At 72.7% G+C, this 223,324-nt stretch carries 228 protein-coding genes, 2 pseudogenes and 3 riboswitches (1 of these 233 running past the window's edge); of the genes and pseudogenes, 137 read left to right on the forward strand and 93 right to left on the reverse strand.

What is annotated here, in order from left to right; all coding sequences use genetic code 11:
* Together K1T35_RS14440 and K1T35_RS14445 are read right to left on the reverse strand one after the other, a co-directional pair.
* Positions 1–115: the beginning of an aminotransferase class V-fold PLP-dependent enzyme gene (locus K1T35_RS14440; RefSeq protein WP_220260671.1), read on the reverse strand. Its footprint begins 1,235 nt before the window's first position; 115 of the gene's 1,350 nt are visible here — the first part of the coding sequence; the start codon lies at positions 113–115; its stop codon lies off the left edge, out of view.
* Positions 116–157: 42 nt separating this feature from the next.
* Positions 158–271: riboswitch (SAM riboswitch) on the reverse strand.
* A gap of 11 nt (positions 272–282) precedes the next feature.
* Complete coding sequence (locus tag K1T35_RS14445; RefSeq protein WP_220260672.1) at positions 283–876, reverse strand: FAD-dependent oxidoreductase; 594 nt, start codon at positions 874–876, stop codon at positions 283–285.
* A 175-nt stretch (positions 877–1,051) separates the two neighbouring features.
* A riboswitch (SAM riboswitch) is annotated at positions 1,052–1,146 on the forward strand.
* Positions 1,147–1,333: 187 nt separating this feature from the next.
* On the opposite strand from K1T35_RS14445, the gene K1T35_RS14450 reads away from it, so the two are divergent.
* The 11 genes from K1T35_RS14450 (at position 1,334) to K1T35_RS14500 (ending at position 12,906) form a co-directional block, all read left to right on the forward strand.
* Positions 1,334–2,929 carry an ABC transporter substrate-binding protein gene (locus tag K1T35_RS14450; protein WP_220260673.1) on the forward strand — a complete coding sequence of 532 codons (1,596 nt, stop codon included), beginning with the start codon at positions 1,334–1,336 and terminating at the stop codon, positions 2,927–2,929.
* Complete coding sequence (locus tag K1T35_RS14455; protein ID WP_220260674.1) at positions 2,926–3,867, forward strand: ABC transporter permease; 942 nt, start codon at positions 2,926–2,928, stop codon at positions 3,865–3,867. Before K1T35_RS14450 ends, K1T35_RS14455 begins: the two co-directional genes overlap by 4 nt.
* A gap of 80 nt (positions 3,868–3,947) precedes the next feature.
* On the forward strand, positions 3,948–4,739 hold the full coding sequence (locus K1T35_RS14460; protein ID WP_370645507.1) for an ABC transporter permease: 792 nt from the start codon (positions 3,948–3,950) through the stop codon (positions 4,737–4,739).
* The gene (locus K1T35_RS14465) at positions 4,736–6,331 is read left to right on the forward strand and encodes an ABC transporter ATP-binding protein (RefSeq protein ID WP_255621888.1); all 1,596 of its coding nucleotides are present in this window, start codon (positions 4,736–4,738) and stop codon (positions 6,329–6,331) included. Before K1T35_RS14460 ends, K1T35_RS14465 begins: the two co-directional genes overlap by 4 nt.
* The gene (locus K1T35_RS14470) at positions 6,328–7,431 is read left to right on the forward strand and encodes an LLM class flavin-dependent oxidoreductase (protein ID WP_220260675.1); all 1,104 of its coding nucleotides are present in this window, start codon (positions 6,328–6,330) and stop codon (positions 7,429–7,431) included. Before K1T35_RS14465 ends, K1T35_RS14470 begins: the two co-directional genes overlap by 4 nt.
* On the forward strand, positions 7,428–8,624 hold the full coding sequence (locus K1T35_RS14475) for an LLM class flavin-dependent oxidoreductase (protein ID WP_220260676.1): 1,197 nt from the start codon (positions 7,428–7,430) through the stop codon (positions 8,622–8,624). The genes K1T35_RS14470 and K1T35_RS14475 overlap by 4 nt, the downstream gene beginning before the upstream one ends.
* Positions 8,621–9,757, forward strand: a complete 1,137-nt coding sequence (locus tag K1T35_RS14480) for an LLM class flavin-dependent oxidoreductase (protein ID WP_220260677.1) — start codon at positions 8,621–8,623, stop codon at positions 9,755–9,757. The genes K1T35_RS14475 and K1T35_RS14480 overlap by 4 nt, the downstream gene beginning before the upstream one ends.
* Entirely contained in the window at positions 9,754–11,061 is a 1,308-nt protein-coding gene (locus K1T35_RS14485; protein ID WP_220260678.1) for an LLM class flavin-dependent oxidoreductase, read from the forward strand. The genes K1T35_RS14480 and K1T35_RS14485 overlap by 4 nt, the downstream gene beginning before the upstream one ends.
* Positions 11,058–11,867: a DUF1684 domain-containing protein gene (locus K1T35_RS14490; protein WP_220260679.1), complete on the forward strand. Its 810-nt coding sequence runs from the start codon at positions 11,058–11,060 to the stop codon at positions 11,865–11,867. Before K1T35_RS14485 ends, K1T35_RS14490 begins: the two co-directional genes overlap by 4 nt.
* Positions 11,864–12,367, forward strand: a complete 504-nt coding sequence (locus K1T35_RS14495) for a flavin reductase family protein (RefSeq protein ID WP_255621889.1) — start codon at positions 11,864–11,866, stop codon at positions 12,365–12,367. Before K1T35_RS14490 ends, K1T35_RS14495 begins: the two co-directional genes overlap by 4 nt.
* A 5-nt stretch (positions 12,368–12,372) precedes the next feature.
* Positions 12,373–12,906 (forward strand): NAD(P)H-dependent oxidoreductase, encoded by a 534-nt coding sequence (locus K1T35_RS14500; RefSeq protein WP_255622589.1) that lies wholly within the window; start codon positions 12,373–12,375, stop codon positions 12,904–12,906.
* Between the two features lie 59 nt (positions 12,907–12,965).
* Here K1T35_RS14500 and K1T35_RS14505 read toward each other — a convergent pair whose 3' ends face one another.
* Positions 12,966–13,544, reverse strand: coding sequence for a zinc-binding dehydrogenase (locus tag K1T35_RS14505; protein ID WP_220260681.1), 579 nt, complete (start codon positions 13,542–13,544; stop codon positions 12,966–12,968).
* A gap of 138 nt (positions 13,545–13,682) precedes the next feature.
* Between K1T35_RS14505 and K1T35_RS14510 the strand changes: the two genes are divergently transcribed.
* Positions 13,683–14,387, forward strand: a complete 705-nt coding sequence (locus K1T35_RS14510; protein ID WP_220260682.1) for a helix-turn-helix domain-containing protein — start codon at positions 13,683–13,685, stop codon at positions 14,385–14,387.
* Here K1T35_RS14510 and K1T35_RS14515 read toward each other — a convergent pair.
* On the reverse strand, positions 14,351–15,304 hold the full coding sequence (locus K1T35_RS14515; RefSeq protein WP_220260683.1) for a GlxA family transcriptional regulator: 954 nt from the start codon (positions 15,302–15,304) through the stop codon (positions 14,351–14,353). The two genes, K1T35_RS14510 and K1T35_RS14515, sit on opposite strands and share 37 nt — an antisense overlap.
* A 118-nt stretch (positions 15,305–15,422) precedes the next feature.
* On the opposite strand from K1T35_RS14515, the gene K1T35_RS14520 reads away from it, so the two are divergent.
* Positions 15,423–16,352 carry an NADP-dependent oxidoreductase gene (locus K1T35_RS14520; protein WP_220262606.1) on the forward strand — a complete coding sequence of 310 codons (930 nt, stop codon included), beginning with the start codon at positions 15,423–15,425 and terminating at the stop codon, positions 16,350–16,352.
* Positions 16,353–16,403: 51 nt separating this feature from the next.
* Here K1T35_RS14520 and K1T35_RS14525 read toward each other — a convergent pair whose 3' ends face one another.
* Both K1T35_RS14525 and K1T35_RS14530 read right to left on the reverse strand, forming a co-directional pair.
* Positions 16,404–17,732 carry an MFS transporter gene (locus K1T35_RS14525; RefSeq protein ID WP_220260684.1) on the reverse strand — a complete coding sequence of 443 codons (1,329 nt, stop codon included), beginning with the start codon at positions 17,730–17,732 and terminating at the stop codon, positions 16,404–16,406.
* On the reverse strand, positions 17,729–18,886 hold the full coding sequence (locus tag K1T35_RS14530; RefSeq protein ID WP_220260685.1) for an LLM class flavin-dependent oxidoreductase: 1,158 nt from the start codon (positions 18,884–18,886) through the stop codon (positions 17,729–17,731). The genes K1T35_RS14525 and K1T35_RS14530 overlap by 4 nt, the downstream gene beginning before the upstream one ends.
* A gap of 354 nt (positions 18,887–19,240) precedes the next feature.
* Here K1T35_RS14530 and K1T35_RS14535 point away from each other — a divergent pair, with 354 nt between their 5' ends.
* From K1T35_RS14535 to K1T35_RS14575, 9 genes are read left to right on the forward strand one after another with little or no spacing between them, the layout of a single operon-like run.
* A complete protein-coding gene (locus K1T35_RS14535; RefSeq protein WP_220260686.1) occupies positions 19,241–20,563 on the forward strand; it encodes a sugar ABC transporter substrate-binding protein in 1,323 nt (440 codons plus the stop codon).
* The gene (locus K1T35_RS14540) at positions 20,560–21,483 is read left to right on the forward strand and encodes a carbohydrate ABC transporter permease (RefSeq protein WP_220260687.1); all 924 of its coding nucleotides are present in this window, start codon (positions 20,560–20,562) and stop codon (positions 21,481–21,483) included. The genes K1T35_RS14535 and K1T35_RS14540 overlap by 4 nt, the downstream gene beginning before the upstream one ends.
* Entirely contained in the window at positions 21,480–22,283 is an 804-nt protein-coding gene (locus K1T35_RS14545; protein ID WP_220260688.1) for a carbohydrate ABC transporter permease, read from the forward strand. Before K1T35_RS14540 ends, K1T35_RS14545 begins: the two co-directional genes overlap by 4 nt.
* Positions 22,280–23,659, forward strand: coding sequence for an LLM class flavin-dependent oxidoreductase (locus tag K1T35_RS14550; RefSeq protein ID WP_220260689.1), 1,380 nt, complete (start codon positions 22,280–22,282; stop codon positions 23,657–23,659). Before K1T35_RS14545 ends, K1T35_RS14550 begins: the two co-directional genes overlap by 4 nt.
* Positions 23,656–24,849 carry an SfnB family sulfur acquisition oxidoreductase gene (locus tag K1T35_RS14555; protein ID WP_220260690.1) on the forward strand — a complete coding sequence of 398 codons (1,194 nt, stop codon included), beginning with the start codon at positions 23,656–23,658 and terminating at the stop codon, positions 24,847–24,849. Before K1T35_RS14550 ends, K1T35_RS14555 begins: the two co-directional genes overlap by 4 nt.
* An 11-nt stretch (positions 24,850–24,860) precedes the next feature.
* Complete coding sequence (locus K1T35_RS14560; RefSeq protein ID WP_220260691.1) at positions 24,861–26,018, forward strand: acyl-CoA dehydrogenase family protein; 1,158 nt, start codon at positions 24,861–24,863, stop codon at positions 26,016–26,018.
* A 38-nt stretch (positions 26,019–26,056) separates the two neighbouring features.
* Complete coding sequence (locus K1T35_RS14565; protein WP_255621890.1) at positions 26,057–26,929, forward strand: carbohydrate ABC transporter permease; 873 nt, start codon at positions 26,057–26,059, stop codon at positions 26,927–26,929.
* Entirely contained in the window at positions 26,926–27,738 is an 813-nt protein-coding gene (locus K1T35_RS14570) for a carbohydrate ABC transporter permease (protein WP_220260692.1), read from the forward strand. Before K1T35_RS14565 ends, K1T35_RS14570 begins: the two co-directional genes overlap by 4 nt.
* A gap of 9 nt (positions 27,739–27,747) precedes the next feature.
* Positions 27,748–29,064 carry a sugar ABC transporter substrate-binding protein gene (locus tag K1T35_RS14575; RefSeq protein WP_220260693.1) on the forward strand — a complete coding sequence of 439 codons (1,317 nt, stop codon included), beginning with the start codon at positions 27,748–27,750 and terminating at the stop codon, positions 29,062–29,064.
* 6 nt (positions 29,065–29,070) lie between these two features.
* On the opposite strand, the gene K1T35_RS14580 is transcribed toward K1T35_RS14575, so the two are convergent.
* The 3 genes from K1T35_RS14580 to K1T35_RS14590 form a co-directional block, all read right to left on the reverse strand.
* Positions 29,071–30,618, reverse strand: a complete 1,548-nt coding sequence (locus tag K1T35_RS14580) for a tannase/feruloyl esterase family alpha/beta hydrolase (RefSeq protein ID WP_220260694.1) — start codon at positions 30,616–30,618, stop codon at positions 29,071–29,073.
* A 90-nt stretch (positions 30,619–30,708) separates the two neighbouring features.
* A complete protein-coding gene (locus tag K1T35_RS14585; RefSeq protein ID WP_220260695.1) occupies positions 30,709–30,912 on the reverse strand; it encodes a hypothetical protein in 204 nt (67 codons plus the stop codon).
* 62 nt (positions 30,913–30,974) lie between these two features.
* The gene (locus K1T35_RS14590; RefSeq protein ID WP_220260696.1) at positions 30,975–32,384 is read right to left on the reverse strand and encodes a PLP-dependent aminotransferase family protein; all 1,410 of its coding nucleotides are present in this window, start codon (positions 32,382–32,384) and stop codon (positions 30,975–30,977) included.
* Between K1T35_RS14590 and K1T35_RS14595 the strand changes: the two genes are divergently transcribed.
* A complete protein-coding gene (locus K1T35_RS14595; RefSeq protein ID WP_220260697.1) occupies positions 32,383–33,321 on the forward strand; it encodes a DMT family transporter in 939 nt (312 codons plus the stop codon). The genes K1T35_RS14590 and K1T35_RS14595 overlap by 2 nt on opposite strands.
* 33 nt (positions 33,322–33,354) lie before the next feature.
* Here the strand turns inward: K1T35_RS14595 and K1T35_RS14600 are convergent, their stop codons facing one another.
* Positions 33,355–34,506, reverse strand: coding sequence for a Gfo/Idh/MocA family protein (locus K1T35_RS14600; RefSeq protein ID WP_220260698.1), 1,152 nt, complete (start codon positions 34,504–34,506; stop codon positions 33,355–33,357).
* A 160-nt stretch (positions 34,507–34,666) separates the two neighbouring features.
* Here K1T35_RS14600 and K1T35_RS14605 point away from each other — a divergent pair, with 160 nt between their 5' ends.
* From K1T35_RS14605 to K1T35_RS14620, 4 genes are all read left to right on the forward strand, one after another.
* Positions 34,667–35,590 (forward strand): MBL fold metallo-hydrolase, encoded by a 924-nt coding sequence (locus K1T35_RS14605; protein WP_220260699.1) that lies wholly within the window; start codon positions 34,667–34,669, stop codon positions 35,588–35,590.
* On the forward strand, positions 35,590–36,513 hold the full coding sequence (locus K1T35_RS14610) for a fumarylacetoacetate hydrolase family protein (protein ID WP_220260700.1): 924 nt from the start codon (positions 35,590–35,592) through the stop codon (positions 36,511–36,513). Before K1T35_RS14605 ends, K1T35_RS14610 begins: the two co-directional genes overlap by 1 nt.
* A gap of 77 nt (positions 36,514–36,590) precedes the next feature.
* Positions 36,591–37,139, forward strand: a complete 549-nt coding sequence (locus tag K1T35_RS14615; protein WP_220260701.1) for a DUF5134 domain-containing protein — start codon at positions 36,591–36,593, stop codon at positions 37,137–37,139.
* Positions 37,140–37,208: 69 nt separating this feature from the next.
* The gene (locus K1T35_RS14620) at positions 37,209–37,586 is read left to right on the forward strand and encodes a VOC family protein (protein WP_220260702.1); all 378 of its coding nucleotides are present in this window, start codon (positions 37,209–37,211) and stop codon (positions 37,584–37,586) included.
* A gap of 16 nt (positions 37,587–37,602) precedes the next feature.
* Here the strand turns inward: K1T35_RS14620 and K1T35_RS14625 are convergent, their stop codons facing one another.
* Positions 37,603–38,304: a GntR family transcriptional regulator gene (locus K1T35_RS14625; RefSeq protein ID WP_220260703.1), complete on the reverse strand. Its 702-nt coding sequence runs from the start codon at positions 38,302–38,304 to the stop codon at positions 37,603–37,605.
* A 138-nt stretch (positions 38,305–38,442) separates the two neighbouring features.
* On the opposite strand from K1T35_RS14625, the gene K1T35_RS14630 reads away from it, so the two are divergent.
* The 7 genes from K1T35_RS14630 to K1T35_RS14660 are packed head-to-tail and all read left to right on the forward strand — an operon-like array spanning position 38,443 to position 45,984.
* Positions 38,443–39,204, forward strand: a complete 762-nt coding sequence (locus tag K1T35_RS14630; RefSeq protein ID WP_220260704.1) for an RraA family protein — start codon at positions 38,443–38,445, stop codon at positions 39,202–39,204.
* 16 nt (positions 39,205–39,220) lie between these two features.
* Positions 39,221–40,072: an NAD(P)-dependent oxidoreductase gene (locus K1T35_RS14635; protein ID WP_220260705.1), complete on the forward strand. Its 852-nt coding sequence runs from the start codon at positions 39,221–39,223 to the stop codon at positions 40,070–40,072.
* Positions 40,069–41,019 (forward strand): carbohydrate ABC transporter permease, encoded by a 951-nt coding sequence (locus K1T35_RS14640; RefSeq protein ID WP_220260706.1) that lies wholly within the window; start codon positions 40,069–40,071, stop codon positions 41,017–41,019. The genes K1T35_RS14635 and K1T35_RS14640 overlap by 4 nt, the downstream gene beginning before the upstream one ends.
* On the forward strand, positions 41,016–41,870 hold the full coding sequence (locus K1T35_RS14645; RefSeq protein WP_220260707.1) for a carbohydrate ABC transporter permease: 855 nt from the start codon (positions 41,016–41,018) through the stop codon (positions 41,868–41,870). Before K1T35_RS14640 ends, K1T35_RS14645 begins: the two co-directional genes overlap by 4 nt.
* A 13-nt stretch (positions 41,871–41,883) precedes the next feature.
* Positions 41,884–43,212, forward strand: a complete 1,329-nt coding sequence (locus K1T35_RS14650) for an ABC transporter substrate-binding protein (RefSeq protein WP_220260708.1) — start codon at positions 41,884–41,886, stop codon at positions 43,210–43,212.
* A 40-nt stretch (positions 43,213–43,252) separates the two neighbouring features.
* The gene (locus tag K1T35_RS14655; RefSeq protein WP_220260709.1) at positions 43,253–45,154 is read left to right on the forward strand and encodes an enoyl-CoA hydratase; all 1,902 of its coding nucleotides are present in this window, start codon (positions 43,253–43,255) and stop codon (positions 45,152–45,154) included.
* The gene (locus K1T35_RS14660; RefSeq protein WP_220260710.1) at positions 45,151–45,984 is read left to right on the forward strand and encodes an amidohydrolase; all 834 of its coding nucleotides are present in this window, start codon (positions 45,151–45,153) and stop codon (positions 45,982–45,984) included. The genes K1T35_RS14655 and K1T35_RS14660 overlap by 4 nt, the downstream gene beginning before the upstream one ends.
* Positions 45,985–46,003: 19 nt before the next feature.
* Here the strand turns inward: K1T35_RS14660 and K1T35_RS14665 are convergent, their stop codons facing one another.
* Positions 46,004–47,209 (reverse strand): MFS transporter, encoded by a 1,206-nt coding sequence (locus K1T35_RS14665; protein WP_220260711.1) that lies wholly within the window; start codon positions 47,207–47,209, stop codon positions 46,004–46,006.
* A complete protein-coding gene (locus tag K1T35_RS14670) occupies positions 47,206–47,775 on the reverse strand; it encodes a TetR/AcrR family transcriptional regulator (RefSeq protein WP_255621892.1) in 570 nt (189 codons plus the stop codon). The genes K1T35_RS14665 and K1T35_RS14670 overlap by 4 nt, the downstream gene beginning before the upstream one ends.
* A gap of 57 nt (positions 47,776–47,832) precedes the next feature.
* Between K1T35_RS14670 and idi the strand changes: the two genes are divergently transcribed.
* Entirely contained in the window at positions 47,833–48,366 is a 534-nt protein-coding gene (gene idi / locus K1T35_RS14675) for an isopentenyl-diphosphate Delta-isomerase (RefSeq protein WP_255621893.1), read from the forward strand.
* Positions 48,363–49,307 (forward strand): ribose-phosphate pyrophosphokinase, encoded by a 945-nt coding sequence (locus tag K1T35_RS14680; RefSeq protein WP_220260714.1) that lies wholly within the window; start codon positions 48,363–48,365, stop codon positions 49,305–49,307. The genes idi and K1T35_RS14680 overlap by 4 nt, the downstream gene beginning before the upstream one ends.
* 83 nt (positions 49,308–49,390) lie before the next feature.
* Here K1T35_RS14680 and K1T35_RS14685 read toward each other — a convergent pair whose 3' ends face one another.
* On the reverse strand, positions 49,391–50,509 hold the full coding sequence (locus K1T35_RS14685) for an alpha/beta hydrolase (protein WP_220260715.1): 1,119 nt from the start codon (positions 50,507–50,509) through the stop codon (positions 49,391–49,393).
* A 119-nt stretch (positions 50,510–50,628) separates the two neighbouring features.
* Between K1T35_RS14685 and K1T35_RS14690 the strand changes: the two genes are divergently transcribed.
* From K1T35_RS14690 to K1T35_RS14700, 3 genes are all read left to right on the forward strand, one after another.
* Positions 50,629–50,991: a VOC family protein gene (locus K1T35_RS14690; protein ID WP_220260716.1), complete on the forward strand. Its 363-nt coding sequence runs from the start codon at positions 50,629–50,631 to the stop codon at positions 50,989–50,991.
* A gap of 274 nt (positions 50,992–51,265) precedes the next feature.
* Positions 51,266–52,240: a methyltransferase gene (locus K1T35_RS14695; RefSeq protein WP_220260717.1), complete on the forward strand. Its 975-nt coding sequence runs from the start codon at positions 51,266–51,268 to the stop codon at positions 52,238–52,240.
* 65 nt (positions 52,241–52,305) lie between these two features.
* A complete protein-coding gene (locus K1T35_RS14700; RefSeq protein ID WP_220260718.1) occupies positions 52,306–53,439 on the forward strand; it encodes an NAD(P)/FAD-dependent oxidoreductase in 1,134 nt (377 codons plus the stop codon).
* A gap of 4 nt (positions 53,440–53,443) precedes the next feature.
* On the opposite strand, the gene K1T35_RS14705 is transcribed toward K1T35_RS14700, so the two are convergent.
* The 8 genes from K1T35_RS14705 to K1T35_RS14740 all read right to left on the reverse strand — a co-directional run bounded on the left by K1T35_RS14705 (position 53,444) and on the right by K1T35_RS14740 (position 61,365).
* Positions 53,444–53,908 (reverse strand): group II truncated hemoglobin, encoded by a 465-nt coding sequence (locus K1T35_RS14705; RefSeq protein WP_220260719.1) that lies wholly within the window; start codon positions 53,906–53,908, stop codon positions 53,444–53,446.
* A 173-nt stretch (positions 53,909–54,081) separates the two neighbouring features.
* Complete coding sequence (locus K1T35_RS14710; RefSeq protein WP_220260720.1) at positions 54,082–55,050, reverse strand: ABC transporter substrate-binding protein; 969 nt, start codon at positions 55,048–55,050, stop codon at positions 54,082–54,084.
* 110 nt (positions 55,051–55,160) lie between these two features.
* Positions 55,161–56,309, reverse strand: coding sequence for an FAD-binding oxidoreductase (locus tag K1T35_RS14715; RefSeq protein WP_220260721.1), 1,149 nt, complete (start codon positions 56,307–56,309; stop codon positions 55,161–55,163).
* 228 nt (positions 56,310–56,537) lie between these two features.
* The gene (locus K1T35_RS14720; RefSeq protein WP_220260722.1) at positions 56,538–57,863 is read right to left on the reverse strand and encodes an ABC transporter substrate-binding protein; all 1,326 of its coding nucleotides are present in this window, start codon (positions 57,861–57,863) and stop codon (positions 56,538–56,540) included.
* Positions 57,860–58,951, reverse strand: coding sequence for a branched-chain amino acid ABC transporter permease (locus K1T35_RS14725; RefSeq protein WP_220260723.1), 1,092 nt, complete (start codon positions 58,949–58,951; stop codon positions 57,860–57,862). Before K1T35_RS14725 ends, K1T35_RS14720 begins: the two co-directional genes overlap by 4 nt.
* Positions 58,951–59,829, reverse strand: a complete 879-nt coding sequence (locus tag K1T35_RS14730) for a branched-chain amino acid ABC transporter permease (RefSeq protein ID WP_220260724.1) — start codon at positions 59,827–59,829, stop codon at positions 58,951–58,953. Before K1T35_RS14730 ends, K1T35_RS14725 begins: the two co-directional genes overlap by 1 nt.
* A gap of 8 nt (positions 59,830–59,837) precedes the next feature.
* On the reverse strand, positions 59,838–60,611 hold the full coding sequence (locus K1T35_RS14735; protein WP_220260725.1) for an ABC transporter ATP-binding protein: 774 nt from the start codon (positions 60,609–60,611) through the stop codon (positions 59,838–59,840).
* Complete coding sequence (locus tag K1T35_RS14740) at positions 60,580–61,365, reverse strand: ABC transporter ATP-binding protein (protein ID WP_220260726.1); 786 nt, start codon at positions 61,363–61,365, stop codon at positions 60,580–60,582. The genes K1T35_RS14735 and K1T35_RS14740 overlap by 32 nt, the downstream gene beginning before the upstream one ends.
* Positions 61,366–61,526: 161 nt before the next feature.
* Between K1T35_RS14740 and K1T35_RS14745 the strand changes: the two genes are divergently transcribed.
* Positions 61,527–62,756: a CdaR family transcriptional regulator gene (locus K1T35_RS14745; RefSeq protein ID WP_220260727.1), complete on the forward strand. Its 1,230-nt coding sequence runs from the start codon at positions 61,527–61,529 to the stop codon at positions 62,754–62,756.
* A 229-nt stretch (positions 62,757–62,985) separates the two neighbouring features.
* Positions 62,986–63,963, forward strand: a complete 978-nt coding sequence (locus K1T35_RS14750) for an endonuclease/exonuclease/phosphatase family protein (RefSeq protein ID WP_220260728.1) — start codon at positions 62,986–62,988, stop codon at positions 63,961–63,963.
* Here K1T35_RS14750 and K1T35_RS14755 read toward each other — a convergent pair.
* Positions 63,952–65,130 carry an NAD(P)/FAD-dependent oxidoreductase gene (locus tag K1T35_RS14755; protein ID WP_220260729.1) on the reverse strand — a complete coding sequence of 393 codons (1,179 nt, stop codon included), beginning with the start codon at positions 65,128–65,130 and terminating at the stop codon, positions 63,952–63,954. The genes K1T35_RS14750 and K1T35_RS14755 overlap by 12 nt on opposite strands.
* Before the next feature lie 68 nt (positions 65,131–65,198).
* Between K1T35_RS14755 and K1T35_RS14760 the strand changes: the two genes are divergently transcribed.
* From K1T35_RS14760 to ptsP, 4 genes are all read left to right on the forward strand, one after another.
* The gene (locus tag K1T35_RS14760; RefSeq protein ID WP_220260730.1) at positions 65,199–65,801 is read left to right on the forward strand and encodes a TetR/AcrR family transcriptional regulator; all 603 of its coding nucleotides are present in this window, start codon (positions 65,199–65,201) and stop codon (positions 65,799–65,801) included.
* Positions 65,802–65,839: 38 nt separating this feature from the next.
* Positions 65,840–66,841, forward strand: a complete 1,002-nt coding sequence (dhaK, locus tag K1T35_RS14765; RefSeq protein ID WP_220260731.1) for a dihydroxyacetone kinase subunit DhaK — start codon at positions 65,840–65,842, stop codon at positions 66,839–66,841.
* Complete coding sequence (gene dhaL / locus K1T35_RS14770) at positions 66,841–67,488, forward strand: dihydroxyacetone kinase subunit DhaL (RefSeq protein WP_220260732.1); 648 nt, start codon at positions 66,841–66,843, stop codon at positions 67,486–67,488. Before dhaK ends, dhaL begins: the two co-directional genes overlap by 1 nt.
* 71 nt (positions 67,489–67,559) lie before the next feature.
* Complete coding sequence (ptsP, locus tag K1T35_RS14775; protein WP_220260733.1) at positions 67,560–70,004, forward strand: phosphoenolpyruvate--protein phosphotransferase; 2,445 nt, start codon at positions 67,560–67,562, stop codon at positions 70,002–70,004.
* A 70-nt stretch (positions 70,005–70,074) separates the two neighbouring features.
* Here ptsP and K1T35_RS14780 read toward each other — a convergent pair whose 3' ends face one another.
* From K1T35_RS14780 to K1T35_RS14795, 4 genes are all read right to left on the reverse strand, one after another.
* Positions 70,075–70,587, reverse strand: a complete 513-nt coding sequence (locus tag K1T35_RS14780) for a flavin reductase family protein (protein ID WP_220260734.1) — start codon at positions 70,585–70,587, stop codon at positions 70,075–70,077.
* Positions 70,588–70,768: 181 nt separating this feature from the next.
* Entirely contained in the window at positions 70,769–71,833 is a 1,065-nt protein-coding gene (locus K1T35_RS14785) for a sigma-70 family RNA polymerase sigma factor (RefSeq protein WP_255621894.1), read from the reverse strand.
* Between the two features lie 147 nt (positions 71,834–71,980).
* Positions 71,981–72,406: a D-aminoacyl-tRNA deacylase gene (gene dtd, locus K1T35_RS14790; protein WP_220260735.1), complete on the reverse strand. Its 426-nt coding sequence runs from the start codon at positions 72,404–72,406 to the stop codon at positions 71,981–71,983.
* Complete coding sequence (locus K1T35_RS14795) at positions 72,403–73,896, reverse strand: methyltransferase (protein ID WP_255621896.1); 1,494 nt, start codon at positions 73,894–73,896, stop codon at positions 72,403–72,405. The genes dtd and K1T35_RS14795 overlap by 4 nt, the downstream gene beginning before the upstream one ends.
* Positions 73,897–74,038: 142 nt before the next feature.
* Between K1T35_RS14795 and K1T35_RS14800 the strand changes: the two genes are divergently transcribed.
* A complete protein-coding gene (locus tag K1T35_RS14800; protein WP_220260737.1) occupies positions 74,039–75,043 on the forward strand; it encodes an MASE1 domain-containing protein in 1,005 nt (334 codons plus the stop codon).
* Between the two features lie 247 nt (positions 75,044–75,290).
* Here the strand turns inward: K1T35_RS14800 and K1T35_RS14805 are convergent, their stop codons facing one another.
* Positions 75,291–75,959, reverse strand: a complete 669-nt coding sequence (locus K1T35_RS14805; protein ID WP_220260738.1) for a TetR/AcrR family transcriptional regulator — start codon at positions 75,957–75,959, stop codon at positions 75,291–75,293.
* Between the two features lie 496 nt (positions 75,960–76,455).
* On the opposite strand from K1T35_RS14805, the gene K1T35_RS14810 reads away from it, so the two are divergent.
* The 5 genes from K1T35_RS14810 (at position 76,456) to K1T35_RS14830 (ending at position 81,316) form a co-directional block, all read left to right on the forward strand.
* Positions 76,456–77,388, forward strand: a complete 933-nt coding sequence (locus tag K1T35_RS14810; protein WP_220260739.1) for a LysR family transcriptional regulator — start codon at positions 76,456–76,458, stop codon at positions 77,386–77,388.
* Positions 77,389–77,545: 157 nt separating this feature from the next.
* Positions 77,546–78,241 carry a type 1 glutamine amidotransferase domain-containing protein gene (locus K1T35_RS14815; RefSeq protein WP_220260740.1) on the forward strand — a complete coding sequence of 232 codons (696 nt, stop codon included), beginning with the start codon at positions 77,546–77,548 and terminating at the stop codon, positions 78,239–78,241.
* A gap of 82 nt (positions 78,242–78,323) precedes the next feature.
* A complete protein-coding gene (locus K1T35_RS14820; protein WP_220260741.1) occupies positions 78,324–79,847 on the forward strand; it encodes an MFS transporter in 1,524 nt (507 codons plus the stop codon).
* 38 nt (positions 79,848–79,885) lie between these two features.
* Positions 79,886–80,434 (forward strand): DUF1772 domain-containing protein, encoded by a 549-nt coding sequence (locus K1T35_RS14825; protein WP_220260742.1) that lies wholly within the window; start codon positions 79,886–79,888, stop codon positions 80,432–80,434.
* Positions 80,435–80,470: 36 nt separating this feature from the next.
* Positions 80,471–81,316 carry a S9 family peptidase gene (locus K1T35_RS14830; RefSeq protein WP_220260743.1) on the forward strand — a complete coding sequence of 282 codons (846 nt, stop codon included), beginning with the start codon at positions 80,471–80,473 and terminating at the stop codon, positions 81,314–81,316.
* A gap of 102 nt (positions 81,317–81,418) precedes the next feature.
* Here K1T35_RS14830 and K1T35_RS14835 read toward each other — a convergent pair whose 3' ends face one another.
* Positions 81,419–82,594, reverse strand: a complete 1,176-nt coding sequence (locus K1T35_RS14835) for a GAF domain-containing sensor histidine kinase (protein WP_255622590.1) — start codon at positions 82,592–82,594, stop codon at positions 81,419–81,421.
* Between the two features lie 181 nt (positions 82,595–82,775).
* Between K1T35_RS14835 and K1T35_RS14840 the strand changes: the two genes are divergently transcribed.
* The 8 genes from K1T35_RS14840 (at position 82,776) to K1T35_RS14875 (ending at position 87,528) form a co-directional block, all read left to right on the forward strand.
* Positions 82,776–83,351: an HhH-GPD-type base excision DNA repair protein gene (locus K1T35_RS14840; RefSeq protein ID WP_220260745.1), complete on the forward strand. Its 576-nt coding sequence runs from the start codon at positions 82,776–82,778 to the stop codon at positions 83,349–83,351.
* A gap of 8 nt (positions 83,352–83,359) precedes the next feature.
* Positions 83,360–83,749, forward strand: a complete 390-nt coding sequence (locus K1T35_RS14845) for a helix-turn-helix transcriptional regulator (protein WP_255621898.1) — start codon at positions 83,360–83,362, stop codon at positions 83,747–83,749.
* Between the two features lie 90 nt (positions 83,750–83,839).
* Entirely contained in the window at positions 83,840–84,514 is a 675-nt protein-coding gene (locus K1T35_RS14850) for an energy-coupling factor ABC transporter permease (RefSeq protein ID WP_220260747.1), read from the forward strand.
* On the forward strand, positions 84,515–84,805 hold the full coding sequence (locus K1T35_RS14855; protein ID WP_220260748.1) for an energy-coupling factor ABC transporter substrate-binding protein: 291 nt from the start codon (positions 84,515–84,517) through the stop codon (positions 84,803–84,805). It abuts the gene before it with no gap.
* Positions 84,805–85,539, forward strand: coding sequence for a cobalt ECF transporter T component CbiQ (cbiQ, locus tag K1T35_RS14860; protein WP_220260749.1), 735 nt, complete (start codon positions 84,805–84,807; stop codon positions 85,537–85,539). Before K1T35_RS14855 ends, cbiQ begins: the two co-directional genes overlap by 1 nt.
* A complete protein-coding gene (locus K1T35_RS14865; protein ID WP_255621899.1) occupies positions 85,536–86,378 on the forward strand; it encodes an energy-coupling factor ABC transporter ATP-binding protein in 843 nt (280 codons plus the stop codon). The genes cbiQ and K1T35_RS14865 overlap by 4 nt, the downstream gene beginning before the upstream one ends.
* 61 nt (positions 86,379–86,439) lie before the next feature.
* Positions 86,440–86,754 (forward strand): DUF3099 domain-containing protein, encoded by a 315-nt coding sequence (locus tag K1T35_RS14870; protein ID WP_220260750.1) that lies wholly within the window; start codon positions 86,440–86,442, stop codon positions 86,752–86,754.
* A gap of 78 nt (positions 86,755–86,832) precedes the next feature.
* Positions 86,833–87,528 carry a helix-turn-helix transcriptional regulator gene (locus tag K1T35_RS14875; RefSeq protein WP_220260751.1) on the forward strand — a complete coding sequence of 232 codons (696 nt, stop codon included), beginning with the start codon at positions 86,833–86,835 and terminating at the stop codon, positions 87,526–87,528.
* Positions 87,529–87,532: 4 nt separating this feature from the next.
* Here K1T35_RS14875 and K1T35_RS14880 read toward each other — a convergent pair whose 3' ends face one another.
* Positions 87,533–88,378 (reverse strand): carbohydrate kinase family protein, encoded by an 846-nt coding sequence (locus tag K1T35_RS14880; protein ID WP_220260752.1) that lies wholly within the window; start codon positions 88,376–88,378, stop codon positions 87,533–87,535.
* Positions 88,375–89,307 (reverse strand): pseudouridine-5'-phosphate glycosidase, encoded by a 933-nt coding sequence (locus K1T35_RS14885; RefSeq protein WP_255622591.1) that lies wholly within the window; start codon positions 89,305–89,307, stop codon positions 88,375–88,377. The genes K1T35_RS14880 and K1T35_RS14885 overlap by 4 nt, the downstream gene beginning before the upstream one ends.
* Before the next feature lie 10 nt (positions 89,308–89,317).
* On the opposite strand from K1T35_RS14885, the gene K1T35_RS14890 reads away from it, so the two are divergent.
* Both K1T35_RS14890 and K1T35_RS14895 read left to right on the forward strand, forming a co-directional pair.
* Positions 89,318–89,581, forward strand: coding sequence for a DUF3039 domain-containing protein (locus tag K1T35_RS14890; RefSeq protein WP_220260753.1), 264 nt, complete (start codon positions 89,318–89,320; stop codon positions 89,579–89,581).
* Between the two features lie 45 nt (positions 89,582–89,626).
* Positions 89,627–90,274, forward strand: a complete 648-nt coding sequence (locus K1T35_RS14895; RefSeq protein WP_220260754.1) for a bifunctional 2-polyprenyl-6-hydroxyphenol methylase/3-demethylubiquinol 3-O-methyltransferase UbiG — start codon at positions 89,627–89,629, stop codon at positions 90,272–90,274.
* A gap of 2 nt (positions 90,275–90,276) precedes the next feature.
* Here the strand turns inward: K1T35_RS14895 and K1T35_RS14900 are convergent, their stop codons facing one another.
* Positions 90,277–90,948, reverse strand: coding sequence for a flavin reductase family protein (locus K1T35_RS14900; RefSeq protein ID WP_220260755.1), 672 nt, complete (start codon positions 90,946–90,948; stop codon positions 90,277–90,279).
* A 65-nt stretch (positions 90,949–91,013) separates the two neighbouring features.
* Positions 91,014–92,693, reverse strand: coding sequence for an alpha/beta hydrolase (locus K1T35_RS14905; protein ID WP_220260756.1), 1,680 nt, complete (start codon positions 92,691–92,693; stop codon positions 91,014–91,016).
* Positions 92,694–92,952: 259 nt separating this feature from the next.
* Here K1T35_RS14905 and K1T35_RS14910 point away from each other — a divergent pair, with 259 nt between their 5' ends.
* Entirely contained in the window at positions 92,953–94,668 is a 1,716-nt protein-coding gene (locus K1T35_RS14910) for a DEAD/DEAH box helicase (protein ID WP_220260757.1), read from the forward strand.
* A gap of 124 nt (positions 94,669–94,792) precedes the next feature.
* Here the strand turns inward: K1T35_RS14910 and K1T35_RS14915 are convergent, their stop codons facing one another.
* Positions 94,793–94,978 (reverse strand): hypothetical protein, encoded by a 186-nt coding sequence (locus K1T35_RS14915; RefSeq protein ID WP_142104226.1) that lies wholly within the window; start codon positions 94,976–94,978, stop codon positions 94,793–94,795.
* A 351-nt stretch (positions 94,979–95,329) separates the two neighbouring features.
* Here K1T35_RS14915 and K1T35_RS14920 point away from each other — a divergent pair, with 351 nt between their 5' ends.
* From K1T35_RS14920 to K1T35_RS14945, 6 genes are all read left to right on the forward strand, one after another.
* Positions 95,330–96,148 (forward strand): DMT family transporter, encoded by an 819-nt coding sequence (locus K1T35_RS14920; protein ID WP_220262611.1) that lies wholly within the window; start codon positions 95,330–95,332, stop codon positions 96,146–96,148.
* Positions 96,149–96,431: 283 nt separating this feature from the next.
* A complete protein-coding gene (locus K1T35_RS14925) occupies positions 96,432–97,559 on the forward strand; it encodes a sugar ABC transporter substrate-binding protein (RefSeq protein WP_220260758.1) in 1,128 nt (375 codons plus the stop codon).
* A 70-nt stretch (positions 97,560–97,629) separates the two neighbouring features.
* Positions 97,630–98,403, forward strand: a complete 774-nt coding sequence (locus K1T35_RS14930; RefSeq protein WP_220260759.1) for an ATP-binding cassette domain-containing protein — start codon at positions 97,630–97,632, stop codon at positions 98,401–98,403.
* Between the two features lie 29 nt (positions 98,404–98,432).
* On the forward strand, positions 98,433–99,896 hold the full coding sequence (locus K1T35_RS14935) for a sugar ABC transporter permease (protein ID WP_220262612.1): 1,464 nt from the start codon (positions 98,433–98,435) through the stop codon (positions 99,894–99,896).
* Positions 99,893–101,095: an ROK family protein gene (locus tag K1T35_RS14940; protein WP_220260760.1), complete on the forward strand. Its 1,203-nt coding sequence runs from the start codon at positions 99,893–99,895 to the stop codon at positions 101,093–101,095. Before K1T35_RS14935 ends, K1T35_RS14940 begins: the two co-directional genes overlap by 4 nt.
* A gap of 516 nt (positions 101,096–101,611) precedes the next feature.
* Positions 101,612–102,025 (forward strand): nuclear transport factor 2 family protein, encoded by a 414-nt coding sequence (locus K1T35_RS14945; protein WP_255621901.1) that lies wholly within the window; start codon positions 101,612–101,614, stop codon positions 102,023–102,025.
* Positions 102,026–102,046: 21 nt separating this feature from the next.
* Here the strand turns inward: K1T35_RS14945 and K1T35_RS14950 are convergent, their stop codons facing one another.
* From K1T35_RS14950 to K1T35_RS14970, 5 genes are all read right to left on the reverse strand, one after another.
* Positions 102,047–103,321 (reverse strand): NAD(P)/FAD-dependent oxidoreductase, encoded by a 1,275-nt coding sequence (locus tag K1T35_RS14950; protein ID WP_220260761.1) that lies wholly within the window; start codon positions 103,319–103,321, stop codon positions 102,047–102,049.
* 196 nt (positions 103,322–103,517) lie between these two features.
* Complete coding sequence (locus K1T35_RS14955) at positions 103,518–104,861, reverse strand: right-handed parallel beta-helix repeat-containing protein (protein ID WP_220260762.1); 1,344 nt, start codon at positions 104,859–104,861, stop codon at positions 103,518–103,520.
* Positions 104,861–106,780, reverse strand: coding sequence for a right-handed parallel beta-helix repeat-containing protein (locus K1T35_RS14960; RefSeq protein ID WP_220260763.1), 1,920 nt, complete (start codon positions 106,778–106,780; stop codon positions 104,861–104,863). The genes K1T35_RS14955 and K1T35_RS14960 overlap by 1 nt, the downstream gene beginning before the upstream one ends.
* Complete coding sequence (locus K1T35_RS14965) at positions 106,777–108,048, reverse strand: glycosyltransferase (protein ID WP_220260764.1); 1,272 nt, start codon at positions 108,046–108,048, stop codon at positions 106,777–106,779. The genes K1T35_RS14960 and K1T35_RS14965 overlap by 4 nt, the downstream gene beginning before the upstream one ends.
* Positions 108,045–108,992 carry a 2-dehydropantoate 2-reductase N-terminal domain-containing protein gene (locus tag K1T35_RS14970; protein WP_220260765.1) on the reverse strand — a complete coding sequence of 316 codons (948 nt, stop codon included), beginning with the start codon at positions 108,990–108,992 and terminating at the stop codon, positions 108,045–108,047. Before K1T35_RS14970 ends, K1T35_RS14965 begins: the two co-directional genes overlap by 4 nt.
* A 578-nt stretch (positions 108,993–109,570) precedes the next feature.
* A riboswitch (TPP riboswitch) is annotated at positions 109,571–109,684 on the forward strand.
* Here K1T35_RS14970 and K1T35_RS14975 point away from each other — a divergent pair.
* From K1T35_RS14975 to K1T35_RS14985, 3 genes are all read left to right on the forward strand, one after another.
* Positions 109,675–110,694: an ABC transporter substrate-binding protein gene (locus K1T35_RS14975; protein ID WP_220260766.1), complete on the forward strand. Its 1,020-nt coding sequence runs from the start codon at positions 109,675–109,677 to the stop codon at positions 110,692–110,694. (Overlaps the previous riboswitch by 10 nt.)
* 94 nt (positions 110,695–110,788) lie before the next feature.
* On the forward strand, positions 110,789–111,523 hold the full coding sequence (locus tag K1T35_RS14980; protein ID WP_255621902.1) for an ABC transporter permease: 735 nt from the start codon (positions 110,789–110,791) through the stop codon (positions 111,521–111,523).
* On the forward strand, positions 111,516–112,274 hold the full coding sequence (locus K1T35_RS14985) for an ABC transporter ATP-binding protein (RefSeq protein ID WP_255621904.1): 759 nt from the start codon (positions 111,516–111,518) through the stop codon (positions 112,272–112,274). The genes K1T35_RS14980 and K1T35_RS14985 overlap by 8 nt, the downstream gene beginning before the upstream one ends.
* On the opposite strand, the gene K1T35_RS14990 is transcribed toward K1T35_RS14985, so the two are convergent.
* Both K1T35_RS14990 and K1T35_RS14995 read right to left on the reverse strand, forming a co-directional pair.
* Positions 112,193–113,008 carry a tetratricopeptide repeat protein gene (locus K1T35_RS14990; RefSeq protein WP_220260768.1) on the reverse strand — a complete coding sequence of 272 codons (816 nt, stop codon included), beginning with the start codon at positions 113,006–113,008 and terminating at the stop codon, positions 112,193–112,195. The two genes, K1T35_RS14985 and K1T35_RS14990, sit on opposite strands and share 82 nt — an antisense overlap.
* Before the next feature lie 109 nt (positions 113,009–113,117).
* On the reverse strand, positions 113,118–114,116 hold the full coding sequence (locus K1T35_RS14995) for a LacI family DNA-binding transcriptional regulator (protein WP_220260769.1): 999 nt from the start codon (positions 114,114–114,116) through the stop codon (positions 113,118–113,120).
* Positions 114,117–114,232: 116 nt separating this feature from the next.
* Between K1T35_RS14995 and K1T35_RS48815 the strand changes: the two genes are divergently transcribed.
* Positions 114,233–114,487: an SDR family NAD(P)-dependent oxidoreductase gene (locus K1T35_RS48815; protein WP_255621905.1), complete on the forward strand. Its 255-nt coding sequence runs from the start codon at positions 114,233–114,235 to the stop codon at positions 114,485–114,487.
* 52 nt (positions 114,488–114,539) lie between these two features.
* The gene (locus tag K1T35_RS48820) at positions 114,540–114,638 is read left to right on the forward strand and encodes a hypothetical protein (protein ID WP_255621907.1); all 99 of its coding nucleotides are present in this window, start codon (positions 114,540–114,542) and stop codon (positions 114,636–114,638) included.
* 1 nt (position 114,639) lies between these two features.
* Here the strand turns inward: K1T35_RS48820 and K1T35_RS48825 are convergent, their stop codons facing one another.
* Positions 114,640–118,641, reverse strand: coding sequence for a hypothetical protein (locus K1T35_RS48825; RefSeq protein WP_255621908.1), 4,002 nt, complete (start codon positions 118,639–118,641; stop codon positions 114,640–114,642).
* On the reverse strand, positions 118,638–119,930 hold the full coding sequence (locus K1T35_RS15010) for an MFS transporter (RefSeq protein ID WP_255621909.1): 1,293 nt from the start codon (positions 119,928–119,930) through the stop codon (positions 118,638–118,640). The genes K1T35_RS48825 and K1T35_RS15010 overlap by 4 nt, the downstream gene beginning before the upstream one ends.
* 348 nt (positions 119,931–120,278) lie before the next feature.
* Between K1T35_RS15010 and K1T35_RS15015 the strand changes: the two genes are divergently transcribed.
* The 5 genes from K1T35_RS15015 to K1T35_RS15035 all read left to right on the forward strand — a co-directional run bounded on the left by K1T35_RS15015 (position 120,279) and on the right by K1T35_RS15035 (position 126,848).
* Complete coding sequence (locus tag K1T35_RS15015) at positions 120,279–120,644, forward strand: L-rhamnose mutarotase (RefSeq protein WP_220260771.1); 366 nt, start codon at positions 120,279–120,281, stop codon at positions 120,642–120,644.
* Positions 120,641–121,798: an L-rhamnose isomerase gene (rhaI, locus tag K1T35_RS15020; RefSeq protein ID WP_220260772.1), complete on the forward strand. Its 1,158-nt coding sequence runs from the start codon at positions 120,641–120,643 to the stop codon at positions 121,796–121,798. The genes K1T35_RS15015 and rhaI overlap by 4 nt, the downstream gene beginning before the upstream one ends.
* Before the next feature lie 75 nt (positions 121,799–121,873).
* Positions 121,874–123,910 carry a bifunctional aldolase/short-chain dehydrogenase gene (locus K1T35_RS15025; protein WP_220260773.1) on the forward strand — a complete coding sequence of 679 codons (2,037 nt, stop codon included), beginning with the start codon at positions 121,874–121,876 and terminating at the stop codon, positions 123,908–123,910.
* 26 nt (positions 123,911–123,936) lie between these two features.
* Positions 123,937–125,385, forward strand: coding sequence for an L-fucose/L-arabinose isomerase family protein (locus K1T35_RS15030; protein ID WP_220260774.1), 1,449 nt, complete (start codon positions 123,937–123,939; stop codon positions 125,383–125,385).
* Positions 125,382–126,848, forward strand: coding sequence for a rhamnulokinase family protein (locus tag K1T35_RS15035; RefSeq protein ID WP_220260775.1), 1,467 nt, complete (start codon positions 125,382–125,384; stop codon positions 126,846–126,848). Before K1T35_RS15030 ends, K1T35_RS15035 begins: the two co-directional genes overlap by 4 nt.
* A 216-nt stretch (positions 126,849–127,064) precedes the next feature.
* Here the strand turns inward: K1T35_RS15035 and K1T35_RS48830 are convergent.
* Positions 127,065–127,364, reverse strand: a pseudogene (locus K1T35_RS48830) (SAM-dependent methyltransferase); the annotation flags it as partial.
* Between the two features lie 212 nt (positions 127,365–127,576).
* On the opposite strand from K1T35_RS48830, the gene K1T35_RS48835 reads away from it, so the two are divergent.
* The 4 genes from K1T35_RS48835 to K1T35_RS15055 all read left to right on the forward strand — a co-directional run bounded on the left by K1T35_RS48835 (position 127,577) and on the right by K1T35_RS15055 (position 131,380).
* On the forward strand, positions 127,577–127,783 hold the full coding sequence (locus K1T35_RS48835) for a hypothetical protein (RefSeq protein ID WP_255621911.1): 207 nt from the start codon (positions 127,577–127,579) through the stop codon (positions 127,781–127,783).
* 14 nt (positions 127,784–127,797) lie between these two features.
* Positions 127,798–128,307 carry a short-chain dehydrogenase gene (locus tag K1T35_RS15045; protein ID WP_255621912.1) on the forward strand — a complete coding sequence of 170 codons (510 nt, stop codon included), beginning with the start codon at positions 127,798–127,800 and terminating at the stop codon, positions 128,305–128,307.
* Between the two features lie 69 nt (positions 128,308–128,376).
* Positions 128,377–128,871, forward strand: a complete 495-nt coding sequence (locus tag K1T35_RS15050; protein WP_220260776.1) for a GNAT family N-acetyltransferase — start codon at positions 128,377–128,379, stop codon at positions 128,869–128,871.
* A gap of 1,372 nt (positions 128,872–130,243) precedes the next feature.
* A complete protein-coding gene (locus K1T35_RS15055) occupies positions 130,244–131,380 on the forward strand; it encodes an ABC transporter ATP-binding protein (protein WP_220260777.1) in 1,137 nt (378 codons plus the stop codon).
* Between the two features lie 39 nt (positions 131,381–131,419).
* Here the strand turns inward: K1T35_RS15055 and K1T35_RS15060 are convergent, their stop codons facing one another.
* The 5 genes from K1T35_RS15060 to K1T35_RS15080 form a co-directional block, all read right to left on the reverse strand.
* On the reverse strand, positions 131,420–132,208 hold the full coding sequence (locus tag K1T35_RS15060; protein ID WP_220260778.1) for an LLM class F420-dependent oxidoreductase: 789 nt from the start codon (positions 132,206–132,208) through the stop codon (positions 131,420–131,422).
* A 62-nt stretch (positions 132,209–132,270) separates the two neighbouring features.
* On the reverse strand, positions 132,271–134,358 hold the full coding sequence (locus K1T35_RS15065) for a xanthine dehydrogenase family protein molybdopterin-binding subunit (protein ID WP_220260779.1): 2,088 nt from the start codon (positions 134,356–134,358) through the stop codon (positions 132,271–132,273).
* The gene (locus K1T35_RS15070) at positions 134,358–135,356 is read right to left on the reverse strand and encodes a xanthine dehydrogenase family protein subunit M (RefSeq protein WP_220260780.1); all 999 of its coding nucleotides are present in this window, start codon (positions 135,354–135,356) and stop codon (positions 134,358–134,360) included. The genes K1T35_RS15065 and K1T35_RS15070 overlap by 1 nt, the downstream gene beginning before the upstream one ends.
* Entirely contained in the window at positions 135,353–135,874 is a 522-nt protein-coding gene (locus K1T35_RS15075; protein WP_220260781.1) for a (2Fe-2S)-binding protein, read from the reverse strand. Before K1T35_RS15075 ends, K1T35_RS15070 begins: the two co-directional genes overlap by 4 nt.
* Before the next feature lie 28 nt (positions 135,875–135,902).
* On the reverse strand, positions 135,903–136,592 hold the full coding sequence (locus K1T35_RS15080) for a TetR/AcrR family transcriptional regulator (protein ID WP_220260782.1): 690 nt from the start codon (positions 136,590–136,592) through the stop codon (positions 135,903–135,905).
* A gap of 83 nt (positions 136,593–136,675) precedes the next feature.
* Between K1T35_RS15080 and K1T35_RS15085 the strand changes: the two genes are divergently transcribed.
* From K1T35_RS15085 to K1T35_RS15100, 4 genes are all read left to right on the forward strand, one after another.
* On the forward strand, positions 136,676–137,533 hold the full coding sequence (locus K1T35_RS15085; protein WP_220260783.1) for an SDR family oxidoreductase: 858 nt from the start codon (positions 136,676–136,678) through the stop codon (positions 137,531–137,533).
* 38 nt (positions 137,534–137,571) lie between these two features.
* Positions 137,572–138,447, forward strand: a complete 876-nt coding sequence (locus tag K1T35_RS15090; RefSeq protein WP_220260784.1) for a sugar nucleotide-binding protein — start codon at positions 137,572–137,574, stop codon at positions 138,445–138,447.
* Between the two features lie 9 nt (positions 138,448–138,456).
* Positions 138,457–139,335, forward strand: coding sequence for an ABC transporter substrate-binding protein (locus K1T35_RS15095; protein ID WP_220260785.1), 879 nt, complete (start codon positions 138,457–138,459; stop codon positions 139,333–139,335).
* Between the two features lie 122 nt (positions 139,336–139,457).
* The gene (locus tag K1T35_RS15100) at positions 139,458–140,063 is read left to right on the forward strand and encodes an ester cyclase (protein WP_220260786.1); all 606 of its coding nucleotides are present in this window, start codon (positions 139,458–139,460) and stop codon (positions 140,061–140,063) included.
* A 117-nt stretch (positions 140,064–140,180) separates the two neighbouring features.
* On the opposite strand, the gene K1T35_RS15105 is transcribed toward K1T35_RS15100, so the two are convergent.
* Genes K1T35_RS15105 through K1T35_RS15115 form a run of 3 tightly spaced genes read right to left on the reverse strand, consistent with a single transcriptional unit; the run spans position 140,181 to position 141,696 of the window.
* Positions 140,181–140,615 (reverse strand): hypothetical protein, encoded by a 435-nt coding sequence (locus K1T35_RS15105; RefSeq protein WP_220260787.1) that lies wholly within the window; start codon positions 140,613–140,615, stop codon positions 140,181–140,183.
* Positions 140,602–141,189: a TetR/AcrR family transcriptional regulator gene (locus K1T35_RS15110; protein WP_255621914.1), complete on the reverse strand. Its 588-nt coding sequence runs from the start codon at positions 141,187–141,189 to the stop codon at positions 140,602–140,604. The genes K1T35_RS15105 and K1T35_RS15110 overlap by 14 nt, the downstream gene beginning before the upstream one ends.
* A 33-nt stretch (positions 141,190–141,222) precedes the next feature.
* The gene (locus tag K1T35_RS15115) at positions 141,223–141,696 is read right to left on the reverse strand and encodes an Lrp/AsnC family transcriptional regulator (RefSeq protein WP_220260788.1); all 474 of its coding nucleotides are present in this window, start codon (positions 141,694–141,696) and stop codon (positions 141,223–141,225) included.
* 59 nt (positions 141,697–141,755) lie between these two features.
* On the opposite strand from K1T35_RS15115, the gene K1T35_RS15120 reads away from it, so the two are divergent.
* The 4 genes from K1T35_RS15120 to K1T35_RS15135 are packed head-to-tail and all read left to right on the forward strand — an operon-like array spanning position 141,756 to position 145,018.
* A complete protein-coding gene (locus K1T35_RS15120) occupies positions 141,756–142,178 on the forward strand; it encodes a DUF2000 domain-containing protein (protein ID WP_220260789.1) in 423 nt (140 codons plus the stop codon).
* The gene (locus K1T35_RS15125; protein ID WP_220260790.1) at positions 142,175–142,786 is read left to right on the forward strand and encodes a LysE family translocator; all 612 of its coding nucleotides are present in this window, start codon (positions 142,175–142,177) and stop codon (positions 142,784–142,786) included. Before K1T35_RS15120 ends, K1T35_RS15125 begins: the two co-directional genes overlap by 4 nt.
* A 23-nt stretch (positions 142,787–142,809) precedes the next feature.
* On the forward strand, positions 142,810–144,246 hold the full coding sequence (locus K1T35_RS15130) for a DUF2252 domain-containing protein (protein ID WP_255621915.1): 1,437 nt from the start codon (positions 142,810–142,812) through the stop codon (positions 144,244–144,246).
* Positions 144,247–144,250: 4 nt separating this feature from the next.
* Positions 144,251–145,018, forward strand: a complete 768-nt coding sequence (locus K1T35_RS15135) for an alpha/beta fold hydrolase (RefSeq protein WP_255621917.1) — start codon at positions 144,251–144,253, stop codon at positions 145,016–145,018.
* Positions 145,019–145,053: 35 nt separating this feature from the next.
* On the opposite strand, the gene K1T35_RS15140 is transcribed toward K1T35_RS15135, so the two are convergent.
* Positions 145,054–145,971: a substrate-binding domain-containing protein gene (locus K1T35_RS15140; RefSeq protein WP_220260791.1), complete on the reverse strand. Its 918-nt coding sequence runs from the start codon at positions 145,969–145,971 to the stop codon at positions 145,054–145,056.
* A 26-nt stretch (positions 145,972–145,997) separates the two neighbouring features.
* Between K1T35_RS15140 and K1T35_RS15145 the strand changes: the two genes are divergently transcribed.
* From K1T35_RS15145 to K1T35_RS15155, 3 genes are read left to right on the forward strand one after another with little or no spacing between them, the layout of a single operon-like run.
* Positions 145,998–146,840, forward strand: coding sequence for a substrate-binding domain-containing protein (locus K1T35_RS15145; RefSeq protein WP_220260792.1), 843 nt, complete (start codon positions 145,998–146,000; stop codon positions 146,838–146,840).
* 8 nt (positions 146,841–146,848) lie between these two features.
* Positions 146,849–147,535, forward strand: a complete 687-nt coding sequence (locus tag K1T35_RS15150; RefSeq protein WP_220260793.1) for an ABC transporter permease — start codon at positions 146,849–146,851, stop codon at positions 147,533–147,535.
* Positions 147,532–148,551 (forward strand): ABC transporter ATP-binding protein, encoded by a 1,020-nt coding sequence (locus K1T35_RS15155; RefSeq protein ID WP_220260794.1) that lies wholly within the window; start codon positions 147,532–147,534, stop codon positions 148,549–148,551. Before K1T35_RS15150 ends, K1T35_RS15155 begins: the two co-directional genes overlap by 4 nt.
* Before the next feature lie 31 nt (positions 148,552–148,582).
* Here K1T35_RS15155 and K1T35_RS15160 read toward each other — a convergent pair whose 3' ends face one another.
* Positions 148,583–149,884 (reverse strand): MFS transporter, encoded by a 1,302-nt coding sequence (locus K1T35_RS15160; protein ID WP_220260795.1) that lies wholly within the window; start codon positions 149,882–149,884, stop codon positions 148,583–148,585.
* A 100-nt stretch (positions 149,885–149,984) separates the two neighbouring features.
* On the opposite strand from K1T35_RS15160, the gene K1T35_RS15165 reads away from it, so the two are divergent.
* Positions 149,985–150,821 carry a PaaX family transcriptional regulator C-terminal domain-containing protein gene (locus K1T35_RS15165; protein WP_255621918.1) on the forward strand — a complete coding sequence of 279 codons (837 nt, stop codon included), beginning with the start codon at positions 149,985–149,987 and terminating at the stop codon, positions 150,819–150,821.
* 51 nt (positions 150,822–150,872) lie between these two features.
* On the opposite strand, the gene K1T35_RS15170 is transcribed toward K1T35_RS15165, so the two are convergent.
* Positions 150,873–151,319 carry a MarR family winged helix-turn-helix transcriptional regulator gene (locus tag K1T35_RS15170; RefSeq protein ID WP_255621919.1) on the reverse strand — a complete coding sequence of 149 codons (447 nt, stop codon included), beginning with the start codon at positions 151,317–151,319 and terminating at the stop codon, positions 150,873–150,875.
* A gap of 193 nt (positions 151,320–151,512) precedes the next feature.
* Here K1T35_RS15170 and K1T35_RS15175 point away from each other — a divergent pair, with 193 nt between their 5' ends.
* Positions 151,513–151,713: a hypothetical protein gene (locus K1T35_RS15175; RefSeq protein WP_220263338.1), complete on the forward strand. Its 201-nt coding sequence runs from the start codon at positions 151,513–151,515 to the stop codon at positions 151,711–151,713.
* A gap of 44 nt (positions 151,714–151,757) precedes the next feature.
* Entirely contained in the window at positions 151,758–152,774 is a 1,017-nt protein-coding gene (locus K1T35_RS15180) for a zinc-dependent alcohol dehydrogenase family protein (protein ID WP_220260798.1), read from the forward strand.
* A gap of 3 nt (positions 152,775–152,777) precedes the next feature.
* Here the strand turns inward: K1T35_RS15180 and K1T35_RS15185 are convergent, their stop codons facing one another.
* On the reverse strand, positions 152,778–153,473 hold the full coding sequence (locus K1T35_RS15185; RefSeq protein ID WP_220260799.1) for a FadR/GntR family transcriptional regulator: 696 nt from the start codon (positions 153,471–153,473) through the stop codon (positions 152,778–152,780).
* 3 nt (positions 153,474–153,476) lie between these two features.
* Positions 153,477–154,256 (reverse strand): HpcH/HpaI aldolase/citrate lyase family protein, encoded by a 780-nt coding sequence (locus K1T35_RS15190; RefSeq protein ID WP_220260800.1) that lies wholly within the window; start codon positions 154,254–154,256, stop codon positions 153,477–153,479.
* 112 nt (positions 154,257–154,368) lie between these two features.
* On the opposite strand from K1T35_RS15190, the gene K1T35_RS15195 reads away from it, so the two are divergent.
* Positions 154,369–155,388: a D-isomer specific 2-hydroxyacid dehydrogenase family protein gene (locus K1T35_RS15195; RefSeq protein ID WP_220260801.1), complete on the forward strand. Its 1,020-nt coding sequence runs from the start codon at positions 154,369–154,371 to the stop codon at positions 155,386–155,388.
* Between the two features lie 573 nt (positions 155,389–155,961).
* Here K1T35_RS15195 and K1T35_RS15200 read toward each other — a convergent pair.
* Together K1T35_RS15200 and K1T35_RS15205 are read right to left on the reverse strand one after the other, a co-directional pair.
* The gene (locus K1T35_RS15200; RefSeq protein ID WP_220260802.1) at positions 155,962–157,191 is read right to left on the reverse strand and encodes a hypothetical protein; all 1,230 of its coding nucleotides are present in this window, start codon (positions 157,189–157,191) and stop codon (positions 155,962–155,964) included.
* Between the two features lie 62 nt (positions 157,192–157,253).
* Positions 157,254–157,982 (reverse strand): SDR family NAD(P)-dependent oxidoreductase, encoded by a 729-nt coding sequence (locus tag K1T35_RS15205; RefSeq protein WP_220260803.1) that lies wholly within the window; start codon positions 157,980–157,982, stop codon positions 157,254–157,256.
* Between the two features lie 30 nt (positions 157,983–158,012).
* Between K1T35_RS15205 and eda the strand changes: the two genes are divergently transcribed.
* The gene (eda, locus tag K1T35_RS15210) at positions 158,013–158,672 is read left to right on the forward strand and encodes a bifunctional 4-hydroxy-2-oxoglutarate aldolase/2-dehydro-3-deoxy-phosphogluconate aldolase (protein ID WP_220260804.1); all 660 of its coding nucleotides are present in this window, start codon (positions 158,013–158,015) and stop codon (positions 158,670–158,672) included.
* On the opposite strand, the gene K1T35_RS15215 is transcribed toward eda, so the two are convergent.
* Both K1T35_RS15215 and K1T35_RS15220 read right to left on the reverse strand, forming a co-directional pair.
* Positions 158,662–159,870 carry an alkaline phosphatase gene (locus K1T35_RS15215; RefSeq protein ID WP_220260805.1) on the reverse strand — a complete coding sequence of 403 codons (1,209 nt, stop codon included), beginning with the start codon at positions 159,868–159,870 and terminating at the stop codon, positions 158,662–158,664. The genes eda and K1T35_RS15215 overlap by 11 nt on opposite strands.
* 59 nt (positions 159,871–159,929) lie before the next feature.
* Positions 159,930–160,640 carry a GAF and ANTAR domain-containing protein gene (locus K1T35_RS15220; protein ID WP_220260806.1) on the reverse strand — a complete coding sequence of 237 codons (711 nt, stop codon included), beginning with the start codon at positions 160,638–160,640 and terminating at the stop codon, positions 159,930–159,932.
* Positions 160,641–161,027: 387 nt separating this feature from the next.
* On the opposite strand from K1T35_RS15220, the gene K1T35_RS15225 reads away from it, so the two are divergent.
* Genes K1T35_RS15225 through K1T35_RS15235 form a run of 3 tightly spaced genes read left to right on the forward strand, consistent with a single transcriptional unit; the run spans position 161,028 to position 162,612 of the window.
* Positions 161,028–161,372: a hypothetical protein gene (locus tag K1T35_RS15225; protein ID WP_220260807.1), complete on the forward strand. Its 345-nt coding sequence runs from the start codon at positions 161,028–161,030 to the stop codon at positions 161,370–161,372.
* Positions 161,372–161,842, forward strand: a complete 471-nt coding sequence (locus K1T35_RS15230) for an STAS domain-containing protein (RefSeq protein WP_255622592.1) — start codon at positions 161,372–161,374, stop codon at positions 161,840–161,842. The genes K1T35_RS15225 and K1T35_RS15230 overlap by 1 nt, the downstream gene beginning before the upstream one ends.
* Positions 161,843–161,892: 50 nt before the next feature.
* Positions 161,893–162,612, forward strand: a complete 720-nt coding sequence (locus tag K1T35_RS15235) for a GAF and ANTAR domain-containing protein (protein WP_220260809.1) — start codon at positions 161,893–161,895, stop codon at positions 162,610–162,612.
* Positions 162,613–162,923: 311 nt separating this feature from the next.
* Here the strand turns inward: K1T35_RS15235 and K1T35_RS15240 are convergent, their stop codons facing one another.
* From K1T35_RS15240 to K1T35_RS15275, 8 genes are all read right to left on the reverse strand, one after another.
* The gene (locus K1T35_RS15240) at positions 162,924–163,397 is read right to left on the reverse strand and encodes a carboxymuconolactone decarboxylase family protein (RefSeq protein WP_220260810.1); all 474 of its coding nucleotides are present in this window, start codon (positions 163,395–163,397) and stop codon (positions 162,924–162,926) included.
* 107 nt (positions 163,398–163,504) lie between these two features.
* A complete protein-coding gene (locus K1T35_RS15245; RefSeq protein ID WP_220260811.1) occupies positions 163,505–163,846 on the reverse strand; it encodes a hypothetical protein in 342 nt (113 codons plus the stop codon).
* Positions 163,824–164,615 (reverse strand): ABC transporter ATP-binding protein, encoded by a 792-nt coding sequence (locus K1T35_RS15250; protein ID WP_220260812.1) that lies wholly within the window; start codon positions 164,613–164,615, stop codon positions 163,824–163,826. Before K1T35_RS15250 ends, K1T35_RS15245 begins: the two co-directional genes overlap by 23 nt.
* The gene (locus K1T35_RS15255) at positions 164,612–165,409 is read right to left on the reverse strand and encodes an ABC transporter permease (RefSeq protein WP_220260813.1); all 798 of its coding nucleotides are present in this window, start codon (positions 165,407–165,409) and stop codon (positions 164,612–164,614) included. The genes K1T35_RS15250 and K1T35_RS15255 overlap by 4 nt, the downstream gene beginning before the upstream one ends.
* Positions 165,406–166,194 (reverse strand): ABC transporter permease, encoded by a 789-nt coding sequence (locus tag K1T35_RS15260; RefSeq protein ID WP_220260814.1) that lies wholly within the window; start codon positions 166,192–166,194, stop codon positions 165,406–165,408. Before K1T35_RS15260 ends, K1T35_RS15255 begins: the two co-directional genes overlap by 4 nt.
* On the reverse strand, positions 166,191–167,333 hold the full coding sequence (locus K1T35_RS15265) for an ABC transporter substrate-binding protein (protein ID WP_220260815.1): 1,143 nt from the start codon (positions 167,331–167,333) through the stop codon (positions 166,191–166,193). The genes K1T35_RS15260 and K1T35_RS15265 overlap by 4 nt, the downstream gene beginning before the upstream one ends.
* A gap of 21 nt (positions 167,334–167,354) precedes the next feature.
* A complete protein-coding gene (locus tag K1T35_RS15270; protein WP_255621920.1) occupies positions 167,355–168,116 on the reverse strand; it encodes an SDR family oxidoreductase in 762 nt (253 codons plus the stop codon).
* A 56-nt stretch (positions 168,117–168,172) separates the two neighbouring features.
* Entirely contained in the window at positions 168,173–169,108 is a 936-nt protein-coding gene (locus K1T35_RS15275) for a LysR family transcriptional regulator (protein WP_220260816.1), read from the reverse strand.
* A 109-nt stretch (positions 169,109–169,217) separates the two neighbouring features.
* Between K1T35_RS15275 and K1T35_RS15280 the strand changes: the two genes are divergently transcribed.
* Positions 169,218–169,679 carry a 2,4'-dihydroxyacetophenone dioxygenase family protein gene (locus tag K1T35_RS15280; protein WP_220260817.1) on the forward strand — a complete coding sequence of 154 codons (462 nt, stop codon included), beginning with the start codon at positions 169,218–169,220 and terminating at the stop codon, positions 169,677–169,679.
* A gap of 344 nt (positions 169,680–170,023) precedes the next feature.
* Here K1T35_RS15280 and K1T35_RS15285 read toward each other — a convergent pair whose 3' ends face one another.
* Positions 170,024–170,440: a nuclear transport factor 2 family protein gene (locus K1T35_RS15285; RefSeq protein WP_255621921.1), complete on the reverse strand. Its 417-nt coding sequence runs from the start codon at positions 170,438–170,440 to the stop codon at positions 170,024–170,026.
* 61 nt (positions 170,441–170,501) lie between these two features.
* Here K1T35_RS15285 and K1T35_RS15290 point away from each other — a divergent pair, with 61 nt between their 5' ends.
* Positions 170,502–172,097: an NAD(P)/FAD-dependent oxidoreductase gene (locus K1T35_RS15290; RefSeq protein WP_220260819.1), complete on the forward strand. Its 1,596-nt coding sequence runs from the start codon at positions 170,502–170,504 to the stop codon at positions 172,095–172,097.
* Here the strand turns inward: K1T35_RS15290 and K1T35_RS15295 are convergent.
* The 3 genes from K1T35_RS15295 to K1T35_RS15305 all read right to left on the reverse strand — a co-directional run bounded on the left by K1T35_RS15295 (position 172,070) and on the right by K1T35_RS15305 (position 175,336).
* Positions 172,070–172,507, reverse strand: coding sequence for an SRPBCC family protein (locus K1T35_RS15295; protein ID WP_255621922.1), 438 nt, complete (start codon positions 172,505–172,507; stop codon positions 172,070–172,072). The two genes, K1T35_RS15290 and K1T35_RS15295, sit on opposite strands and share 28 nt — an antisense overlap.
* Before the next feature lie 116 nt (positions 172,508–172,623).
* Positions 172,624–174,075 carry a hypothetical protein gene (locus K1T35_RS49625; protein WP_220260821.1) on the reverse strand — a complete coding sequence of 484 codons (1,452 nt, stop codon included), beginning with the start codon at positions 174,073–174,075 and terminating at the stop codon, positions 172,624–172,626.
* 511 nt (positions 174,076–174,586) lie between these two features.
* Positions 174,587–175,336, reverse strand: a complete 750-nt coding sequence (locus K1T35_RS15305; protein WP_220260822.1) for a YqjF family protein — start codon at positions 175,334–175,336, stop codon at positions 174,587–174,589.
* Positions 175,337–175,402: 66 nt separating this feature from the next.
* Here K1T35_RS15305 and K1T35_RS15310 point away from each other — a divergent pair, with 66 nt between their 5' ends.
* Complete coding sequence (locus tag K1T35_RS15310; protein WP_220260823.1) at positions 175,403–176,029, forward strand: hypothetical protein; 627 nt, start codon at positions 175,403–175,405, stop codon at positions 176,027–176,029.
* Positions 176,030–176,036: 7 nt separating this feature from the next.
* On the opposite strand, the gene K1T35_RS15315 is transcribed toward K1T35_RS15310, so the two are convergent.
* Positions 176,037–176,897, reverse strand: coding sequence for an SDR family NAD(P)-dependent oxidoreductase (locus K1T35_RS15315; protein WP_220260824.1), 861 nt, complete (start codon positions 176,895–176,897; stop codon positions 176,037–176,039).
* A gap of 97 nt (positions 176,898–176,994) precedes the next feature.
* Between K1T35_RS15315 and K1T35_RS15320 the strand changes: the two genes are divergently transcribed.
* From K1T35_RS15320 to K1T35_RS15340, 5 genes are all read left to right on the forward strand, one after another.
* On the forward strand, positions 176,995–177,522 hold the full coding sequence (locus tag K1T35_RS15320) for a PadR family transcriptional regulator (protein WP_220260825.1): 528 nt from the start codon (positions 176,995–176,997) through the stop codon (positions 177,520–177,522).
* On the forward strand, positions 177,519–178,247 hold the full coding sequence (locus K1T35_RS15325; RefSeq protein ID WP_220260826.1) for an SDR family oxidoreductase: 729 nt from the start codon (positions 177,519–177,521) through the stop codon (positions 178,245–178,247). Before K1T35_RS15320 ends, K1T35_RS15325 begins: the two co-directional genes overlap by 4 nt.
* A 101-nt stretch (positions 178,248–178,348) precedes the next feature.
* Positions 178,349–178,828 (forward strand): MarR family winged helix-turn-helix transcriptional regulator, encoded by a 480-nt coding sequence (locus K1T35_RS15330; protein ID WP_220260827.1) that lies wholly within the window; start codon positions 178,349–178,351, stop codon positions 178,826–178,828.
* A gap of 56 nt (positions 178,829–178,884) precedes the next feature.
* Complete coding sequence (locus K1T35_RS15335; RefSeq protein WP_255621923.1) at positions 178,885–181,395, forward strand: MFS transporter; 2,511 nt, start codon at positions 178,885–178,887, stop codon at positions 181,393–181,395.
* Positions 181,392–182,234 carry a YceI family protein gene (locus K1T35_RS15340; protein ID WP_220260828.1) on the forward strand — a complete coding sequence of 281 codons (843 nt, stop codon included), beginning with the start codon at positions 181,392–181,394 and terminating at the stop codon, positions 182,232–182,234. The genes K1T35_RS15335 and K1T35_RS15340 overlap by 4 nt, the downstream gene beginning before the upstream one ends.
* 82 nt (positions 182,235–182,316) lie before the next feature.
* Here K1T35_RS15340 and K1T35_RS15345 read toward each other — a convergent pair whose 3' ends face one another.
* Positions 182,317–183,366, reverse strand: a complete 1,050-nt coding sequence (locus K1T35_RS15345) for an NAD-dependent epimerase/dehydratase family protein (protein WP_220260829.1) — start codon at positions 183,364–183,366, stop codon at positions 182,317–182,319.
* Positions 183,367–183,543: 177 nt separating this feature from the next.
* On the opposite strand from K1T35_RS15345, the gene K1T35_RS15350 reads away from it, so the two are divergent.
* The 3 genes from K1T35_RS15350 to K1T35_RS15360 are packed head-to-tail and all read left to right on the forward strand — an operon-like array spanning position 183,544 to position 186,063.
* Entirely contained in the window at positions 183,544–185,337 is a 1,794-nt protein-coding gene (locus K1T35_RS15350; RefSeq protein WP_220260830.1) for a thiamine pyrophosphate-requiring protein, read from the forward strand.
* 6 nt (positions 185,338–185,343) lie between these two features.
* Positions 185,344–185,811, forward strand: coding sequence for a universal stress protein (locus tag K1T35_RS15355; protein WP_220260831.1), 468 nt, complete (start codon positions 185,344–185,346; stop codon positions 185,809–185,811).
* 36 nt (positions 185,812–185,847) lie between these two features.
* Positions 185,848–186,063 (forward strand): DUF1707 domain-containing protein, encoded by a 216-nt coding sequence (locus K1T35_RS15360; RefSeq protein WP_220260832.1) that lies wholly within the window; start codon positions 185,848–185,850, stop codon positions 186,061–186,063.
* Here K1T35_RS15360 and K1T35_RS15365 read toward each other — a convergent pair.
* Positions 186,032–186,862 carry a slipin family protein gene (locus K1T35_RS15365; RefSeq protein ID WP_220260833.1) on the reverse strand — a complete coding sequence of 277 codons (831 nt, stop codon included), beginning with the start codon at positions 186,860–186,862 and terminating at the stop codon, positions 186,032–186,034. The two genes, K1T35_RS15360 and K1T35_RS15365, sit on opposite strands and share 32 nt — an antisense overlap.
* A gap of 457 nt (positions 186,863–187,319) precedes the next feature.
* Here K1T35_RS15365 and K1T35_RS15370 point away from each other — a divergent pair, with 457 nt between their 5' ends.
* Entirely contained in the window at positions 187,320–188,474 is a 1,155-nt protein-coding gene (locus K1T35_RS15370) for a trypsin-like peptidase domain-containing protein (RefSeq protein ID WP_220260834.1), read from the forward strand.
* 140 nt (positions 188,475–188,614) lie between these two features.
* Here the strand turns inward: K1T35_RS15370 and K1T35_RS15375 are convergent, their stop codons facing one another.
* The gene (locus tag K1T35_RS15375; protein ID WP_220260835.1) at positions 188,615–189,631 is read right to left on the reverse strand and encodes a LacI family DNA-binding transcriptional regulator; all 1,017 of its coding nucleotides are present in this window, start codon (positions 189,629–189,631) and stop codon (positions 188,615–188,617) included.
* A gap of 203 nt (positions 189,632–189,834) precedes the next feature.
* Here K1T35_RS15375 and K1T35_RS15380 point away from each other — a divergent pair, with 203 nt between their 5' ends.
* The 10 genes from K1T35_RS15380 to K1T35_RS15425 all read left to right on the forward strand — a co-directional run bounded on the left by K1T35_RS15380 (position 189,835) and on the right by K1T35_RS15425 (position 197,628).
* Positions 189,835–190,803, forward strand: coding sequence for an ABC transporter substrate-binding protein (locus K1T35_RS15380; protein ID WP_220260836.1), 969 nt, complete (start codon positions 189,835–189,837; stop codon positions 190,801–190,803).
* Positions 190,800–191,612, forward strand: coding sequence for an ABC transporter permease (locus K1T35_RS15385; protein WP_220260837.1), 813 nt, complete (start codon positions 190,800–190,802; stop codon positions 191,610–191,612). Before K1T35_RS15380 ends, K1T35_RS15385 begins: the two co-directional genes overlap by 4 nt.
* Positions 191,609–192,400 (forward strand): ABC transporter ATP-binding protein, encoded by a 792-nt coding sequence (locus K1T35_RS15390; protein WP_220260838.1) that lies wholly within the window; start codon positions 191,609–191,611, stop codon positions 192,398–192,400. Before K1T35_RS15385 ends, K1T35_RS15390 begins: the two co-directional genes overlap by 4 nt.
* A complete protein-coding gene (locus tag K1T35_RS15395) occupies positions 192,397–193,176 on the forward strand; it encodes an ABC transporter permease (RefSeq protein WP_220260839.1) in 780 nt (259 codons plus the stop codon). Before K1T35_RS15390 ends, K1T35_RS15395 begins: the two co-directional genes overlap by 4 nt.
* Positions 193,173–194,186 carry an amidohydrolase family protein gene (locus K1T35_RS15400; RefSeq protein ID WP_220260840.1) on the forward strand — a complete coding sequence of 338 codons (1,014 nt, stop codon included), beginning with the start codon at positions 193,173–193,175 and terminating at the stop codon, positions 194,184–194,186. Before K1T35_RS15395 ends, K1T35_RS15400 begins: the two co-directional genes overlap by 4 nt.
* Positions 194,187–194,469: 283 nt before the next feature.
* Complete coding sequence (locus K1T35_RS15405) at positions 194,470–194,691, forward strand: MbtH family NRPS accessory protein (RefSeq protein WP_220260841.1); 222 nt, start codon at positions 194,470–194,472, stop codon at positions 194,689–194,691.
* Between the two features lie 75 nt (positions 194,692–194,766).
* Complete coding sequence (locus K1T35_RS15410) at positions 194,767–195,606, forward strand: alpha/beta fold hydrolase (protein ID WP_255621924.1); 840 nt, start codon at positions 194,767–194,769, stop codon at positions 195,604–195,606.
* Entirely contained in the window at positions 195,596–196,855 is a 1,260-nt protein-coding gene (locus K1T35_RS15415; protein ID WP_220260842.1) for a lysine N(6)-hydroxylase/L-ornithine N(5)-oxygenase family protein, read from the forward strand. The genes K1T35_RS15410 and K1T35_RS15415 overlap by 11 nt, the downstream gene beginning before the upstream one ends.
* Positions 196,856–196,900: 45 nt before the next feature.
* Positions 196,901–197,140, forward strand: a complete 240-nt coding sequence (locus K1T35_RS15420; RefSeq protein ID WP_220260843.1) for a ribbon-helix-helix protein, CopG family — start codon at positions 196,901–196,903, stop codon at positions 197,138–197,140.
* Positions 197,137–197,628 (forward strand): type II toxin-antitoxin system VapC family toxin, encoded by a 492-nt coding sequence (locus K1T35_RS15425; protein WP_255621926.1) that lies wholly within the window; start codon positions 197,137–197,139, stop codon positions 197,626–197,628. The genes K1T35_RS15420 and K1T35_RS15425 overlap by 4 nt, the downstream gene beginning before the upstream one ends.
* Before the next feature lie 3 nt (positions 197,629–197,631).
* Here the strand turns inward: K1T35_RS15425 and K1T35_RS15430 are convergent, their stop codons facing one another.
* The gene (locus K1T35_RS15430; RefSeq protein ID WP_220260845.1) at positions 197,632–199,032 is read right to left on the reverse strand and encodes an MFS transporter; all 1,401 of its coding nucleotides are present in this window, start codon (positions 199,030–199,032) and stop codon (positions 197,632–197,634) included.
* An 89-nt stretch (positions 199,033–199,121) separates the two neighbouring features.
* On the opposite strand from K1T35_RS15430, the gene K1T35_RS15435 reads away from it, so the two are divergent.
* Positions 199,122–199,601, forward strand: coding sequence for a MarR family winged helix-turn-helix transcriptional regulator (locus K1T35_RS15435; protein ID WP_220260846.1), 480 nt, complete (start codon positions 199,122–199,124; stop codon positions 199,599–199,601).
* A 65-nt stretch (positions 199,602–199,666) separates the two neighbouring features.
* Here the strand turns inward: K1T35_RS15435 and K1T35_RS15440 are convergent, their stop codons facing one another.
* Positions 199,667–199,906 (reverse strand): hypothetical protein, encoded by a 240-nt coding sequence (locus tag K1T35_RS15440; protein WP_220260847.1) that lies wholly within the window; start codon positions 199,904–199,906, stop codon positions 199,667–199,669.
* Here K1T35_RS15440 and K1T35_RS49760 point away from each other — a divergent pair.
* The 3 genes and pseudogenes from K1T35_RS49760 to K1T35_RS48850 all read left to right on the forward strand — a co-directional run.
* Positions 199,846–200,280 (forward strand): annotated as a pseudogene (locus tag K1T35_RS49760) (LysR substrate-binding domain-containing protein); the annotation flags it as partial. The gene K1T35_RS15440 and the pseudogene K1T35_RS49760 sit on opposite strands and share 61 nt — an antisense overlap.
* A gap of 43 nt (positions 200,281–200,323) precedes the next feature.
* On the forward strand, positions 200,324–200,620 hold the full coding sequence (locus tag K1T35_RS48845) for a hypothetical protein (RefSeq protein ID WP_255621927.1): 297 nt from the start codon (positions 200,324–200,326) through the stop codon (positions 200,618–200,620).
* 65 nt (positions 200,621–200,685) lie between these two features.
* The gene (locus K1T35_RS48850; protein WP_255621928.1) at positions 200,686–201,645 is read left to right on the forward strand and encodes a sigma-70 family RNA polymerase sigma factor; all 960 of its coding nucleotides are present in this window, start codon (positions 200,686–200,688) and stop codon (positions 201,643–201,645) included.
* Between the two features lie 3 nt (positions 201,646–201,648).
* Here the strand turns inward: K1T35_RS48850 and K1T35_RS15450 are convergent, their stop codons facing one another.
* Both K1T35_RS15450 and K1T35_RS15455 read right to left on the reverse strand, forming a co-directional pair.
* Positions 201,649–202,167, reverse strand: coding sequence for a dihydrofolate reductase family protein (locus K1T35_RS15450; RefSeq protein WP_220260849.1), 519 nt, complete (start codon positions 202,165–202,167; stop codon positions 201,649–201,651).
* Entirely contained in the window at positions 202,160–202,576 is a 417-nt protein-coding gene (locus tag K1T35_RS15455; RefSeq protein ID WP_220260850.1) for a PPOX class F420-dependent oxidoreductase, read from the reverse strand. Before K1T35_RS15455 ends, K1T35_RS15450 begins: the two co-directional genes overlap by 8 nt.
* Before the next feature lie 293 nt (positions 202,577–202,869).
* Here K1T35_RS15455 and K1T35_RS15460 point away from each other — a divergent pair, with 293 nt between their 5' ends.
* A complete protein-coding gene (locus K1T35_RS15460; RefSeq protein ID WP_255621929.1) occupies positions 202,870–203,265 on the forward strand; it encodes an SgcJ/EcaC family oxidoreductase in 396 nt (131 codons plus the stop codon).
* On the opposite strand, the gene K1T35_RS15465 is transcribed toward K1T35_RS15460, so the two are convergent.
* The 5 genes from K1T35_RS15465 to K1T35_RS15485 all read right to left on the reverse strand — a co-directional run bounded on the left by K1T35_RS15465 (position 203,219) and on the right by K1T35_RS15485 (position 208,981).
* Complete coding sequence (locus K1T35_RS15465) at positions 203,219–204,580, reverse strand: HAMP domain-containing sensor histidine kinase (protein WP_220260852.1); 1,362 nt, start codon at positions 204,578–204,580, stop codon at positions 203,219–203,221. The two genes, K1T35_RS15460 and K1T35_RS15465, sit on opposite strands and share 47 nt — an antisense overlap.
* Positions 204,577–205,233 (reverse strand): response regulator transcription factor, encoded by a 657-nt coding sequence (locus tag K1T35_RS15470; protein WP_220260853.1) that lies wholly within the window; start codon positions 205,231–205,233, stop codon positions 204,577–204,579. The genes K1T35_RS15465 and K1T35_RS15470 overlap by 4 nt, the downstream gene beginning before the upstream one ends.
* A gap of 156 nt (positions 205,234–205,389) precedes the next feature.
* Positions 205,390–206,496: a PTS fructose transporter subunit IIC gene (locus tag K1T35_RS15475; protein ID WP_220260854.1), complete on the reverse strand. Its 1,107-nt coding sequence runs from the start codon at positions 206,494–206,496 to the stop codon at positions 205,390–205,392.
* 17 nt (positions 206,497–206,513) lie between these two features.
* Positions 206,514–207,815 carry an MFS transporter gene (locus tag K1T35_RS15480; protein WP_220260855.1) on the reverse strand — a complete coding sequence of 434 codons (1,302 nt, stop codon included), beginning with the start codon at positions 207,813–207,815 and terminating at the stop codon, positions 206,514–206,516.
* 143 nt (positions 207,816–207,958) lie between these two features.
* Positions 207,959–208,981 (reverse strand): Lrp/AsnC family transcriptional regulator, encoded by a 1,023-nt coding sequence (locus tag K1T35_RS15485; protein ID WP_220260856.1) that lies wholly within the window; start codon positions 208,979–208,981, stop codon positions 207,959–207,961.
* Positions 208,982–209,075: 94 nt separating this feature from the next.
* Here K1T35_RS15485 and K1T35_RS15490 point away from each other — a divergent pair, with 94 nt between their 5' ends.
* Genes K1T35_RS15490 through K1T35_RS48860 form a run of 6 tightly spaced genes read left to right on the forward strand, consistent with a single transcriptional unit; the run spans position 209,076 to position 212,869 of the window.
* Complete coding sequence (locus K1T35_RS15490; RefSeq protein WP_220260857.1) at positions 209,076–210,314, forward strand: amidohydrolase family protein; 1,239 nt, start codon at positions 209,076–209,078, stop codon at positions 210,312–210,314.
* Positions 210,307–211,839: an AbgT family transporter gene (locus K1T35_RS15495; protein ID WP_220260858.1), complete on the forward strand. Its 1,533-nt coding sequence runs from the start codon at positions 210,307–210,309 to the stop codon at positions 211,837–211,839. The genes K1T35_RS15490 and K1T35_RS15495 overlap by 8 nt, the downstream gene beginning before the upstream one ends.
* Before the next feature lie 15 nt (positions 211,840–211,854).
* A complete protein-coding gene (locus tag K1T35_RS15500) occupies positions 211,855–212,211 on the forward strand; it encodes an MmcQ/YjbR family DNA-binding protein (protein WP_220260859.1) in 357 nt (118 codons plus the stop codon).
* Positions 212,212–212,241: 30 nt separating this feature from the next.
* Entirely contained in the window at positions 212,242–212,463 is a 222-nt protein-coding gene (locus K1T35_RS15505) for a hypothetical protein (RefSeq protein ID WP_220260860.1), read from the forward strand.
* A complete protein-coding gene (locus K1T35_RS48855) occupies positions 212,460–212,762 on the forward strand; it encodes a PIN domain-containing protein (protein ID WP_255621934.1) in 303 nt (100 codons plus the stop codon). The genes K1T35_RS15505 and K1T35_RS48855 overlap by 4 nt, the downstream gene beginning before the upstream one ends.
* Complete coding sequence (locus K1T35_RS48860; RefSeq protein ID WP_255622594.1) at positions 212,711–212,869, forward strand: hypothetical protein; 159 nt, start codon at positions 212,711–212,713, stop codon at positions 212,867–212,869. The genes K1T35_RS48855 and K1T35_RS48860 overlap by 52 nt, the downstream gene beginning before the upstream one ends.
* On the opposite strand, the gene K1T35_RS15520 is transcribed toward K1T35_RS48860, so the two are convergent.
* Complete coding sequence (locus K1T35_RS15520) at positions 212,839–214,758, reverse strand: heavy metal translocating P-type ATPase (protein WP_220262622.1); 1,920 nt, start codon at positions 214,756–214,758, stop codon at positions 212,839–212,841. The two genes, K1T35_RS48860 and K1T35_RS15520, sit on opposite strands and share 31 nt — an antisense overlap.
* Positions 214,759–214,894: 136 nt before the next feature.
* On the opposite strand from K1T35_RS15520, the gene K1T35_RS15525 reads away from it, so the two are divergent.
* Entirely contained in the window at positions 214,895–215,212 is a 318-nt protein-coding gene (locus K1T35_RS15525) for a metalloregulator ArsR/SmtB family transcription factor (protein WP_304940855.1), read from the forward strand.
* A gap of 71 nt (positions 215,213–215,283) precedes the next feature.
* Here the strand turns inward: K1T35_RS15525 and K1T35_RS15530 are convergent, their stop codons facing one another.
* The 3 genes from K1T35_RS15530 to K1T35_RS15540 form a co-directional block, all read right to left on the reverse strand.
* A complete protein-coding gene (locus K1T35_RS15530) occupies positions 215,284–216,150 on the reverse strand; it encodes a DUF559 domain-containing protein (protein ID WP_220260861.1) in 867 nt (288 codons plus the stop codon).
* A gap of 132 nt (positions 216,151–216,282) precedes the next feature.
* Positions 216,283–217,983: a sigma-54-dependent Fis family transcriptional regulator gene (locus tag K1T35_RS15535; RefSeq protein ID WP_220260862.1), complete on the reverse strand. Its 1,701-nt coding sequence runs from the start codon at positions 217,981–217,983 to the stop codon at positions 216,283–216,285.
* Complete coding sequence (locus K1T35_RS15540; RefSeq protein WP_220260863.1) at positions 217,980–219,047, reverse strand: LLM class flavin-dependent oxidoreductase; 1,068 nt, start codon at positions 219,045–219,047, stop codon at positions 217,980–217,982. The genes K1T35_RS15535 and K1T35_RS15540 overlap by 4 nt, the downstream gene beginning before the upstream one ends.
* A 179-nt stretch (positions 219,048–219,226) precedes the next feature.
* On the opposite strand from K1T35_RS15540, the gene K1T35_RS15545 reads away from it, so the two are divergent.
* Together K1T35_RS15545 and K1T35_RS15550 are read left to right on the forward strand one after the other, a co-directional pair.
* On the forward strand, positions 219,227–219,862 hold the full coding sequence (locus tag K1T35_RS15545) for a hypothetical protein (RefSeq protein WP_220260864.1): 636 nt from the start codon (positions 219,227–219,229) through the stop codon (positions 219,860–219,862).
* Between the two features lie 118 nt (positions 219,863–219,980).
* Positions 219,981–220,253: a hypothetical protein gene (locus tag K1T35_RS15550; RefSeq protein ID WP_220260865.1), complete on the forward strand. Its 273-nt coding sequence runs from the start codon at positions 219,981–219,983 to the stop codon at positions 220,251–220,253.
* A gap of 10 nt (positions 220,254–220,263) precedes the next feature.
* Here K1T35_RS15550 and K1T35_RS15555 read toward each other — a convergent pair whose 3' ends face one another.
* The 3 genes from K1T35_RS15555 to K1T35_RS15565 all read right to left on the reverse strand — a co-directional run bounded on the left by K1T35_RS15555 (position 220,264) and on the right by K1T35_RS15565 (position 222,673).
* On the reverse strand, positions 220,264–220,482 hold the full coding sequence (locus tag K1T35_RS15555; protein WP_220260866.1) for a hypothetical protein: 219 nt from the start codon (positions 220,480–220,482) through the stop codon (positions 220,264–220,266).
* Between the two features lie 3 nt (positions 220,483–220,485).
* A complete protein-coding gene (locus K1T35_RS15560; protein WP_220260867.1) occupies positions 220,486–220,737 on the reverse strand; it encodes a hypothetical protein in 252 nt (83 codons plus the stop codon).
* A gap of 337 nt (positions 220,738–221,074) precedes the next feature.
* Complete coding sequence (locus K1T35_RS15565; RefSeq protein ID WP_220260868.1) at positions 221,075–222,673, reverse strand: TROVE domain-containing protein; 1,599 nt, start codon at positions 222,671–222,673, stop codon at positions 221,075–221,077.
* Positions 222,674–223,324: the final 651 nt, after the last annotated feature.

A 223,324-nucleotide genomic window follows, 5' to 3' on the forward strand; every position in this document is an offset into this window, starting at 1 on the left:
GGTCGAGGTTGGCGTAGCGAACGTGCTCGCCCGTGACGAGCGGGACCCGCAGGTCGACGCCGGTGACGGTCGCAGGCGTACAGACGCCGGGGCGAGCGGACAGCACAGTGGTCATGGAGGTCCTCCGGACCCACTCTGTGGACCCGGACGGATGTCGGGTCCGCGCTTGCCTGCCGTGGTTGCACGGCGGCCTGGTCGTCACCCGGAGCACCCCACCGCGGAGGAGGGTTGCCGGCCAGCGAGCCGGGGCTTGACGCTGGCGCTCTTGACCTGAGGGGGAGGTTACGGGCGGGTGGAGTGATCGGTCAAGCCGATCTCCGGGTGTGCCGTGAGCGCGGGTACGGCGAAGCAGCCGCGGGTCACGACGGTGACGACCGGCGCGGCCGGGTCGGTGGCGAGGGCGGCCGGCCCGGCTCCGGTCAGCACCACCCGGGCGGCCGACAGGGTGATCGTGTGGGTGCGGACCAGCGCGCTCCCGGCGGAGTGGTCGATCGCGACGACCTCATCGCAGTGGCGCAGGCGCGCGCCCCACGCGGTGGCCGCGGCCGTGAGCGCGGCCGTCGCCTGGTCGGCCCGCACCTGGCGGACGCCGTCGACGACGTGCAGCAACGCGGCCCCAGTGGCCTGCTCGACCTGCCTCCAGAGCCGGACGGCGAGCCCGCTGGACAGCCCGGTGTCCGCCCACGGGGCCGGCCCGGCCGCCCGCCAGACCACGCCGGCGGACCTCTGCTCGAGCAGCGTGACGCTCAGCCCGCGGCGGGCGAGGTGCCACGCGGTCGCGGCGCCTGCGGCACCCGCGCCGACAACGGCGACGTCGATCGTGAGCGGCGGGGCGTCGGTGGGCGTCGGGTCCAGCAGGCTCGGTGGACAGGGCACGGCGGCCTCCAGCTCTCCCGGTCAGCGGATCAATACGGTAGGCAGCCGCGCCCGTTCCGTGTCAACGAACGGACATTTGCCGGTCATTCTGTCCGGTCATTTCCTTCGACAATGGCGCGCACCACACCGCTTGAAAATGGATGTGGTAGCTACGTAAGTTCGAAGTGCAATCCAGACGCCATCCAGAGCGGCCGAGAGACCCGGATCGACGACGCCGCAGCAACCCCCTGTGTGAGCGGGAGCGGGTGCTACCGCCGGGAGCGATGGAGGTCGCCGTGCCGGGTCCGGAACGGATCGAGCTGCGCACCACGTGGCATGCGTGGCGCCATCACGTCGATCTGTGCCGCACCTGCGCGGCGCTCTGTCGGGTCTGACGAGCCGACCCGTTCCCTCCACACCGCCGCCGAATGCGGCGGTGCCCACGCCTGTGCGTTCTCCTGGATGAAGGACCACTCTCATGCCTCGACCCCTTGCATCGTGGCTCGTCGCCGCCGTCGTATTGCTGAGCGCATGCGGCTCGACGCCGACGGCGAGCACCGCCGACCCCGGCGTCCCGCAGCCGGGCGGCACGCTGCGCTTCGCGGTGAGCAGCGACCAGGGGTGCGTCGACCCCCAGCAGGTCGGCAGCAACGACACGATCTTCTCGCTGCGCCAGGTGGTCGACTCGCTGACCGACCAGGACCCGGCCGGCGGTGAGCTGCGGCCGTGGCTCGCCACGAGCTGGGAGAGCAACGCCGACGCCAGCTCCTACACGTTCACGCTGCGCGAGGGCGTGACGTTCAGCGACGGCACACCGCTCGACGCCGCGGCGGTCAAGGCGAACTTCGACGCCGTGCAGAACCTCGGAGCCCGCGGCACCCTGCCGAAGGGCTACCTGGCCGGCTACGTGGGCACCACGGTGGAGAGCCCGACCCGGCTCACGGTGGCGTTCGACCGCCCGAACGTGCAGTTCCTGCAGGGCACGTCGACGCACAGCCTGGGCATCCTGTCCCCGGCGACGGTGGCGAGGAGCGACGACGACCGCTGCGCGTCGGTCGTCGGGTCCGGGCCGTTCGTGATCGAGTCCTACACCCGGGACGAGTCGATCGTGCTCGCCAAGCGGGCCGGGTACGCGTGGGGCTCGTCGCTGTGGCGGTCGCAGGGTGAGGCCCAGCTGGACCGGATCGAGTTCCGCATCGTGCCCGAGTCAGGAGTGCGCGTCGGCAGCCTCGCGTCCGGCGAGGTGGATGCCATCGGCAACATCGCGCAGCAGGACGAGGCGCTGCTCACCGCGGCCGGTGCGCAGCTGCTGGGCCGGCCCAACCCGGGCATCCCGTTCGGGATCACGTTCAACCAGGCTTCCCCGCTCGGCGCGGATCCCGCGGTGCGGGAGGCGGTGTCGCTCGCGATCGACCGCGCGGAGGTCGTCGCGACGGTCTACACCTCGCAGACGAAGCCGGCCACCAGCCCGCTCGCCTCGACGACGCCCGGCTACGCCGACCAGTCCGCGTTGCTCCCGTTCGACCCGGCCAGGGCGGGGTCGGTGCTCGACGCCGCGGGCTGGCTGCCCGGTCCGGACGGCATCCGGGCGAGGAACGGCACGCCGCTGACGGTGGAGCTGACCTGGTACGCCAACTCGCCCGCCAACCGGGCGGCCGTCGAGCTGATCCAGCAGCAGGTGCGCAAGGTGGGCATCGATCTGCAGCTGCGGGAGAAGCCGATCTCGGAGAACACACCGACGCTTCAGTCCGGGCAGTACGTCGCGAACTGGGGCAACACCACCCGGGCCGACCCGGACATCCTGCGCAGCACCTACTCGACGGCAGGCAACAACTACTACCGGCTGCCGTCCGGCCCGCTCGACGAGGTGCTCGCCCAGCAGGCGGCGCAGCCGGACGAGGCGGCTCGCGCCGCCACCGTCGCGCAGGCGCAGCAGCTGCTCGTGCGGGAGCACCAGACGATCCCGGTCGTGGAGCTGACAACGGTGTTAGGCGTCGCGGCCGACGTCCACGGTGTGGCGTTCGACGCGAGCTCGCGCATCCAGCTGCACGACACCTGGAAGGTCCAGCCGTGACCGGTCGCTACCTGCTCCGGCGGCTATTGGCTGCGGTGGGGGTGTTGTGGGCGGCGTTCACGGTGTCGTTCGTGGTGCTCTACCTGCTGCCGGGCGACCCGGTGGCGACGATGGCGAGCGGCGGCCTCGACGGCGAGCCGCTCCCGCCCGAGCAGCTCGACGCGCTGCGCGCCCGCTACGGGCTGGACCAGCCGGTGCTCGTGCAGTACGGCCAGCGGCTGCTGGCCGCGCTCACCGGCGACTTCGGGACCTCGATCCAGAACGGGCAGGACGTGCGCTCGGCGATCCTCGAGGCGCTGCCGCCCACGCTGCAGATCTCGGCAGCGGGGCTCGCCGTCGCGGTGCTCTTCGGCGGCTCGGTGGCGCTCGTCGCCACGTACACGCGCGCGTTCTGGCTGCGGCAGCTGCTGATGGCGCTGCCCTCGCTCGCGGTGTCGCTGCCGGTGTTCTGGGTCGGGCTCATGCTCGTGCAGGTCTTCGCGTTCGGGCTCGGCCTGCTGCCGTCGGTGGGCGCGAACGGCCCTGCCGCCCTCGTGCTGCCGGCGGTGACGCTCGGGCTGCCGACCGGAGCGCTGCTCGCGCAGGTGCTCGCGAAGAGCCTGTCGCATGCGCTCGGCGAGCCGTACGTCACCACGGCGCGCGCCAAGGGCGTCGGCCGCGCCAGCGTCCACCTGCGGCACGCGCTGCGCAACGCCGCGCTGCCCGCGCTCACCGTGTTCGGCTACATCGTCGGCAACCTCATCGCCGGGTCGGTGGTGGTCGAGACGGTGTTCACCCGGCCGGGGCTCGGACGGCTCACGGTGGCTGCGGTCGGGGTGCAGGACATACCGGTCGTGCAGGGGGTCGTGGTGTTCGCCGCGGCGGTGTTCGTGCTGGTCAACCTGGCGGTGGACCTGATCTACCCGCTGCTCGACCCGCGGATAGGGGTCACGTCGTGACGGAGCTGCTGGTACGGGAACCGATCGGGGCTCCCTCGATCGACGAGGCGCCGCCGCGCCGGGAGGGCCGCGTCCGGTTCCTGCTGCGCAGGCCGGGGCTCGTCGTCTCGTTGGCCTATGTAGCGCTGGTTCTGCTCGCGGCGTTCGCGCCGCACGTACTGGCGCCGGGCGACCCGGCCGTCGGCGTGCCCGCGGAACGCCTGCAGCCGCCCGGCGCGGCGCACGTGTTCGGCACCGACTACCTCGGCCGCGACGTCTACACCCGCGTCGTCCACGGCGCGGCGCTCTCGCTGCAGGCCACGCTGATCGCGGTGTCGGTCGCGCTCGTCGTCGGCGGGCTGGTGGGCGTGCTCGCCGGGTTCGTCCGCGGCTGGCTCGACGAGGTGCTCATGCGCGGCGTCGACGTGCTGCTCGCGGTCCCAGCGGTGCTGCTGTCGCTCGCGCTGATCACGGCACTCGGGTACGGCACGGTGAAGGTGGCGATCGCCGTGGGCATCGCGAGCGTGGCGAGCTTCGCCCGGGTGATGCGCGCGGAGACGTTGCGCGTGCGGCAGTCCGTCTACGTCGAGGCGGCGCGCTCGGTCGGCACCCGCTGGCACGTCACGCTGCTGCGGCACGTGCTGCCGAACGCGGCCGGGCCGGTGCTGGTGCTCGCCGTGCTGGAGTTCGGGCTCGCGATCCTCGCGGTGTCGTCGCTGTCCTTCCTCGGCTACGGCGCGCCGCCACCGGCGCCCGAGTGGGGTTCGCTGGTGGCCGAGGGCCGCAACTACATGGCGGTGGCCTGGTGGCTGTGCGCGGTGCCGGGCGCCGCGATCGCGGCCGCCGTCCTGGCCGTGAACCGGATCTCCCGCGCGCTGGACGGCGCCCGGTGACCGCGCCACTGCTGGAGGTCGAAGACCTGCGCGTCTCCTACGCAACGGTCTCGGCCGTGCGGGGCGTCTCGCTGACCGTCGCGCCGGGCGAGGTCGTCGCCGTCGTCGGCGAGTCCGGCTCGGGGAAGTCGACGCTCGCGCACGCCGTCGCCGGGCTGCTCCCGGGGACGGGCCGGATCGACACCGGCCGGATCACGCTCGCGGAACAGGAGCTCACCGGGATGTCCGACCGGGCATGGCGCACGGTGCGCGGCCGGCGGATCGGCCTCGTGCGGCAGGACCCTGGCGTCGCGCTCAACCCCGTGCAGCGGGTCGGCGCGCAGGTCGCCGAGGCGCTGACCGTGCACGGCCTGGCCGATCGCCGAGGTGCCCCGGCCCGGGCCGTCGAGCTGCTCGCCGAGGCCGGGCTGCCCGATGCCGCGGCGCGCGCCCGGCAGTACCCGCACGAGCTGTCGGGCGGGATGCGCCAGCGCGTGCTCATCGCGATCGCGATTGCTGCACGCCCGCAGCTGCTCGTGGCCGACGAGCCCACCAGTGCCCTCGACGCCACCGTGCAGCGGCACATCCTCGACCGCCTCGACGAGCTGGTCCGCGCGTCCGGCACGGCCGTACTGCTGATCACCCACGACCTGGGCGTTGCGGCCGACCGCGCCGACCGGCTCGTCGTGATGCAGGCAGGGCGGGTGGTGGAGGAGGGGCCTGCGCGGGAGGTGCTGGCCGCGCCGCGGGATCCGTACACGCGGCGGTTGCTGGAGAGCGCGCCGGGGCTGCGGCGGATCGAACGGCCGACTCGCCGTGTCGCGCCGTCGGACTCGCCGGTGGTGGAGGTGCGGGACCTGGTCAAGGAGTTCCCGCTGGGGCGGGGGCGGATCCGGGCCGTCGACGGGGTGAGCTTCTCGATCGCTCGCGGGGAGACGCTGGCGCTGGTCGGCGAGTCGGGTTCGGGCAAGTCGACCACCGCCCGGCTGGTGCTGCGGCTCGCCGACCCCACGTCCGGCACCGTGGAGTTCGACGGCACCGACATCACCCGCGTGCGCGGGCGGGCGTGGCGGGAGCTGCGGCGGCGTGCGCAGTTGATCTACCAGAACCCGTACGCCTCCCTCGACCCCCGCTTCTCGATTGCCGAGGTGATCGCCGAGCCGCTGCGTGCGTTCCGGGTGGGGGACGGCCGGTCGCGCCGGGCGCGGGCCGCCGAGCTGCTGGATCGGGTCGCGCTGCCGGAGTCGGTGCTCGACCGGCGGCCCGCTGAGCTCTCGGGCGGGCAGCGCCAGCGGGTGGCGATCGCGCGTGCGCTGGCCCTCTCACCCGACCTCGTGGTGTGCGACGAGCCGGTGTCCGCCCTCGACGTCAGCGTGTCGGCGCAGGTGCTGGACCTGCTCGCGGAACTGCAGGTCGACGCGGGACTCACCTACCTGTTCATCTCCCACGACCTCGCCGTGGTGCGCCGGATCGCGCACCGCGTGGGCGTGCTGCGCGCCGGGAAGCTGCTCGAGCTCGCACCCACCGAGCGGCTCTTCGCCGACCCGCAGCACGAGTACACGCGCGAGCTGCTCGCCGCGATCGCGGGACGCCGGTTGGAGGAAACGGCATGAAGATCCTCGTCCTCACCCTGATCACCAACGGGCCGGACCCGGTCACCGGCCGCACTCCGACGCCGAACGCCCGCCTGCACCGGGTGGTCGACAATGCGGTGCTCGCCGAGGAGCTGGGGTTCGACGGCTACGCGGTGGGGGAGCGGCACGAGCGGCCGTTCCTGTCGTCGGCGCCGCCGGTGGTGCTGTCCCACATCGCAGCGCGCACGTCGCGAATCACGCTGTTCACCGGCGTCACCACGCTGTCGCTGCTCGATCCGGTGCGCGCCTACGAGGACTACGCCACCCTCGACCAGCTCGCCGACGGCCGCCTCGAACTGATCATCGGCAAGGGCAACGGCGCGGCGCAGGCCCAGCTGTTCAACGTGACCACCGACGACCAGTGGGACCGCAACGCCGAGGGCTACGAGCTGTTCCGCAGGCTGTGGCGCGAGGAGCGCACGACGTGGACCGGCCGGTTCCGCCCGCCGCTCGTCGACGCCGAGACGTGGCCGCCGCCCCGCCAGCACCCGATCCGGGTCTGGCACGGCAGCGCGACCAGCAAGGAGTCGGTGGAGGTTGCCGCGCGCTACGGCGACCCGCTGTTCTCGGCCAACGTCACCAACCCCATCGAGCCCTACGCCGAGCTGATCGCGTACTACCGCGAGCGCTGGGCGGCGCACGGCCACGACCCGGTCGACGCGCTCGTCGGCGCCGGCACGGCGGCGTTCCACCTCGCCCCGACGTCGCAGCAGGCGATCGAGGAGTTCCGGCCCGTCTACGCGGCGCGGCTCGCCGTGGCCGAGCGGTTCGGGCTGCCGACCGTGTTCGGCGACGTCGAGGACTTCGTGGAGCGTTCGTCCGCGCTCGTCGGCAGCGCGGCGCAGATCGTCGACAAGGTGCTGCGCTACCAGGCTGTGTTCGGCCACGAGGTGCTGCACCTGCACCTCGACGGTGACGGGCTCACCCCGCGGCGGCAGCGGGCGATGCTGGAGACGTTCCAGGCCGAGGTGGCCCCGGCGCTGCGGGCCGCCGTGCCGAGCCGGGCACTGGCCGGGGCCGTACCCCGCGACCCGGACGACGCGCGGCCCGCGGACTCGACAGTCGGGGTGGCGTCATGACGATCCCCCTGTCGATCCTCGATCTGTCCCCGGTCCCGGCCGGCGGCACCGCGGCCGACGCGCTGCGCAACTCGGTCGACCTCGCCCGGGTCGCCGAGCGGGCGGGCTACCGGCGGTACTGGGTGGCCGAGCACCACCTCGCGTCCGGGGTGGCGTCGTCGTCCACGCCGGTGCTGGTGGCGCTGATCGCCGCGGCCACGTCCCGGATCCGGGTCGGCTCCGGCGCGGTGCAGCTGCCGGTGACGTCGCCGCTGCAGGCGGCCGAGCAGTTCGGCACCGTCGCGGCGCTGCATCCCGGCCGGGTCGACATGGGCCTCGGCCGGTTCGACATCCACAAGATCCTCCGGCTGGCCGGCACGGCTCCACAGCCGGACGCCGAGCCGCCGCCCGTGCCGCCCTCCCGGGTGGTGGACGGGCTCCTGATCCCGCCGCCCGCCCGGTTCCGCGGCGACCTCTCGACCTACGTCCACCTCGCGTGGCTGCTCGGGATCCGCGAGGACGACCCGACCCCGGACTACGACACCCAGGTCGGCGCGATCCTCGACTTCCTCTCCGGCGCCGCCCACCGCCCGGACGGGCAGCCGATCACGGTCCCGGCGGCGGAGGGAGCCGACCTCGACGTCTGGATCCTCGGCTCGAGCCCGGGCGAGAGCGCGCAGGTCGCGGGCGCGCGCGGCCTGCCGTTCGCGGCGAGCTACCACACCTCCCCGAGCTCGGTGCTGGAGACCGTCGACGCCTACCGCCGCGCGTTCCGGCCGTCGGGCCGGCGCGCGGCGCCGCACGTCGTGGTGTCGGCGGACGTGGTCGTGGCGGAGACCCAGCAGCGGGCCGACGAGCTGGCCGCCCCGTACGCGCAGTGGGTGCTCGACATCCGCACCGGCGTCGGCGCCCGGCCCTACGTCACCCCGGAGCAGGCCAGTGCCCGGGAGTGGACGCCGGCCGAGCGCGCGATCGTCGCCGACCGGGTCGACACCCAGTTCGTCGGGTCGCCGGACGCCGTCGCCCGGAAGCTCGCCACGCTCGCGCGGGTGACCGGCGCCGACGAGCTGCTGGTCACCACGATCACCACCGACCACGCCGATCGCGTGCGCAGTACGGAGTTGCTCGCCGCCGCATGGGCGGAACACGCGGGTGAACGGGTGGGTTTCACCTCGAAGGAATCGAACAAGCCGAAAGCGAGCGTCATCCGATGAGTCCCTTTACCGAGGCGCGGATGCACCTCGCCGTCGAGCTGAGCGCGGCAGGCCACCACCCGGCCGCCGCGCGCTGGGCCAGGCTCGACCCGGCGGTGCTGCTGTCGGCGGTCCACCACGCCGGGCTGGCGCGCACTGCCGCCCGCCGTGGCCTCGACCTCGCGCTGATCCCGCACACGTTCCATCCCGACGGCGGGCCGCTGCTCGACGCCGTGTCGCTCGCCGCGCGGATCGCGCCGGTGGTGCCGGGGATCGGACTGGCACCCACCGCGACCGTCACGCACACCGAGCCGTTCCACGTCTCCAAGGCGATCGCGACGCTCGACATGGTGTCCTCCGGCCGCGCGGGATGGGAGCCCGCCGTCTCCCGCACGCAGGTCGAGGCCGACCTGTTCGGCCGCAAGCCCGCCGCGCCCGCCGACGTGCTGTGGCGCGAGGCCGCCGACGCCATCGAGGTGGTCGTCCGGCTGTGGGACTCGTGGGAGGACGACGCGGTGATCCGCGACGTCGCCACCGGCCGCTACATCGACCGCGACAAGCTCCATTACGTCGACTTCCAGGGCGAGTTCTTCTCCGTCAAGGGACCCTCGATCACACCCCGGCCGCCGCAGGGCCACCCGCTCGTCGTGTTGCGGGCCGACGAGGAGGAGGCGATCCCGGTGGCCGCGCGCTGGGCGGACGTCGTGCGGATCTCGGCGCCGGACCTGCCGGCCGCCGCCGACGCCCGCGACCGGATCCGGTCGGCCGTTGCGGATGCCGGCCGGGACCCCGATGACATCACCGTGCTGCTCGACGTCGAGGTGCACATGGGCGCCGACCGCGACCGGGCCCGTCGCGACCTCACCGAGCTGGACCGGCTCGCCGGGGCCGAGCTGCCGGCGTCGTCGGTGCGCGTGCTCGGCCCGCCCACCGACCTGGCCGATCTCATCGGCACCGCCGTGCGGACCCGAGCAGCCGACGGCGTGACGCTGGTGCCGCTCGTGCTGCCGGCCGACCTCGACGTCGTGGCCGACCAGGTGGTGCCGCTGCTCGCCGGGCGCGGGCTGCTGCGTACCGGGTCGGCGGGCGGCTCGCTGCGTTCCCGGTTCGGGCTGCGCAGGCCGGCCAACCACTTCGCTGGAGCGACCTCGTGAAGAAGCAGATCCACCTCGGCGCCCACTTCCCGGGCGTCAACAACACGACCGTCTGGAGCGACCCCCGCTCCGGCAGCCAGACCGACTTCGCCTCGTTCGTGCACTTCGCCCAGAACGCCGAGCGCGGGCTGATGGACTTCGTGTTCCTCGCCGAGGGGCTGCGGCTGCGCGAGCACCGCGGCCGCATCCACGACCTCGACGTCGTGGGCAGGCCGGACACCTTCACGGTGCTGAACGCGCTCGCCGCCGTCACCTCCCGGATCGGGCTGGCCGGCACGATCAACACCACCTACAACGAGCCGTACGAGCTGGCCGTGCAGTTCGCATCGCTCGACCACCTGTCCGCGGGGCGCGCGGGGTGGAACATGGTCACCACCTCCGACGCGTTCACCGGGGAGAACTTCCGGCGGGGCGGGTTCTTGCCGCGCGAACAGCGGTACGAGCGGGCGGCGGAGGTCGTCGCCGTGACCCGCGCCCTCTGGGACTCGAACGGCGCCGAGATCGAGCACAACGGCCCGCAGTTCGACGTGCGCGGCCGGCTCCCCCTCTCGCCGCCGCTGCCACAAGGCCACCCGGTGCTCATCCAGGCGGGCGACTCCGCGCAGGGACGAGACTTCGCGGCCGCCACCGCCGACGCGATCTTCACGTTGCACGGCACGCTCGAAGCAGGGCAGGCGTTCTACGCAGACGTCAAGGCCCGGCTCCCGCAGCACGGTCGCAGCGCGAACGACCTCAAGGTGCTGCCTGGCGTCACGTTCGTGCTCGGCGACACCGACGAGGAAGCGCAGGCCGAGGCGACCCGGATCCGGCACCAGCAGGTCTCCCCGCAGACCGCGATCGCGTTCCTTGAGCAGGTGTGGGGCCGCGAGCTGACGGAGTACGACCCGGACGGCCCGCTGCCCGACGTGGAGCCCGACGTCGACAACGTCGACATCACCCGCGGCCGGGTGCGGCACGCGCGCGACCCGCGGGCCGTCGCGCAGGAGTGGCGCGACTACGCCGACGCGCACGGCGGCCTCTCGATCCGCGAGGTCGTGATCGAGAAGACGGGGCGGCAGTCGTTCATCGGCTCGGCCCGGACGGTCGCCGCACAGATGGACGAGTTCGTGCAGCGGGATGCCTGCGACGGATTCATCCTGGTACCGCACCTGACGCCCGGCGGCCTGGACCGGTTCGTCGCCGATGTCGTTCCCGAACTGCAGGACCTCGGCAGCTACCGCACCGAGTACTCCGGCCCCACGCTCCGCGACCACCTCGGCCTCAGCCACCCGCACGCACCGCTGACCCGCAAGGAGTCCGCATGACCACCACCATCGAGTCCCCGCTCCAGCAGGACTGGGAGACCTGGCACCGCGACCGCGAGGAGCAGCTGCGTACCCCGCACGGCTGGCTCAGCCTCACCGCGCTGCACTGGCTCGACGGCACGGCCCGCGCCTTCGACGACCTCCCCGGCACCTGGCGCGTCACCGGCGACGGCGGCGTCGAGCTCACCGCCGACGGGGAGGCCGCTCTCGACGGCACGCCCGTCACCGGCGCCGTCCGGCTGGAGCCCGTCGACGGGCAGCCGGGCGTGCTCGTCGAGATCGGGGACCGACGCGTCGAGGTGATCCGCCGCACCGACGACTACGCCCTGCGCGTGCGTGACCCGCGGGCGATCACCCGCACCGCGTTCACGGGGGCGCCCGCGTTCGACGTGGACGAGCGCTGGGCGGTCGAGGGCCGGTTCGAGGCCTACCCCGAGCCGCGCCGCCTCACCGTCGGCGCCGTGGTGGACGGGCTGCAGCACTTCCCGACCGCCGTCGGCGTGGTCCGGTTCGCCCTCGGCGGGTCCGAGCACGAGCTCGTCGCCTTCCCGGGCAAGACCGGCGGCCTGTCCCTGCACTTCCGCGACGCGACGTCCGGCACCAGCACGTACGGCGGCGGGCGCTCGGTGGCGCTCCCGGACCCGGACGCCGACGGTCGCGTCACGATCGACTTCAACCGCACCGTCAACCTGCCCTGCGCGTTCACCGCCTACGCCACCTGCCCGCTACCACCGGCGGAGAACCGGTTGGCGGTGGCGGTGGAGGCGGGGGAGCGCACCCCGCCGCGGCCCGACCTCTCGGCGTGACCGTCGCGGTCGAGCCCGCAACGATGCGGGAGGTCATGGGGCACTTCGCGTCCGGCATCGTCGTGGTCACGGCGGCCGGCCCCGACGGCGACGGGCCGCTCGGCTTCACCTGCCAGTCCTTCGCGTCGCTGTCCCTCGATCCGGCGCTGATCAGTTTCTCGCCTGCCCGCACGTCGTCGACGTGGCCGCGGATCCGCGCGGCCGGCGCGTTCTGCGTCAACGTGCTCTCCGCCGACCAGCAGGACCTGTCCGCCGGGTTCGCCCGCTCGGGTGCGGACAAGTTCGCCGGGGTGGACTGGTCGCCCGGCCCGGAGGGCGCGCCGGTGCTGGACGGGGCATGCGCGTGGATCGGCTGCACGCTGTGGCGGGAGTACGACGGCGGCGACCACACGATCGCCGTCGGGCGGGTGCGCGGCCTCGGCGCCGACGCCGCCCGCACCCCGCTGCTCTACCACCGGGGCCGCTACGGTCTCGCCGCACACTTCGAGGAGGACCATTGACACGCGTGCTGGGTGTGGTCGCCGGGCCGGAGCCTGGCGGGCGCACGGCAACGGCCGTCGCCGGGGTGCTGGCCGGCGCGGAGAAGGCAGGCGCGGCGACGTCGCTCGTGGAGCTGTCTGAGGCGGGCGCCGCATCGGTGATCGCCGCGTTCACCGATGCCGACGCGGTGGTGTTCGGTAGCCCGGTCTACCGGGCCACCTACAGCGCCCTGCTCAAGGACCTCCTGGAGCGCACCGAGCGCGGCAAGTGGGGCGAGTCCACGGCCCCGCTGCAGGGCAAGGTCGCAGCCACCGTGCTCACCGGGGCGAGTGGCCACCACTACCTCGCCCTCGGTGACCTGCGCGACGTGCTCGCGGGCTTCTTCGCGGTGCAGCTGCTCTCCCCGGGCCTGTACCTCGATCACGGCGGCTACGTCGACCGCACCACCCTCACCGACCAGAGCGCCGAGCTCGCCGCGGCGCACGGCGCGGCGCTGGCCGACCTGGCGGCGGCGGTCAGGGCGTCCGCGGCGCTCCAGGCGATCACGCCGCAGATCTGACTCGCCACACCTGGTCGTGAGCGGGTATGCGCGCTGTAGCACGCGTATCCACTCACGACCTAGGACAGCACGACGACCTTGCCGGTGGCCTGGTTGTCCTCCATGTACCGGTGGGCCGCGGCGATGTCGTTCAGGCCGAAGACACGGTCGACGTTCGGTCGGTAGACGCCGGCCTCGACCTGGTTGACGACCCGCTGCAACACGGGCGCGCCCGCGTTGCCCTTGAGGGTGTCGCTGTGGAAGGCGGTGAGCATGGTCCCGGACGGGATCATCGCGATGGGCTCGAAGTCCGGGATCAGCCACCCACTGAGCGAACCTGCCACGCACACCCTCCCGCCGCGACGCACGAGGCGCAGCGAGTCCACCGCCGTGCTCGCGCCGACGAGATCCAGAACGCGGTCCGGGCCATCGGGCCAGATCGCGTGCACGCTCGCGCATTCGATCCCGAGCACACGCGGGAACGTGACGTTCGGGGAGTGGCCCTGACGGGTCCGCAGCTCCGACCGGTTCAGACCCGCGCCCTTCACCCGCACCAGGCTCCAGCCGTCCCGGGCGGCCGGTACCGGCCGCTCACGGATCTCCAAGACTTCCGGGCCACCCGCCCGGACACACACCGCGGCGCGCATCGTCGTGCTCATGCCTGCACTGTCGTCACGCTGAGGGGTGGCCGACCACCGGTAGGCTGCCACCTTGTGCCCGTTGGCCGCCAATCCGCCCGGTCGCGGCTCTGGCCGACCGGGGGAGCGCATCTCTGGTCGTCGGGGGAGACGAGCTCCGTGCACTCGCACGCACGGGAACACCTGGTGTACGCGGCCCGTGGCGTCCTCTCGATCCACACGGAGCGTGGCACGTCGATCGTCCCCGCCAACCGGCTCGCGTGGATCCCCGCCGGGTGCACGCACCACCACTGTGCCCACGGTGAGACCGACATGCGGATCGAGTTCCTGCCGGCGTCCCTGGCCCGGCTCGTGCCCGGTCACCCCGCGGTGTTCACCGCGTCCGGCCTCGTTCGCGAGGCCCTGCTCACCCTCACCGGCCCCCGCAACCACGAGCGCGGGTACGACCGGGCCGCGCGGGCCCGCCTCCGCCGGGTCCTCGTCGACGAGCTCCACGAAGCGCACGAGCAGCCCCTGCACCTGCCGGAGCCGCGCGACGACCGGTTGCAGGCGATCGCGGAGCACCTGTACGAGAACCCCGCGGACACCACCTCGCTGGCCGGGCTCGGCCGGGCGATCGGCGCCGGCGCCCGCACACTCAGCCGCCTGTTCCACGACGAGCTCGGCATGACCTTCTACGAGTGGCGCAGCCAGCTGCGCATCTTCCACGCGCTCGTCCTGCTCGCCGACGACCACGACATCACCCACGTCGCACACGCGTGCGGATGGGCGAACCCCAGCAGCTTCATCGCGGCCTTCACCGCGATCATGGGCACGACACCGGGTCGCTACCGGACCAGTTCGCCCCGGAACGTGCGGCGGTAGCTCGCCGGGGTGACGCCGACGACGAGGCGGAAGTGCATCCGCATCGAGGCGGCCGTCGCGAACCCGGCCCGGGCGGCGATGCGCTCCACCGACTCGTCGCCTGCCTCGAGCATCCGCCGGGCGCGGTCGACGCGCTGCTGGACCAGCCACTGCACCGGCGTCAGCCCGACCTCCGCGCGGAAGCGGCGGGAGAACGTCCGCACGCTCATCCCGGACTTCGCGGCGAGCTCGGCGAGCGTGATCGGGCGGTCCAGGTGCGCGAGCGCCCACTCCCGGCTGCCCGCGGTGGAGGTGTCCGCCGCCGCGGGCACCGGGCGCTCGACGTACTGGGCCTGCCCGCCGTCCCGCCACGGCGGCACGACGCAGCTGCGCGCCACCCGGTTCGCCACCGCGGAACCGTGGTCGCGGCGCACCATGTGCAGGCAGAGGTCGACCCCGGCCGCGACGCCCGCGGACGTCAGCACCGCGCCCTCGTCGACGAACAGAACGTCCGCGTCGACTCGGACCTGCGGGAACTCGCGCTGCAGCGCGCCGGACTCCCGCCAGTGGGTGGTGGCCCGCCGCCCGTCGAGCAGTCCGGCCGCGGCGAGTACGAATGCGCCGGTGCAGATCGACGCGACGCGGGTGGTCGCGGGCAGCTCCCGCAGCGCGCCCGGCACGCGCTCGTCCACCTCGCCGGCCGGGACGCGGGACGGCGGCACGATCACCGTGTCCGCGCTGCGCAACGCCTCCAGCCCGTGCCGGACCCCGAGGTGGAAGTCGTCCGCCGTCGTGACGAGCTCCCCGCCGGGCGCGCACGTCACGACGTCGTAGAGGGGCAGGCCCGCAGCGTCGGTGGCGGCGCCGAAGATCCGCGCGGGGATCCCCAGCTCGAAGGGGATGACGCCGTCCAGTGCGAGAACCGCCACCCGGTGCATGGCCAGATCCTGCCACTACGTGGCTTTCTGGCCACTGTGCCCGGGTGCTGCCGCCGCAGAGGCTTCCTGCACCGCGGGCGTCCGACCCGCGGTCGGAGGTGACGAGGTGGGAGACACGATGCGGGCCGTGGTGGTGCGCGCCTGGGGCGGGCCCGAGCAGTTGGAGCCGGCAGAGGTGCCTCGACCCGATCCGGCGCCGACAGAGGTGCTGGTGCGGGTGCATGCCGCAGGCGTCAACCCGACCGACTGGGTGTCGCGCGCGACCGGTGGCCTCGGCTTGTGGGGCGATCCGCCCGTGCTGGGCCACGACGTCGCCGGTGTCGTGGAGGAGGTCGGGCTGGGCGTCACGGTGCACCGCCCTGGCGACCTGGTGCTCGGCATGCCGCACTTCCCGCGCCAGGCGGGCGGCTACGCCGAGTACGTGGTGGCGCCGGCGCGGCAGTTCGTCGCGGCACCGCCCGGGCTGGACCACGTGCACGCGGCCGCCCTGCCGCTCGCCGGGCTGACGGCGTGGCAGGCGCTCGTCGACACCGCCGGGGTGCGTCCAGGGCAGCGGGTGCTCGTGCACGCCGCGGCGGGCGGGGTCGGCCACCTCGCGGTGCAGGTCGCGAAGGCCCTCGGTGCGGAGGTGGTTGCGACGGCGAGTGCGGGCAAGCACGAGTTCGTGCGCGGTCTCGGCGCCGACGAGGTGATCGACTACCGCGCGGTCGACTTCGTCCGGGCAGCCGGTCCGGTCGACGTGGTCGTCGATCCGGTTGGCGGGGCGTACGGGGAGCGCTCGCTCGACGTGCTGCGGCCCGGTGGGGTGCTCGTGTCGCTGTTGCCGGCCGACGACAGGTGGGCACCCGTGGCCGCCGCCCGCGGCCTGCGCGCCGGGTTCATGCTCGTCGAGCCGGACCGTGCGGCGCTCGCCGCGGTCACGGCACTGGTCGCCGAGGGCCGCCTGCGGCCACACGTCGCGCACGTCCTGCCGCTGGAACGGGCCGCTGAGGCGCACCAGCTGGGCGAGGCGGGCGGCCTGACCGGGAAGATCGTGCTGGTCGTCTGAGGGTCGTGAGTGGATACGCGCGCTCCGGCACGCGTATCCACTCACGACCTCTCACCAGCGGGTGCCCCTCGTCCAGGCGGGCCGCCAGCCGATCCAGCGCGGCATGGCCGCGACCGCGGCGAAGCTGATCACGGCCGTGACCGCCAGGTAGCCGGCCGCCCACCACGGGCTCCCGCCGCCCGCGGCCAGTAGGGCGGTCAGCACCATCGGGGTGAGGCCGGAGGCCCAGATACCGGATCCCTGGAACACCAGCGACATGCCGGTGTAGCGGACGTCGGTGTCGAACAGCTCGGCGAAGAGTGTGGACTCGGCGCCGGTCATCAGGCCGTACCAGAGCCCGAGCTGCAGGAGCAGGACCGCGACGACGAGCGGCTCCGAGCCTGTCTGCATCGCGAGGAACGACGGGATCACCGTGATCCCGAACCCGGCGGCGCCAGTGCCGAACACGAGCCTGCGCCCGTAGCGGTCGGCGAGCACGCCTGCGACGGGGGCGACGGCGGCCATCAGCAGCGCGCCCGCGGTGACGGCGAGCAGGACGACCACCCGGTCCATGCCGACGGTGGCGGTGGCGTAGGTGATGGCGAAGACGCCCCATGTGTTGAAGGCCGCGCCCTCCGCCCAGCGCGCGAGCATCCCGGCGGCGATGCCGCGACGGTGGGCCCGGGTGCGGAAGACCTGGACGACGGGCACCTTCGCGGTGGCGCCGCTCTCGCGCAGCCGCTGGAACTCCGGCGTCTCCATGATCCGCAGCCGCACCAGCAGCCCGACGGCGACCAGCACCACGCTCAGCACGAACGCGACCCGCCAGCCGATCGCCAGGAACGTCTCGTCGTCGAGCACCTCGCCGAGCAGCGCGAACGCGCCCGTGCCGAGCGCGAGGCCGAGCCCGAGCCCGATCTGCGGGACGCTGCCGTAGCGGGCGCGCTTGCCGGGCGGCGCGTTCTCGACGGCGAGCAGTACCGCGCCGCCCCATTCGCCCCCGACGGCGAGGCCCTGCAACACCCGCAGCACGACCAGCAGCACGGGGGCCGCGACGCCGATCGTCGCGTACGAGGGCAGGAGGCCGATCAGGGCGGTGGCCGCACCCATCAGCAGCATCGTGGCGACGAGGGTGCGCTTGCGGCCGATCCGGTCGCCGACGTGCCCGAACAGGATCCCGCCGATGGGCCGGGCCACGAACCCGACCGCGAACGTCCCGAACGCCAGCAGCGTGCCCACGACCTCGTTGCCGACCGGGAAGAACAGCTTCGGGAACACCAGGCTCGCGGCCGTGGCGTAGAGGAAGAAGTCGTACCACTCGACGGTGGTGCCGATGAGGCTCGCGGTGAGGACGGTCCGCGTTCCCGTGACGGGAGCGCGCTCCTCGACGAGAGCGCTCACTGTGCGGCGGCCGCGAAGGGAACGGTCCGCGACGGCGCGGGCACGAGGTCCGCTCCGCCGGGCGGCTGCCAGAGGCCTCGCCGCTGCAGGATCGGCAACACGCCCTCGCCCACCCACCACGCCTCCTCGAGGTGCGGGTGGCCGGAGAGCACGAACTCGTCGATGCCCAGGGCGTGGTACTCGGCGATGCGGTCGGCCACCTCGCTGTGGCTGCCGACGAGTGCGGTGCCCGCGCCGCCGCGCACGAGCCCGACCCCGGCCCACAGGTTCGGCGACACCTCGAGGCTCGCCGTCGAGCCGCCGTGCAGCGCGCGCATGCGCCGCTGCCCTTCTGACTCGCTCCGCGCGAGCCCGGCCTGCACCTTCTCGATCGTGGCCGGGTCGATCGCCGCCAACAGCGACTCGGCGTGGGCCCACGCCTGCTCGGAGGTGTCGCGGGTGATCACGTGCAGCCGGATACCGAACCGGACGCTGCGGCCCCGCGCGGCGGCGAGCGCGCGGACGGCCGCGATCTTCTCGGCCACCTGGGCGGGCGGCTCGCCCCAGGTGAGGTAGACGTCGATGTGCTCGGCCGCCACCTGCAGGGCGGCCGGCGAGGAGCCACCGAAGTAGAGCGGCGGCACCGGGTCGGGCAGCCGGTCCAGGTGGGCGCCCTCGACCTGCACGTGCTCGCCCTGCAGGTCGACCTTCTCCCCACGCCACAACGCCCGCACCACCTGCAGGAACTCCCCGGAACGCCGGTAGCGGGCGTCCTTGTCGAGGAAGTCGCCGTACGCGCGCTGCTCCGACGGCTCCCCGCCGGTGACGACGTTGAGCAGCAGCCGTCCCTCGGAGTGCCGCTGGTAGGTGGCGGCCATCTGCGCGGCGAGCGTGGGGGAGACGAACCCCGGCCGGAACGCGACGAGGAACTTCAGCCGCTCGGTCTCGCCGACCAGCATCGCCGTGGTGAGCCATGCGTCCTCGCACCACGCGCCGGTGGGCGTGAGGGCGCCCTCGAACCCCACCTGCTCGGCCGCCCTCGCGACCTGGGTGAGGTAGCCGATCGACGCCGGGCGGACACCGCCTGCGGAGCCGACGCCGACGCCGTGGCCGCCGCCGACGAGCTGGCGGCCGTCGCCGTAGGTGGGCAGGAACCAGTGGGCGGTCAGGGACACGGGAAGTTCTCCTCGGGGAACGGGCACAGAAAGCATTTCCAGCGCAGCACGCCGGCGCCCGAAATGCAAACGCGCGGTAATCGTCCGGACAATTCGTTCCCAGCGATTGGGCGGCGTGAGTGGTTGTCCCGACAATTCGGCGTGATGTCCATCGCAAAAACGTCGGAGCTTTGATTGTGCGGGCTGGTTTCTCTACCGTTCCCGGCGGCATCTGGGGACACGACGTGGAGGAGGACGGCATGCGCACCCCGCTCGTCCGCCGCCACCACGTCGACTTCTGCCGCACGAGTACGGCGGTCTGTCCGGCCTGACGCCCGGCCTCGCCCCATTCGCCGCTCGTCCCCGGAGTCCCGCATGCCCTCGCCCCTGCTGTCCCGCCGCCTGCTGCTGCGTTCCGCTCTCGGGGCGGGTGCTCTCGGTCTCGGCCTCGCCGCGTGCGGTGAGGGAACGGCCACCTCACTGCCGGCAAGCGCGCCCGCCGACCTGACCGGCGTCACGATCCGCGCGATGGTCAACCAGCCGCACGTGCTGGCGTTCACGCAGCTGCTCGCCCCCGCATTCGAGCGCGAGTTCGGTGGAAAGCTCGAGACCACCGCCGTGCCATACGACCAGCTCACCAGCCAGCAAATCCTGGACGTGCAGGGCGGCGCCGGGCAGTTCGACGTGTTCGACTACTTCTACTTCGGCCTCGGCGCGCTCGTCGACGCCGGTGCGCTCGTCGATCTGACGGACCAGCTCGCGGCCACCGACACCTCGGACTACCTGCCGTCGGTCTACGACGCCTACACATTGCTCGACGGCCGCCGCTACGGGGTGCCGTTCGACGGCGACGTGCACGTCCTCTACTACAACCGCGCGGTCTTCGAGACCTACGGCCTCGCGCCGCCCGCCACATGGGACGAGTACGACGGCGCGGCGCGCACGATCACCGAGCGCAGCGGCGGCTCCGTCTACGGCGCGGTGGTCGAGGGCCAGCAGGTGCCGATGATCCTGGGCTGCTCGTTCATCAACCGACTCGCCGGCTACGGCGGCGCGCTGGTCGGCCCGGACGGTGGCCCGACGCTGACCTCCGACGCGGCGCAGGCGGCGCTGCAGCACCTCATCGACGTCAACCCGTACGCGCTGCCGACGCCGCTGCAGATCGGCTTCGACCAGGCCAACTCGGCGTTCCTGTCCGGCCAGGCTGCGATGCTCGACACCTGGACCGACCTGGGCCTGAAGGCCCAAGATCCGGCGAGCTCGAAGATCGTCGACAGGTGGGGCGTGGTGCCGCTGCCGGTCGGCGGTTCCAACACCGAACACCGCACCGCGCTCAACGCGGGCTTCGGGCTCGGCGTCTCCACCGCCGCGGCCGACCCCGCGAAGGCGGCCGCGTTCATCACATGGGCGACCGACCCCGCTCGGAACCTGCTGCTCGCGAGCACCACGGGCTCGGGCATCGACCCGGCCCGGCGCAGCACGCTCGAATCCCCGGACTACGCCAAGGTGAGCGCACCGGCCACCGCCGTGATCACGGCGGGCCTGGAGGGCTCCCCGCTGGTCTGGCCGAAGGACAAGGACGCGCCGCGGCTGCTGCAGGACCTCGTCGACCAGCTGGCGCTCGCCATCGCGGGCACCCAGACGCCCCAGCAGTCCCTCGCGAACGCGCAGGCGAGCTGGGAGCGGGCGCTCGCATGACGGTGACGGCCGTCCGGCCCGCGGCCCGCCCGGCGGTGACTCCCACGCCGCAGGCTCGCGGGCGCAGGCGGGTCCCGCAGTGGCTCGCCCTGCCGGCGATCGGGTCGCTGATGGTCACGGGCGCCTACCCGGCGGTGACGGGCATCGCACTCGCCTTCACCGACTCGTCGCTGGCCCGCCCGCTGAGGGAGGTCGTCGGCTTCCAGAACTTCGTGGCAGCGGCCGAGTCGGTCGCGTTCGCGGGATCCCTGCTGCGGTCGGCGCTGTTCGCCCTGCTGGCCACCGTGCTCGCGGTGCTGGCCGGCGTGGTCGGCGCCCTCGCGCTGCACGCCCGCGGGGGCCGGTTCGGGCTGCTCGGCGCCGTGTTGCTGCTGCCGATGGTCACCCCGCCGGTGTCGGTCGGCGTGGCGTGGAAGCTGCTGCTCGCTCCGGTCGGCGGCGGGCTTACCGGCTTGTGGGACGCACTCGGCATCGCGGGCTTCAATCCGCTCGGCACCGGGGCCGGGGCATTCGTCACGCTCGTGCTGATCCATGCCTGGCAGTGGGCGCCGCTGGTGCTGCTCCTGGTCTACGCCGCGTTGCTCGGGGTGCCCGCCGAGCTGTGGGAGGCCGCCGCGCTCGACGGCGCGGGCTGGTGGCGCACCCTCCGCTCGGTGGTGGGGCCGGTCGTCGCGCCGACGGTCGTCGCTGCGGCCGTGCTGCAGCTGGTGATCGCGTTCAAGGTGTTCGACCTGGTCGCAGTGGTCACCGCGGGCGGGCCGGGCCTCTCCACGATCGTCGCGAGCTTCGAGGTGTTCCGCACCGCGTTCCGCGGCAGCTTCGAAGTGGGTACTGCCGCCGCCGAGACGATCGTGCTGGGCCTGCTCGTCGGCCTGGTGCTCGGCGCAGCGGGTTTCGCCACCCGCAGGGCAGACCGATGAGGCGCCTGTTCTCGAGGGGCGTGCTCGCGCTGGCCGCGGTGCTGGCCGTCGCGCCGGTGGTGTTCCTGGTGTCGCTCTCGCTCCGCGGCGTCGACGACGTGCAGAACGGCGGCTGGCTGCCCGAGCGGGTGCGCTGGGACAACTGGCCCGCCGCGTTCCAGACGGTGCCGCTCGCGCAGATGCTCGCCAACTCGTGGACGGTGGCGATCGGCGCCACCGTGCTGACGGCGCTGATCGCGGTGCCCACCGCGTACGTCACCGCTCGCGCGGGGCGATCCGGGAAGCGCCTGTACTCGGTGCTGCTCGCGGCGTACTGCGCCCCGCCGGTCGTCGCGGTGCTGCCGCTGTACTTCCTGCTCAAGGGCGTCGGGCTGACCAACTCGGTGGTCGGGCTCGCGCTCGTCAACGGCCTGGCGAACGTGCCGGTGGCGGTGTGGCTGCTCGACGGGTTCGTCCGCCGGGTGCCCGCCGAGGTGGAGGAGGCGGCATGGGTGGACGGGCTGTCCGTCGCGGCCGGGCTGCGCCGGATCGTGCTGCCGCTGATCGTGCCGGGGCTGGTGGCGGCGTCGCTCGTGTGCTTCTTCCTCGCCTACAACGAGTTCCTCTTCGCGGTGTCGTTCGCCCAGTCGCCGTCGGCGCAGACGCTGACGGTCGGCCTCTCGCTCTTCCAGGGCGACCGCACCGTCCAGTTCGGGCAGCAGGCCGCGGCGTCGCTCGTCGCGATCGTGCCCGTGTACGTCCTCGCCGTCCTCGCCCAGCGCGCGCTGGTGGGCGGCCTCTCCCAGGGAGCAGTCCGATGACTCGCCGGATCCACCTCAACGCGTTCGACATGACGTGCGCGGGGCACCAGTCGCCCGGGCTGTGGCGTCACCCCGAGGACCAGTCCCACCGCTACCGCGACCTGCGGTACTGGACCGACCTCGCCCAGCTGCTGGAGCGCGGCGGGTTCACGAGCCTGTTCATCGCCGACGTGCTCGGGATCTACGACGTCTACCGCGACGGCCCGGAGACCGCGATCCGCGACGGCGCGCAGGTGCCCGTTGGCGAGCCGACTCTGGCTGTGCCTGCGATGGCCGCGGTCACCGAGCACCTCGGCTTCGGCGTGACCGTGTCGCTGACCTACGAGAAGCCGTATGCGTTCGCCCGCCGGTTCGCCACGCTGGACCACTACACACAGGGCCGCATCGCCTGGAACGTCGTGACCTCCTACCTGGAGTCGGCCGCGCGCAACCTCGGCCTGGAGCACCAGGTGCCCCACGACGAGCGCTACGAGGTGGCCGAGGAGTTCATGGAGGTCGTCTACAAGCTGTGGGAGGGCTCCTGGGAGGACGACGCCGTGCGGCTGGACAAGGCCGCCGGGGTCTACGCCGACCCGGAGAAGGTGCACCCGATCGGCCACCACGGCCGCTACTTCGACGTGCCGGGCATCGGGCTCACCGAGCCGTCTCCGCAGCGTACGCCGGTGATCTTCCAGGCGGGAGCCTCGCCGCGGGGGCGCCGGTTCGCCGCGGCGCACGCCGAGGGCATCTTCACCACCGCCACCCGCCCGGAGATCCTCGGCCGCTCGATCGCCGCCACCCGGGCGCTGGCCGCCGAGCTGGGCCGCGACCCGCGCTCGATCAAGTTCTTCTCCCTGATGACGGTGATCACCGCGCCGTCGGACGAGGAGGCGCAGGCCAAGTACGAGGAGTACCGGCGGCACGTGAGCCTGGAGGGCGCGCTCACCCTCTACGGCGGCTGGAGCGGGCTGGACCTGTCCACGATGGACCCCGACCAGCCGCTGCGGTACGCCGAGACCGAGGCCGTGCGCAGCGCCGTCGAGGCGTTCACCACCGTCGACCCGGACCGGGACTGGACGCCCCGCGACATCGCCGAATGGGTCGGCATCGGCGGCGTGGGCGTCGTGGTGGTGGGGAGCCCGCAGACCGTCGCCGACGAGATGGAGCGCTGGGTCGAGGTCGCCGACGTCGACGGGTTCAACCTCGCCTACGCGATCACGCCGGGCACGTTCGTCGACCTCGTGGAGCTTGTCGTGCCCGAGCTACGCCGCCGCAGGCTGCTGCCCGAGCACTACGCGGGCCGCACCCTGCGCGAGGAGCTGTACGGGCCGGGGCAGGTGCGGCTGCGCGAGGACCATCCCGGCGCCCGCTTCGCCGCGAAGGCGGTGACCTCGTGACCACGACCGCAATCCCTGTGATCACCGACGACGCCAAGGCGCTCGCCGTCGCCCGCGACTTCGCGGCCGACCTCGCCACCGGCGACAGTGAGCGGGACGCCCAGCGCAGGCTGCCCCGCACCGAGGTCGCGGCGCTCGCCGCATCCGGCCTGCTCGGCGTGACCGTGCCCCGTGAGCACGGCGGCGCCGACGTCTCGGCGCGCACGATGGGCGAACTGATCGCGACCCTGTCCGAGGGCGACGCGAGCGTCGGGCAGATCCCGCAGAACCACTTCTTCTTCGTGCAGGTGCTGCGCGAGGCCGCGAACGCCGCCCAGCGGGACTTCTTCTTCGCGGAGGTGCTCGCCGGGCGGCACTTCGGCAACGCGCTCTCGGAGCGGGGCACCCGCACGCCAGGGGAGTACGCCATCCGGTTCGAGCCGTGCCCCGGCGGCGACGTGCTGATCGACGGCACCAAGTACTACGCGACCGGTTCGCCGTTCGCGCCGTGGATCCCGATCTTCGCCACCGATCCGGACGGCCGGAAGGTCGCGGCGTGGGTGCCGGCCGCCGCGCCCGGCGTGACGGTCGAGGACAACTGGCACGGGATGGGGCAGCGCACCACCGGCAGCGGGACGGTGCGGTTCGAGCAGGTCGTGATCCCGTCCGACTGGGTCGTACCGGTCTGGACGATCTTCGAGCGACCCGAGGTCTTCGGGGCGTTCGGCAACTACCTGCACGCCGGGATCGACCTCGGTATCGCCCGGGCGGCGCTGCGCGACGCGAAGGACCTCGTCCGGCGCATCGCCCGCCCCGGCGCGGAGTCCACGGCGGCCCGCCCCGCTGAGGACCCGCTGGTCATCCAGGAGTTCGGCGAACTGGCCCTGCGGGTGCGCACCGCCGGTGCCCTGCTGCACGAGGCGGGCGACGCGATCGACGCCGCACGTGCGGACCTGACGGCCGAGTCCGCGGCGGAGGCGTCCCTCGCCGTTGCTGCGGCGCGGGCCGAGACGGACCGGGCCGCCGTCAGCGTGGCCGGCGACGTGTTCGCGCTCATCGGGAGTCGGGCCACCGCGAACGACCTCAACTTGCACCGCCACTGGCGCAACGCCCGCACCCACACCTTGCACGACCCGCGCCGGATGAAGATCCACCACATCGGCAACCACGCGCTCAACGACGTCCCGCCGCCAAGCAGCGGCCTGGTCTGAGGAGATCGGACATGACCACCCACGACCAGGCGGTCGACGCGGCCCGCGGCGTCGCCGCCGTCCTCGCCAAGGACGCCCTCGAACGCGACCGGGCGAACGCAGAGCCGCTCGCAGAGGCGCAGCTGCTGCGCGACGCGGGTCTCCCCGCCCTGCTGCTGCCCACGACCGTCGGCGGCGCGGGCCTCGGCTGGACCACCGCGTTGCGCGTGGTCCGGGAGATCGCGGTCGCCGACGGCTCGATCGCGCAGCTGCTCGGCTACCACTACGTCAACCTCGCCAACCTGTGGTGGGTCGGCGGGATCGAGCGGTGGGGCCCGCCGACCGCGGCGGGGCAGTGGATGTGGGGCGACGCCGTCAACCCGACCGACCCGGACCTCGTGCTCGTGCCCGACGGCGCGGGCTACCGGCTCTCCGGGCGCAAGAACTTCGCCACCGGCGTGTCCGTGGGGGACGCCTCGGTCGTGTCCGGTGATGCTGACGGCGAGCACCTGCTCGTGGTCGTGCCGCGAGACGCGCCAGGCCTCGTTCCGGGCGGCGACTGGGACAACCTGGGCCAGCGGCTCTCGGCCAGCGGGAGCGTCACGTTCACCGACGTCGCCATCGGCCCCGACCAGGTGCTCGGCGGCCTCGGCCACGACGCGGCGACCCCGCGCTCCTCGCTGGTGACGCCCGCGATCCAGGCCGTGTTCGGCGCGTTCTACCTCGGCGTCGCGCAAGGGGCGCTCGCCACCGCCCGCGACTACACGCGCAGCACCTCGCGCCCGTGGATCCTGTCGGACAGCCCGAGCGCCACCGCCGACCCGTACGTGCTCGCCACCTACGGCCGCCTCGTCGCCGCGACGCGGGCCGTGGAAGCCCTCGCCGACGCCGTGGCCGACCACCTCGACCGCGCCGACGCCGCGGGCGACGCGCTCACCTGGGACGCCCGCGGCGAGCTCGCCGAGCACGTCGCCGCCCTGAAGGTGGTGGCCACCGACGTCGCGCTCGACGTCACGAACACGATCTTCGAGGTGACCGGCGCCCGCGCCACCAGCAATGCCGTGGGACTGGACCGGTTCTGGCGCAACGTCCGCACCCACACCCTGCACGACCCGGTGGCGTACAAGCGCCGCGAGGTCGGCGACCACTTCCTCAACGGCACGCACCCGCCGTTCAAGCTCTACACCTGATCTGATGGGATGACGCGCCTGGAGCACGGGGGGCGGATGTGAGGCGGCGGCAGGAGACGCGCACGGCGTACCTGCTGCTCGCCCCCAGCCTGTTCGGCATCGGCGCGTTCCTCGTGCTGCCGATCCTCGTCGTTGCGGTGCTCGCGACGCAGCGCTGGGACCTGATCGGGCCCCGCACGTTCGTCGGGTTCGACAACGTCGTCGCGGTCGCCGCCGACGGGCGGTTCGTCCGCTCGCTGCTGATCACCGCCGGGTTCGTGGCGATCGTGATCCCCGCGCAGACCGTGCTCGGGCTGGTCGCGGCGCTGCTGCTGAACCGCGGGCTGCGCGGGTCGGCCGCCTTCCGGGTGCTCTACGTGCTGCCGTGGATCTGCGCGCCGCTCGCGCTCGGCGTCATGTGGAGCTGGGTGCTCGCCCCCACCGACGGCGCCCTCAACGCGCTCATCGGCAGGCGTGTCGAGTGGCTCGCCGACCCCGTCCTCGCAATGCCGTCGGTGGCGGCGGTGACGGTGTGGACGCAGGTCGGCTACGTCGCCCTGTTCTTCTCCGCGGGCCTGCGCGCGATCCCGGACACCGTGCACGAGGCCGCGATGCTCGACGGCGCGAGCCCGTGGCAGCGGTTCTGGCGGATCACGCTCCCGCTGTTGCGGCCCACCACGTTCTTCGTGCTGGTCACGCAGATCATCGCGACCTTCCAGGTGTTCGACTCGGTGTACGCACTCACCCCCGACGGCGGGCCGCAGGGCGTCACCGACGTCGTCGCGGGCCGGATCTACTACGAGGCGTTCGAACAGCGCGCCGTCGGGCAGGCTGCAGTGATGGCGCTGGTGCTGTTCGTGCTGCTCGTCGCGGTCACCGTCGTCCAGCAGCGGTGGTTCGCCCGCCGCACGACCTACGACCTTTCGACATGAGAACCGCCGGCACGTACCTCCTACTGGCGCTGGGCGCGGTCGCGACGCTCGCGCCGTTCCTGCTCAGCGTGGCGACGGCGTTCAAGTCGCCGCGGCAGTTCGCGTCCGAGCCCGTGCTCACCCCGCCCGACCCGCCCACGCTGTCGAACTTCGCCGAGCTGTTCGGCGAGCGGTACGACTTCGTGGCACCGACCGCGGTCACCGCGCAGGTCGTGGTCGTGATCCTGGTGGGGCAGCTGGTCTTCTCGGTGTTCGCCGCGTACGCCTTCGCCCGCCTGAGCTTCCCGGGGCGCGACGCGCTCTTCTGGCTGTACCTGGCGACGCTCATGGTCCCGCAGGTCGTCACGATCATCCCGCTCTACGCGGTGTTCGCCGACCTCGGCATCCGCAACACGTTCTGGGCGCTCGTGCTCCCGTACGTATTCGGTTCGCCGTACGGGATCTTCCTGCTGCGCGAGTACTTCAAGGGCATCCCCGGCGACCTGCTCGACGCCGCGAAGCTCGACGGTGCCGGCACTCTGCGGACCATCTGGCACGTCGTCGTGCCGGTGAGCCGGCCGATCCTCGCGACGCTCGCGATCATCACTGTGGTCACGCACTGGAACAACTTCCTGTGGCCGTTGGTGATCACCAGCGGGCGGCAGTGGCAGGTGCTGACGGTGGCGACATCGGCGTTGCAGTCGCAGTACAACTCCAACTGGACGATCGTCATGGCCGCCACCACGATCGCCATCCTGCCGCTCATGATCGTGTTCCTGGCGTTCCAGCGGCACGTCGTCCGCTCGATCACGATCACCGGTTTCCGGTAGGAGTTCTCCATGAGAATGCGCCCACTCGTCGCGGCGGCCGTCGCCGCGCTCGCACTGGCTGCCTGCTCGCCCGCCGGCCCGGACGAGGCACCCGCAGGCGACGGTGCCACCACCGTCACCGTGCGCGTGTGGGACGAGCAGGTGGCCACCGCGTACGAGCAGTCGTTCGACGAGTTCACGCGGGAGAACCCGGACATCCGGGTGCAGGTGAACGTGGTGCCGTGGAAGGACTACTTCGTCCGTCTGCCCCTCGACGTCGCCGGTGGCACCGTCGACGACGTCTACTGGATCAACAGCTCCAACTTCGGCGCGCTCGCCGACGGCGGCAAGCTGATCGACGTCGGCCGCGAGCTCGCCGACCAGCAGGGGAGCTGGGCGCCGGCCGCGGTGGAGCAGTACTCGCGCGGAGGCACCCTGTGGGGCGTCCCGGCGCTCACCGACGGGCGCATCGCCGTCTACTACAACAAGGCCATGGTCGAGGCCGCGGGCGTCGACCCGGAGAACCTGACCTGGCACCCGGCCGACCCGGCCGCCGACACGTTCCTGCCCGCCGCCCGGAAGCTCACCCGCGACAGCGCAGGCCGCACCGCCGACCAGCCCGGCTTCGACCCGGGCGCGATCACCCAGTACGGCTTCAACGCCGCCCGCGACCTCCAGGCGATCTACTACAACTTCGTCGGGTCCAACGGCGGGAGCATCCAGGCGCCGGACGGGACACTGACCCTCACCGACCCGAAGACCGCCGAGGCATTCGCCTACCTCGTGAAGCTGGTCAACACCGATCACGTGGCGCCGTCGGCAGCCGACACCAACGACAACCCCGACTTCAGCCGCGACCAGTTCCTGCAGGGCAAGATGGCGCTCTTCCAGTCGGGCACCTACAACCTCAAGAACGTCGGTGACGGGGCGACGTTCGAGTGGGGCGTCGCGCCGCTGCTCGCCGGGCCGCAGGGCCGGGTCAGCGTCGTCAACAGCGTGATCGCCGCCGGCAACGCCGACAGCCCGCGCCGCGACGCCATCCTGAAGGTGCTGCGCTGGCTGGGCTCGGAGGACGGCGCGTCCTACGTCGGCGAGGAGGGCGCCGCGCTGCCCGCCGTCACCGCGGCGCAGCAGGCCTACTACGACTACTGGGAGGGCCAGGGCGTCGACACCACGGCCTTCGGCGACGCGGGCGGCACGGCGACGATCCCGGCCCCGTTCGGCCCGAAGTTCGAGGCGGCCTCCACGGCGTTCAACCCGATCCTGAACGAGGTGTTCGCCGGCCGCACCCCGGTGGCGGAGGGCATGCAACAGGCGCAGGACGCGGGCAACGCGGCGCTGCGCTGACGAACTTCAGGAGGGGCCCGCGAGTGCCATCCGGGTCGACTCGGCGCATGCGTAGGTGGCGCCGTCGTCGGGGTTGCCCTGGCCATGCCAGCGGGCCACCGTCGGGTAGGGGCAGATCGGGCGCGTTGCGGGAGCGACTCCGTTCTCGTCGAGCCGCTCGCCGTCCAGGATCGCGGGCGCGTTGCCGTTCTCGACCCAGTCGACGAGGGCTTCCAGGGGGTCCGCGGGCTGCGCACCGGCGCCGCCGCGGCAGTGCCCGACGCCGGGCGCGAGGAAGAGGCGCACGAACTCCTGGGTGCGCTCGGCCCCGAGCGTTGCCTGCACGCGCTCGTAGTAGTCGACCGTGCCCTGGAACGGGACGCCGAAGTCGGCGGCGCCGTGCCAGAGCAGCAGCTTCCCGCCGGACCGCTCGTATGCGGACAGGTCGGGGTCGGCGGCCCCGAGCACGTCGTCGTACTGCCGGACCGCCTGGTCGAAGAAGGCTTCGAACGAGGCGGGTGTGAGGGTCTTCCAGTCCCAGTTGCGGTCCTGGGCGAGGAACAGGCCGATCCACCACACGTCGTACTGGAACGGCTTGCCCTCGAGCCGTCCGTCGACCTCGACCGTGTCGTGCAGGCCGGCGAACGGCGCACCCGGCGCGAGTCCGTACCAGAGGAAGCTGCCGTCGACCCGGCGCGGGCCCTCGCCGATCCGACGGATCACGTCGACGTCCGCCGCGGTGATCGGGCCGCACGGCGTCGCGCGGCCCACCAGCGTGCCCGGATCGAACCGGCAGGCGAGCGGGTCGCCGATCACGCCGTCCCGCACGTTGTCGCCGAGGGTGTCGCAGGCCTCGATCGTGGCCGCGAGGGCGGCCTCGAACTTGCACGGCGCGACCGGGTTGCCCGAGTTCAGCATCGCGACCTGGCCCCAGATCTGGCCGGTCTGCAGCTCCGGGAAGTTGATCACCGGCGCGCCGGCGACGATCCCGTCGTACTCGTCCGGGAAGCGCTGCGCCTCCATCACACCCTGCCGGCCACCGGTGGAGCACCCGTTGAAATAGGAGCGGGCCGGGTCGGTGCCGTAGTACGCGCGGACGACGTCCTTCGCGGCGAGGGTCATGTCCTGGACGCCCTCGTGGCCGAAGTCCTCGATCGCGGGCCAGCTGAGGTCGCCCGTGGCATCGAGCGCGAAGTCGGCGGTCGGCCCGGTGTGCCCGGCGTCGGTCGCCGCGGCGGCGTAGCCGGACCTCACCGGGTCGAGCAGCCGCTCCGCGTCGCCACCGAGGAAGCCGCCGCCGCCGACGCCCTGGAACCGGCCGTTCCAGCCGTCCACCGGCAGGTACACCCAGACGGTGACGGCGCCGTCGTCCACCGGGTCGGTGACCGTCAGCGTCACCCGGCACGACCGGGGCGTCGTGCCGTCGCCGGGATCCTCGCGGGCCTCCGTCACGATCGTCTCGGGCCGGGACATCTCGCGCAGGCCGTCACAGGTGCGTGGGGGAGTGGGGGCGGGCTCGGCGGCGCACGACGCCGCCACCCAGATCGAGACGACGACCGCCGCCACGGTGATCATCCGGCGCCTTAGCACGGGCCGAACGTAGGTCGCGGTGGATCACGCCCGCCATGCGCACTTGGCCTGCAGGAGGCGCGACACTTGACCCGGTCAGGCGGCCCGCACGCAGGTGTCGGGGCAGCGCGGCTCGATCCGGTCGGCGAGGCGGCGCAGGGCCGTGCCGGTCAGCCGACGGATCGCATCGCCGCGCTGCCGTGGCGGGCGCTCGGGCACGCGGGGCGCCGTCGGGCGGGCGGAGAGCACGTGCTGCTTGGTCGCGTGGTCGGCAATGATCATTGCGAGTGGGTCGAACATCGGGTGCTCCTTTGTAGCAACTGTTCAGTTGCTACTCAAGCTATGGCAATCCATCGGTTGCGTCAAGCCTGCCGGGCGAGCGCACGCCCGATCACGTGCGCGCCGTCGGGGAAGCGTTCGGGAGAGGGGCCGGTGTAGTTGAGGCGGATGTAGGGGCCCGCGGGTTCGGCGGGGAACCATTCGGCCCCGGGCGCGATCAGCACGCCGTCGGTCTCGCAATCGCGGGCGAGCCGGTCGAGGTCGGTGCCGTCGGGCAGGCGGGCCCACAGGTGCAGTCCGCCGCGGGGTACGTGGTCGAGCTGTGCTTCCGGGACGTGCTCGGTGATGCTGTCGATCAGCAGGTCGCGCCGGGCCCGCAGCTGCTGGGCGAGGGTGCGCAGGTGGGTGAGCCAGCCGCGCTGGGTGACGACGTCGAGCGCGGCGGCCTGCAGCAGGTCGCTGACGTACATGGCCTCGGCGCCGTGGTCGGCGAGGATCCGGTCGCGGGACGGGCCGCGGGCGATGACCGCGGCCACTCGCACTGCCGGCGAGACGCTCTTGGTCAGCGAGCGCAGGTAGACGACGTGGCCGGTGTCGTCGAGGGCGGCGAGGGGCCGCGCGGTGGTGTCGATGCCGAAGTCGTGGGCCCAGTCGTCCTCGACGAGAAACGCCCCGTTGGCCCGGACGACGTCGAGCACCTGGTCGCCGCGTTCGTGGGACCACTGCGCGCCCGTGGGGTTGGCGTAGTTGGGCTGGGCGTAGAGCAGGCGGGCTCCGGTCTCGGTGAACGCGCGGGCGAGTTCGGCGGGGTCGGGGCCGTCCGGACCGCTGGGCACGGGGACGGCGCGGACGCCGGCCTTGGCCGCGGCGAGGATGGCGCCCCAGTAGGTCGGGGACTCCAGCAGCACCGGCCGGCCGGGGCCCGCCAGCGCTCGGAAGATCGAGCTCAGCCCGCTCTGGCTGCCGGGCACGATCACGACGTCGCGGGCCGCGGGCGGCGTGACGCCGACGGGGGTGGCCTCGGCGAGCTCGGCGGCGAACCAGGCCCGCAGCTCGGGCAGCCCGGCCGCGTCGGAGCGCACCAGTGCGGTGGCGCCGCGGGCGGCGCGGGTGAGTGCGGCGCGCACGAGGCGCTCCGGGAGGAGCGTGCGGTCGGGGTAGCCGGCGTGCAGGCCGATGGCGTCGGGGGAGCTGCTGCGCAGGGGGGTGGACAGGGTGGGGATGCGCGCCCGCGGGGCCCCGAGCGCGGCGGTCTGCCAGCCGTAGTCGAGCGGGCGGGCGGTGCGCACGGCGCGGACGAACGTGCCCACCCCGGGCCGGCTCTCGACCAGCCCCAGCGCGCCGAGCGTGCGCATCGCCTTCTGGACCGTCACCGGGCTCGCCCCGTACCGCGCCATCAGGGCCCGGTTGGAGGGCACCTGCGCGCCCGGCGCCGCCTGCGCGATCCAAGCGCGCAGTCCCGTCACGATCCGAGCACTGCTATCGTCGGACATGTCAGTAGACAGTAGCGTTACTCGTCAAGACGCCGTTGCGTTATCGCCCGGGCTCTGGTGGGGTCTCCTGGGCGTGGCGTCGTTCTCGTTGACCGTGCCGTTCACCCGGGTCGCCGTCGGCGGGCTGTCGCCGCTCCTCATCGGGGCCGGGCGGGGCGTTGTCGCCGCTCTGCTGGCCGCGGTCGCACTCGTCGTCACCGGGCAGCGTCTGCCGGTGGGGCGCCAGTGGGTGCGGCTCGCTGTGGTGGCAGGCGGCGTCGTCGCCGGTTTCCCGCTCTTCACCTCGTATGCCTTGATGACGGTCCCGGCCGGTCACGGCGCGGTGGTGATCGCGCTCCTGCCGGCGGCGACCGCGGTCGTGGCCGTGCTGCGAAGCCGCGAGCGGCTGCCCCGGCCCTTCTGGATCATGGCCGCGGTCGGCGCCATCGCCGCGCTGGTGTTCGCGTCGCTGCAGGGCGGCGGGTTCGGGCAGCTCCACGCGGCGGACCTGCTGCTGTTCGGTGCCGTCGTCGCGGCCGCTATCGGTTACGCGGAGGGCGGGCTGCTCGCCCGGGAGCTGGGCTCATGGCAGACCGTCTCCTGGGCGCTGGTGCTGTCCGCGCCGCTGATGGTCGCCATGGCGGCGGGCTCGATGCTCCAGCAGCCACCGTCCGCCACGCCGGTGCAATGGGCGGCATTCGCCTACCTCGCGGTGGTGAGCCAGTACCTCGGCTTCTTCGCCTGGTACCGGGGACTGGCCATCGGGCCGATGGCTCAGGTCAGCCAGGTGCAGCTGGTGCAGCCCGTGCTCACGATCGTCTGGGCGGCCCTGCTGCTGGGCGAGGAACTGACCTGGCCGACCGTGCTGGGCGGCCTCGCCGTGATCCTCTGCGCCGCCGTCGCGGTGCGCATTCGCCTCGGCCGCACGATGGCGGGCGGCGCGATCGCTCGGACGTAGCGCGCGGAAGTGCCGCTCGCTCCGCAGCGCGGGTCACCGCACAAGGGCGAGCCACGGAGCCGGGAGTTCCGAGAACAGTGCGAGTTCCTCCGCACACCGGCGCATCGTCTCGGCCGCGTCCGTCACGACCGGGCGGCCGTCGACCTCCCGCACCGCGCCGGGTGGGAGCGGGCGGGCCGGGCCGTCGCCCCGGACGGCGTCCACCAGGTGCATGAACGGCGCGCACGATGCCAACGGAGCCAGCAGCGGCACGGCCGGGTCGGCCAGGTGGGCCACCATGTTGTCCAGTAGGACGGCGCGGCCCGGCGGTCCCGTGACGGGTGCGCCGTCGGCGGTGCGGCCGGCCAGGGTGTCAGTGGTGTACTCCAGCTCCAACCGGCCCCGCTCCCCGTGCACGACGATCAGCGGGGGCCGGTGCTCCGCGGCGCACAGGGTGACGGCCACGACGATCGGCACCCCGTCCACGGTGAGCCGGGCCGCCGCGGTGTCGTCGCTCTCGGGGGAGACGACCCGGTAGCGCTCCAGCTCCACGGTGACGTCGGCGTCGTCGGGCACCCCGGCCACGCGCAGTGCCGACGCGGTGGCGTGGGCGAACGGGTTGGTGAGGGCGCCGTCGGTGACCGGCACGCCGTCGAGCTCCATGCGCCCCGCCCATGCGGCGCGGGTGAAGTAGGCGCGCTCGCGCACCCATGCGCCGTACACCCCGATCCCGCGCACCCGCCCGACGGCGCCGTCGGCGACGAGCCGGGCCGCGTGCGCAAGCGCGTGCGACCCGAAGGACTGGAAGCCGACCTGGCATACCCGTCCGGCCGCGGTGACGTCGGCGGACAGCTCGCGGAACTGCTCCATCGACGCCGTGGGCGGCTTCTCGAGGTACAGGTGCGACCCCACCCCGAGCGCGAGCCGGGCCAGTGGGAGGTGCGTGTGGATCGGGGTCGAGACGATCGTGATGTCCGGGCGCACCTGTTCCAGCAGCGTGGCCGCGTCGGCGAGCACCGGCACGTCCGCGCCGCCGGGCAGCGCCCGCACCCGTTCGAGGGCATCGGGCTCGGCCGGCCGCGGGTCGGCGAGGCCGGCCAGCCGCACGGCGCCGGTGGCGGCGAGGCGCAGCAGGCCGTCGAGATGCACGCGCCCGAAGCCGTGCACGCCGAGAAGGGCGACGCGCGGGGTCCCGTCCACGCTCATGGTCCTCCCAGGGAAAGCGATTGCCACCCTACTTCACACACCCAGGAGGGACTTCACACAAGGCCGGCCCTGTGTGAAGCATGGGCTCGGTGTGTGAAGTGCCCTCGTGCGGCACCGTCGAGGGACGCGATGTGCCCACCGCCATCCCTGAGAGGACCGCATGAGCACCATGCCCCCGCCCGAGCTGGCCGAGCTCGTGCCCGGCGTCTTCGCCTACGTACAGCCCGACGGCAGCTGGATGATCAACAACACCGGCGCGGTGGCCGGTGGCAACGGGCACCTGCTCGTGGACACGACGTCCACGGAAGCGCGCAACCGGGCGCTGCTCGCGGCCGTCGCGACGGTCTTCCCTGGGGAGGCGCGGGCGCTGGTCAACACCCACCACCACGGCGACCACACCTACGGAAACTGGCTCATGCCGCGGGAGACGCCGATCATCGGGCACGTCACCTGCCGGGAGGACGTGCTGGCCGCGGGGCTGGTGGCCGCGCACGTGCTCACCGGGCCCGACTACGGCCACCTCGAGGTCCGCCCGCCGGACGTCACGTTCACCGAGACCATGACCCTGCACCTCGGCGACCGCCCGGTCGAGCTGATCCACGTCGGGCCCGCCCACACACGCAGCGACGTGCTGGTCTGGCTGCCCCATGAGCGCGTGCTGTTCGCGGGTGACCTCGCGTTCGCGGGCGGCCAGCCGTTCCTCGTCGAGGGGAGCGTCGCCGGTTACCCGCCCGCGCTGGCGCGGATCCGCGCGCTGGAGCCGGAGATCCTGGTGCCCGGGCACGGGCCGGTGCGCCGCGGCGACGAGATCCCGGCGCTGCTCGACGACCTCGCGGACTACGCCGCCTTCGTCGACGCCGTGGCCCGCGAACACCACGGTGCGGGGCACACGCCGATGGAGGCGGCCACCGCGGAGAAGGACAACCGGTTCGCCACGTGGCAGGAGAGCGAGCGGCTCGTCGGCAATCTGCACCGCGCGTACAACGAGCTCGACGGCCACCCGCTCGGTACGCGGATCCCCCTCGACAAGGTCTGGCCGGACATGGTCGCCTTCCACGGCGGCCCGATCGGGTGCTTCGCCTGATGCGCTGGGTCACTTACCGCTCGACCGACGGCACCGAGCGCGCTGGGTTGCTCGAGGACGGTCGCGTGCACGGGCTGGACGCGACCCTGCTGACGCTGATCTCCTCGGCGGGCGGCCTCGCGGCCGCGGCCGAACGGGCGCTCGCCGAGCCGGTCGAGGTGGTCGACCTCGCCGCCGTGCGACTCGCCGCGCCCATCCCGCGCCCGCCGTCGGTGCGCGACTTCCTGTCCTTCGAGGAGCACCTGCGCAACGCCGTGCGCGCCCTCGGGCGCAGCGAACCGCCGTCGGTGTGGTTCGAGCAGCCCGTCTTCTACTTCTCCAACCCCGCGGCGATCTACGGGCCCGACGAGGAGATCCCGATCTCTCCCGGCTGCGAGGCCTTCGACTACGAGGTGGAGGTGGCCGCCGTCGTCGGCCGCGCCGGCAGCGACCTCACGCCCACCGAGGCCGAGGCGCACATCGCGGGCTACACGATCTTCTGTGATTGGTCGGCCCGTGACGTGCAGGCCCGTGAGTCGACGATCGGGCTCGGCCCGGCCAAGGGCAAGGACGGCGCCACCAGCATCGGCCCGGTCCTCGTCACGCCCGACGAGCTCGAGCCGTATCGCGACGGCAAGGGCTACCGGCTCGCGATGCGCGCGTCCGTCAAGGGCCGCGACCTCGGCGGCGGCAGCTGGGCCGACATCCACTGGTCGTTCGGGCAGATGCTCGCCTACGCCTCGCGCGGCACGCGGCTGCTGCCCGGCGACGTGATCGGCAGCGGCACGGTCGGCACGGGGTGTCTGCTGGAGCTGTCCGGCCTGCACGGCTCGGAGCGGTATCCATGGCTGCGGCCGGGTGACGTCGTGACGATCGAGGTGGAGCGACTCGGAGCGATCACGGGCCGGATCGTCGCGGGTCCCGCGGTGGTGCCACTGGCCTGACCGCGCCTTGACGCAACCAATCGGCTGCTATAGCTTCAATGGCAACCCACTGGTTGCGATTTGCGGCGGAGGCCCGGATGTTCCCGACCCTGGCGTTCACGGCGATCTTCACCGTCACGGGGCTGCGCTCGCTGGCCCGGCTGGTCGCGCGGCCCGCGGGCGGTGACCGGACGGCCGAGCTGTCGCACCTGCTGATGAGCGTCGCGATGGTGGGGATGGCGTGGGGGTGGCCCGCCGGGACGGACACGGCTGGTGGCCTCGCGCAACTCGTGGTGTTCGGCGTGCTCGCCGTCGTGTTCGTCGCGCGCCTGCTGGACCCGGCGGAGCAGCGGCCGGCCGGCAGCGCCTACCAGCTGCTCATGCTGGCAGCGATGGTCTGGATGCTCCTGGCGATGCCCTCCTCCCACGGGCACCACGGTCACGGCGCTGCTCCCGCGTTGACGCGGCTGGTCACCGTCGCCTTCGCGGTGCCGCTGTGCGCGGCGGCGGTTGCCCTCGCGTCGCGGGCTCCAGTCCTGGTTCCGGCCGCCGCGCCGCCCGGGGAACGCCGTGCCCGGCGGCCCGATCTCGCCGGGCACGTGCTGATGAGCGGCGGGATGGCCGCGATGCTCCTCGCGATGCTCTGAATCCGGCCCGTGGGCGGCGTGGCCTCACATTTCGAGGGGCCACGCCGTCGTACCGTCGAGGAGGTCGTGATGCTGAAGAACCTGATGTTCGTGACGATCTACGTGAGCGACCAGGACCGGGCGCTGGCGTTCTACACGGAGCAACTCGGACTGGAGATGGGCTTCGACAACCCCACTGCCGAGGGCCGATTCCTGACGGTCGCGCCGAGCGACAAGTCGGTGCAGATCGTCCTGTGGCCGGGCAATCCGGGGCTGGGTCCGGTCGGCCTGGCGCCGGGCCCGGTCTTCATCGCGTCGGACGACTTGCGCAAGGAGTTCGAGGTGCTCCGGTCGCGCGGCGTGGAGTTCGTGGACCCGGAGCCCGTGGACTACGCGTTCGGAATCCGCGCCACGGCGCTGGACCCCGACGGCAACCGGATCGAGCTCCGGCAGCCGAAGCGCAGCTGACCAAGCAGGGCAGGCGCTACCGGCCGTGCTCGGCGTCGTGGGGCTCTGCGAAGCTCCGCTCGCCGTGCACGGCCAGCTCGGCCAGCACTGCCTGGGGGTCACCCGCCTCGATCAGCTCCAGCAGGTACCGGTGGCGCCGGACGTGCTCGACGAGGTTCTCGTAGTGCTTCTCCCGGGCGTCGAGGTTGCGGGACATGCAGAGCAGCATCTGCTGCTGCACCGACCGGTAGATCTCCGACAGCCTCCGGTGGCCCGCGAGCCCGACGATCGAGGCGTGGAACGTGTAGCCGTTCTCGACGAGTGAGCCGCGGTCCTCGTCGCGGGCGTTGCGTTCCATCCGTTCGAGCGCCGCGTGGCAGGCGGCCAGCCGGCTGCGGTCCTGCACCGGCACGCCCAGCTCCACCGCCATCCGCTCCAGGCCGGTGCGCAGCGTGAGGATCTCGAAGACGTCCTGGTCGGTGAGCGTGGCGACGGTGGAGCCGTAGCGCGGGCGCGTGACGACGAGGCCGTCGTTCTGCAGCAGGCGCAGGGCCTCCCGCAGCGGAGGGCGGCTGATCCCGAGCTGCTCGGTGAGCCGCTCCTCGATCAGTCGCTCCCCGGGTGCGTACGCGCCGGACAGGATCATCTTCCGGATCGACTCGGCAGCCAGTGCCACCAGGCTCGGCGGGTCGATCCGCTCGCCCGACCCGATCTGGCCGGCCGCATCGACGCTGGTCATGTCGCCCTCCTGTGCTCCTGTCGTCCCAAGCATCCCGCACCCGGCGACCGCGACGGCTGGGCTCCGGCATCTTGCGCGTGTCTTTTGACTGTTGTAGACAATAGCCGACTCCCTTGAGGACCAGTCGAAAGGCGTTCGATGACGATCGCGCAGGACCGTTCTGCCCCGCCGCAGGCGGACCCGGAGAACCTCGGCTCGCTCTACCGGCACCTGCGGGTCGCCGACGTCGCCGACGCCCTCGACGGCATCGGCTACTTCGACCTCACGCTGATGTCGCCGGAGATCCGGCCGCTGTGGGAGGGCATGCGGTTCTGGGGGCCCGCGGCGACGATCCGGTGCGTCCCGGCCAACAAGCCGATGTGGAAGCTCGACACGACCGAGGAGATCGTCGGCGCCCACGGCATCTGGTTCGGTCGGTACGGCCACAAGCGGCTGCCGGACGACCTCGAGCCCGGCCACGTGGTGGTCACCGACTCCGGTAGCGGCCGCGAGGTGGGGTTCTGGGGCTCGGAGAACTCGATGGGCGCGGTCGTCAAGGGCGCCAACGGGATCATCACCGACGGGTACTGCCGCGACACCGACGAGGTCATCCGCCAGCGCACGCCGATCTGCACCCGTCGCCGCGGCCGCACGATCATCCCGGGCCGCATCGAGGTGGTCGAGGTCCAGACGACGATCGCGTGCGGCGGCGTGCAGGTGCGGCCCGGCGACATCGTCGGCGCCGACGGCGACGGCTGCATCGTCGTGCCCGTCGAGGTCGCCGACGAGGTGGCGACGCACGCCCGCGCGATCCTGCTCGCCGACATGAACGCCCGGCGCAAGCACTACGCCGCGCTCGGCCTCCCCGCCGACAGCACGGTCGACATCGAGGCCGTCGAGGCCTACTACGCCAGCCTCTGACCCTGCAGGAGCAGCCATGGACGTCTCGCCCCGGTCGACGACGATCGGGCTCGCGGGCCTCGGGAACCTCGGGCTGCCGCTGGCCGGCACGCTGGTGCGGGCCGGTTGGGGCCTCGCCGTCCACGACACCGTCGGCGAGCGCGCCGAGCCCGTGGTGGCGCTCGGTGCCAAGGCGGTGCCGGACGCGGCCGCGCTCGCCGAGCGGGACGTGCTGGTGCTCGCCGTCCCGGACGACGCCGCCGTCGAGCAGGTCCTCGACGTCTACCTCGCCGCCGACCGGCCGGGACGGGCGGTGGTCGTGCACAGCACGGTGCTGCCGCAGACCGCGACCCGGCTGGCCGAGGTCGCGGCCGCCCGCGGCGTCGAGCTCGTCGACGCCCCGGTGAGCGGGGGAGCGGAGCGGGCGGAGTCGGGCACGCTGACCGTGATGGCCGGAGGTGAGCCAGCGGCGGTCGCGCGGGTGCGTCCGCTGCTCGACACCATCGGCGACCCGGTGCTGCACGTCGGCCCGGTCGGCGCGGGCGCGGCGGCCAAGCTGGCGAACCAGCTCACGATGTTCGCGAACCTCGCGGGTGTCTACGAGGCGATCGACTTCGCGACCGCACACGGCGTCGCCACCGAGGCGCTCCTCACTGCGCTGGAGACCAGCCTCGGCGACTCCTGGATCGCCCGGAACCTCGACTTCTGGGACCGCACCGCCGCCGCGTACGACCGCAGTGGCACCCCGGTCCGGGACCGCCCCTGGAGCAAGGACCTCGCCGAGGTCGTGCAGGCCGCGCGGGCCGCCGACGTGCCGGTGCCGCTGGCGGGCTGGCTCGCGCAGACCGTCGCCGCGCGGGTCGAGGCGCGCGCGGCGTCGGCGCGATGACGGCCGGGACCGCCATCCCGGTCGCGCCGCCCGTATCGGCGCCGGCGGCGGCCCGGACGAGCCGGCGCACCCGCGAGGCGCTCGCGGCCTACGGATTCCTGTCGCCGTGGATCGCCGGGATGCTGCTCCTGACCATCGGCCCGATGGTCTACTCGCTCTACCTGTCGTTCACGCGGTACGACCTGATGACCCCGGCGCAGTGGGTCGGCTTCGACAACTACGTGCGGATGTTCACGGCCGATCCGCGCTACCTCGCGTCGGTGGACGTCACGCTGCGGTACGTCGCGATCTCGGTGCCGCTGTTGCTCGTGGTGTCGCTGCTGGTGGCGATGGTGCTCAGCAAGGGCATGACGTTCCTCGCCGGCTACCGCGCCGCGTTCTACCTGCCCTCCCTGATCGCGTCGAGCGTGGCGATCGCGGTGCTGTGGCGCCAGGTGTTCGGCCAGGACGGCATCGTCAACGAGGTGCTCGCCCTCGTCGGCATCGAGGGCGGGAGCTGGATCGGCAACCCCGGCACGGCGCTGTCGACGCTGGTGGTGCTACACGTCTGGTCGTTCGGCTCCACGATGATCATCTTCTTGGCGGGACTGCGCCAGGTGCCGAGGGAGTACTACGAGGCGGCGGCGGTGGACGGCGCGGGGGCGCTGCGCCGGTTCGTGCACATCACGCTGCCGATGCTCACGCCGTTGATCTTCTTCAACCTGCTGCTGTCCACCGTGAACGCGTTCCAGGCCTTCACGCCCGCGTACGTGATCTCCGGCGGGGAGGGCGGGCCGCTCGACTCCACCCTCTTCTACACGCTCTACCTGTACCAACGCGGCTTCGCGAATCTCGAGATGGGCTACGCGTCGGCGATGGCCTGGACGCTCGTGGTGGTGCTCGCGCTGTTCACGGCGGGCCTGTTCGCCAGTGCCCGGTTCTGGGTCCACTACGGGGACGAACGATGATCTTCGGACGCAGGCGTTCGCGCAACCCGCTCGTACTCGCGCTGGCCCGGCACGCGCTGCTGGTGGCGATCCTGGTCGTGATCCTCTACCCGCTGCTGTGGATGGTGGGCGCGTCGTTCCGGCCGAGCAACGAGGCGTTCGGGACCCTGTCGGTCCTGCCGGGCAACTTCACCACGGAGAACTACGTCGAGGGCTGGAGCCTGGGGAACCTCAACTTCTCCCGGTTCTTCCTGAACTCGCTGGTGATCACGCTGCTCGCCGTGGTCGGGAACGTGGTGGCCTGCTCGATGGCCGCCTACGCGTTCGCGCGGCTCGCCTTCCCGTTCAAGAAGACGATGTTCGGGTTGATGCTCGGCACGATGCTGCTGCCCTACCACGTCACGCTGGTGCCGCAGTACGTGCTGTTCAACGAGCTGGCGTGGATCAACACGATCCTGCCGCTCGTGGTGCCGAAGTTCCTGGCCACCGACGCGTTCTTCATCTTCCTGATGGTCCAGTTCATCCGGACCCTGCCCCAGGAGCTGGACGACGCCGCGCGCATGGACGGGTGCGGGCACGTCGGGATCTTCCGGCGGATCGTGCTGCCGCTGTCGATCCCGGCGCTCGGCACCACGGCACTGTTCACGTTCATCGCCACCTGGAACGACTTCCTCGGCCCGCTGCTCTACCTCGTCCGTCCCGAGACGTGGACGGTCGCGCAGGGGCTCAACGGTTTCCTGGACGCCACGGGCGAGTCGGCGTACGGGCCGCTCTTCGCCATGGCGACGCTCTCGCTCGCCCCGATCGTCGGGTTCTTCCTCGTCGCGCAGCGCCTCCTCATCGAGGGCATCGCGACCAGCGGGCTGAAGTAGGAAAGGAACAACGATGTTCACACGCTCGCTCTCGGCCGGAGCGCTCGCGCTCGGCCTGCTCGCCACCGGCTGCGCAGGCGGCACCTCGATCGGCGCCAACCCGAACGAGGGCGCCACGGGCACCGGTGAGGTCGCAGGGAACGTCCGCATGGCGTGGTGGGGTTCCGGCCCGCGCAACGAGGTGACGAACGCGGTGATCGACCTGTTCAAGGCAGCGCACCCGGGCACGACGGTGGAAGGCGAGTCGGCCGACTTCCAGGCCTACTTCGAGCGGCTCAACGTGCAGGCCTCGAGCGGGAACATGCCCTGCGTCACCCAGATGCAGGGCCGCCAGCTCAACGACTACACCACGAAGAACGTGCTGCTCGACCTGCAGCCGATGATCGACGCCGGGACGATCGACGTGTCCGCCGTCCCTGCCGAGGTGCTCGACACCGGCCGCGGCCTCGACGGGAAGCTCTACATGATCCCGTACGGCGCGGCCTACGACGCGATGACCGTCAACCGGACCCTCGCCGAGCAGGCCGGCGTCGGCCTGCCGCCGGAGGGCTACGACTGGAACGCCTTCGCCGACTGGGTGACGCGGGCCCAGCCGGGTCTGCCGGAGGGCATCCCGGCCGTCAACCTCGGCGGGTCGCTGCCGAACAACTTCATCTCCTACGCGGCCGGGCGTGGCGAGTCCCTGTTCGCCGACCGGCAGCTCGGCTTCTCCGAGGACCTGCTGGTCGAGTTCTGGGACATGTGGGAGCGGCTGCGCGCGGCCGGCGTCACCACCACGGCCGAGGCCACTGCCGAGGAGCCGAACCAGACCGAGCAGCGCTACGTCGCCCAGGGCCGGGTGCTCGTCGACAACCTGCCGGGCAACGCCCTCACCCCCGCGCAGAAGACCCTCGACGGCACGCGGCCCGGCCAGCAGTTGGTGACGCTGCCGCAGCCGACGGGGCCGGCCGGTCCGGGGAACGTGCTCTTCACCTCGGGCTTCTCGATCCCGACCACCTGCGACAACATCCCCACGGCCGCCGCGTTCGTCGACTTCTGGATGAACGACGACGCCGCCGCGAAGGCGTTCCTGTCGGCCAACGGCGCCGTCACGAACACCCGGCACCTGCAGCAACAGCTCGACGACCCGGACCTGCCGGCGCTCAAGCATGCCGAGCTCGACCTGTACCAGCGGATCGTGTCGCAGAAGCCGGTCAGCGTCGTCTACCCGCCCGGCTACCACGCGAGCTTCGAGGGCGCTTTCGTGCGAGCGTACGAGAGCGTGGCGTTCGGGGGTACATCGACGAGGGACGCAGCGCGCGCCTTCATGACCGAGGTCAACGCGGCACTCGCCACCACCTGAAGGGAAACGTATGGATGATCACGATGGTGCACTGGCCGGCATGACCGTCCTCGACCTCACGCAGGTGATGGCGGGCCCGTTCTGCACGATGATCCTCGCCGACCTCGGAGCCGACGTCGTCAAGGTGGAGAACCCGGAGTCAGGCGACCAGACGCGCTCGTCGTTCGCGCACCCCGGCGCGTTCCTCGCGCTCAACCGCAACAAGCGCAGCGTCACCCTGGACCTGAAGTCCGACGAGGGGCGCGCGACGTTCCACGAGCTGGTGCGCTCGGCCGACGTCGTGGTGGAGAACTGGCGCCCAGGCGTGGCGGCGAAGCTCGGCGTCGACCACGAGACGCTCGCCCCGCTCAACCCCGGCCTGATCTACGCGAGCGTGTCCGGGTTCGGCCAGACCGGCCCCTATGCCGAGCGGCCCGGCTACGACCTGATCGCGCAGGCGATGGCCGGGATCATGAGCGTCACCGGGGAACCGGGGGACCGGCCGGTGAAGTCGGGCATCCCGGTGGCCGACCTCGGAGCGGGCCTCTTCACGGCGGTCGGGATCCTCGCCGCATGGGCGTCCCGGCAGCGCACGGGGGAGGGCCAGTACGTCGAGACGTCGCTGTTCGAGGCGGCGGTCGCGTTGTCGGTGTGGGAGTCGACGGAGTTCTGGGCCACCGGGCAGGCCCCGCAGGCGCTCGGCTCCGCCCACCGCATGTCCGCGCCGTACCAGGCGCTCGCCACGCGCGACGGGTTCATCACCGTCGGGGCCAACAACGAGCGGCTCTGGCAGCGGCTGTGCCGGGCCCTCGACGCCGAGGAGCTGGCCGACGACCCGCGGTTCGCCCGCAACGACGACCGGATGGCCCACCGCGCCGACCTGGTGGTGGAGCTGGAACGGCGTCTCGCCGCCGACGACACGGCCGCGTGGGTGGATCGGTTGCTCGCCGCGGGCGTGCCGGCCGGGCCGATCCAGGACTACCAGCAGGTCCTCGAGGAGGACCCGCACGTGCGGGCGCGGGGGATGGTCACGACCGTCGAGCACCCGGTGGAGGGACCGGTGCCGGTGCTCTCCTCGCCCCTGCGTCTCTCCCGCACGCCCGCCTCGGTGCGGACGCCCCCGCCACTGCTCGGACAACACAACGAGGAGGTCCTGGTCGTGAGTGGTAAAGCGAGCCATAGCGCGCGTATCCACTCACGAGGGGAGGTGCGTAGCAGGCGCGACGGGCCGGTGCTGCACGTGGAGCTGGCCAACCCCTCCCGGCGCAACGCCCTGACCTGGGAGATGTACGACGACCTCCAGAAGCTCTGCGTCGCGGCGCGCACCGACCCCGGCCTGCGCGTCGTGGTGCTGCGGGGCGCGGGCGAGGCGTTCGCGGCCGGTACCGACATCGCCCAGTTCACCGAGTTCTCTCGCGCGGCCGACGGCCTCGACTACGAGCGCCGGGTCGGCGCCGTGATCGAGGACCTGCTGGCGGTGCCGGTGCCCGTGCTCGGCGTGGTGGACGGGCCGGCCGTCGGCGGTGGCCTCGCCCTCGCCGCGTGCTGCGACGTGCTGGTGGCCACCGACCGGGCCGTCTTCGGCGCACCGATCGCGCGGACGCTCGGCAACTGCCTCGCCCCGGCCGTGGTGGCGCGGCTGCAGCGGAGGCTCGGCGTTTCCCGGACGATGGGCATGCTGCTCACCGCCCGCAACATCGACGCCGCCGAGGCCGCGGCCGCCGGGTTCGTGCACGCCGTCGTGCCGCCCGACGAGCTGGACACCGCAGCCGCCGAGCTCACCGAGCGGCTCGCGTCCGGCGCGCCCCGCACGCTCGCCGGGTTCAAGGAGATCGACCGGCGTCTCGGCTCGGTCGACGTGGACGCCGACGACGTGCTCGCCGACTGCTACGGCAGCGCCGACTTCCGGGAGGGCGTGGCCGCGTTCGTCGCCCGCCGGGCGCCCCGCTGGAGCGGATCGTGATCGACACACATCACCATTTCTGGCGCACCGCCCTCCAGGAACAGCCGTGGCGCAGTCCCACGCACACGCAGCTGGCCGTCGACTTCGAGCCCGCCGACCTCGCCCCGCTCCTGGAGGCGTCCGGCGTCGAGGCCACCGTGCTCGTCGAGTCGGTCGACACCCCGGAGGAGAACGACCGGCTCGCCGCATATGCTGCGGCGTTTCCGCAGGTCGCTGGGGTTGTCGGGTGGCTGCCGCTCGCCGACCCGGCCATTGCCCGCGCCGAGCTCGCCCGCGCCGACCGATCCCAGTGGTGCGGCGTGCGCTGCCTCGTCGCCCGGGACTCACTCGACTGGCTCGACCCCGGCCTGATGACGACGCTGGCCGCCGCCGACCTCGTGTGGGACGTCGTCCCGGTGACCGACGCGCAGGTCGCCGCGGTGGCCGGGCTCGCGCGGCGGGTGCCGGAACTGCGCATCGTCGTCGACCACCTGGCCCGTCCGCCCCTCGAGACCGGCGATCTCGACGCATGGGTGAATCGGCTCGCCACCCTCGCCGCCTGCCCGAACGTGGCGTTGAAGCTCTCGATCGGGATCGACCTGCTCACCACGTGGCCGCGCTGGGATCCCGCCGCGATCGCCCCGGCCGTCGCCCACGCCGTGGCGGCGTTCGGCCCCGAGCGCCTGATGTTCGCGAGCAACTGGCCAGTCGTGACGATCCGCGCCGACTACGCCACGGCCCTGCGCGACCTGGAGGCCGCGGTCGTCGCGGCGGGCGTCGACGACGCGGGGCTGGCCGAGGTGCGCGCCGGCACCGCCACCCGCTGGTACCGCCTCCCGCGCAGGCGCTGACCGACCACCGGAGGGGCAGCTATTCGCGCGGTCTCTCTGCCCCTTGCGGTGACGGCGCCGGGGCGCGGCGCAGGAGGAGCCATGTGCCGGTGAGGGTGGCGACCGCGGCCGCGGCGATCGTCGTCGCGCCGACGCCTGCGAGAGCGGCCGCCGTACCGGCCGCGAGCGGTGCGACGGCGAGCCCGGCGGTGTAGGCCAGGTTGTAGAGCGCGTACGCGGCGCCGTATGCGGGTGGCTGGATGTGCTCGGCCAGCGCGCCGATCAGCACGAGCGTGGGCGCGAGCACGAGCTGCGCGCCGACCCCGACCACGAGCACACCGGCGATCGACGCCCCGGCCACCGGCAGCCCGCACAACACGAACCCGGCGGCCGCCACCAGCGTGCCGAGGGCGGCCACCCGGGCCGCGCCGAGCCGGTCGGTCACCATCCCGGCGAGCGGGGCCGCCAGCCCACCGAGCAGCGCGGACGCACCGAAGACCAGCCCGATTCCGGTGGCGCCGAGCCCGAGCGCGGACAGGTGCAGCGGCAGCACCGGCTCGGCGAACGCGATCGCCGCCGCTCCCAGCGCGGTGAGCCCGATCAGCAGCCCGGCCCGCGGCCCGCGCGCGACCACCCGCAGCGGCGCCGACGCCGGTGCGTCGGCGGTGGGCCCGACCCAGAGGATCCGGGCCACGGCGTCGGCCGCCGCCAGCGCCGCGACCAGAAGGAACGGGGCGCGCGGGCCGAACGCGTCTGCGAGGAAGCCGGATACGGCGGGCCCGAGGAGCACGCCGAACCCGATCGCGGAGAGCGCGAGCCCCATCACGGTGCCGCGCCGCTCGGGCGGGTGGGTGCTCGCGATGAGGGCCAGCCCCGCCGACCAGCTCGCCGCGGCGGCGACGCCCTGCGCGGCCCGCGCGAGCGACAGCACCGCGAGCCCGACCGTGCCGGGGACGTCGACCACGGCCGCGAACAGCACGGTCGCGGCGGCGAGCGCGATCAGGCCGGCGAGCAGGGGGGCACGCGGGCCGCTGCGGTCGACCCACCGGCCCACCACCGGCGTGGCGACGAGCATCGCCACCGCGTACGCGGCGAAGAGCAGCCCAGCCGCACCGGTGGAGCCCGCGACCGCGGGGAGTACCGGCAGCAGCGGCACGAGGCTGCCGTACAGGAACATGTCGACGACGAGCGCCAGCGTGACGACCGCAACCGCGGCGCGCGGCCGGGTCGGTCCGCGAGATATCACGGGAGGATCCCTCCGAGTAGGGGCCGAACGCCACTCGCGTCGGCCGGGGGAACGAGTGCGGGGTCGTGGCCGGCGAGCAGCGCGGTGCCGCTCAGCCAGGCCAGCAGGTGCGCGGCGGCCGGGTCCGGGGTGGCGAGCTCGGAGCGCAACGCCGCCCGGAGCCGGTCGCGCCACGCCCGGAACCCGGCGGCCTTCTCCGCGAGCCCGCCGCCGGTGCCCGCCGCCCGCAGGCTCACCGTCATCAGGGCGGCGAACCGGCGGTCGGAGCGCAACGCCGTGAGCCAGGCGAGCGCGAACGCCTCGATCCGGGCGACGAGCGGGGTGCCCGGCGTGTCGAGGGCCGCCCAGATCGGTGCCGCGACCACGTCCCATGTCTCGCCGAGCACGGCGCCGAGCAGCGCGTCCTTGTCGGCGAAGTGGTGGTAGACCGCACCGCGCGTGACGCCCGCCGCCTCGGCGATCCCCGCGAGGGTCGCCCGGTGGATGCCGTCGCGGGCGAAGGCGAAGAGCGCCGCGTCGACGAGAGCGGCGCGGGTGGCCGCTGTGTCCTCGGCCGTCCTGCGCATGTGTCTTTCATACATGCGTGTATGTATGAAAAGCAAGCGATCGACTACGGTGACGCCGTGGGCCCTCCCGAGCAGGTCGTGCTCCTGGACGACGACGGGCGCGCCATCGGCGTCGCCGACAAGGCCACCGTGCACGGGGCGACCACACCGCTGCACCTGGCGTTCTCCTGCTATGGCTTCGACCGCGACGGCCGCCTGCTCGTCACGCGGCGCGCGAAGCAGAAGGTGACCTTCCCGGGTGTGCGCACCAACACCTGCTGCGGCCACCCGGCGCCCGGCGAGGCGATGGAGGACGCGGTCCGGAGGCGGCTGGCCGACGAGCTCGGACTGGGCGCCGTGGACCTGCGGCTCGTGCTGCCCGACTTCGCCTACCGCGCCGCGGCGGGCGGAATCGAGGAGAACGAGCTCTGCCCCGTGTACGTCTGCACGCTGGTCGGCGAGCCGCGGGCGCGGCCCGACGAGGTCGACTCGGTGGAGTGGTGGACCTGGGAGGCGTTCCTCGCGGCGGCAGGCACGGGGCAGCTCTCCCCGTGGGCGCAGCTGCAGGCGCCACTGCTCGACGCGCGCCGCCGAGACTGGAGGACCCGATGAAAGAGATCACGATCTTCAGCGGCTCGGCCCACCCGGAGCTCGCCGCCGCGATCTGCCACCACCTGGAGGTGCCGCTCGCGCCGTCGCGGCTCACCCGGTTCGCGAACGACTGCCTCGAGGTCCAGCTGCAGGCCAACTGCCGGGAGCGGGACGTGTTCATCGTGCAGCCGCTGGTGCAGCCGGTCCAGGAACACCTCGTCGAGCTGCTCCTGATGCTCGATGCCGCCCGCGGCGCGTCGGCCGCGCGGATCACGGTGGTGATGCCGCACTTCGCCTACGCGCGCTCGGACAAGAAGGGGGCGCCGCGGATCTCCATCGGTGCCCGGCTGATGGCCGACCTCATGCAGACCGCGGGCGCGAACCGCGTCCTGACGATGACGCTGCACTCCCCGCAGGTGCACGGCTTCTTCGGGGTGCCGGTCGACCACCTGCACGCGCTGCACGAGCTCGCCCGCCATTTCCGCGGCGGGGACCTGTCCAACTCCGTCGTCGTGTCGCCGGACCTCGGCAACGCAAAGGAAGCCTCGCGCTTCGCACGGCTGCTCGGCCTGCCCGTCGCGGCGGGCGCGAAGGAGCGGATCTCCGACGACAAGGTCGTGATCAGCTCGATCATCGGCGACGTCCGCGGCAAGGACGTCGTGGTGCTCGACGACGAGATCGCCCGCGGCAGCACGATCGTCGAGCTGCTCGACCGGCTCGTCGACCACGACATCGCCTCCGCGCGCGTGGCCTGCACGCACGGCCTGTTCAGCGACGGCGCCCTCGAGCGGATCGGGCAGCGCGACGACGTCGCCGAGATCGTGTGCACCAACACCGTCCCGGTGCCGGGCGCCGAGCACGCCCAGAAGCTCACGGTGCTCTCGATCGCCCCCGCGCTGGCCGAGGCGGTCCGGCGGATCCACAACGGCGAGTCGGTGAGCGTCCTGTTCGACGAGCACTGATTTCCCGCGAGTCGCGCTCTGGGTGTGCGCGAGTCGCGGTCTCCGTGCACGCGAGTCGGGCTCTGGATGCACTCGAGTCGGGATCAGGCGCGCGCGTGCTGGTCGAGCCAGGCCACGATGTCCGCCATCGGGAGCTCGTGGATGGGTCGAAGATCGTCATCTGCGCGGTCGACGGCCGGTCCGAGGGAATGCCCGAGCCCCGGATACATCCGCAGGGTGCCGTGCTCGCGCAGGGCATCGTCGAGGACGTGTGCGGAGGCCGGCGGCACGTTCCCGTCGTGCTCGCCCTGCAGCACGAGCACCGGGAGCCGCAGTCCCGGTGCCTGCTCCGTGACGGATGGCAGGCCGCGGCGGCGGCCCCAGCTCGCCAGCGGGCCACTCGGCGCGAGCAGGGAGTCAACGAAGGCGGGCACGGCTGCACGCCACTCCGAGTCGAGCTCGACCCGACCGTCCTGATCCGGATCGAACTCCCGGCCCGGGATGAACGAGCCGCTCGCCGCGCCGGGAGCCACGAAGGTGATCCACTCCTTGACCTGCAGACCGCCCGCGCCCAGCCAGGCGCGACGCAGCCCGTCCGCGTCGAGCGAACCGTCGCGGGCGTACCGGCGAAGGTGAGGCTCGGCCACGTGCAGCGCCTGGTCCACCAACCCGTCGTACCACGGCACGTTCACGCTGCCCTGCAGGATCAGCCCGGCGATGTCGCCGTGCCGGACGGCGTACTCGGCCGCGACGGCGGTGCCCTCGCTCCAGCCGTACACGAACACCCAGTCCGGATCTACGTGCGGGTCGAGCTTCGCGGCACGTACCACGCTGTCGACGTCCGCGACCTGCTCCTGCTGGGTGAGCCGCGCGAACCCGGCAGCGTCTACGGAGTCCGGGCCGGTGACATGGCGCTTGTCGTAGCGGACGACGGCAATTCCGCGGGCAGACAGATACCGCGCGAGATCCGCGAAGATGCGCGAGCGGACCGTGCCGTCGTATCCGCGGACGGTCTGATCCATGTCTCGTGGGCCCGTTCCGTGCACGAGCACCAGGGCGGGCACCCGGCCGGCCGCCGGCCGGTCGATCCGCGCTCGTACGGGGAAGTCGCCCAGCCATACCTGGAAATCGTCGTGCTCGGGTGGGGCCGATCCACAGGAGACCGTCGACGCGGCGAGGGCGAGGCCGGCGAGGAATGTGGCAGCGATGCGCACGGATCGCATGAGCAAAGCCAAACCGACCGCGCGCTCGTCCCGTAGCCGGCTGCCCTCCGTCCCGGCCTGGGGTATCCCCCCGCCGCCGGTCGGCGTTTCGCGGCCGGTGGGGCGGGAACGGGGCGGGCATGGTCAGCAGGCTGATCGCGGTGGCCGTGGACTGCCGGGACCCTGAGCGCTGCGCCACCTTCTGGTGCGCCGCGCTCGGCACCGAGGTGGACCGGCGGTGGCGCGACGCCCACGGCGTCGAGTACGTGCAGATCGGCACGGGAAAGGGTCCGGTGCTGCTCTTCCAGCCGGTGCCCGAGGAGCGGTCCGGGAAGAACCGGCTGCACCTGGACATCGCGCCCGCCGTCGGCACGCAGGAGGCGGAGGTCCAGCGGCTCGTCGACATGGGCGCCACGCGGATCTCCGACGAGCCGGAGCTGCCGTGGGTGGTGCTCGCGGATCCGGAGGGCAACGAGTTCTGCGTGCTGCCGCCCAGCGGTTGATCGGTTCGAGAAGGACCTTGGTGCGGCGGCGACCGCGCTGGTGCGCTTCTCGCGCCGACGCCCGCGAGCTGGGTGTCGCCCGCGGCACGATCCCTGGTATGGATCACCAACGGGGTGATCACGCCTGAGTACACGACCCCGGGCGGGCACCACAGATGGGTCCTGGAGGACGTCCGGCGTCAGCTCCGGGATGCGCGGCAGCGCGACGAGTAGTCCCGCGTGCTGCCGTCCGGCGGATAGGCGTCGAGGCGGCGCGGCCATAGCGTCCTCGTGCATGACTCCCGATGCCCGGCTCGCCAGGCTCACCGACGGTTACGTCGTGACCCAGCTGCTGTGGGTCGTGGCCGAGCTGCACGTCGCCGACGAGCTGGCCGATGGCCCGCGTACCGCGGAGGAGCTCGCCGGCAAGGTCGGCGCCGACGCGGGGAATCTGCGTCGGGTGCTGCGCGGCCTCGCCGCCGAGGAGGTTCTCGAGGAGCTGCCCGGGGGCAGGTTCGGGCTGACGGCCACCGGCGAGCTGCTGCGGGAGGGGGTCGAGGGCTCCCAACGCGGGGCGGTACTCGCCCGCGGCGGGCTGTACTACGCCGCGGAGGCGGGGTTGCTGGACGCGGTGCGCGACGGCGGCGTCCCGTTCGAGCGCGTCCACGGCAGGACGCTCTTCGAGTACCTCGACGCGCACCCGGTGGAGAGCGCCCGGTTCCAGGGCTCGATGGCGGTGCGCGCCGCGCGCGAGGCGGCCGCGGTGGTGGAGGCGTACGACTTCCGCCGGTTCCGCACCCTCGTCGACGTTGGAGGGGGAACGGGCGTGCTGTCGCGGGAGATCGTGCGGGCCGTGCCGCAGCTGTCGGTGACGCTGTTCGACCGGCCCGAGGTCGTGCGGGAAGCGCAGTTGCCGGCCGTCGCCGGCGACTTCTTCGCCGAGGTTCCCGCGGGGGCGGACGCCTACGTGCTCTCCCGCGTGATCCACGACTGGTCCGACGACGACGCCGTCGCCATCCTGCGGACCGTCCGCCGCGCGATGCCGGACGAGGGCACGCTCCTGCTGGTCGAGGCCGTGCTCCCGGAACACGCGGCCGACGACCCCGCCGCCGTGCGGATGGACGTGCACATGCTGACGCTGCTGGGTGGCCAGGAGCGGACGGCCGAGGAGTTCGCCGCACTGCTGGCCGCCGCAGGCTTCCGGCTCCACCGGGTCCTGCCGACGGGCCCGGGGAGCGGCGTGAACGTCCTCGTGGCCCGCCCGGAATAGGTGGCGTCCCTAGTGACGCGCGTCACGTCATGTCACGCGGCGCGAGCCGCGGGCGTCTCGTGCACATGACATCGACCCCGCACATCGTGGTTCTGGGCGCCGGCTACACCGGCCTCACCGCCGCGAAGCTGCTCGCCCGCCGCGCCACGGTCACCCTGGTCAACAACCGGGACCGGTTCGTGGAGCGGATGCGCAACCACCAGCTCGCGACCGGCCAGCGGCTCCGTGACGTGCCGCTGCGCGACCTGCTCCGGGGCACCGGCGTCCGGCTGCTCGTCGACCAGGTCACCCGCATCGACCCCGATCAGCAGCAGGTGGAGCTGGCGAGCGGCGCGGAGCCGGTGCGCTACGACCTGCTGGTGTACGCGTTGGGCAGCCAGGCCGATCTGGACGCCGTCCCCGGCGCGGCCGAGCACGCCACCGCGATCGCCGACGCCGAGCGGGCCGCCCGCCTGCACGAGCGGATGCGCACCGCTTCGACGGTCGCCGTGGTCGGCGGTGGGCTCACCGGCATCGAGGCCGCCACCGAGCTGGCCGAGACCTACCCGGACCGGACGGTGCGGCTGGTCACCGGCGACACGCTGGGCCCCGCGCTGTCCGAGCCCGGCCAGGCCCACCTGTATCGCGCCTTCGACCGCCTCGGCATCCGGCTCCACGAACACGCGCCCGTGGCCAAGGTCGCCGCGGACGGTCTCCTGCTGGAGAGCGGTGAGCACGTCGACGCCGACGCGGTGGTCTGGACCACCGGCTTCCGGGTGCCGCAACTGGCGCGCGAGGCCGGGCTGGCCGTCGGCGACAACGGGCGCATGCTGGTGGACGGCACGATGCGGTCGGTGTCGCACCCCGACGTCTACGCCATCGGGGACGCCGCGGCCACCCACAGGCCGGACGGGCGGGAGCTGCGCATGGGGTGCGGGCCCGGAGGGCTGGCCGCCGCGTGCGCCGTCCGCGCGATCGGCGACCGCATGGCCGGTCGCACCCCGCGCCGGCTGCGCGTCGACTTCGACGGCCAGTGCATCAGCCTCGGCCGGAAGGACGGCCTCGTCCAGTACGCCGGCTCGAACGACCGCCCGATCGGGCCGATGCTCACCGGGCGCATGGCCGCGATGGTCAAGGAGGGCATCGTCCGCGGGGCGGGCGGGCTGGGTCTACGCCACCCCGCCCTTGCCCTCGTCGCCGGCAGCCGCGCGCTGGCCTGAGGGGTCAGGGGGTGTAGGGCGGCGCCTCTCCCCAGCCCCAGCGCGGGGCCGGGTAGTCGGTGGGCGGGTTGGCGCCAGGTGCGGAGTTGGCCTTGGCGATCCGGGTGCCCCACTCGACGTACGCGACGAACGCCGAGCGGAACTCCGGGTCGTCGGGCAGGCCGGCCTCGTCGGCGCTCTGCGCGATCAGCCGCGCCCAGCGCGCCCGCTGCTCCTCGGTGATGGCAAGGCCGATGTGGTGGGAGAGCATCGCCGGGTAGCCGCCGAGGTGGTCGGTGTAGTCGGCGGGCCCGCGGAACACCTCGCCCAGCCAGCGGGCCACGTGGTCCTGGTGGTCGGGGCTCATGTTACGGAAGATCGGTTCGAGCAGTGGGTCGTCGAGCACCCGCTTGTAGAAGACGTCGGTGAGGCGGCGCAGCGCGGCGAAGCCGCCGCACCACTCGTACAAGGTGGGAACGGTGTCGGTCACGGGAAACCCCTCCGGGATTACGTGATTACACCCTATCGGGACCCGGCGAGCTTCTGAACCGCCGACTGACGCAGCAGCGCGGTCTCGGACATCAGCGTGAAGAACGTACAGCCAAGCCGTCCACGACGTCCGGGGCGAGATCGAAAGCGTTCACGCCCGGAACTCTGCGAGGCTCACACCACCTTGCGCGCGGACCCCATGTACCCGGCCACCTCGGTCATGTACGCCGCCTGGGCGGTGTAGTCCATGGTCGCGAACAACCAGGGGTAGACCTGGCGCGCCTGCCCGGCGGGCGTCCGCGCGAACGTCGGCTGCGCGAGGATCTGCTCGGCGGTCATGTCGTCGATCTGCGACTCGAGCACGATGTCGGCCGGAAGCGAGCCGACGTTCTCCCAGCTCACGATCTGCCAGTAGTAGCCGGTACCGCCCGGGTCGACGAACCGGACCCCGAGGTCGGCGAACGCGGTGAGCGTCGGGTCGTCGGGGGCCTTCGCCACGTAGAAGCCTTCGGCGGGGTAGGCGGCCACCACCAGGACCTGCAGCCCGGAGGCCGCCGCGGTGCGCAGCCGATCGGCCGCCGTGTCGTACTCGGCGCGGGCGCCGGTGACCACGGCCGGGTCGGCGCCGAGGGCGAGCGCCAGCTGTGCGGTGCGGTCGATCACCTGCACGGCCGAACCGTCCATCGTGACCGCGACGATCGGGGCGATGCGGGAGGCGGCCTCCTGCTGGGCGAGGTCGGTGAACCCGTATAGCGGGGCGTTCGGGTCGATCGTGCCCGCGACGTCGACGGGGTAGGCGTGCGTCACGATCAGGTCGGGGTCGGCGGCCGCGAGGGCCTCCAGGTCGATCTGCCCGTACATCGGCCCGAGCTCGGTCACGCCGGAGAGGTCGCGATCGGCGAACCGCTTGTCCTGGCTGATCCCGGTGTAGCCGAACGCGGCCACCGGCTTGATCCCGTAGTTCCACAGCGACGCCACGACGTCGGTGAGCCCGGCGATCCGCGTGGGACGCTCGGCGACCGTGACGGTGTTGCCGAGGTCGTCGGTGAACGACCAGCTCGCGGTGCCGGTGGACTCGGGCGCCGAGGTGGAGCAGGCCGTCGCGGCCAGTAGGCCGGCGAGGAGCAGGCCGAGCAGTCGCATCGAAGGTCTCCCAGACTAAGGAAGCCTCACCTTACTTGCGGGTATGGCCTCGGTGCTCCGAACTGTGCGCATGCGCACGGCCCCGGACGTTCCGGAAACTCGGGTTAGTCCTACTGCTCTCCCGGAAGGCGGGGCGCCGCGGGGGTCGCTTCTGAGCGACCGGTTGCGAAGCGGCTCGGGCGGAACTCCGCCAGCAGGGGCGATTCCGTGCCGAACAGCTCGCCGCTCACCAGGTCGCCCAGTAGCGGGGCGAGGGTGATGCCGCTGTGGGTCGCCACGGCGTAGAAGCGGCGGTCCGGGTCGGCGAAGCCGGCGATCGTCAGGCCGTCCGCCGGAAGGGGGCGCTGCCCGACGCGGATCTTCTCCAGTCGGGTGCCCTCCGTGAGCGCGAGGACGGCGGGCAGGCGGCCGACGATCTCGGCGGCGAGCGGACCGTCGGCAGGGGGTGGGGCGGCCGGGTCGGCGGCGCCGTCGAGGTCGAGGGCCTGCAGCAGCAGCCGCCCGCCGCCGTCGGGTCGCACGTTGAGCCGGGAGTCGGTGAGGGGCCGCGACAGCCGGGCGGGCACAGGCTCGGTCGTGGCCAGGAACCCGACGGTGGCCGAGCCGGCCAGGTCGGGGTCGAGCAGCGGCACGTCGAGGCCCGCGAGCGCGGCCACGGGCGTGCTCCACCGTCCCGCGCAGCTCACGACGACGTCGGCGGTGTGCGAGTCGCCGCGCGCGGTCGTGACGGCGGGCGTCCCGAGGTCGATGCCGGTCACCTCGGTGTGCGGAAGGACTGTTGCGCCGCGGTCGCGGGCCTCGCCGAGTAGGCGGGCGAGCAGCAGGCCGGGCAGGGTGTGGGCCTCCTCGGGGTAGAACACGAACTCCGTGTCCGCTGGCGCGACGAGGTCGGGCTCCAGTTCGAGGGCCTCGGTGCGGGTGAGCCGCCGCAGGGGGTAGCCCCGGTCCTGCAGCTTCGGCAGGCGGGCGGCCAGCAGCGCGGCGTGCTCGTCGGTGGTCGCCCACTCCAGGTGCCCGGTGGGGAAGAACCATGGCGTGGGCCCGCCGGCCAGCGCGTGGTGCGCGGCGATGCCGGCGTTGTTGAGCTCGAAGTACGGCAGCGGGTCTTTCTTGTTGGCGTTGACCCACGCGAACGACGTCGCGGTTGTGCCCGCGCCGGGGCGGCCTGCGTCGAGCACGGTGACCTCGGCGCCGCGCCGGGTCAGCCCGGCTGCGACGGCCGCGCCCACCACTCCGGCTCCGATGACGATGACGCGCACGGAACTACTCCGATCTCCAGCGGCCGGCCCGGCTGTTCGGTACGACGGCCAGCAACACCATCAGCGTGCCCACGGGGGTGACCCTGGGGTCGTAGTTGTACCGGAGGTGGTTGAAGATCCGGACGGAAGCGTCTGCAGGTCGGTGGTCACCACGAAGAGGGCGACGGTGAGGTCGTCGAACGAGGTGATCAGCGCGAAGTACGCCCCCGCGACCGGCGAGCCACGGCCTCAGCTCACCGGCTGGACATCCGGGATGCCGTCGGCCGGAGGCTGGGCCGGCTCCTCGGTAGCTTCCGTGATCGGGGCGTCGCCGTTGTCGGTGACCAGTACCGGGGTGAGGTTCTGCGTCGTGCCCCCGGTGATCCGGGTGACCTGGACGCCCGAGATGCCGGCGTGCCGCTCGGCCGAGTAGCGGAACGGCGCCGCCCACGGCCCTTCGAACGTGGCGCCGGAGCGCTCGACCGCGTCGACGATGCCTTCGCGCGTGGGGTTCGGGCCCGCGGCCTGCAGCGCCTGCACGAACGTGTACGCCTCGGCCATCCCGTAGACGCGGTAGTTGGTGAGCTCGCCCTCGCCGCCATGGGCGTCCCACACCCGCTGGAACAGCTGCATCCACGGGTTGTCCGGGTTGTCGACGCCGGGCAGGTACTCGGTGGTCAGCACGCCTTCGAGCAGGCCGGCGTCGGTCACGGCGCCCTCGGAGAAGCGGGCGAGCAGCGAACCGACGAGCGCCGGGTCGGAGCCGATGTTCGAGTAGATCCACTGCGGCCGGTAGTTCAGCCGCAGCGACTGCAGCTGCGACAGCGCCGTGTAGGACGGCACGTTGAAGCCGATCACCAGGTCGGCCCCGGCCGCCTGCAGCGCGGCGATCTGCGGGGCGACGTCGGTGTTGCCCGGCGTGTACCGCTCCGCGGCCACGATCTGGCTCTCCAGGTAGCGGCGGGCGCCGATCTCGGCGTCCCGGCCGAGGTCGTCGTCCTGCAGGAACAACCCCACCCGCGCCTGCGGGAAGTTCTGCGCCACGTACTGCCCGATGATCTTCGCCTCGATCTCGTAGTCGGGCTGCCAGCCGAACGTCATCGGGTTCTCCTGCGGCTGGTCCCACAGCAGGGAGCCGGAGGAGACGAACAGGTCGGGCACGCCCTCGCTGTTGAGGTAGTCGAGCACGGCGGAGTGGGTGGGTGTGCCGAGCCCGCCCGTGATCGCGAAGACCTGGTCCTGCAGCACGAGCTCGTTGACGACCTGGCTGGTCTGCGTGGGGTTGTAGGCGTCGTCGCGGAAGACGTACTCGATCTGCCTGCCGTGCACGCCACCGGCGGCGTTGACGAAGTCGAAGTAGGCCTTGGTGCCGGTCGGGATCTCGCTGTAGCCCGGCGCGGCCACCCCGGTGAGCGGGAAGTGGGCGCCCACCTTCACCGACGTGGCGGTGACGCCGACCTGCGGTTCCGTCCCGCCGCCCTCCTGCGGACGGCCACCCGCGCCGCATGCGCTGATCAGCAACGCCGCCGCCAGTGTGGCGCAGAGATTCCGGACCTTGGGAGCCCTTGCCTTCATCGTGTCCTCCTCCGGCGACCCGAGACCTTCTTCAGCACGCCGACCGCCCCCGTCGGGGCCAGCAGCATCACGAGGATCAGCACCACGCCGTAGACGAACGGCGCGAGCTGCGCGGCCTGCGTGCCGTCCAGCCCGGCGCCGATGCCGAGGTTGGTGACGGCGGGCGGCAGGAACACCAGCAGCGCGCTGCCCAGCAGGGCACCGGTCAGGCTGCCGAGCCCGCCGACGACCACCGCCGTGAGCAGCGAGAGCGAGAGCACGATCGTGAACCCGCTCGGCGCCGCGAGCCGCACGACGACGCCGAGCACCGCACCCGCGAGCCCCGCGCACGCCGCGCTGACCACGAACGCCAGCACCCGCACCTGGCCCAGCCGGATCCCGGCGAGCTCCGCGGCCACCTCGTCGTCACGCACCGCGCGCCACACCCGCCCGACCCGCCCGGCCATGAGGTTCGCGAGCAGCAGCAGGACCAGCAGCAGCGTGCCCCAGCCGAGGTAGGCGAGGTACTTCGCGCTGGGCGTCTCGTGCGCGAACAGGAAGTAGATCGTGGCGTCGAACCAGCCCGGCACCTCGGGCGACGCGATGCGCAGACCCTGCTCGCCGCCGAGCGTGTGGTCGAAGTAGATCGCCAGCCCCGGCACGGCGACGGCCAGCGCGAGCGTGGCGCCCGCGAGGTACGGCCCGTGCAGCCGCGCGGCCGCGGCCCCCACCACCGCTCCGACCAGCGCCGTCACGGCGGCGGCGATCAGCATGATCAGCGGGAGCGTCAGGGCGCCGTCCCCCTCGGGGCCGAGCAGCAGGCCGGTCGTGTACGCGCCCACGGCCATGAGCGCGCCGTGGCCGAGCGAGATCTGGCCGTTCAGCCCGGTGAGCACGGTCAGGCCCGCCGCGGCGATCGCGTAGTAGGACATCGTGGCGAGCTGCGAGTTGCGGAACGGGCTGGTGAGCTCCAGGACGAGCACCACGGCGACCAGCGCGACCAGCACGGCGAGCCCGTGCCGCCCGAACGTCGAGCGCGGGCGCCACCGGAACCGGCGCTTGCGAACCGGAACGGCGCGGGTGGCGGGCCGGTCGGTCTGTTGCACCATCAGACCCTCCGCGCCGCGGTGCGCGCGAACAGTCCCTGCGGCCGTACCAGCAGCACCGCGACCAGGATCGCGAGCGCGGCCAGCGCGACGAGCTCGCTGCCGAGGTAGCCGCTGACGTAGGACAGCAGCAGCCCGATGGTCAGCCCGCCGACGACGGCGCCGCCGGGGGAGTCCAGCCCGCCCAGCACCGCGGCCACGAACCCGTAGACGATCACGGCTTCCATGTAGGCGGGGAACACCAGGCTGCCGCCCGCGATGAGCAGGCCGGCGAGCGAGCCGACGACCGCCGCGAGCGCCCAGCCCAGCGTCAGCATCCGCCCCACCCGCACGCCGAGCAGCCGGGAGACCTCCTGGCTGAACGCGGCGGCGCGCATCTTCAGGCCGAGGTCGGTGAACCGGAAGAGGGCCACCAGCCCGAGCATCACCACGACCACGGCGACGATCACGTAGATGCTGTTCGCGGTGAACGCGATGTTGACGTCTCCGACGGTGAACCCGCGCAGGTCGAACGGCGCCGGGAACGAGCGGAACGTCGAGCCGAAGAGGATCGCGGCGAGCGCCTGCAGCGCCACGAACAGCCCGAGCGTGACGATCACGGCGTTCAGCTCCGGCCCGCCCTCGACCGGTCGGATGACCAGCCGCTCGATCACGGCGCCGAGCACCAGCCCGGCCACCAGCGCTACGGCGAGCCCTGCCCAGTAGGACTGCCCGGCCTCGATCAGCGTTAGCGCGAGGTAGGTCGTGAACATGCCCATGGCGCCCTGCGCGAAGTTGACGATCCGGGTGGAGCGCCAGATCAGCACGAGGGCCAGCGCGAACGCGGCGTAGATAGCGCCCTGCCCGAGACCGGTCAGCGTCACGTTGAGGAACTGCTGCATCACGCTCCCTAGAACCCGAGGTAGGCGTGCCGGAGGGTTTCGTCGGCTGCGAGGACTGCCGCGGCCTCGCGGGCCACCACCCGGCCCAGGTTCAGCACGATCCCGACGTCGGCGATGGACAGCGCGCTGCGCGCGTTCTGCTCCACCAGCAGCACGGTGGTGCCCTCGGCGTCGACGAGCCCGCGCAGCAGCTCGAAGATCTGCGAGACGATCCGCGGCGCCAGTCCGAGCGACGGCTCGTCCAGCAGCAGGACCGACGGACCGGTCAGCAGCGCGCGCCCGATCACGAGCATCTGCCGCTCGCCGCCGGAGAGCACGTGCGCGTACTGGCGGCGGCGCTCCGCGAGCGGTGGGAACATCTCGTAGACCTGCTCGAGGCCGCGCTCGGTGCGGCGCCGGGAGGCCCCCAGCATCGCCCCGAGCCGCAGGTTCTCCTCCACCGTCAGCTCCGTGATCACCCCGCGCCCCTCGGGCACGTGCGCGATCCCGGCGCGGGCGATCTCCTCGGTCCGGGCCCGGGTGAGGTCGGCGCCGTCGAGCAGCACCTGCCCGGCGGACGGCCGCACGAGCCCGGAGATCGTGCGCAGCAGCGTGGTCTTCCCGGCACCGTTCGCCCCCAGGACGGCGGTGATCTGCCCCGGCTCGGCGATGAGATCGACCCCGTCCACGGCGACAACGGCCCCGTAGGTGGTGGTGAGCCCTCGCACCTCGAGGCTGCCGGTGCTCACGCCGCTCTCCCGGCGCGACAAGTCATTTCCGCGCCTCCTCGCCCAGGTAGGCATCGATGACCGCCTGGTCGTCGCGCACCTCGTCAGGGGTGCCCTCCGCCACCACCCGGCCGAAGTCCAGCACGGTGATCCGGTCGCAGACGCTCATCACCAGGTCCATGTGGTGCTCCACCAGCACCACCGACATCCGGGCCGTGAGCCCGCGGATCAGCTCGCCCAGCTCGGCCATCTCGTCGGCGCCGAGGCCGCTCGCGGGCTCGTCGAGCAGCAGGAGGTCGGGCTCGGCGGCGAGCGCGCGGGCCAGCGCCACCCGCTTCTGCACGGCATAGGGGAGGCTCCCCGGCAGCCGGCCGGCGTAGCCGTCGACGCCCAGCGCCGCCAGGGCAGCCATCGCGCGCTCGCGCAGCGCGGCCTCGTCGCGGTCGGAGCGGGGCAGCGCGAAGAGGCTGGCCGCGAACCCGGCGCGGCGGTGCCGATCGGCGCCGACCATCACGTTCTCGGCCACCGTCAGCCCGCGGAACAGGCCGACGCCCTGCAACGTGCGGGCGACGCCCATCGCCGCGAGCCGGTGCGGGCGCAGGTCGCGCACCGTGCGGCCGTGGCGCAGCACCTGCCCGTTGTCGGGGCGCACGAAGCCGCAGCAGACGTTGAACAGGGTGGTCTTGCCCGCGCCGTTCGGCCCGATCACGCCGTGCACGGCGCTCGGGGCGACGGCGAGCGAGACGTCGTCGAGCGCCACCAGCCCGCCGAACCGGACGCCGACCCCCGCCACCGCGAACACCGGGATCTCTTCTGCGGACGGCTTCACGACAGGGCGTCCTCCCCGGTGGCAGCGGTGACCCCGTTCACACCTTGGGCGCAGCGCCCAACAGATTCCATGGGCGCAGCGCCCAACATCCGGTGCGCTGAACTGGGCAGTGCGCCCGGTGGGTCTGGACGGAGCTGTGCGCGCTGCTGCAGAGTGCCGGAATGCTGCCCATCGGGCGCCCTGGCCGCCGGCTGCGGCCGGCCGCCGACGAGGCGCTGCGGGTGCTCGGCTCCGCGCTGCTGGACGACGTCGACGGCCTCGCCGATCGCCTCACCGTGCTGGTGCTGCAGCGCGAGCCTGCCTACGCCGAGCGGGACATGATCGAGGAGCTGCGCGCCGCGTGCAGGGCCAACCTTGAGCGCGGGGTCCAGGTGATCGCCGACCAGGTGCCCGACGGCGTCGACCCGGAGGACACGTCCTGCGACACCGGGCGGCGCAGAGCCCGCTCGGGTGTGCCCCTCGAGGTCGTGCTGCGCGCCTACCGCCTGGGTGGGCGGGTGCTGTGGGAGGCGCTCTTGGAGGTGTCGCGGCGGCGGTTCGCGGGCGGGTACGACGAGGCGCTGCTGGACGCGGCGAGCTACGTGTGGCGGGTCAACGACAGCAGCTCGTCGGCACTCGTGCAGGCATACCGGCAGGAGGAGCTGCGCGCACACAGCCACGACCTGGGCCGCCGCCACGCCGTCCTCGACGGCCTCATCGAGGGCCGCGGTGGCGACCCCGCCTTCCTCCGCGACGCCGCGACCGTGCTCGGGCTCCCCGAGACCGGGCCGGTGCTGTGCGTCGTCGCGCCGGTGGACCCGTCGGGGGAGGAGGCACTGCGCGGGCCGCAGGAGGCCCTTGCCGCCGTCGGCGTCGCGTCGGCCTGGTTCCTGCGCCCTCGCGACGAGGTCGGCGTCGCGGCGCTCGGTCACCGCGCTCCGCGGATCGCCCTGGACGCGCTGCGCCCGTGCGCGGCAGGCAGGGTGGGCGTCTCCCCGGTGGTGGACGGGCTGGCCGCCCTCGACACCGGCTACCGGCTGGCCCACACCGCCGCCCGCACCCTGGGCGGGCCCGGCCTCGCGGTACTGGACGAGCGGCTCCCCGAGGCGCTGCTCGCCGACAGCCCCGAGCTCGCCCCGCGCGTGCTGCGCGCCGGCCTCGGCGGCCTCCTCGACCTGCCGCCCGCCGACCGGGACACGCTCCTGCAGACCCTCGAGCAGCTGCTCGCCGCGGGCGGCTCACCCACCCACGCGGCCAGCGCGCTCTTCTGCCACCGCAACACCGTGATCTACCGGATGCGTCGCATCGAGGCCGCCACCGGCCGCTGCATCGGCGACCCGCGGGACCGCCTGCTCCTCACCCTCGGCGTACTGGGGACCAAGATCCTTCCGAAACCAGGCTCAGCGCCCTGAGCAGGGCGGAGACCGCGATCTCGCAAGGATCGATCGTTCCGGGATGCGCCGGATCGTCCCCGCGAGGGCGACGAGCCGGATCTCGGAAGGATCATGCCCGGGGCTGCCGATCGGAGGTCGGATACCGTGGTGCGCGCCCCGCCGAGGAACCGGCCGCACGTCGTGGACGTTGACCCGATGCCCGCCGACGCGACTGCCGGGCGCCCACATCAGAGAGGATCCGGCATCCATGGCCCTGGTACCGCTGGTGACCGCGCTGGTACGCCCGCTCGTCCCGCGGAGCCTCCGGCCCATGGTCGCGGAGAAGGTGTACACGGCCCAGGCGCTCGCGCGAGGCGGTCCGGCCACGTTCACCGCGGTCGCGCAGGCGTGGCGTCCGCACGTGGCGGCGTCCTTGCTCGCCGGGGCCGCGCTGCTGGCCACTCGCGCCCGCACCCGTCCGCTCGCTGCCGGCCTCGCGGCGGCGGGGACCGCCGCCGGTGCGTCGATCGTCCACCGCGCCTCCCGGCGGCCCGCCGCGGCGCCGGGGCCGGCCGACGTCACCGTGCTCACCGCCAACGTGTGGCACGGCAGCGCCGACACCGCCGCGCTCGCCGCGCTGGTGGCCGACGAGCGCCCGGACTTCGTCGTCCTGCCCGAGGCCGGGGCCGACTTCCGCGACAAGCTGATGCCGCTGCTGGCCGGGCTCGGCTACCGCGCATGGGTGGCGTCGGGCGGTGGGCGTCGCGACGGCTACGACGTCGTCCTGCTGGTCGGTGAGCGCGCCGGTGACGTGCGGGTGCGCCGCGGCCGCGGGATGCGGCTGCCGCACCTGGAGGTCACCGGCGGCATCCTGGGCGCGCGCACCCTCTACGGCGTACACCCCACCGCGCCGATGTCGGGGCATGGCACCACATGGTGGCACGACGAGCTGGCGCTCATCGGGAGCTGGTGTGCCGCGCCGGTGGCACCGCTGGTGGCGGGCGACCTCAACGCCACGTTCGACCACCCAGCCCTGCGCGCCGCGCTCGGCCGCTGCCGCAGTGCCGCCGAGGGCACCGGGCGGGGCCTCGTCGGCACGTTCCCGGCCGGTGTGCCCCGCTGGCTCGGCATCCAGATCGACCACGTGCTCGTGCCCGCCGACGCCGAAACCACCCGGTTCGAGGTGCTCGACCTCCCCGGCACCGATCACAGGGCGGTGCTCGCCAGGGTCCGCCTAGCGAGCTGACGCCTCGCGCCGCGCGGGTTCCGGCGTGAACCGGTACTGGGCGGCCAGCGACCGCACCGCGAGCGCAGGCGGCACCCGGCGCAGCAGCGCGTCCCGCAGCCTGCCCCGCCATCCGGTGAGGCCGAGCAGCCGGTGCATGCGGCGGCACTCGCGTTGGAGCGCGGACGTGCGGGGCCGCCGGAGCGCGTCGTAGTCCCGCAGGGCGGCCGCCACGTCGGCGGCTGAGGCGCCGTCGAGCACAGCGCCGAGCGTCACGGCGTCCTCGAACGCCTGGCAGGCGCCCTGCCCGAGGTCGGGGGTCATCGCGTGGGCCGCGTCGCCGAGCAGCGCGACGCGGCGGATGGCCATGGTGGCGAGCGGGTGGACCAGCTGCTCGGTCTCCACGACGTGCACGACGTCGGCGGGCGTCGCGTCGATGAGCGCGACGGCCGCCGGATGCCACCCGGCACGGCGCTCGCGCAGCCAGCGGTGCCGTTCGGCGGGATCGGCAGGCGACGGGCCGTGCCACGTGGCGTACCAGTACACGCCTCCGTCGGCGAGCGGCATGCAGCCGAAGCGGTCGCCGGTGCGGTGGTCGACGGACTCGCCCACCGGCAGCGGGAGACCCGGCGGCGCGGCGGGGGCGATCGCGCGCGCCGCGTGCTCACCGGAGCCCGCGAGTCCTGGGTGCTCGGGCAGCAGCGCGGCCCGCAGCCTGCTGTGGGCTCCGTCGGCGACGACCACGGCGTCGGCGTGCACCGGACCGCCGCCCGTGCGGAGCTCGACGTGGTCCCCCGCGTCGCGCAGCGCTGTGACGGGCATACCGGTGAGCACCGTCCCGGGCGCGAGCGCGTCGGCGAGCAGGCTGTGCAGCCATGACCGGCGGACGACGACGAGCGGTGCCCCGACGCGGTTCCGCACAGCGGCCATGTCGGCCGTGAGCAGCGGCTTCCCGTCCCGGTCCCGCATCCCGCTCCCGGCGTCGAGCGGGCCCGCCTGCGCCCGCACCGGCTCCCCGAGCCCGAGCGCGTCGAGCGCAAGCACCCCGTTGGGCATGATTCCGATTCCGGCTCCGGTCTCGCGCAGCGTGGGCGCCCGCTCCAGCACGGTGACGGTGTGCCCGGCCCGGTCCGCGGCCACCGCGGCGGCCAGTCCCCCGAGGCCCGCGCCGATCACGACGACGTGCATGCCGTCCCCCTCCTCTACGTCTGTAGAGTCGAGCGTAGCCCACTCGGCTCGACAGATGTAGAGGGACGATGCCGGACCGCAGAACCGAGATCCTCGACGGTGCCCTGCACGTGCTGGCCGAGCACGGCATGCGGGGGCTCACCCACCGCGCCGTCGACGCGGCGGCCGGCATCCCGCTGGGCAGCACGTCGTACTACTTCCGCAGCCGCTCGGCGCTCGTCGAGGGCTGTGTCGAGCGGCTGCTCGAGCTGGACCTGGCCGTAGAGGCAGCGGCCATCCCGGCGGTCGATCTGGACGCCCACGTGCTGGCCGACGCCCTCGTCGACGTCGCCGTCGGAATGGTCACGACGCAGCGGTACCGCACGGTCGCCCGCTACGAGCTGACCCTCGCCGCGACGCGGGACCCGCAACTCAAGGCGTTGTTCGTGCGTGCGGGGGACACGATCAGGGCGTTCGCCGCGGGACTGCTGCGCGCGGCAGGCGCACCCGACCCCGACCGCTCGGCCGAAGAGCTCGCGGCCACGTTCGACGGCTTCCTCTTCACCGCGCTCGTCAGGGGCCCGCACGAGCCTGCCGCGCTCACGACCGCGCTGCGGCGTTCGCTGGAGCGGGCGCTGCGGTCGCACTTCGACGCGCCCCAGGACGTGGCGCGGGACACAAAGGAGTCGTAGGGTCCGCGAGATCGTCCCAGTCGCTCCGGAGGGCCGGCGTGAAGAAGCTGATCAACGATCCTGCCGACGTCGTCACCGAGGCCTTGAGCGGTATCGCCGCGGCCCATCCCGACCTGAGGGTCGACCTCGACCACAAAATCGTCTATCGGGCCGACGCGCCCGTACAGGGCAAGGTCGGGCTGCTGTCCGGTGGCGGGTCGGGGCACGAGCCGCTGCACGGGGGCTTCGTCGGGCCAGGAATGCTCGACGCCGCGTGCGCGGGCGAGGTGTTCACCTCACCGGTGCCCGACCAGATGATGGAGGCCACGCGCGGCATCGACGGCGGCGCGGGTGTGCTGCACATCGTGAAGAACTACACCGGTGACGTCATGAACTTCGAGATGGCCGCCGAGCTCGCCGCCGCCGACACCGGCGTCGAGGTCGTGTCGGTCGTGACGAACGACGACGTCGCGGTGCAGGACAGCCTCTATACGGCGGGCCGGCGGGGCGTGGGCGTCACGGTGCTGGTGGAGAAGCTGGCAGGCGCCGCTGCGGACGAGGGCCGTGACCTCGCGGGCGTGGCCGCGATCGCGCGGCGGGTCAACGACGCCGGGCGCAGCATGGGCATGGCGCTCACGTCGTGCACCGTGCCGGCCGCCGGGCAACCGACGTTCGACCTGCCCGAGGACGAGATGGAGATCGGCATCGGCATCCACGGCGAGCCGGGGCGGCGACGGGTGCCGCTCGCGCCCGCGCGCGAGGTGGCGGAGATGCTGGTGGAGCCGATCCTCACCGACCGTGACTTCACCGGCGACGGCGGCACGCTGCTGTTCGTCAACGGGATGGGCGGCACGCCGCTGCTGGAGCTGTACGTGATGTACCGCGAGGTGTCGCGGATCCTCGCGAAGGCCGGCGTCTCCGTCGCGCGGTCGCTGGTGGGGCCGTACATCACGAGCCTGGAGATGGCCGGCTGCTCGGTCACCCTGCTGCAGCTGGACGACGAGCTGCTGCGGCTCTGGGACGCGCCGGTCCGGACGCCCGGCATGCGGTGGGGCGTCTGATGGCGGGACCCGACGAGTTCGCCGTGATCGACGCGGCCGCGGTCGAGCGCTGGATCCGCGCGTTCGCGGCCGCCATCGCCGAGCACGAGCCGGAGCTCACCCGCCTGGACTCGGCGATCGGCGACGCCGACCACGGCGCCAACATGAACCGCGGCTTCAAGGCGGTGATCGCGAAGCTCGACGAGGCCTCCACGTCCGGTCCGGCCGCGATGCTGAAACAGGTCGGCATGACGCTGGTCAGCACGGTCGGCGGCGCCAGCGGCCCCCTGTACGGCACGTTCTTCCTGCGGATGGCCACGGCGATCGGCGACACCGACACGGTCGACCAGAAGCTGTTCGCCGCGGCACTGCGGGCGGGTGTCGACGGCGTCGTAGCCCGTGGCAAGGCTGAGGCGGGCGACAAGACGATGTACGACGCCCTCGCGCCTGCCGTCGACGCACTCGACGCCGCACTCGGCGGGGAGGACGCGTCCGGCGCGCTGAGTGCGGCCGCCGACGCCGCGGCGCAGGGCCGCGACGCCACCACGCCGATGCAGGCCCGCAAGGGTCGCGCCAGCTACCTGGGCGAGCGCAGCGTCGGCCACCAGGACCCGGGGGCGACGTCGGCGGCCCTGCTCCTGCGGACAGCGGCGGACGCGCTGGGATGAGCGAGCTTGCGAGCGAATCAATGTCACAGCGCCCGCGCGAAGCGCCGGCCGAGCGCTAGCGAGGCCGAGCAATGAGCGCGCTCGTGGGGCTCGTGGTCGTCTCGCACAGTCGCGCCCTGGCCGACGGTGTCGTGGCGCTGGCGCGGGAGATGGCGCCGGGGGAGCTCGCGATCGAGGTGGCCGCCGGGCTCGACGAGACCACGTTCGGCACCGACGCCGTCGCCATCGCGGCCGCGATCGGAGCGGCCGACTCGGGGGCCGGCGTCGTCGTGCTGATGGACCTCGGCAGCGCCGTGCTCTCCGCGGAGCTGGCCCTCGACCTGCTCGACGACCCCGACGATCGTGAGCGCGTGCTGCTGTGTCCCGCGCCACTGGTCGAGGGGCTCGTCGTCGCGGCCGTCACGGCGGCGGGCGGGGCCGATCGGGAGGAGGTCGCCGCCGAGGCGGCGGCCGCGCTCGGTGGGAAGCAGGCGCAGCTCGGCGGCCCGTCGGACGCGCGTCCGGCCATGGCCGGGGATGCCGGAGCCACCGCCGAGTTCACCGTCGCCAACCCGCACGGGCTGCACGCGCGCCCCGCCGCACGGCTCGCCGCCCTCGTCCGGAGCATGGACGGGACGGAGGTGCGCGTCCGCAACGCGACCACCGGATCGGACTGGATCCCCGCGGCGAGCCTCGCCGGGCTCACCGCGCTGGGTGCGCTGTCCGGGCACCGGGTCGAGGTCGGCGCGACGGGGCCGGGCGCCGGTGCCGCCCTCGAGGCCGTACTCGGGCTCGCGTCCCGGCACTTCGACGAGCCGCTCACCGCACCCCCTCCGCAGCCGGTTGCGCACCCGTCCGGTGGCGGGCCACTCCCGGCGTCGCCCGGGATCGGCATCGGGCCCAAGCGCGGGGTCGAGCCGCCCGCCCCGGTCGTGCCGGACGAGCCCGCGGCCGACCCGGCGGTCGAGCGTGACCGACTCGACGCGGCGCTGCCCGCGGTCGCCGCCGAGATCCGGGCCGGTCGCGACGTCGCCGCGCGCGAGCTGGGGAAGGAGGAGGCGGCGATCTTCGACGCCCACCTCCTGCTGCTCGACGACCCGGCCCTGCTCGCCGACGCCCGCTCCGAGATCGCGGCCGGAGCGGCCGCGCCGCGGGCATGGGCCGACGCGGCGGAGCGAGTCGCAGCCGCGTGGGAGGCGGTGCCCGATCCCTACCTCGCGGCGCGCGCCGCCGACGTGCGGGCCGTGTCCGCCCAGGTCCTGCGGGTGCTCGTGGGCGGCCCGGCCCTCGTTCAGCCGGACGACGGTGGCCCCGCGGCCGTCCTCGTCGCGAGGGACCTCACCCCGGCGCAGGCCGCGGCGCTCGACCCGGAACGGGTGGCCGGGGTCGTGCTCGCCGGGGGCAGTGCCACCGCGCACAGCGCGATCCTGCTGCGCGCCAGGGGGGTGCCCGCGATCGTCGCGGCCGGCGCGGGCGTGCTCGACGTGCCGGACGGCACCCCGGTCGTCCTCGACGGCGCCGCGGGAGAGCTGGTCGTCGACCCGCAGCCCGAGGTGCTGGCCACCTTCCGCGAGCGGGCCACGGCGCGCGCGGAGCGGGAGGCGCGGGCCCGTCGGCAGGCGGCGGCACCGGCCGCGACGCGGGACGGCGTCGGCGTGCTGGTCGGCGCCAACGTCGGCTCGACCGCGGACGCGGCGGAGGCCACTGCGTCCGGAGCGGACCTCGTGGGGCTCCTGCGCACCGAGTTCCTGTTCCTCGGCCGGACCGAGGCCCCGGACGTCGACGAGCAGGAGGCGGCGTACCGCGAGGTGGCCGCGGCGCTGGGCGGCCGCCGGGTCACGCTGCGCACGCTCGACGTGGGCGGCGACAAGCCGCTGCCCTACCTGCCGCTCCCCGCCGAGGCGAACCCGTTCCTCGGGCTGCGCGGCATCCGGCTCGCCGAGGGGTTCCCCGGCCTGCTCGCCGACCAGCTGCTGGCCGCCGTCCGGGTGGCGCACGAGACGCCGATGAGCGTGATGTTCCCGATGGTGGCCGCGCTCGACGAGCTGATCGCGGCCCGGCGGGCCCTTGACGCCGCGATCGCCGCCGACGGCAGGGGGACACCGCCGGGGCTGCAGGTCGGGATCATGGTGGAGGTGCCCGCGACCGCCCTCAAGGCGGCCGCCTTCGTGCCCCACGTCGACTTCTTCAGCATCGGCACCAACGACCTCACCCAGTACGCCATGGCCGCCGAGCGCGGCAACCCGGCCCTCGCGGCACTGGCCGACCCGCTCGACCCGGGCGTGCTCCGCCTCGTCGACGCCGTGTGCCGGGCGGCGGGGGATCAGACCCTCGTCGCGGTCTGCGGTGAGGCGGCTGCCGACCCACTGGCCGCGGAACTCCTCGTCGGCCTCGGCGTGCGGGAGCTGAGCACGGCCCCGCCGGCCGTCCCGGCCACCAAGCAGACGGTCCGGGAGCTGGACGCCGCACAGGCCGCCCTGCGCGCGGCCGAGGCCCTCACCGCCGACGGCCCCGCCACGGTCCGCCACAACCCCTGACACCCCGACTCGCGCGGACTCACACCCCGACTCGCGCGCACGGAGACCGCGACTCGCGTGGTGTGGGCTGTCAGGCCTGCGGTGGGTCGGCGGTGACGCCGTAGCGGCCGCGGTAGTACAGGAGGGGGAGCCGGTCGGGGGTGGCGCCGAGGTCAAGGACCCGGCCGACGGCGACGGTGTGGTCGCCGCCGTCGTACTCGTTCCACAGGGTGCAGTCGATCCAGGCGCTCACGCCATCCAGCACCGGCGCGCCGGACGGGCTCGGACGCCAGGGAACGCCTGCGAACTTGTCCACGCCGTCGCCCCCGGAGCGGGCGAAGCCTGCGGAGAGCTCCTGGTGGTCGGCGGCCAGCACGTTGACGCAGAAGGTGTCGGCCTCGCGGATCCGCGGCCACGTGGTGGACGTGCGGGCGGCGGCGAAGCTGACCAGCGGCGGGTCCAGCGACAGCGAGGCGAACGACTGGCAGGTGAAGCCGATCGGCCCGTCCGGGCACATGGCGGTGACCACGACGATGCCGGACACGAAGTGGCCGAGCACCTCCCGCATGACAGCGGGGGAGACGGGTCCGACGGGAGCACCCATGCCGCGAGCCTAGGTCAAGTGCCCCCCTACTCGTTGGGGTGAAGTCGGAACAGCGCCGGTGCGCCCCGGCCGGACTGCGCGCGCCGGGACGGTACACAGTGCGCTGGCCGGCGCCACCCGGCTCGCGGGGAGCCCTCGGGTGGCGCCGGCCAGGCGTCTCGGTCTGTTCAGGTCGGCCGGTTCAGCTGGCGTAGGCGCGCAGCCGGTCGGCGCGCTCACCGATCCGCAGCTTGGCCATGACCTCGCGCTCGATCTGGCGCACGCGCTCCCGGGAGAGCCCGAAGCGGCGGCCGATCTGGTCGAGGGTGCGCGGCTGGCCGTCGTCGAGGCCGTAGCGCATCCGGATGACCGACTGCTCGCGCTCCTCGAGGGTGCCGAGCACGCGGCGCAGGTCGTCGTGCAGCAGGTGCGAGATGACCGTGGTCTCGGCGTCGGTGGCCTCGCCGTCCTCGATGAAGTCGCCGAGCGGCGCCTCCTCCTCGGACCCGACCGGCATGTCCAGGCTCACCGGGTCGCGAGCGTGGTCGAGCAGGTCGGCGATCTTCTCCTCGGCGATGCCCGACTCGGCGGCGAGCTCCTCGTGCGTGGCGTCGCGGCCGAGCTTCTGGTGCAGGTCACGCTTGATCCGCGCCAGCTTGTTGACCTGCTCCACGAGGTGGACGGGCAGGCGGATGGTGCGGGCCTGGTCGGCCATCCCGCGCGTGATCGCCTGGCGGATCCACCACGTGGCGTAGGTCGAGAACTTGAAGCCCTTGGTGTAGTCGAACTTCTCGACCGCACGGATCAGGCCGAGGTTGCCCTCCTGGATCAGGTCCAGCAGCGGCATGCCGCGGCCGGTGTAGCGCTTGGCCAGCGACACGACGAGGCGCAGGTTGGCCTCGAGCAGGTGGTTGCGGGCCCGTCGGCCGTCGCGGACGATCGCCCGCAGGTCGGCGGCGTACTGCTTGTCGAGATCGCCGGGCGCTGCCTCGTCGAGCACGTGCTGGGCGAACACGCCGGCCTCGATGCGCCTGGCCAGGTCGACCTCCTGCGCCGCCGTGAGCAGCGCGGTCTTGCCGATTCCGTTCAGGTAGACGCGGACCAGGTCGGCCGCTGGACTCTGGGCGTCGAGGTCCTCCGCGGAGATCTCGGGGGTGATCTCCTCGGAACGATCGCCGATAGTGGTCTCCAACGGGTCGGAGTCGGTACGCTGGCCCGGGATGGCGGGCCGGGCGGTCTTCGGCCCGTTGATGGTGGGCGCTGTCATGTGGTCCTCCCCTTACGCGACCCGGGCGGGGCGTTGGCTTCAGCTGCCGCCGGGGCTCTCATGGGGGTCAACGCGCCCTGCGCTCATATCGTTCCCGGGTCGCCGGTGTGCGCTCGTGCACTCTCAGCGTGCCCTCAGCGGCCCGGATTACACCTCCACGAGCACCGTGAACGGGCCGTCGTTCACCGACTCGACGGCCATCATGGCGCCGAACACCCCCGTGGCTACCGGGGCTCCACGCTGACGCAACTCCGCCACCACGGCCTCGACCAGCGGCTCCGCCCGCTCCGGCGGGGCGGCCGCCGACCAGGAAGGGCGCCTGCCCTTGCGGGTTTCCCCGTAGAGCGTGAACTGGCTCACCACCAGCAGCGGTGCGCCCACGTCGGAACAGGACAGCTCGCCGGGCAGGATCCTCAGCTCGTGCAACTTGCGGGCCATGAGCGGCACGGCCGATGCGGTGTCGTCGCGGTGCACGCCCAGCAGCACCAGCAGGCCGGGGCCGGTGATCTCGCCGACCACCTCGTCGTCGACGCGCACCGCCGCCCGTGCCACGCGGGCCGCGACGGCCCTCACGCGGGCACCAGCACGCCGTGGCGGACGAACTCGCGCACGGCCGGGAGCGCGGCGGCCACCAGCTCGTCCGTGGGCCGGTCGTGCGCGACGGCGAGGAGTTCGACGAGCTCGCCGAGCGCGAGCGCGCCCTGGCAGCCGGCCAGCAACGCGGCGGCGGGGCCGTCGACCTCGTGCCGCCAGCGCGGGCCGTCCAGCCGGGCGACGGCGGCGCCGACCTCGGTCCACCCCTCGGCACCCGGTTCCGCGTACGTCTCCAGCACGACCGAAGACGCCACCGTCAGCGGCGCGGCGAGCAGTGCCTCGTCGCCTGCGTGGGCGCGCAGCCAGTCGATGCGGTCGAGCCAGCCCGCGGTCTCCGGGCCGAGCGGGTCGGCGACGTCCCCGAGCAGGTCCTCGAACACCACGGTCGGCTCCCCGTCGGTGCGCCGCACGGTGAGGAACCCGAACCCGACGGCCTCGACGTTCTCCCGCTCCATCCAGTCCAGCCACGCGCCCGCCTGCTCACGGGCATCGGGCGAGGCGAGGTCGAGGCCAGCGTCGCGCTGCCACGTGCCGACGTGCAGGGCGGGATCGGACACCTCCCGCTGCACGATCCACGCGTCGACGCCCGGTGGCAGCCACGACCGGACGCGGTCGGGCCAGTCCTCGCGCCGCACGTGCAGCCACGAACCGAGCAGCTGGGCCACGCCGCCCGGTTCCAGGTGGTCGGGCAGGGCGCGCAGCAGCGCCGCGAGGGCGGCGTCGCCGTCCTGGCCCGAGTCGCGGTAGACGTAGTCGACGCGCGCGGGTCCCGGCACGAACGGCGGGTTGGACACGATCTGGTCGAACCGGCGGCCCGCCACCGGCTCCAGCCACGGCCCGTCGAGGAGCTCGACGTCCATATCGTTCAGGGCGAACGTCGCCCGTGCCATCGCGAGCGCCCGCGGGGCGACGTCCGTTGCCGTCACCGCCCGCGCGTGCCGCCCGGCGTGCAGGGCCTGCACACCGCAGCCGGTGCCGAGGTCGAGCAGCGACCCGACCGGGCGCCGGACCGTTGCGGCGGCGAGCGTCAGCGACGCGGCCCCGACCCCGGTGACGTGGTCGCGCTCATGGCGTCGGGCGTCGAGGTCGGACAGCACCCACCAGTCGCCGTCGTCGTCCCCGTAGGGCCGCAGGTCGAGCGCCGCCCGCCAGCCCTGCCCGGACGGCGTGAGCAGGCCTGCTGCGGCCGCGTCGGCGGGCGCAAGCGGCGCGAGCGCGGCCGCAACGGCGGCGTCCGGCTCAGTTGCGCCGAGCAGGAGCAGCCGCACGAGCACACCGAGCTCGCCGCCGTCCCGGCTGGCGCGGAAGGCGGGCTCGATCTCGCCGCGCCCGAGCGCGGCGTGCGCGGACGGGCCGAGCAGCTCGCGCACGCCATCCGTGGTGTAGCGGGAGCGCGGGAGCGCGGTGCGCAGCGCCGATGCGGCGCCGGGGGAGAGGTGAGGAACCACGGCGACAGTCTCGCCTGCCACCTCGAGGCCCGATCCTCGGCGGTGACGATCGGGCCAAGGGCGGCTGCTGCATGGCTGATTGCTGCCGCCCCTTCGATGCCGGAGGCTCGGGTGCCGGCGCCCGACGGCCACGTCCGCAGGAGGCGATCCCATCCTCGACCCCGTGCGCCCACCCGGCATCAGGACCGCGGGTGTGGTCGTGCTGCGCATCCTCGCCCTTGCCGCCGCCTACTACCTCGCCGCCAAGGTCGGACTGCTGTTCGAGATCGTGCGCGGGCAGGTCACGCCGCTGTGGCCGCCCACGGGGATCGCCCTGGTCGGGCTGTTCGTGTTGGGCCTACGGGCGTTGCCGGGAATCACACTGGGCGCGTTCCTGATCAATGCCCCACTCGGCCCATCGCTGCCCGCCGCCGCGGTGATCTCCGTGGGCAACACGCTTGCGCCGTTGTGCGGCTACCTGATGCTGCGCCGCGCCGGGTTCCGCACCCAGCTCGAGCGGCCGGCGGACGTCCTCGCCCTCGTGGTCCTCGGCGCGCTCGCCGGCACGCTGGTCAGCGCGAGCATCGGTACCGCCGCGCTGGTGCTCGCCGGGGCGGTGCCGCCGCAGGCGTACTGGCCGACCTGGTCGGTGTGGTGGGCAGGCGACGCGATGGGTGTGCTCGTCATCGCGCCGGTGCTGCTGGTCGGCCGCACGCGCCCGCGCGCGATGCCGCCCCGCCGGTGGATCGAGGCGATCACGTTGGTGGCCGGCACCGTCGCCGTCACGTCGGTCATCGCCACCAGCTCCCTCGCGGTGCTGTTCCTGGTGTTCCCGTTCCTGATCTGGGCCTCGTTGCGATTCCACCAACGCGGCGCGACGCTGTGCGTCCTGATCGTGTGCGTGCTCACCACCTACGCCGCGGCCACCGGCGCGGGCGGGTTCGGTCAGCGCGACCTGTTCGGCAACATGGTGATCCTCCAGGCGTTCAACGGCTGCGTCGCCCTGACGGCGCTCCTGCTCTCGGCGCTCATGCACCAGCGTGACCAGGCGCGCCGTGACGTCGAACAAGCCTGCGCGCAACTGGGCGGCCTGGTCGCTCGCCTCGACACCGCACTCCGCACCCGGCGCAAGGTGGACGCCCGCCGCGAGCGGGACGGGTCGCCCGGCGCCGGGGGGCAAGGGAGCTAGGAGGGTCCTGTTCAGGGCGCTCGTAGGTGGCTGGTGTCTTTCGCGTGGCGGTCCGGCCACCGGAGGCCGGTTCGACGCGCATGATCAAGGCTTCGGCGCGAAATGCGGGCGGAACCGGCCGTCACCAATTCACCGCCGGGGCCCTGATCACCGCGAGTGGTGCCAGGACGACAGATCTGTCGTCCCGACACCACTTCCGACGATCACGAGCCACTCGCGGGCACGTGGGCAGAGATCGGAGCGCCGGCTACAGCTCGGCGGAGCTGCAGGTCGCCCCGTCGTCCGCAGGGTGGGAGATGAGGCGGTCGAGGTGGGTGTCGAGGATCGTGCACGCTTCGGCCACGGTGAGTACTCCGACGAGCACCTGGCCTGTGAGCCCGTCCACGAGGGCGACGAAGGCTCGTGCCTCCTGCTGCGGATCGAGATCGGGCTCGGCCTGGCCGAGCGCCTGCGCCGCCGCGATCCCATGCGCGATCTCTCGGTGGCTGTCGAGGTAGCGCGCGCGGATCGGGTTTGCGAGGTCGGGGTCGAGCGATGCGCGCGCCATGAACGCCAGCCACACCCGTTGCTCGGCGATCGTGTCAGGACGACCGGGCAGGACCTCTTGGGCGATGGTGCCAAGGGCGCTACGGATGGACGTGCTCTCGCCCTGCCGGGCAGCGTGCCCGGCGATCCGCTCATCCATCAGGTCGAGAGCGTGGATCAACGTCTGCTGCAGCATCACGTCCTTCGTCGCGAACTCCCGCTGCACCCAACCCAGGGACCGACCGGCCTCGGCCGCGACCGTCCGCATGGAGACGGCGTCGAGCCCGTCGCGGGCCACGATCCGCAGCACTGCCTCGGCGATCTCGACCTGGCGCGGACCGAGCCGGCGGCAGCTCTGCCCGGGCGCGCCTTCTTCCGACGAGGAGTCCACGAACCTTCCTTCGTGCCAGTCGCACTGCCAGTCTGATACGTTCGTATCAACCGTTCGGTGGGCCGATCCCGGCCCCCTGATCGAGGAGTGCCGATGGCCTCACGACCCGATCCCCGCGGCTGCGTTCCTGTCCGCTGCGCTCGGCGATCGTCTGTGTGTGGCTCCGGGCGATACCCGCACCACGTCCTCGTCGTCGAGTTCGGCGTCCCGATGGACGGCGTGGCCACTGCTGTGGTCATGGCATACCCGGGCGATCCGCAGTGATGGAACAGTGGGCTCCACTGCGTCATCGCCGTCTTCCGCATCGAGGTGGGGGTCGTGGTGCCGCCTGCACTCCCGCGACCGTCGTGGGTGCACGGCTGTCGCTGGCGGGCGCGTCGGACGATACCCCCGTCCGGCGCACGGATCGTCGGCCTCGGGGTCCCGCGGCCCAGACGGACCCCACCAACTCGCTACCGCCCGCAGCACGTCATGTCGCGACCGGGAGGTCATGGTGATGGATTTCCGCGCGCTGGAGACGTTTCTGGTACTGGCCGAGGAGCTGCACTTCGGTCACGCCGCCGAGCGCTTGTTCCTCAGCAAGGCCCGGGTGAGCCAGATCATCCGCTCCCTGGAACAGGAGGTTGGTGCACCGCTGTTCGACCGCACCTCTCGGCGGGTGTGGCTGACGCCGGTTGGTGCACGTTTCCGCCAACGGGCGAGCCGGGGCATGGAGGAGCTGCGGGCCGGTATGCGGGAGGCGAAAGCTGCGACCCGGGAGGTGGGAGGACTCGTCCGGCTCGGGTATCTGCCCTCCATCGGTCCGGAGTTCGTGCAGCAGCTGGTTCGCGAATTCGAGGACCGGTATCCGCGCTGCCGGGCGTCGTTGTCCGTGGCCGCGCTGGGGGACTTCGATGCGCTGCAGGCGGGCCTCGTGGACGTGCTGCTGACCTGGCTCCCAGGTGGGCTGACGGCGCTGGGTTCGGACCGACTCGCGATCGGCCCGGTGCTCGCCATGGAAGGCCGGGCGGTGCTCGTCCCGTCAGATCATCTGCTGGCGCAGAAGGCGGCGGTGAGCTTGGACGACCTGGTCGAATACCCGCTGCTCACCGACACGTCGGTTCCGAACCCTTTCCGCGAGGCCTGGATACCGTCTGTGACCCGTACCGGGCGTCGGCTGCGGCACGTCGATCAGGCGAGACGCGGCGATGCGAGGGTTCGGTTGACGATGGTGCAGGACGCGATGATGGCCGTTGCGCGGGGCGAGTGTCTCCACCTGACCGTTGAATCGCTGCTCCGCCAGGTTCCTCAGGCCAATCTCGCGTTGGTGCCGATCACCGACATGCCGCCCTGCGCGATCGTTCCAGTGTGGCGGCGGGGGAACGAGACGGCGACGATCCGCGCATTCGTCGACAGCCTGCGATCGGAGACCCCGATCACCGTTCACTGACGCTTGACGGTTCGTGCAGCTATTGGTGATTGGAATCCCGCTCCGCGACGTCGAGACTCGATCACGCACGAAGCCGACCCGGCGCGGCTACTCCTGGAATCTCGTTGCAGCTACGGGTTCGTTGCCGTCGACCGCAACGAATCAGCGGAGGGATGGCATGGCCACCACCAGCAAGATCCTCATCACGGTCACGAACACGCGCGAGTACGAGAAGGTCGGCTATCGCACCGGCCTGTGGCTCGGCGAGCTGACACACTTCTACGACTGCGTCCACCAGCACGGGTACGAGGTGGACATCGCCAGCCCGAGCGGGGGTCACGTGCCGATCGACCCCGTCAGCATGGCCCCCGAGCACCTGGACGACTCGACGGGGCGGCGCTACCGCGACCGTGGTTTCATGAACCTCCTCACGGACACGATGAAGGCCACCGGCGTCACCGCCGAGGACTACGACGCCATCTACTTCGCCGGCGGGCACGGGACCATGTTCGACTTCCGCGGCGCAGCCCTCGGCGCGGTCACCGCGAAGTTCTACGAGTCCGGACGGATCGTCTCCGCTGTCTGCCACGGCCCCGCCGCACTGCTGGACGTCCGGCTCAGCACCGGTGCACCCCTGGTCGAGGGCAAGAACGTGACCGGGTTCTCCTGGCCGGAGGAGGAGATCGCGGAACGGGCCGATGCCGTGCCGTTCAGCCTGCAGGACGAGCTGAGAAACCACGGCGCGAACTACAGCACGGCACAAGAGCCTTTCGGCACGTACGTGGTCCAGGACGGGCGGCTCATCACGGGGCAGAACCCCGGCAGCGCGCGGGCCGTGGCGGAGGCGGTGGTCGTGCGCCTACGCGCGCAGTGATACCGGGAAGGGCAGCACGCGGTTCGGAACGTGGGTTCCGCAGGCCGCGTCCAGTGTGGAAGCGGGAGGAGAACCGATTCTGATGAATCGGCAGGAAGCGGTCGTGCGCTGGGCGGTGGCGCTGGCACCGTTCATGGCGTTCGCAGCCTTTCCGCTGCCCATTCCAGCGTTACCTGCGATCAGTGCTGACCTCGGGGTCGGCACGGCCGATCTGCAGTTGCTCATCAGCGGATATGCGTTGGGGCTGGGCGCCCTGCTGATCCCCTGCGGCGTCCTGGTCGACCGGTACGGGCCGGTCCGCGTATGGATCGCAGCGATGGCGGGGTTCGCTCTGTTCGGTGCGCTGGGCGCGGTGGCTCCCGGCGCGGAGTTGCTGGTCAGCACGCGGATCGGACAAGGAGCCGCCGGCGCAGGTCTCATGGCCAGCTCGCTGACTCTGGTGGCGACGGCGCTGCCGCGTTCCCACCGTGCCGGGGCGACGGCGCAGTGGGGTGCTGCGATCGGTGCTGGGCTGGTCGTCGGTCCACTGGCCGGTGGGTTGGCGCTGGAGTTCGGGCACTGGCGCCCGGCCTTACTCGGGTTGGCGATCGTCGCGCTGGGAGCGGCCGGGCTGGGCTTCTTCCTCCGGGCCGTCGGGGGAGGCGGCGGCTCGGCGCGGCTGGATGTCGTCGGCACGGCCACCCTGGCGGGCGGGATCGGTGCATTGATCTTCGCGATCAGCTCGGCCGGTACGAGTGACTGGGGCTCGCCCGGGGTGGTGCTGGGCTTGATCGCTGCCGTCGCACTGCTCGTCGGATTCGCGCTGGGCCAGCGTCGGAGCGTCGAGCCGATGATCGATGTCGTCGTACTGCGCCACCGGGAGTACGTGGGCGGCCTGGTCGCAGGGCTGGCCTTGGCGATGTCCGCGCTGTCCATGATGGTGGTGATCGGCCCGTACCTGCAGGTGGTCGTCGGCGCATCGGCCCTCGTCCTGGGGTTGTGGTTCCTGCCGTTCACCGGGCTGGCCTTCCTGGTGGCGCTCCTCGGAGCCCCGCTCGTCCGACGGCTCTCGCTGCGTTCCCGGTTGGTGGCCGGGCTGGGGTTGTCGGGCGCCGGGATGGCCGCGCTGCTGCCCATCGACGCGGGCTGGACGTGGCCGTTGCTGCTTCCCGGGATGGCACTGGTCGGCACCGGAGTCGGGCTGGCGAACCCGGCGTTGGGGCTCGCCGCGATCCGCTCCGTTCCGCCGCATCGCAGCGGGATGGCTGCTGGAGTGGCGAACACGGCGCGGCAGCTGGGGAACGCACTCGGAATCGTCGTGCTGGGCGCAGCTCTGCAGGCGGCCGCACTCCACACGGCGCGCGCGGACAGTGCCGGAGGGGAGGACGCGGCGGCCCACGTCCGCATCGCCGAGGGCGACCTGGCGGGCGCGCGGTCGCTCGGCAGCAGGGCCGGCGGCGACATCGTGCAGCTCTACCAGAGCGCGCAAACGGCGGGCGTCAGGGTGGCGCTACTGGTCGCGATCGCCATGGCCGTTGCCGGAGCCATCGGCACCGCGTGGCTCATGCGCCCAGCACCGGCCCGTCCTACGCGGGGTGACGCATCCGCGTCGGTGCGCGAAACCTGATCTGCCATCAGTGCCGTTCGGCCGAGCGAGGAGGCTTCGTGGATTGGTTCCGCACCGTGTCACTCTGGGCAGCAACGATCACGATCGGGCTGGTCGCGGGCGTGTTCGTGCTCTACGCGCACACGATCATGCCGGGATTGGCACGAACCGACGACCGGACCTTCGTCGCGGCGTTCCAGGAAATCGACCGAATGATCATCAACCCGTGGTTCATCGGCGGGTGCTTCTTCGGGGCCGTCGTCTGCACGGTCCTCGCGGTAGTGACGCAGGTCGGCCGGAGCGCCCTGCCGTGGATCGTGGCCGCGCTCGTCCTCTACCTCGTCACGGTTGGCATCACGCTCACCGTCAACGTGCCGCGGAACGACGCGATCAAGGCGGCCGGACTCCCTGAGAGCGCCACCGAGCTCGCGGCGATCCGGGCTCGCTTCGACGAGGTGGGCTGGAGAAGCTGGAACATCGTGCGGGTGATCGCCTCCACCTTCGCCTTCGGCCTGCTCTCGTGGGCGCTGGTGGTGCACGGCAGGTCGAGCGGCGCTGCGTTGCCGAACGGGTCTGCTCGGCGAAGGGCCGTTGGACCAGGGAGTTAGGGATGTTCCTCGAACGTCTCAGGCAGGAGGTTCCACATGCAGCAGCTCACCGGTGTCGCCAGCGGGGTGCCCTATGTCGCTCTGGCCCCCGAGCGTGAATCCGACCGCGGGACCCATGCCACGCCGCTGGTGGTGGTCTGGCACCTGGCCGACCCGCCGCGGACCGAGACCGCCATGGCGGCGGCGCTGCCGCTGGCCGGGCTGGAGGCATGGCGGGTGTACCTCGGGCTGCCCCTGCATGGCAGCCGCATGCCCGACGGTGGCCTGGACGCCTACTTCCAGCTCGGCTACGAGGACGCCGTGCTCAAGGTGTTCGACCCGGTCTGCCGGCAGGCGGTGGAGGAGTTCCCGCCGGCGCTCGCCGCCCTCCGCGACCAGCTGCCACTTGGCGACGGCCCGCTCGGACTGGTCGGCGGCTCCATCGGCGCGCTGGTCGCCTTGAGCGTGCTCGCCGAGATCGACTTGCCCGTGCGCGCGGTGGCTCTGGCCAGCCCTGCAATCAGGCTCGCCTCGGTGGTTGCGGCCAACGAGCGGCGGTTCAGCGTCACCTACCCCTGGACCGAGCGGTCCCGCGCGGCTGCCGATCGGCTGGACTTCGTCGCCCGTGCCGACCAGATCGCCCGACGTGACGCCGCCATGCAGTTGATCGTCGGCGCGCGGGACGACGAGGGCTTCCGGACCCCGGCCGAGCAGCTGTGGCAGGCGCTGTCCCGCCACACACCAGAGCGCACCGCCCTGACCACCATCCCGGAGATGGGTCACCTGCTTGCCGAGGAACCCGGGCTGGATCCCGCGCCCCAGACCCCCCACGCCAAACGGGTTGACGCCGAGATGGCCGGATGGTTCCAGCGCCACCTCACCAGCGCCAGGCCAGCCTCATGACCACTCCACCACCGGCCCCTCTTCTTGTTGTCTGCGTGCTGGGTCTCGATCTTCTCCAGCCCACGCGTGTCGGGCTCCAGGACACCACCTGGACGCCGCTCGCTACGGCCTGAGTTGTTCAGGACCCTCCAAGATCGGAAGCGCGACCTGAATGGATGTCCCCCGCTGTGGCGGGGTGGTCATCCTGATCTCCCCGCCGACCGCCCCGACGCGGTCCTCGAGGGTGATCAGCCCCGATCCCCGCTCGGGCCCGGCCCCACCGACGCCGTCGTGCTCGACTGAAATCCTCAGGAACCCGCCCGACGCGTCGGCGTCGACACGCACCACGGACGCGTTCGCCTGACCGGCGTTCACGAGGGCCTCCGACACGACGTAGTACGCGGCGACCTCGACCCGCTCCGGGACCCGGCGGTCGATGCGGACGCCGAGCTCGACCGGGACGGCGGAGCGGCGGGCGAGCACTTTGAGAGCGGCTTGGAGCCCACCCTCGGACAGGACCGCAGGGTGGATGCCGCGGGTCATCTCGCGGAGCTCGTCGATGATGCCGGCGAGGCTCACCTCCACCTCCGAGAGCTGGGACCGGAGCTCGGGTAGCGCCGGGGGCGCCGCCGCGGCGGCGGTGCGCAGCACGAGCGCGAGCGACACGAGTTTGTGCTGGATCCCGTCGTGCAGTTCCCGTTCGAGCGTGCGCCGCGCGTCGTCCGCGGCGGTGACAACACGCGCCCTCGACGCGGTGAGCTGGGCGCGGGCGTCCGCGTTCGACACGGCCGTCGCGATCAGGTCCGCGAGGTGGGCGAGGCGTTGCTCGGCATCGGCCGGCAGCCCCGTCCCCGCGGGAGGCTGCCCCATCGCGACGGCCACGCCCCACAGGCGGTCGCCGACGACGATCGGTGCGCCCACCGCGTCATCCCCGATCCGGGCTGGCCGGCCGGTTCGCCGTACCACCGCCGCCACGCCGTCATCCACGCTCCGGACGGAGGCGGTACCGAACGCCGCGACAACGGTCGTCGTGGCGTCGGCATCGAAGCGGATCACCAGGCCCACGTCGATGCGGAGGATCCGGGCGATCTCCTCGGCGGCGCGAGCCAGGATCTCGCTCGGTGCCACTCCCTTGGCCACGAGTGTCGCGAGCCGCCGCAATGCCGCCTGCTCCTCGAGGAGCTGCTCGAGGAGGTCCTGTTGTTCGGTCAGCACGTCGATCGTCCGGGCGATCTCGCTCACCTGGCGCCGGCTCTCCTCTCGCGAGGCATCGAGCAGGCGCACCATCCGCAACGTCATCGATCTCACGGCCGACCACCACAGCGCCATCGGCATCCCTCCGGGACCGGGACCCAGACTGGCTTCCCCTGGCTCCGGCCGGCAAGGACTTTGGTCCTCGGACCGTCCTGATCCGGCGCCGAAGCGGTTGACGGTGTGTGCGTGGCCGCCGCGGAGAGGCCGGCGGCGCTACCCTCCGGTCGTGGCCCTCTGTCTCGCCCAGGACGCCGACGCCGACGCGCTGCTCGACCGCGACCCACTTGCACTGCTGATCGGCATGCTGCTCGACCAGCAGTTCCCCATGGAGCGGGCGTTCGCGGGCCCCGGCCTGATCGCCCGGCGGCTCGGCGTCACCGAGCTCGACGCCCGCGAGCTCGCCACCTACGACCCCGAGGCGCTCGTCCAGATCTTCCGCGGCCCGCCCGCCGTGCACCGGTACCCGGGCTCGATGGCGGGGCGGGTGCAGGCGCTCGCCGCCGCGATCGTCGAACGGTACGACGGCGACGCGTCCCGGATCTGGAGCGACGTCGACGACGGGCGGGAGCTCTTCAGCAGGCTCTCCGCCCTCCCCGGCTTCGGTACCCAGAAGGCGCAGATCTTCACCGCGCTGCTGGGCAAGCAGCGTGGCATCACCCCGGCTGGCTGGCGGGAGGCAGCGGGCGGCTACGGCGAGGAGGGCGTCCACCGCTCGGTGGCCGACGTCGTCGACGCCGCGTCGCTCGTGCAGGTCCGGGAGTACAAGCAGGCCAAGAAGGCCGCAGCGAAGGCGGGGGGATAGTGCATCGGGTGTCCGCAGCCCGCCGAGACGCGCGGGTGATCGATCCCGACCAGGTGTGCGACGCCGCGGCCGTGCTGGCCGACGCCGCGCAGCTGCAGCACTCGGCCGCCGTGCTCGACGCGCTGGGCGACGTCAACCGGCTGAGCATCCTGCTCGCCCTGCACCACGCGGGCGACCTGTGCGTCTCCGATCTCGCGTTCGCCGTCGGGATGAGCGACAGCGCGGTGTCGCACGCGCTGCGGCTGCTGCGCGCGCACGGGATGGTCAGCGCCCACCGGCAGGGCAGGCTCGTCCGCTACCGGGTCACCGGCGAGCTCACCACGCGCCTCCTGGACGTGGTGTCCGAGGGTGTCGTCGGTGACGTGGTGCTGCACGCGCACGGGCGGGATCACCGCTAGAACGCCCGTCGGCGCGCAGCGCCGGCACTAGAACGATTGAATGACTGTTCAGGCTTGAAGGTGATCGCGGCGGCGGCTTAGGGTCCGCCGGTGCACATCGCCGAGGGGTACCTGCCGCCGTTGCACGCCTTGGCCTGGACGGCAGCGGCCGCCCCGTTCGTGGTGCACGGCGCGCGCGCCGTGGTCCGGCAGGTGCGCGAGGAGCCCGAGACCCGGCTGCTGCTCGGCGCGGCAGGCGCGTTCACGTTCGTGCTCTCGGCGTTGAAGCTCCCGTCCGTCACCGGTTCCAGCTCGCATCCGACCGGCACCGGTCTCGGCGCGATCCTGTTCCGGCCACCCGTGATGGCGGTGCTCGGCACGATCGTGCTGGCCTTCCAGGCGCTGCTGCTGGCCCACGGCGGGATCACCACGCTCGGGGCCAACGCCTTCTCGATGGCCGTGGTGGGGCCGTGGGTCGCCTACGGCGTATACGTGCTGGTCCGCCGCCTCGGTGGCGGGCTCTCGGTGGCGGTGTTCCTCGCAGCGGCGCTGGCCGACCTGTCCACCTACTGCACGACCGCCGTGCAACTCGCGCTCGCCCACCCGGACGCCACGTCCGGTGTGTCCGGGGCGCTCGCCGAGTTCCTCGCGATCTTCGCGGTGACGCAGCTCCCTCTCGCCGTCAGCGAGGGCCTGCTGACCGTGCTCGTCGTCCGCCTGCTCACCCGCGTCAGCCCGGCCGAGCTCGCCCGGCTCGGCATCCGCCCGGCCCGCCAGGAGGCATGAGTGTCGCGCTTCAGCCTGACCAACTGGCTGCTCGTACTCGGCGTCGTGGTGCTCGCGGCGGTTCCGGTGCTGTTCATCGGCAGTGACACCGAGTTCGGCGGCGCCGACGGCGTGGCCGTCGAGCGCATCGACGAGAGCGGCTACCAGCCGTGGTTCGCGCCGCTGTTCGAGCCGTCGGCGGAGACGGCATCGGGGCTGTTCGCGCTGCAGGCCGCGATCGGCGGGGCGGTGCTGGGCTACGTCTTCGGGGTGGCGCGCGGCCGTCGCCGGAACGTGGACCCGCCGGCCTGATGCCCACCCTGGACGAGGTGGCGTGCACCGGGCCGTGGCGCCACCGGCACCCGGGGGAGAAGGCCCTCCTCGCGTTCGGACTGCTCGGCTGCGCTGTCGCGTTGCCACCGTGGCCGGGTGCCCTCGTCGCCGGCACCGCGGCGCTGGCGCTGCTGCTCGGCCCTGCGGGGCTCGGGGCTCGCACGTTGCTGCGGGCCGCGCGGGGCCCGTTGGTGTTCGTCGTGGTGGGCGCGCTGCCGCTGCTGTTCTCGGTGGGCGGCCCGATGCTCGTGCGGCTCGATCCCGGTGGGGTGGGCGCCGCGCTCGCGCTGGCCGGGCGCGCCACGGCGGGCCTGCTGTGCGTGCTGCTGTTCGCGGCGACCACGCCGCTCGCCGACACGCTGCCCCGGCTGGCCCGCCTGGGGGTGCCCCCGGCGGTTGTCGACGTCGCCGGCCTGGTCTACCGGCTGCTCTTCCTGCTGCTCGACCGCATCGCCGCGGTACGCGCCGCGCAGGCGGGGCGGCTCGGGTTCCGCTCCTTCCGCACCGCGTTCCGGTCGGTGGCAGGGCAGGCAGGGGCGGTGTTCGTGAGCGCGTTCGACCGGGCACGGCGGATGGAACAGGGCCTCGCCCTGCGCGGCGACCCGGGCTCGTTGCGGGTGCAGCTGCCCCCGCAGCGGCTCTCGCGACGGTTCCTGGCGGCGACCGGCGTGCTGCTCGCGGCGGTCGTGACCTTGTCGCTGGTGCTCGCGTGACGCCCCCGGTGCTGGAGGCCCGCGGCCTGCACTTCGCCTACGAGCCCGGCCGTCCCGTCCTCACGGGTGCCGGCCTCGCGCTGCACGCGGGACGGCGCGTCGCCGTACTCGGGCCGAACGGCGGCGGCAAGACCACGCTCTTCCGGCTGCTCGCCGGGGCGCTCGCCCCGGACGCGGGCGAGGTGCTGCTCGACGGGGCGCCGGTGCGGCGCACCCGGGCCGGCCGGACGGCGCTGCGCACCCAGGTGCAGCTGGTGCTGCAGGATCCCGACGACCAACTCTTCGCCGCGACCGTTGCCCAGGACGTGTCGTTCGGGCCCGTCAACATGGGCCTTGACGAGGCCACGGTGCACGCGCGCGTCGACGCCGCCCTCGCCGCGCTCGATCTCACCGCCGTCGCGGACCGGCCCCCGCACCTGCTGTCGTTCGGGCAGAAGAAGCGGGTGGCGATCGCGGGCGCGGTCGCGATGGCGCCCCGGCTCCTCGTGCTCGACGAGCCGACCGCTGGCCTCGACCCCGCGGGCGTCGAGGCACTGCTCGGCACCCTCTCCGCGCTGGAGGCGGGCGGCACGACGCCGGTGCTCTCGACCCATGACGTCGACCTCGCGCACCGCTGGGCCGCCGACGTCGCCGTGGTCGTGGACGGGCGGGTGCGGACCGGCCCCGCGGACGTCGTGCTCGGCGACCCGGACCTGCTGCGGACCGCGCGGCTCGGGCCGGCATGGGCGCCCGCAGTGCACCGGCTGCTGCGCGCGGCGGGATCCGCCGCCCGCCCTCGCAGCGCCGCGGAGCTGCACGCCGTGCTCGACGAGCAGGTCGTGAAACCGGCACCCGGGTAGGGCAGACGTTGCGGCCCCCGAGTGGCACGATGGGGTGTCTACCGAGGGAGTGCATGCAGTCGTGGCAGATCCGCAGCGCCCAGCCGACCCGGTGCTCATCACCGACGCGGCCCGCTCCTACGAGGAGGATCTCGCCGTCCGGAAGCGGCGCTACAAGATCATGATGGGGATGCGGATCCCGTTCATGCTCCTCGCCGCGGCGTGCTACCAGATCCCGTGGCTCGCGGTCACCCTGCTCGTGGTGTCGATCCCGCTCCCATGGGTGGCCGTGCTCGTCGCCAACGACCGGTTGCCCAAGAAGACCGAGAAGACCAACCGCTACCGGCCTGACCGCCGCCAGATCGAGCAGCGCGAGCACCCGATCATCGACGGCTAGTACGGGTGCAGATGGTCGTTGTCCCCAGGATGGCACGGTTCAACCGCCGTTGAAGCGTCCTGCAGATACGGTCCACCCGTGACGGGAGAGGCCGATCTCGCGCGGGTCGCCGCGCTGCTCGCCGATCGGACGCGCGCCGCGATGCTGCTGGCGCTGCTCGGCGGCCGCCCGATGTCGGCGTCCGCGCTGGCCGACGCCGCGGGTGCGTCCGCTTCGCTCGCGAGCGCGCACCTGCGCAAGCTCGTCGACGGAGGGCTGCTGGTCGTCGAGCCCGCCGGAAGGCAGCGGATGTACCGGCTGGCGAACGCGGTGGCGGACGCGATCGAGGCGCTGCTGCTGCTCGCGCCACCGGACCGGGTGACGTCGCTGCGCGCGGCGGTCCGCGGGCAGAACCTGCGGCGGGCGCGGATGTGCTACGACCACCTGGCCGGCACCGTCGGCGTCACCCTCACCGAGGCGCTGGCCGGGAAGGGGGTCCTCGTCGAGCGCGACCACGGCTACGCCGTGACGGCGGCGGCCCCGGCCGTACTGGCCCGGATCGGCGTGCGGATCGAGCAGCTCGACCGCCTGCGCCGCCCGCTGGCCCGCCGCTGCATGGACTGGAGCGAACGCCGCCACCACCTGGCGGGCAGCCTCGGCGCCGCCGTCACGAGCCGGCTGATCGAGCTGGACTGGTTGCGGCTGCCCGAGGCGAGCCGGATCGTGCGCGTGACGGCGGAGGGGCAGCGGGGTCTCGGCGAGTGGCTGCAGGTGGACCTGGGCGGCACGTCCTGACGGCTCACCGCGGGCGCGCGCCCAGCCTGCTCACCGCCGCCGCGCCGGCGGCGCAGCCCGCTTCGAGGGCGGCCGCCGGGCCCGACCCGCCGAGCCATGCGACGAGCAGGCCCGCGTCGAAGGCGTCACCCGCACCCGTCGGGTCCACCACATCGGGGTGCGGAGGCACGGCGGTCCACGTCCCGTCCCGATCGGTCCAGCGCGCCGGGGCCGCGCCGTCCGTCGCCGCGACGGCCCCCACGACGTCGAGCACCCGGTCGACACCCCCGAGCGCCGCCAGCTCGTCGGCGTTGGGCAGCAGCAGGTCGACATCGCGCACGTCGTCGACGAACCCGGGCCCCAGCGCGGGCGCGACCTGCGGGTCGACCGACGTGGTCAGCCCGGCCGAGCGGGCCTGGGCGAGCGCCGCCCGCCCTGCCGTCCGCGACGCCGGGTCGAGCAGGACGTAGCCCGAGAGGTGCAGGTGGTCGGCCCCGCCGAACGAGGGCAGGTCGGCGGGCGCCAGCCGGGCTGCCGCGCCCCGGTCGGAGAGCATGGTGCGGTCGCCGTCGGCGAGCAGCACGACCACCGTGCAGGTCGGGTGGCCGGGATCGACGGTGAGGGCGGTGCGGACCCCGGCCGCATGCAGGTCGTCGGCGGCCGCGCGGCCCGCCGGGTCGTCGCCGACGCGCGCCACGAGCGTGACGTCCGCGCCGAGGTGGGCGAGCCACGCGGCGGTGTTCGCCCCAGCCCCACCCGCGCGCGTCCGGATCCGGGCGGGCACGTCCGCGCCGGCGACAGCGGGGGAGCGGGGTTCGACGATGACGTCGACCGCGATGTCGCCCACCACCACGACCCGCGGCGGCCTCACGAGCTGAGGGCGGCCGCCACCTGCGCGGCGAGCTCGGCGTTGGCCAGCACGAGGGCGAGGTTCGTTCTCAGGCTCGCGCCCCCGCTGCCGGTGTGGAAGTGCTCGAGCAGCACCGGCGTCACGTCCTTGCCGGTGACGCCGCGGGAGTGCAGCAGCGCGATTCCCTCGTCGAGCAGCCGATCGTGCAGCACGACGTCGAGCTCGGCGTCGGCCGGCACCGGTTGCGCGAGTACGGCGCCCGACGTCCCGCCCAGCGCTCGGTGCGCCAGCCAGACGGCGGCGGCCTGGGCGGGCGTGTCCACCCTCCACGGCACCGGGTGGCCGGAGTCGCGCCGGTAGAAGCCGGGGAAGGCGTCGGTGCGGTAGCCGAGCACCGGCACCGACTCGGTTTCGAGGACTTCGAGGGTGGCCGGCACGTCAAGGATCGACTTCACGCCCGAGCACACGACGAGCACCGGAGTCGCGGCGAGCGCGGCGAGGTCGGCGGACACGTCCCAGCTCTCCCGCGCGCCGCGGTGCACGCCACCCAGCCCGCCGGTCGCGAACACCCGCACGCCGGACGCGTGGGCCAGCGCGGCCGTGGCGGCCACCGTCGTGGCGCCGTCGCGGCGCAGGCCGACCGCGGCGCCGAGGTCGCGGGCCGACAGCTTCGCGAGCCCGCCCGCGCAGACGCGGTCCAGCTCAGCCGCGCTGAGCCCCACCCTGGCCACTCCGTCGAGGACGGCGACGGTCGCCGGGACGGCGCCGTGGGCGCGTACGGCCGCCTCGAGGTCCTCGGCGGCGGCCCGGTTCTGCGGCGCCGGCAGGCCATGGGCGAGCAGCGTGCTCTCCAGTGCGACGACCGGGCGGCCGCCTGCGACGGCGTCGGCGACCTCGGGTGAGGTCAGTAACGGATCAGGTGGGGAGACGGGAACGGACACGTGGGGCATCATGGACGACATGGCCACGCAGGTTCTGCCCGACGTCGACACCCGGCCCGAGGGCACGGACACCACGGGCGACGACACGCCCAAGATGTTCCACTACGTCAAGAAGGCCAAGATCGCGGAGAGCGCGGTGCTCGGCACGATGGTGGTGGCGCTCTGCGGCGAGACATTCCCCGTCACCCGATCGCCGAAGCCCGGCTCACCGGTGTGTCCGGAGTGCAAGAAGGTCTTCGACTCGTACCGCAAGGACGACGGCAATGACGGCGGCGGAGACTGAGCGGCCACCCTGTTGACTGACCATCCCGCCGGGGTACCCGGCAGCATGCCGTCCCCGGCCCGGGTCCCCCTGCGCAGCGCGGTTCGCGCGTGGGTCTACGACCGCGTGATCGCCGGAATGACGGCCACCTGGTACCGGAACGTGCTCGCGCGGCTCCCGCACGGTGCCCGCATCCTCGACGTCGGCATCGGTACCGGGGCCGCGCTGGCCCGCTGTGCCGACGTCGTGCGGGCCAAGGAGCTGTCCGTCGTCGGCCTCGACATCGACCCCGACTACCTGGCGTGCTGCCGGGCCGCGCTGGGCCGCGCAGGCCTCACCGAGCACGTCACCCCGGTGCTCGGCTCGGTCTACGACCACCGCGGCGGCCCGTACGACGCCGTGTACTTCAGCGCCAGCCTGATGCTGCTCCCCGACCCGGCCGCCGCCATCGCGCACGTCGCGTCGCTGCTCTCACCGAACGGGCGGCTGTACAGCACGCAGACGTTCCACCATCGCCGATCCGCGGTGCTGGAGTGGGCGAAGCCCCTCGCCCAGCACGTCACCACGATCCACTTCGGGCGGGTCACCTACGAGCACGAGTTCCGCAAGGCCTTCGCCGACGCGGGCCTCGAGCTCGACGAGCTCACCACGATGCGCGGCACCCGCCGCTCGTCCTACCGGCTCGCCGTCGCGCGGGTGCCCGACGCCGCCTAGTGTCACGTGCGAGCACGGTCGATGTCGGACGTTCGGTACTCGTCCTCCGGGACGCCCGCGAGCCGCGACGGCTGCAGCTGCGCTCCCAGCCCGTAGAACCGCTGGAAGCTCATGATGAGCGGGCGCCATCGATCCGGGTCGATGCGGTTCTCCGACCCGGTGGCGCGGATGTCGTCGTGCACCCACACGCGGACGACGCGCACCTCGATGCACTTCGCCTTCCGGACGCCGATCCCGTGTGCGGCCTCGACAACGGCCTCCATGGCGACCGGGCACTCCGCGGCCCGCGGCGCCGACACCACCTCGGACGGCACCGGCGTGAGGCCGGCCCATCCGAACTTGTCGGCGAGGTGGCGGTAGCCGCGCTGCCGCTTGTGGTCCGGCACGGGGTCGGAGCCCGTGGTGAGCGCGATCCGGTCAACGGCGTCGACCTGGTCCGCGGAGGGCAGGTTGAGCACGCACTCACCGGTGCGCATCAGGTTCTCCGTCGTCCTCGAGGTGCCGTCAAGGCCGAGGATGCCACGCCAGCCCAGCCAGAAGGCCGACGACATGGGCGCCAGATTCGCGGCGCCGTCGACGTTGGTGGACGAGACGAGCACGACCGGGGTACCGAGGTAGAGGATGCTCGGCTCGATCGCGGTGTGGCAGTCCAGCGGGGCCGCTGTCGTCGTCATGCACTCCACGGTGCAGCGCGCACACCGTCGTTTCTGGCGGGAATCCGTCGCTCACAGGCCGGCGTCTAGCGGCCCAGCACGTACGCGCCCGGCGCGGGTGCCAGCGCGTGCATCCCGCGGCCGCCGAGCTCCGGCGGGGCGTCCTGCAGCGGGCCGCTACGTGCGGCCAGCCACGTGAGGTGGTCGGTCCACCAGGATCCCGGCTGATCCTCGGCCTCGGCGAGCCAGCGACCGGGCTCGCCGGGCACCGCGCACGCCGCCCGGAAGCCCGCCCCGACGCCGCCCGGCGGGCTCACCAGCGACGCGGCATGCCCGCCCGTCGCGAGCACGAACCGGCAGGTGCCCCCGAACAGCCCGGCTGCCGCGTACGCGTCACGCCATGCCGTGACGGGGTCGGCCGCGCCGGCCACCAGGTAGCAGTCGCGGTCGACCTTTGCCAGGTCCAGCGGCGTGTCGAGCAGGCTGGCCGCGCCCGGCACCGAGAGCGGCGCCCGCAGCGCGACGTCGACGAGGTCGCGGTGCAGGCCGGCGGGCGCACGGGTGGTGTCGGTCAGCCAGAACAGCACCTCCGACGGCGGAGGGTCCTCGCCGCACAGGTACGAGCGCACGGCCTGGGGCCACAGGAGGCTGTCGGGCGCCCGCAAGGCCAGCTCGGCGAGCAGTGGACGGGCGTCAAGGTGACCGGAGCGCTCCGACTCCGCGACGGCCGCCTGTGCCGCGATCGGGTTCGGCGGCACGGAACGGGCGTCGAGCACGGTGCCGGCCAGGGTCACGGCCGCGACCCGGTGCTGGCCACCCGTGGCGGCCAGGTGGGCGAGCAGCATCGCGGTGATCGTGCCGCCCGCGCCGAACGCCATCAGGGACGAACAGTGGGTGCGGGAGACGTGCTCGGTGGCGTCCATCGCGTCGAGCAATGACTGGCCGTACGTGTCGACGTCCCAGTGCGCGTGGGCGCCCTCCGGGTTGCGCCACGAGAGGGCGAACACCTGCACACCGGCCTGCACCAGGTGCTCGACGATGCTGCGGCCGGGCGCGAGGTCGGCGAGGTAGAAGCGGTTCAGCACCGGCGGTACGACGAGGAGCGGCACCTCGTGCACGAGCTCGGTCTGGGGCAGGTACTGGATGAGCTCGAAGACCGGCGTGCGCAGCACGACGGCGCCCGCTGTCGCACCGACGTCGGCGCCCACCTCGAACCCGCCCGCGGCCGCGGGAACGGGGGTGCGCGGCGCGACGGCCATGTCGCTGACGAGCTTGCGGACGCCGCGCACCGCGCTCGTCCCGCCCGTGTCGACCGCCGCGCGCCACACCGCCGGGTTCAACGGGGACGTGCTCGGGGACAACGCGCCGGACAGCACCGCCACGGCGGCGCGCAGCCGGGCCTCGTCGGCCGTGTCGAGCCCGGCGTCGGACACGAGCGCGTCGGCGGTGGCGCTCGCCGCGAGGTGTGCCTGTGCGAGTCGGCGCAGGAGCGGGTTGCGCGTCCACGCGGGGTCGGCGTAGCGCTCGTCGTCCGCTTCCGGCACCAGCCGGGAGCGACCGGCGCCGATCCGGGCCAGCTCGGCCGCGAACCCCACGCCGTGGCGGGCGATCGCCGCGGGCCGGGCCGCGAGCGCCGCGGCCATCCGCAACGCCGAACCCCCGGACAGCAGCCCCAGCGGGCCGGGGTGCCCTTCGGCGATCAACGCGTCCAGCCCGGTGGCCGCCGCCTCAGCGGCAGCCGGCGCGGGCGGGTGCGGGTCGGTCATCGTGGACTCCTCGGTACCGGCAGGGGGCTGCCGGAGCATCGTCCCAGCTGAAGTCCCGGGGGCAAGTCATCGCTCACCCGGTCAGGGGGACACCGGCGGCCGCTCCCAGGATGCACCATCGGCGGGTCCCCCCGGTCCCGTGGGCGGCGACCGTTAACCTGATCGACGCCCCCGCTGCCGCCCCGCGCCATCAACGGTGACGCCGCGGGTCCCCTCGGTGCAGGGCCGTTCCCGAGCAGTCGAGACGTCAGGGAGATGTGTGTCCGCGCCGACCCCTCAGGCCCAGCAGATCGCTCCCTCCGCGCGGCCGCTGCGCGCCTGGCAGCGCAGTGCACTAGCCCGCTACCTTGCCGCCGCACCGAAGGACTTCCTCGCCGTCGCCACGCCCGGCGCGGGAAAGACCACGTTCGCGCTGCGCGTGGCCTCCGAGCTGCTGAGTGACCGCGTGATCGACGCGATCACCGTGGTCGCGCCCACCGAGCACCTCAAGCACCAGTGGGCGGGCGCGGCCGCCGGCGTCGGCATCGCGCTGGACCCCGACTTCCGCAACTCCACCGGCGCTACGTCGTCGGACTACCGGGGCATCGCCATCACCTACGCAGGCGTGGCCTCCCACCCCCTCCTGCACCGTGCCCGCACCGAGAACCGGCGCACGCTGGTGATCCTCGACGAGGTGCACCACGCCGGCGACGCCCGCTCGTGGGGCGACGGGGTGAAGGAGGCCTTCGACGGTGCCACGCGGCGGCTCACCCTCACCGGGACCCCGTTCCGCAGCGACGACAACCCGATCCCGTTCGTCGACTACCTCCCGGACTCCGACGGGAGCCTGCGCAGCCGCGCCGACCACTCCTACGGGTACGCCGAGGCCCTCGCAGACGGCGTTGTGCGGCCGGTCGTGTTCCTCGCCTACTCCGGCACGTCGAGCTGGCGTACGAGCGCAGGCGAGGAGATGAGCGCCCGGCTCGGCGAGCCGATGACCGCCGAGCAGACGGCCAGGGCATGGCGCACCGCGCTCGACCCGGCAGGCCAGTGGATCCCGGCGGTGCTGAAGGCCGCCGACCGGCGGCTCACCGCCCACCGCAACGGTGGGATGCCCGACGCGGGCGGACTCGTGATCGCCTCGGACCAGACCACGGCGCGCGCCTACGCGGAGATCCTCACCCGCGAGACCGGCACCGCTCCGGTCGTCGTGCTGTCCGACGAGCCCGGCTCCTCGGCGCGGATCGAGCGGTTCTCGGAGTCGGACGACCGCTGGATGGTCGCGGTCCGGATGGTCTCCGAGGGCGTCGACGTGCCGCGCCTCGCCGTCGGCGTGTATGCCACGAGCGCATCCACCCCGCTGTATTTCGCCCAGGCCATCGGCCGGTTCGTGCGGTCGAGGCGGCCGGGGGAGACGGCGTCGGTGTTCGTGCCGAGCGTGCCGGTGCTGCTGGGCCTCGCGAGCGAGCTGGAGGCCCAGCGCGACCACGTGCTCGGCAAGCCACACCGGGCCGACGAGCAGTGGGACGACGAGCTGCTCGCCCGCGCCCAGCGTCAGGAGGACGAGCCGGGGGAGGACGAGAAGTCGTTCACCGCCCTCGGCGCGGAGGCGGAGCTGGACCAGCTGATCTACGAGGGCACGTCGTTCTCCGCCGACGAGGAGGACTACCTGGGTCTGCCCGGCCTGCTCGAGCCCGAGCAGGTGCGCACGCTGCTCAACCAGCGGCAGAAGGAGTGGATGACCCGCTCCCAGAAGAAGGCGCCCGCGGTGCCCCCGCCGCCTCCGGCCGAGCGCCCCCAGCTGACCGTTCGCGAGCAGCTGAACAAGCTCCGCAAGGAGCTCAACACCTTGGTGGCCCTGTACCACCACCGCACAAACAAGCCGCACGGTGTGATCCACAACGAGCTGCGAACGGCCTGCGGCGGCCCGCCCACCGCCATGGCCAACATCGAGCAGCTCGAGGAACGCATCGCCACCCTCCGCTCCTGGCGCTGACCCCGCGAGTCGCGCTCTGAGAGCGCGCGAGTCGCGGTGGGGGTGGAGGTACGACGACGGGGCGGGGACCGTGTGGTCCCCGCCCCGTCGCGGCGTCGGATCTGGCCGGCCGGAGCCGGCCTGGTCAACTGCCGGACTGCACGTCGATTTCCAGTTCGCGGAGCTTGTCGGCGTGGGCCCGCGCGTGGTGACCGCAGAACAGCAGTTCGCCGCCCTTCGGCAACACGGCCCGGACCTTTGCGGCCGCTCCGCACCGGTCACAGCGGTCAGCGGCGGTCAACGCGGGCCGGGTCAGGGTTCCTGGCTGCATAGCGGTCTCCCTCCGTCTCGACCCCGGGCGGTGGACCCAGGATCGCTAGCTGTGACGACCGCTTGCGCGGTGCGCCCACTCTCCCAGACGTTCAGCACCCCTGCACGTGTTCCCGTGGCGCGTCGCGACGGACATCACGCTCGACCGAGTGACCGAGACATCCTCGCGGTGGCGCTGCGGTGGCTCCTGCAGATCCAGTTGACTACGAGTGAATGATGCGTCCCCTCACCGGATGCCGCAACACGACCCGTGTAAACACTTCTGACGAGCTGACTACGCTGAGCACACGTGCGTAGTGGTGTGGCAACCCGGGTCCCGGCGCCCGTCCTGTTCGTCGTCGGCGCCCTCTCGATGTACATCGGCGCCGCGCTCGCCGTCGCGCTGTTCGAGCGGCTGCCGCCCGCCGCCGTCGCTGTGCTGCGTCTGCTCGGGGCCGCGGTGGTGCTACTGGCATGGCGGCGGCCGCCGCGGTCGGCGTGGCGCGGGGTCCGGTTCTGGCGCGCCGCGGCGTTCGGGCTCGCCACCGCGCTGATGAACGTCGCGTTCTACGAGGCCATCGCGCGGCTGCCGCTCGGCACGGCCGTGGCCATCGAGTTCTGCGGCCCGGTGGCCGTCGCGGCGGCGGCCTCGCGCCGCCCACGGGACATCGCCGCGGTGCTGTTCGCCGCCGTCGGTGTGCTGCTCATCGCGGATGTGCGCTGGTCAGGCAGCCCTTCGGGGCTGCTGTGGGCGCTCGGGGCGGCCACGATGTGGGCCGCGTACATCGTGCTGGGCAAGCGCGTGGCGTCCGGCGGCAACGGCCTCGACGACATGACGGTCGGCTTCGCGGTGGCGGCCGTCGTGCTCTCACCGCTGCTCTTCGTGGGCGGGACGGGGCCGCTCTCCGCGCTCGCGGACCCGCTCGTGCTCGTGCTCGCGGTGGGCGTCGGGGTGCTGTCCAGTGTGGTTCCGTACGTGCTCGACCAGGTCGTCCTGCGCCGTCTGGGGCAGGCGCGGTTCGCCGTGCTGCTCGCTCTGCTGCCGGCCACTGCGACCGTCGTCGGCCTGATCGGGCTGGCACAGGTCCCGACACCGCTGGAGTTCCTCGGCATCGCGGCCGTCGTTGCCGCCGTCGCACTGCGGTCCCGGGACGGGGACGCACCGGAGACGGTGGGCCGAACGGGAGGCTGACCACGCTCCGTAGTGGCCGCGCTCTCACGATCCGTCATGCGGTTCCGCCTGATCGAGTGACGGGGAGACGGTCGGGTGAATCTCGATCGCGCCCGTGACGCGGCGGTGTCCGGTCACTCACGGGTTGTGCGCGGAAGTGCGTCCGCGACAACAAATACGGGTGCGTGAGACCGAAATGTGACCCTTCGCCGCCAACTGTAACGATTCAGTGTGCTTGGCGCCACCCTGATCGGGGCCATACGTTGTCGGTCACAACATTCCCCGCAGCTGTGGAAGGACGACCATGCGCATCAGGAGAACCGCGCTCGCGGCCGCAGGGCTCGGTCTTGCCCTCGTACTCGCCGCATGTGGTCAGAACGTTGCCGCCCCCTCGGCGCCCGCCCAGAGCGAGGCGCCGGCCGGCGGGGTCAAGGTCGGCGTGATCCTCCCGGAGACCGAGAGCTCGGCCCGCTGGGAAGGCTTCGACAAGCCGCTCCTGGAGGAGGCGATGCGAGCCGAAGGCCTCGACGCCGACATCCAGAACGCCCTCGGCGACGAGCAGAAGTTCTCCACGCTGGCCGACAGCATGATCGCGAGCGGTGTCAAGGTCCTCGTGATCGCCTCGATCAGCAGCGAGTCGGGCTCGACCGTCGCGGCGAAGGCCAAGGCGCAGGGCATCCCGACCATCGACTACGACCGCCTCAACCTCGGCGGCTCCAGCGACTACTACGTGTCGTTCGACAACGAGAAGGTCGGCCAGCTGCAGGGCGAGGGCCTGGTCCAGGGCCTGGCGGCCAAGGGCGTGGCGAACCCGCAGGTCATCGAGCTCGAGGGCGCCCCGACCGACAACAACGCCACGCTGTTCTACAACGGCCAGCAGCGGGTGCTCGGGCCGAAGTACCAGGCCGGCGAGTACAAGCTCGTGCAGAGCCAGAAGACCGAGGACTGGGACAGCCAGATCGGCGGCACCCTGTTCGAGCAGATCCTCACCGGCAACGGCGGCAAGGTCGACGGCGTCGTCGCGGCCAACGATGGCCTCGCGGGCGCGGTCATCACCGTCCTCACGAAGTACGGACTCAACGGCCAGGTCCCGGTCACCGGCCAGGACGCCACCCCGGACGGCCTGCAGGCGATCCTGCGCGGCGACCAGTTCATGACCGTGTACAAGCCGATCAAGCAGGAGGCCGAGGCCGCCGCCAAGCTCGCCGCCGCGCTCGCGAAGGGCGACACCGCCGCCGCCGACGCGCTCGCCACCGACTCGGTCGACGACCCGCAGGGCAACCGCCAGGTCAAGTCGGTGCTCCTCGAGCCGCAGCTGATCACCCGGGACAACGTCAAGAAGGTGATCGACGACGGCCAGGTCAAGGGCTCCGAGATCTGCGTCGCCGAGACCACCGCGGCATGCCAGGAGCTGGGGATCAGCGCCAGCTGAGAAACGACGGTCGTGAGTGGATACGCGTGCTCCAGCACGCGTATCCACTCACGAGCACCGGAGGTGCACCATGAGTGAACCGATCCTGCAGCTGCGCGGGGTCAACAAGAGTTTCGGCGCCGTGCAAGTGCTGCACGACGTCGACTTCGACGTGCGGGCGGGCGAGGTCACCGCGCTCGTCGGCGACAACGGGGCTGGCAAGTCGACGCTGGTCAAGTGCGTGGCCGGGATCCACCCGATCGACAGCGGCGAGATCCGCTTCGCCGGCGAGCCGGTGGCGATCCACGGCCCGACCGACGCGTCCCACCTGGGCATCGAGGTCGTCTACCAGGACCTCGCGCTGGCCGACAACCTCGACATCGTCCAGAACATGTTCCTCGGGCGGGAGCGGGGCAAGGCGTGGCTGCTCGACGAGGCCGACATGGAGCAGGCGGCCCGCCGCACGCTCGCGTCGCTGTCGGTGCGCACCGTCACATCGGTGCGGATGCCGGTGGCGGCGCTCTCCGGCGGTCAGCGCCAGACCGTGGCCATCGCCAAGGCCGTTCTGTGGGACTCCAAGGTCGTGCTGCTGGACGAGCCGACGGCCGCGTTGGGCGTCGCGCAGACCCGGCAGGTGCTCGACCTGGTCCGCCGGCTCGCCGAGCAGGGCCTGGGCGTCGTGCTGATCAGCCACAACATGGCCGACGTGTTCGAGGTCGCCGACCGGATCGCCACGCTGTACCTGGGCCGGATGGTCGCGCAGGTGCAGACGAAGGACGTGACGCACGGCCAGGTCGTCGAGCTGATCACCGCGGGCCGGTCGGGCGACCTCGGCCTGCAGCGACCCGAGAGCGTGGTCGTCTGATGCCATCCGAGAAGATCAGCGCAGAGAAGATGCCCGTGGAGGAGACCCAGGTGGAGAAGTCGGCCGGGGCCGCGAGTGCTGCGGAGCGCGCCGCGCCCGCATCGGCGCGGGCGGCCGACTTCGGCATCGACACGACCGCCAGGAGCACCGACGAGGCCATTCGCGCCTATCTGCGCAACCTGCGCAACGGCGACCTGGGTGCGCTGCCCGCCCTGCTCGGGCTGGCGGCCCTGTTCGTGCTGTTCACGGTCCTCGACTCGGGTGGCACGTTCCCGAGCCTGCTGAACCTGGCCAACCTGCTGCAGCAGGGCGCGGGCCAGACGATCATCGCCATGGGCCTGGTGTTCGTGCTGTTGACCGGTGAGATCGACCTCGCCGCCGGCACCGGGTCCGGGCTCGCGGCGGCCGTGATGGCGCTGCACCTGGTGAGCAGCGGCAACCTGCTCGGGGGCATGGGCACAACCGTGTTCCTGCTGTTCCTCGTGGTCACCGTGATCGCGATCGCGCTCGCGCTGATGCTGCGCATCTGGTTCGGCGCCGTGCTCTCGGCCGTGGCGCTGGTACTGATGCTGGTCGGGTTCCCGCCGAACCCGTGGCTGGAGATGCTGCTGGCCGTGTGCGTCGGCGTGACGATCGGCTGCCTCACCGGGTTCGCCGTCGCGAAGCTCGGCATGCCCTCGTTCGTGGTGACGCTCGCGCTGTTCATCGCGTGGCAGGGCGTGATCCTGCAGCTGATCGGCGACGGCGGCACGCTGGGCCTGCGCGACCCGGTGATCATCGCGGTGGCCAACGGCAACCTGTCGACGCTCGCCAGCTGGCTGCTGTTCGTGATCGGTGCGGGCGGCTACGCGGCCGTGCTGCTGAACCGGCAGCGGTCGCGGCGCAAGCTCGGGCTGGTGGCCCAGCCGACCGGCCTGGTGTTGCTCAAGGTCGGCGCGGTCGTGGTGCTCGCCGCCGTGGCGACGTTCCTGCTCACGCTCGACCGCTCGCCGGGCACCACGGCGATCGCGGGCGTGCCGTACGTGGTACCGGTCGTGCTCGTGCTGCTCGTGGCCGGCACGTACGTGCTCGACCGGACGCGCTTCGGCCGGCACGTCTACGCGGTCGGCGGCAACCGGGAGGCCGCGCGCCGGGCGGGCATCGACGTCACACGCGTGCGGGCGACCGTGTTCGTGATCGGTGCGGCGTGCGCGGCGATCGGCGCGATCGTCTACTCCTCGAAGGTGGGTTCGGTGTCCCCGGCCGCCGGTGGCGGTAACACGCTGCTGTTCGCCGTGGGCGCCGCGGTGATCGGCGGCACGTCCCTCTTCGGCGGGCGCGGACGCGTCAGCAACGCCGTGATCGGCGGTGCGGTGCTCGCCACCGTGAACAACGGCCTCGGCCTGCTCGGCCAGCCGGCGTCGGTGGTTTTCCTCGTCAACGGCCTGGTTCTCCTGCTCGCCGCGGGTGTCGACGTGCTGTCGAGGCGGCGGTCGGCGGTCGCCGGCAGGTGAGTCGCACGTGGGGCGGTGACGGTGGCGGCGGGGCGCCTGCCCTCACGGCAGGTGCCCGGCCCGACGAGGCCCGTCGGCACAACCGAGCCGCCCTGCTCCGGCGCCTGCACGTCGCCGGGCCCTGCACGCGTGCCACGCTCGCCGCCGAGCTGGGGCTCAACCGCAGCACGATCAAGGCGGTGGTCGACGGGCTGGCCGAGGCCGGGGTCGTCACAGAGGCGGTGCCCGCGCAGCGCAACGGGGCGGGCCGCCCGTCGCTGATGGTGCTGCCCGAGCCGGAGGCGGCCGTGGTGCTCGCGATCGACGTGCGGGTCGAGCAGGTGGCGATGGCCATGGTTGGCATCGGCGGGCAGGTGCTCGGCCGGCACAGCTGGAACCTGCACCACCGCACCCGCACCCCGGGCGAGGTGATCACGCACATTGCGGAGTCGGCGCAGCTGCTCGCCGACGAGCTCGCCGTGGCCGCGCGCGGGGCGGCGGTGTCGGTGCCGGGCGTCGTCCGGCGGGACGACGGGTTCGTGCACGAGGCGCCCAACCTCGGCTGGCGCGACGTCGCGCTCGGCACCCGCCTCGGCGCGGTGCTGCGGATCCCGGTGCAGGTGGCCAACGACGCCGAGCTCGGGGCGCTCGCCGAGCACGTCAGGGGCGAGGCGCACGACGTCGACGACCTCGTCTACATCTCGGCCGACCGCGGCGTCGGCGGCGGGGTGATCGCCGCGGGGCGGCCCATGCGCGGCACCCGCGGCTACGTCGGCGAGATCGGCCATCTCGTCGTCCGGCCCGGCGGGCGGGACTGCTACTGCGGCAACCGCGGCTGCTGGGAGACCGAGGTGGGGGAGGCCGCGCTGTGCCGGGCGCTCGGCCTGCCCGAGGACACCCCGCGGGGCGTGATCGTGGCGGAGCTGCGCTCGCTCGAAACGGCTCCGCTGCCCGGCCCGCTCGACGAGTTCGCCGAGTGGCTCGCGACCGGTCTCGTCACGGTCGTCAACGTGACGGCACCGGACCTCGTGGTCCTCGGCGACCTGTTCACGGCGCTCCCGCCCGCGGTCGTCGACCACGTCCGGACCCAGGTGCACGAGCGGAGCCTGGTGAGCAGGGCCGTCGGCGGCACCCGCATCGAGATCAGCCCGCTCGGCCGCGACGCCAAGCTGGTGGGGGCGGCCGAGCTGGCGTTCGAGCCGGTGCTGGGTGCGGTCTAGTGCGGTGACCACCAACCATCCCCGTTCCTGACGCGAGCCTGGCCGCACCCGCGCCGACACCATGATCCGGCGTATCGGTTGTCCATGGTCGCGACAGCGACCATGGACAACCGATACCGGCAGGTCAGCGCGGCGATCAAGGGCTGATGGTCGCGATCGTAGATCATCTAGCGACCATTTCGCCTTGATCGACGCATTGTCCCCGGAATGGCGGCTTGATCAGTGGTTCGGGGCGTTCCCCGGGTTGCTTTCGCCCGTTTCCGCGCCGAAGCCTTGATCATGGCCGTGAATCCGCCACCGGAGGCCCCTGCGGCCTGGCGGCATGCTGAGGACTCCTCGCCACCGAAGGCCCCTCCCGAGCTCCCGCCTCGACCGAGCGGACCAGATCGTCGTCCGGTGGCGGCTTGGCCGGAGGCTCCTCGGTGAACAGGTCCGGCGGGATCTTCACGGCGCCGACTACACTCTGCTGATACTGTTGGTGCCACCAATGTTGGCGCGACCATCAAAGGAGGCGTCGTGTCCGCTGCCACCCGGATCGCCGACCGCATCGAGATCGCCGACCTGTTCGCCCGCCTGGCCGACCTGCTCGACGAAGGCCGTCATGACGACGCCCACACCGTGTACCACGACGACGTCGTGGTGCGCTCGCCGCGCGGCGGTGAGCTGCACGGCATCGGCGAGGTGACCGCCTACCTGGAGCGGAGCCGGGTCGAGGGGGAGCGCACTCAACACGTGCACGCCGGCGTGCTGGTGGATGTCGACGGGGACCGCGCGCGGGCCACGGCGAACGAGCTCGTGTACTTCTACCGCGACGGCGCACCTCCGCACCGGACGAGCGGCCTGCGCGCGGCCTGCGCCGCGGTGCGGACCCCTTCGGGCTGGCGATTCAGCGAGATACGCATCTCCCTCGCCTGGACGCAGGAGAAGTGACGGCCGACCCCCGATGCGGGACTAGGCGGCGTCCCGGCGGCGCAGGGCGTTGCGGGCCTCGATCTGCTGTGCCGTGGCGATCCGCTCCGCCCGGCCCCTTCCCAGGAAGCTCGCCACCCAGTGCATCAGCGTGGTGACCTTGTTCTTGAAGCCGATCAGGTAGAACAGGTGCACCCCGAGCCACATCAGCCAGCCGAGCAGGCCGCTGAAGTGCAGCTTCCCCACGTTCGCCACGGCGGAGAAGCGGCCGATCGTGGCCATGTTGCCCTTGTCGAAGTACCGGAACGGCGTCGTCACCGGCCGGCCGGTGAGCCGTCCCGCGGTGACCCGGGCGGCGTAGCGGCCGCCCTGCATCGCGACCTGTGCCACGCCGGGCAGGTCGAGGGCGGCCATGTCGCCGACCACGAAGATCTCGGGATGACCGGGGATCGTGAGGTCCGGCTCGACGCGGATCCGGCCGGCGCGGTCGGTCGCGGCCCCGGTGGCCTCGGCGAGGTGGCCGGCCAGCGGAGGGGCCGCGACGCCGGCCGCCCAGATCTTGGTGTGCGCCTCGATGCGTTCCCCGCCCTCGAGCTCGACGCCGCTCGCGTCCACGTCCACCACGCGGGTGGCGAGGCGCACGTCGACGCCCATCCTGGTCAGCTGGCGCCGCGCGTTCACCGATAGCGGCCGGTCGAACGCCGGCAGCACGCGGTCCGCCGCATCGAGCAGGACGACGCGGGTCTCGGCCAGGTCGGCGTGGCGGTACTGGCCCTTCAACGCTCGGTGTGCGAGCTCGGCGATCTGCCCGGCCAGCTCGACGCCGGTCGGGCCCGCACCGATCACGACGAACGTGAGCCAGCGGCGGCGGGCCTCCGGGTCCTCCTCGAGCTCGGCCATCTCGAACGCGTGGAAGATCCGGCTGCGCACCTCGAGGGCGTCGTCGATGTTCTTCAGCGATGGCGCGTGCTCGGCGAACCGCTCGTTGCCGAAGTAGGAGTTGCGGGCGCCCGCCGCCACGATCAGCGTGTCGTACGGCACCCGCCGCTCACGGCCGTCGGGCGCGCTGACGAGCACCGTCCTGTCCTCGACGTCCACGTCGGTGACCCAGCCGAGCCGGACGTCGAGGTCGCGGTGGCGGAGGATCTCCCGGATCGGGGGGGCCACCTCGCCCTCGGACAGGATGCCCGCGGCCACCTGGTAGAGCAGGGGTTCGAAGAGGTGGTAGGTGGTGCCGTTGATCATGGTGACGGCGGCGGGCGCCGAGCGCAGTGCCTTGGCGGCGAACAGTCCACCGAAGCCGGCGCCGACGATCACGACCCGATGCTCTGCGTGTCTCACGTATCAAGGACGGGATACGGCTGCTCGATGTGACAACGCACGCGAATCGAGTGACCCAGGTCAAACGCAACTCGCGTGCACTCACAGCGCGACTCGCGGATGGGGGTGGGGGGTTCTCCCCGTCCGCGAGTCGCGGTCTGGGTGCACGCGAGTCGTGGTCTCGATGCGTGGGCTATCCGCGGTCGGCGACCACGTCGGCGTTCTTGTTGCCGCTCACCTCGTTGGCGTTCGGCGGGGTCACCGGGTCGCCGGTGGTCATGACGCCGGAGCTGTTGTCGGTGATCGTGTTGCCGGTGAGGTCGACCGCACCGCTGGTGTCGACGTACACGCCGTACCGGGCGTTCTCCGCGATGATGTTGTTCTGCACGGAGGTGGCGGTCGACTCGCTGACCACGCGAAGGCCGTCCTGCTGGTTGCCGCGCAGCTGGTTGCCCTCCACCACGTTGCCCTGCGCCAGCTGAGTGATCCCGACGCCGGTCTCGCCGTTGTCGTACACCTCGTTGTTGCGCAGCGTGTTGCCGCCGGACTCGTTGATGTTGATGCCCTGGGACTGGTTGCCGAAGGTCTCGTTGCCCTCGACGAGGTTCCGGTCCGAGCGCAGGTACAGCACGATCCCGTGGTGGGCGTTGCGGTAGACGACGTTGTCGCGGATCACGCTGTCGACGCAGTCCTCGGCGAGGATGATCCCGTGCTTGCCGTTGTCGTGCACGACGTTGCGCTCGATGTCCAGCTTGGTCGATCCGGTGTGCGGGTCGATCCCGTACAGGACGTTGTTGCGGAACTCGTTGTCGAGCACGGACAGGCCGCTCACCTCGTAGGTGTAGAGGCCGTAGTAGAGGTTCGACACGAGGCTGTCGCTGATCCCGCCGCCGGTGCCGGCCGTGCGCCAGGACAGTCCGTAGGACTCCACGTCGCCGTGGCCGAGGTAGTGCAGCTCGGCGTGGCTGATCGTCATCTGGGCGCCGTCGCGGGCGAGCAGGAAGCTGCGGCCGTCGTCGTAGCCGGTGTCGACGGTGCCCTGCGCCTCGTTCCAGGACGTGACGCAGGAGCCGGTGATGTCGAGCTTCCCACCGAGCGCCTCGACCGAGACGAACCGGCCCGGCTCGCTCGCGAGCTTGAGCCACCGGACCTGCGGTGCGCTGATCTGCAGCTCGGCCCCGCCGCGCACGACGAGGTCGGCGCCGAGCTGCCACTCGCCGGGGGCCACCTCGCGCAGTGCGGCGGGATCTCCCACGGCGGACGCGATCGCCGGGAGCGTCACCCCGGTGCCGCCGACGACGTCGATCAGGTTCGTGCTGCGGTCGTACCGGACGTCGAGGCCGGCCGGCGCGGGTGCTGCCGGGGCGTCGGCGGCGGGGGCCTCCTGCACGCACGGCTGCCCAGGGTTGTCGGTGACGGCCGCGGGGACCTGGCGGCGCTCCAGCGGCGGCGGTGTGGGCGCACCACACCCCGCGAGGAGGACCGCTGCGACGGTGCCGGTGACGATCACCTGCACCGCCCGACGGAGGGCCTTCATCACGCCTCCAGCGGGAGTGGTGGGCGGCGGCGCCGGGTGGTGCCGCCGAGACGGCGCTGGCGGTAGGTGTGCAGTTCCTCCAGCACCACTGCGAGGACGATCAGCGGGACGCCGATCGCGCCGAGCAGGTTGAGCGGGGGCAGGCTGAGGTCGTTGGCGCCCTGCTGGTTGATCACGCCGCGCACCGACTCCAGTGCGTGCACGTTGGAGTTGACGAGCGTGAACGGGCTGCCCTCCGCGGTGTTGACGCCCAGTTCCGTCGTGTCGACGGTGACGTCGGACACGTAGACCTGCTCGGGGGAGCGGGAGCGGATCCCCTCCCGGGCGGCGGTGATCGTCGAGTTCGTGATCGTGGCGCCCGCCGCGAGGTCCAGCCCGGTGCCGCCGCCGCTGATCTGCGCGTCGGTGATGCGGGCGTCCGGGGTGAAGCTGCGCACGCCGTCCGACTCGACGTCGTTGACGGCGAGGTCGGTGACGACGAGACCGGACGTGCCTGCCGCGGTGACGAGCCCGTCGTGCCCGCCGTCGAGGGTGAGCCCGGTGAGGCGGACGTCGTGCGCTCCGCGGTCGACGCGCACGCCGGACCGGGAGTCGGACACATGGACGCCGTTCAGCGCGATGTCGGTGCCGTTGACGGCCACGCCTGCCACGCGGGCTCCGCTGAACGTCGAGTTCCTCGCCTCGAGCGTGCTGGTGCTCTTCTCGACGACCAGCCCGCGGGCGCCCCCTGTGGTCTGGACCCCGTCGAGCACGATCCCGGAGCTGTGGACGTGGGTGAACACGCCCATGCGCTGGTCGGTGGCCGTGTAGCCGGTGACCGTGATGTTCGTGGAGCGGGAGATCCGCAGCCCGCCCGCCTGGTCGGCCACGGTGTCGACAGCCGAGACCTCCGTTCCGGTCTCGCCGACGACCGCGACGCCGAAGGCCCCGTTGGCGTTCGTGCTGATGCCGGTGATCGGGCGCCCGCCGCTCTCCCCTGAGACGAGAACGCCGTTCTCGCCGTTGCCGGTGGCGCGGATCCCGCTCATCGCGGTGCCCTGGTCACCGCCCAGCACGAGGCCGTTCTCCGCGGAGTCGGCGACCGTCAGCTGGTCGAGGTGCACGCCCTGGGAGTGGGACAGCTGCACCCCGGTGCTGCCGCGCGCCACGGTGGTGCGCACGAGCGATCCGGTGCTGCCGGTGCGGAACGCCACGGCGGCGGTGCCGCGGTCGTCGGCTCCGGGGGTGTCGTCGGACACGGCGCCGAGGTCGTTGAGCGTGCTGTCTGTGACGTCGAGGCGGCCACCGCCGTTGGCCACGATCGTCGGCCGGCCCTTCGCGGTGGCGGGCAGCGGTTGACCGGTGGCGGGGTCGACCGAGGTGACGGTGATCCCGTTGAGGGCCACCCGGCCGCCGCCGGTGTGGATCGAGGCGGCATCGGACGCGGTGGCGCCACCCACGAGCTGCAGGGTGCGCACGGGGCTGCCGGGGCCGCCGAACTGCAACGCGGTGCTGCGGGTGAGGACGAGAGCGGCGTCGAGCGTTGCGGTGCCGTCGGTGACCTTCAGCCAGTCCGCCGGCAGGGCGCGGTCGAGGTCGGAGATGGTCACGGTGCCGCCTGCCCGGCCGATCTGGCGGGTGACGCGGCCGTCGACGGCCAGGTCGATGCGGAAGTCCCGCACGATCGCCATCCGGTGCGGGCGGCCGCGGGACTCCCACGCCCTGCGCACCGAGGCCGTGGTATCGGGGGTGATCACCTGGGTCGGCTGGGCCGCCGCCTGGGTCGCTGCGGTGTGGGCCACCGCGTGGGTGACGGGCGCGGCGGCCGCGGCCGGGGCGGCCAGCGCGGTGCCTGCCGCGAGCCCCAGTCCGACGGCGGTGGTCATGCCCGTCGCGAGGATCCGCCCGACCCACCGCTTGCTGGTGGTGCCGGTGTTCATGCCGCTGCCCTCCGGAAGGGGATGACGTTGTCGTGGTGGTCGTTGTCGTGGTGATCGTCGTCGTGGTGGTCGGTGCCGGGCTGCTCGACCGAGGTGCGCACGACCTCGCCGTTCTCCACCGCGACCTGGCGCGTGAGCCAGGCCTGCTTGCGGATTGTGACCAGCGCGGTGATCTTGATGATCGCCATCAGCCATGACACGGCCACGTAGCCCAGCACGAAGAAGAAGCTGGACGGCCTGCGCCGGATGTGGGGCGCGAGCTTGGCCGCGCGGCTGACCTGCCACCAGAGCAGCAGCACGCCCGCGAGGATCCAGTTCTGCGTGACGATGGCGAACACCATCGCGGCCGGCCCGAGCAAGAGCGTGAAGCTGCTCAGACCCTTGTCGATCATGGTGTAGGCGAGGAACGGGTGGCGCCACACCCACGGCTTGGACAGCGCCCGCAGGTCCGAGCGCCATGTGTTGCGCGCCCAGCGCAGCCGCTGGCGGAAGAAGGTGCGCCAGCGGTCCGGGAACGTGGACCAGACCTCGGCCGTGCGCTGCATGTAGGTGAGGTGGCCCCGCTCCAGGATCAGCGTGGTGAGCCGCTTGTCGTCGCCGGAGAGCGACTGGACGCCCCAGAACGTCTCGTTCATGAAGTCGTCCTCGATCTCCAGCAGGAGCTCGCGCCGGTAGACGGCGGTGCGCCCGGAGAGACAGGAGACGGCCTTGCCGAGCAGGCTCTGGCTGGCGTTCTCGTCGAAGTAGCGGTGGTCGAGGAACATGTCCGTGATCCGGGCGAGGAAGCCCTTCGACCCGTACACGGACTGCCGGGTGCCCACCCCGCCGATGCGCGGGTCGGCGAACGGCTTGGCCACCTGGGCGGCGACGTCGTCGGCCCAGATCGTGTCGGAGTCGACGAGCGCGACGAGCTCGGTGCTGGCGGCCCGCCACCCCCTGCGGAGGGCGTCGCGCTTGCCCGGCACGTCGGTGATGACAACGGTGACGGGGTAACGGGCCGCGACGTCCTGACAGGTGGTGTCGGACTCGTCGATGACGAGGATGACTTCCTCGACGTCGTTGGCGAGCCACGACTCGATCGCCGCCGCGAAGATCTTCGGGTCTTCCTGGTAGACCGGCACCACGATCGAGATCGGCAGCCGGTGGTCGTTGATCACCGGCTTGTACAGCACCGCGGGGATGCGGCGCACGAGCCATGCGCCCCAGCGGATCAGGCCGAGCACGCCCAGTGGCGTGCCCAGCACGTAGTAGTAGAGGGGCAGGTTCATGCCGACTCGCGCTCCGCGCCCGGGATCGAGCTCTGGCCGCGCAGCTCGCTCGCGTCGGCGTGCGCGACCTTCTCGATCTCGTGGTCGACGATCGCGGCGAGGCGGTCGTTGACCTCCACCACGGCGGACAGCAGCGGCATGTCCACCCCGACGGTGCCGGCGAAGCCGAGGAAGCCCTGGGTGTCCTTGGGCAGGCAGACCCCGCCGTAGGGGGCGCCGCCGCGGATGCCGTACTCGGGGTTGATGGACCCCTCTGCCGAGCGGGCCACGGTGGCGGCGATCGGGTCGAGGTCGAGGCCGATCTTCTGGGCGACCAGCCACATCTCGTTCCAGAAGCTGATCTTGGTGGCGTTGTAGATGTTGTGCGCGGCCTTGATGAACTCGGCCTCGGCCGGGTTGGTGAAGGTGCGCAGCTCGCCGCCGAAGGGGGACAGCAGGGAGCGCAGTCGCTCGACGTTGCGCGGGTCGCGGCTGGCGATGATCGTCATCCACGGGTTGGCGAAGTCCTCGGCGGCAGAGGCCGCGCGCAGGAACTCGGGGTTCGACGCCAGGCCGAAGCCCTCGTTCGCGACCTTCCCCGAGCTCTCCTCCAGGGTGGTCTTGACCAGGCCCTCGGTGGTGCCGGGCGGCACGGTGGAGCGCACGACGACGATGTGCTCGGCCGACGCGTCGGCGATCGCCCGGCCGACGGCGGCGGTGCCCGCGGTGAACGCCGACAGGTCGTAGCGGTGTCCGTCGTTCGGCGTCGGCAGGGTCAGGAAGATCAGTGACTGCGGCTCGTCGGCGAGGTCGATCGCGGTGCGCGCGTCCCAGCCGCGGTCGCGCAGCTCGCGCACCCGGACCTCGTTGATGTCGACGAACGTGACGTCGTGGCCGGCCTTCAGGAAACCTTCACCGGTCGCGGCGCCCACGACACCGGAACCCATGATGAAAATCCTGCTCATTGCTAATTGTCCCCTCTTGACGGGCGACCCGAGGGCAGGCAAGGTTTGCCTCGGATCCGATGGGTATGGCGGAACGTCGGACGTCGTCGTCCGCCGGGATCAGTTCGACCCGTGGTCGTCATCGACCGGGCACACCGGCGTGCTCGAACAATCCGTGGGCGACGAGTGCTCGAGCACATCAGTGCAGGTCAAAGCCGATCCTCGGTGCGGCCGTTGCCAGCTCCCGATGAAGTCGTCCGGTGTTGCGCCCCCGCCGGACGGCCCCCGCCACCGGGAGTCGAGGTCGGTCGTAACTTCTACCGCTGACCGGCTGTTCGCCGGTGGAACCCTACGCGATAAACACTATCTCAACGTCCCCTGAGATTGTCTCAGATTTGTGGTCACGCTGTGTCCGGCAAGGGTCACCGGCGGCGACTCGAACGGGTCATTTCGGACCCGTTCCGACGGTTCCAACGCCGCGAGGAGCAGGAATGTTCCCCCGGCCGGGTGAGTGCAGCCGGGTGACGGGGAAGGTGTGATCCGCCGCACGGCGACCGCCCACCTCAGTGGGCAGGCCGCGGCGCGAGCACGTATTCTCGCCCGAAACCCACGGGAGCCTCGCGATCCGAGGCTGAGAGGGCGGCAGGACCGGCCGCCGACCGTTCGCACCTGACCCGGTTAGTACCGGCGTAGGGAGGAACTCGTGAGACCCGTTCGCGCATCCCGGATCCTCGCCGCCCTCGGGGCGGCACTCGCCCTGCTGGTGGCGGGTTGCGGATCCGGAGGCGGCCCGGAGCCGATCCGCGTGGCGCTCGACTGGACCCCGAACACCAACCACACCGGCCTATTCGTGGCCCAGCAGGAGGGCTGGTTCCGCGAGGCGGGCCTCGACGTGCAGTTCCTGCCGTACAACAACACCTCGCCCGACACGCTCGTGTCCTCCGGCGCGGCCGAGTTCGGCGTCTCCTTCCAGGACTCGTTCACGTTCTCGAAGGCGGCGGGCGCCGAGATCACATCCGTGATGGCCGTGCTGCAGCACTGGGCCACGCAGATCGCGGTGCGGGCGGACCGCGCCGACATCACGTCCCCGCGCGACCTGGACGGCAAGACGTACGGCGGGTTCGGCGCGGCGTACGAGGAGCCCAAGATGCGGGCCGTCATCCAGGACGCGGGCGGCACGGGCACGTTCCGGACGGTCGTGCTGGGCACGGCCGCGTACGAGGCGCTCTACGCGGGCGAGGTCGACTTCACCGAGCCGTTCATCGCGTGGGAAGGCATCGAGGCGGAGCTGCGCGGGCAGCCGCTCAAGACGTTCTCCTACACCGACTACGGGTTCCCGGACGCCTACAACGTGCTGCTCATCGGCAACTCGCCGTGGCTCTCGGCCCACCCCGACCTCGCGGCGAAGTTCGTGCAGGCCGCGCAGCGCGGCTACCAGCTCGCGGCCGACGACCCGGACCGCGCCGCCCAGCTCCTCATGGATGCCAACCCGGGCGCGTTCACCGAACCGGAGCTCGTGACGCGCAGCCAGCACATGCTCGCCGAGCGGTTCCTGCGCGACGAGAACGGCCGCGTGGGCACGCAGACGCCCGAGAAGTGGGCGGGGTACTCGGGATGGGTGTTCGACTCGGGCGCGCTCACCGGACCCGACGGAGCGCCGCTGACCCAGCGTCCCGACTTCTCCACGTGGTTCACCGATGCCTACCTCGCCCCGCCCGCCTGACCGGGGCGACTCGCCCGGACCGACCGCGGGACTCGCCGGGCCCGGCCGCGCGACTCGCCAGGCTGGGACGCCGGACTCACGGGTGTGGGCGCGGGTGGGCCCGCCGGTGGTGCTCGTGGGCCTCGGGCTCGTGGTGTGGCAGTGGTACGTGACCGCGACGGACGTTCGGCCGCAGGTGCTTCCCTCGCCGTTGCGGGTGCTGGAGCAGGGCTGGGCGTTCCGCGACCAGATCTGGGCCAACACGGTGCCGACGCTGCAGGTCACGGCGGTCGGGTTCGCGGTGTCCTTGGCGTTGGGCTGGGCGATCGCGATCGCGGTGGACTTCTCGCCGTGGCTGCGGCGTGCCCTCACGCCACTGCTCGTCGCCTCGCAGACGCTGCCGATCATCGCGATCGCCCCGCTGCTGATCATCTGGTTCGGGTTCGGGCTGTTCCCGAAGGTCGTGGTGATCGCCCTCGTCACGTTCTTCCCGATCACGGTGGGGCTCATCGAGGGGTTCGCCGCCACTGATCGGCAGGCCACGAGCCTGCTGCGCAGCATGGGGGCGTCGCGCTGGCAGCAGTTCCGCTACGTGCGGCTGCCCGGAGCCATGCCCCGGTTCTTCACGGCGCTGCGCATCGGCATCACCTACGCCGTCACGGGCGCGATCTTCGCCGAGTACGTCGGGGCGACGGCCGGCCTCGGCATCTTCATGAGCCTGCAGAAGAACTCCTTCCGCACCGACCTCGTGCTCGCCGCCGTGCTGGTCACGGCCCTGTTGTCGGTGACGCTGTTCCTGCTCACCTACGCCGTCGAACGGCTCGTCGTCCCCTGGTATCGCCGTGGCTGAGGCCAAGCTCGTACTTGACGGCCTGCGCAAGGCGTTCCCCGGCCCACTACAGGTGCTGGACGGGGTGGAGTTCGACGTCGCGCCGGGGGAGTTCGTCTCGGTGATCGGGCCGAGCGGCTGCGGCAAGTCCACGCTGTTCAACGTGATCGCCGGGCTGGACCTCCCGGACGCGGGCCGCGTGCTCGTGGACGGTGAGGACGCCACCGGGCGCGTCGACCACGTCGCCTACATGCCGCAGCGGGACCTGCTGTTCCCGTGGCGCACGGTGCTGGACAACACGACGCTCGGTCTTGAGGTGGCCGGGATGCGGCGGCGGGCGGCGCGGGAGCGGGCCCGCGCGCTGTTCGCGCCCTTCGGCCTCGAGGGTTTCGAGTCCGCGCGGCCGCACGAGCTGTCGGGCGGGATGCGCCAGCGGGCCGCGCTGCTGCGCACCGTTGTGCAGGACAGGGCGGTGCTGCTGCTCGACGAGCCGTTCGGCGCGCTCGACTCGCTCACCCGCACCGACATGCAGACCTGGCTGGAGGAGGTCCGGGCCCGGTTCGGGTGGACGGTCCTGCTGATCACCCACGACATCCGCGAGGCGGCTTTCCTGTCCGACCGGGTCATCGTGCTCGGGCCGCGGCCCACCCGCGTGCGGCGGGAGGTGGCGGTGGACCTGCCCCGTCCCCGTCAGGTGGAGCTGATCACCTCGACGCGGTTCACGGAGGTCGAGGCGGAGCTGCTCTCGGCGTTGCGCGGCGCGCCGTCCTGAACGACGCTCAGCATCTCCTCGTGCAACGCGACGGTGTCGGGGTGGTTCGCGCCGAGCAGCGCGGCCGAGTCGTCGACGGCCTGCCGGTACGCCGCGAGGGCCTCGTCGCCGCGGCCGGCCGCCGCCAAGCAGGCGGCGATGTTCGCCCGCAGCGCGATCGAGTGCTGGCTCCGGGCGCCGTGGGCCTGCTCGGAGTCGTGCAGGGTGACTTCCAGGAGCGTGAGGGCCGCCATCACGTCCCCCGCCGCGGCGCGGGCGAGTGCCATGCCCATCCGGGACACGAGGGTGTCGGGGTGGGCGGGCCCGAGGATCCGCCTGCGGTCCGCTGTGACGCGGTCGGACAGCGTGATCGCCTCGTTCACCTCGCCGACCAGTCGATACGCGCAGGCCATGGCGTCGGCTGCGGTGAGCGTGCGCGGGTCGGCGTCGCCGAACACCCGTACCCGGTCGGCCAGGTTCGCGGCCATCAGATCCAGCCCACGCCGCGAATCGCCCGCGGCGACGCACGCCGCGGCCAGGTTGCCCGCGGCGGTGAGCGTGTGGGGGTGATCGGCGCCGAGCGAGGCGAGACACCCCTCGTACGCGTCCGCGAAGCGCGGGATCGCGTCGGCGGCGCGTCCCACCGCGAAGTAGCTGACACCGTCGGCGTTGCGCGCGGCGAGCCCCGCGACGTCCTCCTGGCCACGCGGGCGGGCGGATCCGCGATCGCGTCCCTCGCGCGACCACCACGCCATCGCCGCCCCTTCCCCCGATTGGTGCGGCCAGACGCTACCGATACGCCTTTCGGCCTCAGAAGCGGGTCCCCACATGCGTCCGGATGCGGCTCGGCCGCATTCGTGGCAGCTACCTCTGACGCAGGCGGGTGGACGCGCGCACCACGAGCTCGGGAGCGAACACCACCTGCTGGTGCTGGTGGTCATCCGGTGCGCGGCGCTCCTCCAGCAGCAGCTCGGCCGCGGTGCGCCCCAGCAGCTGCCGCGGCTGGCTCACCGACGTCAGCGGCACGGCGGCGGCCTCGGCGAACTCGATGTCGTCGTAACCGACGATCGCCAGGTCGTCGGGGACGCGCAGCCCGAGCCGCACCATCTGCTGCAGCAGCCCGAGCGCGAGCAGATCGTTGGCGCAGAACGCCGCCGTGGGGCGGCGCACCGCCGGCATCCCGGCGATCCGCTCGCCCGCCCTGCGGCCCTCGGCGACGTTCAGTGCGGCGGTCTCCATGATGACGAGCTCCGCTCCCGGCGAGCGGGCGACCGCCTTCTCCGCGCCGGTGATCCGGTCGGCCACCTGGCCGATCGCGCGCGGGCCGCCCACGAACGCGATGCGCTGGTGGCCCGTTTCCAGCAGGTGCGTGACGGCGAGGTCGCCGCCCAGCACGTCGTCGACGGCCACCGAACAGCCGTCTGGACCCGCACCCCTGTCGACGATCACCACCGGTGTGCCGCGCCCCGCGAGCGCGCCGATTCGCGGGTCGGCCACGTCGACCGGTGTGATCAGCACGCCCTCCACCCGCTGCTGCTCGAGCAGGTCGAGGAAGCTCGCCTGGCGGCCGGCGCTCTCGGCGCTGTTGCAGAGGAAGAGCGCGAGCCCCGCGCCGTCCGCGGCCTCCTGCACGCCCTCGGCGACGTCGGTGAAGAACGGGTTGGACGTGTCCAGCACGACGTAGGCGAGCGTGCGGCTGCCCCCGCCGCGCAGCTGACGGGCCGACTCGTTGCGCACGAAACCGAGCTCGGCGATCGCGGCCTGCACCCGCTGCCGGGTGCGCTCGCTGACCAGCTCGGGACGGTTGAGCACGTTGGACACGGTCCCGAGCGAGACGCCGGCGCGCAGAGCCACGTCTTTCATGCTCGGGGCGCCCCGAGGGCTCGTCCCCGCCGTCACGCTCGTCGCCTCCCCGGGCCGCTCAAACGGATGGAGTGTAGTGCTCTCCAGCTCACGGGCCTGCCACTAGCGTCGATTGCATGAGCGAACGAGTGATCCGGCAGGCGGTGGTGACTGGCGGCGGCACCGGGATCGGCCGGGCGATCGCCGCGCGCCTGGCCGCCGACGGGGCCGATGTGGTGATCGTCGGCAGGAGGGCCGATGTGCTCGCCACCGCGGCGAAGGAGATCACGTCGCGCCCGGTTTCGTGCCCGACACTGCGTTCACCCACCCCGCCGGCTCCGCAGGCTGCCGTCCCCCGGTGTTCTGAGCCGACCGGCTCACCGAGGGCGTGATGGCGTCGCGCCTCGCCCAGATCCCGATGGCAGGTCGGGCACGCCCGCCGAGGTGGCCGCCGCGGTCGCTCACCTCGCCGCTCCCGACGCTGGGTGGACGACCGGGCAGATCCTGCAGGTCAACGGCGGAACGTTGGTCGGGAGGGGGTGAGTCACGGGGAGTCCCCGTGCCGTCGCAGCACGACCGGCCCGAGCAGGCCGGTGCGCACCTGGCCCGCGTAGACACCCGCTGTGGGGGAGGCGTCGTCGAGGTAGCCGGCGAGGGTGCCGCGCACGACCACCTCGATCTCGTTCTCGCCCGGCCGAAGGTGGTCGGTGAGCTCGGCGCGCCACGGCCCCCACACCAGCCGGGCGGCGAGCGTGCCGTTCACGCGGACGTCTGCGGTGCCGCGCACCTCGCCGAGGTCGAGCACGGTGCGGCCACCGGACGGGGCGCTCACGCTGGTCCGGTAGGTCACCTGCCCGCCCAGCGCACGTAGCCCCAGCTCCTCCCACGGCACGAGCGGGACCTCGGCCTCTGTGACCTCCAGCTCGACGGGACCGTCCAGCAGCGCCCCGCCCCGCCTGCCGTCGCGGGCGGTGACGCGCAGCAGCACGTCGGGGCCGTGGAGCGCGGGCAGCCGGACGACCCCGTCGACGGGGGTGATCTCGACGCCGTCCACCACGGCGACCACCGGCAGCCGTGTCGGCACCCGCAGGGCGAGCGTGCCCGGCGGGACGCGCAGCCGCAGCCACTCGGCGCGCTCCGGGCCGGGCGCGATGTCCGGCACGACCGGCAGCACCACGCCGTTCCCCGCTGCCGCCGGGTCGAGCCATGCGGCCCCGGGCAGCGGGTGGGGGCGCGTCCGCGCGCAGACGAAGCCGGGGTCGAGTGGGTGGCGGCGGCGCAGCAGCAGCGGCACGGCCGCGCCGCCCCGCACGGCCGTCCAGCCGGGCCCGCTGCACACGCCGAGGTCTGGTGAGTCGAGGGTGGCGGCCGTGGGCTCGCCGCCCTGGTTGGTGACGCGCAGGACCACCTCGTTGGCCCCGGCGCGCAGGTGCGGGCCGAGGTCGTAGGCGTGCACGCGGACCTCGCGGTGGCCGGGGTAGGGCTGGAAGTCGCCCTGGCGGCCCACCTCGATGCCGTTCACGAGCACCTGGCACGCGCCGTCCGAGCCCACGTGGACCCGCGCGTCCGCGGGGACGGCATCGAGCGGCAGGTCCAGCACCAGGTCGGCGGACTCGCCCTCCACCCACTCACCGCCCGGCAGCATCCACTCCGGCCGCCCGTACGCCTCGGCGTCGGTCACCACGGCGAACGCGGCGCGCAGCGGGCCGTCCCGCTCGGCGGTCAGCTCGATCTCCACGGCCACCGTGCGCGCGGCAGGGAGCGGGCTGAACGACAGGTGCCCCGTGCCGTCCACCGGCGCCTCGACCCCGTCGACGAGCACGCGGCGGGGCGCGCCCGCGCCGACGGCGAGCAGCAGCCCTCGCCGGTCGGGTAGCGGCAGGTGGGTGCGCACCGCCACCCGCTCGCCCGCGCGGACGTGCCGCCAGTCCAGGAACTCCTCGGGCACGTGGCCCTTCGGCCCGAGGGTCTCGGCGTGCGCGGGGTCGTCGCGGATGCCGCGCGAGAGCGACCACTCGGCGGGCCGCCACCCCGGCGGCTGGCTTTCGCTCCACGGCCCTCGTACCTGCGCGAACGGGCCGAATCCCGCGGTGACGGGCCTCCACCCGTCCTGCGGCGGGCCCATCGGCGGGAGTTCGCTGGCGGGAGGAACGCGGGACTCGCCGTGCTCGGACGTCGGGCCCGCAGGGGAGGAGACGTGTTCCAGGCGCCAGACCTCGATCGGGAGGATCCCCGGGCGGTCGGCGGCGGCGAGGTCGCCCCAGCGGTTGTCAAGGGTGGACTCGGCGAGCGCCCGCCATGGCCCGTCCAGGGCGATCGTCTCGACCACCGGGCCGAGCGGCTCCGCGGTCGGTTCCGGAAGATCGGGGCCGAGAACGACCAGGGCGACGGCGCCGTCGTCGAAGGGCACGGCGAACTCCCATGCCCCCTCGGCGGCGGTGACGTCCAGCTCGGTGCGCCGGCCCGTGCCCGGTGACCAGCTCTGCGCCCTCGGCCGCTCGTTCCCGGTCACGCGCACCCGCGCGACCCGGTCCCCGGGCGGGCGGAAGCGGTAGCCGGTGGTGCGGAGGGCGTCGTTGTAGCCCTGCCATGTGAAGCCGCTCTCCAGCCACGACCCGTGCAGGTCGAGGATCGGCGCCTCGGTGCCGGTGTGCTCGTCGTGCGCCGTGAGCGCGATGACGTGCGCGTTCCCGTGCCGGCGCAACAGGAAGGGGGCGTCGGCGTCCACCTGGACCGGGCCGCGGTGCACGGCGGACGGAACCTCCTGCGCGCTCGGGAGGACCGTGATCGTCCCGTCCGCGACGGCGGCCGCGAACCGCTCACCGACCCCCGGGTCACCGCCGAGGAGGAGCTCCGGCGCCCGCTCGACGCAGAGCACCCGCCCGCCGACGGCCGCGAACTCCAGCAGCCGCTCCGCGGCGTCTCCGTGGAGGGCGGACACCGCGGGCAGCACGACCGTGCGGTAGGTCTCCGCGCCGATCCGCAGGCCGTCGGCGTGCACCTCACCGGTGGCGAGGGTGGCCTCGTCGAGCGCGTCGTGGTCGACGTTCGCGCGCTCGAGCACGCCACGCCGCTCGGAGAGCCACGAGTTGACGCCGTTCAGCTCACGGAACACGCGGTTGACGCGCTCTGCGTCCGGCAGCGGGCCGGCGAGGGTGACGTGCGCCTGCGCGGTGGTGGTGGGGGACAGCAGCAGCACGTCGGCCACATGGGTGCCGGCCGTCAGCACGGCGCACAGGCGGGATACCGCCTTCGCGAACACCGGGTAGGACGGCCAGTACGGCTGGCGCCAGCAGGTGGACGGCGGCGCCCACTCCCACCAGCCGCCGACCGTGGCGTAGTAGACGGCGTGGGGGTCGTAGAGGGTGGCGCCGCGGCGCAGGAACGCCGAGAGCCAGTCGTAGGTCTCCTCGAGGGTGCCGCCCCAGCCGGATGAGTGGAATGCCTCGATCCACGTGCGCTCGTGGCCGTTCGCATGGGCGAGCGAGCTGTGGACCTTGGCATCGCCCCAGTGGTCGCTGCCCGGGGCGCCGTAGCCGCGGTGCAGGCCGAGGTAGTCGCCGTAGGTGTGTACCCCGCCGACCGGGTCGCCCTCGCGGGCCGGTGAGGCCTGGTCGAACCCGCAGACGAGGCCGCGCTCGGCGAACCAGGCGTCGTGCTGGTCGAAGAAACCGCGACGGGCGAGCCAGGCCCGGTGGGCGTGGTAGTCGCGACGCACCCGGGCGGCCTCGGGAGAGATGTCCGGCTCCCACAGCGCCCACAGCAGGGGGAGCAGGTCGTAGCCGTACGCCTCGGCGAAGGTGGCGGCGAAGTCGCGGCCCCATGTCGGCATGGGCGGCAGCTCGTCCTGGAAGAAGCCGCCGATGGTGCGGCCGAACCAGTGCCCGACCGCCTTCTCCATCGTGCCGTGGACCTGGTCGAGCAGCGCCGCGCAGGCCTGTGTGGAGAAGTAGTCGAAGCCGCTCGTGCCCGCGTGAACCAGCGTGACGCGGGCCTGCGGGCCCGCCCAGCGGGCGACGCCGTCCACGAGGGGGATGGCGACCCGGTCACCGTCCTCGACCACGGGGGACGGTAAGCCGGCGGGGTGGGTGAGAACAGCGTAGGCGGCGAGCGGGTCGTGCCCGGCCGGCGCGGTGACGGAGACGTCCGTGCCCTCGCGCTCGGTCCGGAACAGGGCCTGCCCGGCGAACCCGGGCTCGGCCGCGATCAGCCTGCCCTGGAAGTTCGCGCCGGAGAAGCCGATCTGGTCGTAGAGCCACAGCGTGAAGCCGAGCTCCTCTGCATCGGCGCAGGCGGCGTCGAACAGCTCGAGCCACTCCGGTGAGAGGAACGGCGGGTCGTCCGCCACCGAGCCGAACATCGGCCCGGTGGGCGCCAGGCAGAGCACGACGGCCTGCCGGACGCCACCGGCCACGAGCTGCTCCATCTGCCAGCGCAGCCGTTCCCGGGTGACTCGCGCGCCGCTCCACCACCAGATCGGCAAGGGGCCGTACTGGGGGCCGGGGTCGGTGAACCGGGAGAGCAGGTCCTCGACCCCGGCCGTCATGCCGCGGCCCGCTCTGCCTCGATCTGCTCGAGGGACTTGCCGACCGTGTCGGGCATCCAGAAGAACCCGATGATGCCGCTGATGAGGAGGAACGCCGTGAGCAGCAGCGCGACCGGGCCGATCTCCACGGCCGCGAGGATCGGCACGAAGAACGACCAGACGCCCAGCAGTGTGCGGGCCACGCCGAACGTGAAGCCCTGCGCGGTGCCGCGCAGCATCGTCGGGAACAGCTCCTGGCTGAACACCTTGTACGTGGGCTCGCCCGCGAGCGATGCGCCGATGCCGAAGAGCACGATGTTGGCGATCACGACGGGCACCGTGAACGGCAGCACGAGGTAGATCGCGTACGCGGCGACCTGGAACAGGGCGCCGATGCCCCACATCATCCGGCGGGTGCGGTAGCTGCGGTCGTTGTAGCGCATGAACACGAAGACGGTGGAGAAGATCGTGATCACGAACCCGGCGCAGGACAGCGCGACACCCGCGGCCTGCGTGCCCGCACCGAGCGTCTCGACGACGTAGGGGGTGAAGATGCCCGCGGTGCCGGCGGCCAGTCCCCAGAAGGTGTAGATCGAGGCCGTCCACACGAGCGCGCGCAGGTTGGCGCCGCGGAAGAGCGCGCCCACCTGCTCGCCGACCGATCGTGCGCGGCCCGCGGCCGCGGTCCAGCGGGCCGACTCGACCATGCCGCGGCGCAGCGCCCACGTCACGAGCGCGACGATCGCGAGGTGGATGAACACGATCCGCGTGCCCAGCAGGCCGATCGGGCTCAGCACCAGCGCCAGGATGAGCACGACAACCGGGCCGAGGCTCCACGCCACCTGGGTGAGCCCGATGAGTCGGCCGCGGCCCTTCGCCGGGGCGAACTCGCCCACCAGCGCGAGTGACGTGGGCACGTCCGCGCCCACCGCGACGCCGACGATGAACGTGCCGGCGAACAGCATGATCGGGTCGACCGAGAACGCGATCAGCAGGATGCCGAGCGCGTACACGAGCAGGTCCCACTTGTAGATGCGCTTGCGGCCGAGCTTGTCGCCGAGCCGCCCTCCGACGAACGCGCCGATCGCGCATCCGATGGCGTTCGGCCCGATCGCCGCGAGCGCGCCGACCCCGAAGCTCGACAGGCCCAGCTCGGCCTGGAACAGCGTGAGCCCAGCGCCCAGCGCCACGATCGAGCCTGCGTCGAGGTACGACGCCATCGCGGCGAGCACGGACCACTTCCACTGCTGCTTGCTGATCGTGCTGTCGTCCCCGCCGGGTTCGACCCCCACGGCATCGGGTGCGGCCATGACCTTCTCCTCGTCTTCGTCGACGGCTTCGCACACGCGGTCCCCGGCTGTACCGCCGCCGGTTGAAACGTATTAAGGGGGGAGGCTAGCGGCGGGGCGGACGCGCAACAAGCCCGAATCGTAACGATTCTGTCTGTGATCATCTCAGATATGTGCGGGATCGAGCGGGCTGTATCGCGACCTGATTCGCCGCTCGGCTTCCCGTGAACGACCGGTGAGGTGCGACGGGCCGGCTCCCGCCCTCGTGCGGGCGCCTGAGGCCGGGAAGTGGTGGGTCGCCCGTTGACGGCCCTTGCGACGTCTCCTACAGTGCATTGAAAGGTTTCATTCCGTCGTCGATGTCGCCGTATGGGGGACCGAGCGCCGATGCGCTACTGCTTCCTGCTCCAGGTGCGGCCCGACCGCCTTGACGAGTACAAGGAGCGCCACAGGCAGGTCTGGCCGGAGATGCTCGCTGCGTTGCGCGACACCGGCTGGCGGAACTACTCACTGCACGTCCGCGAGGACGGGCTGCTCGTGGGGTACGTCGAGTGTGACGACCTGGCCGCCGCACAGCGCGCCATGGCGGAGACCGACGTGAACGCCCGCTGGCAGGCAGAGATGGCGCAGTATTTCACCGGCCTCGCAGGCCGGGCCCCGGACGAGGGGTTCCTCGTCCTCGAGGAGGTCTTCCACCTGGAGGACCAGCTGTCCCGAACGGAGAACCACAGGTGAGTGACGTCCGGGCCGCCCTGCGGCAGCAGCGCATCGAGACCCCGTCGTGGGCCTACGCCAACTCCGGCACCCGGTTCAAGGTGTTCGCCCAGCCCGGCGTCCCCCGCAACCCGGAGGAGAAGATCGCCGACGCCGGTGTGGTCCACCGGCTCACGGGGGTGGCGCCGACGGTGGCGCTGCACATCCCGTGGGACAAGGTGGAGGACTACGCGGCGCTCGCCAAGTACGCCGCCGACCAGGGCGTCGGGATCGGGGCGATCAACTCCAACGTCTTCCAGGACGACGACTACAAGCTCGGTTCGGTCACCAACCCGGACCCGGCGGTGCGTCGCAAGGCCACCGACCACCTGCTCGAGTGCGTCGACATCATGGACGCCACCGGCAGCCGCGACCTCAAGCTGTGGTTCTCCGACGGCACCAACTACCCGGGCCAGGACTCGATCCGCGCCCGGCAGGACCGGCTCGCCGAGGCGCTGCGCGAGGTGTACGACCGGCTCGGCGACCACCAGCGGATGCTGCTGGAGTACAAGCTCTTCGAACCGGCGTTCTACACCACGGACGTGCCGGACTGGGGCACCTCCTACGCCCACTGCATCGAGCTGGGGCCGAAGGCCACGGTGTGCATCGACACCGGCCACCACGCCCCGGGCACGAACATCGAGTTCATCGTGGCGTTCCTGCTGCGGGCCGGGAGGCTGGGCGCGTTCGACTTCAACTCGCGCTTCTACGCCGACGACGACCTCATGGTCGGGGCGGCCGACCCGTTCCAGCTGTTCCGGATCATGCACGAGATCGTCTCCGCCGACGCGCTCGGCGAGGACGCCGGCATCGCGTTCATGCTGGACCAGTGCCACAACATCGAGCCCAAGATCCCGGCGATCATCCGCTCGGTGATGAACGTCCAGGAGGCCACCGCCAAGGCGCTCCTGGTCGACGCCGCCGCCCTCGCCGCCGCGCAGCGGGCCGGTGACGTGCTCGGCGCCAACGCCGTCCTGATGGACGCCTACAACACCGACGTGCGCCCGCTGCTGCGCGAGCTCCGCGAGGAGATGGGCCTCGACCCGGACCCGATGGCCGCCTACGCCCGATCCGGCTACTTCGAGAAGATCGTGGCGGAGCGGGTGGGCGGCGAGCAGGCAGGCTGGGGCGCGTGAACTCGTGAGTGGATACGCGCGCTATAGCTCGCGTATCCACTCACGACCCCCACACCACAGAACCCGGAAGGGACCATGACGAACCCCACCGTCCAGGAGCTCATCGCTCGGAGCAACCGGCTCGGGGCCGATCCGACCACCACCAACTACGCGGGTGGCAACACCTCCGCGAAGGGCTCCGAGACCGATCCGGTGACGGGTCAACCGGTCGACCTGATCTGGGTCAAGGGCTCCGGCGGCGACCTCGGCACGCTCACCGAGAAGGGCCTCGCGGTGCTCCGGCTGGACCGGATGCGGGCGCTCGTCGACGTCTACCCGGGCGTGGAGCGCGAGGACGAGATGGTCGCCGCGTTCGACTTCTGCCTGCACGGCAAGGGCGGGGCCGCGCCGTCGATCGACACCGCGATGCACGGGCTCGTCGAGGCCGACCACGTCGACCACCTGCACCCGGACGCCGGTATCGCCATCGCGACCGCCGCCGACGGCGAGGCGCTCACCAAGGAGATCTTCGGCGACCGCGTGCTGTGGGTGCCGTGGCGGCGCCCCGGCTTCCAGCTGGGCCTCGACATCGCCGCGGTGAAGGCGGCCAACCCGCAGGCGATCGGCGTGATCCTCGGCGGCCACGGCATCACCGCGTGGGGTGCCACGAGCGAGGAGTGCGAGCGCAACTCGCTCGACATCATCCGTACCGCCCAGGCCTACATCGACTCCCGGGGTGCGGCGGAGCCGTTCGGCCCGGTGCGCCCCGGTTTCGAACCCATTCCCGAGGACGAGCGGCTTGCCCGCGCCGCCGCGCTCGCGCCCGTGATCCGCGGGCTCGCCTCCACCGACCGGCGCCAGGTCGGGCACTTCACCGACGCAGGTGTCGTGCTCGACTTCCTGTCCCGCGAGAAGCTGGCGCACCTCGCCGCGCTGGGCACCTCCTGCCCCGACCACTTCCTGCGCACCAAGGTCGCGCCGCTCGTGCTGGACCTGCCGGCCACCGCCCCGCTGGACGAGGCGATCGCCCGGTTGAAGGAGCTGCACACCGCCTACCGCGAGGACTACCGCGCCTACTACGAGCGCAACGCGACGCAGGACAGCCCGCCGATCCGCGGTGCCGACCCGGCGATCGTGCTCGTCCCGGGCGTCGGCATGTTCAGCTTCGGCGCCAACAAGCAGACCGCGCGCGTTGCGGGCGAGTTCTACGTCAACGCGATCAACGTGATGCGCGGCGCCGAGGCGGTCTCCACCTACGCCCCGATCCCCGAGTCGGAGAAGTTCCGCATCGAGTACTGGGCCCTCGAGGAGGCCAAGCTCCAGCGGATGCCCAAGCCGAAGCCCCTTGCCACCCGGATCGCGTTCGTCACCGGCGGCGGGTCCGGCATCGGCAAGGCGATCGCCGAGCGCCTTGCCGCCGAGGGCGCCTGCGTCGTCGTGGCCGACCGGGACGCCGACGCGGCCGCCGCCGTCGCCGCCGAGCTGGGCTCGGCCGACGTGGCGGTGCCGGTCACCGTCGACGTCACCGACGCCTCCGCGGTCGCCGCGGCCGTGGACGCCACGGCGCTGGCGTTCGGCGGCGTCGACCTCGTGGTCAACAACGCGGGCCTGTCGATCTCCAAGCCGTTGCTGGAGACCACCGACGCCGACTGGGACATCCAGCACGACGTCATGGCGAAGGGCTCGTTCCTCGTCTCCCGCGCCGCGGCGAAGGCGATGCTGGCGCAGGGCATGGGCGGCGACATCGTCTACATCTCCAGCAAGAACGGCGTGTTCGCCGGCCCGAACAACGTGGCGTACGGCGCGGCGAAGGCCGACCAGGCCCACCAGGTGCGGCTGCTCGCGGCCGAGCTGGGCGAGCACGGCATCAAGGTCAACGGGGTGAACCCGGACGGCGTCGTGCGCGGCTCCGGGATCTTCGCGGGCGGCTGGGGCGCCCAGCGCGCCGCCGTCTACGGCGTGCCGGAGGAGGAGCTTGGCAAGTTCTACGCCCAGCGCACGCTGCTCAAGCGGGAGGTGCTGCCCGAGCACGTCGCCGCGGCGGTCTTCGCGCTCACCGGCGGCGACCTGACCCACACCACAGGCCTGCACATCCCGGTCGACGCCGGGGTGGCGGCGGCCTTCCTGCGCTAGTGTCCCGAGCCGCGATCGGAGGAACGATGACGTCCCTGCTCGAGAGTCCCGCCGCGCTCCGGCGCGTGACGCCGCGTCGCACCACCGTCGGGCTGGTGGCAGGTGGGCTCGGCGCCTACTGGCCGCAGTTCCCCGACCTGCTCCCGCAGCTGCAGCGCTCCGCGGCGCGGGTCTCGGAGCGGCTGCGGCAGGTCGGCGACATCGATGTCGTGGACGTCGGTTTCATCTCCGACGCCCCCGAGGGCGCGGTCGCGGCGGAGAAGCTGCGGTCCGCAGGCTGCGATCTCATCGTCGGCTTCCTGACGACGTACATGACCGCGTCGATGCTGCTGCCGGTTGCGCAGCGCAGCGGGGCGCCCGTGCTGCTGATCAACCTGCAGCCCACCGAGAAGATGGACCACGAGACCTTCGACACCGGTGCGTGGCTCGCCTACTGCGGCGCCTGCCCGCTGCCGGAGATGGCCAACGCGTTCGAGCGCGCGGGCGTGGAGTTCCGGTCGGTGTCCGGCTACCTCGAGGACGAGCGGGCCTGGGCGCGGATCGAGCGCTGGGTGAAGGCGGCGGGCGTGCGCGGGGCGCTGCGCCACGGGCGGCACGGGCTGATGGGCCACCTCTACCCGGGCATGCTCGACGTCTCCACCGACCTCACGTCGGTGTCGACCCAGCTCGGTGGGCACGTCGAGGTGCTGGAGTTCGACGACCTGCGGGTGCGCGTGGAGGACGTCACCGAGGCACAGGTGCGTGAGCGCGTTGGTCTCGCCGAGGAGGTGTTCGAGCTCGACGACACCGTCAACCCGGACGACCTCGCATGGGGCGCCCGCGTCTCCGTGGGCCTGGACCGGCTCGTCGACGACTTCGCCCTCGACTCCCTCGCCTACTACCACCGCGGCCTGAACGGCGAGCAGCACGAGAAGCTGGGCGCGGGGATGATCCTCGGCGCCTCGCTGCTCACGGCCCGCGGCGTGCCGGCCGCGGGGGAGTACGAGCTGCGCAACTCCATCGCGATGCTGGTCATGGACCGGCTCGGTGCCGGCGGGTCGTTCACCGAGCTGCAGGCGCTGAACTTCGTCGACGACGTGGTCGAGATGGGCCACGACGGCCCGGCCCATCTGGCGATCAGCTCGCGCAAGCCGCTGCTGCGCGGCCTGGGCGTGTACCACGGCAAGCGCGGGTGGGGCGTGTCCGTCGAGTTCGACGTGAAGCAGGGCCCGGTCACGACGTTCGGGATCGGGCAGCGCCGCGACGGCCGGTACGTGATGGTCGCCTCGGAGGGCACGGTCGTACCCGGCCCGCTGCTGCGGATCGGCAACACCACCTCCCGCGTCGACTTCGGCTGCGACCCCGGCGAGTGGACGGACGCCTGGAGCGCCTCCGGCGTCGACCACCACTGGGCGCTCGGCATCGGCCACCGCGCCGCCGAGCTGAAGGCCGCGGCCGAGCTGGTGGGCCTCGAGTTCGTGCAGGTCCGGGTATGAGGGCTCCTGCCGTCCGGGTTGGGGCCGTCGACCTCGGAGCGTCCAGCGGCCGGGTGATGGCCGCCGAGGTCGGAGCCGACCGGCTCGAGCTCACCGAGGTCGCGCGGTTCCCCAACGGGCCCGTGCGGCTGCGGGACACGCTGCACTGGGACGTGCTCGCCTTGTACCGCGGCATCCTGGACGGCCTGCGCGCCGCGGGGCCTGAGCTGGACTCGGTGGGCATCGACTCGTGGGGCGTCGACTTCGGCCTCCTCGACGCCACCGGCGCGCTGCTCGGCAACCCGGTGCACCACCGCGACGCCCGCACCGACGGCGTGGCCGAACGGGTGAACGGGATCATCCCGCCCGCCGACCTGTACGGGGCTACGGGCGTGCAGGTGATGCCGATCAACACGATCTACCAACTGGTCGCGGCGCTCGGCACGCCGCAGCTGGCCGCGGCGAGGGACCTGCTCCTGCTGCCCGACCTGCTCGCCTACTGGCTCACCGGCAGCCGCCGTGCCGAGGTGACCAACGCGTCCACCACCGGGCTGCTCGACGTCGGCGCGCGGAGGTGGGCCGACGACGTCGCCCGCCGCGTCGGCGTCGACCCGGCCCTGTTCGCGCCGCTCATCGAGGCGGGGGAGCGGATCGGGGAACTCTCGCCGCAGGTGCTCACCGACACCGGCCTCACCGGCCCCGTGCCGGTGATCGCGGTCGGTTCGCACGACACGGCGTCGGCCGTGGTGGGCGTGCCGGCCGAGGGGGAGCGGTTCGCGTTCATCTCCTGCGGCACGTGGTCGCTCGTCGGGGTGGAGCTGCCCGCGCCCGTGCTCACCGAGGCGAGCCGCGCCGCGAACTTCTCCAACGAGCTGGGCGTCGACGGAACGGTGCGCTACCTGCGCAACGTGATGGGGCTGTGGCTGCTCCAGGAGTGCCTGCGCGCCTGGCCCGGCGCCGAGCTGCTGCCACTGCTGGACGAGGCCGCGCTGGCCCGGCCGTTCGGCGCGGTGATCGATGCGTTCGACCCGGCCTTCCTCGCCCCCGGCGGGATGCCCGAGCGCATCGTCGACACCTGCCGCAGGCTGGGGCAGGACCCGCCGGCCGGCCGGCGCGAGATCGTCCGGTGCGTGCTGGAGAGCCTCGCCCTCGCCCACCGGCGCGTGGTGCGCGAGGCATCTGCGCTGTCCGGGCGGGACGTCGACGTCGTGCACGTCGTGGGCGGCGGGGCGCGCAACGCGCTCCTCTGCCAGCTCACAGCCGACGCATGCGGCCTGCCCGTCGTCGCAGGGCCGGTGGAGGCCACGGCGCTGGGCAACGTCCTGGTGCAGGCCCGCGCCCTGGGTGCGGTGCAGGGCGACCTGGCGGCGCTGCGCGCCCTCCTGCGCGACACGCAGCCGCTGACGCGTTACGAGCCGCGAGGCGACGAGGCCGCGTGGGTGGAGGCGGAGCGGCGCCTGGAGCGCACCCCGGCCCGCGCCTGAGCTGGTTCACGGCTTGCGGCCCACCGCCCAGCAGCAGCCCGACGGGCCGGTCGAGATCCAGCGTCGCGCGCTGCGGGGCCCCGAGAATGGACTCCGGGTCGCGCATGTCGGCGTTGATGTACGCCGTACGCCCCTCCGGGGTACTCGGTGGCGATGGTGGCGGCGAAGCGCTCGGGCGTGGGCGAGCACGATCGGATCGTTGTCGACGTAGACGATGCGGGCGTCGGGTGCGACCGACTGCACGACCTCGTGCAGGTTGGGCTTGGTGGGGATTCCGGTGCCGATGTCGAGGAACTGGCGGATCCCGCGCTCCGCGACCAGGAACCGGCCGACCCGATGCATGAACGCGCGGTTGGCCTGCATGTGGATCCGCAGGGCCGGCCACACCTGTAGCGACGCGTCGGCGGCCTGCCGGTCCAGCTCGTAGTTGTCCTCGCCGCCGAGGATGTAGTCGTAGATGCGGGCACCGTGCGCCCGGTCCAAGTGGAGGTCCAGCTCCTCGAGCGGCCTGGTCATGCTCACGCTCCGTCCACCGTTCCACCGGAAGGAGTGGTCGTCGGACCGATCGTAACCGCCCCTCGTCGTCCTTGATCGCGGGCCAAGCAGGTCCGATTCGTTGCTGCGGGAGTCCCCGCCGAGCCATGTACTGACAGAGGACCCCACGCCGCCACGGTGCGGCCTAACGTCGATGCCGGGGGACTCTTACGTCCGCCGCCCGGAAGGAGACCATGGCACGCATCCTCGTCACCGGCTCGGCCGATGGCCTCGGGCGGGCGACCGCTCAGACCCTTCTGGAGGCCGGGCACCACGTCGGGTCCATACCCGGAACCGGGGACGGCTCACCGCCGTGCGCGAGCTGCTGGACCGAGGTGCCGATGGTGTTGTCGGTGATCTGGCGGATCTGCGGCAGGTACGTGATCTCGCCGAGCAGGTGAACGCGCTGGGCCGGATGGATTCCCTGGTCCACAACGCCGGGGTGTACACCGGCCAGAGGATCCTGCCCGTCAACGTCGTCGCCCCGTACCTCCTGACCGCTTGCGTCGACCGCCCGAAACGGCTGATCTACCTCACCAGCGGCATGCATCGCGGCGGCCGGGCCGTCCTCGACGGTATGGACTGGAGCGGAGCGCGGACGACGGGCACCTATTCGGACAGCAAGCTGTTCGTCGCCGCGCTCGCCGCTGCCGTTGCGCGGATCCGGCCCGACGTGCTCAGCAACTCCGTCGACCCGGGGTGGGTGCCCACCAGGATGGGTGGACCCGGCGCACCCGACGACCTCCGGCTCGGCCACCTCACCCAGGAATGGCTTGCCACCAGCGACGATCCCGATGCACGCACCAGCGGCGGCTACTGGTACCACCAGCGGCTCCGGGCACCCCATCCCGCCGTTCACGACGAGCGCTTCCAGGACGACCTGATCGATGCGCTCGCACGGTTCACCGGTGTGCAGCTCGCATAGGGCCGCGATCGCGTCGTCCTGCCAGCGGGAGCCCGCGCTTGTGACCTTGCGTCCGTAGCGTGGACCCGCGTGATAGCTGATCTCCTCGTCGAGGCCGTTCCGTTCGATCACCCGGATGCCGTCGCGCTCCGCGTTGCTCAGCGGGCCGAGCTCACCGAGCGCTACGGCACACCGGACAGCGAGCCCGGACCCGCGCCGACGGCCGCCGACACGACGGTGTTCCTGCTCGCCCGCGACGCCGCTGGTGAAGCCGTCGGCTGCGGGGCGCTGCGCGCGCTGGGCGACGGGGTCGGCGAGGTCAAGCGCATGTACGTGGTGCCGGCGCGGCGGCGGTCCGGCATGGCAGGCGTGGTGCTCGCCGCCCTCGAGGCGGAAGCCGCGCGCCGCGGCTGGGACGTCCTGAAGCTGGAGACGGGCACCGAGCAGCCTGACGCGATGGCCTTCTACGAGCGCCACGGCTACCGGAGGATCCCCAACTTCGGCCACTACGCCGACTCGGAACTCTCGGTCTGCTACGAGCGCACACTCACCCCGAACCCGACGAACGGCGCGCTCGCCGGATAGCGCGCGCCGTTCGACGGGTTCGTCAGGCGGGGAGACTGCTCGGTCGACCGAGTGCGCGAGCACCCCTTTCCGTCCTCCAGTGACACAAGATCGGCGTAAGTGGTGGGACAGCGACAGATCGAGGGTGTTGCCGAATCAGGGGTGTCGGTGCCCCGTGCAGCAAGGTCTGCAGTTGGTCAAGGGGTGCAGACCTGTCCGCGCCCCATGGCTGTCGGTGGGTGGCCTCCTGACGGCGCCGCGCAGTGTGCGGGGCCGCCCCTCCAAGCTCAAGGGCGCTACGCGTCGCTCCGCGATCGCTGCGCGACCCTTGACCTCGGAGCCTCTGCGACCCCTAAGGGCATGCCTTGTGGGCAGGCCGGGGGCCTGCCCTCTGGGGCGCGCGGCGCCGCCAGGAGGCCGGTCTCACGCCGCCCGTTGTGGCCGTCCCCGTGATGGCCGTCGCGCACCCGATGTCCGCTCGCGCACCCGGTGTCGGGTCGCGCGGCCCGTCGACGGGCTGCGTGGGCCGAGAACGGGTGCGTGAACCGCGGTGATCACTCCGACATGCGCACCGCGGCCCCCGCGCGGACCGTGGGGCGCATCTCGCACCGATCATCGGGCCGTTCTGGCCTCTTGATCGGGTTCCAGGTGCCCGCGACGTGCCCACCAGTGGCTCGTGATCGTCGGAAGTGGTGGTGGGGCGACAGATCTGTCGTCCCACCACCACTCGTGGTGATCAAGGTTTGCGTGATCGGCAGGAGTGGTGGCAGGGCGTCAGATTTGTCGCTCTGGCACCACTTCCGACGATCACGGCCCAGCGGCGGCATGGTCACGGCCGGTTCCACCCGTTTCCGCGCGAAGCATGATCATGTCGGTGAGACCAGCCTTCGGTGGCGCCGCGCGCCCAGAGGGCAGGCCCGTGGCCTGCCCGTGTTGTGCTGCCCGTAGGGGTCGCAGAGGCTCCGAGGTCAAGGGTCGCACCGGGGGATGGTCAGCCGGCAGAGCTTGCGGAGCCGGCGGGGGCGGGTGGACAGAGCGATCGCGAAGCGACGCGTAGCGCCCTTTGAGCTTGGAGGGGCGGCCCCGCACACTGCGCGGCGCCACCGAAGGCCCCGGCACCCACGAGCAGGCAAGACACCTCCCAACCGCCCAGCCCACAACGCGGCCCAACCGGATTCGGCAACACCCTCGATCTGTCGCTCTCACGCCACTTCTGGCGATCACAACAGGCCGGCCCAGCCCGCCCGTTGCTGGAGCGCTCGACATCGGCGGCAGGGACGAAGCCGCGCGGCTCGCGAGCCGCCCGGAACAGGGCGTCGAACTCGGCCAACGGGCCGCGCCTTGCGGGAACTCGCATGACAACTGTCGGGGGTGCTGCTTACCGTCTCTTGACGTGGATACAGGTATGGGGCGCACCGGGCTGGTGGACGTCACCGTCACCTACGGCGGCGAACCCGCTCTTCGCGGTGTCACGCTGCTTGCCGAGGCAGGCGAGGTGCTCGCGGTCGTCGGGCCGTCGGGGAGCGGCAAGACCACTGCGCTGCGCGCCGTCGCGGGGCTGCAGCCGCTGAGGGTCGGGCGCGTGCTGGTCGCGGGGCGCGACGTCACGGGCATCCCGGTCTCCCAGCGCGACGTCTCGATGGTCTTCCGCTCCACGACGCTCGTGCCGTTCCTCGACGTGGCCGCCAACCTGGCGCGCTCGGCAGGCGCGTTCGGGGTGCCCGAGCCGGAGGCCGCGCGGCGGGTCACGTCCCGCAGCAAGCTGCTCGGGCTGGTCCGCCTGCTGCCCCGGCTGCCCCACACCCTCTCCGCGGGCGAGTCCGGCCTCACCGGCATCGGGCGCACGCTGGTCCGCACGCCACGGGCATTCCTCTTCGACGAGCCGCTCGCGCACCTCGACTCGGCAGAGCGCGCCCGCACCCGCCGCACCATCGTCGACGCGGTCCGGAAGGCGTGCGTCGGCGCGCTCTACGTCACGCACGACCAGGCCGAGGCCATGGCCGTCGGCGATCGACTCGCCGTGCTGCACGAGGGCCGCATCCGGCAGATCGACCGGCCGCGCCGCGTGTACGAGGCGCCTGCCGACACGTTCGTCGCCGAGTTCGTCGGCGCGTCCGGGATGGGTCTGCTCCCGGCCCGGTTGGTGACGTCGGGTGGCTCGGCCGGCTTCCGGGTCGGCGAGCGCACCATCCCGCTGTGGGGTCCGGTGCCGGCCGCGCTCGCGTCGCGCGTCGACTCGCAGGTCCTGCTGGGGCTGCGGGCGGAGGACGTCGCGGAAGCCGGCCCCGACGCCGATCCGGCGGCCGTGGCGGTGCCGGTGTCGGTGCGCAGCGTCGAGCGGCCCGGCCGCGACGCCGTGGTGAGCGCCGAGGTCGGCCTGCCGGGCGAGGCCGACGGCGCGCGGCTGGTCGCCCGCATCCCCGGCGGCACATCGTTGCGGAAGGGGGCACACGCCCAGCTGCTACTGGACGCGCGGCGCGCCCACGTGTTCGACCCGGCGACGGGCCGGGCGCTCATGCACCCGAATTAGTAGTGGAAGCGGGTCGGCGAAAGCGCGAGGCCAGGTGTGTCAGTCGCCCAGTTTGTCCCGCCACGCCACCCAAGCGCGGACCGTGGACAGATCGAAGTCGGGCCCATGCACTTCCATGGTGAAGGTGGTGACGCCCTGCTCCAGCAGCGCTGACCCGTTCACCTCGGGATCGCCGCTCACGCCTGCCGACAGTTCGATCTCGCCCGGATCACGGCCGATCTCCGCGCAGCGCTCGGCCAGCACCTGCTTCTTGCGGGCGAACTCCTCTCCGGAGGAGAACCAGTGCCAGATGTCCGCATGCCTGGCCACCAGCCCCAACGTCTTCTGCTCGCCGCCACCACCGATCAGCACCGGCACCTTGCGGACCGGCGGCGGGTTGAGCTTGGCGAACCGCTGCTCGATCCTGGGCAGCGCCTCGGCCAGCGTGCCCACCCGGCTGCCGGGCGTGCCGAACTCGTAGCCGTACTCGGCGAAATCCCGTTCCATCGCGCCCGCGCCGATGCCCAGGACCAGCCTGCCGCCGCTGATGTGGTCGACGGTGCGGGCCATGTCCGCGACCAGGTCCGGGTTGCGGAAGCTGATGGCCGTCACCAATGGGCCCAGCTGCACCCGCGAGGTCTGCTCGGCCCAGGCGGCGAGCATGGTCCAGCATTCGAAATGCTTGCCGTGCTGGTCCCCGGAAATCGGCAGGAAGTGGTCCCAGTTGAAGATGATGTCCACTCCGATGTCCTCGACCTGCGCCGCGGCATGGCGGATGGCCGAGTAATCGACGTGCTGTGGGGCGATCTGCACGCTGATCCGAACCGGACGGGAGTCTACGGTTGCCATGATCGGCAGCCTAACGGGATCTTTCGTCGCGAGCCGGCACGGTTTCTTGCGGTTTCAGCACGCTAAGGGAGTGCGTCCAGCAGCTTGTCCAGCGTGATCGGCAGCTCGCGCACCCGCACGCCCGTGGCGTGGTGCACCGCGTTCGACACGGCTGCCGCGGTGCCGACGATCCCGATCTCGCCGATGCCCTTCGCGCCCATCGGGTTGACGCGCGGGTCCGGCCGGTCCAGCCAGTACGCCTGCACGTCGCCGACGTCGGCGTCGACCGCCACGTGGTATTCGGCGAGGTCGTGGTTCACGACATGGCCGAACCGCGGATCGAGGATGCTCTCCTCCTCGAGCGCCATCGACAGCCCCATCGTCGTGCCGCCGATGAACTGGGAGCGGGCGGTGCGCGGGTTGACGATCCGCCCGGCGTCGAACACGCCGAGCAGCCGGGGCACCCGGATCTCGCCCGTGTCGGCGTGCACGCGCGCCTCGGCGAACTGCGCGCCGAACGCGAACATCGCGTAGTGCTCGGTCTCCGGGTTCGGTCCGATGGCCGCGTCCATCTCGTCGCCGTCGTCGGGGTCGGTGCCGAACTTCTCTCGGAACGCGCGCGCGGCCGCCACCAGCGCCGATCCCCAGCTGGACGTGCCGGACGAGCCGCCCGCGACCGATGCGGCCGGGTGGTCGGTGTCCCCGATCAGCACGTCGACGTCCTCGGTCGGCACACCCAGCGCGTCGGCGGTGATCTGCGCGAGCACGGTCCATGCGCCGGTGCCGAGATCGGCGGCGCCGATCCGGGCGACGTACCGACCGGCGTCGAACCGGATCACTGCGCTGGAGCGCTGGCGCATCGCCGGGTAGATCGACGACGCGACGCCCGTGCCGACCAGCCAGTCGCCCTCCCGGCGAACGGCGGGGCGAGGGTCGCGGCCGCCCCACCCGAACCGCTCGGCGCCCTCCCGCAGGCATTCCACGAGGCCGCGGCTGGAGAACGGCTTGCGGGACTCCGGGTCGGCGTCGGGCTCGTTGCGGATCCGCAGCTCGATCGGGTCGATGCCCAGCTCGTTGGCCAGCTCGTCCATCGCGACCTCGGGCGCGAACATCCCGGGACACTCGCCGGGCGCCCGCATCCAGGACGGCACCGGCACGTCCAGCGCCGCGAGCCGGTGGGTGGTGCGCCGGTGCGGCGCCGCGTACATGTGGCGGCTCGGCACCGCGGTCTGCTCGGCGAACTCCTTGATCCGCGAGGTCTGCTCGACCACGTCGTGCGCGAGTGCGACCAGGTGCCCGTCCCGGTCGGCGCCCAGCTGGATCCGCTGGATCGTCGGGGTCCGGTAGCCGGCGAGGGCGAACATCTGCTGGCGGGTGAGCGCCAGCTTCACCGCGCGCCCGGGCACGGCCCGCGCCGCGAGTACCGCGAGGACGACGTGCGCGTGCGGGGTGCCCTTCGATCCGAAGCCGCCTCCCACGTACGGGCAGATCACGCGCACCCGCTCCTCGTCGAGGCCGAAGACCTTGCAGACGCCCGCGCGGTCCGGGTGCACGCCCTGGGTGGAGTCCCAGAGCGTCAGCGTGGCGCCGTCCCACAGGGCGGTCGTGGCGTGCGGCTCGATCGGGTTGTTGTGGTACATCGCGGTCGTGTAGGTCTGCCGCACCGTCACCGGCGCTTCGGCGAGTGCGGTGTCGACGTCGCCCTCGCCCCAGTCGGTGGGGAAGGTCGGGTTGACCACCTCAGGGGCGTACAGATCGTCGCGGTCGGCGGTCAGCGTGACGTCGTGCGGCTCTACGTCGTACTCGACCCGCACGAGGTCGGCGGCCCGGCGCGCGATCTCGGACGTCTCGGCGACCACGACCCCGATGAACTGCCCGCGGAAGGCGACCTCGGTGTCCTGCAGCACGGCGAGCTCGGCGTCGTCGGTGGACGCGAGGCGCTCCGCGGTGGCCGGGGTGAGCACGGCGAGCACCCCGTCGAGGACCTCGGCCGCCGTCGTGTCGATCCAGCTCACCCGGCCACGGGCGATCGTCGCCTGTACCGGGTGGCAGTACGCCGGGTTCGGCACCGGTGTCTCGTAGGCGTAGGGGGCGATGCCGCGCACCTTGTCGGCGCCGTCGCGGCGCACGATGTCGCGCCCGACGGCCATGGTCTCGAGCAGTTCGGTCATCAGGACTCCTCGGCGAGCTCGCGCAGGACCGCCACGAGCGTGCGCGTGAGCAGCGGGATCTTGAACGCGTTGCCGCCGTCTATCCCGTCCTGCGGGCGGGCGTCGGCCAGCTCGGCCTCGGCGGCTGCGCGGTAGCTGCGGGTCTCGGCCGTCGTCCCACGCAGCACGTCCTCCGCGCGCCATGCGCGCCACGGCTTGTGGGCGACGCCGCCGAACGCGATCCGGCAGTCGCGCACGACCCCGTCCGCCACGTCGAGCGCGGCGGCCACCGAGACCAGCGCGAACGCGTACGAGGCGCGGTCGCGCACCTTGCGGTACCGCGAGCGGCGCGCCAGCGGCAGCGGCGGCAGGTCGATGGCGGTGATCAGGTCACCGTGCGCGAGAACGGTGTCCTGCTCGGGTCGATCCTCGGGTAGCCGGTGCAGGTCGACGAACGGGAGAGTGCGCTCGCCGTCGACGCCGAGCACGTGCACCTGTGCGTCGAGCGCGGCGAGGGCCACCGCCATGTCGGACGGGTGGGTGGCGATGCAGTGTTCGGAGGCGCCGAGCACTGCCTGCCCGCGGGTGGCACCCCCGATGGCCGAGCACCCCGATTCGGGCTCGCGCTTGTTGCACGGCGTGGTGACGTCCTGGAAGTAGACGCACCGGGTGCGCTGCAGCGGGTTGCCGCCACTCGTCGCCATGTTGCGCAGCTGCCCCGAGGCGCCGGAGAGCAGCGCCTCCGCGAGCACCGGGTACCGCTCGCGGACGCGCCGGTCGGCGGCCAGGTCACTGTTGCGGACGCCCGCGCCGATGCGGAGGCCGCCGTCGTCGAGGTCGGTGACCTCGGCGGACGTGAGCGCCGTGATGTCGACGAGCAGGTCGGGTTCGGCCACGCCGAGTTTGAGGTGGTCGACGAGGTTGGTGCCACCGGCGAGGAACGCCGCGTCCGGGTCGGCGCTCACCGCCTGCACCGCGGCGGCCGCGTCGGCAGGGGTCTCGAAGGTGAAGGGCTTCATCGTTGTTCTCCCGCCGAGGTCACCCCAGCCGACGTGACCGCCGCGACGATGCCGACGTACGCCCCACAGCGGCAGAGGTTGCCGCTCATCCGCTCCGCGACCTCGTCGTGGTCCAGCCGCGGTTCGCTCCCGTGCGGCGTCACGGCGCTGGCCCACCCGGACCCCAGCTCGTCGAGCATGCCAACCGCGGAGCAGACCTGGCCGGGCGTGCAGTAGCCGCACTGGAGGCCGTCGTGGTCGAGGAACGCCTGCTGCACCGGATGCAGCTCGCCGCCCCGCGCGAGCCCGTCCGCGGTGGTCACCTCGTGGCCGTTGTGCGCAACGGCGAGCGCGAGGCAGGCCAGCGTCCGTCTGCCGTCGAGCAGCACGGTGCACGCGCCGCACTGCCCGTGGTCGCAGCCCTTCTTCGGGCTCGTCACCCCCAACCGCTCGCGGAGGGCGTCGAGCAGCGTCGTGCGGGTGTCGACGGTGACGGGGCGCGGTACGCCATCGACGATCAGCGTGATGTCGGCGTCCATACCGGAGCTGTTCCCGGCACCGGCCCACTCATGCCCGGATGCGGTCGAGCCACTCGGCCAGCAGCGCCTTCTCCCCGGCGGTGAGCGCGTCGACGTGGGGCAGGGCGGCGCGCAGGGCGACGGCGGCGGTCACCGGTCCGGGCTCGCGTCCGATGGGCTGGTCCGTCGTGATCGAGGCGATGACCGCTTCGCGGGCGGCGGTCGACAGCGCCGGGTCGCGCTGGTCTTCTGGGGTGGCGATGAGGGCGAGGGTCGTGCCGGAGCCGACGGCGCGAACGAGGTCGGCGGCGAGCGCCTCGGGTACGCGCAGGCGCCCCGCTTCGGCGATGCGCTGGATGTGGCCGGCCAGGATGTCGGCGGCGGCCCGGGCGGCCGGTGACGCGGCGGCGCGCGGCCGGCCGTACATGAGCGCATAGAGGGCGGGTCTCGCCAGGCCGAGCTCGACGTGCAGATCCCATCCGCGGCGCAGGTCGGCCACGGGGTCGCCGGACGGCGGAACGGCGGACTTGGTTTCGAGGTAGGTGCGCAGGCCGTGGGCCGCGACCGCGTCGAGCAACCCCTGCTTGTCGCCGAAGAAGCGGTAGATCGTCGGGGGCTGCACCCCGGCAGCGGCGCTGACCGCTCGCGTGGAGACCGCGTCCTCACCGCCCTCGGCGAGCAGATCCAGGGCCGCGGCGATGATGCGCTCCCTCGGGGGTGCCGCCTCGCTGGTGTCCACGAATCGACGATAACACGGTCGTGTTTCCAGTGTAGTTATCAGTGGTATGGTGATCGTGATTCCACTGATAACGAGGAGCGGCGATGATCATCGTGACCGGAGCGAGCGGGCAGCTCGGCAGCGCCGTCGTGGACGACCTGCTGCAGCGGCTGCCTGCCGAAGAGTTCGGGGTGAGCGTTCGCGACCCGCGGAAGCTGGCGAACCTGGAGCAGCGCGGTGTGCGCGTGCGTCGCGGCGACTTCGCCGAGCCCGGGAGCCTGCAGGAGGCGTTCGAGGGTGCGTCACGCGTGCTGATCGTGTCGGCCGCTGCCACCGGCGACGCGGCACTCCGCCTGCACCGCAACGCCATCGACGCCGCCGTGGCCGCGAGGGTCAAGCGCATCGTCTACACGAGCCACATGGGTGCCGGCCACTCGTCTCCGTTCGCGCCGATGCCCGACCACGCCGCCACCGAGGACGCCCTGCGGGCGGCGGGTACGGCCTTCACCTCCCTGCGCAACGGCTTCTACGCCTCGACCGTCCCGAGGCTGCTGCAGCACGCCCTGCACACCGGTGAGCTGCGCGTTCCGCAGGACGGAGCCGTTGCATGGACCGCACACCGCGATCTCGCCGAGGCTGCGGCGCGCACCCTCGTCGACGAGTTGTTCGACGGCCCCACCCCGCCGCTGACCGGCCCGGCGGCGATCGACATGGCCGGCGTCGCCGAGATCGCATCGCGCGTCCTCGGGCGCGAGATCCGGCACGTCGTCATCTCGGACGATGACTACCGGGACGACCTGCTCACCGGCGGCGTGCCGGCACAGGCGGCGGACATGCTCGTCGGCCTGTTCGCCGCGAGCCGGCGCGGTGACTTCGGACCGGCCGATCCCGCATTGCCCAGTCTTCTCGACCGTCCTGCGATCACGCTCGAGGAGTACCTGCGTACGTCGCTCGTCGCCTAGAAGGGAACCGCACGGACTGGCGGTAGCGTGATCGGATCATGACAGTCCTCGTCGTTGGCGGTAGCGGATTTCTCGGCAGGGAGGTTGCCCGGCAGTCATTGGCTGCGGGGCATCAGATGGCCGCGACATACCTGACCCGACCGACCGACGTGGCCGGCACGACGTGGCACGCCATGGATATCCGGGACCGCCAGCAGGTCGCTGACCTGGTAACTGCGATCAAGCCGGACTTGGTGGTCAACGCAGCTTTCCAGAAGGCCGACTGGGCGAGCAGCGCCGACGGCGCCGCGCACGTTGCCATCGCTGCCGCCTCGGTAGCCGCGCGACTGGTTCATGTATCCAGCGACGCGGTGTTCTCCGGTACGGCGATCCGCTACGACGAGACGTCAGTACCTGACCCGACCACCCCCTACGGCGCCGCCAAGGCCGCAGCCGAGACCGCGATCAAGGCCATCAGTCCAACCGCGGTGATCGCCCGCACCTCGTTGATCATCGGCGACGGCGGCTCTCTCCACGAGCGCCGAGTGCATGCCCTGGCCACCGGCCAGGTCACCGGGGTGCTGTTCACCGACGACGTGCGCTGCCCCGTCCACGTCGCCGACCTGGCCGCAGCACTTCTCGAACTTGCGTCATCCGACCATGCCGGCATCCACCATGTCGCGGGAACCGATGCGGTGAGCCGCCACGAACTGGGAACCCTGATCGCCCGTCGGGACGGTCTCGACACCGCCGCATTACCGGCCGGCCGGCGAGCCGACGCCAACCGGCCCGGGCCGGTCGACGTACGCCTCGATTGCACCCTCACCCAGCAACGCCTACGTACCGAACTGCGCGGCGCCCGCCGGTTTCTCAACCGCCATACCGGTAGCGCGATCGACCAAGAACGTACGTTTGATCGCGAATCGGCCATCTAACCTCGACGGGTGCGGATCGCCTCGCTGCTCCCGGCCGCCACCGAGATCGTGGCCGCTCTCGGGCGGGCGGACGACCTCGTCGCGGTCACCTACGAGTGCGAGGCGGCGATCCGGGAGCGCGTCCCCGTCGTCGTCGACACCGCGCTCCCGCCCGGGCTGGAGCCCGGCGAGATCGACGCGGTCGTCCGGGACCGGGCCGCCCGCGGGCTGCCGATGTACGAGCTGGACCGCGCCGCGCTCGCCGCGCTGCAGCCCGACCTGATCCTCACGCAGGACCTGTGCGCGGTGTGCGCGCTGCCCGCGGGGACCGTGGCCGATGCCCTGGACGCCATCGGCTGCCGGGCCGACGTGTTGTCGCTCGATCCGCGGTCGGTGGGGGACGTGCTCGGCGCGATCACGGCGGTCGGGGATCGGATCGGAGCATCGACCGAGCTCGTCGGCGTGTTGCGGGCCCGGCTCGACGCCGTCGCCGCCGCGGTCGGTGAACGCCCGCGGCCGCGCGTGCTGGTGCTGGAATGGGTCGACCCACCGTTCCTCGCCGGGCACTGGGTGCCCGAGCTGGTGCGTCGCGCGGGCGGCGAGCCGATCGGGGCGGTGGAGGGTGGCCGCAGCGTGACCGCAGACTGGGCCGAGCTCGCTGCGCTGGCCGCCGACGTCGTGCTCGTGGCGCCGTGCGGCTACGGCCTCGACGCCGCCACGGAGCAGGCGGCCGTCGTGCGTGAGCGGTTCGCGGGCGCGGCGGTGCTGGCGATCGACGCCGACTCCTACGTCGTCCGCGCCGGCCCGCGGATCGTCGACGGGATCGAGGCGATCGCGTGGGCGCTACACCCGGGAGCCATGCCGCCGCCCCCGCCGGGCCGGATCACGTGGTGTGCGCCGGCGCGGTGAACCAGCCGGTGTAGGCGAGCACAAAGGCCGAGCGCCGATGTAGGCAGCCGCTGCCGATGACGGGGCGCATCCCGTTCGCTACATCTGGACGGCATGACCACACGCCTGTCCGAGGAGACGCGGTGAACGCCCAGGGACTTGTCCGCCTCCAGTACAACGCGATAACCACCGGCGACCCGGAGGCCGCCGCGGCATCGGTGGCGCCCGACTTCGTCAACGACGAGGCCGCCGCGGAGCCGCCGGCCTGCGCATTGCCCGGGCCGGCCGGGCTGCTCGCCACCAGCGCATGGTTGCGCTTCGCCTTCTCCGACCTGGAGGTCGTCGAGCACACCTCGCTCGCCGACGCCGATCATGTGCTCTCACACGTCACGTTCCGGGGTACGCACACCGGGCCGTTCACGCAGTTCGCGGATGGCCGGCTCACGCAGGTGGTCCCGCCGACCGGCCGGGCCTTCGCGGTCGACCAGGTGCACCTGTTCCGCGTGCGGGACGGCGAGCTGGTCGGCCATGCCGCAGTGCGCGACGACCTGGGCCTCATGACCCAGATCGGGGTGTTCCCGCCGACTCCGGCGGTCGGCCTGCGCATCGCGTGGTGGCGGCTGACGGGCCGGGCGGCAGCCGCTGGACGGGCCGTGGTCGCGGCGAGTGAGGAGGCCGCGGCTCGTCGCACCCACCGGCGCCCGCTGACGGAACCTCGGATCAACGAGTGGGCCGGACCGGTGCCGTGATCGGCCGGTCGAAGATCAGATGGGTCTGGGCGTGGCCGACCTCGGGCCGGGTGGTGAGGCAGGCGATCGCGTGGGTGCTGCACCCGGACGATGTGCCGCCGCCCCCGCCGGGCCGGATCACGTGGTGCGCTTCGGCGCGGTGAACCAACCCGCGTAGGCCAGCAGGAGGCCGAGCGCGCCGAGTGCCGCGAAGAACCCGCGGGCCACGATCGTCGCGGTGGGGGAGAGCATGGTGGCGTCGACGCCCGCCTGGATCGTCGACGGTGTGGCGATGAGAAGGAATCCGCGGATCGCCACGAACCAGCCGAAGAGCGAGATCGTCACGGCGAGCGGGCCGCGCCAGTTGCGGTGCAGGCCGATGACGACCAGCCCGGCGGCGAGCATGAGCGCGCCGAGCATCAGCACGTTGAAGGTCTGGGCGAAAAGATCGCCTACCAGGCCGTTCAGGTCGGGCAGGCGGATCGCGTACACGATCCCGAAGGTCGCGACGTAGGGCCCGATCACGCGGGCGAACGCCCGGGTGCGCAGGGCTGCGTCGTCAGTGCGTTGCATCTCCTCGTCCCTCCGGTCGGTAGCCGGCGTGGTGCAGCACGGCGCGCAGGAACCGCTCCACGTCGGCGGGTGTGCTCGTGTCCGGGCGGGACCCGAGGTGCTGCCAGACGGCCCCGGTGAGGACGTCCAGCAGGACGTCGGGATCGGTGTCGGCGGGTAGCTGCCCGCGGTCGCGGGCTCGTGCGAAGACCTGCCGGCGGGCCTGGTCGCGGTGCTCCCCGAAGCGGGTGCGGTACGCCGTTGCGAGCTCCGGGAGGTCGTCGGTCGCCGCGTAGAGGCGACGCAGTAGGCGGCGCTGGCGCGGGTCGGCGAGTGCATAGGACCACCCGGTCAGCAGGTGCTCGACGTCGCGGATCTCCGGTGCGGCCGGCGGGCTGCCGCACGCGGCCTCCACGGTGGCGACGAGCAGCTGGGTCTTGTCCGCGAAGCGCCGGTACACGGTGGCGCGCGTGACCCCGGCGCGCCGGGCCACCTGCTCGATGCTGGTGGCCTCGATACCGCGTTCGAGCAGCAGGTCGAGCGCGGCCGCCAGGATGGCGGCGTCCGCCTCGAGGCTACGGGGACGACCGGGCACGACGATTACAATACAGTACTGCTCTGTATTGAATCAACGAGTCGGTCGGACCGGTGCCGTGATCGGCCGGTCGAAGATCAGATGGGTCTGGGCGTGGCCGACCTCGGGCCGGGTGGTGAGGTGGTCGACGATCAGGCGGTGCAGGTGGGCGCTGTCGGCGACGGCGACGTGGAGGAAGAAGTCGTCCGGGCCCGACACCGTGTAGAGCGCGAGCGTCTCCGGCAGCGCGAGCACAGCGGCCGTGAACGCCTCCACGAGTTCTCTGCGGTGCGGGCGCAGCTGCACGGCCACGAACGCCTGCAGACCGCGGCCGACGGCGGCCGGCTCCACCACCGCCCGCACGGCCGTGATCACGCCGAGCACCCGCAGCCGTCGCACCCGCTCGTGGCACGAGGATGTGGGCAGGCCGACCCGGGCGGCCAGCTCCTTGTTCGTGATCGACGCGTCGTCCTGCAATTGCTGCAGGATTCGCCAGTCCACCGGATCCAGATGGCGCTCACCAGACATGGGACGGACAGTATCCGGACTCGGTTGCCGAATCTCGGACGATACCCGAGATTGGCGAGGTGCCTCCCCGCTGTGTCCTCGTCCTCGACCCCGCTTCTCCGCGCTGGCTGATCGCCAACGCCTCCGCCGTGCTCGGCGCGTCCGCGGGTGCCGCGGGCGCCGCCGTGCTCGGGCCCGACCTGACCGACGCGTCCGGCGGCCGCTGGGCCGGAATCGCCGAGATCGTGGTTCCCGTTCTCGCCGCATCGCCCGCCGAGCTCGCCGATCTGCGCATCGCGGCGCAGGAGGCCGGTGTCACCGCGATGGCCTTCCCCGATCTCGCGCAGGCCTCGCCCACCTACGCCGACTACACCACTGCGGTGGCGAGCACCCCGACCTCCGACATCGGCGTGCACGCCCTCGCCCTGCTCGGGTCCGGCAACGCCGTCCGCAGGCTCACCCGGCACCTGCCCGCGCTCGCCGACCCCGTCCCGGTCCCATGACCCCGGAGCGTTGGACGGCGTTCGTCGGCGTCCTGCTCGTGGTGGTGTTCACCCCAGGACCGGACTTCGCCGTGGTGCTGCGGCACGCGCTCGCCGGCCCGGCACGGGGTGTGCGAGCCGCCGCGGGCAACGTCACGGGCCTGGCCGCGCACACCACTGCCGCGGCGCTCGGCCTCTCCGCGGTGCTCGCCGCCCGCCCGGACGTGCTCACTGCGGTCCGCCTCGCGGGCGCCGCCTATCTGGGGTGGCTCGCCGTGCAGGCGATCCGGGCCGCGTTCGCCCGCCACGAGGCGGCCGTGCACCCGGCGCGCGGGCGCAGCGCACATCCGTACCTCGACGGCCTCGCGACCAACCTGCTCAATCCCAAGGCGCTGCTGTTCTTCCTCGGCCTGATCCCACAGTTCGTCGTGCCCGGCCCCACCGTCACCACCCAGCTGCTCCTGCTGGCCGGCACCACCGTGGTGGCGGCGGTGCTGTGGTGGGCCGTGGTGATCCTCCTCGCCGCCCGCGGCCGCGCCGTGCTCGGCCGATCCCGCGTGCGGCGGGCCGTCGACGGGGTGGCAGGGGGCGTGCTGCTCGCCGTGGCGGTCGGCATCGCACGCGGGTGACGCGCCCGGCGTAACATTTCCGCGTGACCGGCACCGCTGATCTCCCGGTCGGCCAGGTGCGCGCCCACACCGTCCTCGCCGACGCCGACGGCACGCCGTACTCATCGCTGCGGCAGCGGCCGGTCGACCGGTCGGAGCGCTACGCGCTCGGCAAGGCGCTGCGCAAGCGGGTGCCGCGTTCGTCGCTCGGTGAGTGGAGCCCGTCCGCCGATCGCCCCGACCCGATCCACCTGATCAAGGAGAGCCACCTGGGCCGAGTGGACCGGCTGATCCCGGTGCGCGTCGGGCGGATGATCGACTCGCCCTACGGGTTCCTGCGGGGCACGGCGGTCGTCATGGCCGAGGACGTGGCGCGGCTGCCCGCCACCGGGATCACACCGGTGGTCTGCGGCGACGCCCACCTGGGCAACTTCGGCTTCTACGCCTCGCCGGAGCGCGATCTCGTGATCGATCTCAACGACTTCGACGAGGCCCACCCCGGCGGCTGGGAGTGGGACCTGCGCCGGTTGGTCGCGAGCATCTGGGTGGCCGGGCGGCAGAACGGCTCGAGCGAGGACGCCTGTGAGACCGCTGTCACCGCGTGCGTCGCCGCGTACCGGGACGAGGTGCGTTACCTCGCCGACCAGCCGCTGCTCTCGCGCTCCTACCAGCGCCTCGACGTCGACCGGCTCGCGCAGGAGAGCTCGAAGCCACTGCGCGCCGAGGTCGAGCGGGCCGCGAAACGGGCGCGCAACCGCACCAGCGACCGCGCGCTGCCCCGGTTCACCCAGGAGGTCGAGGGCAGGCGCCGCATCGTCGAGGAGCCACCGCTCATCACCCGCGTGCCGGACGCCGAGGCCGAAGAGCTCGCCGCGGCCCTGGACGAGTACCTCCTCACGCTCGCCTCGCACTGGCGACGCGCGCTGGGCGGCTACACGATCGTCGACATCGCGCACAAGGTGGTGGGCGTCGGGAGCGTCGGGCTGCGCGCCTACGTGGCGCTGCTGGAGGGCTCCTCTCCGGACGACGTCGTGTTCCTGCAGCTCAAGCAGGCCCGTCGGTCCGTGCTGGCGCGGCACGTGCACGGCGAGTCGGCATGGCACGCCCACCAGGGCCAGCGGGTGGTGGAATATCAGCAGGCACTCCAGACCGTGAGCGACCCGCTGCTGGGCTGGGCCACCGTGGGGGAGCGGCAGTACTACGTGCGGCAGTTCCGGGACATGAAGGGCACGGTGGCGCTCGACGCTATCGATGCGGCCGCGCTCGCCGACTATGCGGGTGTGCTCGGACACCTGCTCGCGAAGGGCCACGCGCGCACCAGCGGCGCGTCGATGATCGCCGGATACGCCGGTGGCTCCGACAACCTCGACAAGGCCATGGTCCGGTTCGCCCGCGCCTACGCCGATCAGACCGAGGTCGATCACGCCGCCCTGGTCAAGGCCGTCGAGCGCGGGCAGCTGCCCGCCGAGCGGGGGGTGTGAGCCGGTGACCGTCGACCTGCCCGTAGTCCCGTGGCACCGGGTGCGGCGGATCGTGCGCCACGTCGGGCGAACGCTTCCTCCCGCGCTGGGCCTCACGGCGCCCGCGCTCGTGCGTCACCCCGTCTGGCAGGCGGCAGCGGCCGACGGCGGTGGCACCGGCGTGGTGGTGACGCCCGGGTTCGCAGGCGCCGACGCGTCCATGGGGATGCTGCGCCGGTGGCTCACGCGTCGCGGCTACACGCCCACCGGCGCGGGCCTGGGGATCAACGTCGGCTGCACCGAGGAACTGGTCGACCGGCTCGAGCGGCGCGTGGGGGAGCATGCCGAGCGCACCGAAGGACCGGTCGTGCTGGTCGGGCACAGCCGAGGCGGGATGCTGGCGCGCATCGTCGCGGTCCGGCGACCCGACCTGGTGCGCGGGCTCGCGATGCTGGGCAGCCCGGTACTCGACCCGCTCGACGCCGGCGGGCTCGCCACCATGGTGTTGCCGGCCGTCCTGCGCCTGTCCGAGCTCGGCGTGCGCGGCCTCGTCGACGGCGACTGCCTCACCGGGCCCTGCAGCACGGCCGCTGCGGTCGGGCTGGCGGCGCCGCTGCCCGTGCCGGCCGTCTCCATCTACTCCCGAGACGATGGTGTCGTCGGCTGGCGGTCCTGCCAGGACCCGGAGGCCGAGTGGGTGGAGGTCGCGAGCAGCCACACCGGCATGGGCACGGACCCCGCTGTCTACACCGCGCTCGCCCCGCGCCTCGCGGCGTGGGTGTCCGCGGCCTGACCGCGACTCGCGCACACGGAGACCGCGACTCGCGGTCAGGTGTCGAGGTCCTCGACCTTTCCGGCCTCCGACGTGTCGTAGCCGCCGAGTGCGGTGACCGCGGCGCGGGTGGCGGGGTCGAGCAGGGCGGCCACGAGCGCGGCCGCCGCGTCGAGGGCGGCGCCCGGGAGCACGACGTCGTACTCCTCCGACACCAGCGGCACGAAGCCGAGGTCGAGGTCGCGGGCCACCGAGCGGACCGCGAGGCCCGTGTCGACCACGCCGGACGCCACCGACAGCGCGGTCTCGAGGTGCGAGCCGGTCTCCGGGCCTGCCAGTGCGTCCGGGTCGAGGCCTGCCTCGCGCAGCAGCCGGTCGAGCAGCACGCGGGTGCCGGTGCCGAAGCGGCGCTTGGCGACGCGCAGCCCGGCAAGGTCGGCGGCGGACGCGAGGTCACGCGGGTTGCCAGGGGGTACGAGCAGGCCTTGCTCGCGGCGCCACAGGTGGATGAGGTGGGGCCGCAGCCCGTGCAGCAGCCCGCGGGCGAACGGGGCGTTGTAGCGGCCGTTGTGGTGCAGCAGGTGCACGGCGGCGCCGTCGGCCCGGCCCTGCCGAACGGCCTGGAGCCCGCCGAAGCTGCCCTCCGTGCCGATCGACCGGACCGCGCGGCCGAGGCCGCGGAGCACGACGTCGAGTGCCGGGTCGTCGCTGCCTGCCAGCCGGAACACCCGCTCGCCGTGCAGGAAGCGGCGGGCGGCCACGGCCCCACCCGGGGCGACGCGGGTACGGCGCCGGTCGGCCGTGACGATCACGCCCGCGTCCGCGAGAGCGCGGACCGCCCGCCCGATCGTCGACGCCGTGGTGCCGAACCGGTGCGCCAGCTCGCGCACGGCGGGCAGCTCGGCCCCCTCTGCGAGGTCGCCCGCGCCGATCCGGCCGGCCAGTTCGGTGCAGATCTCCCGGTACCGGGTCACGGCGCAGGACCCTATAGTCCCGGTCTGTGCCAGCACAGATGCGAGCAGCGGTTGCGGTCGTCGTCCTGCTGGTGCTCGCGGCGTGCGGCGCGCCCCCGGCCGGGGCGTCCGCCGAGCGGTCACTGATCCTCGCCACGACGACGAGCACCCAGGACTCCGGCCTGCTCGACGACCTGCTCCCGGCGTTCACCACCGCCACCGGCTGGGCCGTGAAGCCGGTCGCGGTGGGCAGCGGTCAGGCGATCGAGATGGGGCGGCGCGGCGAGGCCGACGTGCTGCTGGTGCACTCGCCTGCCGCCGAGGAGGAGTACGTCGCGGAGGGCACGGCGGGACGGCGGATGCTCGTCATGCACAACGACTTCGTGCTGCTCGGGCCGGAGTCCGACCCGGCGGGAGCGCGCGGGGCGGCAGTCGACGAGGCCGTGCGCCGGATCGCCGCCGCGGGGGCGGTGTTCGTGTCCCGGGGCGACGAATCCGGCACGCACGCGCGGGAGAAGTCGCTGTGGGAGAAGGCGGGTGTGCAGCCGGGCGCGCCTTGGTACCACGAGACCGGGCAGGGCATGGGGGCCACGCTGCGGGTGGCCGCGGAGAAAGCCGGCTACACGCTGTCGGACCGGGCCACGTACCTCTCACAGCCCGACGGGCTCGCGCTGCTCGTCGAGGGCGACCCGGGACTGCTCAACGTCTACCACGTCATCGAGGTGACGAAGCGGGCAGGCGAGCGCGTGCAGCCCGAAGCCGCTGCCGCGTTCGCCGACTGGATCACGGGCTCGGACGCGCAGCGGCGGATCGGGGAGTTCGGCCGGGAGGAGTACGGGCACCCGCTGTTCGTGCCGGACGCGGGTAAACCGGACCCCACCGGCGCCTGAGCATCGATATGGACGTCCTGTTCGACGGCGTGGCGCAGGCGTTCTCGCTGCTCTTCTCCGGCGACGCGGAGACCTGGGCGATCACCCTGCTCACGATGCGCGTCTCGCTCGGTGCCACAGCGATCGCGGCGCTGGTCGGCGTGCCGCTCGGCGCGGCCATCGCGCTCGGCTCGTTCCCCGGGCGGCGGCTGCTGCTCGCAGCGGCGAACACCGGGATGGGGCTGCCGCCGGTGGTCGTGGGGCTCGTCGTGACGGTGCTGCTGTGGCGCAGCGGGCCGCTCGGCGGGCTCGGCCTGCTGTACACGCCCACCGCCATGGTGGTGGCCCAGGCCGTGATCGCGACGCCGGTGGTGGTTGCGCTGGTGGCGGCGGCGTTGCGGCAGGTCGACCCGGAGTTCCTGGTGCAGATGCAGGGGCTGGGCGCCACCCGGCTGCGGGCGCTGCTCGCGCTCGGGGCCGAGGCGCGGCTGCCGCTGCTGGCCGCCGCGATGGCGGCGTTCGGCGCCGTGGTGAGCGAGGTCGGGGCGGCGCAGATGGTGGGCGGCAACATCGCGGGACAGACCAGGGTGCTCACCACCGCGGCCGTGCTCGCCACCAGCCGCGGCGAGTTCGGGCTTGCCATCGCGTTCGGGCTGGTCCTGCTCCTGCTCGCGTTCGCGGTCAACCTGGTCGTGACGCTTGCCGGTCGGCCATGAGCGAGCTTGCGAGCGAATCATCGATACCGCGCTCGCGGATCGGCTGCCGCGACCTGCGCGTGCGCGCGCACGGCCGGGAGCTGCTGCACGTCCCGACCCTCGACGTCGCGGTGGGTGAGGTGCTCGCCGTGCTCGGGCCGAACGGCGCGGGGAAGTCGACGCTGCTTCGCGCGCTCGGGCATCTCGGCGGCCTGCACCGCACCGGCGAGGTGTTGCTCGACGGACGGACGGCCGGGTCACGGGAGCTGCGATCGGCGATCGCGGCTGTGCTGCAGCGGCCGATCCTGCGCCGCGGCACGGTGGCGGCGAACGCGGCTGCGGGCCTGCGGCTGCGCGGGGTCGGGAGGGCGGAGGCGCGGCGCCGGTCGGCCCCCTGGTTGGACGCGTTGGGTGTCGGGCACCTCGCGGCGCGCTCCGTCTGCACGGTCTCCGGCGGCGAGGCGCAGCGCGTTGCGATCGCCCGCGCGCTCGCCGTTGCGCCGCGGGTGCTGCTGCTCGACGAGCCGTTCGCCGGCCTCGACGCCACCACCCGCGCCGACCTGCTCGCCGACCTGCACGGGGTGCTCGACGGGCTGGGAACCGCCACCGTGCTCGTCACGCACGACCGGCACGAGGCCATGGCGCTGGCAGGGCGCACCGCGCTGCTCGTCGCGGGGCGGATCCGCCAGCTCGGGCCGACCGGGCACGTGCTCGACCAGCCGGTCGACGTCGACTGCGCCCGGCTCGTCGGGTTCACGAACCTACTGCCACCCGCAGTGACCGGCCGCGGGGCGCTCCTCGCCGCGCGGCCCGAACACTGCTCGATCGGCGAGACCGACGGGCTGCGGATCCCCGGCACGGTACGGCGGGTCGTCCCGCTCGGTGGCGCCACCCGCGTGGACGTGGACACCGCGGCGGGCACCCTCGCCTGCCGGGCGCCCGACGCCGAGGGAGTGGAGCTCGGCCGCGCCGTCACGGTCGCGGTAGCGGAGGCCGAGCTGCGCACGATTCCGACGAACGGCGCGTTGGTCGGATAGGTTCCGACGAACGCGCCGTTCGTCGGAAGGGTCAGGAGAGTGCGCGCGCCTCGGGCTCGCTCGTGAGGTCCATCCGGGACGTCTCTCCCAGTGCCAGGATGCAGCCGACGCTCACCAGGCAGCAGGCCGCGATGATCGTGGCGACCACAGCAGGGTTCCCGGTTCCGGCGAGCACCCCGGCGAACACCACGGGTGCGAGCCCGGCGCCGATGCCGGCGATCTGGTAGCCCAGCGATGCCCCGGTGTAGCGCGATCGGGTGGGGAAGAGCTCGCTGTATAGGGCGGCGAGCGGCCCGTACATGGACGCGTGCACCACGCCCTGCCCGATCACCACCGCGAGCACCAGCAGCGCCGTGGAACCGCTGTCGATCAGCGGGAAGATCAGGAACGCCCATCCGGCCATCGCGACCGCACCGGCGAGCACGATCGGACGTCTCCCCAGCCGGTCCGACAGCGCGGAGAACCCGATGATCCCGAAGATCGCGACCACCGACGAGACCGTCAACGCGTTCAGCACGGTGGGACGGGCGAAGCCGGCCTGCACCGCGTAGGAGATCACGAACACCGTGAGCGTTCCCTGCGCGACGAACGCGCCGAACCCGATGCCCACCGAGAGCAGGAGGGCGCGTGGGTGCTGGGTCAGCACGTCCAGCAGAGGCGGGCGCGCCGACGCGGCCGCGGCCGCCGCGGTGAACACCGGTGTCTCGTCCACCCTCGCGCGCACGAACAGGCCGATCGCGATCAGCACGGCGCTGAGCAGGAACGGGATCCGCCAGCCCCAGGCCAGGAACTGCTCCTCACCCGTGGCGGAAGCGGCGAGCGCGAGCACCAGCGTGGAGAGCACCATCCCACTCGGCGCGCCCGCGTTGGTGAAGCTCGCCCACAGGCCTCTGCGGGTGGTGGCGTGCTCGGCCGACATCAGCACGGCCCCGCCCCACTCGCCGCCGACCGCGACGCCCTGCGCGATGCGCAGCACGACGAGCAGCACCGGCGCCAGCGCCCCGACCTGCGCGTACGTCGGCAGCAGGCCGATGAGCACGCTCGCAACGCCCATCAACCCCATCGTGAGGATGAGCATCCGCTTGCGGCCGAGCCGGTCGCCGTAGTGGCCGAACAGCACACCGCCGAGCGGCCGGGCGAGGTAGCCGGTGGCCAGTGTGCCGAAGCTCGCGACCGTGCCGACCAGTGGGTCGAGCGCGGAGAAGAAGACCTTGTTGAAGACGACCGCCGAGGCGGTGGCGTAGAGGAGGAAGTCGTAGTACTCGATGACGCTGCCCAGGTAGCTCGACGCCACCGCGCGGCGAAGCTGGGTGCGAGAGCGTGGTTCGGTCATGCGGGGGCCTCCTTGCCGCGGTCCGCTGGGGCGAATGTAAGCATTCCTGTCACGGCGGTCAATAATGTGCCCAACATCGTTGCGCATCTACGCTTCCCCGATGTCGTCAGAGGAGCAGCCGGACGCAGCCCGGCCGCAGTCGCTGCTGCTGACGTTCTTCGGCGGGTACCTGCTCGGCCGCGGCGTCCACGTGGCGACGAGCGCGGTGATCGACGTGCTGGACCGCGTCGGTGTCTCCGAGCACGCCACCCGCTCGACGCTCTCCCGGATGGCGCGCCGCGACCTGCTGCACCGCGTCCGCCGGGGACGGAAGGCCTACCTCGGCCTCACCCCGCGCTCCCGCGAGGTGCTCCACGACGGCGACGTGCGTATGTGGCGCACCGAGGTGGTGCACGACGGGTGGGACGGCACCTGGACCCTGCTGTCGTTCAGCCTGCCCGACTCATGGCAGCGGCAGCGGCACGAGCTGCGCTCCCGGCTGCTCTGGGCCGGGTTCGGCCCGCTGCAGGGCGGGCTGTGGATCGCCCCGTCGCCCGTCGACTTCGCCGTGATCGGCGCGGGGCTGGAGGCGGCGGCGCACGTCAAGGTGTTCGCGGCCAGCGCGCTGCCGCCGACCGATGTCGACGCCCTCGTGCGGGACGCGTGGGACCTCGACGCGATCGCAGGCCGTTACCGCGGTTTCCTGGAGCGGTGGTCCGACCCGAGGCGGCGCCCCGCCTTCCCCGACGCCCTGGCCACCCAGCTCGTCCTGCAGACCGAGTGGCTGCAGGTGATCCGCCGCGACCCCAGGCTGCCCGCGCAGCACCTCCCGGCGGGCTGGCCCGCCGAGCCCGCGTGGCGGCTGTTCCGCGCGCTCTACGCCGAGCTGGACCCGCAGGCGCGGGCCGCGGTGGCCGCGCTCGACGTCATCCCCGACGAGGAGGCCGGGCGGAGCTGACGGGCGTACGTCGCTCGGCGACGAGCGCGCCCGTTCGTCGGAAGGGCCCGGCTACCGGGCCGGGCCGTCGGCCAGTGCGCTGCGGCAGCGGTTGAGGTAGTCGCGCAGCTCGGCGCGCTCGCCGGCCGTCAGTCCGTCGAGCATCCGCTCCTCGAGGGCCCGTACCTGCGACTCCATGCGCTCGAGCAGCTCCTGCCCCGCGGGTGTGAGGCTGATCAAGAGGCGGCGGGCGTGGCGGGGGTCGCGGTGGCGGGTCACGAGGTCCCGGCGCTCGAGCGCGGTGACCATGTCGCCCATCGACTGCGGCGTGACGAACGCGTTGCGGGCGAGCTCGGCGCTGGTGAGCCCGTCGCGGCGGGCGAGGACGGTGAGGGCGGTGTACTGCAGCACCGTGGTGCCGGACGGTCGCAGCAGCTCGTCGAGGTGGGCCCGCACGGCCAGCTCGACCTGCTTGACGGCGTAGAGCAGTGACGGGCCCTCCGCCGGATCGGCCGTCATACCGGACAGCGTATGTGCACGCCTGCCTCGCATGATCGGCCGTCCCGCCCGGCGCGGGGTAGGGTCAGCGGGTCAGGTCGGGCGGGCACTCCGTGTGCGCCTCGTGCAGATCGCCGCCTGACGCACGGTCGCGCCGACACGCTCTGGCCAGTGCAGGCCAGCTCCGGCGGGACGATCGAGGGAGCACGGACGCATGCGAAGGACCGGAAGCTCTTCCCATCCCCACGAGAACGGCAGGTTCGCCGCCGCACAGGCCGCCGCCACAGTCGAGAACGATTTGCAGAACCGGCGAGCCGCCCGCGTCGTCGCGGGCCGGGCGATCGACGCCATCGACTGCGCGGAGATGCTGGCGATGCTCGGTCTCGACGGCAGCCCGGAGCGCGGCAGGCGCTGAGCTTCCTTCTCGTGCCGCGGGCGCCGGCGCTACCGTCGGCGATCATGAAGGCCGTCGTGTACGACCAGCCCCGCAGCTTCACCGTCACCGAGGTACCCGACCCGCATGCGGGCCAGGGGGAGGTGCGGCTGCGGGTGGTGCTCGCGGGTGTCTGCGGCACCGACGCCCATCTGCACGACGGGCAGTTCGACCCGGTCTACCCGCTCACGCCGGGGCACGAGATCGTCGGTGAGGTCGACGAGGTGGGCGATGACGTCACCGGGCTGCGGGTCGGGCAGCAGGTCGTGCTGGACAACATGCGGTCCTGCGGCCTGTGCAGCAGCTGCCGGCGGGCCCGTCCGGCGTTCTGCCACGCGCTTGTGGCGCAGGGGGTGAACGCGCCGGGCGGGTTCGCGGAGTACATCGTGGCGGCCGCAGGCAAGTGCCATCCCGCCGACGACCTCGCGCCCGCGGCCGCCGTGCTCACCGAGCCCACGGCGTGCGTCATGCACGGCCTGGACGTGCTGGAGCTGCCGCCAGGCAGCGACGTGGTGGTCTTCGGGGCGGGCCCGACCGGATTGCTGCTGGCGCAGCTGCTGCGCCACGCGGGTGCCAACCGGGTCACGGTGGCCGCGCCGACCGTCGCGAAGCTGGAGCTCGCCGCCCGGCACGGCGCCGACGAGACGGTGCGGATGGACCGCGAGCGCCCGGACGCGGCCCTCGCCCGGTTGCGGGAGCTGGCGCCGGAGGGGTTCGACGTGGTCGTCGACGCGACCGGCGCCGTCGGCGTGCTCGAGCAGTGCCTGCCGCTCACGCGCGACGGCGGCACGGTGTTCGTCTACGGGATGACCGACGAGAAGGACCGGCTCACGGTGTCGCCGTACGAGGTGTTCCGCCGCGAGCTGATGATCAAGGGCTCGTTCAGCCAGGCGTACAGCTTCGATCGCGCGCTGCAGGCGCTGCGTACCGGCCGGGTGGCGACCGACGGCATCGTGACGCACACGTTCGCCCTGGACGACTACGCCGACGCGCTGGCCGCGCTGGGCGACCGGGGATGTGTGAAGGCGGTCGTGCGGCCCTGACGGTCAGCGGAGCGAGCGGGCCAGCCTCGCGCTCGCCGACTCCATGTGGGCGCCCATCGCCGTCGCGGCAGCATCGGGGTCCTTGCGCGCGACGGCCTCGAACACCGCCACGTGCTCGGCCAGGGTGGCCGTCGTGTCGCCGTCGGCCCCGACCGCCCGCTGGATCCACACCCGCAGCAGGGCGCGCACGCTGTGCAGGATGTCGCGAAGCACGGTGTTGCCGGCGATCCGGGCGACCTCAAGGTGGAACTCGACGTCGGCCTCGATGAACGCCGGGACGGACTCCGCGGTCTCCCGCATCCGGTCCAGGCATGCGTGCAGACGGGCGACGTCGTCGTCGGTGGCGCGCTGCGCGGCCAGCCGGGCGGTGACCGTCTCCAGGTGCTGGCGGGTCTCGACGAGGTCGCGGGTGTGGCGCTCGCCCAGCATCAGGCCCCAGTCGATCGCCTGGGGGAGCAGGTCGGAGATCGTCCCGCGCACGTAGGTGCCCGAGCCGACGCGCACCTCGACGAGCCCGAGCACCTCGAGCACGGCGATCGCCTCGCGGATGGCCGACCGGCCCACCCCGAGCGACTCGGCGAGCCGCCGCTCGGACGGCAGCCGGGAGCCGGCCCGGCCCGCCGTCACCTCCTCGAGGAGGCGGCGGGCGACCTGGCTCACCGGACTGTCGCGCCGGATCGGCGCCGGGCCGTCGAGCACTCGTCAGCCCTTCGCCGCCGACCGGATCGCCGTGAGCCCGGCGGCGAGCGCCTGCTGGTAGAGCCACAGGTCGCCGTTGTAGGCCAGCAGCGAGAAGCCACGGCCGATCAGGTCGGTGGCCTGCTCGACCGACGTCGGCATGAACCCGGCGATCGTGCCGGTGTCGGCCGCGGCCTTCGCGACGCGGTCGAGCGCGGCGAGGTAGTCGGGGTGGTCGAACTGCCCGGGGATGCCCATCGAGTTGGTGAGGTCGAAGTGCCCGACCCACACGACGTCGACGCCGGGCACCGCCGCGATCTCGTCGACGGCCTCGAGCCCCGCGACCGTCTCGATCTGGCAGATCACCACGTTGTCGCTGTTGGCCTTGCGCATCGTGGCGACGTTGTCGCCGCCGCGGTAGTCGTCGTGCGCCACGCCGAAGGCGGCGCCGCGGCTGCCGTCCGGCGGGTACTTCGCCCAGTCCACGAGCTGCGCGGCCACCTCGGCGGAACCGACCATCGGCGCCATGATCCCGCTCGCCCCGACGTCGAGGGCCCGGCTCACCGTGGTGCGGTCGAACGCCGACGGGATCCGGATCCAGGCCGGGACGCCGGTGGGACGGGTGGTGGCCACGAGCCCGCCGAGCGTCTCCCAGCCCCAGCCGGTGTGCTCGGCGTCGTAGAGCACGAACTCGGCGCCCGCGTGCGCGGCGAGCCGGCCGATGCCGTTCGTGGCGAACTCGAACACGAACGTCCCGAGCGCGAGCTCGCCCGACCTGGCCTTCTCGATCACGGGCAGGGTCACGGGTGTCCGCCTTCCTCTCGTCGGTGAGTGCCCGGCCAACTTAGCAACCGGTTGACCAATTTCCGAGGCCCTGGTTACGGTCGCCGCGACCCACCACCGAGAGGACCAGCTGATGGCGAGCACGTTCCAGGTCGGGCTCACGGGGGACTTCCGCACCCCGGACGGGCGGATCGGCTGGGGCGACATCGGGTTGTCGCTGCTCGCGGACGCGCCCGGAGTGGCCTACCGGTTCCTGGACGTCACGGCGGGGGAGATCCCGCCCGAGCAGCTGGCCGGCCTCGACGCGCTGATCGGGCTCCTGCCCCGCGTCACCGCGCGCTCGGTGGAGAAGGCCGACCGGCTGCGGGTCGTCGCCCGGTTCGGGGTGGGTTACGACAACGTGGACGTCGCCGCGCTCACCGCGCACGGCACGTTGCTCACGATCACGCGTGACGCGGTGGCGCGGCCGGTCGCGCAGGCCGCGCTCGCCCTGATGCTCGGGATCTCGCACCGCCTGCTCGACAAGGACCGGCTCGTGCGCGAGCACCGCTGGCAGGACCGGCTCGACTTCATGGGCACCGGCCTCACCGGGCGCACCGTCGGGTTCGTGGGCTGGGGCAACGTCGGGCGCACGGTCAGCGGCCTCCTCGCGCCGCTCGGGATGCACCAGACCGCCCACGACCCGTATGCCGACCCCGCGGCAGCCGCCGCGGCGGGCGTCGAGCTCGGGGACCTGCACACCGTGCTCGGCGGGGCCGACTTCGTGGTCGTCACCGCGGCGCTCACCGACCAGACCCGCAACCTCGTCGACGCGGCGGCGATCGCCCGCATGAAGCCGTCGGCGTTCCTCGTCAACGTCGCCCGCGGGCCCATCGTCGACCAGGACGCGCTGGCCGCCGCGCTGACGGAGGGCCGCATCGCAGGAGCGGCGCTCGACGTCTTCCGCGACGAACCGCCCGCGGCGGGCGACCTGATCCTGACGGCGCCGAACACGCTGTTCAGCCCGCACGCCACCTGCTGGACCGACGAACTCGGGCTGGCGAACGGCACGAGCGCGATCCGGGCCGTGCTCGACGTGCGCGACGGCCGGCGTCCCGCGCACGTGGTCAACCCGGAGGCGTACGCCCACCCGGCCCTGAGCGATCTCCGCTAGGCGGTGACGGTCGCGACAGCGACCATCTACACCCGATACCGGCTGGTCAGCGCGGTGATCAAGGGCTGATGGTCGCGATCGGAGATCATCTAGCGACCATTTCGCCTTGATCGCCGCATTTGTCCCCGGAATGGCGGCTTGATCGGCAGTTCGGCCCGTTTCCGGGTCGTTTTCGCCCGTTTTCGCGCCGAGGCCTCGATCATGTCCGTCGGACCGCCTCCGGTGGCGCCGCGCGCCCATCTGGGCAGGCCTGTGGCCTGCCCGTGCTGCTGCCCAGAGGGGTCGCAGAGGCTCGCCTGTCAAGGGTCGCGCAGCGATCGCGAAGCGACGCGGAGCGCCCTTGACAGGGGAGGGGCGGCCCCGCACGATGCGCGGCGCCACCGGAGGCCCTGCGGCCCGGCGGCTTGCTGAGGGCCCGCGCCACCGAAGGCGCCCACAACCACGGCGGGTCTACACCCCGCCCGACCAGGCTCGGCGAACGAATGTGGCCACCGCACTAGCGATGCCCACCTCCGAAGCTAGAGTCTCGATACGCTCCGGCGCGGGGCGCCTCCGCTACTCGACCAGCGGGTTCTAGAACACGATCTTCTCGAACGGCCACGGCCGGAGCGGGAAGACGGGCGTGCCCTCGGCACGCATGGCCGCCGGATCCAGTTCGTCGGGCCACGAGTACTGGTAGACGTCGTAGCTGTTGGTGGTGGTGCCCGGGTCCGTCGGCGTGCCGTCCAGCGCCAGCGGGCTGGTGTCCGCCATCACCGCGTAGGCGGGCAGCAGGGTCTGCGGGTCGACGAAGTACCGCATCGTGCGGCCCTGCGTCTCGTCGAAGTCGATGCTGTACGGGTAGTCGTACGGGTTGTTGCCGGTCTGCGCGAACGCGGCGTTGAGGAACGCGCCACCCATCCTCGTCTCGCCGTCGCCCCGCGGGTCCTGCGGTCGCAGGGCGACGTCGAGCTGGATGTATCGCCTCCCGTCGCTGCCCTCCACCGTCGTCGGCGGCGACACCTCGATCAGGCCGGGCACCCCGTCCAGGTAGGAGATGAAGGCGTTCATCTGCTCCGCCGAGAGGCCCGCGGGGGCGATCCCGTCGCCCGCGAACGAGTTCGCGACGAGCTTGCCGGGCCGCATCCGGTCGGCGCAGTTGTCGTAGCCGTCCGGACCGGCCGCCGACCTCACGTCCCACCTCGCCGGGAAGCCGAAGACCTCGTTCTCCGGCTGGTACGACGCGTACTGGTCGTTGCCGAGGCACCGGAGCAGGACGTAGTCCGAGTCCGGGGTTCCGTCCCCGGTGATACCGGACGACTCGTCGATGAAGGCCTTGGTCCGCCAGTCGATGCCGATGCGGTGGGTCACGGGGTTCGCCGGGAACGCGTCCTCGTACTCCTCGGCGGTGCTCCAGTTGCGCGCGACCATGTCGGTGACCGGGCGGGTGCCCTGCCGCGCCAGCACCGCCCAGTACAGCTGCCGGGCGTCGACCGTGGCCAGTGCCGCGTCGTCGACCGTGGGGCCGGGGGTGAGGCCCTGCACGTCGGTGGGGTACTCGTCGACGTCCCCCGCTGCGACGTGCACCCGCCATCTCGCCGGATCCGTCGCCGAGCCCGAGCCGAGGTCCTTCGTGCCCGCGCTCTTGAGCGCGTCCGCCACGACGGGGGTGCCGACGATCGCGAGCAGGATCACGGCCGTCGCGGCGATGATCCCGGTGCGCTTCCTCCGGGGCGGTGGCGGCAGCGGTCCGTAACCGGGGGGCAGCGGGAAGTAGCCGGGACCGGGTGGCTGCCCATGCCCCTGCGGCGGTTGCGGATACATGGGCGTCGCCCCCGACGTCGTTAGCCCGATCGGGGGAATAGTAGCCGCCCGATCGGGGAGGGTCAGCGCAGGGCGAAGCCGCCGTCGATCAACAGCTCGGTGCCGCAGCAGAACCCCGAGTCCGCGCTGAGGAAGTACTCCACGGCCTTCGCGATCTCCCACGGCTGGGCGAACCGGCCGAGCACGGTCTCGCGCATCCACTGCGGGTGCAGGTCGGTCTTGGCCATGGTGAGCGGGGTCTGCACGTAGCCGGGGGAGACGGCGTTGATCCGCACCCCGCGCGGCCCCCACTCGACGGCGAGCGACCGGGTGAGCGCGCTGACGCCCGCCTTCGAGGTGTTGTACGCGCACTGGCGCTGCGGCTGGTTGACGATCGCGTTGCCCGACATCGAGGCGATGTTGACGATCGCGCCCCCGCCGCGTGCGAGGAGCTCCCGGCCGAACTCGCGGCAGGTGAGGAACACCCCGCGCAGGTTCACCGAGAGGATCCGGTCGAACTCGGCGAGTGGCATGTCCTCGGCCGCGACGTTCTCCACGATGCCTGCGCTGTTCACCAGGTCGACCGGGCGGTCGTCGTCGGCGTAGAGCGCGCGGACCGCGGCGACCACCGACTCCTCCGATGTCACGTCCACCGGGTGGCCGCTGACGCCCGCCGGGAGATGCTCGAGGCCCTTCAGATCGAGCCCGTGGACCTGGGCGCCCTGGCCCGCCAGGCTCTCGCAGATCGCCAGCCCGATCCCGCCGGTCGCGCCGACGACGGCGATCCGCCGCCCCTCGAAGCGGTTGGTCACGCTCGCCTCCCCGTGTGGTGTAGTGGGCCGATGGCCCCGGAGTCCGATGTTCTCACCGCCGTGGCGGCGCTCGCCGTCGTGCCCGTCGTCGAGATCGACGACGCGGCTACGGCCGTGCCCCTCGCGCGCACCCTCGCCGAGGCGGGCCTGCCGGTCGTCGAGATCACGTTCCGAACGCCCGCGGCCCGCGACGCCGTGGCCGCGATCGCGGCGGAGCTGCCGGACTTCCTGCTCGGCGCGGGCACCCTCGTGCTGCCGGACATGGTCACCTCCGCCGTCGAGGCGGGCGCGCTGTTCGGGGTGTCGCCCGGGTACTCGAGCGCGTGCCTCGCCACCGCGGCGACGGCGCGGCTGCCGTTCGTCCCGGGCGCCGTCACCCCGAGCGAGGTCGGCGCGTGCCTGGAAGCGGGCGCGCGGCACATCAAGTTCTTCCCGGCAGGCGCCTACGGCGGCATCGCCACGTTGACGGCACTCGACGGCCCGTTCGGCTGGACGGGCGCCCGCTTCATGCCCACCGGTGGCGTGCGGCCGGAGAACGCGGCGGAGTACCTCGCGCTGCCCAATGTCTTCGCGGTCGGCGGCACCTGGATCGCCCCGCGCGCCGACATCGCTGCGGGCCGCTGGGACGCGATCGCCGAGCGCGCCCGCGCGGCCGCCGCCCTCGGCGCCCCGGGCGCCGTCACGCCCTGAGGCTCATCGCCTCCAGCAGCTCGGGGAAGATCTGCGTGTTGGCCATGCCGCCGTGGAACGCCTCCGCGCCCGGGCCGCCTGCCGCGATGGGGACTGGCGAGTTGGTGGGCCTGTTGCGGGTCCAGCGGAGCCAGAGCTGCTGGTCGGAGTCGGCGGCCGGGTACGGGCCGTCCGACCCGGAGCGGGTGGTGCCCGGGTCGGTGGTGGTGAAGCTCAGGCCGCCGGTCTCGTGGTCCCCGGCCACGACGATCAAGGTGCCGGGGTTGACCGCCTGGAAGTCCCGCGCCGCCTGAACGGTCGCGTCCAGCGCGCGGCCCGCTTCCAGCACGAGCGCACCGTTGCCCTCGCGGGCCATCGCGTCCATGCCGGCCTCGTCGACGACGAGGAAGAAGCCGGCCTCGCGGCGGTCGAGTGCGGCGAGCGCCGCGCGCGTCATGTCGGGGAGCGGCACGGCGGGCAGGTAGAGGCCGTCGCCAGGCCGGCCCGGATCGAACATCGGTCCGTCGGCGAAGAGCCCCAGCAGCCGCTCCGCCGAGGTCGCCCGCAGCCCGACCGCGTCGGACACCGTCGTGTAGCCGAGCGACCTGGCCTTCCCGGCGAGGTCCGTCCACAGCCCTGCTCCGCCGCCAAGGATCACGTCGACCCGGGTCTCCTCGAGGTACTGCCGGGCGATCGCGCGCGCGACGGCGCCGTCCTCCTCGTCCTGCTCGTCGGGATCCGGGAGGGGCGGCCGTGGCGCGACGTGCGCCGCGAACGCGGCGGGCGTGGGATCGGTGACCTCGCCCGTGGTCACGATGCCGATGGCCTTCCCCGCGTTGCGGGCGTGCTCCAGCACCGTGGTGAGCGACTCGCCGTCGGCGTCGACCCCGATCGCGCCGGGTCTCGTCGGCATGCCCGTGGACAGGGTGGTGGCTCCCGCGGCGTCGTCGGAGACCGGGTCCACAGGCGTCACCGAGCCGGTGGAGCCGAGCCGGTCCATCGCGAGCAGACCCGTCGGCCCTGCGATCGCCAGCTGCAGGAAGTCGTGCTGTGCCCTCCCCATCCCGCTGGCCAGGATCAGGATGACGTTGCGCGCCACCTCCTCGCGTGCTGCCTCCTCCGGGGCGTCGGCGGGCACCACGCTGCAGGCGGCCAGCGCGCAGGCCAAGGCGCCGGCCGCAAGGGCCCTCGCCACGCGGGAGCGGACGGGCGCAGCCACCGGCGGGAGACCTCCTGGCGAGTCGGAACCCGGGCAGCCTAGGACGCCAGTCGCGGGGCTCAGCGCTCGGTGGTGCGGGCGACCGCCATGACCAGCTCGGCGGCGACGTGACGCAGCTTCGTGTTGCGCTGCTGCGACACCTTGCGCAGGACGTCGAACGCCTGGTCGGCCGAGCACTGCTCCCGGCCCATCACGATGCCGATCGCCTGGTCGATCACCGAGCGGGACGACAGCGCGATGCGGAGGTTGTCGGTGAGGCTGACTTGGTCGTATGTGCGCAGGGCCGCGGTCAGCGCGACCGCGGCATGGGCGGCGAGGACCCGCGCGAGCTGCTGGTCGCGCTCCTCGAAGCCGGTGGTGGCCCGGGAGTAGAGGTTGAGCACGCCCACCGCGCCGTCGCGGACCATCAGCGGGACGGCGAGCACGCTCGTCATGTTGTGGCTCAGCATGACCGTGTCGAACCCGCCCCACCGCCGCTCGCGGCGCACGTCGGCGACGTGCACGACGGAGGCGGTGCGGAGTGCTTCCAGGCACGGGCCGGTGCCCCGCTCGTACTGGTGTGCGTCGATCTGCGTGGCGAGCGGGTCGGCGGTGGCCACGGTGATCACCCGGCCCCGTTCGGCAAGCGTGATGCTCGCCGTCGACGCTCCGGCCACGAGCTGGACCGAGAGTTCCGCCACACCGCGCAGCAGGTCGTCGAACGACTCCGTGGACAGCAGCAGCGCCGCGAGCTCCGCCGCGGTGTCGTCCCGCTCTGGACCTTCTGTCATGTCCGTGCCCGTCCCGCAACCACCGGAACGCGCCGGTCAACGTCGTGGAGTCGCTCCTGAGCGTGGCATGAGAATGCGCGTTCCGCATCGGCTGATAGGCCGTACCGATGAACGGTGACCGTCCAGCGCGTGCAGATGCACGCACAGTGGGCACGCGGCAACCAGCGGTTGCCGTCGTCGACACCGCTCTCGTAGCATCCCCGACGGTTGGACCGACAGCCGCTGCGTGAGCGCACGCGCTGGCATCGTCGTGGTCCTGGACCCCCGGCCGCTGATCATCCAGCGGTGCGCTCCGCGATTTCGCGTCACGGCAGCAGAGGGGAAAGTATGCGCGGAGCCGTGCAGTCGGAGCAGTACACCACTTCTGAACCGACGAGGCTGCGGATCATGTCCGTTCAGCCCGACCGAGAACACGCCTTCGTCGAGGTGATCGGCACCTGCGGGCACGAGGGTGTCGCCGAGTTGCGGCAGCGAGTGGACGGGCTGCTGATCGCAGGCGCGCGTTTCGTGCTGGTGGATCTGACGGCGGCTGGCGAGGTCGCGCCCACGACGAACGCCGCGCTCGCCTCCGCGGGTCGGCAGCTGACCCGGCGCAACGGGTGGCTCAGGACGGTCGGGCACGACTCGTCGTCCGCGGCGCGGTACGAGGCCTCGCTGCTGGACCTGTTCACGATGTACCAGGCCGCCGTGCGGAGGGGTGCGGTCCGTGGTGCCGGTGGTGAGACAGCGTGATGAGCACCGAATGGAGTTCCGGCACGGGCAGCGCGCTGCTGCATCGGGAGCGCGCCCCGGTGGACCTGTCGGAGCTCGTGCCCTCCCCGCGGAGGGAGAGCCGCATCCCGGATCGGGACGAGCCGCTCGACGTGCGGCTGCACGCGCCGACACCCGACACCGTGATCGTGCGCGTCATCGGCCCGCTCGAGGCACACAGCTGCGCGACGCTGGCCATCCGGGTCCGCCAGCAGCTGCACCGGGCGCCGGACGTCATCCTCGACCTGTCCTCGGTGACCTGGATGGACCTGCAGGTGGCGACCGTGCTGCGGGCCCTGCACGCCATGGCCGTCGACTGTGGCACCCACCTGCACATCGCCGCCGAGAACGACCGGGTCCTCGAAGGGCTCCGGCGGATCGATCTGGGCGAGCGCGTCGTTCCCGGCACGGCCGACGCGGTTCTCGCGTGCATCGCGCCCCGTAACGGTTGAGGCACGCGCGGCGACCAGCCTGCCGGGGCGAGTGGACCGAGGGGACACCGGTGGGGCCGGAGACTGCGGGGGTGGACATCGGCGTCGAGCTGGCGGCACTGGTGGTGGCGACGTCGTCGCTCGACGAGCTCCTCGTGGGGATCGCCGAGCTCGCGGCAGGGGCGGTGGCGGCCGCCGTGTCCGCGAGCGTGGCGCTCACGGCACCCGCGTGGAGCGGGCACGCGATCGCGGTCGACGAGCGCGCCGCCCGGCTCGAGGCCGTGCAACGGCGGCACGGCGCGGGTCCCGGGACGGACGCCTTACGGGCCGGGAACGCGATCGAGGTGGGCGACCTGCGGACCGAGCGGCGCTGGCCCGCGTTCGCCAGTGCCGCCGTCGGTGCCGGCGTGCACGCGGTCCGCGCCGTCCCGATGCGCGTCCGCGACGGTGCCCCGATCGGCGTCCTCACCGTCTACGGGACCGCCCCGGCCGCGTTCGACCCGCCGGGCCGCGGGCTCGCCGACCGGATCGCCGGCTTCGCCACGGTGGCCGTCACGGGGACGATGCGCAGCTACGACGACACCACGCTGTCCGCGCGCCTGCGCCAGGCGCTGGTCTCCCGATCCGCGATCGACCAGGCGATCGGCATCGTCATGGCCGAGCAGGGGTGCCCGGCGGAGAAGGCCCTCACGGTCCTGCGCATGGCGGCGAAGAACCGCCGCGCGACGCTGCAGGCGGTCGCCGCCGAGGTCGTCGCCCGCACCGAGGAACCCGCGCTGAGCCGGCCTTGACCAGGGCCGCCGGCACGAGCTGACCATGGCCTTGCCGGCCTGCATCCGCCGAATTGACCTCGAGTCGGGCCGAGGTTCGATGATCGTGCGGTGCGAGCGATCAGAGTGACCCGGTTCGGCACTCCGACGTTCTCGAACCGACCGACCTACCGGACCCGGAACCCGCGGCGGGGAGATGCGTCGCCGCGAGCGTGCGCGCCGGTTCGTCGGGAAGAGCCTCCTGCTCCTCTGGCGTGAACCACCGTGATCATCGTGGTGCCAGAGCACAGACCTGACGCTCTGGCACCGCTCCGGTGATCATCAGCTCGCGGTCAGCCCCACTTGCCGGGCTCGTAGTCCCCCGCGGGCATCCGGGTGATCGCGTTCATGCGGTTGTAGGCGTTGATGAGCGCGACGAGGGAGACGAGGGCGGCGAGCTGATCGTCGTCGAAGTGCTTGCGGGCCAGCTCCCAGGTGTCGTCGCTCACCCCGCCCGCGTCGTCGGCGATGCGGGTGCCCTCCTCGGTGAGGGCGAGCGCTGCCCGCTCGGCGTCGGTGAAGACGGTCGCCTCGCGCCAGGCGGCGATCATGTTGAGCCGCACCGGCGTCTCACCGGCGTGGGCGGCGTCCTTGGTGTGCATGTCGAGGCAGAGGGCGCAGCCGTTGATCTGGCTGGCGCGGATCTTCACCAGCTCCTGTACGGCGGGCGGCAGGGTCGAGTCGCCGACGACCTTCCCGGCCGAGTTGATGTAGCGAGCGAACTTCGCGGCAACGGGGTTGGCGTAGTAGTCGATGCGGGCTTCCATGACGTCTCCTTCGCTGATGGGTTCACGGCTTTGACACGGCGCGAAGGGCAGGTGTGACAGCCGCGGATGTGAGCTGGGTCTCACACCGGTCTGCGATGATCGGAGCGTCAGTCCCGCGGGGCGGTCAGGGCCTCGATCCAGTACTCGCGGGCCAGCGCGTCGACACCGGCCGGGGAGACCCCGCGCAGGCGCACGACGGTGCCGTCGGTGCCGGCAACGCGCCCGTGCTTCTGCAGTTCCAGCACGTGGTAGCGCTCCGGCGGGAAGTCCAGCACGACGTCGACGGGGAAGCGGCCGCGCTCGTCGGGCTCGGCGCCAACGCCGGGGCCGGCCTTGCCGATCGCCTGGACGGAGAGCCAGCCCTGGTAGAGCAGCACGAGCAGGACGACGACCGCGATGCGGCGCAACGCGGGGCTCCGGGCAGCCCTACGCAGTGTCGGCGACGGCATGGGCCTCGTCCCCCGCGAGCAGGTCGGTGATCCGGTTGCGGATGGCGCGGAACCGCGCCAGCTCGCCGGTGGTGCGCCATGCCCGCGGGCGCGGCAGGTCGACCGTGACGATCTCGTGCACCCGGCTGGGCCGTCCGGTGAGCACGACGACCCGGTCGGACAGGAACACCGCCTCATCCACGTCGTGGGTCACGAAGAAGACGGTGGGCCGCCGCTCCTGGAAGATGCGGGTGAGGTCCTCCTGCAACCTGCGGCGGGTCTGGGCGTCGATGCTCGCGAACGGCTCGTCCATGAGCATCACGGCGGGCTCGTTCGCGAGCACGCGGGCCACCCCGAGCCGCTGCTGCATGCCGCCGGACAGTTCGTGCGGGTACCGGTGTTCGGACCCGGCGAGGCCGACGAGCCGCAGGTACTCCGCCGCGGTCGCCTCCCGCTCCGCCTTCGCGACGCCGCGCATGCGCAGCCCGAACGTGACGTTGCCCTGCACGGTCTTCCACGGGAACAGCGCGTGGTTCTGGAAGACGACGCCGCGGTCGGGTCCTGGGCCGCTCACCGGCTGTCCGGCGACGGTGACCGTGCCGCCGGTCTGCTCGACGAAGCCCGCCACGATGTTGAGCACCGTCGTCTTGCCGCACCCGCTCGGGCCGAGGACGGAGACGAACTCGCCCTCGGCGACGTCGAACGACACGTCGCCGATCGCGGTGACCTCGTCGCCGGTGTAGCCGTCGACGTAGGTCTTGTGGAGGTTCTCGATCCGGAGTGCCGTCATCTCGCCGCCTCCCGACGGACCAGTCCCCAGCGTTCCACCGTGGCGCGTTCGAACGGCGCGAGGAACAGCGCGTCGAGCGCGTACCACAGGATGCCCAGCACGATCATCCCGAGGAAGACCTCGGCGACGTCCCCGACGCGGCGGGCGTCGAACATCATGAACCCGATCCCGCTGGTCCCGACGATGATCTCGGCGGCGACCAGCGCCCGCCAGCCGTAGCCGAGCCCTGTACGAACGCCGCTGGCCACCGACGGCAGCGAGCCCGGCACGATCACCTCGACGAACACCTGGAACCGGCCCGCGCCAAGGCTGCGGGCCGCCCGCACGAGCTCCCGTGGCACCTGCTCGATCCCGGCCACGATGCTGAGCACGAGCGGGAAGACGATCGTGTAGACGATCACGAACGTCACCGCGGTGAGGCTGAACCCGAACCAGACGATGACGATCGGCAGCCACGCGATGTCCGCGATGGCCTGGAAGAACAGCAGCAACGGCCACGTCAGCCGCCGCGCGAGCCTCGACATCCCGACCACGAATCCGAGCGGCAGCCCGATCAGCAGGCCGAACAGCACGCCGTACCAGAGCCGGGTGAGCGAGTCGGACAGGTACCCGGGCAGGATGCCGCGCTCCAGCAGGCCGCCGAGCTCGGCGAGCACGACGTCCGGTCCGACGAAGAACGCAGGCGGGAAGACCTGTAGCCGCGCGATCAGCCACCACAGCGCGACCACCGGCACGAACGGCCCGAGGGTGCGCACGATCGGCCGGCGGGCCAGCGTGCGCCACACCGCCGTCATGACGGTGCCTCCGTCATGCCCCAGCGCTGCACCGTGCGCCGCTCCAGCGGGGCGAGCAGCAGCCGGTCCATGGCGAGCCACAGCACGCCGATGATCACCATCGAGGCGATGATGACGTCGGTCGAGAAGGTCTTCTGCGCGAGGAACAGGGCGTAGCCGAGGCCCGCGCTCGTCGCGATGATCTCCGCGGCGACCAGCCCGCGCCAGCCGTAGCCGAGCCCGACGCGCAGGCCGGTCACCACGCTCGGCAGCGCCCCGGGAAGCAGGACCTCCCAGAACATGCGCACCCGTCCGGTGCCCATGCTGCGCGCGGCGCGCAGCAGCGGGAGCGGGATGCGGCGCACGCCGAGCAGCGTGTTGTAGGCCAGCGCGAAGAACATCGCGTTCCATACGATGAAGATCACCGCACCGTCGCCGTAGCCGAGCCACAGCGTCGCGATGGGGATCCACGCGATGCCGGCGAGCGCAACGGAGAACCGCAGCAGCGGCGCGAAGAACGCCGACAGCCGCGGGCTCGCCCCGAGCGCCACGCCGAAGGGGAGCGCCGTGCAGACGGCGAGCGCCGCGCCGATCAGCACCCGGCGCAGGCTTGCGGCGAGGTGGTCGAACAGCTCGCCGCTGGCCGTCATCCCGGCCAGTGCCCGCGCGACGTCGGTGACCTGCGGGAAGATCCGCATCGGCACGCCGGTGGCCGCCACCACCGCGGCCCAGACGCCGATGAGCGCGGCGAACGGGGCGAGGAACCAGAGCACCGACCGCGCCCGCGACGCCCGGGGAGCGCTCACGTCGCCGGGCACGCCGCCAGAGCGGCGTCGCGGTCGTAGGCGAAGCCCGCGTCGACGCGGGCCGCGTCCGGGATCGGCGGGAGGTCGTCGAACAGCTCGGGCCGCTCGGTCATCACGGTGGTGATCGGGCCGGGCAGGAACCGGTCGCCGACGGTGAACCCTGGCTGCGTGACGCCCTGCTCGGCCAGCATCTGCGCCACGGTGTCGAGCGCCGCGTAGTTGCAGGCGGAGAACCGCGGGTCGAGCTGAGCCACGTTGTACTGCATCGCCTCCTGGGCCACGGCCGGCTCGGTGCCCGGCAGCCAGCGCGTGGCCGCCTCCGCCGCCTGGTCGGGGTTGTCGCGCATCCACCGGTCGGCGGCGGCCCTCGCTGTGAGGAACCGCTGGACGATGTCGGGGTTCTGCTCGACGAACTCACGCATCGCCACGATGTAGCCGACGTAGGGGATGTAGCCCCCGCCGCGCACGATCTCCTCGCTGCCCTGCACCTGCTGCCGGATGGTGATCGGCCACGGGTCCCACCCGATCGCGGCGTCGATGCCGGACGTCTGCAACGCCACCGGCATGTCCGGTGGCGCCGTGTTGACGATCTCCACGTCGCTCACCGGGATGTGCAGCCCCTGCAGCAGGCCGATCAGGTAGAGGTGGTTGATCGAGCCGACCGACACCCCGACGCGCTTGCCCCGCAGCGTGCTGAGGTCGGCGCCGCTGATGCCCGAGCCGGGCCGCGCGACGACGGCCATCGTGTCGTCGATCGCCCGCTGGCTCGCCGAGCCGGAGTAGTTGCCGAGCAGGACGACGTCGAGCCCGCGCTGCGCCGCGCCGATCGCGGGTGTGCCGACTTGGATGAAGTCGACCTCGCCCGCCTGCAGCGCGTTGAGTGAGTCGACCCCCGTCGGGAACGGCTGCGCGAGCCGCACATCGAGTCCCTGCTCCTCGAACGCGCCGATCTCCAGCGCGACCGGCAGCCCGATCTGGTCGACGGCCGAGACGTAGCCCGCGTCGACCGTGACGAGCTGCGGGGCCGCACCGCCGCTCGCATCGTCGTCGACCGTGGAGCCGCCACCGCACGCGGCGAGCAGGACCACGAGGGGCCCGCCCGCCAGTGCGGCGACGCGGCGTGTGCTCAGGTGGTTCATCGTCGAACCTCCGATCCTTTGTCAGCGGGCGAGCCAACCCCCATCGACCGCGAGGACGTGGCCGTGGACGTAGTCGGCAGCGGGCGAGGCGAGGAAGACCACGGACCCCGCGACGTCCTCGGGCTCGGCCCAGCGGCCTGCCGGGATGCGGGCGAGGATCTCGGCGCTGCGGGTGGGGTCGCCGCGCAGTGCCGCGGTGGTGGCGGTGGCGACGTAGCCGGGGGCGACCGCGTTGACGTTGACGCCGTGGGGCGCCCACTCGTTGGCCAGTGCGCGGGTGAGCCCGGCGAGCGCATGTTTGCTCGCCGTGTAGGAGGGCACGAGGAGCCCGCCCTGGAAGCTCAGCATCGACGCGAGGTTGACGATCTTCCCGGAGCCGCGGGCGACCATCCGCCGCCCCGCGGCCCTGCAGAGCTCGAACGCGGCGTGCAGGTTGACCTCGATGACCCCGTACCAGTCCTCGTCGCTGAACTCGGCGGCCGGAGCCCGACGGATCAGGCCGGCGTTGTTGACCAGGATGTCGACGGCGTGGGCGTCGAGCAGGCGTTCCGCGGCGGCGCGGCGGGCGGGCCGGTCGGCGAGGTCCAGCACCTCGGTGGCGACCGTCGCGCCCACGGCCTTCGCCTCGTCGGCGACCGGGCCAAGGTTGTCGCGCTCGGACAGCAGGAGCAGGTCCGCGCCCGCCGCGGCGAGCCCGACTGCGATCGCGCGACCGATCCCGGACCCCGCGCCGGTGACCATCGCCAGCCGGCCGTCAAGGGCGAAGGGGGAGGTGGGGGCCACGGGGGCGACGGTAGGAGCAGCAGGGCGCGCCGGTGAAGAGCGACTTCCGGATCGGCCTATTCGGATCCCGGATCTGACGCCGGCTCGGTGCCGTCGGGGCGGGGCTGCGCGACGATCTGCTGCAGCAGCGTGCGGGCCGCGGCGGTGAGGTGGCGCGCGGAGTCCCAGTGGACGGCCACGCGGCGGCCCGCCCCGCCCTCCAGCCTGCGCACGCAGACGCCGGACGTGTCGGCGACCCGCGCCGCGAGCGAGTTGGTGACGCCGACGCCGAGGCCGTGGCGGACCAGCGACATGAGCGTCTGCGGCTGGTTGGTCGCCTGCACCGGCTCCAGCTCGTACCCGCACTCGCGGAAGCGCTGGTAGGACTCGAACTCGCCGGTCTCGGGCGCGTCGAGCCTGCCGATGGACAGCAGGGGGTGCGCGGCGACCTCCGCAACCGGCAGCGGATCGGGCAGTTCGGAGAGGGGGTGGCCGGGCGGGTGCAGAGCGACGAGGGGCTCGGCCCACAGGACGTGCCAGCGCACGCTCGCCCTGGCAGGCGCCGGGCTCACCGGCCGGATGCACAGGTCCAGCTCGCCGGCGGCGAGCGCCTCGTCGAGCTCGAGCGTGGAGCGCTCGACCAGCACCACACGCACGTCCGGGCTGGTGCGCGCCGCCTCGCGCAGAACGTGCGGCACGAACGCGGCGCTGGCGCTGGGATGGCTCCCGAGCGTGACGACCCCGCGGGCGCCGCCGCGCCACGCGGCCATCGAGGCCTCGGTGGCCTCGACCTCGTGGAGGATTGCGCGGGCGTGGTCGGCGAGCGCCTTGCCCGCCTCCGTGAGCTCGACGGGCCGCTTGCGCCGGTTGAACAGGGGGATGCCCACCCCGCGCTCCAGGGCGGCGACGTGCATGCTGATGCGGGGTTGGGAGCGGTGGGTGGCCTCGGCGGCGGCTACGAAGCTGCCCGTGTCGACGACGGCGAGGAACGAGACCAGCCACTCCAGCCGCATGCCATGGCACCCTACGAGCGTCGGCTGCCCGGCGCACGATCAGCAGCGCTGATGCTGGCATCCGAGAAGCGCGGTTCACGAGAGGCGGAGCGCGGGGTACAACCGGGCGATGACCGAGCACGCGCCCGACTTCCTCGTGCAGAGCGCCGACATGCCCTGGGTTCCGCAGGGTTCGAACAACGTCTGGTTCAAGCCGATCCGGATCAACCTGGAGAAGGGCACCTGGGTCAACCTGCTCAAGGTGGCCAGGAGCGGCGTCGTGAACCGGCACCGCCACCTCGCCGAGGTCGAGGGCTGGGTGCTGCAGGGCAGGTGGCACTACATCGAGCACGACTGGCAGGCCGCGCCCGGCGCCTACGTCTACGAGCCGCCCGGTGACGTCCACACCTTGGTCGCCGACGTCGAGGACGAGGAGCACCCGATGCTCACCCTGTTCTCGATCCACGGCCCGATCGAGTACATGGACGCCGACGGCAACCTCGCCTACGTCGAGACGGCCGAGACGAAGCTGAAGCGCTACACCGACTACTGCAAAGAGGCCGGGATCGAGCCGGCGGACATCGTCTTCTAGTGTCCCGCGCACCCGTGGACGGGGCACGTCGCGGTCCTGGCGGTGTGGCCTCCTGGCGGCGTCGCGCATTGTGCGGGCCGCCGCATCGTCGGCATGATCATCGGATCGGTGCATGGCCGGCCACATGCGGCCGTGGGGGCACCCATCTGGTGATCTTCGTGGTTGCTGCGGGCCGGGTCGATGCCTGTGATCGTCGCTTGGGTGCATAGCCGGCCGTATTTGGCCGTTTTCGCGCCAGCGCCTCGATCATGGCCGCGAGACCGCCTTCGGTGGCGCCGCGCGCCTTCCGGGCAGGCCCTCGGCCTGCCCGCGTTCGTCCGGGCGGCCACGGCCGTCGCCGACCGTCACACCACGTCGAACGCCCGCGCGACGGCGAGGCTGTCCTCGTAGATGTGGTAGCGGGTGATCAGGCCGTCCACGACCGTCAGGTGGAGCGCGAACGCCGCGACGTACGGCCGGCCGGTCGGCTTCGCCGTGTGGGCGACCTCGCCCAGCACCACCGCGTCCGTCCCGTCGACGAGCACCGCGTGCACGCGAGCGTCGCTCTCCCCCGGCACGTGGTGCTCGGCGATCTCCCGGAAGTTGCCGGCCGCGTCCGCCCTGGTGCTCCGTCGGCGGATCCACGGCACGGTCTGCGTGTAGTCGCCGTCGGGCCAGTCCAGCTTCCAGTCCACCTCGTCGGCGAACAGCTGCCCGATCCGTTCCGGGTCGCCGGCCGCGATCCGGCGCAGGAGCTCGTCGACCGTCTCTCGCGTGTTCACACCGACCAGCCTCGCCGCCCGCCGCGGCAGGGTCGATGACCTCGCGGGTAATAGTGGCTCCATGGAGACCGCCGACGCCGTCGTGATCGGGGGCGGGCACAACGGCCTCGTCGCGGCCGCCGTGCTGGCCGACGCAGGCTGGGACGTGTGCCTGCTGGAGGCCACCGACGTCCTCGGAGGCGCCGTCCGCTCGGCCGAACTGCACCCGGGGTTCACCGCCGACCTGTTCAGCGCGTTCTACCCACTCGCGGCCGCCTCACCGGTGCTGCGAGCGCTCGACCTCGCGAGCTGCGGGCTGCGCTGGGCCCACGCCCCGGCCGTCCTCGCCCATCCGGCGCGCCCCGACGGCGCCCCCGCGGCCGTCCTGCACCGGGACCGCGAGCGCACCGCCGCCGCGCTGGGGCCGCGCGACGGCGAGGCGTGGCTGCGGCTGTGCGTGCAGTGGGACGCGGTCGGCGACACGGTCGTGCGCTCGCTCTTCACCGCGTTCCCGCCGGTGCGCGGGCCGTTGCGGCTGCTGCGCCGCATCGGAACGGCGGACGCGCTGCGGCTGGCCCGGTTCCTCACCTTGCCGGTGCGGCGGATGGGGGAGGAGCTCTTCGCAGGCGAGCCCGCCCGGCTGCTGCTCGCGGGGAACGCGGGGCATGCCGACATCCCGCCGGACGCGCCGGGGAGCGGCGTGTTCGGGTGGCTGCTCGCCATGCTGGGCCAGCACCACGGCTTCCCGGTGCCGGAGGGAGGGGCGGGGCAGCTCGCCGCGGCGCTCGCCAGGCGGGCCACGGCGGCGGGCGCCCAGCTGCGCACGGGGGAGCGCGTCGAGCGGATCGACGTGCGGGGTGGGCGGGCTGTGGCCGTGCACTGCGTCACGGGCCGCACCGTGCGGGTCCGCCGCGCCGTGATCGCCGACGTCGCCGCGCCCGTGCTCTACCGCCACCTGCTCCCGGCGGCCGCGGTGCCTGCGCGGCTGCGCGCCGACCTCGAGCACTTCGCGTGGGACACCCCGGTCGTCAAGGTCAACTGGGCGCTGCGCGAGCCGATCCCGTGGGGCAACCCGGGGGTCGCGGGGGCCGGCACCGTGCACCTCGGCGCGGACGAGCGGGGCCTCGTGCGGTGGGCGGGCGACATCGAGTCGGGGACGGCGCCTGCCTCCCCGTTCATGCTCTTCGGGCAGATGACCACGGCCGACGCCACGCGGTCCCCGGCCGGAACCGAGAGCGCGTGGGCGTACACGCACCTCCCGCGCGACGTCGCCGACGACGGGATCGCCGACCGGCTGGCCGACCGGGTCGACGAGGTCGTCGAGGAGTTCGCCCCTGGCTTCCGGGAGCGGGTGCTGCACCGGATGGTCCAGCGGCCGGCGGACCTGCAGGCGGCTGATGCGAACCTCGTGCACGGCGCGGTGGGCGGCGGCACGATGCAGCTGCAGCAGCAGCTCGTGTTCCGGCCGGTGCCGGGGCTCGGCCGGGCGGACACGGTGGTCGACGGGTTGTACCTGGGCAGCGCGTCGGCGCATCCCGGCGGCGGCGTGCACGGCGTGTGCGGCTGGCTCGCGGCGCGTGCCGCGCTCGCCGACCATGGACCGCTCGGCGGGCTGCGCCGCCGCGTCGTGTCCGCGGCGCTGGAGCTGATCTACCGGGACTCGCCCTCCGCGAGGTAGGCGAGGCGGCGCAACGTCTCGGCGTGCCGCGGGCCGAACAGGACCGACCGGGCGCCCGCGGGCAGCAGCCGGGCCGGACCGCCGCGCACCTCCTCGGACAGGACGACGTCGCATCCGTCGGCCCGCTCGTCGAGGGTCAGTCGGAGCTCGGTCTCGCCAACGGGCCACGCGCGGCCACGCAGCACGAGCTCCCGCTTCGGGACGCACGCGAGCACGGTGACGGTGTCATCCAGCAGGAGGGGCCAGGTGCCGACCGAGTAGTGCAGCTGCGTGCCCACCCCCGGCCACGCCGGGTCGACCTCCCGCATCCGCGTGGCCCCCACCACCCACGACGGGTACAGCCAGCCGTCGGCGAGCACCGCCCACAGTGCATCGACGGCGGCGCCGACCTGGCGGCGAACGGTGACCACGGCGGAAGGGTAGATCCGCATGCGATGACGCCCTCCATGAGGCCCCCGGACAACACCCGCGCTGTGCGAGGTGGCCACCCGCTGTGTGAGGTCGATCGTCGGTGCCTCTGGCGCGATCAGCCGTCGTCGGAGCCCTTGTCGTCCGATCCCTTGCCCTTGCCGCCGCCTTTCCCGCTGCCGCCTTTGTCCGCGCTGCCGCCGTCGCTGTCGTGGCCACCCTTGTCGCGCTTGCCGTTGTCGCCGCTGTCTTTCTTGTCGCCGCTGTCTTTCTTGTCGCTGCCGCGGTCCTTGCTGCCGTTGCGGCCGCCGTCGTTGCCGCCGTCGTCGTTGCCGCCGCTGTCGTCACGGCCCTTGTCGTCACGGCCCTTGTCGCTGCTGTCGTCGCCCCGCTCGCGGGTCTGCTTCTTCCCGCCGCTGTGGCCGGAATCGTCGTCGGCCGCGGCCGAACGCTGGGTGGTCTTCCCGTTGGAGCGGCTGTTCTCGCTGGATCGCGCGGACTTCGCGCCGGAGTCGGAGTCCGCAGCAGTCGTCTTGGTCTTCGCGCCCGTGCGAGCCGTCTCGTTGCCGGCCGACGGCGGGTCGCCGCGGTGCTCGCCACCGGCTCCACGTCCTTGCGAGCCGCTGGACGAGGTACTGGCGGGGGTATCGCTCGGTGACCCGTTGCCGGGTTTGTCGCCTGCGTGCCCGTTGCCCGGCTTGCCGTCGGAGCGTGCGCCGGCGGGTGTGTGACCGGGCGGGCCGTTGCCCGGTGTGCCGGCGGGTGGTCCGCCGCCGGCGGTGCCGTGGGACTTCGCGGCGGCGGGGGTGCCGTCGGGTGGCCCGTTGCCTGGTTTCTCGGTGGCATGGTTCTCGGTGGCATGGCCGTTGCCGGGGGCGCCGTCGGAGCGTGCGCCGGCCGGTGTGCCGCTCGGTGAACCGTTGCTGTTGGAGCGCGCGGCGGCGGGGACGGTGCTGGGTGGTGCGTTAGCCGCGCCGTTCGGCGGAGACGTGGTCCCGTATGTCTGGGCCGCGTATGACCACGTCCCGCCCGGCGGGGTGCCGGCTCCGCCGGGCGGGACGGTCCCGGACTCGGGCGCGGCCGTCGGGTCGGTGGACCCGGCCGATGCCCTGTCCGGTGTCTGGACGTGCCTGACAGCGAGGTACTGGCTTGCGGCCGCCCGCAGGCTGGCGAGCCGGTCGAACGGTGGGCCGCCCACATCGGACGGGATGCCCTCGGCGAAGGCCTGCCGCAACGCGGCGAACACCGACTCGTCGTCGGGCGTGGGGCCCGTCAGATCGAAGTTGCCGGACCAGCCGAATCCCGCGGACAGCGGCGCGTCGCTCGGCGGGAGCGGGAACCCCGCGGCCTGCCCGGCGATCGAGCGCCCGGCCGCGTCCTCGACGACGGAAGGTCCGAGCACAGCAGTGGCGGCGAACAGGGCGCCTGCCGCGACCGCCACCTTCCGAACGCTGCGGCGGGGTGGCTCGGGAGGCGGCGGCGCGATACGGGCGTGCCCGCGGGGCACCAGCGGCCGGTCGGCGACGTGGGGACCGCGGCCCTCCCTGCGCAGCAGTGCCGCAACGGACACCGCGCCATCCGGTCCCATCGGCGGCGGAGGAGAGGTGGGAATCCCCGCACAGCGGGTGATCAGCTCAGCGACGGTGACGGTGCCGCTCGTTCTGGAGCGGGGGCCGTGTGAGCAGGCGGGCGATTCCACAGGTCACGTCTTCCGGGTGGCGTACGTGCACGTCCAGGGCGGTGTGATGTCGTTTCCTACCCGCGCCCGACGGTGGACGACCAGACTCAGTTCGCCCGCTCGTCGCACGTCACCTGAACAGCCCCGAAGATCGTCACCGTGTCGTTCAACGTCTCAGAAGTACCGCCCACCGATCAGGACGCCGATGTATCGCGCCAATTGGCGGCGGCTATCACCGCCGAATGGAGCAGTGCTTTCCGAATCACGATCCGCAACGGTCCAGCTACCAAGAGCGAGCGTGTGACCGTGGGTAACGCCTCTCACCCGGACGGTGCTGTCCGATCGGACCACTGGCGTTCGGGCAAGCGGCCGATCACGGATTGCCGGGCGGCCACGCCCGGGGTCACGGTCGGGGAGTGGACGCGAATGTCGGGCGGCCGAACGTCGCCGCCACCCCGGCGCTGAAGGCCACGTGGTCCGGTGGCCGCCGCGCGAGGTCGCCGAGGCCGGCCGCCGCGAGCAGCCCGTCGTCGAGCTCGCGTGCCTCCGCCCGTCGCAGCGGCCACGTGACGTGCGTGTTCGGCAGGTACCAGGTGCGCCCGATGTGGGCGACGTGCAGACCCCAGCGCGCGGTGAGGAACCGCTCGAGGGGGCCGTCGACGGCGGGGCCGACGGGCGAGACGGTCACCCGGCTGCGGACCGGCGGACCCGGCCGGAGCAGCTGGGCGGAGTAGGTACGCGACTCGCCCTCGTGGCGCAGTCCCATGCGGGCCCACCGGTACGGCAGCCCGAACACCGCCCGGCCCGCGGCTACGGCGGCCGCGCGCTGCGCGGCCATGCTCAGGAACACGACGCCGCGCCGCCCCGTGGCGTCCACCGAGTACAGCCGGACGTTGGTCTCGAGGAACGTGCCGGCCCACGGCACCGGCGGGCCGCCGACGATCGCCGTGCCGACCAGCCGGAACGGCACCAGCCCGACGTAGGTGTGCCCGTCGAGCACGTCGGGCGCCACCCCGGCAGGGAGGAGGTGGCGCACCGCGTCGGGGTCGACCGCCCAGTGCAGGAACGCCACGTCGAGCCAGCGTTGCGAGAGCAGGTGCGGGCGCGGGAGCGACGGTGGGTCCACCCGCACGGGCTCGATCGGCGTCGGCACGCGCCCATCGTCGCGCAACGCTGCGGGCTCCCGGACGTCCTCCTGGTACGGGGAACGGGGGTCGGGATGCGTGCGATACGACTGGCAGGCGCTCTTGCCGTGCTGGTGGTGCTGGTCTCCTGCGGGTCGCCCGCCGCGCCGGTCCGTGGTCCAGTGCCCATCGCCGTGCGGGACATGCCACCGCTCCCGGACGAGGGCCGGCACAGCACGGTGGCCGAGTTCACGGACTGGATCACCGACCCGGCGCCGGACCGGGCGTGGCTCCTCGATCCCTGCTTGCCGACCGCGTACCCGACGGACGGGCAGCGTGTCGACTTCCGCACCGTGAGCCGGGAGGGTCCCGAGGCGTTCGACGCCCGACAGCTGGGGGTGTACCCGACGGCCGAGGTGGCTGCCGAGGTGCTCGCCGGCTTCCGCCGGGTGCTCGCCGCCTGCCGCACGGGGCAGCTGGAGGGCGGCGCGCGGTGGACCTGGGTGACCGCGGACGCCCCGGACCTCGGCGACGACGGATTCCTGGCCGCGTCCACGTTCGTGGCGCCGGAGTACGCGAGCCACGGCGCCCGCATCGCCGTGACGCGGGCCGGGAGCTCGGTCTTCCTCGCCCACGCGGGCGGCGAGTACTACACCGCGGAGATCGACGATGGGGCGCGGGCCGTACGCGAGGTCGCACAGCGCTTCCTGGACTCGCTCTGACGCACACTCACGCGGGCGCCTCGACCCCGCCCGGCCTGCGGGGCAGGCCGAAGATGCCGGTGATCGCCCGCTCGCGCGGCCCGGCAGGGAGGCCGGCGAGCAGGCCGACGCCGCGGGCATCCGCGCTGGTGTAGTACCGCCGCCGTGGGCGCGGCGCGTCGACGGCCCGCACGACCACCTGCGCGGCCTTCGTCACCGATCCGAGGCGTTGCCGCGCGGTGGCGGCGTCGACGGCGTCGAGCTGGGCGCGGTAGAGCGTGAGCTGCCGGGGGTCGACGCCGTGCAGCGCGGCCTGCGCGGCGGTGGCCGCCTTGGTGAAGATCTCGGTCTCCAGCGCGCCCGGCACCACCACGACGACCGGGATCCCCCAGGGTGCGAGCTCGATCCGCGCTGCGTCGGACAGTGACTCCAAGGCCGCCTTGCTGGCCGACAACGGCCCGAGGAAGGGGAGTGCGACGCGCCCGGTGGCGGCGCTGATGTTGACGACCCGCCCCGGTGCCGTGCGCAGCAGCGGCAGGAACGCCCGCGTGACGCGCGCCGGGCCGAAGACGTTGACGTCGAACTGCCGCTGCCACTCCTCGGCAGGCAGCAGCTCCTGCGGGCCCTGCACGATCACGCCGGCGTTGTTCACGACGGCGCGCAGACCCCCTGGCTCGGCCGCCCCGACCTCCTCCGCCGCCGCGGCGACGCTCGCCTCGTCGGTGACGTCGAGCCGCAGGACGCGGACCCCGGGAGCGTCGAGCTGCGGGTACTTGCGCGGGTCGCGGACGCCCGCATGCACCTGGTAGCCCTTCGCTGCCAGTGCCTGCGCCGTGGCCAGTCCCAGGCCCGCGCCCGCCCCGGTGATGAGGACAGCCTTGCTCGCCATTCCTGCACCCTCCGTCGCGACATGTAGGATCGAACATGTTGAAGCCTACATATCGGCCTCCACCTGTCAAGGTCCACCGTCACGTAGGGTCGCTGCCATGTCGCTCCGGTACGGCGTGCTCGGGCTGCTCGCCGGCGAGCCCGCCAGCGGCTACGACCTCGCGCGGCGCTTCGAGGAGGCGCTCGGCTCGATCTGGCCCGCCAAGCACCCGCAGATCTACGGCGAGCTCACGAGGCTCGCCGATGAGGGCATGATCGAGGTCGCCGAGGAGGGGGCGCGGGGGCGCAAGGTCTACTGCGTGACCGAGGCCGGCCTTGCCGACATCCGCGAGTGGCTGGCGGCGGGCGACGTAGACCACACCGTGCGCCTCGAGCCGCTGCTGCGGTCGTTCTTCTTCTGGCTGGCGCGGCCGGAGGACCTGCAGCGCCACCTCACCCGCGAGGCGGCGTACTACCGCGAGACGGCTCAGCGCTACCGCGGCTACGCCGATGCGAAGGATCGGGGCGAGTTCGGCGACAGCCCGCAGACGATGTCGTTGCGGGTGGCGATCGAGGCCGGCATCAGGCTCTACGAGGCGCTCGCCGACTGGGCGGAGTGGGCACAGACGGTCCCGCCGGCCAGATGAGACAGGTGCTGGTGGTCACCGGCGGCAGCCGGGGGATCGGCGCGGCGATCACGCGAGCGGCCCATGCGCGCGGGTACGCAGTCTGCGTCGCATACGCGCGTGATGACGGCGCGGCCGACCGGCTGCGCGCCGAACTGCCCGGCGTCGTGGCAGTCCGGGCCGACGTCGCCGACCCGGCTTCCGCGACCGCGCTCTTCGATGCAGCGGAGGAGTCGCTGGGCCCGGTCACCGGGCTGGTCAACAACGCGGGCGTCACCGGGCCGCTTGGCCGGTTCGTGGACGCCTCGGCGGCGACGCTGCGCCGGGTGCTCGACGTCAACGTCCTCGGCACGATGCTCTGCGCGCACGAGGCGGTGCGGCGCTGGGAGGCGCAGGGTGCGGCGGGCCGGATCGTCAACGTCTCCTCGAGGGCGGCCGGGCTCGGCTCGCCCGGCGAGTACGTGCACTACGCCGCGAGCAAGGCGGCCGTCGAGACGTTCACGCTGGGGCTGGCCAAGGAGGTCGCGGCGCAGGGGATCCGGGTCAACGGCGTCGCGCCCGGCATGATCCGCACCGACATCCACGCGACGGCGGGCGACCCCGGCCGGCTGGAGCGCGTGGTCGGCCGGGTGCCGATGGGGCGGGCCGGGGAGCCTGCGGAGATCGCCGCTGCGGTGCTGTGGCTGCTCTCGGACGAGGCGTCCTATGTCACGGGTGCGGTGCTCCAGGTCGGCGGCGGGCTCTGACCGTCCCTCCCTGAGGTCGGTGGTCGGCGACACAGGAAAATCAGTTGTAGAGGCCAACTAACTGCGTATAGTTGTTGGTAGCAACCAACTGGGAGGCTCCTGTGATCACCACGGCTACCGCGGGCGAGCTGCTGGAGCTCCTGCGCACGATCATGCAGGCGAACCGGACGGCGCGACTCGGTCCCGAGGCGGAGGGCATGCCCGGCTGGAAGTTCGCCGTGCTCGGCCTGCTCGCCAGGGAGGGCGAGCAGCGCCTCGGCCAGGTCGCGGCGCACCTCGAGGTCGACCCCTCCGTGGCCAGCCGCCAGGTGGCCACCCTGGAGCAACTCGGGTACGTCACGCGCCGCCCCGACCCCGCGGACGGCCGCGCGCAGCTGCTCGCCGTCACGCCCGCGGGACTTGCCGCCCGTGACGGGTACCTCGCCCTGCGGGCCCGTTGGGTGGCCGATGCCCTCCACGGATGGGACGACGCCGAGGTCGCCCACCTCGTGGCGAGGGTGAAGCAGCTCGTCGACGAGCTGCACTGCGCGATCGCCGCCCACCAGCGACCGGCCGTGCGAGCGGCTCGACCCGCCTCCTGAACCACCACCACACGCGTGCCCGAGCAGAGACCCGAGCATCGGCCCGAGGAGAAGGATTGACCACCACAGCGGAGGAGACGCTGCCCGTCGAGGCCGCCGTCGCCCGCCGACCGGCCGCCGCGGACAGCGGCCGGATGTCGCGCCGGCAGACCCTGGAGGCGCTCTCCGGGATGCTGCTCGCGATGTTCACGGCGTTCCTGTCGTCGACGATCGTGTCGAACGCGCTGCCGACGATCATCACCGACCTGCACGGCACGCAGAGCCAGTACACCTGGGTGGTCACCGCCACCCTGCTCGCCTCCACGGCCACCACGCCGATCTGGGGCAAGCTCGCCGACCTGTTCAGCAAGAAGCTGCTGGTCCAGGCCTCGATCACGATCTTCACGGTCGGCTCGATCCTCGCCGGGTTCTCCCAGTCGGTCGGCACGCTGATCGGCTGGCGGGTGCTGCAAGGGATCGGCCTCGGCGGGCTGCAGGCACTGATCATGATCGTGATGGCGGCGATGATCAGCCCGCGGGAGCGGGGCCGCTACACCGGGATCATCTCCACCGTCATGTCGGTGGCGCCCGTCGCGGGCCCGCTGATCGGCGGCCTCATCGTCGACACCGACTGGCTGGGCTGGCGGTGGTGCTTCTGGGTGGGTGCGCCGCTGGCGGTCGTCGCGCTCGTCGTCGTGCAGCGCACGCTCAACCTGCCGGTCGTCAAGCGCAAGGTCAGCATCGACTACCTCGGGGCCGCGCTCATCGCCGGTGGCGTGTCGGCCCTGCTGATCTGGGTGACGCTCGCCGGCAACCAGTTCGCATGGGACTCCACCGCGTCGTACGCCCTCGCAGGGCTCGGCGCCGTGCTGATCGTGCTCTTCCTGGTGGTGGAGGCGCGGGCGACGGAGCCGATCATCCCGCTGCGCCTGTTCCGCGACCGCACCACCACGCTTTCCATCCTCGCGAGCATCGCGGTCGGCGTGGCCATGTTCGGCGGCGCCGTCTTCCTCGGCCAGTACTTCCAGATCGCGCGTGGCTACTCGCCGACCGTGGCAGGCCTGCTCACGCTGCCGATGATCGCCGGATCGATGATCGCGGCGACCGGATCCGGCATGCTCATCACGCGCTACGGCAAGTGGAAGATCTACCTGGTCCTCGGCGGGATCTTCCTGCTCGCCGGCTTCGGCATGCTGTCGACGATCGACCACAGCACGAACGTCGTGTTGCTCGGGGTCTTCCTGTTCGTCCTCGGCCTCGGCATGGGCATGTCGATGCAGAACCTCGTGCTGGCCGTGCAGAACTCCGTGGCCGCGGCCGACCTGGGCGCCGCAAGCTCCACCGTCACGTTCTTCCGCTCGATGGGCGGCACGATCGGCGTGTCGGTCCTCGGCGCCGTGCTCGCCTCCCGGGTCAGCGAGCTGACCTCGGAGGGGCTCGCCGCCGCCGGGGTGGGCGGGTCGGCCGACGGCGTAGGCATCGGCAGCCTGAACGAGCTGCCTCCCGCGATCGCCGGCATCGTCCGCGCTGCCTACGGCGACGCCACCGCGCTGATCTTCATGATCGCCGGTGCACTCGCGATCGTCACGTTTCTCGCCGTGCTGGCCATCCGCGAGGTGCCACTGCGCACCGATACGGGAATGGAGCGGGAACGGGCCGAGGCCCAGGCGGCCGCTGACCGGATCTCCCCGAACGGCACGGGGGCTCACGAGTGGGAGCAGGCGAGCAACGGTCACCGGCCCTCGGGTGGGGAGGCGCGGTACGCCGCTGCCGCCCCCGCGCGGCCGTCCCCGCGGCCGCGCTCGACCGGTCCTGGCGTGCACGGCACCATCTCCCGGGCCGACGGTGCGGCGCTCGACGGGGCCGTCGTCGCCGTCACGGACCAGGGCGGGAAGCAGGAGGGCAGCACGACAACCGGCCGCGACGGCGGCTACCGGATCACGCTGCCGACCGGTGGCACCTACCTCGTCGTCGCCGCATCCGGTGCGCTGGAGCCGCACGCCGCGCTGGTGCCGGTCGTCGACGAGCCCGTCCGGCACGACATCGTGCTCGCCGGGAGCAGCGGGGTGCGGGGCGCCGTCACGAGCGGGGACGCGGCGCCCGTGCCCGACGCGTCCGTCACGCTGATCGACGTGCGGGGCGCCGTCGCCGGCGCCGGCCGCAGCGACGGCGGCGGCGGCCGGTACCGCATCCCCGGAGTGCCGGAGGGCCAGTACACGCTGGCCGCCACGGCGCCCGGCCACCCACCGGTTGCGGTGAGCGTGCGGCTGAACGACGGCCGGTACACCGAGCGCGACCTCGCGCTGCCCACCCGCGCCGTCCTGCGCGGCACGGTCGTCGCGACCGGCGCCCTCGTCGGCCACGCGCTCGCCACGCTCGTGGACGCAGACGGTGGGGTGGTCGCGTCCGCGGTCACCGGCCCCGACGGCGCGTTCGAGTTCGCCGACCTGCCCGCCGGCACCTACACGCTCACCGCCCGCGGCTACGACCCCGTGGCGCAGGTCGTCCACGTGGCGGCCGGGACGACCGCCACCGCGGTCGTCGAGCTCGTGCCGCCGTCCGTCGAGGCCGAGCGGGTGACCCGGTGAGTGGGGGAGCGGTGGCAGGTCGGCTCGCCACCCCCGACGGCCGGCCGGTCGCCGGGACCCTCACCGCGGTCGACGTCGCGGGCGCGCAGGCGGCGCTCACGTCGAGCGGCGACGACGGGCACTTCCTCCTCGACGGGTTGCCCGCGGGCGGCTACACGCTCGTGGTCGCCGCGCCCGGCCGGCAGCCGCGCGCCAGCACGGTGACGGTGGCCGACGACCGGATCACCCCACTCGGAGTGCTCGAGCTCGCGCCCGAGGGCGGAACCGTGCTGCCCGCTCCGGGCACGTGGACGATCGACCCGCAGCATTCGAGCATCCGCGTGAGCGCCCTGCACCTTGGCATGAGCCGCATCCACGCCCGCCTGCCGCGCTTCACCGGTCACATCGAGGTGGCCGACCCGCTCGAAGGCAGCTCGGTGGAGGTCGCCATGGACCCGGCCGCCGTCGACTCCGCCGAACCGGACCGCGACGCCCACCTGCGCGGCCCCGACTTCCTCGACGTCGCCCGCTACCCGGAGATCCGCTACAAGAGCGAGGGCGTGCGGCGCATCGACGCGGAGCGCTTCACCCTCGACGGAGTGCTCACCCTCAAGGACGTGAGCGCCGCCGTGCCATTGCACGTCGTCTACGGCGGTACCGGCCCCGATCTCGCGGGCGGCGTACGCGCCGCGTTCTCTGCGACCGCGGAGATCTCCCGCGACGACTTCGCGATCAGCTGGAACCAGTCGGTGCTCGCCGGCGTGCTGGCCGTCGGCCGGACCCTGCGCGTCGAGATCGACATCCAGGCCTTCCGCGTCGAAGAGACCGCGCGAACAGGCGTGCCACCGGTGGTCGAGTAGGGACGGCGCCCCAGCGCCGTCCCGTATCGAGACCACAATCCCCGAGGCGGCTCCGGTCTCGATCCGCGCCGGCCCTGGCGGGCTACGGACGCGTGCCGGCGCCCGTGGCCACCTCCCCGGCCCGCAACGGCCCGCTGGTGGCAGGGGCGAGCGGAGGCGTGTCCATTCCCGCGCCGTCGCGGAGCCCTGCGAGGAACTCAGCGAGGGTGTCGGTGGCACTGTGTCGCGGTTGCCAGCCGAGCTCGGTTCGGGCGCGCGCCGTGCTCATGATCGGCAACCGGAGCATGGCGTCGAACAGGTGGGGCGCGGCCGGGTGCATGCGCAACTGCCACGTCGTGGCGACCGCTCCCCGCACGACCGGGAGCGGCAGTCGCACCGTGCGTGCGCCGAGCAGGCGGGCGAGCTCCCGCGCGTCGATCGGCGGGTCGGCGGCGAGGTTGAACGCGCCGCGCACGTCCCGGACCACGGCCTGCCGGAACGCCGCTGCGGCGTCGAGCGAGTGCACCACCTGGAAGCGCAGGCCCGGCAGGCGCGGCACGACCGGGATCAGCCCCGCCCGCACGAGCCGGTTCGGCAGGAGCGGTCCGATGAACAGCCTGCGCTGCTCGGTGCTCGCCTCCCGCTTGAAGATGAAACCTGGCCGGATCCGCACGACGCGCGTCTGCGGCTGCTCGACCTCGAGGTGGTCCAGCACCCGCTCCATGTAGGCCTTCTCCCGCGTGTAGCCGGCGGTCGGCCACCCGTGCGTGGGCCAGCTCTCGTCGACCTCCGTGTCCTTCGGGCCGGGCGAGTAGGCCCCCACCGACGAGGCGTACACGAGCGTGCGCACCCCGGCTTCGACCGCGGCGCGGAACACCCGGATCCCGCCGAGGACGTTGACCCGCCACGTGAGCACCGGGTCGTGCGTGGGCTGGATCAGCCAGGCCAGGTGCACCACGGCGTCCGCTCCCCGCAGGTGGGCGGCAATGTCGTCGGAGGCGATGTCAGCCGCCGCCCACTCGACGCCGTCCGGGTGCCACCCCGGCAGCCGCCGGGCGAGCCCGAGCACCGAGGTGACCTCGGGTTCCGCGGCGAGCGCTTGGACGAGACTGGTCCCGACGTTCCCGGTGGCACCCACGACGACGACGCGCATGCCCGAGGGTGACCCAATGCGGTCACGGCAAACGGGCCGCGCGTGTCAGCAAAGTGGCTTTACTGCCACGACGTGGCGCGAAAGTGGCTTTGCTGCAACCGCCGCCGGTGTCGCGAGCCCGATCTCGGGTAGCCGATGGGGACGACCCGTGAGCGACAGCAGTGGAGGCGAGTGCACGTGGCCGACTCAGTGGGTGACTACGTCCTGCGCAGGTTGCGGGAGTGGGGTGTCGATCAGATCTTCGCCTACCCGGGGGATGGGATCAACGGCCTGGTGACCGCGTTCGGGGCGGCGGAGGACCGGCCGCGGTTCATCCAGTCGAGGCACGAGGAGATGTCGGCGCTGCAGGCCGTCGGGTACGCGAAGTTCTCGGGCAAGGTGGGCGTCTGCATGGCCACCTCGGGCCCGGGCGCGATCCACCTGCTCAACGGCCTGTACGACGCGAAGCTGGACCACGTGCCGGTGGTCGCGATCGTCGGGCAGACCGAGCGCAGCGCGATGGGCGGGTCCTACCAGCAGGAGGTGGACCTGCAGTCGCTGTTCAAGGACGTGGCGAGCGAGTACCTCGTCGAGGTCAACGTCCCCGAGCAGCTGCCGAACGCGGTGGACAGGGCCTTCCGGGTCGCGCTGACCCGCCGGGCGCCGACCGCGATCATCATTCCGAGCGACCTGCAGACCGAGCCGTACACGCCGCCGCGGCACGCGTTCAAGCAGGTGCCCTCCAGCGAGCCGGGTCTCGTGGCGCCGACGCTGGTGCCCGCCGACACGGAGATCGCCCGTGCCGCCGAGGTGCTCAACGCGGGGCAGAAGGTCGCGATCCTGGTCGGGCAGGGGGCCCGCGGCGCGGCACTCGAGGTCGAGCAGGTCGCCGACGTACTCGGCGCCGGCGTCGCGAAGGCGCTGCTGGGCAAGGACGTGCTGTCGGACGAGCTGCCGTTCGTCACCGGATCGATCGGGCTGCTCGGCACGCGCCCGAGCTACGAGCTGATGCGTGACTGCGACACGCTGCTCATCGTCGGGTCCAGCTTCCCGTACAGCCAGTTCATGCCCGAGTTCGGGCAGGCGAGGGCCGTGCAGATCGACCTCGACGGCACCATGATCGGGATGCGGTACCCGACCGAGGTGAACCTCGTCGGCGACGCGCGGGCGACCCTGCGAGCGCTGCTGCCGCTGCTGTCAGGGCCGACCGACCGGGCGTGGCGGGAGAAGGTCGAGGAGAACGTCGCGCGCTGGTGGGAGACCATGCGGCGGGAGGCGATGGTCGACGCCGACCCGGTGAACCCGATGCGGATCGTGTGGGAGCTGTCCGAGCGCATCCCGCAGAACGCGATCGTCACGTCCGACTCGGGGTCGGCCGCCAACTGGTACGCCCGTCACCTGCGCATCCGAGGCGACATCCGCGGCTCGCTCTCGGGCACGCTCGCCACGATGGGCGCGGCGGTGCCCTATGCGATCGGGGCGAAGTTCGCCCACCCGGACCGGCCGGTCATCGCGATCACCGGCGACGGCGCGATGCAGATGAACGGGATGGCGGAGCTGCTCACCATCGCCCGCTACGCCGAGCGCTGGTCCGACCGCCGGTGCGTCGTCTGCGTGCTGCACAACAACGACCTCAACCAGGTCACGTGGGAGCTGCGGGCGATGGGCGGGGCGCCGAAGTTCGAGGAGTCGCAGATCCTGCCCGACGTGTCCTACGCCGACTTCGCCCGAGGCATCGGCCTCGAGGCGATCACCGTCACCTCCCCGGACGAGCTGGGGCCGGCATGGGACCGGGTGCTCGCCGCCGACCGGCCCGCCGTCCTCGACGTGTACTGCGACCCCGAGGTCCCGCCGATCCCGCCGCACGCCACGTTCGAGCAGGCGAAGTCGGCGGCCCAGGCCGTGCTGAAGGGCGATCCCGAGGCGTTCCACCTCGTCGTCGAGGGCATCAGGACCAAGCTCCAGGAGGCCGTTCCCGGCCGTGGGAGGTGAGGTGCGATGACAGCCAAGGATCTCGTCGTCGGGGTGGACGGCACGGCCGCCGGCGTCGCGGCGTTGCGCTGGGCCGCGGACCAGGCACGGGGCACCGGGGCGCGGGTATCGGCGATCGCGGTGACCGAGCGGCCGCTGCCCGTGGCGGGCGGACCGGAGATCGGCGGCGGGTTCGTGGCGCAGCCCGTGATCGACGACGAGCAGCTCGCCGCCGCAGCCGACGCGTGGCTGACCGAGGCAATCGCGGCCCTGCCGGCCGACGCGAGGCAGGTCGTGGACCGTCAGGCGCGGCACGGCGACGCGGCCACCCTGCTGCTGGAGGCGGCGCGCGACGCCGACCTGCTGGTGCTGGGTAACCACGGTCGGGGCGGGCTCGCCGGCGCACTCACCGGATCCGTTGCGCAGCGCTGCGCCCACCACGTCACCTGCCCTCTGGTACTCGTCCCCGGTCCGCAGGAGGACGTTCCTGGGTAGCAGGTAAGGAGGACGTGCCCGCCCTACTCTCGAACCGTGTCGGGAGAGGCCGAGAAGGGGGCGCCGGTGCAACGCGATCTTCGGACGTCGGATGCGGAGCGGCAGGCCGTCGTCCGGCGTCTCGAACGGGCCTTGCGGGACGGGCGACTGACCGTCCTCGAGTTCGACGAGCGGACGCGCGCCGCCTATGCCGCGCGCACCCGGGGCGAGCTGGAGGACCTCACTGAGGATCTTCCTCCTGACCTCTGGTGAGTGCGTCCGGCTCACGGTCCTTGGCGGCCGCGGTCTGCTGACCGCGTGCGTCGGTGACGCTCTCGAAGAAGCGGAGCAGCTCCACCGGCAGCGGCATCACGAGCGTGCTGTTCTGCTCGGATGTCACGTCGGTGACGGTCTGCAGGAGCCGCAGCTGCATCGCGCCGGGGGTATCGGCCATGACCCGTGCCGCGTCGGCGAGGCGGGCCGAGGCCTGGAACTCGCCGTCGGCGGAGATGACCCGGGCGCGCCGGTCGCGCTCGGCCTCGGCCTGGTGCGCCATCGCGCGGCGCATGCCCTCCGGCAGGGCGATGTCCTTGATCTCGACCCGGTCGACGGTGATCCCCCAGTCGTCGGTCGGGGTGTCGATCACCGCGCGCAGCTCGGCGTTGACCTGTTCCCGGTCCGACAGCATGGTGTCGAGATCGGCGCGACCGATCACCGACCGCAGCGAGGTCCGCGCGACCTGGGAGATGGCACCCATGTAGTTCTCGACGTTGACCACGGCCTTGACCGGGTCGGTGACGCGGAAGTACACCACCGCGTCGACGCTGAGCGTGACGTTGTCCTTGGTGATCGCGCCTTGGGGTGGGACGTCGAGCACGATGGTCTGGACGGGCACTTTCACCATCCGGTCGGCGACCGGGATCATCAGCTGCAGGCCCGGCTGGCGCACCTCGGTCAGCAGCCGCCCGAAACGCAGGACCACGCCGCGCTGGTACTGCTGCACCATCCGGACGGATCCGGCGACGAGCAGCGCGATCAACGCGACGACCACGAACAGGACGGTCGTGACCATGGATCCCACCTTCTGCGTTTCGGAGCGTCAGCCCCGAGTCTGGTCGGTCTCGTACACGTCGGGTACCCCGGCGGCGTCGGCGTCGCGTTCCTCCTCGGCGCAGGCCTTCATTGTGGGGACAACGCGGCGATCAAGGCGAGATGGTCGCTAGATGATCTTTGATCGCGACCAACAGCCCTTGATCGCCGCGCTGACCTCCATGCGGGACGGGGTCGGTGTGAAGTCCATATGAAGGGGGTGAAGTGCAGGGCCGCAGGCCGGTCACGAATATTGCGGAAGTCGTGCGCGGGGGCCTGCCGACGGGCACACTCGTGGGCATCAACGAGTACGACTACGCGGGGCGAGCGGGCTCCCGGTACCGGGCGTGGACGGGAGTTCGCCGGGGGGCGGACGCTGCCGATCGGAAGCCGGGGCGCGCGCGTCCTACTGAGCACGAGCCCATGGGGGGAACTGAAGCGTGAGACCCGTTCGGAAGGTGTCCGGGGCACTGGTGGCGCTGGCCGCCATCACGGTGTCGGTGCTGCTCACCGGCGCCACCTCGGCGCGAGCCGACGAGCCGGCGACGGAGCCCGCGCCGCCGCCGTTGAATGGCCTCATCGACCCGGGTCTGCTGGAGTCGGTCCAGCAGTCGATCGTGGGTCTGGTCGTGATCTGGGAGGAACCGCAGGACCCGTTCACCTTCGCGCCGCCGCCCGCGCCAGCCGGGGACGAGCTGCCGGTCATGACGATCTGCACCGGCTGGTTCGACACGCCGACCACGATCGTCACGGCTGGCCACTGCGTCGACCCGGAAGAGGGCAGGCGGGCGCTCGACAGCCGCGCCGGTCCCGCGGTCGATCCGACCACCGGCGCACCGATGCCCAGCCAGCCGGCGCGTCCAGAGCCGAACCGCACGGTCTGGGCCTTCCAGCCGCGTGAGCTGCAGGGCGCCGTGATCACGGCACCGGTCATCGTTCGGGTCGACGGCTTCCGTCCGGCCGACGAGGGTGACACCGCGAAGCTGGAGATGTATGGCCTCCCGCCTGCGAAGCCGCTGGCGGTCGCCCCCGACGAGCCGCAGCTCGGGGAAACCGTCACGTCGATCGGTTTTCCAGGGCTGAACATCGACGAGACCGACGGGGTGGATGTCCAGGGGTTGGTGAGCGGCGGCAAGACGCCCGCCGAGGTGCTGCAGGACTCCCGGCTCCAGCCCGTGAACACCAGCGGCACGATCACGGCCCGCCAGTTCCGCCAGGGTGTTGCCGTCTATCAGATCAACGCCGACCTCGCCGAGGGCATCTCCGGCGGGCCCACCATCAACGCGCGCGGCGAGGTCCTCGGCATCAACAGCCAGATGACCGTGCCGTTCCTCGGGCAGAACTTCAACGTCATCACCGACACCGGGATGCTGCGGGAGTTCCTCGGGCACGGCGCGCAGCCCGGAGCCGCCCCGCCGGGCGAGCCGAGCGAGGTCGCGATCGAGAACACCGCGGGCGGAGGCGGGCAGGCCGCACCCCTGACGGTCGTGATCGCTCTGCTCGGCGGCGCGATCATCGGCGCGATCCTCATGTGGCTCTTCGCCCGCCCCAGGGCGGCATCGAGAACGACGGGATCACCGGCGGAGCCCGAGTGACTCCCGCATGATCCTTCCGAGGTGCGCTTCAGCGTCCGGTCCAGGACGCTGAGGCGCGCCTCGGATTGATCGATCACGCCGAGATCGTGGTTTTCGCCCCGGCGAGGGCGCTGAGCCGGATCTCGCGACGATCATGGGCGTCACCGGGCAGAGGGCCGGCGGCCCGTCGTCTCCCGGGGGATCAACCGGTGGGCCAGCACCGTGGTGGTGCTTCCCTCCGGCGGTTCCGCGTCGATGACGCGGCGGGCCGCCATCGCGCCCATTTCGTAGAGCGGGAGGCTCACCGTGGTGAGGCCGACGAACCGGGCGATCCGCAGGTCGTCGATGCCTGCCACGGACACCGCGCCCGGGACGTCGATGCCGGCCTGGCGGAGCGCGCCCAGTGCGCCGACGGCGGCCTCGTCGTTGGCGCCGAGCACGGCGTCGGGCAGCGGCGGGCGCGCGATCAGCCGCATCGCGGCGGCGTGACCGGCCTCGAAGTCGAAGCCTCCCGCGTGTAGCTGCGCGGCGTCGGCGAGGCCGGCGTCGCGCATGCAGGCGAGGAAGCCGTCGCGGCGCTGCCGGCTCGCGACCATGCCGGGCGGTCCCTCGACGAACGCGATCCGCCGGTGGCCGAGGCCGACGAGGTGGTCGGTGGCGTCGTAGGCGGCGGCCTCGTTGTCGGCGGTGACGATCGGCCCGCCGATGCCGCGGACCGTGAGCGACACCGTGCGGATGCCCTGCTCCTGGGCCCGCCCGACCGCCTCGGCGAGCGCGGGCTCGTCCGGGTCGTCGACGTAGCCGCTGCCCGCGAAGATCACGCCCGCCGCCCGGTAGTCGCGCATGGTCTGCACCCGCGCGATCTCCGTGGTGGTGCGCCGGTCGACGTTGAACAGCATGGTGACGTAGCCGGCGCGGCTCGCGACGTCGTCGACCCCGCGGGCGATCACGGAGAAGTACGGGTTCACGATGTCGCTGACCAGCACCCCGATCAGCCGGCTGCTGCGGGAGACCAGCGCGCGGGCCAGCGCGCTGGGGGAGTAGCCGAGCTGCTCGGCCGCCGCGATCACCCGCGCCCGGGTGGCGGTCGAGATGGGGTGGCTGGAACCGGTCAGCACCCGCGACGCCGTGGACACGGACACGCCGGCGAGCCGGCTGACCTCCGCCAGTGAGCTCACTACCCCTCCGAGGAGAACGTTTGCCTAATCGTGGCACGTCTCGGATGCACTGACAAGAAATCCCTGCTCGTCCGACTCTTGACGAACCGGCGCCTCGGGCCTCTACTCTCCCGGCAAGGCAAACGCTTGCCTTGCCCCGACGGCCTTCGCAAGGGTGCGTCGTCCGAGGCCGGCCAGCCCGGCCGAGCTGGAAGGGAGAGGCCATGAACGTCGGGACTCATGCCACGCGCCTCGCCGCGCTCGCGGCGGCGTTCGCGCTGGTCGCCTGCGGTGGGAGCGCCGGTTCTGATGACTCGTTCACGGTGGCCGTCATCGAGCCGGATATCACGACCGTGCCGATACTTGCCGCCGTCGACGCCGTGCGGGCGGCAGGCCACCACGTCGAGGTCGTCGAGCTGGCGGAGCCGGAGCTGGCCATCGAGGGGCTGGCCAAGGGCGACTACGCGATCTCCGCGGAGGCCACCAGCCCCGCGCTGATCGCCATCGAGCAGGACGCCCCGATCAAGATCATCGCCGACGTCGTGGCGAACCAGTGGGCGGTCTACGGCCGGCCCGGAGTCGCCACCTGCGACGACCTGAACGCGCGGCCGTTCGGGATCTTCAGCGAGGGTGCGGTGGCCACCGCGATGGCCAAGGAGTGGGTGCACACCGATTGCACTGCCGGCAGCCAGCCGACCTACCTGACGATCGGCGGCTCCGATGTCAGGGCGCAGGCCCTCCTTGCAGGCCAGATCGACGCGACGCCGCTGGAGATCTCCGACGTCGCCGCGCTGGAGTCCGCGGCGGGGGCGGAGTTCGTCCGGGTCGTGGACTTCGCGCAGCGCATGCCCGACCTGCACCCCCAGACCGTCTACGCCAACGGTGACTTCCTCGCCGAGCACCGCGACCTCGCGCAGGCGTTCGTGAGCGCGCTGGTGCAGGAGCACGTGAAGATCAACGCCGACCCGCAGTACCTGGTGGGGTTGGTGCAGAAGTACCTGCCGGACGACGCCGACGAGAACACGGCCGCGATCGCCGAGCGCTACGTCGAGGCCGGTCTCTTCGACGCGGCCGACCTGACGGAGCAGAACGTCCAGGTCACGATCGACTTCTTCGTCCGGGCGGGCGTGCTCCAGGGCGGGATGACCGCCGCGGACGCCGCCGACCTGTCGTTCCTTCAGGGGCCTGCATGACCGCGGTGATGGCCCCGCCGCGAACGGCGAACCCGCGACCGGGGGTGAAGCGCCGGATCCTCGACGCGAACCTGTCCTACCAGGTGCTGACGTTCGTCGTCTTCGCAGCGGCGTGGGAGATCTACGCACGGGAGTGGGGCGGCCTGCTCATCCCCACGTTCACCGAGACGGTCGCGGCGACGATCAGCCTGCTGGGCAGCGCCGAGCTGTGGCAGGCCATGTACGTGAGCAACCAGGCGCTAGTGGTGGGGTTCCTGATCGCGGTCGTCGTCGGGGTGCCGGCGGGCATCCTGCTCGGGCGGTTCCGCACCCTCGAGCGGTTCGCCGACGTCTACCTCAACATCCTGCTGGTCACGCCGATGGCGGCGATCATCCCGCTGCTGATGATGTCGGTCGGGTTCGGCCTCGCCTCGCGCGTGATCCTCGTGACGATCTTCTCGATCGTCATGGTCGTGGTGAACAGCCGCACGGGCGTCCGCCAGGTCGACCCGTCGCTGATCGAGATGGCGCGCTCGTTCGGGGCCACCGAGCGGCAGGTCTGGACGCGGGTCCTCCTGCCGGGCGCCCTGCCGGCGATCATGACGGGGATCCGGCTGGGGCTCGGGCGGGCGGTCACCGGCATGGTGATCGTCGAGCTCCTGATGGTGTCCGCCGCGCTGGGCGGGTTGATCCTGGAGTACCGCGGCCTGTTCAAGGCGCCGCTGCTCTACGGCACGATCGTGATCATCCTGGCCGAGGCACTCCTGCTGATCTCCGCCGCGCGGTGGTTCGAACGAAGGCTGACTGGCTGGGCTGGGAGCAAAACATGATCGAGATCCGTGGGTTGGGCAAGAGCTTCGTGGGGCAGGACGGGAGCACGGTCCAGGCCCTGCAGGACGTCGACCTCGAGGTGGGGGCGAACGAGTTCCTCACCGTGCTGGGGCCGAGCGGGTGTGGGAAGACCACCTTGCTGAAGGCCATCGCCGGGCTGATTCCGTGGAACGACGGCGAGATCGTCATCGACGGGGCACCGGTGCGCGGCCCCGGGCCGGACCGCAGCATGGTCTTCCAGAACTTCGCGCTGCTGCCGTGGGCCACTGTGCTGGACAACGTCGGCTTCGGGCTGCGGATGCGTGGCGTCGGTAAGGCCGAGCGCGAGGAGCGGGCCCGGTCGCTGATCGAGATGGTGGGCCTCGCGGGGTTCGAGACCAAGCGGCCGGGCGAGCTGTCCGGCGGCATGCAGCAGCGCGTGGGGCTCGCACGGGCACTCGCCGTCCAGCCGCGGGTGCTCCTGATGGACGAGCCGTTCGGAGCGGTGGACGAGCAGACCCGGCGCCTGCTGCAGGAGGAGCTGCTGTCGATCTGGGAGGAACACCGGCTGACCGTCGTGTTCATCACCCACAGCATGGAGGAGGCCGTGCTGCTCGGGGACCGCGTCGTGCTGATGAGCGCCCGGCCCGGCCGCATCGCCGAGATCGTGCCGGTGCCGCTGCGCCGCCCTCGCTCGACCGACGTCGGCGCCACCGAGCGTTCGCCCGAGTACGCCGAGCTCACGGCGTACCTGTGGGACCGGCTGCGGGACATGCACGAGGAGCACCGGCGCGAGGCCGCCCGATGACGGTCGCCGCGCACCGGGGGCGGCGCCTGCCCGCCGCACCGATCAGCCTGGCGGCGGGCGCCGTCGCATGGGAGGTGGTCGGGCACCTCGCGGGCGTCGCGTTCTTCCCGCCGCTGAGCACAGTCCTCACGCGCCTCGTCGAGCTCGTGTCGAGCGGGCAGATCGTGAGCAGCGTCGGAGACAGCCTGGTCAACCTGGTGATCGGGTTCGCGATCTCCCTCGGCCTCGGCGTCGTCGTCGGGGTCGCGATGGGGCGCTACCGCAAGGTGGAAGCGGCCCTCGGTGTGTACGTCAACGCACTGCTCACCGCGCCGTCGCTGGTCTTCGCGCCGATCTTCTTCTCCCTGCTGGGTGAGGGGCGCGGCTCGATCATCGCCGTGGTGGTCATGTACTCGACGTTCATCATGATCATCAATACGACGTCGGCGATCCAGACGGTTCCGGCGCACCTGGTCGAGATGGCGCGTTCCTACGGCGCGAGCGAACGCCAGATCCTCTTCCAGGTGATGCTGCCCGCCGCGGCCCCGATGATCATGGCTGGTGTCCGCCTCGGGGTCGGGCGCGCGGTCACCGGCATGATCAACGGTGAGATGTTCATCGCCGTCGTCGGGCTGGGGCGCATCGTCACGCAGGCGGGCGGGCGGTTCGACGGCGCGGGCGTGCTGGCCGTGCTGCTGGTCATCATCGCCGTCGCGCTCGGAGCTGTGGGGTTGGTGCAGGCGGTCGACCGACGGATCACCCGGTGGGTGCCGACGACAGCGAGGGGCGAGAAGTGAAGATCGACGCGTACAGCCACATCCTGCCCGCCCGGTATTTCGAGCGGATGCGCGAGCTGGCCGACCCGCGGCCGCTCAAGCGCTGGCTGGAGCTCCCGGCCCTGCACGACGTCGACGCGCGCCTGGAGATGATGGACGAGTTCGGCGACGACTACCAGCAGGTGCTAACCCTGTCCTCGCCGCCGATCGAGCTGCTCGCCGGCCCGGACAGCTCGCCCGACCTGGCACGCCTGGCCAACGAGTCGATGCGCGAGTTGTGCGACAAGCACCCGGACCGCTTCCCCGCGTTCGTCGCGTCGCTGCCGATGAACGACCCGGACGCGGCTCTCGACGAGCTCACCAGCGCCGTCGACCATCTCGGCGCCCGCGGCGTGCAGGTGTTCACCAACGTCAACGGGAAGCCTCTCGACGACCCGGAGTTCGAGGCGATCTTCGCCGAGATGGCGCGACGCGACCTGCCGATCTGGATGCACCCCACCCGCAGCGCCGCGTTCCCCGACTATGCCGCCGACGACACGTCCAAGTACGAGATCTGGTGGGCGCTGGGCTGGCCGTACGAGACGAGTGCCGCGATGGCGCGGCTCGTCTTCTCGGGCCTGTTCGAACGACATCCCAACATCAAGATCATCACCCATCACATGGGCGCGATGATCCCGTACCTCGAAGGCCGGATCCGGCTCGGCTGGAGCGACCAGCTCGGCAGCCGCACCGCAACCGAGGACGCGGCGCACCTGCGCCGGGACCTGTCTCGCCCGCCGGTGGACTACTTCCGCCGGTTCTACGCCGACACCGCGCTCTCCGGTTCGGCCATCGGAACCCGCTGCGGCCTGGAGTTCTTCGGCGCCGACAACGTGCTCTTCGGCACCGACTGCCCCTTCGACCCCGAGGGCGGTCCGATGTACATCCGGGAGACCATCCAGGTGATCGACGGCCTCGACATCCCGGCCGACGCGCGCGAGCGGATCTACCACCGCAACATCAGGCGGCTGATGAAACAGTCGGCCAGCTGACCCGCGCCGGGAAATCCGGTGCATGATCGGCGCGAGCAGCACCTCCGGGCCGACGACGCTCGCGGCGACGTTCCAGGCCGACGACGCCGTCACCGTCATGGCGCCGGCCGGTGCCGTTCACCTCCTCCGGATCGGCGGGGCGTGGATCCGGAGAGCCTGGCGTGCGCGGCGCCACATCCGGCCTGACCAGGAGCGGCGCGGCGTTCACCTGATCAGAGTAGTTCAGGCTCACCTTCTCTGTGCTTAGGGTGCCCTTGGTGTCCCTGACGCGAGGAGTGACCGAGTGGCTACGAACCCCTTCGACGACGAGGAGGGCGAGTTCGTTGCCCTCGTCAACGAGGAGAAGCAGTACTCGCTGTGGCCCACGTTCGCGCCCGTGCCGGACGGCTGGAGCGTCGTGCACGGCCCTGCGGCCCGGGCCGACGTGCTCGCGTACATCGAGTCGGTCTGGACCGACCTGCGCCCCGCCAGCCTCGTTGCGCGGATGGACGGGGTACGGGGGTGATCGAGGCACCCGACGGCGACAGCGTCGCCGGCCGGTGATGGGCGACCGGTTCGCGGGGACCGAGGAGCCGCGGACGTGACGATCATGACTCGGGACGGCGTCCGGATCTCCTACGACGACTTCGGCGGGACCGGCCCGCTCGCCGTGCTCGTGATGGGTACCGGGAGCCCGGGGCGGGTCTGGCACACCCATCAGGTGCCCGCGCTGCGCGCCGCGGGGTTCCGGGTGGTCACCGTGGACAACCGTGGTGCCGGCGCCAGCGACGAGTGCGCGGCGGGATTCACGATCGACGACATGGTCGGTGACGTCGCCGGCCTTGTGGCGCACCTCGACGCCGGGCCGGCCGCCGTGGTCGGCACCTCGCTGGGCGCGCGGATCGTGGTCGAGCTCGCGCTGGCCCGTCCCGACCTGGTCACCCGCGCCGTCGCGCTCGCCGCGCACGCCCGCCTCGACCCCGTGCAGCGGGCGTTCACGGCGGGCGAGATCGCGCTCGCCGACGAGAAGATCGTGCTGCCGCTCGGCTACCACGCGTCGGTCGCGGCGACGCAGTACCTCTCACCTGCCACGCTGCGCGACGATCAGGCCGCCCAGGACTGGCTCGACCTGCTCTCCTTCGCCGGCTCCGGGGTCGGGCCCGGCCAGCGCGCGCAGCTCGCCGTGTCGGTGGCGCTCACCGACCGGACCGCCGCCTACCGCGACATCGCGGTTCCCCTGCTGGTGGTCGCCTTCGCCGACGACGCCACGATCCCGCCCCGCCTGTCCCGTGAGGTGGCCGACGCCGTGCCGGGGGCCCGCTACGTGGAGATCCCCGACGCGGGCCACTACGGCTACCTGGAACGTCCGGACGAGGTGAACCGGGTGTTGGTCGACTTCATCGCCCCCCGCACGAGAGGATCTTTCCCAGGTGCCCCATGACGATCATGTCCTCGATGTCGTGGGGGTCGGCTTCGGGCCGGCGAACCTTGGCCTCGCCATCGCCGTCGCCGAGCACAACGTCACCGCCGAGCGACCGATCACCGCGCTCTTCCTGGAGCGGCAGGAGGCGTTCGGCTGGCACCGCGGCATGCTCATCCCCGACGCCCGCATGCAGGTCGCGTTCCTCAAGGACCTCGCCACCCTGCGCAACCCGACCAGCAACTTCGGGTTCATCAGCTACCTCGCCGCGCGCGGCAGGCTCGTCGACTTCGTCAACCGGCAGACGTTCTTCCCCACCCGCCTCGAGTTCCACGACTACCTGTCATGGGCCGCTGCGCACTTCGACGACGACGTCTCCTACGGCACCACCGTCGAGAAGATCGAGCAGACGGGCGACGGGCTGCTCGCCGTGACGGGGCGGCGCGGCGGGGAGTCGGTCAGCGCCGTCGCCCGCGCCGTCGTGATCGCCACGGGGCTCGCGCCCGCGCTGCCCGATGGCGTGGAGTCGGGGGAGCGGATCTGGCACAACAGCCAGCTCGTGCCGGGCGTGGCCAAGCTCGCCACCGGCCCGGCGCCCCGGCGCTTTGTGGTGGTCGGGGCCGGGCAGAGTGCCGCCGAGAGCGTCGACTACCTGCACCGCAGCTTCCCCGACGCCGACGTCCACGCCGTGTTCAGGCGCTGGGGCTACAGCCCTGCCGACGACAGCGCCTTCGCCAACCGCGTGTTCGACCCCGACGCCGCGCAGGAGTTCTACGCCGGCTCGCCGGAGGTGCGCGGGCGCGTCACGACGCTGCACCGCAACACCAACTACTCGGTGGTCGACCCGGACCTCATCGAGTCGCTGTACGAGCGGCACTACGCCGAGCGGGTCGAGGGCCGCGAACGGCTTCGGTTCGACAAGATGTGCACGGTCGAGGCGTGCGAGGACCTCGGCGACCGGGTGCGGGTGCGCATCCGCAGCTCCCTCGACGGCACGGCACGGGACCTCGACGCGGACGTGATCGTCTACGCCACCGGCTACCGCTCGGGCGACCCGACCCGCTTCCTCGCGGGGCCCATCGCCCGGCGCGACGATCAGGGCCGCGTCCGCATCACCGCGGACTACCGGCTCGAGCTGGACGGCTCCGATGCGCTGGTCTACGTGCAGGGCGCGACCGAGCACACGCACGGACTGGCATCCACTCTTCTGTCGAACATCGCCGTGCGCACGGGCGACATCCTGGCCTCCCTGGAGGCGCGGATCGTCTGACGCGGCATGGTGCATCATGATGCATCGCGGGTATTCTCTGATGCTGTGCGCACCACGATCACCATTGACGAACACCTGCTCGCCGAAGTGCGGCAGGTCGCTGCCGCGCGACGGCAGACCGTCAGCCAGGTCATCGAGGAGAGCGTTCGTGCGAGCTTGCTCCGGCGGGAGCAGGAGAGTCGCGAGCCGTTCGAGCTGCGGACCTTTCACGCCGGCGGGTACCAGGCGGGCGTTGATCTCGACGACAACGCGGCGCTGCTCGAGCTCATGGACGGGCACCCGTGATCTCGTGCGACGTCAATGTCTTGATCTACGCGCACAACGCTGACGATCCGCGGCACGGCGAGTATGCGAGATGGCTGCGAGCCGCGGTCAACGGCGATCGGCCGTTCGGGCTGTCGTCCCTTGTCGCGAGTGCTTTCGTGCGAATCGTGACGCACCCCAAGGTGCTCACGAAACCGCTGGACAGCAAGCAGGCCCTCGCGGCCATCGAGCCGCTCCGCTCCGCACCGGCGGTTGTCGCGATGGAACCGGGGCCTCGGCACTGGTCGCTCTTCGCCACGCTGTGCCAGCAGGTCGCCGCACGCGGCAACACGGTGTCGGACGCGTATCTCGCCGCGTTGGCGATCGAGCACGATGCGGAGTGGTACTCCGCCGACCGCGGCTTTGCCCGGTTCCCCGGGCTGCGCCACCACCATCCGCTCGACTCGCCGGCCGACGAGCCACCGGGTTCGTCGCAGCCGACCGTGCCGCCCGCACGCCGGCCGTCGTAGCCGCTACCAGCGGCCCCGCTGGTTCGGGATCCGCATCGCCAGGACCACGGCTCCGCCCATCACCACAGCCAGGGCGAGGAAGGCGACGGTGTTGGCTGCCGCGGGGTCGGCCGCGGCCGAGGTCACGGCCGTCACCACCGAGACGGCGATGATCGCCCCTGCCTGCCGGAACAGCACCCGGAGGCCCGATACGGCCGCTGCCTGCTCCGGCACGAGGTGCAGCCCGGCGTTGGCCGAGGATGGGGCGGCCAGGCCCATCCCGACCCCCATCACCGCGGCGCCGAGGGAGAGCCAGAGCTCGGGGCCGCTGTGCACGGGCGGGATCCCGGTGAGCAGCAGCGCGATCGTGATCGCGGCCATCCCGGCGAGCAGGAGCGGCCGGTGCCCGAGCCTGCGCAGCAGGCCGACGGCGATCGCGGACAGGGCGATCATGAAGACGGCGCGGACCGTGAGCAGCCCGCCGGAGGCGATGGGCGTCATCTGGTAGCGGATCTGGGCGTAGTGCGGCAGCAGCGCGGAGAACCCGATCACGGCGGCGCCGAACAAGACGTTCATGACGTTCATCAGGCCCAGCCGCCGCCCGGTCAGCAGCCGGGGTGGGACGATCGGGTCGGGGTGCCGGTGCAGGTGGCGCAGCAGGAACCGGCCGGCCACCAGCGCGACGACGGCGGCACCCAGCACCGAGGCCGGCCCTGTCCACCCCTCGCCGAGCGAGCCGATCCTGGTGATCGCGACCATCCCGGACAGCAGCAGCGTGGTGAGCCACGCGATCCCGACGAGGTCGACGCGGGCCACCGCCTTCCGCGGGGTCTCGCGGATCAGCGCCCGCCCGAGGCAGATCAGCGCGATCCCGACCGGCACGTTGACGAAGAAGATCTCCCGCCACGACGCGAACGTCAGGATGAGCCCGCCCGCGAGAGGGCCGAGGATCGCGCCGATCGGGAACGCGGTGCTGAAGAGCGCGATCGCCCGGTCGCGGTCGCGCCCGAACTCGGCCGAGACGATCGCGGTGGCCACCGGCAGCAACGCGCCGCCCGCCAGCCCCTGCAGGAACCGGAAGACGATCAGCTGCGCTGTGCCCGACGAGAGCCCGCAGAGCACGGATGCCACGGTGAAGGCGGTGACGGCGATCAGGTACACCCGCCGGGCGCCGAACCGGTCGCCCATCGGCCCCGCCAGCGGCAGGACGAGGATCTGCCCGACGGCGTAGATCGTGATCGTCCAGCCCGTCCACGCCAGGCTCGCGCCGAGGTCGCTCTGCATCGCGGACAGTGCCGTGGCCACCGAGGTCTGGTCGATGGCGTGCATCAGCATGGCGAGCGCGACGGTGGCGAACACCAGCCAGCGGACGAGCGCAGGGCGCGGCGCGGCTGCAGTGACTGTGGCGCCGACGGGCACGGCCACCGGATCCCCTCCCCGCTAATTGCTTGTCGGCAAGCAATCTAACACCGGGCGGCGGTCCATGGCGCCGTCTGCCCTGGTTTCATTGGTAGATGCAGGGCGCAGGGTTCGAGACGGCCTTCGACACCGACGCCGCAGCACGGCTGCGGCGCGTGATCGGCAAGCTGGCTCGTTCGATGAACGAGTCAGCGTCGAGCGAGGAGCTCACCCCCACCCAGGCGTCGGTCCTCGGAGTGGTCGTCGCGCGCGGCCCGATCCGGATCTCCGCGGTCGCCGAGCTCGAGGGCGTCAACCCGACGATGCTCTCGCGCGTGATGGGCGTGCTGGAGCAGAAGGGGCTGATCGAGCGCTCGTCGGCCACGTCCGACCAGCGGGGCGTGGTCGCCGAGGCCACCGATGAGGGCCGCGCGAAGAGCAGGCGGATCATGGAACGCCGCACCGCGATCCTGCTCTCGGTCGTCGAGCGGCTCCCCGCGGAGACCGCCACCGCGCTGCTGGCCGCCCTGCCCGCGCTGGAGGAGCTCACCGCCGCGTTCGCCGCGCGGAGGCCGACCCTCGCCGCGGAGGGCTGATCTCTCGGTCCGAGAAGTGCGGCAGGGCTGCGATCAGCGCGGTGCTGTCCGCTTCGCGACGATCATCAGCCGCGCGTGCCGTCGACGGCCAGGTCGACGCGGAAGATCTCGAACGTCCCGACCGGCTGCGGGCCGCCCATCTCGGCGAAGTGGGCGTTGAGCGCGTACACGGCGCCGTCGCGGAGCGCCGCGGTGGTCGTGGTCGGCCCCGGCGTCGTGGGGTGGCGCCGGGTCACCCGCGCCGATGACCATCCGTCGTCGCTGCGCAGCTCCAGCACGGCGGGGTGGAACGGCGCGGGGGTCACGACGGCGCCGTCGGGGAGGAGCAGGAGGCCGTCGGCTGCCAGAGGTTCCGACAGGCGTCGAACTCGGCGTCGGTGCGGCCGTCGCCGGCAGCGACCGGGTGAGGGAGACCGTGTCGGTCGGGGTGCCACCAGGCGTCCCGCCGGACTGGCTCGTGGAGACGGTGCGCGCGATCGGTGCCGACGTGCCGGTCTGCACGCTCGCGCTCGTGGAGGCGAGCACATCCGAGCAGCTGCGGTCGCTGCAGCGGGGCGAGCTCGACGTCGGGATCGTCCACCAGGCGCCGCCGTCGGGCTACATCGGCAAGCTGCTCTGGACCGAACCCTTCGGGATCGCGCTGCGCCCCGGCCACCCGCTCGCCGCAGCACCGGCTGGCCGACCTCGACGGCCTGCGCATCCTGGTCCACTCGCGGGGACAGGTGCCCGACCAGCAGGACAGCCTCCTCGCCGCCACCACGACCGCGGGCGTGCACCCGACCTGGATCTTCGCCCGGTTCGTCGAGCACGCGCTCGCCGCGGCCGAGGCCCATCGGGCCGATGCGGTGGTCGTGGGGTCGCGTACCGCACGGAGGCAGCTGCGCGGCTGGTGCTGGACCCCCTTGCGCGATCTCCCGCTCACGCTCACCACGTGGGTGGTGCGTCGGGCCGACACGAGGCGGATGGTCAAGGCAGTCGCGGACGCGCTGGGCGAGCGACCGGAGCCGCCCGCTCCATAGCCGCGTCCGGAGCGATTCCTTCTCCGGGGTCGGCAGGTCTACCTGTCATGGTCTTTCCTGACGTCATGCCCGACTCCCGGGACTTCGCCGCCCGCACCGAGCCGTTCCGCCGCGAGCTGCTCGCGCACTGCTACCGGATGCTCGGGTCGCTGTACGACGCCGAGGACGTCGTACAGGAGACCTATCTGCGCGCGTGGCGGTCCTACGGCGGGTTCGAGCAGCGCTCGTCGGTGCGCACCTGGCTCCACCGGATCGCGACCAACGCCTGCCTCACCGCGCTCGAGCGCAGGGGTCGCCGGGTGCTGCCGTCCGGGCTCACAAGCCCGTCGGACGACCCGTACGCGCCGCCGGTGCCGGCCGGGCCCGAGGTCGACTGGGTACAGCCCTTCCCGGATGCGCTGGTGGAGGGGGATCCCGCGGCGGCCGTGGTGGCGCGGGAGGACCTGCGGCTCGCGCTGATCGCCAGCCTGCAGCACCTGCCCGCCCGGCAGCGGGCGGTGCTGCTGCTGCGTGACGTGCTGGCGTTCCCGGCCGCCGACGTCGCGGCCGTGCTCGACATCAGCGTCGCGGCGGTCAAGAGCGCACTGCAGCGTGCCCGGGCCCGGCTGGAGGAGGTGGCGCCCAGCGCCGAGGCACTGGCCGAGCCGGACGAGCCGCGGGCCCGCGCGCTGCTCGACCGCTACATCGCCGCCTTCGAGAACGCCGACGCTGCCGCGTTCGAGGAGGTGCTGCGCGCCGATGCCGCGTTGGAGATGGTCGGCTCCCGCACCTGGTTCTCCGGGCTGCGCACCTGCCTGCCCTACATCACGAGCCCGCAGGTCCTCGGCTCGCCGGGGGAGTGGCGGATGGTGCCGACCCGCGCCAACGGGCAGCCGGCGGCCGTGGCGTACCACCGCGGGCCCTCCGGCGTCCACGAGGCGTTCGGGGTCGCGGTGCTGACCGTCGCGGAGGACGGGATCGGCCGCATCGTCGTGTTCGCCGACCCCGCCCTCGTCACGGCTTTCGGTCTCCCGCCGGTCAGGTGACGCTCATCGTCCGTCGACCCGGTGGTTCAGCACCACGACACCGGATCGCCGGGAATGGGTACCGACGAGCGAGAGCGGGGTCTTCGGGCCGCCCCCGACGACGACCGGGTGCACCGCGAAACGGAACCGGTCCAGGAGTCCGTGCTCGAGCAAGGTGCGTGACAGCTGCCCGTGCCCGAAGACGACCAGGTCCCCGTCGCCGGATTCCTTGAGCGCGCGTACCTCCTCGACCGCGTCGCCCCGTACGACGACCGAGTTGTTCCACTCGGCCCGTTCCAGGGTCGACGAGAAGACGTACTTCCGGATCCCGTTGATCGCGTCCGCGAAGTCGCCCTTCTGGCCGGGCCACCGCCAGGACAGGTCGTCGTAGGTCCCGCGACCCATCAGCATTGCGTCGCAGCCCTTCAGCAGTTCGTACGCCTCCTGCAGGAACTGCTCGTCGAAATAGTCCAGCGCCCAGGAGCCGGGATCGTCGACGACCCCGTCGAGGGAGATCAACGTCGACTCGACGATCTCACGCATGTGAATTCCTTTCCGCGGCCACGGGGGGCCAGAAGTAGAGCTTCTCGGGGTGGACGCGCACGATCACGCGTTCGGCGTCGGGCTCGGGAGGTGGCGTCGCGCCGTTCATGTGGCGCTCGTACATCTGGTGGAGCAGGGTCTTGTCCGGGTCATCGGTGATGTCGACGCGGCCGCGGATCTCGACGTACCTCCCCGGATGCGCGAGCACGAGCAGGCTCACGCGGGGGTCGCGTTCCATGTTCCGGGTCTTCAGGCGCCCGCGGATCGTGCTGAACACGACCGTGTCGCCCGACCGCGTCACGAAGATCACGGACGACTGCGGGTGACCGTCGCGGTTCGGGGTGGCGAGGACCGCGGTGTGCGGTCCGTCGATGAGTTCTCGGGCGGTGTCCGGTAATGCGAGGGGCATGCAGGGGTAGACCCGGACGCCCCGCGAGAGGAATCGGTCCGGCGGCACGAGGCCGCCGCCACGGCGCTCCGGCCGCGACGGGAACCTTGGTGAAACCTTTCTCGTTCGCTCGATCTCTGCTGTCCGGGCCCTGCATACGCGCCGTCGATCGTGGAAAGCAACCACCCCGACAAATGCAGGGAGAACTAATGCGAGGCGTTGGTCGCCTTTCTCTGATCGCCGCGGCATCGGCTGCTGTACTGGCACTCGCCGGATGCGGCACCTCCGCCGCGGCACCGGCACAGCCTGCCCAGATGCCGACGGAACAGCAGGTCGCCGGGCTGTTCGACCAGTGGAACCAGACCCTGGCCACGGGCAACCCGCAGCTCGTGGCCGACCGTTATGCGCCGGACGCCGTGCTGGAGCCGACCGTCTCCAACGTGGTCCGCACCGACCGGGCCGGAATCGTCGACTACTTCGAGCATTTCCTGGAGAACAAGCCGAAGAGCCAGATCCTCGAATCGCACATCACGGTTCTCGGCCCGACCGCGGCGGTGGACGCCGGAACGTACCGGTTCGATCTCACCACCGACGGGCAGCAGCGCACGGTGGACGCGCGGTACACGTTCGTCTACGAGAAGGTCGGCGACGAGTGGTTGATCGTCAACCACCACTCGTCGGCGATGCCGGAGTCCGCAGGGCGATCCTGACCCGCAGGCCTCCCGCCTCGGCGTCGTGCAGGCTCACCGTGCCGCCGTCGTCGGTGACGAGCTGCTTGACGATGGCGAGGCCGAGGCCCGAGCCGCCGCTGCCGGTCAGCCCGCGGCCGCGCCAGAACCGGTCGAATGCCCGCTGCCGATCGGCGGCGGGCATTCCCGGGCCGTGGTCGACGACCTCGATGATCGCCTTCCCGTCGTCCCGGAAGGAGCGCACGGTGATCGTCGCGTCGTCCGGGGACACCTCGAGGGCGTTGGACAGGACGTTGTCCAGCACCTGCTCGAGGTGGCCGGGGCTCGCGAGCGCACGCAGGTCGGGCTCGGTGGGCTCGTGGCGCAGCGTGACGCCGCGCTCGTCGGCGACGGCCCGCCAGCTCTCGAATCGGTCGGCAACCGCGTCGGCCAGCTTCACCGGTTCCGGGCTGGTGACCGCGGCCTCGGCCCTTGCCAGGGTGAGCAGCCCGTTCACCATCCGGCTCATCCGTACGACCTCGGCGGTGGCGCGCTCGACGTCCTCGCGCACGTACGGGTCCTCGACCTCGTCGGCGATGTTGTCGAGCGAGAGCCGCAGGGCGGTGAGTGGGGTGCGCAGCTGGTGCGAGGCGTCGCCGATGAACGCGCGCTGGGCGCCGACGAGAGTGTCGATCGTCCCCGTGGCCGTGTTCAGGGTGCTGGCCAGCGTGCGGGTCTCGGCCGGGCCGGTCTCGGCGGCGCGGGCGGTGAGGTCGCCGTCGCGCAGCCGGCTCGCCATCCGGTTCAGCTCGCGCAGCGGTCGCGTGAGCCGCCGGGCGAGGAGCACGCCGCTCGCGGCGGCGATGGCCAGCACGATCACCGCGAGGATGGCCCGGAACCCCCAGATCTCCCACAGCCGGTCGGTCAGCGGCTTCGACGGGAAACTGACCCGCACCGCGCCGACCACAGTCCCGTCCGGGGCGCGGGCGGGCAGGGCGATGACCAGCCCGTCGGCGCCCAGGGCGTCGGCGTGACCCCACCGCAGGTACTCGCGGCCATCGAGGGCCTCGGTGAAGGCGGTGTCGTCCGGTGCGACCGGCGGCCCGCCCACGGCGGGCAGCACGTCGAGGCGGCCGGGCGTCTGCTGGGCGTATGCGGCCATCAGCTGGACGAGGGCCTGCCGCGAGGACTCGTCGTCGGTGGCGAGCACGAGCGCGGCGACCTGCGCCTCCCGGCGTGCGGAGCCCTCGGCGTCGCCGTACACCTGCTGCGTGAGCGTGACCGCGACCGGAGCCGTGAACGCCACCAGCGCCACAGCCACCAGCAGCACGTAGCTGGCGACCAGCTGACGGATCACCGCAGCACCAGCCGGAACCCGACCCCGCGCACCGTCTCGACGGCCACCGCGTCACCGAGCTTGCGCCGCAGCGCCCCCACGTGCACGTCGAGCGTCTTCGTGGGACCGAACCAGTTGGCGTCCCACACCGCCTCCATGATCTGCTCGCGCGTGAACGCCGCCCCCGGCGCCTCGGCGAGGAACGCGAGCAGGTCGTACTCCTTCGGCGTCAGCGCGACCTCGACGCCGTCGACGTGCACGCGCCGTGCCCGCCGGTCGATCGCGAGCCGGCCCGGCGGAGCCTCCTCGGCCGGGGCCGTGGCCGGACGCACACGGCGCAGCACCGCTCGCATCCGCGCGATGACCTCGCGCACGCCGAAGGGCTTGGACACGTAGTCGTCCGCGCCGATCTCCAGCCCCACGACGCGGTCGGTCTCGTCCGCCCGCGCGCTGATCACGATGATCGGCACGTCGCTGCGCGCCCGCAGCTCCCGGCAGACGTCCAGGCCGTCGACGTCGGGCAGCCCCAGGTCGAGCAGCACGACATCGCCGACCTCGGCCAGCAGGGCCTCGCCCCCGGTCCGCACCCACTGGACATCGAACCCGTACCGGCTCAAGCCGCGAGTGAGCGACTCGGCCACGGCGTCGTCGTCCTCGACAAGCAGCACCCGCACTGTCAGATCATCCCAGCCCGGGCCCCGGCGGCCGGACGGCGCCACTTCACACAACCAGTAGGCACCGCACACACGGCCCGACCGCCATCAGGGCGAGGACATCGACTTCACACATCGGGTTCCGGCTTCACACAAAGCCCGCCTTGTGTGAAGTCCTTACTGGATGTGTGAAGTCTCCTTGGGAGCGCGGTGCGGGAGTGCTTTCAGCGCAAGGACCGTCGCAGCCGACACGAGGGTTCCGGCCATGATCGCCAGCACCCAGCCGAGACCGTTGCCGACCAGCGGGAGCACGAAGATCCCGCCGTGCGGGGTGGCGGCAGCCGCACCGAGGGCGGCCGACAGCCCGCCCGTCACCGCCGATCCGGCCAGGAGCGACGGCAGCACGCGCAGCGGGTCGGCGGCGGCGAACGGGATGGCGCCCTCGGTCACGAACACCGCGCCGAGCAGCCAGGCGGCGCGTCCGTTCTCCCGCTCGGCGGGCGCGAACCACTGCGGGCGCAGCGTGCTCGCGAGTGCCATCGCGAGCGGCGGGGTCATGCCCGCGGCCATGACGGCTGCCATGATCGTCTGTGCCGCCGGGGCGCCTGTGGCGAGCCCGGCGACGGCGAACGTGTAGGCGGTCTTGTTGATCGGGCCGCCCAGGTCGGTGGCCACCATCAGCCCGAGCAGCGTGCCGGCCAGCACGAGGCTGCCGGCGGACAGGTCGGCGAGCCCGCTCGTCAGGGCACTGGTCAGGGCGCCCAGCGGCACGCCGACGACGAGCCACATGACGGCGCCGGTGATCAGGGTGCCCGCGAGCGGCAGGAGCAGCACGGGACGCAGGCCCGCGACGGCGCGCGGAGGATCCCAGCGGGCGAGCCGGTCCACCACGACGCCTGCGACGACGCCGGCGACGAGCCCGCCGAGGAAGCCTGCCCCGGTCTGGACGGCGACGCTGCCGCCGACGAACCCGGGCACGAGTGCCGGGCGGTCGGCGATGGCGTGGGCGACGTACCCGCCGACCACGGGGACGAGGAGCCCGAAGGCGAGCGTGCCGAGCTGGTGCAGCAGCGCCGCCCAGCTCGTGCGGGCGAGCCAGTCAAAACCGTCGGTCACCGGCGGCGCGGCGGTGATGGCCGGGCCACCGAGGGCGTAGCCGAGCGCGAGCAGCACGCCGCCGGTGACGACGAACGGGATCGCGTAGCTCACGCCCTGCATGAGCTTGCCGTGGACCGTGGCGAACGTCGGGATGGAGGTGGGGCGGGTCAGGGTGGGAGCTTCCATGGGAGGCCTCCTGTTTCTCAGGTGGCGAGGGCTTCGAGCCCCGGGTACATGCGCCGGTCACCGGCGGTCTGGGCGTGGAGCACACCCAGCTGCGCGGTGTGGCGGCGGAGGGCGGCGGAGACGCCGGCGAGCACGCGTTCACCGCCGCCGAGTGCGGGCACGGCCAGCACCGCGGCCACCGCGGCGAGCGCGGCGACGGTCACGAAGGCGACGTGCAGCCCGACCGACTCGGCGACGATGCCCAGCAGCGGCGGGCCGCCGAGCAGCCCGGTGTAGCCGACGGTCGAGGCGAGGGCCACCCCGCCCGCGCCCGCGGCGGCACCCGCCCGCGCGATGGCGATCGGGAAGACGTTGGCAAGGCCGAGCCCGATCAGCACGAAGCCGGCGAGCACGATCGCGACGTCCGGGACGGTCGCCACCACCAGCGCCCCTGCGGTGGCGAGGATGGCCCCACCGGTCACGACCCGGGTGGGGCCGAGCGCGTGCACGAGACCGTTCCCGGCCAGCCGGCCGCACGCCATCGCGAGGGAGAATCCGGCGTAGCCCGCGGCCGCGAGCACCGGGGTGGCGCCGATCTCGTGCAGGTGCAGCGCTCCCCAGTCGGTGACCGCGCCCTCACCGAACGCCGTGCACCCGGCGATGACGCCCAGCAACACGACGAGGCCGCGGGTGGTGCCGCGCGGGGCCGCGGTGTCGCCGTCGGGGGAGGGCGTGCCGTCCGCGGCCAGCAGGACGGGCGCGACGCTCGCCGTGGCGAGCACCCCGACCGCGGCGACGACGAGAAGGTGCACGGCGGGCGACGCGAGCGATGCGACGGCGCCGCCTACCGCGGCCCCGGCGAGCCCGCCGAAGCTGAACCCCGCGTGCAGGGACGGCAGCACGGGCCGGTGCGCCGCGGCCTCGACCCGCACGCCGATCGCGTTGGCGGCCACGTTCAGCGTGCCGGTGGCGGCGCCGAACACCAGCAGCACCACCGCGAGCTCGGGGATCGAGCCGGTGAGGCCCGGGAGGGCGAGCGCGGCGCAGGTGGCAATCGCGGCGGCGACGCCGGCGAGCCCCGGGCCGATGCGGGCGCACAGCGCCCCGGTCAGCTGCATGCTGGCGAGCGCGCCGAGCGAGACGCACAGCAGGGCGAGGCCGAGTGCCGTCGGCCCCGCGCCGACGCCTGCCGCGACGTCGGGGATTCGCGAGGCCCACGAGCCGAAGACGGCGCCGTCCACCGTGAACAGCGCAGTGGCGGCGATCCGGTGCCCGCGCACCGGGGGAGGGGTCGGCCTGCGGCGGAAGTGCAGGCGTGCGGAATCAAGGGGGAAAGGCATGGGGAGTCCGGTTCCACGAGATCGTCGGCTTCGTCCTGGATGGCGCTGCGACGGCGGGCACCTGCATCCAGGGTCCACGAAAGCCCAGCTGGAATCGATCCAGTACGCGGTGAGTCCGCTCACGGCCCTTGGCTCGGAACGGGTCAGGTGATCGACCAGTCCAACGGGACCACGCCCCGGCAGCGGCCGTCAGGGTCGAGCAGCCGTCCCATGTGCTTCACCGTGCGCAGCACGACGGCCCGGTCGGCCACGCGCAGTGGCAGGCGGGCGCACAGGTGGGCCTCGAGGTTGTGCACGTCGGGCAGGCTGCGCAGCCACACGTCGATGACGAGGTTGTGCGGGCCCGCCGTGATCGCGCACGAGCGGACCTCGGACACGGCGGCGAGCGCCTGGCTGATCTCGCGCAGCTTGTCCGCGGGGGCCGACGCGAAGTAGACGGCCGACAGCGGCCATCCCGACACGGGCCGGGCGACGTCGCAGCGCAGGCTGATCCGCGAGCCGACGAGCTGCCGCAGGCGGCGGCCCGCGGTCGTCACGCTGGTGCCGAGCTCGTCGGCGAGGCGGCGGATCGGCATCCGGCCGTCGGTGGAGAGCAGCGACAGCATCCGGCCGTCGACGGCGTCCCATGCGGCGTCGCGCACCGGTCCCGGCGTCGACACGGCGGCCCGCTCGAGCTGGAACCGCTGGCCGGCGTCGAGATCGCGCAGCCGCCAGCTGCTGCCCTCTGTGGGCATCGCGGTGACGACGTGCGTCCGGGTCGCCGTCACGCCGGGCACCGTGGCCAGGTGCAGCGAGATGAACCGCGCCAGCTCGTCGAGGGTCGGGGCCTGCGCGGACACCACGAGGTCCCGGCCTCCTGCCGTCTCCTTAACGTTCAGGGCGCGCGGCTGGGCGGCGATGGTCTCGGCGACCTGTGGGCCCGCCCCGGCCCGCGTGTCGATCTCGACGACGGCGGTGACGGCGTTTCGGGGGTCGGCGAGGCGCGGGTACGCCGTGATCCAGGCGAGCCGGTCGCGCTCCATGCGCTGCCAGCGGCGGGCCGCCGTCACCGGGTCGATCGCGAGGACCTCGCCGACCAGCCGCCACGGTGCCCTCGGGTGGATCTGCATGGCGTGCACGATGCGGCGATCGACCTCGTCGAGGGCCGTGCTCGGATCCTGCGTCATGGCCGATGCACCGATCCGGATCGATCCGGGCTTGTTCTGAACGGAACCTGCACCGTAACACCGTCGAAGGGCGCGACCCGGACCCTGTGGCGCCATGAGTACGAGGATCGAGCACGCACGCCTGATCGACGGAACGGGCGCCGCCGCGGTGGCCGACGCCGTCGTCTGCATCGACGAGCGCGGGACCGTCGAGTACGCCGGCAGCGCGCACGCCGCCCCGCTGCCGGGGCCGGAGACCCGGATCATCGACGTCGCCGGCCGCACCGTCCTGCCCGGGTTCATCGACACGCACGTCCACCTCGGCTTCCGACACGGGATGCCGCCCGGGCAGCGGGGCCTGGAGGACCCGACGTTGCTGGTGCTCGACACGGCGGCGCGGATCCGCCAGACCCTCGACGCGGGCGTCACCACCGCTCGCGACCTCGCCGGCCTGCCGGCGGGCTACCGCACGGCCGTCGAGTCCGGCAGGATCGTCGGCCCGCGGCTGCAGACCGCGGTCCGCGCGCTGAGCCACACCGGCGGCCACGGCGACGTCTCGCTCCCCGACGGCACCGACCTCTCCGGCGGGATGACCGAGATCGCCGACACCGTCGACGAGGTGCGCCTCGCCGTGCGCCGCGTGCTGCGCTCCGGCGCCGACCTGATCAAGGTCTGCGCGACGGGCGGCATGGGAAGCCCCTACGACGACCCGGACGACGAGGGCCTGACCGTCGAGGAGATGAAGGCCGTCGTCGACGAGGTCGGCCGGCACGGCGGCAAGGCTGTGGCCGCCCACGCCCAGGGCCGCCCGGGCATCCTCAACGCGCTCCGCGCGGGCGTCACGAGCATCGAGCACGGCTACGGCCTCGACGACGAGGCGGGCGACCTCGCCGGCGAGTTCGGGATCACGGTCGTGCCGACGCTCTCCACCGTGTACGCGGGCATCGACAAGGACCGGATGCCCGACTACCACTACCAGAAGAAGGTGCGCTGGTCGGGCGTCACGAAGGAGAACATCTCCCGCGCCATCGATCGCGGCGTGCCGATCGCGCTCGGCACCGACGCCGCGGTCTGCCCGCACGGGCAGAACCTGATGGAGCTGTCCTACCTCGTCGACCTCGGCATGGATCCCATGGCCGCGATCGTGGCCGGCACCCGCACCGCGGCCGGGCTGCTCGGGCTGGGGGACCGCCTCGGCACGCTCGAGGAGGGGAAGCTCGCCGACGTCGTCGTGTGCGACGGCGACCCGCTGCGCGACATCGCCGTGCTGGGTGATCCGGCCAACGTCGTCTGCGTGCTGCAGGAGGGCGTGATCCGCAAGAGCCTGCTCGCGGGGGTGAGCTGCGATGACTGACACCGCGACGCGCCCGGTCACCGTCGTCGACCGGCTCCTCTCCGGCATCGAGCGGTTGGGCAACCGGCTGCCCAACCCGGTGGTGCTGTTCCTCGGCCTGTTCGGGCTGCTCGGGGTCGTCTCGACGGTGCTGGCACTGGGGGGCGCGACCGTCACCGTGCCCGGCGCGGATGAGAGCCTCGCCGTGAAGGCGCTGTTCAGCGGCGAGGGCGTGGCCTGGTTCCTGCAGAACATGGTGAAGAACTTCGCCGAGTTCCCGCCGATCGCCGCCGTGCTCGTGATGATCATGGCGGTCGGGCTCGCGGAGAAGACCGGGCTACTGGAAGCGCTGATGCGGGGCACGCTCGCCCGCGCGCCGCGCTGGCTGCTTCCGTACGCCGTCGCGATCGTCGCGTGCCAGGCGCACATGATGAGCGATGTCGCCTCGATCGTGCTGCCGCCGCTCGCGGCGATCGTCTTCAAGAGTGCCGGGAGGCACCCGGTGGCCGGGCTCATCGGCGGCTTCGCGTGCGTCGGCGCCGGGTACGCCGCGGGCTTCACGATCGGCTCGCTCGACGCGCTCTACATCGGTATCACGCAGAAGTCGGCCGCGATCCTCCCGCAGGCCGAGGGCCTGGCCCTGCACATCCTCGTGAACTGGTACTTCACCGGCGCGAGCAGCCTCGTCCTCGGCGTGCTGGGCGGCTTCCTGATCTCACGCGTGCTCGAGCCGCGGCTCGGCCCCTACTCGCCCGACGGTGAGCCGGCCGAGTCGCTCGTGCTGGAGCCTGCGCAGCGGCGCGGGGTGCTCAGGGCCGCGATCGTGGTGGCCGCCTACGCGGCGGTCGTGCTCGTGGCCTGGCTGCTGCCGGGGAGCCCGCTGCGCGGGGAGGGCGGTTCGCTGGTCCCGTCCCCGGTGCTGTCGGGTGTGGTGCCGCTGTTGTTCGTGGCGTTCGTGCTCGGCGGGATCACCTACGGCGTGACGATCCGTTCTCTGACCAGCAGCGACGACGCCGTGACGATCATGGCCGACTCGGTGAAGAACATGGCGTCCTACGTGGTGATGATGTTCGTCGCCGCGCAGGTGATCGCCGTCTTCAACTGGTCGAACGTCGGGATCATGCTCGCGGTGCGGGCCGCGGCGCTCCTGGAGAGCCTCGGGCTGACAGGGTTCGCCGCCCTCGTCATGCTCATCCTGCTGGCCACTGCGCTGAACCTCTTCATCGTGTCCGGCTCGGCGCTGTGGTCACTGCTCGGGCCGGTGTTCGTGCCCGCGTTCATGCTGCTGGGCCTGCACCCGGCCGTCTCGCAGGCGGCGTTCCGGATCGGCGACTCGGCCACCGGGATCATCACGCCGATGAACCCCTACCTGTTCCTGGTGCTCGCCATGCTGCGCACCTACGAACCGGAGGCGAAGCTCGGCACGCTGATGTCCCGCCTGGCGATCTTCGTGCCGCCGTTCCTCGTGGTGTGGACTGTGATCCTCGGCGTCTTCTACGCCCTCGGGCTACCGCTCGGGCCGGGCGCCGGAATTGTCATGCCCTGAGGCCATACTCGATCCATGGTCGCCAACTCTGGGGTCACGGTCGACGAGGTGCGGCGGCTCGCAATGTCGCTTCCCCGCACCACTGAGCACCTCATCCACGACCGCGTGAAGTTCCGCGTCGGCCAGATCGTCTACGTCGCGTTCTCGCGGGACGAGACGGTGCTGGGCTTCGCGTACCCGAAGGAGGAACGCGACGCGCTCATCGCGTCCGACCCCGCGAAGTTCCACCTGCCCGGGCTCTCCGACCAGCGGTTCAACTGGGTGCATGCCTGGTCGGCCGCGCTCGGCGAGGAGGAGATGCGCGAGCTGGTGGTCGACGCATGGCGCATGGTCGTGCCGAAGAGCGTGGCCGCGGCTCACTTGGGGCGGTAGCCGCGGGCGGGTACGTGCGAAACTGTCATCATGTCCACCCGCGAGGATGTACATCGCCTGGTCGATGCCGTGCCTGAGGCGCGGTTGCCGGTGGTGGAGCAGCTCCTCCGTGCCAGCCTCGACGAGCCGCCCCCAACGGCGCCGCGGCGATTCGCGAGTGCAGGCACGCTGAACGCCGAGCGTGATCTCGCGGAGCGGTCGGAGGACATCCTGCGAGCGGGCGGTGAGCACGAGGGCGCGCCGCAGGAGTGATCGTCGTCGATACGGGCCCGATCGTTGCCTTGATCAACGATCGAGACGATCACCACGTAAGGTGTCGGGATTTCTTAGCCCACTATCCAGGGCCGCTGCTCGTCCCTACGACCGTGTTCACGGAGGTGTGCATGCTCGTGGAGCGGCGGCGTGGGACCCATGCGGAGCTGGCATTCCTCGCAGACGTGCGTTCCGGCTTGTTCACGATGCTGGAAGCACATCGGCCGATCTCGAGCGAATCGCCGAGCTGGTCGAGAAGTACGCCGATCTACCCCTCGGCACTGTGGACGCGTCGGTGATCGCGTTGGCGGAGCGGCTCAACCTGCCCGCCGTCGCGACGCTCGACCATCGGCACTTCGGAGTTGTGCGCCCGCGTCATGTCGAGGCGCTCGCGCTGCTGCCTTGATCGCTGCCCGTCTGCGCGCTGACGGGCCGCCGGCGCCCGGCGCGCCGCCATGCCGCGGCGCGCAGCAGGCGCAGCCCGTTCAGCGCCACCACGACCGTGGAACCCTCGTGCCCGGCCACACCCAGCGGGAGCGGGAGGGTGCCGACGAGGTCCCACGTCACGAGTACGGCGATCACCGTGGCCGCGATCGTCACGTTGGCCACGACGACCCGGCGGGCGCGGCGGGAGAGGCCGAGCAGGTTCGGCAGGGTGGTGAGGTCGTCGCGGACGATCACGATGTCGGCGGTCTCGACGGCCAGTGCGATGCCTCGCCCGCCCAGCGCCACCCCGGCGTCGGCGGTGGCGAGCGCGGGGGCGTCGTTCACGCCGTCTCCGACGAGCAGCACCCGATGCCCGGCCTCCTGCAGCTCCCGCACGGCGGCGGCCTTCGCGTCGGGGAGGAGCCCGGCCCGCACGTCGGCGATCCCGACGGCGTCGGCGACCCGGGCCGCTGCGGCCGGGTGGTCCCCGGTGAGCAGCACGGGTGGGTTGCCGGTCAGCTCCGCGAGCCGGGCGACCGTGTCGGCCGCGTCCGGGCGGAGCCGGTCGACGAGTGCGAGCAGGCCGGCCGGGCGGCCGTCGGCGATCACGACGACGACCGTGGCCCCGTCGGCCTCCAGCCGTGCGACCGGAGCCTCCGGGAACCCGTCCGACATGGTCGGTGAGCCGACGACGACGGCCGTCCCGCCGACCGTGGCGCGTACACCGCGGCCGGGCACGGAGCTGAAGTCGGCGGCGTCGGCGACGGGCAGCCCGCGCTCGCGGGCGGCCTGCACGATCGCGCCGGCGAGGGGGTGCTCGCTGGGGCGCTCGGCGGACGCGGCCAGCGCGAGCACCGTGTCCTCGTCGAACCCGTCGAGCGGCGTCACCGACTCCAGGTGCGGCCTGCCCTCGGTGAGCGTGCCCGTCTTGTCGAACGCGACGACGGTGGTCCGGCCCATCGCCTCCATCGCCACCGCGGACTTCACGAGCACACCCCGCCGCCCGCCGTTCGCGATCGCGGCGAGCAGCGGCGGCATCGTCGCGAGGACGATCGCGCACGGCGACGCGACGATCATGAACGTCATCGCGCGCAGCAGCGTCGGCTCGAAGGCCGCGCCGAACGCGAGCGGGATCGCGACCAGCGCCAGCGCGCCGACCACCACGGCCATCGAGTAGCGCTGCTCCACGCGCTCGATGAACAGCTGGGTGCGTGCTTTGCCGGCCGAGGCCTCCTCCACCATCGCGGCGATGCGGGCCACCACCGACTCCGCCGCGACGCGCTGGACGGCGACCCGCAACGCTCCGGTGCCGTTCACGGTTCCGGCGAAGACCTCGTCGCCGGGTCGCTTCGTGGCGGGCAGGCCCTCGCCGGTGATCGAGGCCTGGTCGACCTCGCTGATCCCGGAGACCACGACCCCGTCCGCGCCCACCCGCTCGCCTGGGCGGACGAGCACCACGTCGCCGACGGCGAGGTCGGCGACCGGGACGGTGACCTCCGTGTCGTCGTCGCGCAGCAGGGTGGCGCGGTCCGGGGCGAGGTCGAGCAGCGCCCGCACCGACTCCTCGGTGCGCCGGGTGACCACGGCTTCCACCGCGCCGGACGTGGCGAAGATGACGATCAGCAGTGCGCCGTCGAAGACCTGGCCGATCGTCGCGGCGGCGATCGCGGCCACGACCATCAGCAGGTCGACGTCGAGCGTCCGCTCGCGCAGCGCGCGCAGCCCGGCCAGCGCGGGCTCCCAGCCGCCCGCCGCGTAGCAGGCGAGGTACAGCGCCCACCAGACCGGCGCAGGCGCCCCGGCCAGCTGGGCAGCGCCGCCGGCCGCGAAGAGCGCCAGCGACGCGGTGGCCCACCGCACCTCCGGCATGGTGTGGATCGCGGCGCGACGGCGGGCGACGGGCGCGGCGGGACGTTCCAGGATGACCACGGGTCGGAACAGTACCTGCGCATATGCGAAGGTTCAAAGGCAGTCACATAGTTGTGGTCTCCGCTACCCTCGGAACGTGCACGGCACCCTGCCCGACTTCGACATGCCCGGCGACGACGCGGCCCAGGCCGCCGCCGAGCGCTTCCGGCTGCTCGCCGACCCCACGCGGGTGAAGATCCTCTGGGCGCTGTCGCAGGGTGAGACGTCGGTCGCCTGCCTCGCCGAGCTGGTGGGCGCCACCCCCACCGCGGTCAGCCAGCACCTGTCGAAGCTGCGCCTCGCGGGCCTGGTGCGGGGGCGACGGGACGGCACGTTCGTGCACTACACGGCGGTCGACGCCGACGTGGCGGCCCTGCTGGCGGCGGCACTGGGCACGCAGGCCGCGCCTCGCTGATCCCGCCGGGGTTGATCGTCAGAGTCGGGACCTCACGCCCATATACGGGCGCCAGGTCCCGCTCCCGGTGATCATGCCGCGCGGGCGAGGGTGTCGGTGATCTCCCGCAGCGATTCGGCCGGCTGGGTGTGGAGTCCGTGCCAGGTGAAGCGGAGCAGGTCCCATCCGCTGCGGGTGATGAAGTTGCCCTTGCGCCGATCGTTGCGGAACCGCTCCGGGTCGACGTGGTACGCCCAGCCGTCCACCTCGACGGCCACCCGCTGCGCGGGGAAGGCCAGGTCGATCCGATAGGGGCCGAGCGGGTGACCGAGCACCCAGCCGCCGATCCCCGCCTCCCGCAGCAGCCGAACGAGCAGCCGCTCCGCAGCCGAGTCGGCCCGGTCGGCCGCGGCCACCAGGAGCCGACCCGCCGCGGCAGATCCGGGCCGTCCCATGTTGCGGCAGTAGGCGCGGTAGACCTCGGCGAACGGGACGTGCTTCTGCAACGCCCGGTCGAGGAACACCGAGCCGTCGGGCAGGGCCACCGCCGTCTCGAGCGCGGCGAACGGCCTGGCCGCCACCCGCACACCCAACCGCTGCCGCACGTCCGCCGGGTCCAGGTCGCGGCGATGAAGACGAACTCCCGCCGGCGGCTTGGGCTTGCGTCCGGCCGGCACGGTCAGGTCGATGAAGGCCGGGGCCTGCTCGAGCATCCGGTGCCAGTACGCGGCCGCGGGCCCGGTGATCACGCCCTGCGGTCCGGCCCAGAGCGCGACCGCCCGGACGCGCGCCTCGTCGGTGTAGCGGTGCCCACCCACGAGGAAGACAGCGGGGCGCACCCGCCTCCACCGGCCTTCCCCGACCCACCGGCGCACGGTGGAGGCCGATATCCCGCAGGTCACGGCCTGGGCGAGCGACACGACGCCAGCCTGCTGCTCCACGAGCGCCTCGAAGGACACGGCGCCAGCATCGGCGAGGAGGCCCCACTCTCGTGGCCGTTCGGCTGAACTGGTCGCCTTGATCGACGCAAACGGGACCTGGCGTCCGCATATGGGCGCCAGGTCCCGATCGCGCTGATCAACGCCCGGTACTCACCGCAGCTCGTAGCGCTTCAGTTTGCGGTACACCGTCGCCCGCGAGATCCCCAGCCGCTTCGCCACCGCGCTGCGGTCGCCTCCTGCCTCGCGCAGTGCGGCCATCAGCACCCGGCGCTCCGCGCGCTGGACCTCGTCCAGGGGCGTCCGGTGGTGGCCGGGCAGGTCCGGGAGGTCGATGGTGGGGCCCGCCGCGCGGATCCGGGCACTCGCGAGCACCTGCAGCAGCTGCCGGACGTTGCCCGGCCAGTCGCCCGCCGCCAGCGCCGCCGCGGCCCTCGGGGTCAGGTGAACCGGCTCGTCGCCGAGGTCGGCGAGGAGGTCCGCGCACAACGCGGCGAGCTCGTCGCGGCGTTCCCGCAGCGGCGGGACGGTCAGTACCACCGGGAACCGCTCGCGGACGACGGCGAGGTCCGCGTCCTCTGCGGTCGTGGCGACGATCGGGCCGCGGGCGCCGTCGAGCAGGGTCGCGACGGGCGTTGCGAGCTCGGCCGGGAGCTCCGTGATGTGGCCGAGGAGCACCCCGGTGCCGGGCGTCCGCAGGGCCGCCGCGAACCCCTGCAACCAGTCGTCGGGCGCGCGGCGCGCCTCCAGCTCCACGACGCGGTCGGACACCGCGTGCAGCGCCGTCCGCGCCTCGTGGCGCTTGCCGCACCCCCGCTCCCCGGCCAGCAGGACCGGGCGGCCCTCCCGGAGCGCGTGGGACAGGCAGGCGCGGACGTCGACCGCCCGGTCCTCGCCGGCGTTCCCGAGTGGTCTGCCCTGCGTCTCCACCGGCTCCAGCACGAGGACAGCGGCGAACTCGCCCCTCGGCTGCCGCACGGGCAGGATCTGGATGTTCGCCGTGACCCCGGAGGACAGGCGCCTGCGTACGGTGCGGGTTCGCTCACCCGCCTCATCGGCGAGCCTGCGCAGCAGCTCCTCGTCCGCCTCCCGCACGAGGGTGCGGGCCTGGGTGCTGACCACGGAGAGCCGCCTGCTCACCGCCACGACGAGGCCGCGATGGCGCCGCGCGGCGGCCGAGTAGGCGTCGAACACCTCGCGCTCACCGTCGGCCCTGCGCTCCAGCTGCGCCTCGATCGAGCGGCCGATCTCGACGACGAGGGGCAGCAGCGCGGCCGAGCCGTACTCGCGCAGGCAGTGGGCCCCGAACGTCCCCACGTGCCGCTTGGTGAACGGGTCCCGGATGATCACCCCGGTGGTCGTGAGGATCTCCGTGTCGGCCCGGAAGTGTTCGGTGCCCGAGATGATGAACGGCTGCTGCGTCTCGTGGGCGCAGCCCATCCCGTTCGTCCCCATGACGTCCTCGGCGAAGGCCATCCCCGCGCGCAGGTTCTGCCGGTGCACCCGGTTCGCGGTCGGGAAGTCCCCGACGACCACCGTGAGCAGCCGGCAGGCCCGGTCGGCGAGGAACCCCCACGAGCCGAGATCGGCGATCTCGTCCCGGAGCCGGTCCATGATCGGCTGTGCGACGGCGGCCAGCCGGGTGCCCGGCTGGAACTCCTCGTCCAGGACGTACTCGCGCGCCCCGGGATCGACGCCCGCGAGCATCGAGCGCCGCCACGAGGCGACCACCTCGGGACGGACATCGGGGTAGTCGGCAGGGTCGACGGAGAGCGGGTCGCGCGCCAGCACGTTGTGCTTGGCCTCCCGGACCCGGTCCCACTCGGCGGTGGTGCGCGGGACGCGGGGTGTCATCCGAGGCTGCGTGCCTTCGGCAGCACCTCGCGGGCGAACAGCTCGAGGCTCTCGCGCACCTGGTCGTAGGGCATCCCGCCGAACGACGCGCTGAGGGAGAGCGCGAAGTCGCCGAGGACGTCCCTGATCGCCTCGATCTGGCCGAGGACCTGCTCCGGGTCGCCCCACAGCGCGGTGGCGGCGTAGTCGTCGGCGGCCTTCTCCAGGCCGATCTCGCGGAAGTGGGCGGCGTTCGCGGCGTACCGCTCGTGGCCCTTGAGGCCCGCGAAGTGTTCCCCGGCCATCTCGTAGTGCTCGACGTTCGACATGAAGAACCGGTTGACGTAGCGCCAGTGCCGCTCGCGGGCCACCTCGATGTCCTCGTGGCAGTACATGTTGACGGCGAGGCTGATCGGCGGCGCCGTCTCGCCGTGCTCCGCCTCGTACAGCTCGCGGTACCGGGTGAAGCCGGGCATCAGGTCCTGCACCGGGCGGACGATGAACGACATCATCGCGGCCCGCAGCTTCGCCGCCATGACGATCGAGTCCGGCGAGCCGGCCACCATGTAGCGGCGGGCGCGGAACGAGCCTGCGGGCCGCGGCCGCAACTCGGCTCGCGGCTGCGGGTAGTACGGGCCGTCGCCCTCGATGACGCCGGTCTCCACCGCCTCGAAGATCATCGGGGCGGCCTCGTCGAAGCGGTCCCTCGTCTGGTCGAGGGTGATGCGGAACGGCACGTACTCCTTGCGGGACAGGCCGCGCCCCAGCCCGAGCAGGAGCCGTCCGCCGGAGATGGCGTCGACCATCAGGGCCTTCTCGGCCACCCGGAGCGGGTCGTTCCACGGCACGATCACCGCGGCCGTGCCCAGCTTGATCGTCGAGGTTCGGCCTGCCAGGTGCGCGAGCACCAGCAGGTTGTCCGGGCAGAGCGAGTAGTCCTCGAAGTGGTGCTCCACCACCCACACCGTGTCGTAGCCGAGTGCCTCGGCCCGTACCGCGAGGTCGAGCTCCTCGAGGTACATCTGCGTGTCCTGGATATCCGGATCGAGCTTTCCGAAGCCGAGGTTGATGCCGACATTCACCACTGGATGTCCACCTCCTGCCCGGGAACGGTAATGCTGCCCCGCGGGAGTGGCGTCTCAGAAATGAGACGACGCGCAGTGCACGGCACCCGTCATCGTGGGAACACCTGCGCCACCGTCCTGGACAGGCTCGACGCCCCGTGGCCAGCCTGGCCCGGACGACTCCCACCACAAGGACGGCCATGAACCGCTTCGAGAAGGCCCTGTACGAGACGATGACGCCGACCGCGGAGCTGCTCGAGAAGACAACAGAGCCGCTGCACCGGGCGATCCTGCTGAACTTCTGGCGCCACGTCCACCTCGAGGGATCGGGCCAGTTCGACAAGATCGTCGCCCCCGACATGATGGTGGACCATCCCGTCTACCGGGTCACATGGGGCGCCCACCCCGCCGTGATCGAGGGCAAGGACGGCGTCGTCGCGTTCTACAACAGCGTCGGAAACTCGGTGCTGTGGAACTCCGACGACCGCCTCGCCGTGGCCGACTGGGGCGTGGCCGACGAGCTCACCTTCCACCAGCTCGCCAAGGGCTCGGACCTGCGCGCCGTCGGCTACGACGACGTGCCGGACCCGGACCGGCTCTACCACGTGTCCAGTCGCCAGGCGTTCGTCTGGCCTTACGACGAGCGCGGCCGCCTCGCGGGCGAGCACCTGTACGAGGACCCGACCAGCGTGCGGATCGAGGAGGTCGACCCCGCCGAGGCGATCACCGCCGAGCGGGTCCGCGAGATCCACCTGGAGCTCCTCGCCAAGCTCGAATCCTCGCGTGGCGAGCGGTTCTGGGTGCTCGAGAACCAGCCCGTGTCTCGCGGATCTTGATTGTGGTCGCCCGGCCGTGTCCGACAGGTGCCGACCGAGCATTTGACCTCCGCCAGAGTCGAGGTTCTAGGGTCCTGCTCGACTGGCGGGAAGTCGTCCACGGTGCTCAGGAGCAGGAATGATCGTCACCATCGCCAAGGTCGCTGACCCCGATCGGTTCCTGGAGGTCTTCGAGACCGTCGGAGCGGAGAAGCGGCGGGAGCACGGCTGCCGGGGCGCCCGGGTCTACTTCGATCCCGAGGACGCGCACCGGGTGTGGTCCGTCTTCGACTGGGATGCGAAGGACTACCACGGGTTCCTCGCGGACCCCGAGATCCCGGCCATCGCACGAGAGCTCGGGATCCAGGCGCCGCCCGTGCACGCCGTCGCCGCGACCGAGCTCGACGCCTGACCGCAGCGGGTCACGAGGTGCGGGTGCGGCCCTTCACGATCGCCGCGATCAGCTCGGGGCTGCACCCGACCGCCCCGGCCAGCGCGGTGTAGGACCACCGCGCCGGGTCCTCGGCCCGCAGCTGCCGGACGAGCCGGTCGCGCTGCGCCCGGTGCTGGGCGGCGAGCCGTTCCGCGTCGCCCGCGAGGCGGTGCGCCTCGCGGGCTTGCACGGCCCTGGGGTCGGACATCGATCAGCCCACCTCATCGGAGGGCGTCTGGTGCGGGCAGTACCCGTAGTAGCCCAGGGCAGAGTTGCAGTTGTGACAGAGCAAGCGGTAGTCCGGATGCGGTTGTCCGTGGTCCAGGAGCTTGCGACACAGGCTCGCGGCCAGCTCACCCGCTTTTCGGGCCTGGTTGCCGCCGCCGTTCACGTGATCGATCGCGAGGAACTCCACCGTGGACTCACCGCAGCAACCGCACGTCCCTCCGTAGAGCTCGATCACGGCACGACGGAGTTGCCGATTCCGCTCTCGCAGTTTCGGGAGATACGTCTCCCGATTCCGCGCGCGCCACCTCTTGGCGGCTGCCTTGTTCCGCTCGCGGTACTCCGGGTCCATGTGCCACCGGGCGCGCCGGGAGGCATTGTGCCGCTGGTCGTAGCGACGGGAGCGTTCCCGAGCGGCCTCCGGGTTCGCTTCGGCCCACCGCTTTGACTTCGCGTAGTCCGCTGCGTTACGGCATGCCTGACACATTCGTCGCTTCTTGATCTTGCCTGCACCAGTGCGGGCTGGGAAGTCCTCGATCGACTTCTCCACCCCGCACGTCGAGCAAACCTCCGTCTCAGACATCGCCGCGGGAGAAGTCCGCGATCAGGTTGGGGACGGCGGCATCAAACCCGGCGACGTCCAATGACCCAGGATCGTTCGGGTCACTGATACTCACATCTGACGCGGTCATGCCGACCACGACGAGCCGGGCGTCGATCCCGCTGTGCTCCCGGTAGCGCCGCAGCGCCTGGTGCGGGTGGGTCGAGCCGGCCCACGTCTCGTTGTCGGTGTACACCTGGAACGAGTCGTACGCCTTCCCCTGCTCCTGCGCCCACAGGATCGGCAACGCGCAGTCCGTGCCGCCGAACGGCAGGTTCGACACGGCGCGGATCGCGTCGTCGAGGCGTTGGCGCGGGCTGATCGGCAGCTCGGAGAGCACCGTCGGCCCGCCCCAGCCGCCACGGGATGCGCTGGTGAACCCGACGACGTCGACGTCCGGCTCGGTGGCCATCGTGACGAGCGCGAGCGCGGCCGACGCCTCCCGGCAGGAGATCGGCAGCCCCGAGGCTGGCGCGGTCATCGACCCGGACACGTCCAGGGCGATCAGGGTGCGCTTCCCGGCCGGCTCGACCGTGCCGAACGCGGCGTAGAACGCGGCGTCGAGCGCGTCGACGACCCGGCGGTCCGGGCGCCACTCGCCGTCGCCACGCGCGCTGCGCCCGCTCGCGTACGTGCGCAGCGCCACGAGGACGTTCACCGGGTGCACGCGGGCCTTCCCCAGCCGGTCCGCGTCGGCGAGCTGCGCGACGACGGTGCGGCGGGTGTCGCCGTCGAGCACGCCGAGGCGGGTGAGCCGGGGCAGCTGCCGCATGAGCGCGGTCTGCGGCATGCCCTTCTCCACCAGCGCGCGCCACACCTCGGGCCGGCCGAGCGCGGTGTCCGGGAGCATCTCCCACGACAGCGGGTGCGCCCCGATCAGCTCGATCAGCTCGGGGATGGACGCGGTCTGCGCCGCGACGAACGCGGACACGAGCGGCGGGACATCGGCGGCCGGCTCGTCGGCGACGATCCACCGGAACAGGTCGCGGCGGGCCGCATCGTCGGTATCCGGGTGGGCGAGGCGCAGCAGGTCGCGGTGCGACCAGCCCTCCCGCTGCCGGTACTTCACGGCCTGGTAGGCAACGTCGTCGACCGGACGGTCGAGGTACCACCCGGCGACGGCCCTGCGCAGGCCGCGCCCCCACCCGCGGAACTGCTCGACGTAGCGGGCGAACAGGAACAGGTGGGTGCCGGTGCGGCACACGGCGGGCAGCGCGGCGAACGCGGCCTTGCGGCCCGCGTCGTCCGCGAGCGCCGAGGCGGCCGCGAGCGCGAAGATCGCGGGGTTCTGGCGCGGCGCCCGGCCCGCGGTGGAGACGGCGACGACCTGCGCGACCAGCCACTCGCCCCGCTCGCGTGCGGCACGCAGCACGACCTCGGCGTTGTCCTTCGTGAGCTCGCGCTCCGAGGTGTAGTAGGTGCCGCCGTCGGTGCCGAGCACCAGGAACCGGTGCACGCGCGCGTCGTCGCCGAGCGCGAACGCGTAGCCGCCCGCCGCGTTCGGCTTCTGCCGGGCGTCGGCGGGCTCGGTCTGCGGGGTCTGGCGGGTGGTGACGGCGGTGAGCGGGTCCACAGGGGCCTCCTCGTGGGTAGGCCCTGCGGGCGTGTGGGTCGCGGCCGGGGGATCCGTTGAAAGCGGTAACCGACCGCATCCGGCCCGCAGGGCCGATCTGCAAGCAGGACGGGCGTGTGTGCGGTCGCCGGGGTGCCATTGCTCTGCCGATTGAGCTACACCGGCCGGGCCGGCGGCGGGACTCGAACCCGCAACCCATGGATCCGATAACCGACGACCTCCGGCCCGTCCTTCGATATCCAGTTGTGCGAGGACGGGCGTGTTGTGACCGCCGGGGTTGAGCGCTCTACCGGGTTGAGCTACTCCCCGGCCATGCCGGGGAGGCGGGATTCGAACCCGCAACCTCTCCCTACGGAAGGGGTAACCGACCGTCTCCGGCCCGTCCTCGCCGAGGACTGTAACGCGATACAGGGCGGGCACGCAGGGAATTACTGGACCGGACGCCACGCTGCCGTTCTGCCCTCTCCGGACAGGGTCCTTGGACCCTGTCCCGGCGCGCGTCCGATCCGTCACGCTTGTGCACGCTGGAGGGACGGACAGCCTGCAGCCGCCGACGTGTCCAATGGGGGACACGGTCGGCAGGCGCGGCGGCGGCCCGGTGTCAGAACCGGGCACCTCCGGCGGGCCCGGGGGCCGCACGACCGTGCTGGG

The organism is Pseudonocardia sp. DSM 110487 (assembly GCF_019468565.1).
Lineage (GTDB): Bacteria > Actinomycetota > Actinomycetes > Mycobacteriales > Pseudonocardiaceae > Pseudonocardia.

Bases quoted from the DNA above. Each gene is read 5' to 3' on its own strand.
- K1T35_RS14450 (WP_220260673.1), top strand. From the start codon at position 1,334: ATGCCTCGACCCCTTGCATCGTGGCTCGTCGCCGCCGTCGTATTGCTG.
- K1T35_RS14470 (WP_220260675.1), top strand. From the start codon at position 6,328: ATGAAGATCCTCGTCCTCACCCTGATCACCAACGGGCCGGACCCGGTC.
- K1T35_RS14475 (WP_220260676.1), top strand. From the start codon at position 7,428: ATGACGATCCCCCTGTCGATCCTCGATCTGTCCCCGGTCCCGGCCGGC.
- K1T35_RS14480 (WP_220260677.1), top strand. From the start codon at position 8,621: ATGAGTCCCTTTACCGAGGCGCGGATGCACCTCGCCGTCGAGCTGAGC.
- K1T35_RS14490 (WP_220260679.1), top strand. From the start codon at position 11,058: ATGACCACCACCATCGAGTCCCCGCTCCAGCAGGACTGGGAGACCTGG.
- K1T35_RS14505 (WP_220260681.1), bottom strand. From the start codon at position 13,544: ATGAGCACGACGATGCGCGCCGCGGTGTGTGTCCGGGCGGGTGGCCCG.
- K1T35_RS14515 (WP_220260683.1), bottom strand. From the start codon at position 15,304: ATGCACCGGGTGGCGGTTCTCGCACTGGACGGCGTCATCCCCTTCGAG.
- K1T35_RS14520 (WP_220262606.1), top strand. From the start codon at position 15,423: ATGCGGGCCGTGGTGGTGCGCGCCTGGGGCGGGCCCGAGCAGTTGGAG.
- K1T35_RS14535 (WP_220260686.1), top strand. From the start codon at position 19,241: ATGCCCTCGCCCCTGCTGTCCCGCCGCCTGCTGCTGCGTTCCGCTCTC.
- K1T35_RS14540 (WP_220260687.1), top strand. From the start codon at position 20,560: ATGACGGTGACGGCCGTCCGGCCCGCGGCCCGCCCGGCGGTGACTCCC.
- K1T35_RS14545 (WP_220260688.1), top strand. From the start codon at position 21,480: ATGAGGCGCCTGTTCTCGAGGGGCGTGCTCGCGCTGGCCGCGGTGCTG.
- K1T35_RS14550 (WP_220260689.1), top strand. From the start codon at position 22,280: ATGACTCGCCGGATCCACCTCAACGCGTTCGACATGACGTGCGCGGGG.
- K1T35_RS14560 (WP_220260691.1), top strand. From the start codon at position 24,861: ATGACCACCCACGACCAGGCGGTCGACGCGGCCCGCGGCGTCGCCGCC.
- K1T35_RS14570 (WP_220260692.1), top strand. From the start codon at position 26,926: ATGAGAACCGCCGGCACGTACCTCCTACTGGCGCTGGGCGCGGTCGCG.
- K1T35_RS14575 (WP_220260693.1), top strand. From the start codon at position 27,748: ATGAGAATGCGCCCACTCGTCGCGGCGGCCGTCGCCGCGCTCGCACTG.
- K1T35_RS14580 (WP_220260694.1), bottom strand. From the start codon at position 30,618: ATGATCACCGTGGCGGCGGTCGTCGTCTCGATCTGGGTGGCGGCGTCG.
- K1T35_RS14585 (WP_220260695.1), bottom strand. From the start codon at position 30,912: ATGTTCGACCCACTCGCAATGATCATTGCCGACCACGCGACCAAGCAG.
- K1T35_RS14595 (WP_220260697.1), top strand. From the start codon at position 32,383: ATGTCAGTAGACAGTAGCGTTACTCGTCAAGACGCCGTTGCGTTATCG.
- K1T35_RS14590 (WP_220260696.1), bottom strand. From the start codon at position 32,384: ATGTCCGACGATAGCAGTGCTCGGATCGTGACGGGACTGCGCGCTTGG.
- K1T35_RS14600 (WP_220260698.1), bottom strand. From the start codon at position 34,506: ATGAGCGTGGACGGGACCCCGCGCGTCGCCCTTCTCGGCGTGCACGGC.
- K1T35_RS14605 (WP_220260699.1), top strand. From the start codon at position 34,667: ATGAGCACCATGCCCCCGCCCGAGCTGGCCGAGCTCGTGCCCGGCGTC.
- K1T35_RS14610 (WP_220260700.1), top strand. From the start codon at position 35,590: ATGCGCTGGGTCACTTACCGCTCGACCGACGGCACCGAGCGCGCTGGG.
- K1T35_RS14615 (WP_220260701.1), top strand. From the start codon at position 36,591: ATGTTCCCGACCCTGGCGTTCACGGCGATCTTCACCGTCACGGGGCTG.
- K1T35_RS14620 (WP_220260702.1), top strand. From the start codon at position 37,209: ATGCTGAAGAACCTGATGTTCGTGACGATCTACGTGAGCGACCAGGAC.
- K1T35_RS14625 (WP_220260703.1), bottom strand. From the start codon at position 38,304: ATGACCAGCGTCGATGCGGCCGGCCAGATCGGGTCGGGCGAGCGGATC.
- K1T35_RS14630 (WP_220260704.1), top strand. From the start codon at position 38,443: ATGACGATCGCGCAGGACCGTTCTGCCCCGCCGCAGGCGGACCCGGAG.
- K1T35_RS14635 (WP_220260705.1), top strand. From the start codon at position 39,221: ATGGACGTCTCGCCCCGGTCGACGACGATCGGGCTCGCGGGCCTCGGG.
- K1T35_RS14640 (WP_220260706.1), top strand. From the start codon at position 40,069: ATGACGGCCGGGACCGCCATCCCGGTCGCGCCGCCCGTATCGGCGCCG.
- K1T35_RS14645 (WP_220260707.1), top strand. From the start codon at position 41,016: ATGATCTTCGGACGCAGGCGTTCGCGCAACCCGCTCGTACTCGCGCTG.
- K1T35_RS14650 (WP_220260708.1), top strand. From the start codon at position 41,884: ATGTTCACACGCTCGCTCTCGGCCGGAGCGCTCGCGCTCGGCCTGCTC.
- K1T35_RS14655 (WP_220260709.1), top strand. From the start codon at position 43,253: ATGACCGTCCTCGACCTCACGCAGGTGATGGCGGGCCCGTTCTGCACG.
- K1T35_RS14670 (WP_255621892.1), bottom strand. From the start codon at position 47,775: ATGCGCAGGACGGCCGAGGACACAGCGGCCACCCGCGCCGCTCTCGTC.
- K1T35_RS14680 (WP_220260714.1), top strand. From the start codon at position 48,363: ATGAAAGAGATCACGATCTTCAGCGGCTCGGCCCACCCGGAGCTCGCC.
- K1T35_RS14685 (WP_220260715.1), bottom strand. From the start codon at position 50,509: ATGCGATCCGTGCGCATCGCTGCCACATTCCTCGCCGGCCTCGCCCTC.
- K1T35_RS14690 (WP_220260716.1), top strand. From the start codon at position 50,629: ATGGTCAGCAGGCTGATCGCGGTGGCCGTGGACTGCCGGGACCCTGAG.
- K1T35_RS14695 (WP_220260717.1), top strand. From the start codon at position 51,266: ATGACTCCCGATGCCCGGCTCGCCAGGCTCACCGACGGTTACGTCGTG.
- K1T35_RS14700 (WP_220260718.1), top strand. From the start codon at position 52,306: ATGACATCGACCCCGCACATCGTGGTTCTGGGCGCCGGCTACACCGGC.
- K1T35_RS14710 (WP_220260720.1), bottom strand. From the start codon at position 55,050: ATGCGACTGCTCGGCCTGCTCCTCGCCGGCCTACTGGCCGCGACGGCC.
- K1T35_RS14720 (WP_220260722.1), bottom strand. From the start codon at position 57,863: ATGAAGGCAAGGGCTCCCAAGGTCCGGAATCTCTGCGCCACACTGGCG.
- K1T35_RS14725 (WP_220260723.1), bottom strand. From the start codon at position 58,951: ATGGTGCAACAGACCGACCGGCCCGCCACCCGCGCCGTTCCGGTTCGC.
- K1T35_RS14730 (WP_220260724.1), bottom strand. From the start codon at position 59,829: ATGCAGCAGTTCCTCAACGTGACGCTGACCGGTCTCGGGCAGGGCGCT.
- K1T35_RS14735 (WP_220260725.1), bottom strand. From the start codon at position 60,611: ATGCCTACCTGGGCGAGGAGGCGCGGAAATGACTTGTCGCGCCGGGAG.
- K1T35_RS14745 (WP_220260727.1), top strand. From the start codon at position 61,527: ATGCTGCCCATCGGGCGCCCTGGCCGCCGGCTGCGGCCGGCCGCCGAC.
- K1T35_RS14750 (WP_220260728.1), top strand. From the start codon at position 62,986: ATGGCCCTGGTACCGCTGGTGACCGCGCTGGTACGCCCGCTCGTCCCG.
- K1T35_RS14755 (WP_220260729.1), bottom strand. From the start codon at position 65,130: ATGCACGTCGTCGTGATCGGCGCGGGCCTCGGGGGACTGGCCGCCGCG.
- K1T35_RS14760 (WP_220260730.1), top strand. From the start codon at position 65,199: ATGCCGGACCGCAGAACCGAGATCCTCGACGGTGCCCTGCACGTGCTG.
- dhaL (WP_220260732.1), top strand. From the start codon at position 66,841: ATGGCGGGACCCGACGAGTTCGCCGTGATCGACGCGGCCGCGGTCGAG.
- ptsP (WP_220260733.1), top strand. From the start codon at position 67,560: ATGAGCGCGCTCGTGGGGCTCGTGGTCGTCTCGCACAGTCGCGCCCTG.
- K1T35_RS14780 (WP_220260734.1), bottom strand. From the start codon at position 70,587: ATGGGTGCTCCCGTCGGACCCGTCTCCCCCGCTGTCATGCGGGAGGTG.
- K1T35_RS14785 (WP_255621894.1), bottom strand. From the start codon at position 71,833: ATGACAGCGCCCACCATCAACGGGCCGAAGACCGCCCGGCCCGCCATC.
- K1T35_RS14810 (WP_220260739.1), top strand. From the start codon at position 76,456: ATGGATTTCCGCGCGCTGGAGACGTTTCTGGTACTGGCCGAGGAGCTG.
- K1T35_RS14815 (WP_220260740.1), top strand. From the start codon at position 77,546: ATGGCCACCACCAGCAAGATCCTCATCACGGTCACGAACACGCGCGAG.
- K1T35_RS14820 (WP_220260741.1), top strand. From the start codon at position 78,324: ATGAATCGGCAGGAAGCGGTCGTGCGCTGGGCGGTGGCGCTGGCACCG.
- K1T35_RS14830 (WP_220260743.1), top strand. From the start codon at position 80,471: ATGCAGCAGCTCACCGGTGTCGCCAGCGGGGTGCCCTATGTCGCTCTG.
- K1T35_RS14835 (WP_255622590.1), bottom strand. From the start codon at position 82,594: ATGACGTTGCGGATGGTGCGCCTGCTCGATGCCTCGCGAGAGGAGAGC.
- cbiQ (WP_220260749.1), top strand. From the start codon at position 84,805: ATGCCCACCCTGGACGAGGTGGCGTGCACCGGGCCGTGGCGCCACCGG.
- K1T35_RS14885 (WP_255622591.1), bottom strand. From the start codon at position 89,307: ATGCCCCACGTGTCCGTTCCCGTCTCCCCACCTGATCCGTTACTGACC.
- K1T35_RS14890 (WP_220260753.1), top strand. From the start codon at position 89,318: ATGGCCACGCAGGTTCTGCCCGACGTCGACACCCGGCCCGAGGGCACG.
- K1T35_RS14895 (WP_220260754.1), top strand. From the start codon at position 89,627: ATGCCGTCCCCGGCCCGGGTCCCCCTGCGCAGCGCGGTTCGCGCGTGG.
- K1T35_RS14900 (WP_220260755.1), bottom strand. From the start codon at position 90,948: ATGACGACGACAGCGGCCCCGCTGGACTGCCACACCGCGATCGAGCCG.
- K1T35_RS14905 (WP_220260756.1), bottom strand. From the start codon at position 92,693: ATGACCGACCCGCACCCGCCCGCGCCGGCTGCCGCTGAGGCGGCGGCC.
- K1T35_RS14915 (WP_142104226.1), bottom strand. From the start codon at position 94,978: ATGCAGCCAGGAACCCTGACCCGGCCCGCGTTGACCGCCGCTGACCGC.
- K1T35_RS14920 (WP_220262611.1), top strand. From the start codon at position 95,330: ATGTACATCGGCGCCGCGCTCGCCGTCGCGCTGTTCGAGCGGCTGCCG.
- K1T35_RS14925 (WP_220260758.1), top strand. From the start codon at position 96,432: ATGCGCATCAGGAGAACCGCGCTCGCGGCCGCAGGGCTCGGTCTTGCC.
- K1T35_RS14930 (WP_220260759.1), top strand. From the start codon at position 97,630: ATGAGTGAACCGATCCTGCAGCTGCGCGGGGTCAACAAGAGTTTCGGC.
- K1T35_RS14935 (WP_220262612.1), top strand. From the start codon at position 98,433: ATGCCCGTGGAGGAGACCCAGGTGGAGAAGTCGGCCGGGGCCGCGAGT.
- K1T35_RS14955 (WP_220260762.1), bottom strand. From the start codon at position 104,861: ATGAAGGCCCTCCGTCGGGCGGTGCAGGTGATCGTCACCGGCACCGTC.
- K1T35_RS14960 (WP_220260763.1), bottom strand. From the start codon at position 106,780: ATGAACACCGGCACCACCAGCAAGCGGTGGGTCGGGCGGATCCTCGCG.
- K1T35_RS14965 (WP_220260764.1), bottom strand. From the start codon at position 108,048: ATGAACCTGCCCCTCTACTACTACGTGCTGGGCACGCCACTGGGCGTG.
- K1T35_RS14970 (WP_220260765.1), bottom strand. From the start codon at position 108,992: ATGAGCAGGATTTTCATCATGGGTTCCGGTGTCGTGGGCGCCGCGACC.
- K1T35_RS14990 (WP_220260768.1), bottom strand. From the start codon at position 113,008: ATGGCGTGGTGGTCGCGCGAGGGACGCGATCGCGGATCCGCCCGCCCG.
- K1T35_RS14995 (WP_220260769.1), bottom strand. From the start codon at position 114,116: ATGAAAGACGTGGCTCTGCGCGCCGGCGTCTCGCTCGGGACCGTGTCC.
- K1T35_RS48815 (WP_255621905.1), top strand. From the start codon at position 114,233: ATGAGCGAACGAGTGATCCGGCAGGCGGTGGTGACTGGCGGCGGCACC.
- K1T35_RS48825 (WP_255621908.1), bottom strand. From the start codon at position 118,641: ATGACGGCCGGGGTCGAGGACCTGCTCTCCCGGTTCACCGACCCCGGC.
- K1T35_RS15010 (WP_255621909.1), bottom strand. From the start codon at position 119,930: ATGGCCGCACCCGATGCCGTGGGGGTCGAACCCGGCGGGGACGACAGC.
- K1T35_RS15015 (WP_220260771.1), top strand. From the start codon at position 120,279: ATGGGGGACCGAGCGCCGATGCGCTACTGCTTCCTGCTCCAGGTGCGG.
- K1T35_RS15025 (WP_220260773.1), top strand. From the start codon at position 121,874: ATGACGAACCCCACCGTCCAGGAGCTCATCGCTCGGAGCAACCGGCTC.
- K1T35_RS15030 (WP_220260774.1), top strand. From the start codon at position 123,937: ATGACGTCCCTGCTCGAGAGTCCCGCCGCGCTCCGGCGCGTGACGCCG.
- K1T35_RS15035 (WP_220260775.1), top strand. From the start codon at position 125,382: ATGAGGGCTCCTGCCGTCCGGGTTGGGGCCGTCGACCTCGGAGCGTCC.
- K1T35_RS48835 (WP_255621911.1), top strand. From the start codon at position 127,577: ATGGCACGCATCCTCGTCACCGGCTCGGCCGATGGCCTCGGGCGGGCG.
- K1T35_RS15045 (WP_255621912.1), top strand. From the start codon at position 127,798: ATGGATTCCCTGGTCCACAACGCCGGGGTGTACACCGGCCAGAGGATC.
- K1T35_RS15060 (WP_220260778.1), bottom strand. From the start codon at position 132,208: ATGGCAACCGTAGACTCCCGTCCGGTTCGGATCAGCGTGCAGATCGCC.
- K1T35_RS15065 (WP_220260779.1), bottom strand. From the start codon at position 134,358: ATGACCGAACTGCTCGAGACCATGGCCGTCGGGCGCGACATCGTGCGC.
- K1T35_RS15070 (WP_220260780.1), bottom strand. From the start codon at position 135,356: ATGAAGCCCTTCACCTTCGAGACCCCTGCCGACGCGGCCGCCGCGGTG.
- K1T35_RS15075 (WP_220260781.1), bottom strand. From the start codon at position 135,874: ATGGACGCCGACATCACGCTGATCGTCGATGGCGTACCGCGCCCCGTC.
- K1T35_RS15085 (WP_220260783.1), top strand. From the start codon at position 136,676: ATGATCATCGTGACCGGAGCGAGCGGGCAGCTCGGCAGCGCCGTCGTG.
- K1T35_RS15090 (WP_220260784.1), top strand. From the start codon at position 137,572: ATGACAGTCCTCGTCGTTGGCGGTAGCGGATTTCTCGGCAGGGAGGTT.
- K1T35_RS15105 (WP_220260787.1), bottom strand. From the start codon at position 140,615: ATGCAACGCACTGACGACGCAGCCCTGCGCACCCGGGCGTTCGCCCGC.
- K1T35_RS15115 (WP_220260788.1), bottom strand. From the start codon at position 141,696: ATGTCTGGTGAGCGCCATCTGGATCCGGTGGACTGGCGAATCCTGCAG.
- K1T35_RS15125 (WP_220260790.1), top strand. From the start codon at position 142,175: ATGACCCCGGAGCGTTGGACGGCGTTCGTCGGCGTCCTGCTCGTGGTG.
- K1T35_RS15150 (WP_220260793.1), top strand. From the start codon at position 146,849: ATGGACGTCCTGTTCGACGGCGTGGCGCAGGCGTTCTCGCTGCTCTTC.
- K1T35_RS15155 (WP_220260794.1), top strand. From the start codon at position 147,532: ATGAGCGAGCTTGCGAGCGAATCATCGATACCGCGCTCGCGGATCGGC.
- K1T35_RS15160 (WP_220260795.1), bottom strand. From the start codon at position 149,884: ATGACCGAACCACGCTCTCGCACCCAGCTTCGCCGCGCGGTGGCGTCG.
- K1T35_RS15165 (WP_255621918.1), top strand. From the start codon at position 149,985: ATGTCGTCAGAGGAGCAGCCGGACGCAGCCCGGCCGCAGTCGCTGCTG.
- K1T35_RS15170 (WP_255621919.1), bottom strand. From the start codon at position 151,319: ATGACGGCCGATCCGGCGGAGGGCCCGTCACTGCTCTACGCCGTCAAG.
- K1T35_RS15175 (WP_220263338.1), top strand. From the start codon at position 151,513: ATGCGAAGGACCGGAAGCTCTTCCCATCCCCACGAGAACGGCAGGTTC.
- K1T35_RS15180 (WP_220260798.1), top strand. From the start codon at position 151,758: ATGAAGGCCGTCGTGTACGACCAGCCCCGCAGCTTCACCGTCACCGAG.
- K1T35_RS15195 (WP_220260801.1), top strand. From the start codon at position 154,369: ATGGCGAGCACGTTCCAGGTCGGGCTCACGGGGGACTTCCGCACCCCG.
- K1T35_RS15200 (WP_220260802.1), bottom strand. From the start codon at position 157,191: ATGTATCCGCAACCGCCGCAGGGGCATGGGCAGCCACCCGGTCCCGGC.
- eda (WP_220260804.1), top strand. From the start codon at position 158,013: ATGGCCCCGGAGTCCGATGTTCTCACCGCCGTGGCGGCGCTCGCCGTC.
- K1T35_RS15220 (WP_220260806.1), bottom strand. From the start codon at position 160,640: ATGACAGAAGGTCCAGAGCGGGACGACACCGCGGCGGAGCTCGCGGCG.
- K1T35_RS15225 (WP_220260807.1), top strand. From the start codon at position 161,028: ATGTCCGTTCAGCCCGACCGAGAACACGCCTTCGTCGAGGTGATCGGC.
- K1T35_RS15230 (WP_255622592.1), top strand. From the start codon at position 161,372: ATGAGCACCGAATGGAGTTCCGGCACGGGCAGCGCGCTGCTGCATCGG.
- K1T35_RS15240 (WP_220260810.1), bottom strand. From the start codon at position 163,397: ATGGAAGCCCGCATCGACTACTACGCCAACCCCGTTGCCGCGAAGTTC.
- K1T35_RS15245 (WP_220260811.1), bottom strand. From the start codon at position 163,846: ATGCCGTCGCCGACACTGCGTAGGGCTGCCCGGAGCCCCGCGTTGCGC.
- K1T35_RS15250 (WP_220260812.1), bottom strand. From the start codon at position 164,615: ATGACGGCACTCCGGATCGAGAACCTCCACAAGACCTACGTCGACGGC.
- K1T35_RS15255 (WP_220260813.1), bottom strand. From the start codon at position 165,409: ATGACGGCGGTGTGGCGCACGCTGGCCCGCCGGCCGATCGTGCGCACC.
- K1T35_RS15265 (WP_220260815.1), bottom strand. From the start codon at position 167,333: ATGAACCACCTGAGCACACGCCGCGTCGCCGCACTGGCGGGCGGGCCC.
- K1T35_RS15275 (WP_220260816.1), bottom strand. From the start codon at position 169,108: ATGCGGCTGGAGTGGCTGGTCTCGTTCCTCGCCGTCGTCGACACGGGC.
- K1T35_RS15280 (WP_220260817.1), top strand. From the start codon at position 169,218: ATGACCGAGCACGCGCCCGACTTCCTCGTGCAGAGCGCCGACATGCCC.
- K1T35_RS15290 (WP_220260819.1), top strand. From the start codon at position 170,502: ATGGAGACCGCCGACGCCGTCGTGATCGGGGGCGGGCACAACGGCCTC.
- K1T35_RS15310 (WP_220260823.1), top strand. From the start codon at position 175,403: ATGCGTGCGATACGACTGGCAGGCGCTCTTGCCGTGCTGGTGGTGCTG.
- K1T35_RS15315 (WP_220260824.1), bottom strand. From the start codon at position 176,897: ATGGCGAGCAAGGCTGTCCTCATCACCGGGGCGGGCGCGGGCCTGGGA.
- K1T35_RS15320 (WP_220260825.1), top strand. From the start codon at position 176,995: ATGTCGCTCCGGTACGGCGTGCTCGGGCTGCTCGCCGGCGAGCCCGCC.
- K1T35_RS15325 (WP_220260826.1), top strand. From the start codon at position 177,519: ATGAGACAGGTGCTGGTGGTCACCGGCGGCAGCCGGGGGATCGGCGCG.
- K1T35_RS15345 (WP_220260829.1), bottom strand. From the start codon at position 183,366: ATGCGCGTCGTCGTCGTGGGTGCCACCGGGAACGTCGGGACCAGTCTC.
- K1T35_RS15355 (WP_220260831.1), top strand. From the start codon at position 185,344: ATGACAGCCAAGGATCTCGTCGTCGGGGTGGACGGCACGGCCGCCGGC.
- K1T35_RS15365 (WP_220260833.1), bottom strand. From the start codon at position 186,862: ATGGTCACGACCGTCCTGTTCGTGGTCGTCGCGTTGATCGCGCTGCTC.
- K1T35_RS15380 (WP_220260836.1), top strand. From the start codon at position 189,835: ATGAACGTCGGGACTCATGCCACGCGCCTCGCCGCGCTCGCGGCGGCG.
- K1T35_RS15385 (WP_220260837.1), top strand. From the start codon at position 190,800: ATGACCGCGGTGATGGCCCCGCCGCGAACGGCGAACCCGCGACCGGGG.
- K1T35_RS15390 (WP_220260838.1), top strand. From the start codon at position 191,609: ATGATCGAGATCCGTGGGTTGGGCAAGAGCTTCGTGGGGCAGGACGGG.
- K1T35_RS15395 (WP_220260839.1), top strand. From the start codon at position 192,397: ATGACGGTCGCCGCGCACCGGGGGCGGCGCCTGCCCGCCGCACCGATC.
- K1T35_RS15435 (WP_220260846.1), top strand. From the start codon at position 199,122: ATGCAGGGCGCAGGGTTCGAGACGGCCTTCGACACCGACGCCGCAGCA.
- K1T35_RS48850 (WP_255621928.1), top strand. From the start codon at position 200,686: ATGCCCGACTCCCGGGACTTCGCCGCCCGCACCGAGCCGTTCCGCCGC.
- K1T35_RS15450 (WP_220260849.1), bottom strand. From the start codon at position 202,167: ATGCGTGAGATCGTCGAGTCGACGTTGATCTCCCTCGACGGGGTCGTC.
- K1T35_RS15455 (WP_220260850.1), bottom strand. From the start codon at position 202,576: ATGCCCCTCGCATTACCGGACACCGCCCGAGAACTCATCGACGGACCG.
- K1T35_RS15460 (WP_255621929.1), top strand. From the start codon at position 202,870: ATGCCGACGGAACAGCAGGTCGCCGGGCTGTTCGACCAGTGGAACCAG.
- K1T35_RS15475 (WP_220260854.1), bottom strand. From the start codon at position 206,496: ATGGAAGCTCCCACCCTGACCCGCCCCACCTCCATCCCGACGTTCGCC.
- K1T35_RS15480 (WP_220260855.1), bottom strand. From the start codon at position 207,815: ATGCCTTTCCCCCTTGATTCCGCACGCCTGCACTTCCGCCGCAGGCCG.
- K1T35_RS15485 (WP_220260856.1), bottom strand. From the start codon at position 208,981: ATGACGCAGGATCCGAGCACGGCCCTCGACGAGGTCGATCGCCGCATC.
- K1T35_RS15490 (WP_220260857.1), top strand. From the start codon at position 209,076: ATGAGTACGAGGATCGAGCACGCACGCCTGATCGACGGAACGGGCGCC.
- K1T35_RS15495 (WP_220260858.1), top strand. From the start codon at position 210,307: ATGACTGACACCGCGACGCGCCCGGTCACCGTCGTCGACCGGCTCCTC.
- K1T35_RS15500 (WP_220260859.1), top strand. From the start codon at position 211,855: ATGGTCGCCAACTCTGGGGTCACGGTCGACGAGGTGCGGCGGCTCGCA.
- K1T35_RS15505 (WP_220260860.1), top strand. From the start codon at position 212,242: ATGTCCACCCGCGAGGATGTACATCGCCTGGTCGATGCCGTGCCTGAG.
- K1T35_RS15520 (WP_220262622.1), bottom strand. From the start codon at position 214,758: ATGCCGGAGGTGCGGTGGGCCACCGCGTCGCTGGCGCTCTTCGCGGCC.
- K1T35_RS15535 (WP_220260862.1), bottom strand. From the start codon at position 217,983: ATGACACCCCGCGTCCCGCGCACCACCGCCGAGTGGGACCGGGTCCGG.
- K1T35_RS15545 (WP_220260864.1), top strand. From the start codon at position 219,227: ATGAACCGCTTCGAGAAGGCCCTGTACGAGACGATGACGCCGACCGCG.
- K1T35_RS15550 (WP_220260865.1), top strand. From the start codon at position 219,981: ATGATCGTCACCATCGCCAAGGTCGCTGACCCCGATCGGTTCCTGGAG.
- K1T35_RS15555 (WP_220260866.1), bottom strand. From the start codon at position 220,482: ATGTCCGACCCCAGGGCCGTGCAAGCCCGCGAGGCGCACCGCCTCGCG.